This is a genomic window from Bradyrhizobium sp. 192, from assembly GCF_023100965.1.
In the GTDB taxonomy this organism is placed as follows: Bacteria; Pseudomonadota; Alphaproteobacteria; order Rhizobiales; family Xanthobacteraceae; genus Bradyrhizobium; species Bradyrhizobium symbiodeficiens.
In genome coordinates, this window is record NZ_CP064690.1 from 3,260,441 (window position 1) to 3,491,126 (window position 230,686).

At 64.4% G+C, this 230,686-nt stretch carries 199 protein-coding genes and 4 pseudogenes (2 of these 203 cut by a window edge); 125 read left to right on the forward strand and 78 right to left on the reverse strand.

The features are described 5' to 3' along the window. Positions 1-1,359: the 3' portion of an FAD-dependent oxidoreductase gene (locus tag IVB24_RS14845; protein WP_276578255.1), read on the forward strand. Its footprint begins 366 nt before the window's first position; only the last 1,359 of its 1,725 coding nucleotides appear in the window; its start codon lies beyond the left edge, outside the window; the stop codon is at positions 1,357-1,359. 154 nt (positions 1,360-1,513) lie between these two features. On the opposite strand, the gene IVB24_RS14850 is transcribed toward IVB24_RS14845, so the two are convergent. After that, entirely contained in the window at positions 1,514-4,990 is a 3,477-nt protein-coding gene (locus tag IVB24_RS14850; RefSeq protein WP_247773431.1) for an indolepyruvate ferredoxin oxidoreductase family protein, read from the reverse strand. 166 nt (positions 4,991-5,156) lie between these two features. On the opposite strand from IVB24_RS14850, the gene IVB24_RS14855 reads away from it, so the two are divergent. The 3 genes from IVB24_RS14855 to IVB24_RS14865 all read left to right on the forward strand — a co-directional run bounded on the left by IVB24_RS14855 (position 5,157) and on the right by IVB24_RS14865 (position 8,797). Then, positions 5,157-6,110, forward strand: coding sequence for a hypothetical protein (locus tag IVB24_RS14855; RefSeq protein WP_247773433.1), 954 nt, complete (start codon positions 5,157-5,159; stop codon positions 6,108-6,110). A gap of 310 nt (positions 6,111-6,420) precedes the next feature. After that, on the forward strand, positions 6,421-7,119 hold the full coding sequence (locus tag IVB24_RS14860; protein WP_094975461.1) for an isochorismatase family cysteine hydrolase: 699 nt from the start codon (positions 6,421-6,423) through the stop codon (positions 7,117-7,119). Positions 7,120-7,129: 10 nt separating this feature from the next. Continuing rightward, positions 7,130-8,797, forward strand: coding sequence for a regulator (locus tag IVB24_RS14865; RefSeq protein WP_247773435.1), 1,668 nt, complete (start codon positions 7,130-7,132; stop codon positions 8,795-8,797). Positions 8,798-8,849: 52 nt separating this feature from the next. Here the strand turns inward: IVB24_RS14865 and soxA are convergent, their stop codons facing one another. The 7 genes and pseudogenes from soxA to IVB24_RS14900 form a co-directional block, all read right to left on the reverse strand. Continuing rightward, positions 8,850-9,629, reverse strand: a complete 780-nt coding sequence (gene soxA / locus IVB24_RS14870) for a sulfur oxidation c-type cytochrome SoxA (protein ID WP_247773437.1) — start codon at positions 9,627-9,629, stop codon at positions 8,850-8,852. Beyond that, the gene (gene soxZ, locus IVB24_RS14875) at positions 9,626-9,943 is read right to left on the reverse strand and encodes a thiosulfate oxidation carrier complex protein SoxZ (RefSeq protein ID WP_247773439.1); all 318 of its coding nucleotides are present in this window, start codon (positions 9,941-9,943) and stop codon (positions 9,626-9,628) included. The genes soxA and soxZ overlap by 4 nt, the downstream gene beginning before the upstream one ends. Continuing rightward, entirely contained in the window at positions 9,943-10,410 is a 468-nt protein-coding gene (locus IVB24_RS14880) for a SoxY-related AACIE arm protein (protein WP_247773441.1), read from the reverse strand. Before IVB24_RS14880 ends, soxZ begins: the two co-directional genes overlap by 1 nt. A gap of 8 nt (positions 10,411-10,418) precedes the next feature. Then, a pseudogene (gene soxX / locus IVB24_RS14885) lies at positions 10,419-10,851 on the reverse strand (sulfur oxidation c-type cytochrome SoxX). Between the two features lie 204 nt (positions 10,852-11,055). Beyond that, positions 11,056-12,339 (reverse strand): NAD(P)/FAD-dependent oxidoreductase, encoded by a 1,284-nt coding sequence (locus tag IVB24_RS14890; RefSeq protein WP_247773443.1) that lies wholly within the window; start codon positions 12,337-12,339, stop codon positions 11,056-11,058. 48 nt (positions 12,340-12,387) lie between these two features. Next, on the reverse strand, positions 12,388-14,574 hold the full coding sequence (locus IVB24_RS14895) for a molybdopterin cofactor-binding domain-containing protein (protein WP_247773445.1): 2,187 nt from the start codon (positions 14,572-14,574) through the stop codon (positions 12,388-12,390). Positions 14,575-14,584: 10 nt separating this feature from the next. Then, positions 14,585-15,034, reverse strand: a complete 450-nt coding sequence (locus IVB24_RS14900) for a (2Fe-2S)-binding protein (RefSeq protein WP_094975455.1) — start codon at positions 15,032-15,034, stop codon at positions 14,585-14,587. A 356-nt stretch (positions 15,035-15,390) separates the two neighbouring features. Between IVB24_RS14900 and IVB24_RS14905 the strand changes: the two genes are divergently transcribed. Together IVB24_RS14905 and IVB24_RS14910 are read left to right on the forward strand one after the other, a co-directional pair. Beyond that, positions 15,391-16,980 (forward strand): B12-binding domain-containing radical SAM protein, encoded by a 1,590-nt coding sequence (locus tag IVB24_RS14905; RefSeq protein ID WP_247774098.1) that lies wholly within the window; start codon positions 15,391-15,393, stop codon positions 16,978-16,980. Positions 16,981-17,238: 258 nt separating this feature from the next. Next, on the forward strand, positions 17,239-19,422 hold the full coding sequence (locus IVB24_RS14910) for a hypothetical protein (RefSeq protein WP_247773447.1): 2,184 nt from the start codon (positions 17,239-17,241) through the stop codon (positions 19,420-19,422). A 32-nt stretch (positions 19,423-19,454) separates the two neighbouring features. Here IVB24_RS14910 and IVB24_RS14915 read toward each other — a convergent pair whose 3' ends face one another. Beyond that, complete coding sequence (locus IVB24_RS14915; protein ID WP_247774099.1) at positions 19,455-20,843, reverse strand: MFS transporter; 1,389 nt, start codon at positions 20,841-20,843, stop codon at positions 19,455-19,457. A 185-nt stretch (positions 20,844-21,028) separates the two neighbouring features. Between IVB24_RS14915 and IVB24_RS14920 the strand changes: the two genes are divergently transcribed. Next, a complete protein-coding gene (locus IVB24_RS14920) occupies positions 21,029-22,090 on the forward strand; it encodes an isocitrate/isopropylmalate family dehydrogenase (RefSeq protein ID WP_247773449.1) in 1,062 nt (353 codons plus the stop codon). Between the two features lie 126 nt (positions 22,091-22,216). Here IVB24_RS14920 and IVB24_RS40200 read toward each other — a convergent pair whose 3' ends face one another. The 3 genes from IVB24_RS40200 to IVB24_RS14940 all read right to left on the reverse strand — a co-directional run bounded on the left by IVB24_RS40200 (position 22,217) and on the right by IVB24_RS14940 (position 25,648). Beyond that, the gene (locus IVB24_RS40200; RefSeq protein ID WP_346771373.1) at positions 22,217-22,984 is read right to left on the reverse strand and encodes a pyridoxamine 5'-phosphate oxidase family protein; all 768 of its coding nucleotides are present in this window, start codon (positions 22,982-22,984) and stop codon (positions 22,217-22,219) included. Between the two features lie 100 nt (positions 22,985-23,084). Further along, on the reverse strand, positions 23,085-23,261 hold the full coding sequence (locus tag IVB24_RS14935) for a hypothetical protein (RefSeq protein WP_162859471.1): 177 nt from the start codon (positions 23,259-23,261) through the stop codon (positions 23,085-23,087). 176 nt (positions 23,262-23,437) lie between these two features. Beyond that, the gene (locus tag IVB24_RS14940) at positions 23,438-25,648 is read right to left on the reverse strand and encodes a caspase family protein (RefSeq protein ID WP_247773451.1); all 2,211 of its coding nucleotides are present in this window, start codon (positions 25,646-25,648) and stop codon (positions 23,438-23,440) included. Between the two features lie 325 nt (positions 25,649-25,973). Here IVB24_RS14940 and IVB24_RS14945 point away from each other — a divergent pair, with 325 nt between their 5' ends. Next, the gene (locus IVB24_RS14945; RefSeq protein WP_247773454.1) at positions 25,974-27,986 is read left to right on the forward strand and encodes an autotransporter domain-containing protein; all 2,013 of its coding nucleotides are present in this window, start codon (positions 25,974-25,976) and stop codon (positions 27,984-27,986) included. 77 nt (positions 27,987-28,063) lie between these two features. Here the strand turns inward: IVB24_RS14945 and IVB24_RS14950 are convergent, their stop codons facing one another. Beyond that, a complete protein-coding gene (locus tag IVB24_RS14950; protein WP_247773456.1) occupies positions 28,064-29,305 on the reverse strand; it encodes a hypothetical protein in 1,242 nt (413 codons plus the stop codon). Between the two features lie 24 nt (positions 29,306-29,329). Here IVB24_RS14950 and IVB24_RS14955 point away from each other — a divergent pair, with 24 nt between their 5' ends. Beyond that, on the forward strand, positions 29,330-29,584 hold the full coding sequence (locus IVB24_RS14955) for a hypothetical protein (protein ID WP_247773458.1): 255 nt from the start codon (positions 29,330-29,332) through the stop codon (positions 29,582-29,584). Between the two features lie 211 nt (positions 29,585-29,795). Beyond that, complete coding sequence (locus tag IVB24_RS14960; protein WP_094975841.1) at positions 29,796-30,146, forward strand: UBP-type zinc finger domain-containing protein; 351 nt, start codon at positions 29,796-29,798, stop codon at positions 30,144-30,146. A gap of 424 nt (positions 30,147-30,570) precedes the next feature. Here the strand turns inward: IVB24_RS14960 and IVB24_RS14965 are convergent. From IVB24_RS14965 to IVB24_RS14975, 3 genes are all read right to left on the reverse strand, one after another. Beyond that, positions 30,571-31,724, reverse strand: a protein-coding gene (locus IVB24_RS14965) for an IS3 family transposase (RefSeq protein ID WP_247768201.1) whose coding sequence is annotated in 2 segments (ribosomal slippage) — positions 30,571-31,475 and positions 31,475-31,724 — 1,155 coding nt in all. Because the reading frame shifts where the segments join, the coding sequence is not laid out codon by codon here. Next, positions 31,618-32,106 carry a DUF202 domain-containing protein gene (locus IVB24_RS40205; protein WP_346771374.1) on the reverse strand — a complete coding sequence of 163 codons (489 nt, stop codon included), beginning with the start codon at positions 32,104-32,106 and terminating at the stop codon, positions 31,618-31,620. Before IVB24_RS40205 ends, IVB24_RS14965 begins: the two co-directional genes overlap by 107 nt. A 61-nt stretch (positions 32,107-32,167) precedes the next feature. Further along, a complete protein-coding gene (locus IVB24_RS14975; protein ID WP_247774100.1) occupies positions 32,168-32,911 on the reverse strand; it encodes an SDR family oxidoreductase in 744 nt (247 codons plus the stop codon). Between the two features lie 146 nt (positions 32,912-33,057). Here IVB24_RS14975 and IVB24_RS14980 point away from each other — a divergent pair, with 146 nt between their 5' ends. The 6 genes and pseudogenes from IVB24_RS14980 to IVB24_RS15005 all read left to right on the forward strand — a co-directional run bounded on the left by IVB24_RS14980 (position 33,058) and on the right by IVB24_RS15005 (position 40,498). Next, positions 33,058-33,828 (forward strand): methyltransferase domain-containing protein, encoded by a 771-nt coding sequence (locus IVB24_RS14980; protein WP_247773462.1) that lies wholly within the window; start codon positions 33,058-33,060, stop codon positions 33,826-33,828. 196 nt (positions 33,829-34,024) lie between these two features. Continuing rightward, complete coding sequence (locus IVB24_RS14985; RefSeq protein WP_247773465.1) at positions 34,025-35,026, forward strand: DctP family TRAP transporter solute-binding subunit; 1,002 nt, start codon at positions 34,025-34,027, stop codon at positions 35,024-35,026. Between the two features lie 274 nt (positions 35,027-35,300). Next, positions 35,301-35,606 (forward strand): annotated as a pseudogene (locus IVB24_RS40210) (TRAP transporter small permease); the annotation flags it as partial. Positions 35,607-35,876: 270 nt separating this feature from the next. Next, entirely contained in the window at positions 35,877-37,157 is a 1,281-nt protein-coding gene (locus IVB24_RS40215) for a TRAP transporter large permease subunit (RefSeq protein ID WP_244607618.1), read from the forward strand. A gap of 121 nt (positions 37,158-37,278) precedes the next feature. Then, a complete protein-coding gene (locus IVB24_RS15000; RefSeq protein WP_247773467.1) occupies positions 37,279-38,442 on the forward strand; it encodes a GGDEF domain-containing protein in 1,164 nt (387 codons plus the stop codon). A gap of 127 nt (positions 38,443-38,569) precedes the next feature. After that, a complete protein-coding gene (locus IVB24_RS15005) occupies positions 38,570-40,498 on the forward strand; it encodes an alkyl sulfatase dimerization domain-containing protein (RefSeq protein ID WP_247773470.1) in 1,929 nt (642 codons plus the stop codon). 78 nt (positions 40,499-40,576) lie between these two features. Here IVB24_RS15005 and IVB24_RS15010 read toward each other — a convergent pair whose 3' ends face one another. Continuing rightward, positions 40,577-41,647: a glycosyltransferase family 4 protein gene (locus IVB24_RS15010; protein WP_247773473.1), complete on the reverse strand. Its 1,071-nt coding sequence runs from the start codon at positions 41,645-41,647 to the stop codon at positions 40,577-40,579. Between the two features lie 276 nt (positions 41,648-41,923). On the opposite strand from IVB24_RS15010, the gene IVB24_RS15015 reads away from it, so the two are divergent. Genes IVB24_RS15015 through IVB24_RS15030 form a run of 4 tightly spaced genes read left to right on the forward strand, consistent with a single transcriptional unit; the run spans position 41,924 to position 47,799 of the window. Further along, entirely contained in the window at positions 41,924-43,687 is a 1,764-nt protein-coding gene (locus IVB24_RS15015) for an ABC transporter ATP-binding protein (protein ID WP_094975440.1), read from the forward strand. Between the two features lie 58 nt (positions 43,688-43,745). Beyond that, positions 43,746-45,950 (forward strand): amylo-alpha-1,6-glucosidase, encoded by a 2,205-nt coding sequence (locus IVB24_RS15020; protein ID WP_247773475.1) that lies wholly within the window; start codon positions 43,746-43,748, stop codon positions 45,948-45,950. Positions 45,951-45,970: 20 nt separating this feature from the next. Further along, a complete protein-coding gene (locus IVB24_RS15025) occupies positions 45,971-46,489 on the forward strand; it encodes a PRC-barrel domain-containing protein (RefSeq protein ID WP_162406312.1) in 519 nt (172 codons plus the stop codon). 23 nt (positions 46,490-46,512) lie between these two features. Next, positions 46,513-47,799, forward strand: a complete 1,287-nt coding sequence (locus IVB24_RS15030) for an MFS transporter (RefSeq protein WP_247773478.1) — start codon at positions 46,513-46,515, stop codon at positions 47,797-47,799. A gap of 78 nt (positions 47,800-47,877) precedes the next feature. Here IVB24_RS15030 and IVB24_RS15035 read toward each other — a convergent pair whose 3' ends face one another. The 4 genes from IVB24_RS15035 to fixL all read right to left on the reverse strand — a co-directional run bounded on the left by IVB24_RS15035 (position 47,878) and on the right by fixL (position 51,278). After that, entirely contained in the window at positions 47,878-48,576 is a 699-nt protein-coding gene (locus IVB24_RS15035; protein ID WP_162308437.1) for a helix-turn-helix domain-containing protein, read from the reverse strand. A 103-nt stretch (positions 48,577-48,679) separates the two neighbouring features. Next, complete coding sequence (locus IVB24_RS15040) at positions 48,680-49,096, reverse strand: response regulator (RefSeq protein WP_247773481.1); 417 nt, start codon at positions 49,094-49,096, stop codon at positions 48,680-48,682. 43 nt (positions 49,097-49,139) lie between these two features. Continuing rightward, positions 49,140-49,757 (reverse strand): response regulator FixJ, encoded by a 618-nt coding sequence (gene fixJ, locus IVB24_RS15045; RefSeq protein ID WP_247773485.1) that lies wholly within the window; start codon positions 49,755-49,757, stop codon positions 49,140-49,142. 3 nt (positions 49,758-49,760) lie between these two features. After that, positions 49,761-51,278 carry a sensor protein FixL gene (gene fixL / locus IVB24_RS15050; protein WP_247773488.1) on the reverse strand — a complete coding sequence of 506 codons (1,518 nt, stop codon included), beginning with the start codon at positions 51,276-51,278 and terminating at the stop codon, positions 49,761-49,763. Positions 51,279-51,475: 197 nt separating this feature from the next. On the opposite strand from fixL, the gene IVB24_RS15055 reads away from it, so the two are divergent. From IVB24_RS15055 to ccoS, 10 genes are all read left to right on the forward strand, one after another. Further along, a complete protein-coding gene (locus tag IVB24_RS15055) occupies positions 51,476-52,309 on the forward strand; it encodes a universal stress protein (RefSeq protein WP_166474441.1) in 834 nt (277 codons plus the stop codon). A 34-nt stretch (positions 52,310-52,343) separates the two neighbouring features. Further along, complete coding sequence (locus IVB24_RS15060) at positions 52,344-52,769, forward strand: CBS domain-containing protein (protein ID WP_094975432.1); 426 nt, start codon at positions 52,344-52,346, stop codon at positions 52,767-52,769. 207 nt (positions 52,770-52,976) lie between these two features. After that, positions 52,977-54,626 (forward strand): cytochrome-c oxidase, cbb3-type subunit I, encoded by a 1,650-nt coding sequence (ccoN, locus tag IVB24_RS15065; protein ID WP_140477754.1) that lies wholly within the window; start codon positions 52,977-52,979, stop codon positions 54,624-54,626. A 10-nt stretch (positions 54,627-54,636) separates the two neighbouring features. Beyond that, positions 54,637-55,371, forward strand: coding sequence for a cytochrome-c oxidase, cbb3-type subunit II (gene ccoO / locus IVB24_RS15070; protein ID WP_247773491.1), 735 nt, complete (start codon positions 54,637-54,639; stop codon positions 55,369-55,371). 13 nt (positions 55,372-55,384) lie between these two features. After that, positions 55,385-55,549, forward strand: a complete 165-nt coding sequence (locus IVB24_RS15075) for a CcoQ/FixQ family Cbb3-type cytochrome c oxidase assembly chaperone (protein WP_015687703.1) — start codon at positions 55,385-55,387, stop codon at positions 55,547-55,549. 5 nt (positions 55,550-55,554) lie between these two features. Beyond that, the gene (gene ccoP / locus IVB24_RS15080; RefSeq protein ID WP_094975429.1) at positions 55,555-56,430 is read left to right on the forward strand and encodes a cytochrome-c oxidase, cbb3-type subunit III; all 876 of its coding nucleotides are present in this window, start codon (positions 55,555-55,557) and stop codon (positions 56,428-56,430) included. A 122-nt stretch (positions 56,431-56,552) separates the two neighbouring features. Continuing rightward, complete coding sequence (gene ccoG, locus IVB24_RS15085) at positions 56,553-58,016, forward strand: cytochrome c oxidase accessory protein CcoG (RefSeq protein ID WP_166466580.1); 1,464 nt, start codon at positions 56,553-56,555, stop codon at positions 58,014-58,016. Positions 58,017-58,031: 15 nt separating this feature from the next. Continuing rightward, complete coding sequence (locus IVB24_RS15090) at positions 58,032-58,517, forward strand: FixH family protein (protein WP_166466579.1); 486 nt, start codon at positions 58,032-58,034, stop codon at positions 58,515-58,517. A gap of 11 nt (positions 58,518-58,528) precedes the next feature. Further along, the gene (locus tag IVB24_RS15095; protein WP_247773492.1) at positions 58,529-60,718 is read left to right on the forward strand and encodes a cation-translocating P-type ATPase; all 2,190 of its coding nucleotides are present in this window, start codon (positions 58,529-58,531) and stop codon (positions 60,716-60,718) included. Further along, complete coding sequence (ccoS, locus tag IVB24_RS15100) at positions 60,718-60,885, forward strand: cbb3-type cytochrome oxidase assembly protein CcoS (RefSeq protein ID WP_100236671.1); 168 nt, start codon at positions 60,718-60,720, stop codon at positions 60,883-60,885. Before IVB24_RS15095 ends, ccoS begins: the two co-directional genes overlap by 1 nt. On the opposite strand, the gene IVB24_RS15105 is transcribed toward ccoS, so the two are convergent. Then, positions 60,882-62,084: an MFS transporter gene (locus tag IVB24_RS15105; protein ID WP_247773493.1), complete on the reverse strand. Its 1,203-nt coding sequence runs from the start codon at positions 62,082-62,084 to the stop codon at positions 60,882-60,884. The genes ccoS and IVB24_RS15105 overlap by 4 nt on opposite strands. A gap of 87 nt (positions 62,085-62,171) precedes the next feature. Further along, a complete protein-coding gene (locus tag IVB24_RS15110) occupies positions 62,172-62,654 on the reverse strand; it encodes a cupin domain-containing protein (protein WP_140477758.1) in 483 nt (160 codons plus the stop codon). Between the two features lie 236 nt (positions 62,655-62,890). Here IVB24_RS15110 and IVB24_RS15115 point away from each other — a divergent pair, with 236 nt between their 5' ends. Both IVB24_RS15115 and IVB24_RS15120 read left to right on the forward strand, forming a co-directional pair. Then, a complete protein-coding gene (locus IVB24_RS15115; RefSeq protein ID WP_162308438.1) occupies positions 62,891-63,175 on the forward strand; it encodes a hypothetical protein in 285 nt (94 codons plus the stop codon). 81 nt (positions 63,176-63,256) lie between these two features. Next, positions 63,257-63,973: a peroxiredoxin-like family protein gene (locus IVB24_RS15120; RefSeq protein ID WP_247773494.1), complete on the forward strand. Its 717-nt coding sequence runs from the start codon at positions 63,257-63,259 to the stop codon at positions 63,971-63,973. Between the two features lie 61 nt (positions 63,974-64,034). On the opposite strand, the gene IVB24_RS15125 is transcribed toward IVB24_RS15120, so the two are convergent. Then, positions 64,035-64,916, reverse strand: a complete 882-nt coding sequence (locus IVB24_RS15125; RefSeq protein WP_247773495.1) for a LysR family transcriptional regulator — start codon at positions 64,914-64,916, stop codon at positions 64,035-64,037. 176 nt (positions 64,917-65,092) lie between these two features. On the opposite strand from IVB24_RS15125, the gene IVB24_RS15130 reads away from it, so the two are divergent. Both IVB24_RS15130 and IVB24_RS15135 read left to right on the forward strand, forming a co-directional pair. Then, positions 65,093-65,917, forward strand: coding sequence for a 3-hydroxybutyrate dehydrogenase (locus IVB24_RS15130; RefSeq protein ID WP_247773496.1), 825 nt, complete (start codon positions 65,093-65,095; stop codon positions 65,915-65,917). 73 nt (positions 65,918-65,990) lie between these two features. Next, positions 65,991-67,139 carry a patatin-like phospholipase family protein gene (locus IVB24_RS15135; protein WP_247773497.1) on the forward strand — a complete coding sequence of 383 codons (1,149 nt, stop codon included), beginning with the start codon at positions 65,991-65,993 and terminating at the stop codon, positions 67,137-67,139. A 20-nt stretch (positions 67,140-67,159) separates the two neighbouring features. Here IVB24_RS15135 and glgA read toward each other — a convergent pair whose 3' ends face one another. Then, the gene (gene glgA, locus IVB24_RS15140; protein ID WP_247773498.1) at positions 67,160-68,575 is read right to left on the reverse strand and encodes a glycogen synthase GlgA; all 1,416 of its coding nucleotides are present in this window, start codon (positions 68,573-68,575) and stop codon (positions 67,160-67,162) included. Between the two features lie 195 nt (positions 68,576-68,770). On the opposite strand from glgA, the gene IVB24_RS15145 reads away from it, so the two are divergent. From IVB24_RS15145 to IVB24_RS15180, 8 genes are all read left to right on the forward strand, one after another. After that, positions 68,771-69,967, forward strand: a complete 1,197-nt coding sequence (locus IVB24_RS15145; protein ID WP_247773500.1) for a CoA transferase — start codon at positions 68,771-68,773, stop codon at positions 69,965-69,967. 131 nt (positions 69,968-70,098) lie between these two features. Beyond that, positions 70,099-71,643 (forward strand): ABC transporter substrate-binding protein, encoded by a 1,545-nt coding sequence (locus IVB24_RS15150; protein WP_247773502.1) that lies wholly within the window; start codon positions 70,099-70,101, stop codon positions 71,641-71,643. Between the two features lie 7 nt (positions 71,644-71,650). Continuing rightward, positions 71,651-72,601 carry an ABC transporter permease gene (locus IVB24_RS15155; RefSeq protein WP_247773504.1) on the forward strand — a complete coding sequence of 317 codons (951 nt, stop codon included), beginning with the start codon at positions 71,651-71,653 and terminating at the stop codon, positions 72,599-72,601. Further along, positions 72,588-73,460 carry an ABC transporter permease gene (locus tag IVB24_RS15160; RefSeq protein WP_247773505.1) on the forward strand — a complete coding sequence of 291 codons (873 nt, stop codon included), beginning with the start codon at positions 72,588-72,590 and terminating at the stop codon, positions 73,458-73,460. Before IVB24_RS15155 ends, IVB24_RS15160 begins: the two co-directional genes overlap by 14 nt. Beyond that, on the forward strand, positions 73,457-74,449 hold the full coding sequence (locus IVB24_RS15165) for an ABC transporter ATP-binding protein (RefSeq protein WP_166474452.1): 993 nt from the start codon (positions 73,457-73,459) through the stop codon (positions 74,447-74,449). Before IVB24_RS15160 ends, IVB24_RS15165 begins: the two co-directional genes overlap by 4 nt. Further along, complete coding sequence (locus IVB24_RS15170; RefSeq protein WP_247773507.1) at positions 74,446-75,417, forward strand: oligopeptide/dipeptide ABC transporter ATP-binding protein; 972 nt, start codon at positions 74,446-74,448, stop codon at positions 75,415-75,417. The genes IVB24_RS15165 and IVB24_RS15170 overlap by 4 nt, the downstream gene beginning before the upstream one ends. Before the next feature lie 76 nt (positions 75,418-75,493). Further along, positions 75,494-76,561, forward strand: coding sequence for an alcohol dehydrogenase (locus IVB24_RS15175; RefSeq protein ID WP_247773508.1), 1,068 nt, complete (start codon positions 75,494-75,496; stop codon positions 76,559-76,561). Positions 76,562-76,716: 155 nt separating this feature from the next. Further along, positions 76,717-77,796: an isocitrate/isopropylmalate dehydrogenase family protein gene (locus IVB24_RS15180; RefSeq protein WP_247773509.1), complete on the forward strand. Its 1,080-nt coding sequence runs from the start codon at positions 76,717-76,719 to the stop codon at positions 77,794-77,796. 33 nt (positions 77,797-77,829) lie between these two features. Here the strand turns inward: IVB24_RS15180 and IVB24_RS15185 are convergent, their stop codons facing one another. The 4 genes from IVB24_RS15185 to IVB24_RS15200 form a co-directional block, all read right to left on the reverse strand. After that, positions 77,830-78,117, reverse strand: a complete 288-nt coding sequence (locus tag IVB24_RS15185) for a hypothetical protein (protein ID WP_247773510.1) — start codon at positions 78,115-78,117, stop codon at positions 77,830-77,832. A 104-nt stretch (positions 78,118-78,221) separates the two neighbouring features. Further along, a complete protein-coding gene (locus IVB24_RS15190; protein WP_094975412.1) occupies positions 78,222-79,043 on the reverse strand; it encodes an enoyl-CoA hydratase in 822 nt (273 codons plus the stop codon). 313 nt (positions 79,044-79,356) lie between these two features. Continuing rightward, a complete protein-coding gene (locus IVB24_RS15195; protein ID WP_014497036.1) occupies positions 79,357-79,728 on the reverse strand; it encodes a helix-turn-helix transcriptional regulator in 372 nt (123 codons plus the stop codon). 29 nt (positions 79,729-79,757) lie between these two features. Then, positions 79,758-80,807 (reverse strand): LysR family transcriptional regulator, encoded by a 1,050-nt coding sequence (locus IVB24_RS15200; RefSeq protein ID WP_094975411.1) that lies wholly within the window; start codon positions 80,805-80,807, stop codon positions 79,758-79,760. Positions 80,808-81,293: 486 nt separating this feature from the next. Here IVB24_RS15200 and IVB24_RS15205 point away from each other — a divergent pair, with 486 nt between their 5' ends. Then, the gene (locus tag IVB24_RS15205) at positions 81,294-81,560 is read left to right on the forward strand and encodes a hypothetical protein (protein WP_094975409.1); all 267 of its coding nucleotides are present in this window, start codon (positions 81,294-81,296) and stop codon (positions 81,558-81,560) included. 206 nt (positions 81,561-81,766) lie between these two features. Further along, a complete protein-coding gene (locus tag IVB24_RS15210) occupies positions 81,767-82,498 on the forward strand; it encodes a cytochrome c biogenesis protein CcdA (RefSeq protein ID WP_094892322.1) in 732 nt (243 codons plus the stop codon). Between the two features lie 12 nt (positions 82,499-82,510). On the opposite strand, the gene IVB24_RS15215 is transcribed toward IVB24_RS15210, so the two are convergent. Further along, the gene (locus tag IVB24_RS15215; RefSeq protein WP_247774101.1) at positions 82,511-83,968 is read right to left on the reverse strand and encodes a sensor histidine kinase; all 1,458 of its coding nucleotides are present in this window, start codon (positions 83,966-83,968) and stop codon (positions 82,511-82,513) included. A gap of 366 nt (positions 83,969-84,334) precedes the next feature. Between IVB24_RS15215 and IVB24_RS15220 the strand changes: the two genes are divergently transcribed. The 3 genes from IVB24_RS15220 to IVB24_RS15230 all read left to right on the forward strand — a co-directional run bounded on the left by IVB24_RS15220 (position 84,335) and on the right by IVB24_RS15230 (position 87,249). Continuing rightward, positions 84,335-85,333 carry a TRAP transporter substrate-binding protein gene (locus tag IVB24_RS15220; protein WP_106949866.1) on the forward strand — a complete coding sequence of 333 codons (999 nt, stop codon included), beginning with the start codon at positions 84,335-84,337 and terminating at the stop codon, positions 85,331-85,333. Between the two features lie 84 nt (positions 85,334-85,417). Next, the gene (locus tag IVB24_RS15225) at positions 85,418-85,933 is read left to right on the forward strand and encodes a TRAP transporter small permease (protein WP_094975407.1); all 516 of its coding nucleotides are present in this window, start codon (positions 85,418-85,420) and stop codon (positions 85,931-85,933) included. Next, a complete protein-coding gene (locus tag IVB24_RS15230; RefSeq protein ID WP_166474456.1) occupies positions 85,930-87,249 on the forward strand; it encodes a TRAP transporter large permease in 1,320 nt (439 codons plus the stop codon). Before IVB24_RS15225 ends, IVB24_RS15230 begins: the two co-directional genes overlap by 4 nt. A 65-nt stretch (positions 87,250-87,314) precedes the next feature. Here the strand turns inward: IVB24_RS15230 and IVB24_RS15235 are convergent, their stop codons facing one another. Then, positions 87,315-88,589 carry a serine hydrolase domain-containing protein gene (locus IVB24_RS15235; RefSeq protein WP_247773512.1) on the reverse strand — a complete coding sequence of 425 codons (1,275 nt, stop codon included), beginning with the start codon at positions 88,587-88,589 and terminating at the stop codon, positions 87,315-87,317. Between the two features lie 169 nt (positions 88,590-88,758). Here IVB24_RS15235 and IVB24_RS15240 point away from each other — a divergent pair, with 169 nt between their 5' ends. After that, positions 88,759-89,676 (forward strand): intradiol ring-cleavage dioxygenase, encoded by a 918-nt coding sequence (locus tag IVB24_RS15240; protein ID WP_247773513.1) that lies wholly within the window; start codon positions 88,759-88,761, stop codon positions 89,674-89,676. Between the two features lie 10 nt (positions 89,677-89,686). On the opposite strand, the gene IVB24_RS15245 is transcribed toward IVB24_RS15240, so the two are convergent. Continuing rightward, positions 89,687-90,577: a LysR family transcriptional regulator gene (locus IVB24_RS15245; RefSeq protein ID WP_247773515.1), complete on the reverse strand. Its 891-nt coding sequence runs from the start codon at positions 90,575-90,577 to the stop codon at positions 89,687-89,689. A gap of 102 nt (positions 90,578-90,679) precedes the next feature. On the opposite strand from IVB24_RS15245, the gene IVB24_RS15250 reads away from it, so the two are divergent. Continuing rightward, positions 90,680-91,549 (forward strand): NmrA/HSCARG family protein, encoded by an 870-nt coding sequence (locus tag IVB24_RS15250; RefSeq protein WP_247773517.1) that lies wholly within the window; start codon positions 90,680-90,682, stop codon positions 91,547-91,549. A gap of 62 nt (positions 91,550-91,611) precedes the next feature. Here IVB24_RS15250 and IVB24_RS15255 read toward each other — a convergent pair whose 3' ends face one another. Beyond that, positions 91,612-93,348 (reverse strand): bifunctional protein-serine/threonine kinase/phosphatase, encoded by a 1,737-nt coding sequence (locus IVB24_RS15255; RefSeq protein WP_247774102.1) that lies wholly within the window; start codon positions 93,346-93,348, stop codon positions 91,612-91,614. Between the two features lie 60 nt (positions 93,349-93,408). After that, positions 93,409-94,248 (reverse strand): formate/nitrite transporter family protein, encoded by an 840-nt coding sequence (locus tag IVB24_RS15260; protein ID WP_247773518.1) that lies wholly within the window; start codon positions 94,246-94,248, stop codon positions 93,409-93,411. 724 nt (positions 94,249-94,972) lie between these two features. On the opposite strand from IVB24_RS15260, the gene IVB24_RS15265 reads away from it, so the two are divergent. From IVB24_RS15265 to IVB24_RS15310, 10 genes are all read left to right on the forward strand, one after another. Further along, a complete protein-coding gene (locus IVB24_RS15265) occupies positions 94,973-96,436 on the forward strand; it encodes a CmpA/NrtA family ABC transporter substrate-binding protein (protein WP_247773519.1) in 1,464 nt (487 codons plus the stop codon). Positions 96,437-96,512: 76 nt separating this feature from the next. Then, entirely contained in the window at positions 96,513-97,601 is a 1,089-nt protein-coding gene (locus IVB24_RS15270; protein WP_247773520.1) for an ABC transporter permease, read from the forward strand. Between the two features lie 9 nt (positions 97,602-97,610). Next, positions 97,611-99,329: a nitrate ABC transporter ATP-binding protein gene (locus IVB24_RS15275; RefSeq protein WP_247773521.1), complete on the forward strand. Its 1,719-nt coding sequence runs from the start codon at positions 97,611-97,613 to the stop codon at positions 99,327-99,329. A gap of 205 nt (positions 99,330-99,534) precedes the next feature. Continuing rightward, positions 99,535-99,963, forward strand: coding sequence for a globin family protein (locus IVB24_RS15280; protein WP_094975832.1), 429 nt, complete (start codon positions 99,535-99,537; stop codon positions 99,961-99,963). Positions 99,964-99,973: 10 nt separating this feature from the next. Continuing rightward, the gene (locus IVB24_RS15285) at positions 99,974-101,191 is read left to right on the forward strand and encodes an FAD-dependent oxidoreductase (RefSeq protein ID WP_247773523.1); all 1,218 of its coding nucleotides are present in this window, start codon (positions 99,974-99,976) and stop codon (positions 101,189-101,191) included. Between the two features lies 1 nt (position 101,192). Continuing rightward, complete coding sequence (locus tag IVB24_RS15290) at positions 101,193-103,898, forward strand: nitrate reductase (protein WP_247773525.1); 2,706 nt, start codon at positions 101,193-101,195, stop codon at positions 103,896-103,898. A 194-nt stretch (positions 103,899-104,092) separates the two neighbouring features. Further along, positions 104,093-104,995 carry an SMP-30/gluconolactonase/LRE family protein gene (locus IVB24_RS15295; protein ID WP_247774103.1) on the forward strand — a complete coding sequence of 301 codons (903 nt, stop codon included), beginning with the start codon at positions 104,093-104,095 and terminating at the stop codon, positions 104,993-104,995. A 46-nt stretch (positions 104,996-105,041) separates the two neighbouring features. Next, entirely contained in the window at positions 105,042-105,881 is an 840-nt protein-coding gene (locus IVB24_RS15300) for an aldo/keto reductase (protein WP_247773527.1), read from the forward strand. Positions 105,882-106,068: 187 nt separating this feature from the next. After that, positions 106,069-107,010 (forward strand): DMT family transporter, encoded by a 942-nt coding sequence (locus IVB24_RS15305; protein ID WP_247774104.1) that lies wholly within the window; start codon positions 106,069-106,071, stop codon positions 107,008-107,010. Positions 107,011-107,070: 60 nt separating this feature from the next. Beyond that, positions 107,071-108,150, forward strand: coding sequence for a zinc-binding dehydrogenase (locus IVB24_RS15310; RefSeq protein ID WP_247773529.1), 1,080 nt, complete (start codon positions 107,071-107,073; stop codon positions 108,148-108,150). A 3-nt stretch (positions 108,151-108,153) separates the two neighbouring features. Here the strand turns inward: IVB24_RS15310 and IVB24_RS15315 are convergent, their stop codons facing one another. Next, positions 108,154-108,615, reverse strand: coding sequence for an Lrp/AsnC family transcriptional regulator (locus IVB24_RS15315; RefSeq protein WP_140477789.1), 462 nt, complete (start codon positions 108,613-108,615; stop codon positions 108,154-108,156). 134 nt (positions 108,616-108,749) lie between these two features. On the opposite strand from IVB24_RS15315, the gene IVB24_RS15320 reads away from it, so the two are divergent. Together IVB24_RS15320 and IVB24_RS15325 are read left to right on the forward strand one after the other, a co-directional pair. Next, positions 108,750-111,113 (forward strand): transketolase, encoded by a 2,364-nt coding sequence (locus IVB24_RS15320; RefSeq protein ID WP_247773530.1) that lies wholly within the window; start codon positions 108,750-108,752, stop codon positions 111,111-111,113. 249 nt (positions 111,114-111,362) lie between these two features. After that, complete coding sequence (locus IVB24_RS15325; RefSeq protein ID WP_140477791.1) at positions 111,363-112,793, forward strand: aldehyde dehydrogenase family protein; 1,431 nt, start codon at positions 111,363-111,365, stop codon at positions 112,791-112,793. 185 nt (positions 112,794-112,978) lie between these two features. Here the strand turns inward: IVB24_RS15325 and IVB24_RS15330 are convergent, their stop codons facing one another. Further along, complete coding sequence (locus IVB24_RS15330; protein WP_247773532.1) at positions 112,979-113,956, reverse strand: SMP-30/gluconolactonase/LRE family protein; 978 nt, start codon at positions 113,954-113,956, stop codon at positions 112,979-112,981. Positions 113,957-114,045: 89 nt separating this feature from the next. Between IVB24_RS15330 and IVB24_RS15335 the strand changes: the two genes are divergently transcribed. Further along, entirely contained in the window at positions 114,046-114,870 is an 825-nt protein-coding gene (locus IVB24_RS15335; protein WP_247773534.1) for an NAD(P)-dependent oxidoreductase, read from the forward strand. Positions 114,871-114,934: 64 nt separating this feature from the next. On the opposite strand, the gene mddA is transcribed toward IVB24_RS15335, so the two are convergent. The 3 genes from mddA to IVB24_RS15350 form a co-directional block, all read right to left on the reverse strand. Further along, entirely contained in the window at positions 114,935-115,705 is a 771-nt protein-coding gene (mddA, locus tag IVB24_RS15340) for a methanethiol S-methyltransferase (protein WP_247773536.1), read from the reverse strand. 315 nt (positions 115,706-116,020) lie between these two features. After that, complete coding sequence (locus tag IVB24_RS15345) at positions 116,021-116,263, reverse strand: hypothetical protein (RefSeq protein WP_166466544.1); 243 nt, start codon at positions 116,261-116,263, stop codon at positions 116,021-116,023. A gap of 52 nt (positions 116,264-116,315) precedes the next feature. Then, the gene (locus IVB24_RS15350) at positions 116,316-116,621 is read right to left on the reverse strand and encodes a nickel-binding protein (RefSeq protein ID WP_094975383.1); all 306 of its coding nucleotides are present in this window, start codon (positions 116,619-116,621) and stop codon (positions 116,316-116,318) included. A 257-nt stretch (positions 116,622-116,878) separates the two neighbouring features. Here IVB24_RS15350 and IVB24_RS15355 point away from each other — a divergent pair, with 257 nt between their 5' ends. Continuing rightward, on the forward strand, positions 116,879-118,573 hold the full coding sequence (locus IVB24_RS15355; RefSeq protein ID WP_247773538.1) for a winged helix-turn-helix domain-containing protein: 1,695 nt from the start codon (positions 116,879-116,881) through the stop codon (positions 118,571-118,573). A 204-nt stretch (positions 118,574-118,777) separates the two neighbouring features. Beyond that, a complete protein-coding gene (locus tag IVB24_RS15360) occupies positions 118,778-119,191 on the forward strand; it encodes a hypothetical protein (protein ID WP_247773540.1) in 414 nt (137 codons plus the stop codon). 52 nt (positions 119,192-119,243) lie between these two features. Here the strand turns inward: IVB24_RS15360 and IVB24_RS15365 are convergent, their stop codons facing one another. Beyond that, positions 119,244-120,203, reverse strand: coding sequence for a hypothetical protein (locus tag IVB24_RS15365; RefSeq protein WP_247773542.1), 960 nt, complete (start codon positions 120,201-120,203; stop codon positions 119,244-119,246). A 395-nt stretch (positions 120,204-120,598) separates the two neighbouring features. On the opposite strand from IVB24_RS15365, the gene IVB24_RS15370 reads away from it, so the two are divergent. After that, complete coding sequence (locus IVB24_RS15370; RefSeq protein ID WP_247774105.1) at positions 120,599-122,314, forward strand: IlvD/Edd family dehydratase; 1,716 nt, start codon at positions 120,599-120,601, stop codon at positions 122,312-122,314. A 186-nt stretch (positions 122,315-122,500) separates the two neighbouring features. Here IVB24_RS15370 and IVB24_RS15375 read toward each other — a convergent pair whose 3' ends face one another. Further along, positions 122,501-123,073: a histidine phosphatase family protein gene (locus tag IVB24_RS15375; RefSeq protein WP_247773543.1), complete on the reverse strand. Its 573-nt coding sequence runs from the start codon at positions 123,071-123,073 to the stop codon at positions 122,501-122,503. Continuing rightward, entirely contained in the window at positions 123,070-123,864 is a 795-nt protein-coding gene (locus IVB24_RS15380; RefSeq protein ID WP_140477801.1) for an enoyl-CoA hydratase/isomerase family protein, read from the reverse strand. Before IVB24_RS15380 ends, IVB24_RS15375 begins: the two co-directional genes overlap by 4 nt. A 226-nt stretch (positions 123,865-124,090) precedes the next feature. On the opposite strand from IVB24_RS15380, the gene IVB24_RS15385 reads away from it, so the two are divergent. Beyond that, positions 124,091-125,311 (forward strand): FAD-dependent oxidoreductase, encoded by a 1,221-nt coding sequence (locus tag IVB24_RS15385; protein ID WP_247773544.1) that lies wholly within the window; start codon positions 124,091-124,093, stop codon positions 125,309-125,311. 5 nt (positions 125,312-125,316) lie between these two features. On the opposite strand, the gene IVB24_RS15390 is transcribed toward IVB24_RS15385, so the two are convergent. Beyond that, positions 125,317-126,222: a ribokinase gene (locus tag IVB24_RS15390; RefSeq protein WP_247773545.1), complete on the reverse strand. Its 906-nt coding sequence runs from the start codon at positions 126,220-126,222 to the stop codon at positions 125,317-125,319. Positions 126,223-126,240: 18 nt separating this feature from the next. Continuing rightward, on the reverse strand, positions 126,241-127,134 hold the full coding sequence (locus IVB24_RS15395; protein ID WP_094975374.1) for a sugar kinase: 894 nt from the start codon (positions 127,132-127,134) through the stop codon (positions 126,241-126,243). A 212-nt stretch (positions 127,135-127,346) separates the two neighbouring features. Between IVB24_RS15395 and IVB24_RS15400 the strand changes: the two genes are divergently transcribed. The 9 genes from IVB24_RS15400 to IVB24_RS15440 all read left to right on the forward strand — a co-directional run bounded on the left by IVB24_RS15400 (position 127,347) and on the right by IVB24_RS15440 (position 136,707). Continuing rightward, positions 127,347-128,195 (forward strand): VOC family protein, encoded by an 849-nt coding sequence (locus tag IVB24_RS15400; RefSeq protein WP_094975373.1) that lies wholly within the window; start codon positions 127,347-127,349, stop codon positions 128,193-128,195. Between the two features lie 83 nt (positions 128,196-128,278). Further along, positions 128,279-128,986 (forward strand): TetR/AcrR family transcriptional regulator, encoded by a 708-nt coding sequence (locus IVB24_RS15405; protein WP_181956186.1) that lies wholly within the window; start codon positions 128,279-128,281, stop codon positions 128,984-128,986. A gap of 163 nt (positions 128,987-129,149) precedes the next feature. Beyond that, positions 129,150-129,959 (forward strand): ABC transporter permease, encoded by an 810-nt coding sequence (locus IVB24_RS15410; protein ID WP_140477804.1) that lies wholly within the window; start codon positions 129,150-129,152, stop codon positions 129,957-129,959. 57 nt (positions 129,960-130,016) lie between these two features. Beyond that, positions 130,017-131,009 carry an ABC transporter substrate-binding protein gene (locus IVB24_RS15415; RefSeq protein WP_247774106.1) on the forward strand — a complete coding sequence of 331 codons (993 nt, stop codon included), beginning with the start codon at positions 130,017-130,019 and terminating at the stop codon, positions 131,007-131,009. A gap of 14 nt (positions 131,010-131,023) precedes the next feature. Continuing rightward, entirely contained in the window at positions 131,024-131,854 is an 831-nt protein-coding gene (locus IVB24_RS15420; protein ID WP_162308880.1) for an ABC transporter ATP-binding protein, read from the forward strand. Positions 131,855-132,097: 243 nt separating this feature from the next. Next, on the forward strand, positions 132,098-133,495 hold the full coding sequence (locus IVB24_RS15425; protein ID WP_247773546.1) for a hypothetical protein: 1,398 nt from the start codon (positions 132,098-132,100) through the stop codon (positions 133,493-133,495). After that, positions 133,492-134,643, forward strand: a complete 1,152-nt coding sequence (locus tag IVB24_RS15430) for a Gfo/Idh/MocA family oxidoreductase (protein ID WP_094975368.1) — start codon at positions 133,492-133,494, stop codon at positions 134,641-134,643. Before IVB24_RS15425 ends, IVB24_RS15430 begins: the two co-directional genes overlap by 4 nt. A gap of 10 nt (positions 134,644-134,653) precedes the next feature. After that, the gene (locus tag IVB24_RS15435) at positions 134,654-135,844 is read left to right on the forward strand and encodes a dihydrodipicolinate synthase family protein (RefSeq protein WP_247773547.1); all 1,191 of its coding nucleotides are present in this window, start codon (positions 134,654-134,656) and stop codon (positions 135,842-135,844) included. Next, the gene (locus IVB24_RS15440; protein WP_247773548.1) at positions 135,844-136,707 is read left to right on the forward strand and encodes a sugar phosphate isomerase/epimerase family protein; all 864 of its coding nucleotides are present in this window, start codon (positions 135,844-135,846) and stop codon (positions 136,705-136,707) included. The genes IVB24_RS15435 and IVB24_RS15440 overlap by 1 nt, the downstream gene beginning before the upstream one ends. Before the next feature lie 103 nt (positions 136,708-136,810). Here the strand turns inward: IVB24_RS15440 and IVB24_RS15445 are convergent, their stop codons facing one another. Continuing rightward, positions 136,811-138,031 (reverse strand): cytochrome P450, encoded by a 1,221-nt coding sequence (locus tag IVB24_RS15445; protein ID WP_247773549.1) that lies wholly within the window; start codon positions 138,029-138,031, stop codon positions 136,811-136,813. A 105-nt stretch (positions 138,032-138,136) separates the two neighbouring features. Between IVB24_RS15445 and IVB24_RS15450 the strand changes: the two genes are divergently transcribed. From IVB24_RS15450 to IVB24_RS15490, 9 genes are all read left to right on the forward strand, one after another. Further along, positions 138,137-138,682 (forward strand): phosphonopyruvate decarboxylase, encoded by a 546-nt coding sequence (locus tag IVB24_RS15450; protein ID WP_247773551.1) that lies wholly within the window; start codon positions 138,137-138,139, stop codon positions 138,680-138,682. Beyond that, positions 138,679-139,269 carry a thiamine pyrophosphate-dependent enzyme gene (locus IVB24_RS15455; RefSeq protein ID WP_094975363.1) on the forward strand — a complete coding sequence of 197 codons (591 nt, stop codon included), beginning with the start codon at positions 138,679-138,681 and terminating at the stop codon, positions 139,267-139,269. Before IVB24_RS15450 ends, IVB24_RS15455 begins: the two co-directional genes overlap by 4 nt. Positions 139,270-139,415: 146 nt before the next feature. After that, positions 139,416-140,117 (forward strand): TetR/AcrR family transcriptional regulator, encoded by a 702-nt coding sequence (locus IVB24_RS15460; RefSeq protein WP_094975362.1) that lies wholly within the window; start codon positions 139,416-139,418, stop codon positions 140,115-140,117. Between the two features lies 1 nt (position 140,118). Continuing rightward, positions 140,119-141,312, forward strand: a complete 1,194-nt coding sequence (locus IVB24_RS15465) for an efflux RND transporter periplasmic adaptor subunit (RefSeq protein ID WP_247773553.1) — start codon at positions 140,119-140,121, stop codon at positions 141,310-141,312. A 68-nt stretch (positions 141,313-141,380) separates the two neighbouring features. After that, positions 141,381-144,476, forward strand: coding sequence for a MexW/MexI family multidrug efflux RND transporter permease subunit (locus tag IVB24_RS15470; protein WP_094975360.1), 3,096 nt, complete (start codon positions 141,381-141,383; stop codon positions 144,474-144,476). Between the two features lie 154 nt (positions 144,477-144,630). After that, positions 144,631-147,213, forward strand: coding sequence for an ATP-binding protein (locus IVB24_RS15475; protein WP_247773555.1), 2,583 nt, complete (start codon positions 144,631-144,633; stop codon positions 147,211-147,213). After that, positions 147,210-147,599: a response regulator gene (locus IVB24_RS15480; protein WP_166466526.1), complete on the forward strand. Its 390-nt coding sequence runs from the start codon at positions 147,210-147,212 to the stop codon at positions 147,597-147,599. The genes IVB24_RS15475 and IVB24_RS15480 overlap by 4 nt, the downstream gene beginning before the upstream one ends. Continuing rightward, on the forward strand, positions 147,596-148,846 hold the full coding sequence (locus IVB24_RS15485; protein ID WP_247773557.1) for an adenylate/guanylate cyclase domain-containing protein: 1,251 nt from the start codon (positions 147,596-147,598) through the stop codon (positions 148,844-148,846). Before IVB24_RS15480 ends, IVB24_RS15485 begins: the two co-directional genes overlap by 4 nt. Positions 148,847-148,855: 9 nt before the next feature. Continuing rightward, complete coding sequence (locus IVB24_RS15490; RefSeq protein WP_140477814.1) at positions 148,856-149,602, forward strand: hypothetical protein; 747 nt, start codon at positions 148,856-148,858, stop codon at positions 149,600-149,602. Here IVB24_RS15490 and IVB24_RS15495 read toward each other — a convergent pair. The 12 genes from IVB24_RS15495 to IVB24_RS15550 form a co-directional block, all read right to left on the reverse strand. Then, positions 149,599-150,486, reverse strand: coding sequence for an ABC transporter permease (locus tag IVB24_RS15495; RefSeq protein ID WP_106949919.1), 888 nt, complete (start codon positions 150,484-150,486; stop codon positions 149,599-149,601). The two genes, IVB24_RS15490 and IVB24_RS15495, sit on opposite strands and share 4 nt — an antisense overlap. 3 nt (positions 150,487-150,489) lie before the next feature. Further along, positions 150,490-151,431, reverse strand: a complete 942-nt coding sequence (locus IVB24_RS15500) for an ABC transporter permease (protein WP_247773559.1) — start codon at positions 151,429-151,431, stop codon at positions 150,490-150,492. A gap of 31 nt (positions 151,432-151,462) precedes the next feature. Next, positions 151,463-152,986 (reverse strand): ABC transporter substrate-binding protein, encoded by a 1,524-nt coding sequence (locus tag IVB24_RS15505; protein WP_094975354.1) that lies wholly within the window; start codon positions 152,984-152,986, stop codon positions 151,463-151,465. 23 nt (positions 152,987-153,009) lie between these two features. Further along, entirely contained in the window at positions 153,010-154,110 is a 1,101-nt protein-coding gene (locus tag IVB24_RS15510) for a dipeptide ABC transporter ATP-binding protein (protein ID WP_247773561.1), read from the reverse strand. Beyond that, positions 154,110-155,099: an ABC transporter ATP-binding protein gene (locus IVB24_RS15515; RefSeq protein ID WP_247773563.1), complete on the reverse strand. Its 990-nt coding sequence runs from the start codon at positions 155,097-155,099 to the stop codon at positions 154,110-154,112. The genes IVB24_RS15510 and IVB24_RS15515 overlap by 1 nt, the downstream gene beginning before the upstream one ends. Further along, positions 155,096-155,806, reverse strand: coding sequence for a DUF1028 domain-containing protein (locus tag IVB24_RS15520; RefSeq protein ID WP_094975351.1), 711 nt, complete (start codon positions 155,804-155,806; stop codon positions 155,096-155,098). Before IVB24_RS15520 ends, IVB24_RS15515 begins: the two co-directional genes overlap by 4 nt. A 10-nt stretch (positions 155,807-155,816) precedes the next feature. Beyond that, positions 155,817-157,622 carry a gamma-glutamyltransferase family protein gene (locus IVB24_RS15525; RefSeq protein ID WP_247773565.1) on the reverse strand — a complete coding sequence of 602 codons (1,806 nt, stop codon included), beginning with the start codon at positions 157,620-157,622 and terminating at the stop codon, positions 155,817-155,819. Positions 157,623-157,704: 82 nt separating this feature from the next. Next, a complete protein-coding gene (locus IVB24_RS15530; protein ID WP_247773566.1) occupies positions 157,705-158,694 on the reverse strand; it encodes an oligopeptide/dipeptide ABC transporter ATP-binding protein in 990 nt (329 codons plus the stop codon). Beyond that, positions 158,691-159,677, reverse strand: a complete 987-nt coding sequence (locus IVB24_RS15535) for an ABC transporter ATP-binding protein (RefSeq protein WP_094975348.1) — start codon at positions 159,675-159,677, stop codon at positions 158,691-158,693. The genes IVB24_RS15530 and IVB24_RS15535 overlap by 4 nt, the downstream gene beginning before the upstream one ends. 28 nt (positions 159,678-159,705) lie before the next feature. After that, a complete protein-coding gene (locus tag IVB24_RS15540) occupies positions 159,706-160,677 on the reverse strand; it encodes an ABC transporter permease (RefSeq protein WP_140477821.1) in 972 nt (323 codons plus the stop codon). 9 nt (positions 160,678-160,686) lie between these two features. Then, entirely contained in the window at positions 160,687-161,667 is a 981-nt protein-coding gene (locus IVB24_RS15545) for an ABC transporter permease (protein WP_094975346.1), read from the reverse strand. Between the two features lie 91 nt (positions 161,668-161,758). Further along, positions 161,759-163,354, reverse strand: a complete 1,596-nt coding sequence (locus IVB24_RS15550; protein ID WP_166466516.1) for an ABC transporter substrate-binding protein — start codon at positions 163,352-163,354, stop codon at positions 161,759-161,761. Positions 163,355-163,728: 374 nt separating this feature from the next. On the opposite strand from IVB24_RS15550, the gene IVB24_RS15555 reads away from it, so the two are divergent. The 6 genes from IVB24_RS15555 to IVB24_RS15580 all read left to right on the forward strand — a co-directional run bounded on the left by IVB24_RS15555 (position 163,729) and on the right by IVB24_RS15580 (position 171,453). Then, entirely contained in the window at positions 163,729-163,986 is a 258-nt protein-coding gene (locus IVB24_RS15555) for a DUF6489 family protein (RefSeq protein ID WP_094975344.1), read from the forward strand. Next, on the forward strand, positions 163,986-164,786 hold the full coding sequence (locus IVB24_RS15560) for an alpha/beta hydrolase (protein ID WP_140477823.1): 801 nt from the start codon (positions 163,986-163,988) through the stop codon (positions 164,784-164,786). The genes IVB24_RS15555 and IVB24_RS15560 overlap by 1 nt, the downstream gene beginning before the upstream one ends. Before the next feature lie 46 nt (positions 164,787-164,832). After that, positions 164,833-166,383 carry a wax ester/triacylglycerol synthase family O-acyltransferase gene (locus IVB24_RS15565; RefSeq protein WP_247773568.1) on the forward strand — a complete coding sequence of 517 codons (1,551 nt, stop codon included), beginning with the start codon at positions 164,833-164,835 and terminating at the stop codon, positions 166,381-166,383. Between the two features lie 10 nt (positions 166,384-166,393). Continuing rightward, positions 166,394-167,389: an alpha/beta hydrolase gene (locus IVB24_RS15570; protein WP_094975341.1), complete on the forward strand. Its 996-nt coding sequence runs from the start codon at positions 166,394-166,396 to the stop codon at positions 167,387-167,389. Between the two features lie 34 nt (positions 167,390-167,423). Beyond that, entirely contained in the window at positions 167,424-170,660 is a 3,237-nt protein-coding gene (locus IVB24_RS15575) for a cytochrome P450 (protein ID WP_247773569.1), read from the forward strand. Positions 170,661-170,778: 118 nt separating this feature from the next. Continuing rightward, complete coding sequence (locus IVB24_RS15580) at positions 170,779-171,453, forward strand: spermidine synthase (protein ID WP_140477827.1); 675 nt, start codon at positions 170,779-170,781, stop codon at positions 171,451-171,453. On the opposite strand, the gene IVB24_RS15585 is transcribed toward IVB24_RS15580, so the two are convergent. Beyond that, positions 171,450-172,364, reverse strand: coding sequence for an alpha/beta hydrolase (locus tag IVB24_RS15585; protein WP_247773570.1), 915 nt, complete (start codon positions 172,362-172,364; stop codon positions 171,450-171,452). The two genes, IVB24_RS15580 and IVB24_RS15585, sit on opposite strands and share 4 nt — an antisense overlap. A 163-nt stretch (positions 172,365-172,527) precedes the next feature. Between IVB24_RS15585 and IVB24_RS15590 the strand changes: the two are divergent. The 16 genes and pseudogenes from IVB24_RS15590 to IVB24_RS15665 all read left to right on the forward strand — a co-directional run bounded on the left by IVB24_RS15590 (position 172,528) and on the right by IVB24_RS15665 (position 186,535). Continuing rightward, positions 172,528-172,904 (forward strand): annotated as a pseudogene (locus IVB24_RS15590) (hypothetical protein). Then, the gene (locus tag IVB24_RS15595) at positions 172,901-173,983 is read left to right on the forward strand and encodes an alpha/beta fold hydrolase (protein WP_247773571.1); all 1,083 of its coding nucleotides are present in this window, start codon (positions 172,901-172,903) and stop codon (positions 173,981-173,983) included. The pseudogene IVB24_RS15590 and the gene IVB24_RS15595 overlap by 4 nt, the downstream one beginning before the upstream one ends. Continuing rightward, entirely contained in the window at positions 173,980-174,573 is a 594-nt protein-coding gene (locus IVB24_RS15600; RefSeq protein ID WP_247773572.1) for a GNAT family N-acetyltransferase, read from the forward strand. Before IVB24_RS15595 ends, IVB24_RS15600 begins: the two co-directional genes overlap by 4 nt. A 187-nt stretch (positions 174,574-174,760) precedes the next feature. After that, positions 174,761-175,216 carry a phasin gene (locus IVB24_RS15605; protein WP_247773573.1) on the forward strand — a complete coding sequence of 152 codons (456 nt, stop codon included), beginning with the start codon at positions 174,761-174,763 and terminating at the stop codon, positions 175,214-175,216. 223 nt (positions 175,217-175,439) lie between these two features. Then, positions 175,440-176,723 (forward strand): DUF445 domain-containing protein, encoded by a 1,284-nt coding sequence (locus tag IVB24_RS15610; RefSeq protein ID WP_247773574.1) that lies wholly within the window; start codon positions 175,440-175,442, stop codon positions 176,721-176,723. A 189-nt stretch (positions 176,724-176,912) separates the two neighbouring features. Then, positions 176,913-177,683, forward strand: a complete 771-nt coding sequence (locus tag IVB24_RS15615) for an alpha/beta hydrolase (protein WP_247773575.1) — start codon at positions 176,913-176,915, stop codon at positions 177,681-177,683. Positions 177,684-177,881: 198 nt separating this feature from the next. Beyond that, positions 177,882-178,748 carry a phenylacetic acid degradation operon negative regulatory protein PaaX gene (gene paaX / locus IVB24_RS15620; protein WP_247773576.1) on the forward strand — a complete coding sequence of 289 codons (867 nt, stop codon included), beginning with the start codon at positions 177,882-177,884 and terminating at the stop codon, positions 178,746-178,748. A gap of 76 nt (positions 178,749-178,824) precedes the next feature. Beyond that, on the forward strand, positions 178,825-179,817 hold the full coding sequence (paaA, locus tag IVB24_RS15625) for a 1,2-phenylacetyl-CoA epoxidase subunit PaaA (RefSeq protein WP_140477833.1): 993 nt from the start codon (positions 178,825-178,827) through the stop codon (positions 179,815-179,817). Positions 179,818-179,826: 9 nt separating this feature from the next. Further along, complete coding sequence (paaB, locus tag IVB24_RS15630) at positions 179,827-180,114, forward strand: 1,2-phenylacetyl-CoA epoxidase subunit PaaB (protein ID WP_015687593.1); 288 nt, start codon at positions 179,827-179,829, stop codon at positions 180,112-180,114. Continuing rightward, entirely contained in the window at positions 180,114-180,890 is a 777-nt protein-coding gene (gene paaC / locus IVB24_RS15635; protein ID WP_247773578.1) for a 1,2-phenylacetyl-CoA epoxidase subunit PaaC, read from the forward strand. Before paaB ends, paaC begins: the two co-directional genes overlap by 1 nt. Then, positions 180,884-181,387, forward strand: a complete 504-nt coding sequence (gene paaD, locus IVB24_RS15640; RefSeq protein ID WP_247773580.1) for a 1,2-phenylacetyl-CoA epoxidase subunit PaaD — start codon at positions 180,884-180,886, stop codon at positions 181,385-181,387. Before paaC ends, paaD begins: the two co-directional genes overlap by 7 nt. Positions 181,388-181,389: 2 nt before the next feature. Beyond that, entirely contained in the window at positions 181,390-182,472 is a 1,083-nt protein-coding gene (gene paaE / locus IVB24_RS15645) for a 1,2-phenylacetyl-CoA epoxidase subunit PaaE (RefSeq protein WP_247773581.1), read from the forward strand. A 101-nt stretch (positions 182,473-182,573) separates the two neighbouring features. Next, positions 182,574-183,023: a hydroxyphenylacetyl-CoA thioesterase PaaI gene (gene paaI / locus IVB24_RS15650; RefSeq protein WP_247773582.1), complete on the forward strand. Its 450-nt coding sequence runs from the start codon at positions 182,574-182,576 to the stop codon at positions 183,021-183,023. A 29-nt stretch (positions 183,024-183,052) separates the two neighbouring features. After that, on the forward strand, positions 183,053-184,384 hold the full coding sequence (paaK, locus tag IVB24_RS15655; protein WP_247773583.1) for a phenylacetate--CoA ligase PaaK: 1,332 nt from the start codon (positions 183,053-183,055) through the stop codon (positions 184,382-184,384). A gap of 64 nt (positions 184,385-184,448) precedes the next feature. Then, entirely contained in the window at positions 184,449-185,453 is a 1,005-nt protein-coding gene (locus IVB24_RS15660; RefSeq protein ID WP_247773585.1) for a zinc-binding alcohol dehydrogenase family protein, read from the forward strand. Positions 185,454-185,455: 2 nt separating this feature from the next. Then, positions 185,456-186,535: a YeeE/YedE family protein gene (locus IVB24_RS15665; protein ID WP_247773587.1), complete on the forward strand. Its 1,080-nt coding sequence runs from the start codon at positions 185,456-185,458 to the stop codon at positions 186,533-186,535. On the opposite strand, the gene IVB24_RS15670 is transcribed toward IVB24_RS15665, so the two are convergent. The 5 genes from IVB24_RS15670 to IVB24_RS15690 are packed head-to-tail and all read right to left on the reverse strand — an operon-like array spanning position 186,536 to position 191,293. After that, complete coding sequence (locus IVB24_RS15670) at positions 186,536-187,759, reverse strand: bifunctional alpha/beta hydrolase/OsmC family protein (RefSeq protein ID WP_247773589.1); 1,224 nt, start codon at positions 187,757-187,759, stop codon at positions 186,536-186,538. It abuts the gene before it with no gap. Between the two features lie 27 nt (positions 187,760-187,786). Next, positions 187,787-188,446, reverse strand: coding sequence for a sulfite oxidase-like oxidoreductase (locus IVB24_RS15675; RefSeq protein ID WP_247773591.1), 660 nt, complete (start codon positions 188,444-188,446; stop codon positions 187,787-187,789). 3 nt (positions 188,447-188,449) lie between these two features. Then, positions 188,450-189,772: an MFS transporter gene (locus IVB24_RS15680; protein WP_247773593.1), complete on the reverse strand. Its 1,323-nt coding sequence runs from the start codon at positions 189,770-189,772 to the stop codon at positions 188,450-188,452. A gap of 33 nt (positions 189,773-189,805) precedes the next feature. Next, the gene (locus tag IVB24_RS15685) at positions 189,806-191,026 is read right to left on the reverse strand and encodes a cytochrome P450 (protein ID WP_247773595.1); all 1,221 of its coding nucleotides are present in this window, start codon (positions 191,024-191,026) and stop codon (positions 189,806-189,808) included. Between the two features lie 57 nt (positions 191,027-191,083). Further along, positions 191,084-191,293 carry a ferredoxin gene (locus IVB24_RS15690; RefSeq protein ID WP_007607931.1) on the reverse strand — a complete coding sequence of 70 codons (210 nt, stop codon included), beginning with the start codon at positions 191,291-191,293 and terminating at the stop codon, positions 191,084-191,086. A 159-nt stretch (positions 191,294-191,452) separates the two neighbouring features. Between IVB24_RS15690 and IVB24_RS15695 the strand changes: the two genes are divergently transcribed. Continuing rightward, on the forward strand, positions 191,453-192,100 hold the full coding sequence (locus IVB24_RS15695; protein ID WP_247773597.1) for a TetR/AcrR family transcriptional regulator: 648 nt from the start codon (positions 191,453-191,455) through the stop codon (positions 192,098-192,100). On the opposite strand, the gene IVB24_RS15700 is transcribed toward IVB24_RS15695, so the two are convergent. The 4 genes from IVB24_RS15700 to IVB24_RS15715 form a co-directional block, all read right to left on the reverse strand. Beyond that, a complete protein-coding gene (locus IVB24_RS15700) occupies positions 192,097-192,747 on the reverse strand; it encodes an aspartate/glutamate racemase family protein (protein WP_247773599.1) in 651 nt (216 codons plus the stop codon). The genes IVB24_RS15695 and IVB24_RS15700 overlap by 4 nt on opposite strands. Before the next feature lie 169 nt (positions 192,748-192,916). Continuing rightward, positions 192,917-193,930, reverse strand: a complete 1,014-nt coding sequence (locus tag IVB24_RS15705) for an amino acid ABC transporter substrate-binding protein (RefSeq protein WP_094975316.1) — start codon at positions 193,928-193,930, stop codon at positions 192,917-192,919. 10 nt (positions 193,931-193,940) lie between these two features. Next, positions 193,941-195,290, reverse strand: a complete 1,350-nt coding sequence (locus IVB24_RS15710; protein ID WP_247773601.1) for an aspartate aminotransferase family protein — start codon at positions 195,288-195,290, stop codon at positions 193,941-193,943. Positions 195,291-195,293: 3 nt separating this feature from the next. Continuing rightward, positions 195,294-196,166, reverse strand: coding sequence for a MurR/RpiR family transcriptional regulator (locus IVB24_RS15715; protein WP_094975314.1), 873 nt, complete (start codon positions 196,164-196,166; stop codon positions 195,294-195,296). Between the two features lie 89 nt (positions 196,167-196,255). On the opposite strand from IVB24_RS15715, the gene IVB24_RS15720 reads away from it, so the two are divergent. Together IVB24_RS15720 and IVB24_RS15725 are read left to right on the forward strand one after the other, a co-directional pair. Next, positions 196,256-197,443: an ABC transporter permease subunit gene (locus tag IVB24_RS15720; RefSeq protein WP_247773602.1), complete on the forward strand. Its 1,188-nt coding sequence runs from the start codon at positions 196,256-196,258 to the stop codon at positions 197,441-197,443. A gap of 2 nt (positions 197,444-197,445) precedes the next feature. Continuing rightward, positions 197,446-198,552 (forward strand): amino acid ABC transporter permease, encoded by a 1,107-nt coding sequence (locus tag IVB24_RS15725; RefSeq protein ID WP_247773604.1) that lies wholly within the window; start codon positions 197,446-197,448, stop codon positions 198,550-198,552. 150 nt (positions 198,553-198,702) lie between these two features. On the opposite strand, the gene IVB24_RS15730 is transcribed toward IVB24_RS15725, so the two are convergent. Together IVB24_RS15730 and IVB24_RS15735 are read right to left on the reverse strand one after the other, a co-directional pair. Continuing rightward, positions 198,703-200,121 (reverse strand): amidase family protein, encoded by a 1,419-nt coding sequence (locus IVB24_RS15730; protein ID WP_247773606.1) that lies wholly within the window; start codon positions 200,119-200,121, stop codon positions 198,703-198,705. Between the two features lie 120 nt (positions 200,122-200,241). Then, on the reverse strand, positions 200,242-201,018 hold the full coding sequence (locus IVB24_RS15735; RefSeq protein ID WP_247773608.1) for an SDR family oxidoreductase: 777 nt from the start codon (positions 201,016-201,018) through the stop codon (positions 200,242-200,244). A 156-nt stretch (positions 201,019-201,174) separates the two neighbouring features. Between IVB24_RS15735 and IVB24_RS15740 the strand changes: the two genes are divergently transcribed. Continuing rightward, positions 201,175-202,248, forward strand: coding sequence for a tartrate dehydrogenase (locus tag IVB24_RS15740; protein ID WP_094975310.1), 1,074 nt, complete (start codon positions 201,175-201,177; stop codon positions 202,246-202,248). Beyond that, complete coding sequence (locus IVB24_RS15745; RefSeq protein ID WP_247773609.1) at positions 202,245-202,430, forward strand: hypothetical protein; 186 nt, start codon at positions 202,245-202,247, stop codon at positions 202,428-202,430. Before IVB24_RS15740 ends, IVB24_RS15745 begins: the two co-directional genes overlap by 4 nt. A gap of 18 nt (positions 202,431-202,448) precedes the next feature. Here IVB24_RS15745 and IVB24_RS15750 read toward each other — a convergent pair whose 3' ends face one another. From IVB24_RS15750 to IVB24_RS15770, 5 genes are all read right to left on the reverse strand, one after another. Next, positions 202,449-203,420, reverse strand: a complete 972-nt coding sequence (locus IVB24_RS15750; protein WP_247768358.1) for an IS110 family transposase — start codon at positions 203,418-203,420, stop codon at positions 202,449-202,451. Positions 203,421-203,741: 321 nt separating this feature from the next. Next, positions 203,742-204,815 carry a malate/lactate/ureidoglycolate dehydrogenase gene (locus tag IVB24_RS15755; RefSeq protein WP_140477862.1) on the reverse strand — a complete coding sequence of 358 codons (1,074 nt, stop codon included), beginning with the start codon at positions 204,813-204,815 and terminating at the stop codon, positions 203,742-203,744. An 11-nt stretch (positions 204,816-204,826) separates the two neighbouring features. Continuing rightward, positions 204,827-205,738 carry an NAD(P)-dependent oxidoreductase gene (locus tag IVB24_RS15760; RefSeq protein ID WP_247773610.1) on the reverse strand — a complete coding sequence of 304 codons (912 nt, stop codon included), beginning with the start codon at positions 205,736-205,738 and terminating at the stop codon, positions 204,827-204,829. A gap of 12 nt (positions 205,739-205,750) precedes the next feature. Beyond that, on the reverse strand, positions 205,751-207,001 hold the full coding sequence (locus IVB24_RS15765; protein WP_247773611.1) for a Zn-dependent hydrolase: 1,251 nt from the start codon (positions 206,999-207,001) through the stop codon (positions 205,751-205,753). A gap of 32 nt (positions 207,002-207,033) precedes the next feature. Beyond that, the gene (locus IVB24_RS15770; protein ID WP_094975306.1) at positions 207,034-207,951 is read right to left on the reverse strand and encodes a LysR family transcriptional regulator; all 918 of its coding nucleotides are present in this window, start codon (positions 207,949-207,951) and stop codon (positions 207,034-207,036) included. 119 nt (positions 207,952-208,070) lie between these two features. Between IVB24_RS15770 and IVB24_RS15775 the strand changes: the two genes are divergently transcribed. From IVB24_RS15775 to IVB24_RS15800, 6 genes are all read left to right on the forward strand, one after another. After that, the gene (locus IVB24_RS15775; RefSeq protein WP_094975305.1) at positions 208,071-208,886 is read left to right on the forward strand and encodes a putative hydro-lyase; all 816 of its coding nucleotides are present in this window, start codon (positions 208,071-208,073) and stop codon (positions 208,884-208,886) included. An 89-nt stretch (positions 208,887-208,975) separates the two neighbouring features. Then, on the forward strand, positions 208,976-210,220 hold the full coding sequence (locus IVB24_RS15780; RefSeq protein ID WP_094975304.1) for an ABC transporter substrate-binding protein: 1,245 nt from the start codon (positions 208,976-208,978) through the stop codon (positions 210,218-210,220). A gap of 197 nt (positions 210,221-210,417) precedes the next feature. Further along, positions 210,418-211,251 (forward strand): branched-chain amino acid ABC transporter permease, encoded by an 834-nt coding sequence (locus IVB24_RS15785; protein ID WP_244643113.1) that lies wholly within the window; start codon positions 210,418-210,420, stop codon positions 211,249-211,251. Beyond that, entirely contained in the window at positions 211,251-212,234 is a 984-nt protein-coding gene (locus IVB24_RS15790) for a branched-chain amino acid ABC transporter permease (RefSeq protein ID WP_094975302.1), read from the forward strand. Before IVB24_RS15785 ends, IVB24_RS15790 begins: the two co-directional genes overlap by 1 nt. Next, positions 212,231-212,962, forward strand: a complete 732-nt coding sequence (locus IVB24_RS15795) for an ABC transporter ATP-binding protein (protein WP_166474521.1) — start codon at positions 212,231-212,233, stop codon at positions 212,960-212,962. Before IVB24_RS15790 ends, IVB24_RS15795 begins: the two co-directional genes overlap by 4 nt. Then, the gene (locus tag IVB24_RS15800) at positions 212,946-213,650 is read left to right on the forward strand and encodes an ABC transporter ATP-binding protein (protein WP_247773613.1); all 705 of its coding nucleotides are present in this window, start codon (positions 212,946-212,948) and stop codon (positions 213,648-213,650) included. The genes IVB24_RS15795 and IVB24_RS15800 overlap by 17 nt, the downstream gene beginning before the upstream one ends. A gap of 81 nt (positions 213,651-213,731) precedes the next feature. Here IVB24_RS15800 and IVB24_RS15805 read toward each other — a convergent pair whose 3' ends face one another. Both IVB24_RS15805 and IVB24_RS15810 read right to left on the reverse strand, forming a co-directional pair. Then, positions 213,732-213,944 (reverse strand): hypothetical protein, encoded by a 213-nt coding sequence (locus IVB24_RS15805; protein WP_166474523.1) that lies wholly within the window; start codon positions 213,942-213,944, stop codon positions 213,732-213,734. Further along, on the reverse strand, positions 213,937-214,626 hold the full coding sequence (locus tag IVB24_RS15810) for an aldolase (protein WP_247773615.1): 690 nt from the start codon (positions 214,624-214,626) through the stop codon (positions 213,937-213,939). The genes IVB24_RS15805 and IVB24_RS15810 overlap by 8 nt, the downstream gene beginning before the upstream one ends. A 105-nt stretch (positions 214,627-214,731) precedes the next feature. On the opposite strand from IVB24_RS15810, the gene ltnD reads away from it, so the two are divergent. The 8 genes and pseudogenes from ltnD to IVB24_RS15850 all read left to right on the forward strand — a co-directional run bounded on the left by ltnD (position 214,732) and on the right by IVB24_RS15850 (position 228,149). Beyond that, positions 214,732-215,649 carry an L-threonate dehydrogenase gene (gene ltnD, locus IVB24_RS15815; protein ID WP_247773617.1) on the forward strand — a complete coding sequence of 306 codons (918 nt, stop codon included), beginning with the start codon at positions 214,732-214,734 and terminating at the stop codon, positions 215,647-215,649. Positions 215,650-215,663: 14 nt separating this feature from the next. Beyond that, a complete protein-coding gene (otnI, locus tag IVB24_RS15820) occupies positions 215,664-216,446 on the forward strand; it encodes a 2-oxo-tetronate isomerase (protein WP_247773619.1) in 783 nt (260 codons plus the stop codon). Continuing rightward, positions 216,443-217,729 carry a 3-oxo-tetronate kinase gene (gene otnK, locus IVB24_RS15825; protein WP_247773621.1) on the forward strand — a complete coding sequence of 429 codons (1,287 nt, stop codon included), beginning with the start codon at positions 216,443-216,445 and terminating at the stop codon, positions 217,727-217,729. The genes otnI and otnK overlap by 4 nt, the downstream gene beginning before the upstream one ends. Positions 217,730-217,898: 169 nt before the next feature. Further along, positions 217,899-219,590, forward strand: coding sequence for a methyl-accepting chemotaxis protein (locus IVB24_RS15830; RefSeq protein WP_247773623.1), 1,692 nt, complete (start codon positions 217,899-217,901; stop codon positions 219,588-219,590). 340 nt (positions 219,591-219,930) lie between these two features. After that, on the forward strand, positions 219,931-221,619 hold the full coding sequence (locus IVB24_RS15835; RefSeq protein WP_247773626.1) for a CHASE3 domain-containing protein: 1,689 nt from the start codon (positions 219,931-219,933) through the stop codon (positions 221,617-221,619). Positions 221,620-221,866: 247 nt separating this feature from the next. Further along, positions 221,867-223,560: pseudogene (locus IVB24_RS15840) on the forward strand (methyl-accepting chemotaxis protein). 226 nt (positions 223,561-223,786) lie between these two features. Beyond that, entirely contained in the window at positions 223,787-226,966 is a 3,180-nt protein-coding gene (locus tag IVB24_RS15845) for an efflux RND transporter permease subunit (protein ID WP_166466474.1), read from the forward strand. Beyond that, on the forward strand, positions 226,953-228,149 hold the full coding sequence (locus tag IVB24_RS15850) for an efflux RND transporter periplasmic adaptor subunit (RefSeq protein WP_094975291.1): 1,197 nt from the start codon (positions 226,953-226,955) through the stop codon (positions 228,147-228,149). Before IVB24_RS15845 ends, IVB24_RS15850 begins: the two co-directional genes overlap by 14 nt. A gap of 223 nt (positions 228,150-228,372) precedes the next feature. Here the strand turns inward: IVB24_RS15850 and IVB24_RS15855 are convergent, their stop codons facing one another. Next, on the reverse strand, positions 228,373-229,344 hold the full coding sequence (locus IVB24_RS15855) for an IS110 family transposase (protein WP_247768358.1): 972 nt from the start codon (positions 229,342-229,344) through the stop codon (positions 228,373-228,375). A gap of 303 nt (positions 229,345-229,647) precedes the next feature. Next, positions 229,648-230,686 carry the 3' portion of an acetyl-CoA acetyltransferase gene (locus tag IVB24_RS15860; RefSeq protein WP_247773628.1) on the reverse strand. The gene runs 470 nt beyond the window's last position, so 1,039 of the gene's 1,509 nt are visible here — the last part of the coding sequence; its start codon lies beyond the right edge, outside the window — the gene reads right to left on this strand; its stop codon occupies positions 229,648-229,650.

A 230,686-nucleotide genomic window follows, 5' to 3' on the forward strand; every position in this document is an offset into this window, starting at 1 on the left:
CCGGAGCGGTTGGGCGCAACGGCTGGCGGCCGCGTGCTGGCGCCGGTCGGCTTCGATGGCAGGCGGCTGGGCGAAGCTTTTGCGCGATTGCGGCCACCGCTGCCGGAGTTCACGCTGTCCGGCGGGATGATGGTCGATCCTCGCGACGTTGCGCATTTGCGCAGCTTTGGAAAGTCGCTGCGTTCGACCTTGCGCGCGGCACGGCTGGTCTCTCGATATGCGCTGCAGCGGCTGCGCAGTCCGCGGGGAACGTCGCTGTATCTCGGCAACGCACTTGCGGCGCGGCTCTATGATTCGCTGCTGGCGCGGCAGGTCGAATTTCTCTTCGACGCCGACGTCGAAGACCTCTCGATGCAGGGCGATCGCGTCGGCGGCGTGGTCATCCGCCATGGCTCGCGCGACCGGCCGATCGCCGCGCGCCGCGGCGTGGTGCTGGCGACCGGCGGCTTCTCGCACGACAATGTGTTGCGCAAGCGCTTCTTCCCGGCGGCGGCCGGACTTGTCTCGGTGGCGAACCCTTTCAGCACCGGCGACGGGCTTCGGCTCGCGGCGACGGCGGGTGCCGCGCTCAACACGGACGCGACCAGCCCGGCCTGTTGGGTGCCGGCTTCGCTGTTCCGCCGCGCCGACGGCAGCCGCGGCGTGTTTCCGCACATGGCCGATTGCGCCAAGCCCGGTGTGATCGCGATCAACCCAGAAGGCCGGCGTTTCGTCAACGAGGCGGCGTCCCACCACGAATTTGTGCTGGCGATGCTGCGCGAGAGCAAAGGTAAGCCGGACCGGCCGTTCTATTTGCTCTGCGACCGCCGGTTCCTGTGGGCTTACGGCCTCGGCCGCATCAAGCCGTTCACGCGAAATTATCGGCGCTACGTGGCGAGCGGCGAGTTGATCGAGGCGCCCGATATCGCGCAGCTGGCGACGAAGATCGGCGCCAAGCCCTCTGCGCTGACGGCGACTCTTGCGAGCTACAACGAAGGCGCGAAGGAGGGCCGCGATGGTGAATTCGGCCGCGGCAGCACGATCTATCAGCGGCATCTGGGCGATATCGGGCACAAGCCCAACCCTTGCGTTGCGCCGATCGAGCGCGCGCCGTTCTTCGCGTTACGCATCTATCCGGCCGATCTCAGTACAGCGATCGGCTTAGAGGTCGACGCGCAGGCCCGCGTGCTGCGCGAGGACGGGACGCCGATCGCGGGCCTCTACGCCTGCGGCAACGACATGGGCTCGATCATGAATGGGAATTATCCGGCGCCGGGGATCGCGCTCGGGCCCGCGCTGACATTCGGGTATATCGCGGGGCGGCATCTGGCGGAGGGCGGTGTGGTCGCGCCGGTTTCCTGCGTGTCAGCCTCCGGCTGACCATCCTCTCCGCTGTCATGCTCCGCCAAAGCGGGGCATCCAGTACGCCGCGGCTTGTCAGTATCTCACCGCCGTCTCGGAGTATTGGATCTTCCGGTCAAGCCGGACGATGACGCCGAATGTGTGGGGAGCGTGTCGCCTGAGCTTATCGCCGCTACTCCGCCGCTGCGGCAAAGCGGCTGTTCTCCAACTCCGCTTCCAGCCGCGCCGTCTCGGCCGCCGCGAGCTTGACGTTGGCTTCCTTGACGTGACCGAAACCTCGGATGGTCTCGGGCACCCTTGCGAGCCTTGCCAGCAGCGGGATCTGCTCTGCCTTCAGCCCGGCCATCCGCTGGTCGATCATCGCCAGATAATCCGCAATCAGTTTGCGCTCTGTCCGGCGCTCCTCGGTGCGGCCGAACGGATCGAACGTGCCGCCGCGCAGGAATTTAAGCCTGGCGAGAACACGGAAGGCGTGGAGCATCCAGCCGCCGAATTCCTTCTTCTGGAGATGTCCGGTAGTCTTGTCGCGCTTCGCGAAGATCGGCGGAGCGAGGTGGTATTTCAGCGTGAAGTCGCCGTCGAATTTCTCTGACACCTTCTTGGCAAAGCTGCCATCGGTATAGAGCCGGGCAACCTCGTACTCGTCCTTGTAGGACATCAGCTTGAACAGGTTTTTCGCGACCGCTTCGGTCAGCTCGGTAGAGGCCGGCGAGACCGCGCTCTCCGCCTTCCGCACCTTGGCAATTGCCGCGAGATAGCGGTCGGCGTAGGCCTTGTCCTGATAGCCCGTCAAAAACTCGGCGCGGGTCGCGATGATGTCGTCGAGGGATTTGGTCGGAGCGGACGCGCGGCTCTTGAACTGGAGCACGCTGCGCACCCGCGACATGTCGTGGGCGGCCAGGCGGCCCCAGCTGAAGGCGAGCTTGTTCATCTCGATCGCGGCACCATTGATCTCGATGGCGCGCAGCAGCGCTTCGAGCGACAGCGGGATCGCCCCCTTCTGGAAGGCGAAGCCGAGCATGAAGGGATTGGTCGCAATGCTGTCGCCCATCAGCGCGGAGGCAATACCTGTCGCGTCGATGATGTCGAGGTTGTTGTCGCCGATGGCGTCGCGCAGCACGGTCTGCATCGTGCCCATCTCGAAATCGAGATCGGGGTTTTGCACGAAGCTCGCGGTCGGCTGCAGGTCGGCGTTGACATAAGCCCTCGTCACGCCGCGCTCGGCGCGGCTGAGCGCGGAGGGACCTGCCGAGACGATCATGTCGCAGCCGAGGATGACGTCGGCGCCGCCGGTGGTGATGCGGACCGCGGAGATGTCCTCCGGCTTCGGGGCGATGCGGACATGGCTCATCACCGCGCCGTTCTTCTGCGACAGGCCGGTGAAGTCGAGCGCCGAGCAGCCGCGGCCGTCGACATGTGCGGCCATGCCGAGCAGGGCGCCGATGGTGATGACGCCGGTGCCGCCGATACCGGTGACGAGGATGTTGTAGGGCGCGTCCAGCTCGCGTGCGGGCGGCAGCGGCAAATCGGCGAACAGCTGGCCGGAATCGACTGCCGAGGTCTTCATCCGCTTGAGCGAACCGCCGTGCACGGTCACAAAACTCGGGCAGAAACCCTCGACGCAGGAGAAGTCCTTGTTGCAGTTCGACTGGTCGATCTGGCGCTTGCGGCCGAACTCGGTCTCCAGCGGCTGCACCGAGACGCAGTTGGAGGCCTGCGAGCAATCGCCGCAGCCTTCGCAGACCAGCTCGTTGATGAAGGCGCGTTTCGCGGGATCGGGATAGAGCCCCCGCTTGCGGCGGCGGCGCTTTTCCGCGGCGCAAGTCTGGTCATAGACGATGACCGAGAGGCCCTCGACGTCACGCAGCTCGCGCTGCACGGCATCGAGCTCGCGACGGTGATGGATGGTCGCGCCTTGCGGGAAGTAGTTGCCTTGTGGGTACTTGCTCGGATCGTCCGAGACGATCGCAAGACGCTTGACGCCCTCGGCCCAGACCTGATGCGCGATCTGCGCGACGTTGAAGGCGCCTTCCGCCGGCTGCCCGCCGGTCATGGCGACGGCGTCGTTGTAGAGGATCTTGTAGGTGATGTTGATGCCGGCAGCGGATGCGGCGCGGAGGGCAAGAAGACCCGAATGGGTGTAGGTGCCGTCGCCGAGGTTCTGGAAGATGTGCTTCTCAGTGGTGAAGGGCGACTGGCCGATCCAGTTCACGCCTTCCGCGCCCATATGCGAGATCAGATCGGTGCGGCGGGTCGGCATGCTCAGCGCCATGCCGTGGCAGCCGATGCCGGCCATGGCGCGGCTGCCCTCGGGCACGCGTGTCGAGGTGTTGTGCGGACAGCCCGAGCAGAAGAACGGCGTGCGCGCGAGCTTGATCTGGGTGCTGGTGGTGACCGGATTGTCGAAGGCCTCCAGCCGCGCGAGGCGCTGCTCCAGCACGGGGCTGTGATGGCCTAGCTTGCGCAAGCGCGCCACCAGCGCGCCGGCGACGATGGTCGGCGTCAGTTCGCCCTCGCTCGGCAGCAGCGGCGCGCCGCGCTCGTCGCGCTTGCCGGTGACGGTCGGGCGCGCCGACGCATCAATGTTGTAGAGGATGCGCATCAGCTGGTCTTCGATGAAGCCGCGCTTCTCCTCGACCACGAGCACGTCCTGCAGGCCTTCGGCGAAGCGCTTGGCGCCGCTTTCCTCCAGCGGCCAGGTCAGCGCGACCTTGTAGATGCGCAGGCCCAGATCCTGCGCGTCCTTGTCGGTGATTCCGAGATCGGCGAGCGCCTGGCGGAGGTCGAGATAGGCCTTGCCGGTCGCGACGATGCCGAGCCGCGCCGGCTTTGAATCGAGCACGATGCGGTCGAGCTGGTTGGCGCGGGCGAAGGCCTGCACGGCGGCCATCTTCGGCCCGAACAGGCGCCTCTCCGCGTCCAGCGGCGGATCAGGCCAGCGGATGTTGAGGCCACCGGGCGGCATCTCGAAATCGTCGGGCAGCACGATCTTGATGCGTTCCGGATCGCTATCAATCGAGGCCGAGCTTTCCACGGTCTCGCTGATCGCCTTGAAGCCGACCCAGCAGCCGGAGAAGCGCGACAGCGCGAAGCCGTAAAGGCCGAGATCGAGATAGTCCTGCAGCGTCGCCGGATTGATCACCGGGATCAGCGCCGCCGCGAACACCTGCTCGCTCTGATGTGCCAGCGTCGAGGACTGGCAGCCGTGGTCGTCACCGGCGAGCGCGAGCACGCCGCCGTTGAGCGAGGTGCCGGCCGCATTGGCATGCTTGAGCGCATCGACCGAGCGGTCGACGCCGGGGCCTTTGCCGTACCAGATGCCGAACACGCCATCGACCTTGGCGCCGGGGAACAGGCCGACCTGCTGGCTGCCCCAGACCGCGGTGGCCGCCAGATCCTCGTTCAAGCCGGGGACGAAGGCGATGTCGTGCTGCTGGAGGTGCGACTTCGCGCGCCACAACGCGTGGTCGTACATGCCGAGCGGGGAACCGCGATAGCCCGAGATGAAGCCGCCGGTGTTGAGCCCCTGGAGCCGGTCGCGTTCGCGCTGCAACATCGGCAAGCGGACCAGGGCCTGTGTGCCGGACAGGAAGATCCGCTTCGATTCGAGCCGGTATTTATCGTCCAGCTCGACCTGCAACAGCGTCATTTCGGGGATCCTTGTTGTCCTGGTCCGGCGAGGGATTTTGCGCCGCGGGAGGCTTACGGCTTTGCGAAGCGGAAGAGCACAGTCAAGAGTATGGGCCGTCGAAGTCAATATCGCTGGCCGCATCCGTGGCGCTCCTGCTAGTCATGGCTTGCTAGCGGAGAACATCATGGCTGCAAATGCATTCGAGACCGAGATCACGGAAACGGCCGAGGCCCTGATCGGGCCGTGGCGCCAACCGCGTCAGATGCTGCAGGCGCAAACCTACGACGCGCACGCGTCCATTCACGACGACGCCACCGCGCAGAAGCTCGGCTTCAAGGGCGGCACCATCGAAGGCCCGACGCATTTCAGCCAGTTCGCCCCGCTCGGCGCGCGTCTGTGGGGACATGCCTGGTTCGAGACCGGCTGCCTGTCCGCGCATTATCGCAGCGTCTGCTACGAAGGCGAGGAGGTGCAGGCGATCCTGTCGAAGCCACTGCCCGGGACAAGCCAGTGCCAGATCCAGATGGTCAAGCGTGACGGCACCGAGGTGCTGCGCGGCACGGCCTCCGTCGGCGAACCGCATGCAGCGACTGCGCTGGAGGCCCGCCTCGCCGAGCTCAAGCCGCTGGCCGATCCTGTGATCCTGCGCGACGTCAAGGTGGCGCAGACCGGCAAGCGGCAGACCGTCCGCATGGCGTTCGATCAGACCATGGGCGACCTTTATCCTTTCTCGCTGCGGCAGAAGCTCGCCGTCATCACCGAAAACTCGCCATTCTATTCCGGCGCCGACAATCCGTGGGGCAGGGCCATCATCCCGATGGAGATGCTGAGCGTGCTGTTCCAGTACCGCTCGAAGGATGATCTACTGCCGGCCAAGGGGCCGGCCGTCGGCTTGTTTGCCGATCAGGAGATCCGGCTGATCAAGGGCCCGCTCTTCGTCGATGAGGACTACGAGGTCGAGCGCGAAGTGGTCGCGCTCTCGGGCAGCCGCCGCACCGAAAGCGCCTGGGCCAGGACGCGTGTGTTCGACAAGGCGGGTGTTGTGGTGGCGACCATGCTGCTGAACATGGCGACGCTCAAAGACTCCTATGCACCCTACGAGCAGGAGTATCGGCGGCTGTATGGAGCGACTCGCTAACGATACCTTCGTCATTCCGGGGCGCGCGTAGCGCGAGCCCGGAAGCCATTTCACTGCATGTTTGGTCGCCCGATGGATTCCGGGTTCGACGCTTACGCGTCGCCCCGGAACGACGACGGAGAGCGCTCATCCTTTAAGCAAATGCACTTCGCAAAGTCGTCGCACAGGGAATAAGCAGGCGTCGGTTCTCTTCCTAACCTCCTGAGCATACTGCGATTTCTTTCGCGTCTTGCCCGGCACCGCAATTGTACACAATGGCACGGCGCTTGCAGAACTCTGGCAAAGAGAGTTCTCGCGAGGGGCTAGCGTCATGCTGAACTCGAGCAAGCCGACACTGGGCGTCATCAGCGCCGAGCCCGAGCCGATCAAGCTCGACTGGCCGAGCACCGCGCTTCTCATCATCGACATGCAGCGCGACTTCATGGAGCCCGGCGGCTTCGGCGAGACGCTCGGCAACGACGTCAGCCAGCTTGCGCGCGCGGTGAAGCCGATCAGCGCGGTGCTGACGGCGGCGCGCGACACCGGCATGCTGGTGATCCATACGCGCGAGGGCCATCTGCCCGACCTCTCCGATGCGCCGCCGGCCAAAGTCGAGCGCGGCGCGCCGAGCCTTCGCATCGGCGATCCCGGCCCGATGGGCCGCATCCTCATCCGCGGCGAGGCCGGCCACGATATCATTCCCGAGCTCTATCCGCTCGACAGCGAGATCGTGATCGACAAGCCCGGCAAGGGCGCGTTCTACGCCACCGAGCTTACGGACGTGCTGGAGAAATACGGCATCGAGAACCTGCTGGTGTGCGGCGTCACGACCGAGGTGTGCGTCAACACCACGGTGCGCGAAGCCAATGACCGCGGCTACCGCTGCGTCGTCATGTCGGACGGCTGCGCGTCCTACTTTCCCGAGTTTCACGAGATGGGCCTGAAGATGATCAAGGCCCAGGGCGGCATCTTCGGCTGGGTCGCGAGCTCAGCTGCGGTCCTGGAGGCAATGAAGGTTTTGACCACATAGGGGTATTGTCATGAGCACGTTGACGGGGACGGCCGGCAAGTCTGAACTGAACAAGTCCGAGTTCAAGCCGGTACTATGGACATCAGGCGACTGGAACGCGTTCTTCGGCTTCGGCACCAACATCCTCGTCAACATGCTGGTGCTCACGGGCCTGTTGCGCTTCGTCTTGAAGATGCCTGACAGTCTCGTGTTCGGCCGCATCGTGCCCGCGCTCGGGCTGATGATGTGCCTCTCGACCTTCTACTACGCCTACCTCGCCTATCGACTCGCGCAGAGAACCGGCCGCAACGACGTCTGCGCTCTGCCCTCGGGCGTCAGCGTGCCGCACATGTTCATCGTCACCTTCGTGATCATGCTGCCGATCACGATCAAGACCGGTGACCCGCTCAAGGGCTGGTCGGCCGGCCTCGTCTGGGTGTTCTTCCAAAGCTTCATTCTCATGATCGGCGGCTTCATTGCGCCGTTCATCCGCAAGATCACGCCGCGTGCGGCACTGCTCGGCACGCTTGCCGGCGTCTCCGTGACCTTCATCTCGATGCGACCGGCGCTGGAGATGTACATGACGCCGCAGATCGGTCTGGTCTGCTTCGCCATCATCCTGGTGAGCTGGTTCGGCGGCGTGAAATACTGGCGTGGCATTCCCGCGGGCCTCGTCGCGATCGCCGTCGGCATGATCATTGCCTGGAGCTCGAACCTGTTCGGGCTCGGTCTCGGCGGCCTGAGCGTGAAGGGCGTCGGCGATGCCTTCGCCAATTTCGGCTTCTCGGTGCCGATTCCCGCCGTGGGCTACGTCTTCTCAGGCTTCGAATTCCTCGGCATCATCCTGGTCACCGCGATTCCGTTCGGCATCTACGACCTCGTCGAAGCCATGGACAATGTCGAGAGCGCGGAAGCGGCCGGCGACGAATATCCGACCACGCGGGTGCTCACGGCCGACGGCGTCGTCAGCCTGATCGGCTGCCTGATGGGCAATCCCTTCATCAACGCCGTCTATATCGGCCATCCCGGCTGGAAGGCGATGGGCGGCCGCATCGGTTACTCCGCCGCAACCGGGCTCATGGTGATCGTGCTGGCCTGGTTCGGCATCATCTCGGTGCTGCTGGCACTCGTACCCGTGGTCGCGATCTCGCCAATCCTGCTCTATATCGGCATGCTGATCGGCGCGCAGGCGTTCCAGACCACGCCGGTGAAGCACGCGCCCGCGATCGTGCTGGCGCTGACGCCGCATCTGGCTGCCTGGGCCAAGCTGCAGATCGACACCATGCTTGGCTCGACCATGAATGCGGCGGCCACCGTCGGCGGCATGGCCGCCGACAAGGCCGACGCCGTGAAGGCTGCCGCGATCGCCGCGCTGCCGCAGCAGGGCGTGTTCTATCACGGCCTCGAAGTGATGGGCGGCGGCTCCATCCTCGGCGGCCTCATCCTGGGTGCGATCGGCGTCTTCATCATCGAGCGAGATTTCGAGAAGGCATCGGCCTTCGCGCTGGTCGGTGCCGTGCTTACCTACTTCGGCTTCATGCATGGTGAAGCCGTAGGCATCGGTGGTGGCTTCGGGGTCACGCCCGCGGTGGCGCTGGCCTATGCTGCGATGGCCGCCGGTCTGTTCGCGGCCAGCAAGCTCGGCGCCGGCGAACACTATGCCGCGCATCCGGAGATGTCGGCCGCGCCGGCGGAGTAGGTCACGGAGCGGACTTCCGTAAAGCGGCCGGCAGTCGCCGGCCGTTTTCGTCTCAGGGCCGCACCGCCGGCGTCTCCATCGGCAGGCCGCGCGCCCGCGACATCAGGTAGAGCTCGAGCGCGACCAGCTCGGGCGAGCCGTAATCGTAGGCCTGGGCGCGCACGCCGCTCATGCAGCTGCGTAAGCGCCGCTCCAGCGATCCCAGCGTTTGCCATTCCAGGCGATAGAGCGGATAGCCGGTCGGCTGTCCTTGCGTGATCGGCGCGCCCGCGAGGTGCTTGTCGAAATTGTCATCGTGGCAATTGGTGCAGGCGAGGTTGAGCTGGCCCTCGCGCTGCGCGAAGAGCTCCCGGCCCTGCTCCACGAAGGGTTTTGCCTGCGGATCGTCGCCGGCGGTGATCGCGACACCGCGCGATTGATGGGCGACGAAGGCTGACAGCGCCAGGAGGTCGCGGCTCTCGTAGGGCAGGGGCGCAGCCTGCTGACGATTGGCGCGGCAGAGATTTATGCGCTGGTCGAGCGTGACAGGGCGACCAAGCGTCTTGTCGAAGGCGGGATAGCGTGCCGCGATGCCCTTCATGCTGCTGCGCGCATCGCCATGGCAATCCGCGCAGGCCTTCTCCGCGCTGCCGGTCTTCTTGCCCCATAGCTGTTCGCCGTCGAGCACGAACAGCATGCCGGGATTGGAGGTGTCTTCGTCCTGCATGGCGCGCGTGTCGGGACCCATGAAGGAATAGCCGGAGCGGCGCGCATCGGGCGGGATTTCACCGGCGAGCAGGGCAGGGGCCGCGGCGACCAAGGCCGCCGCTGCTATCGCGCGCCAAACGCTCATTCGATAGTGATCGATGCCGAGGCGGTTGAAGAATAGCCGTTGTCGCCGATCCATTCGAACTCGAACCTGCCACTCTCCTTGGCGACCGTGAAGAAGGACAGATAGGGGTTGGCCGCGATCGCCGGAAACAGATCGGCGCGGAAGATCTCGGTGCCGTTGTAGCGGCAGGTGAAGCTCGTGATGATGTCGCGCGGCACCAGCTTGCCGTCCGCGGTGTGGCGGAAGCCGGTCTCCATGATGTGCGAGGTCAGCGTGCGGATCTCGATGACGTCGCCGCGCCTGGCCTTGGCGGGAACGTTGATGAGCGCGGCCATCAGTTCATCTCCTCGGTGCAGGCGGCCAGCGTCACGACGACATCGACGGCGACCTGCCAGAACGTGTCGTCGGAAAAGCGGGCGATCGCCACCACTTTCTGGGTGTCCGCGAGCCGGATTCGTGTCGCGACCTGGGCGCGGCCGGAGGAGGGGCCGAGATAGAAATTGCCGATGTTGGGCTGCGGGTTCTTCTCATTGAAGACGTGGATGCCCTTGACGTGGTCGTCAGCCGTCATCGGGCTTGCGACGGTTACCGTCATCGGCACGGTATTGCCGTTCTCGACCAGCGGTGGAATGTCGAGCTTCACCTTGCCGGTGCGAACCGGCGCTTCACCGACGACGTTGCGGATCGCGGTGTTGAGCATCGCTGGATTTGCCTGAAGCGGACGCAGGGTGGCGATCGGGATAGTCCCGGCGGCAGTGACGCCTCCGGCGAGGCTCAAAAATTGTCGTCGCGTGGTTGGCATGAACAGTCCTAGTCGCGAAGCGTTGCAAGAAAAGCCACGATGTCCTCGATCTCCGCGGCCGACAAGATCGGCTTGCCGGCAAAATTGCGCCCCACCCGCACGAGGCCGTCGGCGCGATAATAGGACGGCATGATGGTCTCCGCGTTGAAGCGCGACGCATCGACCAATCGAAGCCGCAATTGGCTCGTCGTCCATCGGTTCCCGGCGCCGGCGAGGTCGGGCGCGAGATCGCCCTGGAATCGCGTTTCGGGGGAAGGGGCCGGAATGGCAGAGGATGCAGGTCGTGGTGCGCGCCAGCACCAGCGCGCGGCCAAGCGCGGCATCGCCGGGAGCGCCGGTGAGCGGTTCTGCGATGCCGTCGCCGGTGATCTTGTAGGCGGCGAGTTCGTCCGCCTTGATGGGCGAGGCGAAGGCGAGGCTCGCTACGATGAATGCTGCAATCGCAGATCTTTGATGGGACGCATGACGTTGCCGCGAACTCCATTTACCTCGCCCGCTTGCGGGAGAGGTCGGCGCGTAGCGCCGGGTGAGGGCTCTTTCCTCTTGGGGGTCCTCGCGAGTGGAGGCACCCTCTCCCCAGCCCTCCCCCGCAGGCGGGGGAGGGAGCGCATCACGTTCGTGGCGGCAGCTTGGGCTCATCATGTCCTAGCCAAAACACTCCGCCGTGATGGTTTGAAACCAGCGCTCCGCCTCCGCCGCCTCGCGCGCCCGCAACTCGCGCGGCGCATCGACCGGGCTCGTCGCGCCGCCCTCGACCTCGGCGAAGATGTCGCCCTTGGGCTGGTAATTTCCCGCGAGCGAGAAGCCGTAGCCGGGGGCGACGGTGTTGTAGCAGACGCCTGTCAGCCGCGGCGGCTCCGGCGTGCGGCCGGCGAGCAAAGCGACGATCGCGGCAGCGCAGGCCTTGCCTTGCGCGCTTGCGGCTGATGCCGATTTGGGGATGCCGCCGCCAAGGCAGGCGTCGCCGACGACATGGATGTTCTTGACGAGTTTCGATTCGAACGTGACAGGATCGATCGGACACCAGCCGGTCGCATCCGCAGCGCCCGCGATCCCGGCGATGCGTCCCGCACGCTGCGGCGGAATCACGTTGACGATATCGGGTGTGTAATTGCCGAACTCGGTGACGATGGTTCTGGTCGAAGGATCGACCGAGGTGACGCGGCCGCCCTGCGACAAGCCGATCCGCTCGATCATGTCGCCGTAGAGCTCCTTCCACGCCTTCTCGAACAGCCGCTGCTGGGAGAAACTGTCCTTGGCGTCGAGCACCAGAACCTTTGACCTTGGCTTGTTCGCCTTCAAATAATGCGCGATCAGGCTGGCGCGCTCGTACGGCGCCGGCGGACAGCGCGAAGGATTGGCCGGAATGGCGATGGCGACCGTGCCGCCGTCAGCCATTGCCTCCAACTGCCTGCGCAGCAACAGCGTTTGCGCGCCGGCCTTCCAGGCGTGCGGCATTTTTTCCGACACGGCATCGTCATAGCCGGGCAGGGCTTCGACATGGAAGTCGATGCCGGGCGAGAGCACGAGACGGTCATAGGGCAGCGCGACGCCATCATTCGTCACGACGCTGCGTCGCTCCGGGTCGATCGTGGTCACGGCCTGACCGATCACCGTGACGCCATCGGCGGCAATCTTGTCGTAGCCGAACTGCTGCGCCTCGATGCCGCGAAGGCCCGCAATCACTGCGTTGCTGAAGGGGCAGGACGTGAAGACCGAGTTGGGCTCGATCAGGATCACCTGCATATTTTTCTGTGCGGCCTTCAGCGCCCGCGCGCAAGCCGCGCCGCCGAATCCGCCGCCGACCACGACGACGCGTCCTGCGGACTGCGCGCGCAGGATCGACGGTCGCGCCAGCGTTGCGGCTGCCGCGGTGATGCCGAGCACGGCGTTTCGCCGTGTCATCGGGCGCCTCGTCATCGGGATCATTCCAGGCAAAGACGCCGCCGCGGCCTGTCGTGGCCGCCGCGGCGTCTGTCAGGCGAAGGTGATGTTCTGGTCGCGCAGCGGCACAGAACGGATGCGCTTGCCGGTCGCGGCGAAGTAGGCGTTGAGCACCGCTGGCGCTGCGACGCCGATGGTCGGCTCGCCGACGCCGCCCCAGAACCCGCCGCTCGGCACCATCACCGATTCCACCTTCGGCATCTCGTTGATGCGCATCGAATTGTAGGTGTCGAAGTTGGTTTGCTCGATCTTGCCGTCCTTGACGGTGCAGCCGCCATAGAACAGCGCCGAGAGGCCGTAGACGAAGGAGCCCGCGATCTGACGCTCCACCTGGGCCGGATTGACGACGTAGCCGGGATCGGTGGAGGCGACGATGCGAAGCACCTTGATCTTGTTGCCGTCGGTCACCGAGATCTCGGCGGCGCCGGCGACATAGCTGCCATAGCCCATCACCTGGGCGATGCCGCGATAGACGCCCTGCGGCGCCGGCGTGCTCCAGCCGATCTTCTCGGCGACCGCATTGAGCACAGCGAGGTGCTTGGGGTGACTGCCCATCAGCTTGCGGCGGAATTCGAGCGGGTCCTGGCCTGCGGCCTGGGCCAGCTCGTCCATGAAGCACTCCATGTAGATCGCGTTGTGATTGACGTTGACGCCGCGCCAGAAGCCGGGCGGGACGTGCGGGTTGCGCATCGCGTGCTCGACCAGCAGGTTCGGCACCGAATAGCCGAACGCAGCTTCGCCGGATTGGGCGACGCCCTGGAACGCCGCGGGGTCCATGCCGTTCTGCAGCGCTTCGGGGCGCAGCGAGAACAGGATCGACTGCCCGGACAGGCGGTAGTGCAGCGCGACGAGATTGTTGTCGGCATCGAACGCGCCGGTCATCTTGCACTGGGTGATCGGGTGATATCGGCCGTGCGCCATGTCCTCTTCGCGCGACCAGATCAGCTTGACCGGCGTGCCTGGCATTTCCTTGGCGATCATCACGGCCTGGCGGACATAGTCGGTCTGGCCGCGCCGGCCGAAACCGCCGCCCGGCATCACCTTGTGCACGTCGCATTTGTCGGCCGGCAGGCCGGAGGCCTCCAGCACCGCTGCGAACGCCGCCTCGCCATTCTGCGTGCCGCACCAGACCTCGCATTTGTCCGCGGAGTAGAGCGCGGTGGCGTTCATCGGCTCCATGGCGGCATGGTTCTGGTAAGGATAGGAGTAGACGGCCTCGACCTTCTTGGCCGCACTCGCAATCGCCGCCTTGGCGTCGCCGTTCTTGTTGCCGACATAGGCCGGCTGGTCGTTGTTGAGGCCTTCGGCCAACCACTTCGCAATCGACTCGCTGGAGACCTTTGCGTTGTCGCCCTCGTCCCAGACGACCGGCAGCGCATCCAGCGCGGTCTTGGCGCGCCACCAGGTGTCGGCAACGACCGCGACCGCGGTATCGCCGACCTTGACGACCTTCTTGACGCCTTTCATGCCGGCGATCTTGGCTTCGTCGAAGCTTTTCAGCTTGCCGCCGAACACCGGGCAGTCCTTGATCGCGGCATTCAGCATGCCCGGCAGCTTGACGTCGACGCCGTAGATCATGGCGCCGTTGGTCTTGTCGACGGTGTCGAGCCGCTTCACGCCCTTGCCGATCAGTTTCCAGTCCTTCGGATCCTTCAGCTTGACGTCGGCCGGCGGCGTCAGCTTCGCCGCGGCCTCGGCGACCTTGCCGTAGGTCGTGGTCCGGCCCGATGGCGTATGGGTGATGACGCTGTTCGCTGCCGTGCATTCGGAGACCGGCACCTTCCAGGCCTCGGCCGCGGCCTGGATCAGCATCACGCGCGCGGTGGCGCCGCCCTTGCGGACATAGTCCTGTGAGGATCGGATGCCGCGGCTGCCGCCGGTCGAGAAATCGCCCCAGACGCGCTTGCGGGCGACGCTCTGGCCCGGCGTCGGATATTCGGTCGTGACCTTGGTCCAGTCGCATTCGAGTTCCTCGGCGACGAGCTGGGCGAGACCTGTGAGCGAACCCTGGCCCATCTCGGAGCGGGCGATGCGAATCACGACGGTGTCGTCGGGCCTGACCACGACCCAGGCGCCGATCTCCGGCGAGCCGTCAGCAGCGCGGACCACGGCGGGCCCGCCGAAGGGGATATCGAGGCCGACGGCAAGGCCGGCGCCGAGCGTGGCGCTGCCGATGACGAAGGCACGGCGATTCATCCTGGGAGAAACATGCTTGTTCATGGGCGGCTCCTTATGCGCTTGCGATCGTGTGGATCGCCTCGCGCACCTGCTGGAAGGTGCCGCAGCGGCAGATATTGGTGATGGCCTCGTCGATATCGGCGTCGGTCGGCTTCGGCTTCTCGTTCAGCAGCGCCGCCACCGCCATGATCATGCCGCTCTGGCAATAGCCGCATTGCGGCACGTCCTGGGCGATCCAGGCCTCCTGCACCTTGTGCAAGGCATCGCGTGAGCCGAGTCCCTCGATGGTCGTGATCTTCTTGCCCTCTGCTTCGCTGACCGAGACGCCGCAGGAGCGGATCGCAACGCCTTCCATGTGCACCGTGCAGGCGCCGCATTGTGCAATGCCGCAACCGTATTTGGTGCCGGTCAGGCCGGCATTCTCGCGGATCGCCCAGAGCAGCGGCGTATCCGGCTCGACGTCGAGGGTGAAGGTTTTTCCGTTGATTGTTAGGTTTGCCATCGCAGTCCCCTGATTGGCCCAATCCGCCGATTGAACTCAGAGGCGCAATGTGTCCGGCAAATTGGAACTGTTCAAATCAATAGTGCGAGGGGTGAATCGCGAGGAATTGCGCTGCGGGGGAAGATTATGAGGAGGGCGGTGTTTTGTCTCACGCCCTCCAATGGTCGATCCGATCGACCTTCCGCGGGCGCCAATCCACAGGTCTGGGGCGACACGCAGCTGTGAACGCGGGTTCCAGGTCCGGTCTGGCCACGGTGACAGTTTGTCCCTTTTGCCGGGATGCAAGACGTTCGCGGTCTGGTACACTGCGCCGACGCCAGAAGGAGTTCCATGAATTGCCAAGTCCCAACGTGCTGATGCTGTATCCGCTGTTCTCGGCGGAATCCTTCTGGACCTTTGGCGAATCCTGCAAGGTGTTGGGTGTAAAGCGCCCGGCCGCTCCCTTGGGCCTGATCACCGTTGCCGCGATGCTGCCCGAAAGCTGGACGGTCCGGCTGATCGATTGCAACACGGCGCCCTTCAGCGACGAGGATCTGGCCTGGGCCGACGTCGTCTTCACCGGCGGGATGATGCCGCAGCAGGCCGACACGCTGCGCCTGATCGAGATTTGCCGTGCCGCAGGCAAGCCGGTGGTCGTGGGGGGACCGGATCCGACCTCGAGCCCGCACATCTATGAACGGGCCGACTTCAGGGTGCTCGGCGAAGCCGAGAGCGTCATCGACGAATTCATCGCGGCCTGGGAAGGCGGCGCGCGGTCCGGCACCTTCACCGCACCGAAATTCCAGGCGGACGTGACCAAGACGCCTGTGCCGCGCTTCGATCTGCTCAAGTTCGAGGACTATATGTATCTCGGCGTGCAGTATTCCCGCGGATGTCCGTTCACCTGCGAGTTCTGCGACATCATCGAGCTCTATGGCCGCGTGCCGCGGACCAAGACCAACGCGCAGATGCTGTCGGAACTCGACCGACTCTACACCATGGGCTACCGCGGCCATCTCGATTTCGTCGACGACAATTTCATCGGCAACAAGAAGTCGCTCAGGCTGTTCCTGCCTCAACTCGCCGAGTGGCAGCGCGCGCACGGTTATCCCTTCGAATTGTCGACCGAAGCCTCGGTCAATCTGGCAGACGATCCCGAACTGCTGGACCTGATGGGCGCAGCCAATTTCTTCGCCGTCTTCGTCGGCATCGAAAGTCCGGATCCGGCGACGCTGGTCGCGATGCGGAAGAAGCAGAACACGCGGCGCAACATCGCCGAGAGCATCCACAAGATCTACGCCGCCGGCATGCTCGTCACTGCGGGCTTCATCGTCGGCTTCGACAACGAGAAGGTCTCCATGGCGGACGCCATGATCGATTTCATCGAGGAAGCGGCGATTCCCGTCAGCATGGTCGGACTGCTCTATGCCCTGCCGAACACGCAGCTGACGCGCCGCCTGGAGCGCGAAGGCCGGCTCCACATCGGCCACGATGTGGCGCCGACCATCGGTGCCGATCAGTGCACGGCCGGGATCAATTTCGATCCGGTGCGCCCGCTGCGCGACATCCTGACGGACTACAAGCGCGTGCTGGAGCATGTCTACAGCCCGGCCGCCTATGCAGGACGCGTCGACCGCTTGATGACGCTGCTCGACCGTTCGCGGCAGCGTCACGAACTCGCGGAAGGGGATATCCGCGCCAAGCTCGGTGCGATGGAGACCGTGCATCGTGTCGTCTCCGCGCTTCCCGAAGCGCGCGGGCCGCTGTGGCAGACGTTCATGAACTGCGCTAAGCGCGACACGTCATCGGCGCGCATTGCGGTCCAGATGATCGCCGCCTATGCCCATCTCGGACCGTTTTCCCGCAAAGTCATCGCCGCCATCGATGAGCGCCTGGCGGCGCTGGACGAGCAAATGCCGAGTCCAGCCGTGGCTGCGGGCGCGACCGAGGCTCGACATCTGGCCTGACATCCGCAACGCGATGGACCCGCCCACGACGTTTTGATGCGCTGCCCGGCGGGCCGTCCGGGTATCAAATCGGCTGTCATGTGTGAGATCCTGGCTTGACAGCAGGACAACCTCAAGCTGATCGTCATCGGGACGACACTGCTGCGATTTTCGGCATCTGAACGTTCCGCGCGGGCCTTTGAATGGTCCGCGAGGCTCAGTGCTCGTCTGCCATTGCGACCGACGTCATTGCCGGAAAAGCTTTAGCGGGGGTAAGCCATGTTCAGGAAAGTGATCCTCTGGTCGGTTGCGCTGATCGTCGTGGCGGTGCTGGTCTTCGCATATCTGCCCTCCTTCATCGCCGATTCCATCTACAGGAACGTCGACGACATCACTGACGGTGAGATGCCCGCCACCATCACGGCCTTTCAATCCGGGCCGGACGTCGTCAGCACCATCGGTGGCAGTGGCGAGGGCCTGAACTGCAGCCTGCCGCCCTGGGCCAACATATTCTTCGACGGCGGCCGGGATTCCGACCAGAAGCGCCATCTCGTCCTGCAGCGCTTCAGGCAGGCCTGCGTCTTTCACGACCTGTGCTATCGCCATGGCCTTGCGACCTATGGCTATAACCAGAACGACTGCGATCGCATTCTGCAGAACGCGGCTTTTCGACTCTGTCTCTACATACGAAACGGCAGCCAGGAGAGCAGCGCGGCGCGCTGTCAGACCGACTCCAAGATGGTTCTGGCAGGCGTGAGCCTCGGAGGATACGACGCCTTTCGCGGCTGGGACCGATCGACCTATTTCGAATTCGATTCCGACCCGTCGCGGTCGAACGGATTTCTGGTCAGCCGCGTGGTCAATCATCCATTCAAGTCGATTCTGCCTGCCAAATACGCCAATGATCCTGATCAGGTCATTCTTATGTTCGAGAACCTTCGCTCCAATCTCGCCGTGACCTGCATCACCTGCGCGAATGTTCCCGTCCTCGAATGGACCGCCGATCCGAATGCGGTCAGCGCCGAACTGAGCTCAGTCGGGGTGACGCGGTTGCCGGATGTGCTGCTCAGGCGCGTACCCATGCTGACCGAAACCATGCCGGTCTGGTTGCCGTCGCGCCGGCGGCATGCGGCACCGCATCTCCTGGTCGATGGAGCGGGCAGGGATCATCTGATCTGGATGAGCCGGAACAACCCGGAGAACAGCGTATCCTGCATCGTCGGCGCCGATGCTGCGCGTCTCCTCACCAACACCTTGCCGACCCGGGATCTGTGCTCGATCGACGCCGGCCCGTCGCTCACCCGCGTGGAAATCGACATGTTCGCGAGCTCTCCGCTTCCGATGGAAGTCCCCGGAAGTCCCGACATCATCTATGCGACTTCGATCAGCCCGCAGAAGACGAAGGAGCACCATCTGAGCTTCTGTTCGCGCTCCGCGTCCAGGAAGGTCGAGGGGACCGATGACGACCGGTCCAAATGCGTCACCTTCCCCGAAACTGAGGTCCGTGACGGCTCCGGGCTCGGTGCCTTTCAGAGCTTTCCGTTTGTTCGCCCCGGACAGCAGATCTATTTCGCGCGGGACATCGCACAGCGCACAGATTCGCCGCTGACCGCCATCTGGCAGCGCGCCTTCGGCAACACCTTCTCGCCGGAAGGCGCCCTGCTCGTGATCGACGTTGCACCGCCGCTCGCCGCCAAAGGACCTCTCTCGGCCAAGCTGAAGAAGATCGTCCGGTTCAACATCGACGATCGCTTCGATCCGATGATGCCGATCACGCGCAAGGTGGACGATTTGCGATTTCTGAGCCTCGAGGCGTCGAAGTCGAGCGTGCACCTTCGCACGATCGATTTTGCCAGGGACAACCCCTCCGTCGGCAATGTGCGGCTGACGATGGGCAACGGTGACGTGGAGCTGGACCGCTCGTGGGCGGAGAGGCCCATGCTGGTGCTGGAGACCAGGGACGCACGACCCAGGACCAAGCTGGTGTTCTCGCGTGGGGAAATCGCGATCGAACCGGGCAAGCCCACAGCGACCACGGAAGCGTTGAAGCTGGAGACCCTGGTTTTCGAACGCGATGCTGCGGCGCCCTCGAATACGCCGTTCGTTAAATCGGCGGGAGCGGCGTGCCGTATCGTTTACGAGTTCGAAGCGGGCCGCACCGATTGGCCATGCTACCGCGTGTTCGACCCCGACCGCACGATGCGGGCCTCGCCGGCGACGAGGATGCGGGCCTCCCAAATGCTGGTCGGGCGGTTCACCCAAGGGGCGGGTCACGGCATTGCATTTCCCGATCTCTGCCTGAAATCGGAGCCGATCATCCTGGCACCGCAAGGGAGCACGTTTGTGCCCGTGAGCGAGACCGCGGGCTGGAAGGGACCGCCAAGGTTTCAACGGACCATCACATGTGAGCCGCTCGACGCCGCGGCAGTGGTGAGCCGTCCCATCGCGCAGACGGCGCCGTAAAGGTCGACTCGCGCTGAAGCGCGCCGATGGGCCTACTTCACCGCCAACCGCAAAAAGCTCATCACGCTGCCAAGCGCGGCAAAGCCCGCGCCGAGCGCCAGCGCCAAGGTCGCGCCGTCGTGGCCTGCGAGCGCGAAGCAGGCCGCGGCGATCGCCGCGCCGGTGGTCTGCCCGATCAGGCGCGCGGTGGCGACGATTCCCGACGCGCTGCCGCTGCGATGCGGCGGCGCGCTCGACATCACCGCCTTCATGTTCGGCGCCTGGAAGAAACCGAAGCCCATGCCGCAGATCACCATCCGCCAGATGATGTCGGCGATGGCGGGGTTGGTCGGAAGCGTCGCGAGCAGCGCCATGCCGATGCCGAGCAGCACCAGGCCGATGCCGCCGAGCACGCCGACCGCGTAGCGGTCGGACAGGCGCCCCGCGATCGGCGCCATGATGCCGACCACCAACGGCCACGGCGTCATGAAGAAGCCGGTCTCGACCTGCGAGCGGCCGAGCACGTCTTCGAAATAGAACGGCAGCGAGACGAAGGCGAGGCCCTGCACGGCGAAGGAGCACACCGCGGTCGCGGCTGACAGCGCGAACATCGGCCGGCTGAACAGGTCGATCGGCAGCATCGGCGCCGGGTGAGCGGCGTGCCGGCGCGTCAGGATGAAGCCGAGCACGAGGGCCGTGACCAGCTCGACGCCCACGACCACCGGCGACAGATTATGCGCGGCGCTGCCGATGCCGGTGATGAACAGGCCGAGGCAGGCCGACGCCAGCATCGCGCCGAGAAAGTCGAACCCGTGATCGGCGCGCGGCGTCTTCGGCAGCATTGCAAAGCCGATGCCGATCGCGACGAGGCCGAACGGGATGTTGACGGCGAACAGCCACGGCCACGGGCCGATCGCCAGGATGGCGGAGGCGACCGACGGTCCGACGGTGAAGGCGGTTGCGACCACGAGTGCGTTGTGGCCGAAGCCGCGGCCCTGCATCCGTCCGGGATAGACGAAGCGCACCAGCGCCGTGTTGACGCTCATGATGCCGCTGGCCCCCAGCCCCTGCAGCGTGCGCGCGACCAGCAGGCTGTCGAGCGACCAGGCCACCGCGCAGAGCAGCGAGGCGATAGTGAACAGGATCAGGCCGCCGAGATAGATGCGCTGGTGCCCGACGATCTCGCCGAGCGCGCCCAGCGGCAGCAGCGTCGCCACCAGCGCGATCTGGTAGACGTTGACCACCCAGACCGACTGCTCCGGCGAGACATGCAGATCGGCGGCAATGGCGGGCAGGGCGATGTTGGCGATCGCGGTGTCGAGCGAGGCCATCGCCAGCGCGGTGAAGATCGCGGCGATCGCCCAGCGCCGCCGCTCGGCCGGGAGGCCGTCAGAGGTGGTGTGGTCGGGCTCGCGCGCGGCGGCAGGTAACGTGATTGTCATTGCCTTGGTGTCATTGCGTTCGCGCGTTGCCTTGGCGGCGTGGCGATAGAGGAATTTGGCATGTACTACGGCTGGCGTCGCTTCCACAGGCATATGCCTGCATGCGGTGTATGCGCGAAGCTGAGGCGATGCCGGCTCACGCTGGCGTATGATCGCGCCGCTGCTGCAAATGTCAGGGGATCGCCATGCAAATCGTCGTTCTGCCCGGTGACGGCATCGGGCCCGAGATCACGACTGCGACATCGGGTGTGCTGCGCGCGGCGTCCGAGCGCTTCCAGCTCAATTTGCGTCTGGAGGAGCACGCGGTCGGGCACGCGAGCCTGAAGCTGTCAGGCACGACCGTGCGCCCAGAGCTACTCGACATCGTCCGCGCCGCCGATGGCCTGATCCTGGGTCCGACCGCGACCTTCGACTTCAAGGACGAGGCGCATGGCGAGATCAACCCGTCCCGGCACTTCCGCAAGAACCTCGACCTCTACGCCAATGTCAGGCCCGCGCGCACCTATCCGGGCAGGCCGGGTCGCATCGGTGATTTCGACCTTGTCGTGGTCCGCGAGAACACCGAAGGCTTCTATTCCGACCGCAACATGGAGCAGGGCAACGGCGAGATGCTGGTGACGCCAGATGTCGTGATCTCGCTGCGAAGGATCACGCGCCTCTGCTGCGAACGCATCGCGCACGCCGCCTGCCGGCTGGCGATGAAGCGGCGCAAGCATCTCACCATCGTGCACAAGGCCAATGTGCTCAAGATCGGGGACGGCATGTTCCTCGACATCTGCCGCGAGGCCGCGAAGGCCTATCCGGGCCTCGGCATCGACGACATCCTGGTCGATGCCATGATGGCGCATGTGGTCCGCAACCCCGGTCGTTTCGACGTGATCGTCTCCACAAACATGTTCGGCGACATCCTGTCCGATCTCACGGCGGAGCTGTCCGGCAGCCTCGGCCTCGGCGGCTCCCTCAATGTCGGTGACCGCTACGCCATGGCGCAGGCCGCGCACGGCTCGGCGCCCGACATCGCCGGCCGGGACGTCGCCAATCCGGTTTCGCTGATCCTGTCGACGGCCCTGCTGCTCGCCTGGCACGGCGAGAGAAGCGGCGCCGTCCGGTACGAGGAGGCCGCGCGCGCGATCGAGGCGGCGGTGGCGAAGGCGCTTGGCGAGGGCAGGGCGACGCGCGATGTCGGCGGCAAGCTCGGTACCATCGCAGCCGGCGCGGCGATTGCGGAGATCCTGCAGGCGGGATGAGTGGTGCCGGCACATTTTTTCTCGGGGCTCAATGCAAAATTTCGAAAAACAACCCCATGCACAGTAGAAGGCCATTGATCGATAAGGCAATTTCGGGCCGAGAGACGATGGCATTTGCCGCTGCGATCAATTTGACTCGTCGGGCAAAACACCGGCAGCGGTTGAGCCCGTCAAGGCTGAAGGACCATGATCTGATACACGACGACGGCGGCGCCGAGACAGCGCCGCCAAGGGTTGACACCGCGGAGTATTTCGTCGAAGCCCCAAATGATAAGACCGCCTCTCATGACGATCTTCAAGGCGAAGTTGGTTTGACCTGCGAACGGAAATAGCCAGAGCAGAGCGGCCGCGACGATCACGATCCAAAGGATCAGATTCGGCCACTGCGCGATGGTGATGACACCGGTTTCGCGATTCCGGAAGAACCACTGAAAGAATCGCCGCACGATCGACCGTGCCGATCAGAGCGCAACCTTCGCTCTCTTCACGGCCCTTCCAATAGGTGACCCGGTTGGCTTTCACCTTGATCAGGACGATGCCCGGCGTGTCGATGCCGTCGTCGAACCACTTGTCGAGGTCGCTGGTCCAATGCTGTCGAAGGACGGCCTTGTCCCGGATCAGCTCGGCGGTGCCCTCCACGGCTACGTAGATCCCTTGCGAGAAGAGACCCGCTTCCGACGAAAATCCGAGCGCGACTTTCGGATTTCGCTGGATGTCCGATACGGTACGAGTCTGTTCATAGGCAAAGTAATACGACGTGCCATCATAGGCGACATCGCCGTTGTTGCTCATCGGACGATTGGCGATCTCGCCGTTGACGGTGTGGCTCGAAAGAATGGCGATGTCGATGCCGGCCATGTCCTTTGCGATCTCGGCCAGCGGCTTCTTGGACATGAACTTTCCTCGGTCAGGGGCGGCCCGCGTTCGGTGCGCTCTTTGCTTCCAAAATAAAACCGCCTCCGACATAGCTGGAGGCGGTTTGAATCAGATCGGATTAGTGGCCGGTGCCCGGCTTCGTGGTCTTCGGGGCCTTGCCGTCTTCCATGCGGCCCTCATTGCGAAGATCGCGTCCCTCTTGAGCCTTGCGCTGGCTCTCGGGATCCTTGCCGTGCTCGTTCATCTCTTCCTTGACGTAACCGGCGCCTTCCTTGATCTTGCCTTCAACGCTCATGATCTTCTCCTTTTATATAGGAGACAACGCGGTGGCCGGTTGACCGTTCCGGCATCAAACAGCGCGTCAGCGCGGAACCAAGTCGTGCGCTGGATTTCTGCTCCATTTCCTAAAGGACCTCGCGAGGACGCATATCTGCCGCACAAAAGTGGATATGACATGTCGCAAATCGCGACCTAGAATCCGACGCCAATGATGGCATGGCTTCCGCCGCCTCCGCTGACGATGCTTGGGCGTGCCGTCGCCTGCTGTCGCGCACGCGGTGTAGCCGTGGCCACGGGTTTGGCCCGGCGATCCTCGCGATCGGCCTGACGCTTGTTTGGCCTCGTGCGGGCGCCTGTATTGGCCTCCTCGGCTGGCTTCACCTTGTCGGCGGCGACGCAGACATCATTCTCCAGCGCCTCTCCGCTTTTGCACTGAAGCGGACAAACCCGCGTCGCTCGCTTGGCGAGTTCGCCGACAAATTCGCCGGTCACACTGATGGTCTCCGAGGGTTGACCTTGGATCGTCAGATAACGCCGGATCGCGTCGCCGGTTGCGGGAGTGAGGACCCCGTCGATCTTGGTTGAGAGGCATCCGAGACGTAACAATTCGGCCTGCGCGGCTCTGACCAGTTCCGGCGAGTTCGGCGCGCTTGCGGCACGCCTGGTGGCCTCCGCCCTGAACTTGTCCAGCGTCGTGGCAACCAGACCGGAAAGACGTTCGCAAGTCAGGGCCCGGCTGAACACCGTCAACTGGTCGAGACCCGTTCCTTCACTGCCCCGGGAGGTGATGTCGTCGAGCTTTGCCTGCTCGGTCTTGCAGGTCGCTTCGCGAGTTGCGGCCTCTTCCGCCGCCTTGCGCGCTTCATCTGCTTGTCTGGCTTGCTTCTCTGCGATGGCGCGCGCCGCGGCTGCATCGGCTACGGCTTTGTCGCGCTCAGCCTGCTCGGCCTTCAGCCTGGCCGCCGCCTCCTTGCGTTCGGCTTCCGCCGTCTTGGCCTTCTGCTGCTCATCGAGGGCCTTGACGCGCCGTTCGTCCTCGGCCCGCTTGCGAGAGGCCTCCGCTTCGGCTGCGGCCGCCCTCGCTTTCGCCGCGGCCTCGGCCTCTCGTGCGCGTCGTTCCTCTTCTTCACGCTTCCGGACGGCGAGGGCCTCTGCCTTGCGCTGTTCGGCTTGGCGTAGTGCCTCTTCGGCCGCCTTGCGAGCGGCTTCCTGAACGGCGCGAGCCTGCTCCGCACGTTCGCGTTCCGCCTTCTGAAGAACGTCAATGCGTTGCTGCGCGATGACGGCCAAGGGCGAGTCGGGGAAACGTTTGACGAAGCGCCCAAGCGCTCCATTGTCCGTAGAGTCCTTCAACTTGTCCCATTCGAGCGCCTCCCTGGTCGGCGTCTCGCGGCCGGGGGAGGGCGGTTGTGGTAACGCCGTCAGCACCATACCGGGAGGCGCTGCCGGTACTGGATGATTAAGCCTCTCGATCTCTCCGCGCGCAAGATCGGCATAAAAGCCGGTAGGATGACTGGCGAGAAACACCTCCCAAGCCCGCTTTGTGCCGATCTTCTGCACCAGTTCGAAATCGGCCTTCACTTCGTTGACAGGCGTGTCCTGCGGCGTAACGGGCGCCGGCACCAACGAGATGCTGCCGCCGCCTAGCGAGCCATAGACGAACGGCTCCTGCCGGTGGCCGGTGATCTTCAGCACCTCGTCCCTGACGCGACCGAACGCCAGCCGGACATCAAGGCCAGGTATTGTGAGGTTCTTCAGCACCGCCGTCGTGAACGGACTGTGCTCGCCGTCGCCATCGTCGGCGGTCGAACCGGCCTTTGCGGCGTAGGCGATCAAGGTGTCGGTCGCGGTCGGCTCGACCCGGCCGAGGCCGGCGTTGACGCCGCGGCTGGCAGCTTTGCGCTCGCGCCGCATCGTCGTCACGAAAGGATTGTCGCGGCACGCATCCAGGATGATCAGGCGCAGCCGCCGCGCACCGTCGGCCGACGACACCAGACGCTCCAGCGGAATCGCCTCGTCCTCTGCGTCGCGATCGGAGGCGAGCCGTGCGTCAACCGGGATGAGGTAGTTCACGCCGCCGATCTCGAGCCCGTGACCGGCATAGTAGACGATCGCGATGTCGGACTGGTCGGCTACGGTTTCGAACTTCCGAATGGCACGCTTGAATTCGAGGTTGCCGACGTTGACCTGCACTTCGACCGTTTCGAAGCCGGCATCGTGAAACATTTTCGCGACGGAGGCGGCATCGCGCGCCGGATTGGAAAGCTTCGGCACGCTCTGATAGCTGCCATTGCCGACGACCAGAGCAACGCGCCGTTCCGCGCGCGCTGCGTTGCAGACGAGCACCATCATGATGGCGGCTCCCCCGATCGCAGCGACCATGTGCATCACGCGTTTGATCATCGCTGTTCCCGGCGCGGTTCGACGGCCCGCGCACCAAAGTTTCGAGCGCCACTCATTGTGGACGAGCCGGCTCGAGCCTCGCCAGTTTGTTCCGAGCAATATCGCCGCGGCGTTTCTTGATCAATTACATTAAGCGTCGAAGATGACGCGACAGATATCGCAGTGTGATGCAGGTAACAGTCGGCCGCAGGAGTGTCGCATGTGGCGCGCAAGTCACAACGCATTTCTTACTGGCGGTCCTATCCAAATGGGTAGTGTGGGGGAAATTCGACTCCCGTAGCCATTCAAGTCGTTGCTTTGTCGGTTCAGTCGGTTGGGGAAACGGATGACAATTGCCGTCGCTATGAAATCGAGCCTGCTGTCCCGCGCCGTCTTAACCGCTACCGCAGCCTTGGTGCTGGCGTTCGCGTCCGGCGAAGCGACCGCTCAGGTATTGCCTCCCCCGGCTCCCACGACGCCGAACTGTACGTCGAACACCGTTGGGCCCGTCCTCAACCTGAATACTCTGGCTGCTCCGTCGAGCGCGGTCGCAAGCTCGCTGGCTGGCGCGATCGGCAACATCAACACCATCTTCCTAACGCAGCAGGGCAGCGCATTCGTCTCGGCACCATCCAATGCGGCTCCCAATCAGCCCGGCGGAGGCGCCTGGGCGCGCGCCGTCGGCGGCGAGGCCAATCTGAAGAGCACCTCGTCATCCAACGGAACGTTCACAGTTCCTGCCAACGCGCCGGCAAACACCACAGCCACGACGAATTGCAACAACGACCAGACCAACAATTTCTATGGAGTCCAGGTCGGCCAGGACCTCGCGCGGCTGAACTGGAATGGATGGAACGTGCATGTGGGCGCGACGGGCGGCTACGTATTCTCCGATTCCAAGGACAATCTTTCCGGCTTCGGCACCCGTATCGAGGTGCCGTTCGTGGGCGGCTACGTCGTCGCAACCCGCGACCGTTTTTTCGCGGACGTCATGGCGCGGCAGGAATTCTACAACATGCGATTGAATGATCCGGCGCTCGGCTTCTTCAATCAGCCGACGAGCGCGCGGGGCATATCCGTGGCAGCGTCTGCCGGCTACAATTTCGCACTGGCCAACAACTGGTTCATCGAACCGTCGGGCGGGTTGATCTGGTCGAAGACCCGGGTCGACAATTTCACGTCGGGCGGAACGGTCAACTCCGGGATCGCCGGCATTAACTCCGTCGATGACATCACCAGCACGATGGGCCGGCTGAGCCTGCGTGGCGGCACCACGATCAATTCCGGCAACATGATCTGGCAGCCGTTTGCTTCCGTCAGCGTGTTCCATGAGTTCGCCGATCCCGTGACGTCACGCTATGTATCGTACAACGCGGTGCAGACGCCGCTCGGCGGTGGACCACCTTTCAATCCGGCGACCTATGTGCAGACAACCTCCACATCGCGGGTTGGTACCTATGGCCAGTACTCGCTCGGCATCGCCGGCCAGGTTGCCAATACCGGCTGGCTGGGTTTTGCCCGGGTCGATTATCGTAACGGCAGCAACATCGACGGCTGGACCGGCAATGCCGGTATTCGCTACCAGTTCACGCCCGAGGCGATTGCGGCCGTGCTGCCGGTGAAGGCGCCGGTCAAGGCGCGGGGCGCGGTGCTGGGTCCGGTGAGCTGGACCGGGTTCTACATCGGCGGCTTCTTCGGCGCCGACTATGGCACGACCGATGTCCGCTTCCCCGGTGCGGCCAACGACGGCGCCAAGGTCTGGGCGTTCGGGCCGATCGGTGGCGGGCAGGCGGGCTACAATTATCAGGTCAATCAATGGGTGTTCGGCGTCGAGGGCGAGATCGGCGCGGCCGCCATCAAGGGTGCGCGAACCTGCGGGACCGGCACCGGCATCGATCCCGTCACGCATCTCCTGATCCCCGGGGCATTCAGCCCGGCTTCGTTCGCCTGCACCAGCAAGAGCGACTGGGTCGCTACGGCGACGGCACGTGTCGGCTATGCTTATGAGCGAACGCTCTATTATGTGAAAGCTGGTGCAGCCTTCACGGAGTCGCGGCTGAGCGCCGGCTGTATCACCAACGCGCCGGGCGGCAACCCTCCCTGCAACAACGTGGCGGGCGTTGCGGTCAGCAGCTTCGGCACATCATCGAACCGGACCGGTTGGACGATAGGCTACGGCGCCGAGTTCGACCTCGGCAGGAATTGGTCGGCTCGCGCCGAGTATGATTACATCGACTTCGGCCGCAAGACCAACATCGCGAACGATGGCACGGTGATCTCGGATCACCCGACCACGAGCCAGGCCAAGATCGGTCTCAACTACCGCTTCGCGCCCGGCGCGGTGGTTGCGAAGTACTGAAGGCTCGTGATGGGGTGGGGCGGGCGGCGTTGGCCGGAGCTGCGCCTGTCCTGAGCGCAGCCGCGGAGCGTTTGGCGTCACCGCGTCTGGGGAGATGCCTTCCCCGTTGATGCGGCGCCGGGGCGCTTCGGCTTGGTCTGCCGCTGGGCCTGCCCAGCGATAGCGTCCTGCCGTCCGGACCGGACCGGGGAATCTGCGAGCGCAAAATCACGAAGCAGACGCACTGCCAGCCGCACCAGTTCGGCCTGGGTCTTGGCGCCGGTTCGCGCCAGCGCGGTTCGCAAGTGAAACCGCGCGGTGTGGATGGTGACGCCTTCGGCCTTGGCAAAGCTCTTCAAGTCGTCGTCGGCGGCAAGTGATGCGACCAGGCGTGCTGCGCCATTCGGCAATCCCAGTCCTTTGGACAGGATGTCCGCCGTGTTCGCCGATTCGAACTCGGGATCGTGCACGACCACGGTCGCACCGATCGTGCCGCGTTTCTCCCAATGCGATTGGGTGGACGGCTGCGGCGCCGGCGCGACCAGAACGACGTAGTCTCGCCCGCTGCTGCGTGGCACCGTGAGAATTCCGCCGACGCCGCCTTTCGCGACGTCGTCCACCAACGCATCGAAGCGCTGGCGCGCCTCGATTTTGACGGGCAGAGGACGCCCATTGCGATCAAGCGCGAATCCGTCGCCGCGCTGCGCGATGGTGCGCATTGCGGTATTGGCGAACAGCGTCACACCTTCATTGTCGAGCAGAATGAAGCCGGCCTGCATGCGGTCGAGCGATGCCTGCAGCCCGAGACTGCGGGCGTCGATCCGGAAGAACGATCGGCGCAGCAGCAAGGCGCGCGCGATGTGCGGCATCAAGCGTTCGAGCCGTGCGGCATCGTCGTCATCGAATGGCGGCCGATCTTCGCCGCGGATCAGCGCGATCATCCCGAACGAACCCTGCTCGACGTAGAGCGGGCCGCCGAGCGTCTCGATCAGGCCGAGCGGCAGAAAATACTCGTTGTAGAAGCGGTCCTTGTCGCGCTCCTCGCGCGTGAACATGCGGTCGGTGCTGAGCGCTTTTCCGACCGGTTGGCGGAGGTACAGCGCCGGGGCCGGATCGAGCTGGGCATAGTCCCTTTGGTAGCGTTCGATGTGCTGCTCCAGAATGCCGGAGGTCCATACGAAACTGGCGGTTGGATCCTGCGCATCCACGGTGACCAATGTGGCAGCGCGGCACGTAAAACTTTCCTGGATCAGGCGGACGGCGTTTCCGAACTCTTCCGCGTTCGTAACGCCACGAAAAAGAATATCCAGGAAGCGCTCGTCAGCGTCATTCCCATTCACGGACGACCTATCCCCAATCAACCAATGAAAAAAGACAAAGTGGCACAAGGCAATTGGAGTGATGCTATCCATTTGGATAGGTTATTGCGAATTGTTTTTGGACACGCTCAAAGACTAAGCGCCAAGGAGCGGCGCCAAGCCGGGTTCCTGATGGCTATTTTTGAAGCACTTTCACTGGCGGCTTCGCCAACGCTTGCGAGGCTCAAAACTGATGTCGGCGGCGAGCTCGGCACCATCGCGGCGTACGCCGCGATTGCGGAGATCCTGCAGGCGGAGTGAAGGGTTCGTACCGTAATCTCGAAAACAACCCCATGCACAGTAGAACGTCCCTTGATCGATCGGGTGATTTTCGCGCGGTGCCGGGACTGGGCTCCGGGCGACCGTGACGTTGACCCGTCGGGCAAAACACTGGCAAAATACGATCATGGCGGAGATCGCGGCGTGAATGCATCTGCGGTGACCGCTGGCACGTCCAGTGGATTGACCCATGATGTCTGAGAGCGATGGCATCAACCTCGCAGCCAAGCCGAGCGGAACGGGTTGCGCGGACTGTTCAGCGGCAGGCGGGTGGTGGTTTCATCTCCGCAGATGTGCCCAATGCGGCCACATCGGCTGCTGCGATGCGTCGCCCAACCAGCATGCGTCGAAACACAACGCGGCGACAGGTCACCCGATCATCACGAGCTTCGAGCCGGGCGAGCGATGGTTTTACGACTATCGGACAGGAGAGGCTTTCGTCGGTCCCAAGCTTCAGGGCCCTCAATCCCATCCTTCGGATCAGCCGGTGCCCGGGCCGGCTGGGGCCGTGCCTTCAGACTGGCAAACACGGCTCCACGATTAGGCATAGCTCGATCCATTGGCTGAGCATCGACGACCTGCCGACCGATTTCGTCTCGACAGCATGGCCCCGCCACGCCGGTGATCTGGAGTGCTTGTTTTTGCAGGAGTGGCAGTCTTGCTGCGAGCGTAACGGCACGGGTCTCAGAACTGATAGTGTGATGCGACTGCCACAGTTGCACGATTGATCGGCGAAAACGGCTGATGAGCACGGCGTTGTAGGATGGGTAGATCAGTAGAGCACTGGGAAACCCATCATGTTCGATCTTGAAAGCGGTCGATGGGGTTCGCTGCGCTCTACCCATCCTACGGGGCCCGTGATCAACGACGAAGTCAGAGCGCAAAATAGACCGTCATCGCTGTCACGACCAGGCCCAGCACGACGGCAAGCACCAGTTTGAGCTGCTGCCGGTTTGATGGACACCAGGTTAAGCTAATCCCACCTTACGCTCGAACTCAACGGGGCTGAGATAGCCGATGGTCGAATGACGCCGGACGGCGTTATAGAACCGCTCGATGTAGTCGAACACATCTGCTCTTGCCTCGTTCCTGGTGCGATAGGTCTTGCGCTCGGTGCGCTCGGTCTTCAACGACGAGAAGAAGCTCTCCATCGCCGCGTTGTCCCACACATTGCCGGATCGGCTCATGCTGCAAACGATCCCGCTGTCGGCCATCAGGCGCTGGAACTGTTCGCTGACGTATTGGCTGCCGCGATCGGAATGATGCATCAAAGCATCCGGGTTGCCGCGGCGCCAGACTGCCATCAACAGGGCATCGGCAACCAATTGCGCTGTCATACTAGAGCTCATCGACCAGCCGACCACACGGCGCGAGAACAGGTCGATCACGGCCGACACGTAGAGCCAGCCCTCGGCGGTCCAGATGTAGGTGAAGTCGGCGATCCACTTCTGGTTCGGCCGCTCAGCCACAAACTGACGATCCAGAAGGTTCGCCGGCACGTTCGCTATCTGCCGGTCGCCTTCGTCCTTCGGCAGGCGCCGGCGCCTTGGTCTCGCCCGCAAGGCCTGCAGGCGCATCAGCCGCTCGATTCGATGCAGGCCGCAGTCGACGCCGTCTGCCAGAAGGTCTCTCCAGACGCGCCGTGCGCCATAGGTCCGGTCGCTGGCAACGAAGCTCGCCTTGACCCTCTGGCCTACCGTCTCGTCGCTTCGGGATCTGGCGCTGGGCGATCGGTTCAGCCAGGCATGGAAGCCCGACCGCGATACGCCCATTGCTTCGCATAGCCATGCCACCGGCCAGATGGTCCGGTGCTTCGCGATGAAGCCGAACTTCATGTCGCTTCCTTCGCGAAGTAGGCAGCGGCCTTTTTTAGGATGTCCCGCTCCGCCTTCAGCTTGGTGACCTCGCGCCGCAGCCGCTCGATCTCCAATTGCTCAGGCTTCATTTGCCCGTGGCCGGGGAAGGCCTGAACGGGATCGGAGCCGAACTCCTTCACCCATTTGCGCAGCACGTTCTCATGAACCCCCAGGTCGCGGCCGGCTTGCGCCACCGACACCCCTCGTTCCCTGACAAGCTTGACCGCCTCGACCTTGAACTCTCGACTGAACTTCCGTCTCTGCATGACCACCTCCGGCTTCATGAAACACCCAATCTCGGTGTCCATCAAACCGGCAGCAGCTCAGTTCTGCCTTGATGCCCACGGCGGAGTGAGATTGGGCGTCGTCGATCATTCGACCGATCCTGATGAAGCGAATAAGCGAAATCATGATGATGGCGATCCCGATCAGGATCAGCACCAAGCCGTCATAGTGACTGAACGGGCCCGTGAAGCGATCGAGTTGCAATCGAGACCCGGTGTCCGTCCTGCTGGCTTCGGCAATCGTTCGGACGAAGAGGTTGAATTTCTCGACGACAAAGCCAAACGCGATGATCGCGATGCCCGTCCTGACCCAGGCGAGAAAAGTCCGCTCGTTTGCGGCGTGGTCTGAGTACCTCTCGATCATCGAGACCTCTCTGGATGCTGTCGATGGGTTTCGCTGCACTCAACCCATCCGACGGCTGCCTCTAAAACTGATACCGCCTCAGCCCCCCATCCACCGGGATCACCGTTCCGGTGATGTAGCGCGCCACCGGCGAGGCCAGGAACACCGCGAGTGCTGCCAGATCTTCCGGCTCGCCCCAATAGCCCACGGGGATTTCCTCTTCCGCAAAGCGCTCGCGATAATCGGGCGCGTAGTTGCGGCGGATCTGCTCGCTCATGATGCGGCCGGGGGGGATGCAGTTGATGGTGATGCCGTGCTCGCCGATCTCGCGCGACAGGCCCTTGGCCCAGGCGTGGACCGCTGCTTTCGCGGCGAAGGCTGCGTTGAGGCCTTCGGGCTCGGACTTGCCGGTGATGTTGACGATGCGGCCCCATTTGCGCTCGATCATCTGCGGCAGCAGCGCATGCGCGATGCGGCGGTAACTGGTGAAGTTCAGCGCGATCGCCTCGTCCCATTTGCTGTCGGGCGCATCGACCGGCAGCGGGCGGCTGCCGCCGGCATTGTTGATGAGGATGTCGACATGGCCGAGCTCCTTAAATGCAAAGGCTGCGATCCTCTCCGCCGCGTCCTTGGCCATCACGTCCTGCCCGAACGGCGTGATCAGCCCGGAGCCTACCTCCTTCACCAGTTCGGCGAGAAGATCGGTGCGCCGCGCCACGCCGACGACCCGCACGCCCTCGGCAGCGAGGCCCTTGGCGATGGCGCGGCCGATGCCGATGCTCGCGCCGGTGACGACAGCGGTTTTCGATTTGAGCCCGAGGTCCATGGTCACACGCTCTCTTGTCTGGTTCTTGCTTGTTGGTGTTCGTTTCCTGTCCGTCCCGCGGACCTTGCGAATTGCCTGAGCGGGACGAGCAGTGGTAACCAAGAGCGGCGTTGAAGGAAACACGAAAAAGAAAAAGGCGTTGAGCGATGGTCTGGGATCCGCAGCAATATCTGAAATTCTCCGGTCACCGGCTGCGGCCCGCCGTGGACCTTTTGATGCGGATTCCCGATTTTGCCCCGCGCGAGATCGTCGATCTCGGCGCCGGTGCCGGCAACGTGACGAAACTGATCAAGGAGCGCTGGCCGGAGGCAAACGTGACCGGCGTCGAGGGCTCGGCCGAGATGGTTGCCGCCGGCCGCAAGGCCGCCCCCGACGTGGAATGGTCGCACGAGGATCTCGGCGATTGGCATCCCGCCAGACAGTACGACTTGATTTATTCCAATGCCGCACTGCACTGGTTGCCCAATCATGCGGCATTGTTTCCGTCGGTCATGGAGAAGGTGAGGCCTGGCGGCATGCTTGCGGTGCAGATGCCGCGCAACTTTCTGGCGCCCTCCCATGTGCTGATCGGCGAGACCGCTCTCGATGGTCCGTGGCGGTCCAAGGTCGAGCATCTCGTCACGCCGCCCCCGGTCGAAGGGCCGGCCTTCTACCACGATCTGCTTGCGCCGATGTCTGATAACATCGACATCTGGGAGACCGAATATTTGCAGGTGCTCGAAGGCGAGAACCCCGTCAAGGAATGGACCAAGGGGACCTGGCTGACGCGCTATCTCGACGTGCTCGCAGGCGAGGAGAAGATCGCATTCGAAGCCGCCTATGGCGCGCGGGTTGCGAAGGCCTATCCGAAGAATGCGGCGGGGCAGACCCTGTTTCCGTTCCGTCGCCTGTTCATGGTCGCCCAGCGCAAGAACTGATGCCTTGCCGCAATGCGGCATAAGCGCTCGTTCTGTTGAACGGGCGCGGATGGCGGGTTGCGCAGACAGCTTTCGTCAAGATAGCTTGGCTGCGGCAAATTGGGCTTAGGTCTAGTTGTTCGGCTTGCGGATTGCTGCCACTACTGACCTGTAAAACAAAAAGAACCCGATTTTCGAGGTTGTTGGGGAGGTCTTCATGCGCAAACTGCTTCTCGCGGTCGCGGCCGCCGCGCTGGTTCTGGCCCCTGCCGTTGGGCAGGCGCAAACTCCGATCGTCATCAAATTCAGCCACGTCGTCGCCAACGACACCCCGAAAGGGAAGGGCGCGCTGAAGTTCAAGGAGCTCGCCGAGAAATACACCGACGGCAAGGTCAAGGTCGAGATCTACCCGAACTCCACGCTCTACAAGGATAAAGAAGAGATCGAGGCGCTGCAGCTCGGCTCCGTGCAGATGCTCGCGCCCTCGACCGCGAAATTCGCGCCGCTCGGCATCAAGGAGTTCGAGGCGCTCGACCTGCCCTGGCTGTTCAAGGACGAGCAGGCCTATTCCAACGCGATGAAGGGCACGGTCGGCAAGTGGCTGTTCGAGAAGCTCGCGGCCAAGGGGATAACGGGGCTCGCTTATTGGGACAATGGCTTCCATATGCTCTCCGCCAACCGCCCCTTGCTGAAACCGACCGATTTTCAGGGCTTGAAGTTCCGCATCTCCGGATCGAAGGTCGCGGACCAATATCTCCGCATCATGGGCTCGATCCCTCAGATCATGGCGTTCTCCGAAGTCTACCAGGCGCTACAGACCGGTGTGGTCGACGGCTGCGAGAATACCGCTTCCAACTATCTGACGCAGAAATTCTACGAGGTGCAGAAGGACATCACCGTGTCCTATCACGCGCATCTGCAATATGCCGTCATCGTCAATTCGAAATTCTGGTCGGGGCTGCCGCCCGATATCCGCACCCAGCTTGACAAGGCGATGGCGGATGCGACCGACTACACCAACTCGATCGCGCGCCAGGAGAACGAGGACGCACTGGCCGAGATCAAGAAGACGGGTAAGACGACTCTGCATTACCTCACCGACGCCGATCGAAAGGCATGGCAGGAAGCGATGCAGCCGACTTATAAATGGGCAAAGGGCCGGGTCGGGCAGGAGGTGCTCGATCTCGTCGCCAAGGAACTCGACGTCAAGATGAACTGACGGCCGCGTCCTAACAAGAACAATGGCAACGGTCGGGGGTGATGCACTCCCGGCCGTTTCGCTCTTGGATGGACGAGCCAATGCTGGGGGGACGAAGTTGCTGCGTGTGCTGAATCGTGTGCTCGATCATCTCGAGGAATGGCTGATCGCGACGATGATCGCGGCTGCGACCTCGCTCATCTTCGTCGCCGTGCTGCACCGCTACGGCGCCGGGCTGTCGATCGACATCGCCAAATGGGCGGAAGCCCGCAACCTGACCTTCCTCGCCGTCCCCATGCGAGCTGCGTTCGTCTGGCTCGCCGCGCTCGACCTGTCCTGGGCGCAGGAACTCTGCATCTACATGTTCATCTGGATGGCGAAGTTCGGCGCCGCCTATGGCGTGCGGACCGGCATCCATGTCGGCGTCGACGTGCTGGTCAATATCCTGCCCGGCGGGTCGCGCCGACGTGTCATCACCTTCGGTTTGTTGTGTGGCGCGCTCTTCACCGCCATCGTCGCCTATTTCGGCGCCGCTTTCGTCGGCCAGATGTGGCAGACCGGCCAGCAGTCCAACGATCTCGAGGCGCCGATGTGGATGGTGTATCTCACCATCCCGCTCGGCTCCGGCCTGATGTGCTTCCGCTTCCTGCAGGTCGCCTGGTCGTTCTACCACACCGGCGAACTGCCGCATCACGACATGGCCGGCGTCGAAGGGGTCGAGGTGGACCCGGTGCATCCGGCCCCGGTGACGCCCACCCAGGTCGTCCGGGACGAGCGCAGCCCGCTCGGCTGGATCCTGATGCTGCTGCCGGTCCTGATCGTCGCCTTGTGCTTCGCTCATTCGGCTCACGTCATCACGCTGCCGCAGGGCCTGCGCGTCGCCATCGTGTTCGGGCTGCTGCTCTCCTTGATGCTGACGGGCATGCCGATCTCGATCGCGCTTGGTCTCACCGTGCTCAGCTTCATGTTCACGCTGACCGACGTGCGAACGGAATCGGTGGCGCTGAAGCTGTTCACCGGCATCGAGAATTTCGAGATCATGGCGATCCCGTTCTTCATCCTCGCCGGCAACTTCCTGACCCATGGCGGCGTGGCGCGGCGGATGATCAATTTCGCAACCTCGCTGGTCGGCCATTGGTACGGCGGTCTGGCGCTGTCGGGAGTGGTCGCCTGCGCGCTGTTCGCCGCGATCTCCGGCTCCTCGCCGGCAACCGTGGTGGCGATCGGCTCGGTGATCCTGCCGGCGATGGTCGCGCAAGGCTTCCCGAAGCGGTTCGGCGCCGGCGTGATCACGACGTCGGGCTCGCTCGGAATCCTCATCCCGCCGTCGATCCCGATGGTTCTCTACGCCGTCTCCACCAACAGCTCGGTGGGCAAGCTGTTCATCGCGGGCATCATACCTGGACTCGTGCTCGCGTTCCTGCTTGGAGCCACGACCTTCTATCGCGCCTGGCGCAACGACTATCCGCGGATGCCGAAGGCGACGTTCATGCAGCGCTTCGATGCGTTCCGCAAGTCGATCTGGGGCATCCTGCTAATCGTGATCGTGATCGGCGGCATCTACAGCGGCCTGTTCACGCCGACCGAGGCCGCCGCCGTCAGCGCGGTTTACGCCTTTATCGTCGCGGTGTTCATCTATAAGGATCTGAAGCTGCGGGACGTGCCGCGGGTGCTGCTGTCGTCGGCGAACCTTTCGGCGATGCTGCTCTACATCATCACCAACGCCGTGCTGTTCTCGTTCCTGATGACCTACGAGAACGTGCCGCAAGCGCTGGCGCAATGGATGATCGACCAGGGCCTAGGGTGGATCGGCTTCCTGCTGCTCGTCAATCTCCTGCTGCTGGTGGCGGGCAACGTGATGGAGCCGTCCTCGATCATCCTGATCATGGCCCCGATCCTGTTTCCGGTCGCGGTCAAGCTCGGCATCGATCCCATTCATTTCGGCATCCTGATGACGGTCAACATGGAGGTCGGCCTCTGCCATCCGCCTGTCGGTCTCAATCTCTACGTCGCATCGGGCATCGCCAAGATGGGCATTACCGAGCTCACGGTCGCGGTGTGGCCATGGCTGCTGACGATGCTGGGATTCCTGGTGGTCGTGACCTACTGGCCGGGCCTGTCGTTGTGGCTGCCGAGACTGCTCGGGATGTAATGTGGGCGAGGATCACGCATGGCTAACGCGCGGTTAACCCGCGCGCTAAAATGCCAGCGTGATGCGACGCAGCCCTTTTTACGGATGTGAGGTAGGAACATGCCAGAAGATGGGAGCTGGCATGTTCTTCGACAGGATGGAATCCGGACGGGCGTCGATTTCTGATGCCGTCTATCTGGAAGTCATCGGGGGCCTTCACGGGACCACGATGCCGAACATTCTCGCGGCCGCCTGCCTCGCAATGGTCGGCGCCATCACGACCTACGAGACCGGGGACATGGTGATGGCGATCCTGACGGTCGCCGGTGTCATGGTGGCGATCGTCCGTCTGTTCGAAATTCTCGCTTTCCGTCGTCGTTTCGCGCGTTCACCGCAACTCGATCGGGCCGAGGCCGCGACCTGGGAGCGGCGTTACATTGCCGGCACCGTTGCGACGGCATTGGTGCTTGGCGTGTTCGCCGCGCGCAGCATCATGCTGGGCGATGCGCTCTGCTCCGTGATGGCGATCGGGATTGGATTCGGCTTCGGCGCCGGCGTGGTGGCGCGGCTGGCGCTGCGTCCCGTCGCGGCGCTGCTCGATCTGGTCGCGATCGCCGGGCCCACCGCGATCGTCACTTTCATGCAGCCGGATCTGCGCCACGTCGGCCTCGGGCTCCTCATCCTGATGTACGTGGTCGCGAGTTTCGAGATGGTTCGGTTGAGCTTCAACGCCTCGATCAGCCAGATCACGCTGAAGCGGAAATTCGAGCAGCTCGCGCGCTCGGATTCGATGACCGGCCTATCCAACCGCTCGGTGCTGGCGGCGGACCTGCCCCTGATGCTGTCGGCCGGGATGGTTGCGGTCCATACGCTCGATCTCGACCGCTTCAAGGAGGCCAATGACCGGTTCGGCCATCCCGCCGGTGACGCGCTGCTGAAGCAGGTCGCCGGCCGGCTCAAGGCACTCGTCACGCAAGACGACCTGTTGATCCGCATGGGCGGCGATGAATTCGTCCTGGTCCAGCGCGCGGCGGCTGATGCGGAGGCGATGGCGGAGCGCATCGTGCAGTCGATCGGCGCGCCGTACGACGTCGACGGACAGGTGATCGAGCTCGGCGTCAGCGTCGGTGTTGCCGTCGCGCCGGACGACGGGCGCACCGCGGAGGCGCTGCTGTCGCGCTCCGACAAGGCGCTGTACCGGGCCAAGCAAAATCGCGGGGGCTATGTGCTGGCGCGGGAATTGCGGTTGGCGGAAGCGGCTGTTGCAACGGCGGTCACCGAAGGACTGGCCGCGCACGCGGCATAGACGGTGCCACCTTCTCCCACAGGGAAAAGGGAAGAAGAGACATCCAATGTCCTTTCGCCTCCACCGGTGATGGCAATCGACCGCGAGATGCGGTTAGATGCCGCGCAACCGGCCGGGAGGGAAGAACATGATCAACGCCAGCAACGAGCCGAAGGACGCGAGCGCGTCCGTCATCGCGCAGCAAACGGCAATGCTGAACGCGCTGCCGTTTTCCGACACGCGGGATTTCGATGACGCCGCGCGCGGCTTCCTCGGCACGATCGAAAACGCTGCGATCACGAACCCGCAGGGGCGGACTGTCTGGAGTCTCGAGCCTTACGGCTTCCTGTCCACTGAGGAGGCGCCGCCGACGGTCAATCCGAGCCTGTGGCGGCAGTCGCGGCTCAACATGCAGCACGGTCTGTTCGAGGTCGTGCCCGGTGTCTACCAGGTGCGCGGGCTCGACATCGCGAACATGACGCTGATCGAGGGCGACAGCGGCGTCATCGTCGTCGACACCCTGACCTCGATCGAGGGCGCGCGGGCCGCGCTCGATCTCTATTTCAGGCATCGCGGCGTGAAGCCGGTCGCAGCCGTCATCTTCACGCACACCCACACCGACCATTGGGGCGGGGCGCGCGGCGTGCTGGAGGAGGATGTGTTGGCCACTGCCAGCGTGCCGATCATCGCGCCGAATCTGTTCATGGAGCACGCGGTGTCCGAGAACATCATCGCAGGCCCCGCGATGCTGCGCCGTGCCCAGTACCAGTTCGGGCCGCTGCTCGCCAAGGGCGCGCGGGGGCAGGTGGATTGCGGGCTCGGCAAGTCGATGGCGGCAGGATCAGTTGCACTGCTGCGCCCGACCGACCTGATCATGGCGACCGGCGACAGGCGCGTCATCGACGGCGTCGAATTCGAATTCCAGATGGCGCCGAACAGCGAAGCGCCGGCGGAGATGCACTTCTTCATTCCGCGCTACAGGGTGCTGAACCTCGCCGAGAACTGCACCCACAATTTCCACAATCTGCTGCCGTTCCGCGGCGCCGACGTGCGCGACGCGCTGGCCTGGTCGAAATATCTGGGCGAGGCCTTGCAGCTCTGGGACGGCAAGGCGGAGGCGATGTGCGGCCAGCATCACTGGCCGGTGTGGGGACGTGAGCGCATCGGCATGATGATCCGGCAGCAGCGCGATCTCTACAAATTCGCGCACGACCAGACCATCCGCCTGATGAACCACGGTCTCACCGCCGCCGAGATCGCCGAGACGATCCAGTTGCCGAAGAGCCTGGAAGGCGCCTGGCACGGCCGCGGCTATTACGGCCAGATCCGGCACAACGTGAAGGCGATCTATCAGAAATATCTCGGCTGGTACGACGCCAACCCGGTCAATCTCGATCCGCTGCCGCCGGTGGAGTCCGGAAGGAAATATGTCGAATACATGGGCGGCGCCGACGCCATCCTGGCGCGGGCGCGTGCGGATTTCGACAAGGGTGAATTCCGCTTCATCGCGCAGGCGCTCGGCCATCTCGTCTTCGCCGAGCCTGATCATGCGGCGGCGCGCGCTCTGCTCGCCGACACGCTGGAGCAGCTCGGCTACGCCGCCGAAAGCGCGACCTGGCGCAACGCCTATCTGTTCGGCGCGCAGGAATTGCGCTTGGGCATGCCGAAGGTGCCGGCGCGCCCGCCGATGCCGCGCGAGACGCTGGCTGCGCTGCGCACCGGGCAGCTCTGGGACGTGCTCGGCATCCGCCTAAACGGTCCGAAGGCGGAAGGAAAGCACATCGTGCTCAACTGGAATTTCTCAGACACCGGCGAGACCTTCGTGCTCAATCTGGAGAACTGCGCACTCACCTATGCCGAGGGCGTGCAGGCGGAGGCCGCCGATGCCAGCTTCACGCTGGCGCGCGCCACGCTCGACGAAGTGATCGCCAAGCTGACGAGCTTTCCGGAGGCGGTCGCGGCCGGCAAGGTCAAGCTCGCGGGCAACCCGATGAAGCTCGCCGAGCTGATGGGCCTGATGGACGAGTTTCCACGGATGTTCGAGATCGTGGAGCCGAAACGGGCGGTGGTGAGGTAGGAGCTCGTGCCCGGATGCAGCGCAGCGCTACTTCCGCGTTGCAGCGCGTCCGGGCACGGGAGTTACAGATGCTTCGCTCTACTCCGCGCTGCTCACCAGCTTGATCCGCGGCGCCTTCTGCTCGGCGAGGCGGCGGTAGGCCGCGAGATAGTCCAGCGCCATACGCCGCGCGGTAAAGCGCGTCTCGAACTGCTTGCGGATGGCGGCGCGGTCGAGTTGCGCGAGGCGGCCGACGACGCCGGCCGCGCTGAGAAGGTCCTCGACGATGAAGCCGGTCAGCCCCTCGTCGATGATCTCGGGCACCGAGCCGCGGTTGAAGGCAACGACCGGCGTGCCGCAGGCCATGGCTTCGATCATCACGAGGCCGAACGGCTCCGGCCAGTCGATCGGCAGCAGAAGGCCGAGCGCGCCGCTGAGGAATTCCGACTTCTCGTGATCGCTGATCTCGCCGATGAAATCCACCAGCGGATTGTTCTCGACCATCGGCCGGATCAACTCGTCATAGTAGTCCTGGTCGGCGCGATCGACCTTGGCCGCGATCTTGAGCGGAATGCCGCAATGGGTCGCGATCTTGATGGCGCGGTCGACGCCCTTCTCGGGCGCGATGCGGCCGAGCACGGCGAGATATTCCTGCTTCGCCGGCTTTGGCGTCAGCAAATTCTCCGGCAGGCCGTGGTAAATCGTCTGCACCCAGTTCGCCTGCGGCACCGGCCGCCGCTGCGCATTGGAGATCGAGACGACGGGCATCTTGGAGAAGGTGTTGAAGACCGGCTGATGCTCCGGAAGATCGAGCCGGCCGTGCAGCGTGGTCAGGAACGGCGTCGGCTGCCGATGGAACAACGACCACGGATAATAGTCGAGATGGAAGTGGAGGAAGTCGAACTCCTCGTCGTCACATTTCTGCCGTACATGCTCCAGCAGCACCATGTGCAGCGCGTTGGGATCGCGCACGGAACCGTCGAGGCGTAGCGCTCTCGGCCACAGCGCATCCAGCTTGGCTGATGTCTGGGAGTCTCCGCTGGCGAACAGCGTCACGTCGTGCCCGAGGGCCACCAGCTCTTCCGTCAACCAGTGCACCACCCGCTCGGTGCCGCCATACAGCTTGGGTGGAACAGCCTCCGTCAACGGAGCTACCTGCGCAATGCGCATCTCACCATCTCCTCTGTGCGATCATGATCGTAGAAGCCCCCGCCATGTTTCGGCACCGGCATGCCAAGGTGGGAACGTTCTCGCATTTGCGAAGTTCCTTCTTCCGACCGTTACTTCTTCGACACACTGCAGCGTGGTCGCGATGATGCCATCACCTCTTCTCACATCGTCCGCATCCGCGTGTCGTGATGAGACTGCCCGGGAACCGCGGCGAAGCAGTCGATGTTCAGTCGGCTGAGACAAAAAACTTAAATCAACAGTACGGGGCGATAGCCTATGGATCATCTTTCTGGATACGCGCGCAGGCCATTTGCCTTTGTCTTGCGCTATCTTCGGATGCGAATGGCATCGCATCTGGTGATCGTGATCGCGGTTGTTGCAGCGGTTGCCTGCTCCGTAGGCACTCAATATGGGGTCAAATCTCTGGTCGACGCCTTGTCTGCGGGGCCTTCGCAAGGCGGAGGCGTATGGCTGGCATTCATTCTGCTCATGTCGCTGATCACCGCCGACAATTTCCTGTGGCGGATCGCGAGCTGGACAGCGAGCTTTACCTTCGTTCGGGTCACGGGCGATTTGCGTCGTGACATATTTCGTCATCTGACCGGTCATGCGCCGAGCTATTTTTCAGACCGGATGCCGGGCATGCTGACCAGCCGCATTACGGCCACATCCAATGCCGTGTTCACGGTCGAGAACATGTTTGTCTGGAATGTGTTGCCGCCCTGCATTGCCACAGTTGCGGCAATCGCCTTGATTGGAACCGTCAGTCCTTACATGGCGCTTGGCTTGCTCGTGATCGCCGGTGGCATGGTACTCGCGATGTTTCGCCTTGCCGCCGCGGGCAAGCCGCTGCATGACGACTTCGCCGACAAGGCCGCTGTGGTCGACGGCGAGATGATCGACGTCATCAGCAACATGCCCTTGGTGCGGGCCTTCTGCGGCATCGGCCACGAGCACGAGCGGTTCGACGCGACGGTGAACCGGGAGCTGACCGCGCGAAGCCGCAGCCTGCGCTATCTCGAGAAGTTGCGGCTGCTGCATGCCGCCGTGACCGTGGTTCTGACGGTCGCGCTGATGGCCTGGGCCGTCACCCTGTGGCAGAAGGGCGAGGCGACCACCGGCGACGTCGTGCTGGTCTGTACACTCGGCATCTCCATTCTCAGCGCCACCCGCGATCTCGCAGTGGCGCTGGTGGACGTCACCCAGCACGTCGCGCGGCTGACGGAGGCGATTGCCACGCTGCTGGTGCCTCACGAGCTGCGCGATCATCCCGACGCCGAGCCGCTGGTGAAGAGCGGCGCGGCGATCGCGTTCAACAACGTCAGCTTCGGCTATCCCGGCAGCGACAAGATCTTCGAGCGTTTCAGCCTGCGGCTTCAGCCCGGCCAGCGCGTCGGCCTGGTCGGGCAATCCGGCGGCGGCAAGTCCACGCTGTTCACGCTGCTGCAGCGCTTCTACGATACCGACGAGGGCAACATCACGATCGATGGCCAGGACATTTCGAAGGTCACGCAACTCAGCCTGCGCGAGGCGATCTCGGTCGTGCCGCAGGACATTTCCCTGTTTCACCGCTCCATCCGCGAGAACATCCGCTATGGCCGGCCAAACGCAACCGACGACGAGGTGCTGCGGGCCGCGATCGCGGCCCGCTGCGATTTCATCGATAGCTTGCCGGAGGGGCTCGACACCATGGTCGGCGACCGCGGGGTCAAGGTGTCCGGCGGCCAGCGCCAGCGTATCGCGATCGCGCGCGCCTTCCTGAAGGACGCGCCGATCCTGCTGTTGGACGAGGCGACGGCCGCGCTCGACAGCGAATCCGAAGAGGCCATCCGCGAGGCGCTGTCGCGCCTGATGCGCGGCCGCACCGTGATCGCGATCGCGCACCGGCTGGCAACGCTGCGCAATTTCGACCGCGTGGTGGTGCTGAGGAATGGCAAGATCATCGAAGACGGCTCGCCCGAGCGTCTGATGCAAGGCCATGGGCCCTATCGTGAATTGGTCACGCAGGAAATGAGCCGGCTCGCACAGGCCGCAGCGTAAACCAAGAGTCGCGTTGTCGAGTCGGTTGCGTCTTGAAACAAGCGCAGGGGATCAGCTCATGTCGGCCGAAGCCGTAACCCACCTTGCCTCCGTCACGCGAACCTCGGAGCAGGTCGCGGAGCAGCCTTTCTATATCCCGATGACCGGGCCGTCGGCACGGCCGCGGCGATCCCTCAAGCACGACGACATGTTCATCGTGCTCGACAGCCATGGCGACATCGGCGCCTCGGCCGGCGGGCCGGACGGCCTGTTTCACTACGACACCCGCTATCTGGCGCGGCTGGAGCTGGTGCTCGACGATCTCCAGCCGCTGCTGCTGGGCTCCAACCTGCGCGACGACAATTCGGCGCTGACCGTCGACCTCACCAATCCCGACATCTACCGTCAGGAACGCCTCGTCCTCCAGAAGGACTTGCTGCACATCGTGCGCACGATCTTCCTGTGGCGCGGCACGGCCTATCAGCGCATCGGGGTGCAGAACCATGGCGATGCGCGCGCCAGTTTCGAGTTGACGCTGCTGTTCGACAACGACTTTGCCGATCTGTTCGAGGTCCGCGGCGAGCGCCGCCCGCACCGCGGCACCGGCACGGGCAAACTGCTCGGTTCGACCGACGTGCTGTTCGAATATCGCGGCCTCGACGACACCGAGCGCACCACGGGTTTGCATTTCGATCCCCGCCCGACGCGGCTGTCGGTGAATGCCGCGACCTGGCAGCTCGAGCTGGGCCCGCATGAATCCAAGTCGCTGTTCGTGGCCGTGTCCTGCAACCGTCCGATCGCCGAGAAGCCCGCAGGCTTCTTCCGCGGCCTGCTCGCTCATCGCCGCGAGATGCGGCAGTCGACGATGGGGGCGGCGAGCGTCGAGACCTCGAACAACATCTTCAACGAGGTGCTGTGCCAGGCCATGGCCGACCTCAACATGCTGATGACGGAGACGCCGCAGGGGCGTTATCCCTATGCCGGCATCCCCTGGTATTCGACGACGTTCGGCCGCGACGGCCTGATCACCGCGCTGCAGATGCTGTGGATCGATCCGCGCGTCGCCAAGGGCGTCTTGCGCCGGCTCGCGCATTTCCAGGCCAAGGCGGTGGATCCGCTCGCGGATGCCGCGCCCGGCAAGATCCTGCATGAGATGCGCGGCGGCGAGATGGCGGCGCTGCGCGAGGTGCCGTTCGCGCAATATTACGGCAGCGTCGATTCGACCGCGCTGTTCGTGCTGCTCGCCGGAAGCTATTTCGAACGGACCGGCGACGAGAAGACCCTGATCGAACTGTGGCCGGCGATCGAGGCGGCGCTGGCCTGGATCGACGGTCCCGGCGATCCAGACCAGGACGGTTTCGTCGAATACCAACGCGCGACCGAGAAGGGGCTGGCCAACCAGGGCTGGAAGGATTCCTACGACGCGATCTTCCATGCCGACGGCCAGCTCGCCGAGGGCAACATCGCGCTCGCGGAAGTCCAGGGGTATGTCTACGCCGCCAAGCAGCTCGCCGCGCGTTGCGCGCTGCGGCTCGGCAAGCCGGACCGCGTGCGCAAGCTCGAGGCCGAAGCCAGGACGCTGGCCGAGCGATTCGAGAAGGCGTTCTGGTGCGAGGAGCTCGGCACCTACGCGCTCGCCCTCGACGGCAAGAAGCGGCCGTGCAAGGTGCGGACCTCGAACGCCGGCCAGGTGCTGTTCAGCGGCATGATCCGCGAGGACCGTGCCCGCCTCGTCGCCGCCGATCTGATGGGGCCGCATTTCTTCTCGGGCTGGGGCATCCGTACCGTCGCGCAAGGCGAAGTACGATACAACCCGATGTCCTATCATGACGGGTCGATCTGGCCGCACGACAATGCGCTGATCGCGCTCGGGCTCGCGCGCTACGGTCTCAAGCATTCGGTCGCGCATGTCTTCAAGGGGCTGTTCGACGCCGCCACCTATATGGACCTGCGCCGGTTGCCCGAATTGTTCTGCGGTTTCCGGCGCGAGAAGCGGCGCGGTCCGACGCTCTATCCGGTCGCCTGCGCGCCGCAGGCCTGGGCCAGCGCGACGCCGTTCACGCTGCTGGAGGCGGCGCTCGGCATCGAGTTCGACGTGGCGCGCAGCGAGATTCGCCTGCGCAACCCGCATCTGCCGGCGTTCCTCAACGAGGTGATCCTGCGCGATTTGCGCCTCGGCGAATCCAGCGTCGATCTTCGTGTCAGCCGCCACGGCGACGACGTGGCGCTTGAAGTCTTGCGCACGCGCGGCCGGATCCAGGTCTCGATCGTGCTGGCGCGCTAGGGGCGCGCAGGGAGAGTGTCATGCGTGCGATCGGAGCGTTGATCCTTGGCATAGCCATCGTCGCGGGCGTGGCGGTGGCGACGTCGCGCGCCGCAGACGAACCGCCCGCAGGGCAGAGCGAGGCGAAAGCGCCGGCGGCACCGTCGCCGAGCTCGGCCGTCCCGGTCACGCCGAAGGATGCTGCGCCGCCGCCGTCGGTGACGATCATCGGCGCCAGCGAAGCTCACGGGGTGCTCGGCCGCGACGTGCGCAGCGCGGCCGGCGAGGACATGGGGCGGATCGTCGACGTCATCGTCGATCGCAGTGGTCGCGTCCGCGCCGCGGCCATCGATTTCGGCGGGTTTCTCGGCGTCGGCAGCCGCAAGATCGTGGTGGATTGGAACGCATTGCGCTTCGGCAAGATTGCCAACAAGAAGGACAGCATCACGCTGGAATTGACCAAGGCGCAGGTCGCGGCCGCGCCGGAATACAAGGAAGATGCGCCGATCGTCGTGCTCGGCGCATCCGGCAGCCTTCAACCGCTGCAAGCGATCCAGTGAGGTGCGGGGAGGACTGACCGCCTGTGCTGTTGTCGAGGAAGCCGAAACATGCCGATCGCGACGACCGCTCCGAGCAGGACAGCGTCGCCGCGCCGCCGGCCGCGCGCAGTCCTGCGCCGTCGCGCCAGAGCCTGCGCGGCCTCGACTGGTTCATCTTCTTCCTCGCCGACGTCCAGACCGGATTCGGTCCCTTCATCGCGGTCTATCTGACGACCCAGAAATGGACCCAGGTCGAGATCGGCCTGGTGCTGTCGATCGGCGGTATCGTCGCGTTGATCGGGCAGATGCCGGGTGGGGCGATCATCGATGCCGCGAAATCGGAGCGGCTGGTCGCAGGCCTTGCCATTGCGGCCATCGGCTGCTGTGCACTCGCTTATGCCGCGATGCCGATCTTCCCGGTCGTTATGGCTGCGGCGACCTTGCATGCGGCGGCGAGCTGCGTGCTGGGGCCGGCGATTGCGGCGATCAGCCTTGGCCTGGTCGGGCCGTTCGCGATCGGCGAGCGGCTCGGGCGCAACGCGCGCTTTGCCTCGCTCGGGAGCGGCGTTGCCGCGGCGGTGATGGGCACCGTCGGCTATCTGCTGTCGAGCCGCGCCGTGTTCCTGGTCACTTTCCTGCTCGCGATTCCGACCCTGATCGCTCTCTCGCGCATTCGCGAGCAGGAGGTCGACATTGCCCGCTGTCACGGTGAGATGCCGCGCGAAGCGGCCGATCGTGGTGACACCAATATCTGGCACCTGATCCGGCAACGGCCTCTCATCGTGTTTGCCCTGAGCGTGTTGCTGTTGCAGCTCGCCAATGCCGCGATGATGCCCCTGATGGCGAGCGCGGTAACGGCGCGGTCCGCCCAATGGGCGACAGTGCTCGTCGCCTTTTGCATTGTCGTTCCGCAAGCGATCGTGGCGCTGCTGTCGCCGACGGTCGGGCGCAAGGCGCAGGCATGGGGCCGCCGGCCGTTGCTTCTGATCGGATTCGGCGCGCTGATGATTCGCGGCCTGCTGTTTGCGACCGTGCGCGATCCGTATCTGCTGGTCGCGGTGCAGGTGTTCGATGGCATCACCGCGGCAGTGTTCGCGGTGATGATTCCGCTGATCGTTGCCGACGTCGCCTTCGGCAGCGGGCACTTCAACCTTGCGCAGGGCATCGTCGGCACCGCGACCGGCATCGGTGCAGCGCTGAGCACCGCGCTTGGCGGCTATGTCAGCGACAAGTTCGGCAATGCCACGGCGTTCATCGGGCTTTCCGGCGTGGCCGCGACCGGACTCTTGCTGATTCTTTTCGTGATGCCGGAGACGCGGCGCAGGGCATGATTCGCGGTCCAAACAAAATGGCCGGCCGAAACGCGTTCGGCCGGCCAGATGTGTAGGGAGTAGGAAGATTGGCGAAGATCAGGCGTCGAGATGCTGCAGGCGCTGACGGTTGCGCAGCACGATCTGGCGGGCGCCGGAGAAGCCCAGAATGCCTTGGGCGTGAAGCTGCGACAGCGCGCGCGACACGGTTTCGAGCGTGAGGCCGAGATAGTCGCCGATGTCGCGGCGGCACATCGGCAGCGCCATCATGCCGGCAACGGCAAGGCGGCGGTCCATTTCGAGCAGGAAGGTCGCAACGCGCTCCATCGCCGTCTTGCGGCCCAAGAGCAGCATGTGATCCTCGGCATGGCGCAGCTCGCCGGCCGTCATCGCCCAGAGCTTGCGGGCAACCTGCACGTCGATGCCCGCGGCCTTCTCGAGGCTGGCGCGCTTCACGAGGCGCACCGTGGTGTCGATGATGGCTTCGGCAGCAAGGCGATGAGCGGGACCGGATTCGAGGCCGAACACGTCGCCGGGAAGATGGAAGGCGCCGATCTGGCGGCGGCCGTCGGACAGGAGCTTGTAGCTGCTCACTGCGCCTGACACGACCTGGTAGACATATTCGGCGGGCTCGTCCTCGCCATAGATCTCCTCGTCCTTGCGGTAGGAGAACTCGGTGGCGACGAGGCCGACATGGCCGGTGACGGCGCCGAACTGGTCGATGACGGGATGGGCGGGGGCGATCTTGCCAACGATCTGGGTGTTGATCGCCTGGGTGTTGAGGGTCTGGGTGAGCATCTGCGCCATCTCCGTTGTGATGGCGCTTTGGTACGCGGTATCGGGGGCTTCGAAAATTTCGAGCGATATCTTAAGGGGGTCTACCTACGTAGAATCCCGTAGGTCACGCGCGGGGGCGGTTCTGGATGGCGTGGCGGATGCACTTGACCAGATTTTCCTCGAGAAGCGGCTTCAAAACCACGTCTTTGATGCCCGCCGTCGCAGCCCGGGTCGAGATGTTCTCGTCGGGATAGCCGGTGATCAGGATCACAGGCGCGTCGCGGTCGGATTTGCGTAATTGGCCGGCCAGCTCGATGCCATTGATGTCGGGCATCTTGTAGTCGATCACATAGCAGTCCGCGCCGGGCGTAGCGCTCGCGTTGAGCAGCGCGGTGCCGCTCCTGAAGGTCCGCACGGCAAAGCCGTCGGTCTCCAGCAGGAACCGCAGCGATCCCAGAACGGCGGCATCATCGTCGACCACAAACACGGTGGGTTGTGGGGAGGACGACGCCTGGGCGCGATGTGAGCTGACCTCGATCATGCTGTCTGGTTAGCACGGCGCCGAAAAAGGGCCTTGACCTGCCTCAATCGTTGAGCATCCCGGCGCGCATCGCCAGCCGGACCAGCTCCGAAAGGCTGCTCGCCTGCATCTTGGTCATGACGTTGGCCCGGTAGACTTCGATGGTGCGCGGGCTGATGTCGTATTCGCGGGCGATCAGCTTGTTGGACAGGCCCGCGATCAGCCCCTCCATCACCTGACGTTCACGCGGGCTCAAGGAGGCGACGCGTGCAGCGATGTCCTGGGCGACGGCCTCGTTCTTGGCGGCCGGCTCGGCCTCCCGGATCGCGGCTTCGATCATGGCGACGAGGCGGTCGTCCTCGAACGGCTTTTCGAGGAAATCGACGGCCCCGAGCTTCATCGCCTCGACCGCGAGCGGAACGTCGCCATGACCCGTCATGATCAGGATGGGAAACGGGCTTTGCTGCGCCTTCAAGCGCTTCAGCAGCTCGATTCCATCCATGCCGGGCATGCGCACGTCCGAGACAACGCAGCCGAAGCCGAGGCCGGGCAGGGCATCGAGAAAGGCGAGCGCGTCGTCGAACAGCGTGACGCCGAAGCCGGCGGAATCCAGCAGGAAGTTGAGCGAATCGCGCATCGCAGCGTCGTCGTCGATGACGTAGATATGTCCCTTGGTCGTCATGGATCAGCTCTCGTCGGTTGCTGGCAAGGTGAAGCGGAATGTCGCGCCGCCCACTGCGTTGCTCTCGGCCCACATGCGGCCGCCATGAGCCTCGATGATCGAGCGGCTGATGGACAGCCCCACGCCCATGCCGGTGTCTTTGGTGGTGAAGAAGGTCTGGAACAGGTTCGGAAGGACGTCGTCCCGGAAGCCGGAGCCGGTATCCGAGACTTCCACCTCGATCATGTCGTCGGCGACACAGGTGTTGGCGACCACGAGCTCGCGCCGCGACGACTGTGCCATTGCTTCCAGCGCGTTGCGGAACAGATTGACCAGCACCTGCTGGATCTGCACGCGATCGGCAAGGACGAGATCGGCGTCGGGATCGAGGCTGAAGCGGAGCTGCACGTTCTGCTCGCGCGCGCCGGCGAGCCCGAGCGCGCCGGCCTCCTCGATCAGCTTGGACAGGCTCTCGACCCGCTTCTCCGACTCGCCGCGGGAGACGAAGTCGCGCAGGCGCCGGATGATCTGGCCGGCGCGCAAGGCCTGCTCCGCCGCGCGATCCAGTGCGCTTTCGACCTTCGGGGTGTTGGGGTCGCTGCTGCCGGCAAGGAGGCGCCGCGATCCCTTCATGTAATTGCTGATCGCTGCCAGCGGTTGGTTGAGCTCATGGGCGAGCGCGGAGGCCATTTCGCCCATCGCGGTCAGCCGCGAGACGTGGACGAGGTCGGATTGCAATTCCTGGAGCCTGGCCTGGGTCTGCTGGTGTTCGGTGAGGTCGCGGACGAAGCCCGTGAAATAGGGCTCGCCGGCGGATTCCATCTCGCCGATCGACAGATGCATGGGAAAAGTCGTGCCGTCGCGGCGCTTGCCCGTCACGATGCGGCCAATGCCGATGATGTGCGGATCGTTCGTGGTGCGGTAACGGGCGAGGTAGCTGTCGTGGCGGGTGCGATCGGGCTCCGGCATCAGGATGCTGACGTTCTGGCCGATCGCCTCGTGCTCCAACCAGCCGAACAGGCGCTCCGCGGCCGTGCTGAAGAGTTGCATGATGCCGTGGCCGTCGATGACGATCATGGCGTCGGGAATGGTATGGAGGATGGAGCGGAGGTGGGTCTCGCGCGTGCGCAGCGCCTCTTCGACCTGCTTTTCTGCGTCGATATCGAGCAGGATGCCGCTGAGATGACGAGCGGCGCCGGATTCGTCCCGAATGAGTCCGGCCCGGGCGCGGATCCACTGCCCGCTGCCGGAGGCATTCGCGACCCTGAACGACACGTCAAAGCTGCCGCCACTCTCGGAAACGCGCTTGATTGCGTCCTCGACCCGCTCTCTGTCCGTGGGTTGAAGGCGCGACAGGAACAGATCGTAGCTCGCCGGCTGATCCCGCTCGACGCCGAGCAGCCCCCTGGCGGTATCGGACCAGTCCAATTCCCGTGTCGCGAGGTCGAGATCCCAGGTGCCGACGCCAAACCCTTCGATCCGAACGCGAAAACGTTCGCCCCGACCGTCGTCCTGCGAGTGCGTTACGCGGCTCGGCGACAAATGATGCTCCAATCCTGATGCGGCCGCTCCGGACGCGGTTACCACTCGCCTAATGTCGCCTAAGGCCGGGCTGGAGGCAAGTTCTGTCGCTGCCGATTGACGGCAAGTCGGATGCCTGCGGCCTCCTTGATCTATCTCATCCCCATGTGCGGAAGCAGGCGTAAGTTCTACAAAAGTCTTTGCACTGGAGAATTCCGATGACATACGCGACGGTGATGGTCAGCCTGGCGCTCGATCAGTCCAACGAGGCGCGTCTTCAGGTCGCGGGCGAGCTCGCCGAACGATTCGAGGCGGCCATCGTCGGGGTCGCGGCGGCGCAGTTCGCGCCGCCGCTCTATTTCACCGACGGCGTCGAGGCGCAAGCACTGATCGACGAGGGCGAAGCTTCGGTCAAGCGGCGGCTGGCCGGCCTTGAGGCGCAATTCCGCGCCGCCACGAAGAATCGCGGCGGACATGCGGAGTGGCGCAGCGCCATGGACTTTCCGGCGCGATTCGCCCTGGCGCAGGCGCGTTGCGCCGACATCGTCGTGAGCGGCGGGCAGAGCCCGGCCTTCTCCGACGCGTTCGCGCTCGCCAGCGCCAAGGATCTGGTGATGCAGGCTGGCCGCCCCCTTCTCGTCGTGCCCGACCGGGTCAACTGGCTCGACCTGCGCAGCGTGCTGGTGGCGTGGAAGGACACGCCGGAGGCGCGGCGCGCCGTGGCCGATGCGCTGCCGATGCTGCGCAAGGCGAGAGACGTTACCATCGCCACAATTCCGGAGCGCGACGACGACCGTTCGGTCGTGATGGCCGGCATTACCGACGTTGCCGCCTGGCTCGCCCGCCATGGCGTCACCGCGACCGCGCGCATCTGCGAAGGCGCCAGGAACGAAGCCGCCGCCGTGCAATTGGAGAAGGTCGCCGGCGACGTCGATGCCGGCCTGATCGTAGCGGGCGCCTATGGCCATTCGAGGTTTCGTGAGCTGATCCTGGGAGGCGTCACTCAATATCTGGTCACGCAGACCGCCCGCAGCGTGCTGCTGTCGCACTGACGGCCGGCCGGAATCGAATCGAGGAGGACGCGCCGTGTACAGATTTCTTGAACAGACCGTCGACGGCTACATGACGCGCAACGTCAAGGCGGTGCAGCGGGACCGTAACCTGCTCGAACTCAGCGAGATGTTCGAGGCCGACGATTTCAACTCCTATCCGGTCGTGGACGACGGGCAGGTGGTCGGCATCGTCACCAAATTCGACATCCTGAAGTGCTTCGCCTTCTCGCCGAGCCAGATGCTGCCCCGCTATCACGACCTGATGAGCCGCAAGATCGGCGACGTCATGACGCCCGAGTTCATCTATGTCAGCCCCGACACGCGGCTTACGCGCGTGCTCCAGATCATGGTGGAGCACCGCATCAGGAGCATCATCGTGCTCGACGGCGCGCAGAAGCTGGTCGGAATCATCGCCCGCGAGGATGTCATCGCGGCGCTCAAGGCGACGGCGCGCGACTGACGCATCGCTCCGGTTCCTGCAATTTCCCGCCTCCGTGATCTCCCGGAGGCGAGCCCTGCCACGCGCGATGCGCGGCGCAAGGGATTGACATCGCGGCCATATCCGAGCCGGCCAACATTAACAGAAATCCACCTGTCTTGATTTCAATCAATTCCCCGCGAGGGTGAATGTGGTTTCTGGCGCTGTGTTCTTTCAGAGAGAATCCGCATGAGCCAGCCCTCCATCTCCAAATCCATGACCATCGGTGAAAGCGGCTTGGCTGTCGTGTTCGCAGTCACCGCCTTCCTCTGCGTGATCGCTTCGGCCAAAGCGCTCGATGCGCCCTTCGCCTTCCATGCCGCGCTCAGCGCGGCGGCGAGCCTGGCTGCGGTGTTCGTCATCGTCAACCGCTACCTCGACCGTCCGGCGGCGCTGCCGCCGCAGGAGATCAACGGACGCCCGAACTACAATATGGGCCCGATCAAGTTCTCCTCCTTCATGGCGGTGTTCTGGGGCATTGCCGGCTTCCTCGTCGGCCTCCTCATCGCCTCGCAGCTGGCCTGGCCGGCGCTGAACTTCGATCTGCCCTGGACCAGCTTCGGCCGCCTGCGGCCGCTGCACACCTCCGCCGTGATCTTCGCCTTCGGCGGCAATGTGCTGATCGCGACCTCGTTCTACGTGGTGCAGAAGTCCTGCCACGTGCGCCTCGCCGGCCATCTCGCGCCCTGGTTCGTCGTAGTGGGCTACAACTTCTTCATTCTGATCGCCGGCACCGGCTATCTGCTCGGCGTCACCCAGTCGAAGGAATATGCCGAGCCGGAATGGTATGCCGACCTCTGGCTGACCATCGTCTGGGTCGCCTACCTGCTCGTCTTCCTTGCCACCATCATCAAGCGCAAGGAGCCGCACATCTTCGTCGCGAACTGGTTCTATCTCGCCTTCATCGTGACGATCGCGGTCCTGCATCTCGGCAACAACCCGGCGCTTCCCGTCTCGGTGTTCGGCTCGAAGTCCTACGTCGCCTGGGGCGGCATCCAGGACGCCATGTTCCAGTGGTGGTACGGCCACAACGCCGTCGGCTTCTTCCTGACCGCCGGCTTCCTCGCCATCATGTACTACTTCATCCCGAAGCGCGCCGGGCGGCCGATCTATTCCTACCGGCTGTCGATCATCCACTTCTGGGCGCTGATCTTCCTCTACATCTGGGCCGGTCCGCACCATCTGCACTACACGGCGCTGCCGGATTGGACGCAGACGCTGGGCATGACCTTCTCGATCATGCTGTGGATGCCCTCCTGGGGCGGCATGATCAACGGCCTGATGACGCTGTCTGGTGCCTGGGACAAGCTGCGCACCGACCCCGTGCTGCGCATGCTCGTGGTCTCCGTCGCCTTCTACGGCATGTCGACCTTCGAAGGCCCGATGATGTCGATCAAGGTGGTCAACTCGCTCAGTCACTACACCGACTGGACCATCGGCCACGTGCATTCCGGCGCGCTCGGCTGGGTCGGCTTCGTCTCCTTCGGCGCGCTCTACTGCCTGGTGCCCTGGGCCTGGAATCGCAAGGAGCTCTACAGCCTGAAGCTGGTCAACTGGCACTTCTGGATCGCGACCCTCGGCATCGTCCTCTACATCTCGGCGATGTGGGTGTCCGGCATCCTGCAGGGCCTGATGTGGCGCGCCTACACTTCGCTCGGCTTCCTCGAATATTCCTTCATCGAGACTGTCGAGGCGATGCATCCCTTCTACATCATCCGTGCTGCCGGCGGGGCGCTGTTCCTGATCGGCGCGCTGATCATGGCCTATAATCTCTGGATGACGGTTCGCGTCGGCGAGGCGGAAGTCCAGATGCCCGTCGCTCTTCAGCCGGCGGAATGAGGAGCAAACCATGTCGTTCTGGACACGCCACCAAGTCTTCGAAAAGAACTCCATCATCCTGGTCGTCGGCATCCTGCTGGTGATCGCGGTCGGCGGTCTCGTCGAGATCACCCCGCTGTTCTACCTCAAGAGCACGATCGAGAAGGTCGACGGGGTCAGGCCCTACACGCCGCTGGAGCTCGCCGGGCGCAACGTCTACGTCCGCGAGGGCTGCTATCTCTGCCACTCGCAGATGATCCGTCCGCTGCGCGACGAGGTCGAGCGTTACGGCCACTTCTCGCTCGCCGCCGAGAGCATGTTCGACCACCCGTTCCAGTGGGGCTCCAAGCGTACCGGTCCCGACCTCGCCCGCGTCGGCGCCAAATATTCCGACGACTGGCACGTCACCCATCTGACCAACCCGCGCGCGATCGTGCCGCGGTCGGTGATGCCGGGTTATCCATTCCTCAGCCAGAGCGAGGTCGATCCGGACACGATCGCCGACCACATGCGGACGCTGAGGACGGTTGGCGTACCCTACACGGACGACCAGATCGCCAGCGCCGGCGCCGACATGAAGGCCCAGGCCGATCCGGACAACGCCGGCAGCGACGCCTTCAACAAGCGCTATGCCAAGGCCGTCGTACGCAATTTCGACGGCAAGGTCGGTTCGCCGACCGAGATGGACGCGCTGATCGCGTACCTGCAGATGCTCGGCACGCTGGTCGACTTCAAGATCTACAACGAGAAAGCCAATCTTCGCTGAGAAGGCATGAACGATGAAAGCCATCCTGACACTCGACAATCTCGCGTCCGGTCTCGTGACCACGATCTGGACGCCGGTGTTCGTCGCGATCTTTCTCGCGATCATCGCCTACGCATTTTGGCCCCGTAACAAGGCTGCCTTCGACGAAGCAGCGCACCTGCCGTTGCGGGAGGAGTGAGAGACATGACCGACCATCATAGCGACATCGATTCCGTCTCCGGCAAGTCCACGACCGGGCACGAGTGGGACGGCATCAAGGAGCTCAACACACCGCTGCCACGCTGGTGGGTGATCACCTTCTATCTCACCATCGTCTGGGCGATCGCCTACTGGATCGTCTATCCGGCCTGGCCGCTGATCGCCAGCAACACCACGGGCATGTTCGGCTACTCCTCGCGCGCCGACGTTGCCGTCGAACTCGCCAACCTCGAGAAGATCCGAGGTGGCAAGATGGTGGCGCTGGGCGCGGCCTCGCTCGCCGATATCGAGAAGGACCCGGCCTTGCTGGCGCTCGCCCGCGCCAAGGGCAAGACCGTGTTCGGCGACAATTGCGCGCCGTGCCACGGCTCCGGCGGTGCCGGCGCCAAGGGTTATCCGAACCTGAACGACGACGACTGGCTGTGGGGCGGCACGCTCGACCAGATCATGCAGACCATCCAGTTCGGCGCGCGCTCCGGTCATGCCAAGACGCATGAGGGCCAGATGCTCGCCTTCGGCAAGGACGGCGTGCTGAAGGGCGACGAGATCGTCACGGTCGCCAATTACGTGCGGTCGCTGTCGGGCCTGTCGACCCGCAACGGCTTCGATGCCGCCAAGGGCGAGAAGATCTTTGCGGAGAATTGCGTCGCCTGCCACGGCGACGGCGGTAAGGGTAACCAGGAGATGGGCGCGCCGAACCTGACCGACAAGATCTGGCTCTACGGCTCCGACGAGGCGAGCCTGGTCGAGACCATCAGCCAGGGCCGCGCTGGCGTGATGCCGGCCTGGGAAGGGCGGCTCGATCCCGCCACCATCAAGGCGATGGCCGTCTACGTCCACTCGCTGGGCGGCGGAAAATAGTCGAAGACATGCCGATCGGCGGCCGAATGGGGGCGAACAAATTCGCCCCCGTTTGCGCTGGATCAACTGACCCAGCGGCATCGGGTCTAGGTTTAATCGCACCTTCCAAGGCGACTGAAGCGATGAACAAGACCGTGAACCCCAAAGACCTCACGTCGGATGGCGACGGACCGCTCTACGCTGCCCACAAGAAAGTCTATCCCCAGAGCGTCTCCGGCACATTCCGACGGATCAAATGGGGCCTGATGGCGATCTGCCTCGGGGTTTACTACTTCCTCCCCTTCGTGCGCTGGAACCGCGGCCTTGGCGCCCCCAGTCAGGCGGTGCTGATCGATCTACCCAACAGCCGCTTCTATTTCTTCTTCATCGAGCTGTGGCCACAGGAGGTCTACTACTTTACCGGCCTGTTGATCGTGGCGGCTGTGGCGCTGTTCCTGATGAACTCGGTCGGCGGCCGCATCTGGTGTGGTTATCTCTGTCCGCAGACGGTGTGGACCGACGTGTTCTACGCCGTCGAGCGTCTGATCGAGGGTGACCGGCGCGAGCGGATGAAGAAGGACAAGTCGTCCGACCCGATGAAGCTCGAGCGCATCTCCGAGATCGTGCTTAAGCATTCGATCTGGCTGCTGATCGCGTGGTGGACCGGCGGCGCTTGGGTGCTCTATTTCAACGATGCGCCGACGCTGGTGAAGGAGCTCGTCACCTTCCAGGCGCCCATGATCGCCTATATCTGGATCGGCATCCTCACCGCGACGACCTACGTGCTCGCCGGCTTCATGCGCGAGCAGGTCTGCACCTATATGTGCCCCTGGCCGCGCATCCAGGCGGCCCTGACCGACGAATGGGCGCTGAACGTCACCTATCGCTACGACCGCGGCGAGAAGCGCACCTCGGTCAAGAAGGCGGCCGAGTTGCGAGCGCTCGGTCAGCAGGTCGGCGACTGCGTCGACTGCTATCAATGCGTCGCGGTCTGCCCGACCGGCATCGACATCCGCAACGGGCCACAACTCGAATGCATCCAGTGCGGGCTCTGCATCGACGCCTGCGACAACGTCATGACCAAGATCGGTCGGCCGAAGCGGCTGATCGGCTACGACAACGACATCAACATCCAGCGCCGCCAGGACGGCAAGGCGCCAGTCTACAAGATCGTGCGCGCTCGAACCGTTGTCTACAGCGCGATCATCGCAGCCATCGGCGGTTTCATGATCTACACGCTCGCGACCCGGAGCCTGCTCGACGTCAACGTGCTGCACGACCGCAATCCGGTCGCGGTCAAGCTCAGCGACGGTTCGATCCGCAACGCCTACACGGTGCGGCTGCTGAACAAGAGCGGCTACGACCGCGTGATCGCCATCGACGCAGAGGGGCCGGTCAATCTCACGATGCACGTCGTCGGGGCCGATTCGGTGACGCCAGACCGGCCGATGATCGTGATCCCGCGCGACTCCACCAGCGAACTCCGGCTGCTCGTCACCGCGCCCGCCGAGAACAATCCGGACAAATCAATTCCCGTCCGCTTCCACGTCATGGACATCGGACTGGGTGTCGCCGCGACCGCCACCGACAATTTCGTCGCGCCGTAAGTTCAGGAGATCGTCATGTCGTCAAAGCCACTGACCGGAACCAAGGTGTTCGTGATGCTGGTCGCCTTCTTCGGCCTCGTGATCGGCGTCAACGTCACGATGATGAAGCTTGCAATTGCGACGCTGCCCGGGACTGACGTCGACAGTCCCTATGCTGCGGGCCTGACCTACGAACACGAGATCTCGGCGGCACACGACCAGGCCGCGCGCAAATGGAAGGTCAACGCCCACATCGAACGCCGCAACGACGGGGGCGCCATGGTCCAGGTCGAAGCGCGCGACGCCAACGGGCAGCCGATCTCGGGGCTGAAGTTCGACGGACGCTTGGAGCGGCCGACCGACAAGCGGGCCGATCTCGCGGTCGCGTTCATCGAAACCGGAATTGGGATCTATCGTGGCGACGCCGCAGCGGTCGCGCCCGGCCAATGGAATCTCGTGATCGAAGGCGAGGCGCGTGGCGAGCGCGTTTTCCTGTCGCGTAACCGCGTGATCCTGAACTGAAGGACTTCGTCATGCAAGTCACGCGAGATTTTTCGCACTATGTCCGCACCGCGGGCGAGGGCGTCCAGCACATCGATCTCGCGGTCGAAGGCGTTCATTGCGCCGGCTGCATGGCCAAGATCGAGCGTGGCCTCTCGGCCATTCCCGACGTCACTCTGGCCCGCGTCAATCTCACCGACCGTCGCGTCGCGCTGGAATGGAAGGCGGGAACGCTCGACCCCGGAAAGTTCATCGATCGCCTCGAAGAGCTTGGCTACAAGGCCTATCCGTTCGAGACCGAGAGCGCGGAAGTGGCGGAAGTCGCCGAATCGCGTTTCCTGCTGCGCTGCCTCGGGGTCGCCGCGTTCGCCACCATGAACGTGATGATGCTGTCGATCCCGGTGTGGTCGGGCAACGTCTCGGACATGCTGCCCGAGCAGCGCGACTTCTTCCACTGGCTCTCGGCGTTGATCGCGTTGCCGGCGGCAGCCTATGCCGGTCAGCCGTTCTTCCGCTCGGCCTGGCGCGCGTTGTCGGCAAAGACGACCAACATGGACGTTCCGATCTCGATCGGCGTGATCCTGGCGCTCGGCATGTCCGTGGTCGAGACCATCCACCATGCCGAGCACGCCTATTTCGACGCGGCGATCATGCTGCTGACTTTCCTGCTGGTCGGCCGCGTCCTCGACCAGAACATGCGGCGGCGGACCCGGGCGGTTGCCGGCAATCTCGCGGCGCTGAAGGCGGAGACGGCCGCGAAGTTCGTCGGCCCTGATGAAATCTCGCAGGTGCCGGTGGCCGCGATCAATCCAGGCGACATCGTGCTGCTGCGGCCCGGCGAGCGCTGCGCGGTCGACGGCACGGTGATCGAGGGACGTTCCGAGATCGACCAGAGCCTGATCACGGGCGAGACGCTCTATGTCACGGCCGAGCAGGGCACGCCGGTCTATGCGGGCTCGATGAACATCTCGGGCACGCTGCGGGTGCGGGTCTCGGCCGCGTCCGAGGCGACGCTGCTCGCCGAGATCACGCGGCTGCTCGACAACGCGCTGCAGGCGCGCTCGCGCTACATGCGCCTCGCCGATCGCGCCTCGCGGCTCTACGCGCCGGTGGTGCATGCGACCGCGCTCATAACCATCCTCGGCTGGGTCGTCGCCGGCGCGTCCTGGCATGATGCGATCGTGACGGGCGTAGCCGTGCTGATCATCACATGTCCCTGTGCGCTGGGGCTTGCCATTCCGACCGTGCAGACCATCGCCTCCGGCACGATGTTCAAGTCCGGGGTGCTGCTGAATTCCGGCGACGCGATCGAGCGGCTGGCCGAGGCGGACCATGTCATCTTCGACAAGACCGGCACGCTGACGCTGCCTGATCTCGAAGTGATGAATGCCGCCGACATTCCCGCCGATGTCTTCGAACTCGCCGGCCGGCTTGCGCTGTCGAGCCATCATCCGGTCGCGGCCGCCGTCGCGCAGGCGGCCGGCGCCAGATCGCCTGTTGTCGGCGCGACCGAGGAAGCCGGGCAGGGCGTCCGTGCGAGCGTGGACGGCGTCGAGCTTCGCCTTGGCCGCCCCTCCTTCTGCGGTGCGGAGGCGCTGATCGGCAGCACCTTTGTCGATCCCGAAGCCTCCATCGTCGCTTTCAGCAAGGGCAACGAAAAGTTCGTCCTCTCGGTCCGCCAGGGCCTGCGGCCGGATGCGAAGGCCGTGATCGCGGCGCTGAAGGCGCGTAACATCGGCATCGAGATTCTCTCCGGCGATCGCGAGCCGGCCGTGAAGGCGGCGGCCCATGTGCTTGAAATCCCCGAATGGCGCGCCGGCGTCACGCCGGCCGACAAGATCGCACGGATCGAGGAATTGAAGCAGCGCGGCGCCAAGGTGCTGATGGTCGGCGACGGCATGAACGATGCGCCGTCGCTCGCGGCAGCCTATGTCTCGATGTCGCCGATCTCGGCCGCGCATCTGAGCCAGGCCACCGCCGATCTGGTCTTCCTCGGCCGGCCACTGGCTCCGGTGGTCGCCGCGATCGATGCCTCGCGCAAGGCGCTGCATCTGATGCGGCAGAATCTCTGGCTTGCGATCGGCTATAACGTGCTGGCGGTGCCGGTTGCGATCAGCGGCGTCGTGACGCCCCTGATCGCGGCTGCGGCCATGAGCGGATCGTCGATCCTGGTCATGCTGAATTCGCTGCGGGCGCGCAGCAAGTCGCGGGAGATCGCGTGATGGAGATCCTGGTCATCCTGGTCCCGCTGGCGCTGATGCTCGGAGGCGCCGGTCTGGTCGCCTTTCTCTGGTCGCTCAAAAGTGGCCAGTACGACGATCTCGATGGTGCTGCCTGGCGCGCCATCGCCGACGACGAGCCGCCGCAGGAAGCCCCAGTCAAGCGCTAGCGCCTCAGGGCGAAGGTGAGCATGGCTGCAGCCACAAGGGCCACGCCCACGCCGAGTACGCACGCGTGCCATCCGAATGCGTCGAACAGGCGCCCGAGCACGGCCGTGCCGACCAGCCCTCCGCAGAAATAGCACGCAAGATAGGTCCCGCTGGCGATGCCGCGGTTGTCGGCAGCCGCCTGTCCGACGAAGCCCGTCGCAGCGGCCTGCGCGAAGAATGTGCCGACGCCGACGAGAACCATGCCGGTGAGGACTTCGCTCAGATGCGGCATCAGCATCAAGGGCAGGCCAAGCCCCGCAATTGCGAGCGCGCCCCAAATCGTCGGACGCGTTCCAAGCTGCGATGCCACCCGGCCGGCCAGAAGCGTCGTGATGACCGACGGCAGAAAGACGAAATAAACGAGGCCCACATCCATCATGCCGAGCGACAGCGGCGGCCGGACCAAAACGAAATTGACGAAGGTGAAGGTGCCGATGAAGGCGAACAGGATGCAGAAGCCGATGCCGAAGGCGGCGCGCAGCCGCGGATTGCGCCAATGCGCGATCGCGGCGGCAAGCGGCGATGCGGCCGGCATCATTGCCTGCATCGGCTGCGCGCGTCGGATCGTGAAATAGACCAGCACCGCACCGGTCAGATTGAGCGCCGCGAACAGATAGAAATTCCAGACGAGGCCGAGTCCGTCGGACACGGCAGCGGAGATCAGCCGTCCCGCGAGGTTGCTCGCGACATTGCCGGTGATGTAGGCGGCAAAGGCGCCGCCTGCATCCATGGCGCTGCACTGCTCACCGAGATAGGCGAGGGTGAGCGCGAAGGCTGACGCCATGCACAGGCCCTGCGCGACCCGCAATGCCGTGAAGACGGTGAGATTTGGCGCCGAGGCGAGCAGGCTGGTCGGAATCGCCAGTAGCGCCAGGCTGAGCAGGATGCCGAAGCGCCGGTTGATGTGCGGGCTGAAAAAGCCGACGACGAGGCTGGCCGTGGCCATCCCGAAGGTGCTGGCGTTGACGGCAAAGCCCATCGCCGCCGGCGTGACGCCGTAGTGCCGCGTCAGCGCGGGCAGGATCGCCTGCGTCGCGAAGAGATCGACGACGGTCAGGAATGCGGTGAGCCCGATCACGAGCGAGCGCAGCGCCAGGCCTTGCGAGTGCGCGCTCATCGTCGTCGCGGCCCCTGTTGTCGGCGCAGATAGATCGGTCATGGCGGAATTGTCCTGTGAGGATGTGGCGCCCGGCATGGGGTCCCGGGCGCCACATCCAGTAACGTGCGCTTGGGCTAGTCGCGCTCGTTACATGTGGTGGTCGTTGGGATCCTTGCGGACGTCGCCGACATAGAGAATGACGGTGTCCTTGCCGAGGTTCTTCCACCAATGCGAGGTGCCATGGACCTCGGAGCGGATGTCGCCCGCCTTGTGCACGATCGGATCGACGCAGTTGGAGGCGTATTCGACGATCTCGCCCTGCTGCACGAAGATCAAGGCGGGACGGTCGTCGTGGCTGTGCCAGGGCACGATACCGCCGGGCTCGATGGTCAGCTTGCGGAAGCGCAGCTCGCGTCCCTCGATATGTGCGGGCTGCTTGCCGAGGTCGATCGCACCGAGCGTGACGTCGGTAACGCCGACCGGCTTATAGTCGACCATCTGCTGGGCGTTGGGCTTGATCTTGCCGGCCGGGCATTCGCCGGCGGCGACCGGCTGTGCCGAGAGCGTGAGCGCACCGGCGAGGGCAAGGCCCGGCCAGATCAGACGCGACAGGGCATGGCTCCTGGACATGGAAAGTCTCCTGTGTTGGCCGCAACCCCACTGGTCGCCGGCGATGACGGGAGCTTCATCGAGATCGCAGCCATCCTGAAATGCCGGCTTGCTCTTGATGCGATAGCATCGCGCTATGTTGATGCGCGGCGGCTATCGATCCGATTGGGCAACGGCATTTCCGCTTTCGCGGCATTCGGCGTCCGATGGCGGGGCGCCCCATTGGCGGGCGTTCGCGTCAATCGGGAGGAGCCCTCATGCCGAAATTATCCAAGACCCTGATCGCCACCGCCGCGTTTGCGGTCATCACCACCTCGGCCTTCTCGGAGGCCGCCTGGGACTTCAAGGCCGGCATGGCCTATGTCTATGGCGGCCCCGGCAAGATGTCAGCGATGGCCATGGCCCCTGCCGAGAAGAACCACGAGGCCATGATGAAGAGCGCCAAGAAGGTGCCCGACAACACCGTCTTCTTCATGGACAACGGATCGCTGTACTACACCTCGGGACGGCTCGATCCGACCGGCAATTTCTACGTGAACTGAACGGGTCCTGGCATCGCGGCCGCCCCTTGCGGGCGGCCGAACCCGGAAACTAATATTCCCCAGGAAATGCCGGAGCAGAAGATGACAGCTCTCTCGCCCGCCAACGCCGAACAGCTCAGGCTTGCCTTCCAGCGCTGCCGTGACATGGACGGCACGCTGAACGAACAGCTCCGCGCCTATGCGGATGCCAGCCGTGCCGTGTTTCCGGCCTATGGCGAGGCCGTCGATCGCCTGGTGGCGAGATTGGGCGGCAACGGCGGTGGCGAGTCCGCGCCGCGCCCGGGCGATGCGATGCCGCGATTCATGCTGCCGGACGAGGCCGGGCGTCTCGTCACGCTACCGTCGCTGCTGGAGCGTGGTCCGCTCGCCGTGATGTTCTTCCGCGGCCATTGGTGTCCCTATTGCCGGCTGAACGTCCGCGCCGTGGTCCAGGCGCTCGATCGCATCAAGGCCATGGGGGCACAGGTCGTCGCGGTGATGCCGGAGACGCAGGAATATACCGGGCTACTCAAGGCCGAGTCCGGCGCGCCGTTTCCGATTTTAACTGACCTCGACAACGGCTATGCGCTTTCGCTCAATCTTGCGATCTGGCTCGGCGCCGAGATCCAGAGCCTGTTGTCCTATCAGGACATGGCGAGATTCCACGGCAATGACGGCTGGGTGCTGCCGATCCCGGCCGTTTTCGTGGTCGGTCGCGACGGCATCGTGACAGCTCGCTTCGTCGATCCCGATTTCCGTAAGCGCATGGAGATCGATGACCTGCTCGCGGCGCTGGAGAGTGCGGGCAGAGAGAACTGAGCGCTCGCGCTTTCTGCCTTCTCCCGCAAGAGGAGAGGGGAAGAGCCGATCGTCCTCCCCGCTACCCCGCAATCTCGCGCCAGTCGGCGCCGCGCAGCATGCGCATCACGGCGTTGGCCACCGCCGTGCGTTGCCGTCCGGCCACCCCGTAGAGGCTGACGGTGCGGCGGGCGTCCAGCCCGGCGACGGCGGCGCGCGTCAGTGTCTGCGGCAGGGGCGAGGTATGCGGCACCATGGCAACGCCGATGTCGGCTTCGACCAACTCGATCAGGTCGCGCTCGCTCGAGATCTCGTGGCCATGCTCGATGCCGTGCTCGCGCAGGCTTACGGAGATGCGGCGCGCGTGCTCGCAGTAAGTCCGGTTCAGCAATTGCTCCGAGCGCAAATCCTCCAGTTCGATCGTGCTGCGGCCGGCCAGCCGGTGTCCGTCGCCAACGACGAGATCGAAGCTCTCGGTGAACAGTGGCCAGGCGTCGAGCCGGTTCCAGGCCTCGTCGATCTCGGCGGCGATGCCGAGCTCGGCTTCGCCCTTCTTGAGGAAATCGCCGACCTCGCGGCTGGTCCCGCGCAGGAAGCGCAATTCGAGCCGGTTGAACTGCCGCCTGATCTCGTTGAGATGGGGAATGAGCAGTGCGAGATCGATCGAATGCGTCAGCGCGATGCGGAGCGCGCCTACCTCACCGCTTTTGAACGAGGAGGCGAGCGAGCGCGCGCCGGCGGCGGCGTCGAAACACTGCTTCAGGAGCGGATGCATGCGCTGGCCGAGCTCGGTGAGTTGCGCCGCCGGCCGCTCGCGGCGAAACAGGTCGCCGCCGAGCTCGGCCTCGAGCTGCTTGATCGCGCGCGTCAGCGAGGGCTGTGTGACGTTGCACTCCTCGGCCGCGCGCGTGAAATTGAGCAGCTGCGCCACCGCGAGGAAATAGCGGACCTGGTGCATTTCCATGGATCGGCTCCCGGCAAGATAGGGCGATCCTATCGGATCGAACCGGCGAATGACATCCCACCCGCAATAGCGCGCGCCTATGGATTCGGAAGCCAGCCGGTATTTCCGTTCGGGCCGCCGATCCTCCAGGGTCTGCGAAAGCTGGAAGTCCAGCCATCGCCAACGAGGACCAGGTCATGAACATACCGCTGAAGCTGCAGACATCTCAGCCCGCACGCGCGCTGGCCGGCAAGGTGGCGCTGGTCACGGGCTCGACCAGCGGTATCGGCCTCGGCATTGCACGTGCGCTGGCGGCGGCCGGCGCCGACATCGTGTTGAACGGCCTCGGCGTTGCCGCCGATATCGGCCGGACGCGGGAGCAGATCGCCGCCGAGTTCAGCGTCAAGGCGAGCTACTCTCCGGCCGACATGACGAGGCCAAAGTCGATTGCCGAGATGATCGCGGCGACCATCGCCCAGGCCGGCCGGCTCGACATCCTCATCAACAATGCCGGCATCCAGCATGTCGCGCCGCTCGAGCAGTTTCCGGTCGAGAAATGGGAGCAGATTCTCGCCATCAATTTGACTTCGGCCTTCCACACGACGCGGCTCGCGCTACCCGCGATGCGCCAGAACCGTTTTGGCCGGATCATCAACATCGCCTCCGCGCACGGCCTGGTCGGCTCGCCGTTCAAGGCGGCCTATGTCGCCGCCAAGCACGGCATCGTCGGCCTGACGAAAGTCACGGCGCTGGAGACCGCGGAGGACGGCATCACCTGCAATGCGGTCTGTCCCGGCTACGTCTCGACGCCGCTGGTCGAAGCGCAGATCGACGGGCAGGCCAAGGCGCACGGCATTTCCCGCGACCAGGTAATCCGCGACGTGCTGCTCGCGCAGCAGCCGAACAAGCGCTTTGCCACGGTCGAGGAACTGGGCGCGCTGACGGTGTTCCTGTCGACGGATGCTGCCGCTTCGATCACAGGGGTTGCGCTGCCGGTCGACGGCGGCTGGACTGCGCATTAACATGGGCCGGCGCAGCAACAAGTCGTCGCCCACCGCGAACATCCGGGTATTGCAGGCTGATCAGGAGCGAACCATGAGCGGTACGCAGGACAACACGCGAAGCACGGCCACGGATCTACCGGGGCAGGTCGTCCTCGTGCTTCAGGGGGGCGGCGCGCTTGGCTCGTACCAGGCCGGCGTTTACCAGGCGCTGCACGAAGCCGGCATCGAGCCGGACTGGATCATTGGCACCTCGATCGGCGCGATCAATGCAAGCCTCATTGCGGGCAACGCGCCGGAGAATCGCCTCGCGCGCTTGAGAGAGTTCTGGCAGCGGATGGAGCAGAAGCCGGTCTGGGACTGGCGCGCCGCGTTTCCCGGCTTCAACGAGAAGCTGGCCTATTGGTCGGCCGTGACGCACGGCATTCCCGGTTTTTTCCGTCCCAATCCGCTGGCGCACGCCGGGGATTCCTATCCGCTGGGCACCGACCACGCCGGCTTCTATTCGACTGCTCCGCTGGAGAAGACGCTGAGCGAGCTGGTCGATTTCCATCTGGCCAATCGCTGCGCGCCGCGGCTGACTGTCGGTGCGGCTCATGTCGGGACCAGCCAAATGCGCTATTTCGACAGCCGCGACGGCGTGCTGACGGTGAAACATGTCATGGCCTCCGGCGCATTGCCGCCGGCTTTTCCGGCGGTGCGTATTGACGGCGAGCTCTATTGGGACGGCGGCATCCTCTCCAACACGCCGACGGAAGCGGTGTTCGACGACAATCCGCGCAGGGATTCGCTGATCTTCTCCGTGCACCTGTGGAATCCCGTCGGCGTCGAGCCGACCACGATGGCGGAGGTGCTCAACAGGCACAAGGACGTGATGTATTCCAGCCGGATCGCGAGCCAGATCGCGCGCCAGCAGCAGACCCATCGGTTGCGCCATGTCATCAACCAGCTCGCGGCACGATTGCCCGAGAGCGAGCGCAGCGATGCCGCGGTGAGGGAGCTGACCAGCTATGGCTGTCCGACCCGCATGCACGTGGTGCGGCTGCTGGCGCCGCAGCTCGATCGCGAGACTCATACCAAGGATATCGACTTCAGCCCGTCAGGGATCACGCGGCGCTGGCACGCCGGTTATGCTCACACGAAGTCCGTGATCGCGCGCAAGCCCTGGATCGGCGAGTTTGACCCGCTATCGGGTGTCGTGCTGCACGAGCACATGGACGAGATGCCGGAGGCTGCGGAATGAGGTTGCCCTGCTGTCGCGGCTCACACCGCTGCAAGCTTGCGGTACAGCGCGTTGTAGCTGCCCGCTGAGATGCTCCAGGAAAACGAGCGTCCCATGGCGCTTCGGCGCATGGTGTCGAGCTGATCCTGTGCCATGAAGGCGGAGAAGGCGCGGCGGACGCCGCCGAGGAATGACTCGCGCGAGGGCCTCGAGAACAGGAAGCCGGTCTCGCCGTCGGTGATGGTCTCGGCGAGGCCGCCGGTCTGGTGCCCGATCGGCAGCGAGCCGAAACGCTGGGCATACATCTGGCTTAGGCCGCACGGCTCGAAGCGCGAGGGCATCAGGGTGAAGTCGCTGCCGGCGAAGATGCGGCGCGCCTGGGCGTCGTTGAAGCCGATCACCACGCCGATGGCGTCGGGGCGGCGGCGATGCGCGTCGATCAAGGCCTGCTCCAGCGCCGGCTCGCCGGAGCCGGTGACCACGATCTGCCCGCCGGCATCGACGATCTCGTCGGCCGCCGACAGCACGAGGTCGATGCCCTTTTGGTGCACGAGGCGCGCGACGATGCCGAACATCGGGCCTCGCGACACCGCCAAGCCGAACTGCTTGCGCACGTAATCCGCATTGGCCCTCTTGCCGACCCAATCGCCGGCGCCGAACTGCTGGGCAAGCTGGGCGCAGGAGCGCGGGTCCCAGCTCTCGTCGATGCCGTTGAGGATGCCGGTGAGCTCCGACGCGTCCGAGCGCAGGCGGAGCAGGCCCTCAAGGCCGCAGCCGAATTCGGCCGTGGTGATCTCGCGCGCATAGGTGCCGCTGACGGTGGTGAGGTGCGAGGCGTAGACGAGGCCGGCCTTGAGGAAGGAGAGCTTGTCGTAGAACTCGACGCCGTCGATATGAAAGGAGCTCTCGGGTATGCCAATTCGCCGCAGCGAGTCCTTCGGGAAGAGGCCCTGATAGGCGAGGTTATGGATGGTCAGGATCGACGGGACTTTAGCGCCGCGCCAGGCGAGGTAGGCCGGCACGAGCGAAGCCTGCCAGTCGTTGGCATGAACCAGGTCCGCTGCCCAATTCTTGTCCAGCTTGCCCATGGCGAGTTCAGCGGCCGCCGAGGCAAAGCGCGCGAAGCGGATGTCATTGTCAGGCCAGTCGCGCCCGGCCTCGTCGCCATAGGGATTGCCGGGCCGGTCGTAGAGTTGTGAGCACAACAGCACGTAGACCGGTAGGCCGTCCTTGGTCGCGGCCCGTCCAAGCGAACAGGCCGGCATCTCCGCGAAGGCCGGGCAGCGGCCGACGATCTGAATATGAGTGAGTTGCTCGATGATGTCGCGATAGCCGGGCAGCATGATCCGGATATCGGCAAAGGGACGAAGGGCACGGGGCAGGGCCGCGGAAACCGCGCCGAGTCCGCCGACGCGGACGAAGTCGTCCATCTCAGTGGTAACGAACAAGACCCTCAAGAACAGCTGCCCTCTGTCGATCCCGTTTGTGGCTATGCAAGAACGGGTCCAGTTGTCCTGGAATTTCTTAAAGCTTACCCACGCGGTGCGTCGGTTCGGTAAACACTTTCCTACTCGGCCGCCGCCCTTTAGGGTCGCCGCATCAACGACAGAGAACTTCGAGAGTTCCTAAGAGCCCCAAGGACGTGAGCAGGCATGCAGCTAGCAGATAAGCAGGAGGGGACGACGACAAAAGCCTTCGCGGGACTGCGGGTCCTGGATTTTTCGACCACCATCGCCGGTCCTCACTGCGCGCGGATGCTTGCCGACATGGGTGCCGAGGTCATCAAGATCGAGACCGACGGTGGGGAGACGATGCGGACCCGGCCACCGTTGCGCAAAGGGTGCAGCACCGCGTTTGGGCAGCTCAATGTCGGCAAGAAGAGCGTGGTGCTCGACCTCAAGTCCGAAGACGGCAAGGAGGCGGTGCGCCGGCTGGCCGCGACCGCCGACGTCCTGGTGGAGAATTTCCGCCCCGGCGTGATGCGCCGGTTGCGCCTCGACTACGACAGCATGCGTCAGGTCAACCCGAAGCTGATCTATTGCTCGATCTCGGGTTACGGCCAGACCGGCCCCTCGGCCGAGCTTCCGGCCTATGCCCCGGTGATCCATGCCGCCTCCGGCTACGACATGGCGCATCTGGCCTACCAGCCCGGCCGTAGCCGCCCCGATTATTGCGGCATCTATCACGCCGACGTCCTCACCGGCACCTATGGCTTCGGCGCGATCGCGTCCGCGCTCTATCAGCGCAGCGTGACCGGCCTCGGCCAGCACATCGACGTCTCCATGCTGGAATCGATGCTGTCACTGACGCTGACCGAATTGCAGGGCGCGCAATTCGACGTGAAGCCGCCGCCGCGCCCGATGTTCGGGCCGACCGAGACGGCAAGCGGCTACGTCATGATCACGGTCGCCAGCGAGAAGACGTTCCAGGCCCTGATGCAGGTGATCGGCCGCCCCGAATGGATCTCCGATCCGCGCTTTGCCGCCTATGCCGCGCGCCGCGACAATTGGGCGGAGGTGATGGACGGCGTCGAAACCTGGTCGCGGCAGCTCACGACCGATGCCTGTCTTGTCGCGCTCGGCGCGGCCGGCGTGCCAGCCTCTGCCTATCGCACCGTGTCCGAGGCGCTGGCCGATCCGCAGCTCGCGCACAGGCAGGCGCTCTCATCCGTGCACGACGAGGGCGGCTCCTTTCAGGTGCTCAACCTGCCGTTCCGGATGTCGGGCGCCGATATCACGCCGGCCAAGACGATGGCCGTGCTCGGCGAGCATACGGACGCGCTGCGCGACGAGATCGGCCTCGCCGAGGACGCGTCAATTCCGACAGGCAAAACTGCCGCGACAGGCTGAGCACCATTGTGCCGCACGTGCGGCGTGTGATCTGTCGCGCGTTCCTCTTGCCGTGGCGCGCTTTTGTCGCCAATCTCGCTCCCAGTCATTCAGCGATCCGAAACATCGGACGAGGGATCCGGGGAGGAACCATGACGAAGATGGCTGCTGCGGCGCGCAAACACGCGCCGATTTTCCTTGTTGCGGCATTTGCTCTTCTTCCGCTGGCCGGGCCCGCACAGGCGCAGAAGTCTGGCGGCGGTATCACCGTCGGTCAGGAGCTGGAGATCGCCGGCTTCGATCCGCTCAAGGTCGGCGTCTACGACACCTCCACCTTCACCGCGGCCGCCGCCATCTTCGACACGCTGACGACGCTGGACGACAAGGGCGAGGCCGCGCCAAAGCTCGCGGTGTCCTGGACCCATTCCGACGATTACATGAGCTGGACCTTCAAGCTGCGCGAGGGCGTGAAATTCCACGACGGCACGCCGTTCAATGCGCAGGCCTTCAAGGAGAATTTCGACCGGCAGAAGGACCCGGCCAACAAGTGTCGCTGCGCCTTCTACATCACCAACGTCAAGGAGGTACTGGCGCCGGACGACACCACGATCGTCTACAAGCTCACCGATCCCTCGGTGAACCTGCCGGCGACCATCACGATCCAGAGCCAGAACAACGTCATTCATTCGCCGACCGCCTGGAAGACCAAGGGTGACGATTACAACCGCAACCCCGTCGGCACCGGGCCCTACATCCTGAAATCCTGGACCGCCGGCGACCGCATGGTGCTGGAGAAGAATCCCAATTACTGGGACAAGGGCCGGCCCTATCTCGACCGCATCGTCCTGAAGCCGTTGCCCGACGCCCAGTCGCGCTTCGCCTCGCTGCAGTCGGGCGAGGCCGACATCATCTGGGACGACGAGGCCGACGCCGACAACATCCTGAAGGCGCAGAAGGACCCCAAGCTCACCGTTCACACCTATAAGGGCTCGGGCGCTGCGGTCTACGCCTTCAACACCAAGGTCGCGCCGTTCGACGACGTCCGCGTGCGACAGGCGCTGGTGATGGCGATCGATCGTCCGAAAATGTCGCAGGCGATCAGCAACGGCCTGAGCCGGCCCGCCAGCAATCCCTATGGCGACGGCTCCTGGGTCAAATGCAAGGACGACGGCGCGCTGCCGTTCGACGTCGAGAAGGCCAAGGCGCTGATCAAGGACTACGGCAAGCCGGTCGAGTTCAAGATGCTGGTGACCGCGACGCCGCGCGGCCGCGTGGTCGGCCAGGTGCTCCAGCAATTCTGGAAGCGTGTCGGGGCCAACATGGAGATCGAGCAGGTCGACCAGGCCACCATTCCGTCGCGCGCCTTCACCCGCCAGTTCCAGATGACGCCGTGGCGCATCGTCGATCTCGCCGATCCCGATCCGCAGATGTACGCGAATTTCCGCACCGGCAGCCCGCTGGCGCTCGCCGGCTTCTCGAATCCCGAGCTCGACAAGCTGCTGGACCACGCGCGCGTCACGGCCGATCTCAGCCAGCGCATCGAGGATTACTGCGCCATAAGCCGCCTGATCAACAAGGAAGCCATCTGGTTCTGGACCTTTCAGAACACCTATTACGCGCTGTCGAGCGCCAGGCTGAAGGGCTTTCCGAAGATCTACAACGGCGTGATCGACGTCTCGAGGACCTGGCTGGAATGACGCCGCGATGCTGAACTTCGTCGTTCGCCGGCTGCTTGCCATCCTCCCGGTTCTGCTTGCCGTCTCGCTGCTGACATTCCTGATCGCCTCGCTGCTGCCGGGCGATCTCGCCCTCGTGATCCTCGGCGATCAGGCGACGCCGGAGAATGTCGCGGCGCTGCGCCGTGACATGGGGCTCGATCAGCCGCTGTGGTGGCGTTATCTGAGCTGGCTCGGCCACGTCCTGCAAGGCGATCTCGGCCGCTCGTTTCGCACCGGGCAGACGGTGTTGCAGGCGGTCGCCGAGCGCATTCCGGTCTCGCTCGAATTGATGCTGATGGCCGAGTTCATCGGGCTGATGATCGGCGTCCCGGTTGCGATCGCCTGCGCGGCGCGTGCCGGCGGTGCGTTCGACCGCGTCATGACCGGCAGTGCTTTTGCCATGTTGTCGATGCCGTCCTTCCTGGTGGCGATCCTCTTGATCTACCTGTTTGCGGTCGAGCTGCATTGGCTGCCGGCGACCGGCTATGTGCCGTTCACCGAGGAACCGTTCAACAATCTGCGCTTCTTCGTGCTGCCGGCGCTGACGCTGGCGCTGGCGGAATGGCCTGGGATCATGCGGGTGCTACGCTCCGACATGATCGCGACCTTGCAGGAGGACTATATCGCGCTCGCCAAGGCCAAGGGTCTCAAGCCTGCGCGCATCCTGTTCGTGCATGCGCTCAAGCCGTCGTCGCTGACGCTGGTGACGGTGACGGGCATCAATATCGGCCGTCTGCTCGGCGGCACGCTGATCGTGGAGTCGATCTTCGCGCTGCCCGGCATCGGCCGGCTCCTGGTCGGGGCGATCTACACCCGCGACCTCGTCATCCTCCAGGGCGTTGTGCTGCTGGTTGCCTGCGGCTTCGTCATCGTGAATTTCATCGTCGACATGCTCTACGCCGTGCTCGACCCCAGGATCCGCCATGGCCACGCTTGAGCTCTCGATGCAGGAGGAGGCGGCGCCTGTGCCCGTCGGCCGCAAGCGTAGGCTCGGCCTGCTGTTCTGGCTCGCCAGCGCCTGGGTCGCGATCATCCTTTTGCTCGCGATGCTCGCGCCAGTGCTGCCGCTGCAGAACCCTGTCGACATGGACATGCTGGAGCGCCGCGCGGCGTTCTCCACCGAGCATTGGCTCGGTACCGACGGGCTCGGCCGCGACGAGTTCGCCCGGCTGATATTTGGCGCGCGGGTGTCGCTGACGGTCGGGCTGATCGCGCCGATGATCGGCCTCACGCTCGGCGGCGCGCTCGGCCTGCTCGCCGGCTATTTCCGCGGCCGGTTCGAGACGCTGGTGGTCGGCAGCATGGACGTGCTGCTCGCCTTTCCGCCGCTGATCTTCGCGCTCGCCGTCGTTGCCTATCTCGGCCAGTCCATTGCCAACCTCACCTTGATCCTCGGCGTGCTCGGCATTCCCGCCTTCATGCGGGTGGCGCGGGCGGCGACGCTGACGTTGGCGCGGCGGGAATTCGTGATCGCAGCCGAGGCGCTCGGTGCCAGCCATGCGCGCATCCTGTTGCGCGAGCTGTTGCCGAACGTGATCCTGCCGCTGCTGGCCTTCTTTCTGCTCGGCGTTGCCGTCACCATCGTGGTCGAGGGCGCGCTGTCCTTCCTCGGTCTCGGCGTGCCGCCGCCGATGGCGAGCTGGGGCAGCATGATCGGGGAGGGGCGCGAGAGCCTCGACGTCGCGCCGCGGCTGGCCTTTCTGCCCGCGGCGGCGCTGTTCCTGACCGTGCTTGCCTTCAATCTGGTCGGCGATACCCTGCGGGCACTGACCGACCCGCGTCAGGGGGCGCTGTGAGCACTCCGCTGCTGACCATCGAAGGCGTCGCGGTCGATCTGCCGACGCCGCGCGGCAATTTGCGTGCGGTCGACCATGTCGATCTGTCGCTCGATGCGGGGCGCACGCTCGGCATCGTCGGCGAATCCGGCTGCGGCAAGACCATGCTGTCGCGTGCGGTGCTTCAGCTCTTGCCGAAGAAGGCAAAGCTCACCGGACGCGTGATGTTCGAGGGACAGGACCTGGTGCGGCTTCCCTCGGAAAGCCTGCGTCGCTTGCGGGGGCGCGACCTTGCCGTCGTATTCCAGGACCCCATGACCTCGCTCAACCCGGTGCTGACCATCGGCACGCAGCTGATCGAGACGATCCAGGAGCATCTCGAGCTCGATGCTCCGGAAGCACGGAAGCGCAGCATCGAGCTGCTGGCGGCTGTCGGAATTCCGGCGCCGGAGCAGCGGCTCGCGCAATATCCGCATCAATGCTCCGGTGGCATGCGCCAACGTATCGCGATAGCGATCGCGCTGTCCTGCGAGCCGAAGCTCTTGATCGCGGACGAGCCGACCACCGCGCTCGACGTGACCATCCAGGCGCAGATCCTCGATCTGCTCGCGCGCGAGCAGCGCCGCCGCCACATGGCCATGATCATCATCACCCACGATCTCGGCGTGGTCGCCGGCCGCGCCGACGAGGTCGCGGTGATGTATGCGGGCAGGGTGGTGGAGCGCGCGCCGACGCGGGCGTTGTTCAAGCGGATGCACATGCCCTACACCGAGGCGCTGTTGGCGGCGATCCCGAAGCTGGAGACCGCGCCGCATACGCCGCTGCCTGCGATCTCCGGCCGCCCGCCCGATCCGACACGGCCGCTGCGTGGCTGCTCCTTCGCACCGCGCTGCCGCTATGCCGCCAGCCGTTGTCATGAGGCCAAGCCCGGCCTGACGAGCGCCGAGATGCCTGATCATCTCTATGCCTGCTTCCACCCGATCCAGATGGCGGAAGGAATCGGCGCATGATGCAGCTTGCCGTGCGCGCCGAGCCGCTCCTGAGCGTCGATAATCTCGTCGTCGAATATGGTCTCGGCAACAAGACGGTGCACGCGGTTTCCGGTGTCAGCCTTGCGGTCGCGCGCGGCGAGACGCTGGGTCTCGTCGGCGAATCCGGCTGCGGCAAGTCGACGCTGGGGCGCGCGGTGCTGCAACTCCGCCGCGCCAAATCCGGCCGCGTGCTGTTCGACGGCGAGGACCTCACCGCGATGGAGGGCGAGGCGCTACGCAAGATGCGCCGCCGCGTGCAGCTCATTTTCCAGGATCCGATTGCCTCGCTCAATCCGCGCCGCCGTATCGGCGACATCGTGGCCGAGCCGCTGATCATTGCCGGCGTCAAGGATGCCGCCGAGCGCAAGCGCAGGGTTCACGAGGTGCTCTCTGCGGTCGGGCTCGATCCTGATCTCGTGGCGGGCCGCCTACCGCACGAATTCTCGGGCGGGCAGTGCCAGCGCATCTGCATCGCGCGGTCGCTGGTGCTCAACCCCGAGTTCATCGTCTGCGACGAGCCGGTCTCGGCGCTGGACGTCTCCATCCGCGCGCAGATCCTCAATTTGCTGGAGGAGATGAAAGCGCGCTTCGGCCTGACGCTGCTGTTCATCGCGCATGATCTCGCGGTGGTCAAAGCGGTCAGCGACCGCGTCGCGGTGATGTATCTCGGCCGGCTCTGCGAGGTCGGCCCTTCGGAGCAATTGTTCGCAAATCCCGCACATCCCTATACCGGGCTCTTGTTGCAGGCGATCCCGGTGCCCGATCCGGATGTGCGTCCCGCCGAGAGTGTGGCGGCCGGTGAGCCGCCATCCCCGATTGCGCCGCCGTCCGGCTGCCGCTTCCGCACCCGCTGTCCGCGCGCCGACCAGCGATGCAGCGCGGAGATACCGGAGTTGCGCGAAGTCGCACCCGGCCAGTTCGCGGCTTGCCATCATCCGCTGGCCTGAACTAAGACCGGTTTGTCTCGCCTTGCCGGCCATGGCATGGTGGCGCGGCGACAAGAAGCATGCCGGGAGGACGCCGATGAAGAGTTTCAAGGTTGCCGATTTCAAGGCGCCGCTGCAAGAGTTCGACGAGGCCACGCCGCAGCCGTCCGGCACGCAGGTGCTGATCAAGGTGAAGGCGGCCGGCGTCTGCCACAGCGACCTCCACATCTGGGAAGGCGGCTACGATCTCGGCCATGGCCGCAAGCCATTGTCGTTGAAGGACCGCGGCATCAATCTCCCGCTGACCATGGGGCACGAGACGGTCGGCGAAATCCTGGCGTTCGGTCCCGACGTGAAATCGACCGACCAGGGCGACCTCAAGCTCGGCGATGTCGGCCTCGTCTATCCCTGGATCGGTTGCGGCAAGTGTGCGACGTGCCTGGCCGGCGATGAGAATATGTGCCTGACGCCGCGCTCGCTCGGCGTTTATTGCGACGGCGGCTATTCCGACCACATGCTGGTGCCGCATCCGCGCTACCTGCTTAACCTGAAAGGGCTCGATCCCGCGACGACCGCGCCTTATGCCTGTTCGGGTGTCACCACCTACAGTGCGCTGAAGAAGGTCGAGCAGCATTTCGACACCCCGATCGTGATGTTCGGTGCCGGCGGTCTCGGCCTGATGGCGCTGACGCTGCTCAAGGCGATGGGCGGCAAGGGCGCGGTCATGGTCGATATCGATGCCAGGAAGCGCGAGGCTGCGGAAAAGGCCGGCGCGCTCGCCACCGTCGATCCCAAGGCGCCGGATGCGCTGGAGCAGTTGGCGAAAAAGGTGGGCGGGCCGATCCGCGCCGTGATCGACCTCGTCGGCAATGCCGCGACGACGCAACTTGGATTCGACTGCCTGACCAAGGGCGGCAAGCTCGTCATCGTCGGCCTGTTCGGCGGCGGGGCGACCTGGGCGCTGCCGCTGATTCCGATCAAGGCGATCACGATTCAGGGCAGCTATGTCGGCAACCTGCGCGAGACGCAGGAATTGCTCGATCTCGTTCGCACCAAGAAGGTGCCGCCGATCCCGGTGACGACGGCTCCGCTCGCCAAGGCCAACGAGGCGCTGGTGCAATTGCAGCGGGGCGCGGTGGTCGGGCGCACGGTGCTGACGCCGTAGCAACGGTTCTCTCCGCGGTCATTGCGAACGCAGCGAAGCAATCCAGAAATCCCTCCGCGGAGTCTGGATTGCTTCGTCGCATCAGCGCAAGATTGCTACGCAATCTTGTCGCGAGTTCCTCGCAATGACGACTAACCCCTTCCTCGAGGCCGCCCATGTCCGCAAACAACGCCTTCCACATTGCCGTGCTCGCCGGTGACGGCATCGGTCCCGAAGTCATGGCGCCGGCCGTCGAGGTGCTGCGCAAGATCGAGCAGAAATCGGATCTGCGCTTCCGCTTCACCGAGGCGCCGGCCGGCGCCAACAATTATCTCGCCACCGGCAAATCGATGCCTGACTCGACCATCAAGCTGTGCGAGGAGGCCGATGCCATCCTGCTCGGGGCCTGCGGCCTGCCGTCGGTGCGCTACCCCGACAATACCGAGATCGCACCGCAGATCGAGCTGCGTTTCATCTTCGATCTCTATGCCGGCGTGCGACCCGCGCGGCTCATTCCGGGCGTGCCGAGCCCGATCGTCGGTGCCGACCGGCGCGGCATTGATCTCGTCGTGATCCGGGAATCGACCGAAGGCCTGTTCGCCTCGATGGGCAAGGGCGTCGTCACCCACGAGGATGCGCGCGAGACCATGGTGATTACGCGCAGGACCTCCGAGCGCCTGTTCGAATTTTCGTTTCGCCTCGCCGAGCGGCGCAAGGCGCGCGGCAAGCCGGGCGCGCTCACCTGCGTCGACAAGGCGAATGTGTTCAAGGCGTTTGCGTTCTTCCGCGGCATTTTCGATGAGATCGAGAAGAAGCATCCCACCGTGAAGACCGATCGGCTCTATGTCGACGCCTGCTCGGCCATGCTGGTCAAGCGTCCCTGGGATTTCGACGTGATGGTGATGGAGAACATGTTCGGCGACATCGTCTCCGACATCACCGCGAGCCTGATTGGTGGCCTCGGCATGGCGCCGTCGGCCGACATCGGCGACAAATACGCCGTGTTCCAGCCCTGCCACGGCACCGCGCCTGACATCATGGGGCAGGGCAAGGCCAATCCGACCGGCATGATCCTGTCGGCGGCGATGATGCTGGATTGGCTCGCCGACAAGCACGGCGTCGAGAGCGCGGCGGAGGCCGGCGAGACGATCGAGCGTGCGGTGGATCAGGTCTATGCCGGCGGCATCAAGCCGATGGAGTTCGGCGGCAGCAACGGCACGGCGGATATCACCAAGGCGGTGCTTGCGGCGCTGTAGTCAAAGAAAAGGGGCCCGCAGGCCCCTTTGTGTTCACCAGCGGCGCCAATGGTGATGGCGGTGACCCCAGCCCCACGGACGCGGGCCGTAGAAACGTCGCGGGCCGCCATAATAGCCGTAGGCGCCATAATAGTTCGGGCGCCAGAAGCAGCGGCCCCAGGGGTTGCAGACCCAGCGCACCTGATCCACGTCAGCAGCCGGGCCCTTTGCAATCTGGTCCGCCTGCGGAATGCCGTTCGGCATTGCCGCGAGCGCCGAGCCCGAAGCGAGCGCCGCACCGCCCAAGGCAGCCAGGCCGAGAACAGCAAACTTAAGTTTCATCGCAATCTTCCTCGTTGGTGGCGAGAGAACCTGCGGCGGATCAACTGGTTGCTATCTAGTTGCGGCCGCACGCGGATTTAATCTTCCTGAATGAAGGTTCAGATTCAGCGCCCCTGGAAATTGGGTCTGCGTTTCTCCATGAAGGCTTGCCGACCTTCGCGGAAATCGGCGCTGTCCATGCAGGCATTGCCGATCGCCTTGATCGCCTCCATGTCGCGCCGGCTCTCGTCCTTCAGTACCTGCGCGATGGTGATCTTGGCGGCCTTGATTGCGAGCGGGGCATTCTCGGAGATGGTCTGGGCGATCGTCATCGTCTCGCCCCAGAGCTCATCGACCGGGAACACGCGCTCGACGAGGCCGATGCGCAGCGCTTCAGCGGAATCGATGCGCATGCCCGTGTACATCAGAAGCCGCGCCCAGGACGGGCCGACGAGCGACACCAGATGCTTCAAGCCGTCATAGCCATAGGCGATGCCGAGCTTTGCGGCGGGAATGCCGAACTGGCTGCCATGCGAGGCGAGGCGGATGTCAGCAAGCATGGCAACCTGCATGCCGCCGCCGAGGCAATAGCCGTCGATGCAGGCGATGGTCGGCTTGGGATAGTCGGCCAGCATCGCGCGCTGGGCGGCGCTGCGCCTGGCATATTCCTCAGACGCCGCCGCGTTATGGCGCGTCTTCTCGAACTGGCTGATGTCGGCCCCGGAGACGAACGCCTTGCCGCCGGCACCGCGCAGGATCACGACGCGCACCGTCTCGTCATCGCGCAGGGCCGTCAGCGCCTCGCCAAATCCCTCCCACATCTCCAGCGACATTGCGTTGCGCCTGTCGGGATTGTTGAAGGTGATCACGCCGACGCCATTGGCTGCGTGCTTGAGGATCCTGCCGTCGGCGTAAGGTGTTTCGATCGTGCTGGAAATGTCGGGCATCGCGCGCTCGCTTGTCGTTTGGCAAGGTGCAATGTGCGGCGGGGGCGTTACCGCGGTCAACGGCGGCAGGCGAGGTGGCTTGCATCCGCCTGTGCCGCTATTGCATGGCGGCCGTGCCGGGACGTTCGCAAGACGGGAACCAATGGCAACAAAAAGGGGCGGTCGGACCGCCCCTACAAGCAAAGGTCGCACGCGGAAAGCGCGCGGGCGAGGACGGACGCAAGAACATGCAATCCGGGTCTCGTCAATCCGGCCGCGCCCCCGTGGCGCGGCGGATTGAAGGTCGGTCGTAAAGACAGACCGTCGACCGACCTCAGGCTTCGTTCGCCGCGATCGATTCCATCAGCGAGACGAGCTGACGTTGCACCGTCTGGTCCTTGATCTTGCTGTAGGCGCGCAGCAGGCGGAGGCTGAACGCGCTATCAAGGAACAGGAGGCTCTCGACTTCGCGGGCCTTGTTGTCGCCGTCGTAGAAGAAGGTCACGGGCACATCGAGAGCGGTGGCGATCTGCTGAAGCCGAGCCGCGCCGACGCGATTGACGCCCTTCTCGTATTTCTGGACCTGCTGGAAACTGACGCCGAGCTTCTCGCCGAGTTCGGCCTGCGAGATCTTCATCTCGACACGCCGCAGACGGATCCGTTTGCCCAGCTCGATGTCCGGCTTGCCGGCACTGCGCTGCTTCATTCTTTTCGCCGCTGCTTTCATCTTCGTTTTCACCTTTGTTCTTCGGTTGAAAATCCCCCGAAGAGCTGGGTCAGGGGTTCGCCCATATACGAGTCCTTGAATTCATGCGGGTGCACGAACTCTTCCTTAAACCACGGGAAGCGGGCCGGACTGAAAGCTTCGATCAGCCAATCAATCATGTGCCGCACGCGCGGAATACGGCCGCTACCGGGATGGTAGGACAACCAGATATCCAGCGGTCGGTTCAACTCGACCTCCAGTGGAATCAACTTCCCGCCAAGCGCGATGGCGTAGCTTGGGAAGACGCCGATGCCGGCGCCATTCGCAACCGCCCAGTAGTTGGCGCTTGAGACGTTGGTCTTCATGACCAGAAGGTCACGTTCCGATACGCCGGGAAAGAAGCTCTCGAAGGTTTCCTTGGCGGCGAGCTGATCGGCGAATTGCAGCACCAGGCGATGCTTGATCAATTCCGCCGCCGTGCGCGGCGCGCCATGCTTCTCGATGTATTTCTCCGAGGCCCAGAACATCAGATGCATGCGGCCGAGCCGCACCAGCTTGATGTCGAGCGCCGAGGGACGCAACAGATGGATCGCGACGTCGGCCTCGTGGCGCGAGACGTCGGCCGAGCGCATTGCGCAATGCAGGTCGACCAGGATCTTCGGATAGGCCTGCTGGAATTCAACCAGGCGCGGGGCGAGCCAGAACGTGCCGAGCCCCTCGGTGACGGCGACCCGCACCTCGCCGGACAGGGCGTTGGCCATCGAATCGCTGGCGCGCAGCACATCGAAGGTGGCGGCCTCCATGCGCTCGACGGCGGAGACCACCAGCGCGCCTTCATCGGTCAGATGGGTGCCGTGGACGTCGCGGGTGAACAGTGTGGTGCCGGTCTGGCGCTCGAAATCGTCGATTCGCCGGCGCACGGCGTTGATCGACAGCGACAAGCGCTCGGCCGCCGACCGGAAACTTCCGCATCGGACGACTTCGAGGAATATACGGGCGGCATCCCAATCTGAGAGGCCGCTGAGATTTGTCTTTGGGCGTTCCGCCAGAGGAACGCCCCTTTCCGCCAAGGAGTGCATACAAGTCCCTTCGGGTCGCTAAACTGGCAGAATCTGGCGCAAACTACAACCACTGCGGGTTGGGGGATGATGAGTTTTGAACCATCATCCTTACTACCTTGTGGGTGGTATTTAGATGCTGCCATGGGCTGGGGAATCGGGTGGATTATTCGCCCGCAAGAGGGGTTGTAGCGTGAGTTCCGTTGCGAGCCGTGAAATGGCTGCGGGATTGCAGGCGCTGGCCGCAATGAATGTCGTTGCGCGCGAGCCGGCATCAGGTCTCGCGATGGATCCATCACAATGCGCCACGCGTTCGCTTGAGGACGGCTTCGAAAACAGCCGCCGGCGTTGCGCGGCAATGTTGGCTGAAGTCGCGGTTCCACAGCAGAAACGCGCTGGAATCAGGTTCGGAGGCGCAGTGGCCTCATGGTATCCTCAGAGCTCCATGGGGGCCGAAGAGATCGTCCCAATCACGTCCCGCAGGCCGAATTAACGGAAAGAACGCCGGTGTCGCATTCAGACGAACAGTTGCAGTCGGTGCTGGAAACGCTCGAGGGGTGCCGCAGGGTTCTCAACGCGTGCGACAGCCGTGAGTCGGCCGAGCTGCTCTCCATTGTCATCCTCGACGTCAGGATGAAGCTCAAAGGAATTGACAGTGCCGATCTCAAGGCACTGTGCGACGAAATGCTGCGGAGCGCCGCGAGCGTGCCGCCGTCCCCTTCCAAGCAGACGCAGGACCAGCCCCGGCGTCCGCTGCTCCGCGTGGTGAAGTAGCCGCGCCGCCGAATCTCGCTTTTTGGCGAGGTTTGTGCGCGTCCCGATGCCGCATCTGTGATCGCAGGCGGCATCGGGAGGAGCCCTGGTTTCGTGCGCCTCTGTTGCGCATTCTCCGGCATCGGTTACACCAGAGCCGGTTCGGCTTCGGGCCGCGCGCATTCCCGGCGCGCTTCACCGGCGCCTGAGATGGCTCAGACGGCATCATGCAAAATGTTTCGATCCCGGCGGCGCTGATTGCCGGCCTCGTCAGCTTCCTCTCGCCTTGCGTCCTGCCCCTGGTCCCGCCCTATCTGATCTATCTGACGGGCGCCACGATCGAGCACGTCGAGAGCGACGAGCCGGCCTCGGCCTCCAAGCGCGCGATCATGATGTCGGCGCTGCTGTTCGTGCTCGGCTTCTCCACGGTGTTCGTCGCGCTCGGCGCCAGCGCCTCGCTGGTCGGCGGGCTGATTCGTGCATGGTCGGCGGAGCTTTCGATCCTCGCCGGCATCGTCATCATCATCATGGGCCTGCACTTCCTGGGCCTGACGCGCATCGGCCTGTTGATGCGCGAGGGACGGCTGCCGATCCCGAAGCCGGTCGGTCTCTGGGGCGCCTATATCATGGGGCTCGCTTTCGCGTTCGGCTGGACGCCCTGCATCGGCCCGATCCTCGCCGCGATCCTGTCGATCGCCGCCGCTGAGACCACGGTGACGAAGGGCGCAGGTCTGCTCGCGGTCTATTCCGCCGGTCTCGGCATTCCCTTCCTGATCGCTGCTTTGATGATCGAGCAGTTCTCCGCGCTTTTCGCGCGCATGAAGGGCCATCTCGTCAATGTCGAGCGCGCCATGGGCGTCCTGATGGTGATCACCGGCATCGGCTTTCTCACCGGCGCAGTCTCGAATGTGAGCATCTGGCTGCTGGAGACGTTCCCGGCGCTGCAGACCATCGGGTAGGGCGCGTCCCGTTCACCGCGTCTCGTCCAGCGCGCAGACCACGGTGCAGACCACGCCGCGCGGCAGGAAGTCGACGGTGGCCTCGCCGCCGAGCTGGTCGCGGGCGCTGCGCTCGATCAGGCGCGAGCCGAAGCCGCGCTGCACCGGTGCCGTCACCGGCGGTCCGCCGGTCTCGGTCCAGACCAGGCGCAGCCGCGGTTTCGGGGCATCGGCGATGATCTCCCAATCCAGCGTCACCCGCCCGGTCTCGTTGGACAGCGCACCATATTTCGCTGCGTTGGTGGCGATCTCGTGCACGATCATCGACAGCACCACGGCGAGTCGCGGCGACAATGGCACGGCGGGTCCGGCCATGCGGATGCGGTCGGGACCGTTCATCAGGAACGGCTGCAGCGCGCGGGCGATCACCTCCCGCAGCTCGGAGCCCGCCCATTTCTCCTGGCTCAGCAGATTATGCGCTTCGGCCAGTGCGCCGAGCCGCCCCTCGAACTTCATCCGTTCGTCCCGGCTGGCACTGCGGAAGGTCTGCACAGCGATCGCCTGCATCAAGGCCAGCGTATTCTTGACCCGGTGGTTGAGTTCGTCGATCAAGAGATTGTGCAGCATCTCGCCGCGCGCGATCGTGGTCGCCATCCTGACCGCGAAGGTGAGGCCGGTCAGCAGCAGGATGCCGCCGATTAGGCTCGTGATCGCGATGTTGCGCCAGAGCGGCGCGATCAGCGAGCTCTCGGGGACGCCGGCCACGACCGTCCAGCCCGTCAGGCTCGACCTGGTAAAGGCAGAGGACAGCGCCACCCCGTCGAGCGAGACGCTCGAAAGGGCGGCTTCTGACGTGCGAGTCATTGCATCCTTGAGTACGCCGGAGGCCCGCTTGCCGATCATCTCGCTCGGGTTCGGTACGCGCGCGAAGACGACGCTCTTGGTGTCGAGCAGGGATACAGTCCAGACTTGGTCCGGGCGTTGCTTCTCGACAAGCCCCTGAAAGATGCTGATCGGCGGGCTGAAACAGAGGTCGTAGATCACCTCGCCGTCGCGAAATACCGGAACCTCGACGGTGAGCTCCTGCCGGCCGTTGATCGCGCCGATGAACAGGTCGGAATATTGCGGCGTTTTCCTTGCAAATACTCTTTCGATTGTCTCGAGATTGCCGCGTGGCGGCAGGCTTGCGGTGTCTTCCGTTGCGGAAGAGAACAACAGCCGACCCTCGCGATCGGAGATCAGCACCAGGCCGCCTTTGCCATATTGCTCGACGAAACCGAGCGCGATGCGGCAGAAGTTTTGGAAGTCGTCGTTGCGCAGCGCATTGGTCAACGCGAGCACCTGCAGGCCGCCGGTCATCCGCTGTACCTCGGAGTCCAGCACGAGGCGCATGCTGCGCACGTTCTCCAGCACGCGGCGGGTCGCGTCGCTCCGGTCCTGCTTGTAGTTGTAGAAGACAATGCCAACCGCGAAGACGATCAGCGGCAACATCGTTCCCGTGACCAGAAGAGCGAGGCGGACCGGCAGGGTGAGCTTTGACAAACGTGAACTTCCCGGCGCCGACGCGACGGCGCCGGACAAACGAAGCATAGAGCAGCGGCTCCATTGTGCCACGGCACAATTGGTCATGGATCGGCGCTCCGGGAGAGTGATGAGGTGAAGGTTGCGGTGCAGCAGATGGCATGAGCGCGGGTCCTGCGTCGAACTGTATCAGCGGCGGGCTCATCATTGCCGGACCGCGCATCCGAATCCGGCTTCCGTCCCGCCGCGGATTTTCATACGCTTGCCTCTCGCAAGCCGCATACCGGCTGCGCTCACGGCCCGACGACAGGGCCGGGGCATCAAAGGGAGGGGACGATGAAGCGAAGATCATTTCTCGCTGGGTTCGGCGCGACCACTGCAGCGGCTGCGATCGGCATGCCCTCGATCCTCAGGGCGCAAGCGCCGATCACGCTCAACGGAGCCGTGCAGTTCAACGACGACCACGCCTTCAATCGGGCACTGCTCCGGTTCGAGGAACTGGTGAAGAAGTATTACGGCAAGCCCGTCAACTTCACCCTGCACAGGAACTCATCGCTCGGCCTCGAGAAGCAGTATTTCGAATACATGTCGCAGGGCAAGGCGGTCGATTACGGCATCGTCTCGCCGGCCCATATGTCGACCTTCGCAAAGGCGGCCCCGTTCATCGACGCACCCTTCGTGTTCAAGGGCATCGAGCATATGAACAAGGTCGTCGAGGCCAATATCCTGGCGCCGATCGCCGACGAAGTCGCGGCAAAAGCCGAGGTCGTCCTGATCGGTTATTCCGGCGGTGGCATCCGCAACATCTTCGCCAACAAGCCGCTCAAGAATCTCGCCGATCTCAAGGGTCTCAAGGTTCGGGTGCAGGGCGCGCCGATCTGGTCGAAGACTTTTGCGGCGGTCGGCATGAGCCCGACGGTGATTGCCTATAACGAAATCTACAACGCGATCCAGAACGGCGTGATTTCGGCCGGCGAAAACGAGGCGGCCGGCGTCGAAGCGATGAAGTTCTACGAAGTGGCCCCGCATCTCAACCTGACCCAGCACGCCGTGTCGATCCGGCCGATCTGCTTCTCGGTGAAGACGCTGAAGACCTTGCCGAAGGAGCTGCAGGACGCGATCATGAAGGCCGGCAAGGAGGCCGGCGACTACGGCCGTCAGCTCGAGTCGAGCGAAGAGGTCGTCAAGCTCGATACGCTCGAGAAGGCCGGCAAGCTCAAGCGCGTTCCCTTCGAGGAGCGGGACGCCATGAAGAAGCTCGCCGACCCCGTGATGGCCACCTACGCCAAGGAAATCGGCGCGGAGGGCATTTTCGAGAAGATCAACGTCGTCTGAGGCCTTTGCGTCCGCCGACAGCAACTCCGGGCAAGCCCCGCTTCTTGCCCGGACGTGGCGGATGTTCTGCCGCACGGAGCCCCAATGTCTGAAATGCCCGTTTCGTCCGCGCCGTCGCTGTGGCGTCGCATATCGGCCGCCTATGCCAAATTGCTCGAATTCCTGCTGGCCGCCTGCGTCGGCATCCTGGTCATTCCGGTCACGCTGCAAATCGTGTCACGCTATACGCCGTTCATTCCGTCCTACATCTGGACGGAAGAAATGGCGCGGTTCCTGTTCATCTGGACGATCATGATCGGGGCCATGGTGGGCGTGCGGGAGGCGCAGCATTTCGAAGTCGACGTGTGGCCCGACCTGTCGCGGCGGTCGGAGGCCGCGGTCCGGATCCTCGCGCGTGTCGGCGTGCTGGCGCTGGCGCTGGTGTTCGTGTCGGCCGGAATCGAGTTCACACGCTTTGCCTGGAACAGGACGTCGGAACTGGCGGATCTGCCTCTCTGGCTGATTCACGTCGCCTGGCCTGTCGCCGGCGTGACATGGATCGTCTTCGCGGGTGAGCAGATTGTCGATGAAATGCGCATTCTGTTTGGGGCAGAGCGATGAGCGGCAACGTACTCTCTGCCGGACAGGCAGCGATGGTGCTGTTCGGGGTCTTCGTCGGCCTGCTGATCGTGCGCGTGCCGGTCGCTTTCGCGCTCGGTCTTGCCTGCGTGCCGATCCTGCTGATCGAGCCGCACCTGTCGTTGATGACGCTCGCGCAGGAGACGTTCAATGCGTACAATTCCTTCATCCTGCTGGCGGTGCCGTTCTTCCTGCTGACGGCGAACCTGATGAGCATCGGCGGTATCACCGATCGCTTGGTGGCGCTGTCGCGCTCGATGGTCGGGCACTGGCCCGGATCGCTGGCGCAGATCAATGTCGTGCTGTCGGTGTTCTTTGCAGGCATCTCCGGCTCCTCCACCGCCGATGCGGCGAGCCAGTCCAAGATCTTCATCGATGCGCAGACCAGGGAGGGCTACGATCTCTCGTTCTCCATTGCCATCACGGCGGTGTCGGCGGTCCTGGCGGTCATCATCCCGCCGTCGATCCTCATGATCGTGTGGGGCGGACTGATCTCGACCTCGATTGCGGCGATGTATCTGGCCGGCATTGTGCCGGGTCTGCTGATCGCGGGGGCGCAGATGGCGACGGTGCACATCTACGCCGTGCGCCGCGGCTACCCGACCTATCCGAAGGCAAGCTGGGTCGAGATGCGATGCGCCATCTGGCGGTCGATACCGGCGCTGATGACACCCTTCATCATCGTCGGCGGCATTCTGCTGGGATGGTTCACCGCGACCGAATCCGCCTGCGTCGCGGTGCTTTATTCCGTGGTGCTCTCGGCGTTCTTCTATCGCGAGACGGGGATACGCGAATTGTACAAGGCCTTGCTCGACACCGGGCGTCTCGCCGGCGTGGCGCTGTTCTGTGTCGGCACCGCCAGTGCGTTCGGCTGGCTGCTCGCCTACTACAAGATCCCACAGGAGCTGCTGGCCAACGTGTCGACATGGGGCATGGGCGCGGTGACGGCCGGCTTCTTCATCGCCTTCTGCTTCCTGGTGGTCGGCTGCTTCCTCGACGCCATCCCGGCCATCATCATCGTCGGCACCGTACTGGAGCCGCTCGCCAGGTCGGTCGACCTCCATCCGGTCCAGTTCGCGATCATTTCCATCGTGTCGCTGGCCTTTGGACTGGTGACGCCGCCTTACGGTCTCTGTCTGATGATCGCCTGTTCGATTGCCGGGGTGCGGCTCCGTTATGCGCTGAAGGATACGGTCATCATGCTGATTCCGATGCTGCTCGTGCTGGCGGCGGTCATCGTCTGGCCAAGCGTATCGCTGTTCCTGCCGCGTCTGATCGTGCCGGAAATGCTCAAATGAGCAACGGCGAGTGAGCGTCCGGGAGTGTGATCCCGCGAACGACGGCCGCGGGATCGAGGCGACTGCTACAAATTGTTCTCGGTGATCGCCGCATAGACCATGCTGCGCAGCTCGCGGCGCAGCGGATAGGCGCTCGACGGCAGCACCTGCGTCATGAAGATCGCAATCAGCTCCTCGGCCGGATCGATCCAGAACGAGGTGGTGGCCGCGCCGCCCCAATTGTATTCGCCGGGGCTGCCGGCGATCAGCGTCTCTGCGGGGCGCATGGTGACGGCGAAGCCGAGACCAAAACCGATGCCGTTATAGGCCGCTTCCGAGAACAGCGAGCGCGATACTTCCGGCAGGGTGCGACCGCCCGGAATGTGGTTGCTCGTCATCAGCGCCAGCGTCTTCGGCCCGATCAGCCTGACGCCGCCGAGCTCGCCGCCGTTGAGCAGCGCGCGGCAGAACGTGAGATAGTCGGCGACCGTCGAGCACAGGCCGCCGCCGCCGGAAATGAACGAGGGCGGGGTGAGGAACGAGCTCGTCGTCGGATCGTCCTGCAGTGTCAGCCCTTCGCGGCGCTGTCCGGCATGGAAGGTCATGCCCCCGCCGGGATCGGCGGAATAGCAGGCCGCGAAGCGGTGCGCCTTGGAGGCCGGCACGTGGAAATCGGTGTCGGTCATGCCGAGCGGATCGAGGATGCGTGATTTAAGGAACTGCTCGAATGGCATGCCCGAGATCTTGCCGACGAGATATCCGAGCACGTCGGTCGCGACCGAATAGTTCCAGGCTTCGCCAGGGGAGAATTCCAGCGGGATCTTGGCCAGCGCCTCGATCATGGTCTGGAGCGTGCCGGCCTTCTCGACCTCGCCGATCTTTTCTGTGCGATAGGCGGCATCCACGTTGGAGCGCTGCTGAAAACCGTAGGTGAGGCCGGCCGTGTGGCGCAGGAGGTCGACGATCAGCATTGGCCGGGATGGCGGCCGGGTCAGGAAGGCCGGAGAAGTGCCGGCGACGAAGACGCCGAGATCCTTCCATTCCGGGATGTATTTGGCGACGGGCTCGTCGATCGCGACGAGGCCTTGTTCGACCAGCATCATGAAGGCGACGCTGGTGAGCGGCTTGGTCATCGAATAGATGCGATAGATGGTGTCGTCCTTGACCGGCAGCTTGCGCTCGACGTCGGCAAAGCCCTGAACCGAGCTGTGCGCGACCTTGCCGCGGCGGTAGACCAGAAGATGCGTGCCCGGGAAGCGGCCGGCATCGATGTACCGGTTCTTCAGATGCGCATCGACACGGTCGAGCGCGGCCTTGGACATGCCGACGGATTCGGGCGAGGCGGGGGTGGGCGCGAGCATCAGTTCCTCCGGGCAGTTTTGTCGGTCCGTTGATAGCCAAATGACGGCCCCATTCCAAGCCACTCGCGCTTAACGCGGGCAGGCCGGCTGGTGTAGGCTGCTCCCTGGAACGCCTCCAGGGAGCGCCAAGGCCTCCAAGGCCAATGAGAAAACGCAGGGCAAATGCATCATGACCCAGTTCAACGAGACTGATCTCACTGAAGCCGTCGTCAAGAGCTTCGACAGCACCCCCAATCCGCGCGCGAAATTCCTGCTCCAGGAATTGGTGAAGTCGCTGCACGATTACGTGAGCAAGACGGGCCTGACCTTCGAAGAATGGGACTACGCCATCGATTTCCTGACCCGCACCGGGCAGAAATGCACCGATACCCGCCAGGAGTTCATCCTGCTGTCCGACGTGCTCGGCGTCTCGATGCTTGTTGACGCGGTCAACCATCGCGACCGAGACGGTGCCACCCAGACCACCGTGCTCGGCCCCTTCTATGTCGGCGAGCACAAGGTGACCGCGCACGGCACCGACATCTCGCCGAACAATCAAACCGGCGAGCGGATGTTCGTGCAGAGCCGTGTCACCGACCTCAAGGGCAAGCCGCTGGCCAATGTCCCCGTCGACGTCTGGCATGCCGACGACGACGGCTTCTACGATTCACAGAAGCCGAATTATGACGAGGTCGGCGCCTCGGCGCGCGCGCGCTTCATCACCGATAGCGACGGCCGCTTCTTTTTCCGTACCATTTTGCCGTGCAGCTATCCGATCCCGACCGATGGTCCCGTCGGCGAGATGATCGTGCAGACCAAGCGTCATCCGATGCGCCCGGCGCATGTGCACTTCCTGGTCAACGCGAAGGGATACGAGCCGCTGATCACGCACGTCTTCATGGACGGCGACAAATATCTGGATTCCGACGTCGTGTTCGGGGTCAAGGATGATCTCGTCGCCAAGGTCGAGCCGCGCACCGATCCCGCGATGCCCGACGGCACCAAGGCGAACGGTCAGTGGCATTTGATGACTTACGAATTCCACCTCAAGCCCGGGAGTGGCATGGCGCCGACGCCGCTGGGGACGAAGACGGCAGAGCCCGCGTGAGGGCTCGAATTCATACCCCGATATAGGCTGCCAATTCGTCGGGCGTTCCCTTCGGAAAGGCTTCCTTCAGATAATCGAGGAAGGCGGAGACGCGCGCACTGAGCAATCGCCGGGAGGGATGGAGTGTCCACAGGGCGATGTCGGGTCCCTCGACGTCGCCCCAGCGTACCAGTGTGCCAGCAGCCAGATCATGACTGACCAACGACAGAGGCAGCCGCGCAGCGCCGACGCCGGCTCGAACCGCGTCGCGGACCATCATCAGCGATGACAGGCGAAGCACCGGGTCGACGGCAATGCGCGAGGTGCCGGCTGGTCGCCTGATGTCCCAGGCTGCGGTCTCATCATTTCCGCGCACCACGGCTGGAACGGCCAGATCACCCTTTGGTCGTTTCAGGTTGGGGCCGGCCACGACCACCAGTCGGTCGCGCAGGAAGATGCGGCCGACGAGGCCTTCATCCGGATCGGGATTGACCCGGATCACGAGATCAAAACCCTCCTCGATCATATCGACGTGGCGATCATCCGTCGTAACCTCGAGCCGGACCTGCGGATGCAGAAGCGCGAAGCCGGCCGCGAGCCGGCCCATGGCACTTTGCGAAAAGAGCAGGGGAGCGTTGATCCGCAACTTGCCCTTTGGCTTGTCCCCGCCCGAGGCGATCGCCGCCGCCGTCTCGTCGAGCTCGGTGAGGAGTGCTCCCGTTCGCTCATGGAGCGCTCGTCCTTCCTGAGTGAGCTTGAGATCGCGTCCTCCGCGCTCGAAGAGACGCAGATCGAGGCTGCTTTCGAGTTCGGACACGCGCCGGGACAAGGTCGCTTTCGGACGTCCCGTTGCACGCGCGGCCTTTCCGAACCCTCCGTGGCGGGCGACAAGGTTGAAATCGGCTAAGGCAATCAAATCCATCTGTTCCACCAGTGAGACGGTCTGTCCAAATATAGCGTCTATCGGACCGTCTGTGGATCATTAATTTCCGGGATGTCTTCTGACCCAAACCGGAGAGATCCCATGACCATCCTCGTTACCGGCGCAACCGGGACCATCGGCCGCCAAGTCGTCGAACAACTCGTCAAGCGCGGCGCGGATGTGCGCGCGCTCGCCCGAGATCCCGCCAAGGCAAACGTCCCCGCTGGGGTCGCCGTCGCTCAGGGCGACTTGCTGGACGTCGATTCCCTGCGCAGTGCGTTCTCAGGCGTCTCGACCCTGTTTCTCCTCAACGCCGTGGTGCCGGATGAATTCACCCAGGCGCTCACTGCGCTCAACTTGGCAAGAGAGGCCGGCATCGAGCGGTTCGTCTATCTGTCGGTGATCCACAGCGACCGCTACGTCAACGTGCCGCACTTCGCCGGCAAGTTCGGCGTCGAGCGCATGATCGAGCAGATGGGGTTCAACGCCACCATTCTGCGCCCCGCGTACTTCATGAACAACGAGCTCATGATCAAGGATGCGGTGACCGGATACGGCGTGTATCCCATGCCGATCGGCAGCAAGGGACTGGCGATGATCGACGCGCGCGATATCGGCGAGATCGCGGCGATCGAATTGATCCGCCGCGAGACATCCGCCACGCCGCTTCCGCTCGATCGCATCAATCTCGTTGGTCCCGATACACTGACTGGCGCGGAGGCTGCGGCAATCTGGTCGGACGTGCTCGGGCGCGCGATCGCCTATGGCGGCGACGACACCGCGGGATTCGAGAAGAACCTCAGGCAGTTCATGCCCGGCTGGATGGCTTTCGACATGCGGGTGATGAGCGAGCGCTTCCTTACGGAGGGAATGATCCCGGAGGCCGGCGACGTCAAGCGCCTGACCGATATCCTCGGCCGTCCCTTGCGCTCTTATCGCGACTTCGTCGCGGAGATCACGGCCACCGCCTGAGGGCTTGCCAGCGCCTGGCTGCATCGCTCGCCGTTGCTCAGGTGGCGAGCGGGCAGCCTTGATCAGCGTGCGTGCAGCAGCGCCAGCAGCACGACGACCGCGCAGGCGAGCGCCGCTGTCGTCAGCTTCCAGAACATCAGCGGGCTGCGCTCCAATAGCGGTGTGATCCGCGTGTCGAGATAGGCAGGATTGGGCGTGCGAAGCTCGAAGACGAATTCGGAGAGATCCTCGTGCCGCTTGGTGGGATCGGGATGGAGCGCGCGGCGGAGCGCGCCGTCGATCCAGGCCGGCACGTTCCGGTCGTCGTCCGCGGCACGATATTTGAGCCTCCGCACGTCCGCCTTGCGCCGGATCCTGGCAATCTGGGCGCCGTAGGGAAGCTTTCCCGTCAGCATCTGGTAGCAGATCACTGCCAGCGAGAACATGTCGGAGCGCGGTGAGCCGCCTTGCCCGAGAAAATACTCCGGCGCCGTGTACTGGACCGTGCCGAGGATTTCGTCAGCCTCGTCCGGGGGCGCCGCTTCCGCGACGCCGGCCACCCTGACCGATCCGAAGTCGATGATCTTCGCGGTGCCGGTCTTGTCGATCAGGATGTTGTCGGGCCTGAGATCCTGATGCAGCATCTCCATGCGGTGGAAGGCGCGCAGGCCCGCGGCAATCTGCTCGATGAGGCCGCGGACGGTCTCGAGATCGGGGCGCGGATTGTCGGTCATCCACTGCTTCAAGGTCTGCCCTTCGACGAACTCGGTCGCGACGTAAAGATAGCTGCGCCGCCTGGACTGTGACAACGGCTTCAGCACGTGCGGGCTGTCGATCCGGCGTGCGATCCACTCCTCCATCAGGAAACGCTTGAGATAGGCGGCATTGTCGCGCAAATCGACCGACGGCAGCTTGAGCGCCACCGGCTGCTCGGTCTCGACGTCGACGGCGAGATAGATGTGGCTGCGGCTGCTGCCGTGGATTTCCCTGATAATCCGGTAGCCGTCGAACAGCGCCCGCGGCTCCGGCAGCGGAGGCAGCGGCAATTGTGACGTCTGATTGAAGATGCCAGCCGGCTCGCGCTGCGGCACCGCGTCGATGCGCAGGATCTGGACGGTGATGTTGTCGTCACTGCCGCGCCGATAGGCTTCCTCGACGATTGCCTTTGCCGCTCCGTCGAACTCACCGGCGTGCTCGTTCACCGCGCTCGTGATGAAGCGCGCGTCGACGAACTCGTAGGCACCATCGGTTGCCAGCAGGAAGGTGTCGCCGGCCTCGACCTCGAACGCCTGGTAGTCGATCTCGAGCTGCGGATTGATGCCGAGCGCGCGGCCGAGATAGGTTTGCTCCGACGACACGATGATGCGGTGATCTTCGGTCAGCTGCTCCAGCGTCCTGCCGGCGACGCGGTAGATGCGGCAGTCGCCGACATGGAAGATGTGCGCGGTGGTCGCCTTGATGACCATGGCGCTGAGAGTGCAGACATAGCCCTTGTCGCGGTCATAGGCATATTGGCTCTTGCGCGTTTGCGCATGCAGCCAGGAATTGGTCGCGTCAAGCACGCGGCGGGCGGAGGTCTTCACCGTCCAGGATTCCGACGTGCAGTAATAGTCCATCAGGAAGCTCTTGACCGCAGACTCGCTGGCGATCTGGCTCACCGTGCTGCTGGAGATGCCGTCGGCGAGGACGGCAGAGATGCCCTTCAGGCTGAGCAGCGGCTCCTCGGGAATGAGGACGCCGTGGAAATCCTGGTTGACGGGCTTGCGACCCTTGTCCGAGTGCTGGCCGACCGAGATCAGGAGTCCGCGAGACATCGTCATCACCAGGAGAAGGGAGCCTCACCCTGCTTGGGCGAGGCTCCCCTGTCGAGACGTATTCGATCAGGCCGCGACGCGGGGCTTCGCAACCTTGTCGATCTGCCGCTTCGGTTGGGTCATGACGTGCGTGGCGTAGAGGGTCATGCCGGTGAAGGCGAGGCCGCCCACGAGGTTGCCGAGCACGGTCGGAATCTCGTTCCAGATCAAATAGTCCATGATTGAGAACTTGGCGTGCAGCATCAGGCCCGACGGAAACAGGAACATGTTCACGACGGAATGCTCGAACACCATGTAGAAGAACACCAGGATCGGCATCCACATCGCGATAACCTTGCCGGGAACGGACGTGGAGATCATGGCGCCGACGACGCCGGTCGAGACCATCCAGTTGCAGAGCATCCCGCGCATGAACAGCGTCGCCATGCCGGCTGCGCCGTGTGCGGCATAGCCGAGCGTCCGGCCTTCGCCGATGTTGCCGATCGCCGCGCCAACCTTGTCGGGCGCCTGCGTGAAGCCGAACGTCGTGACGAAGGCCATCATAAAGGCCACCGTAAGGGCGCCTCCGAAATTGCCGATGAAGACGAGACCCCAGTTCCGCAATACGCCGCCGATGGTGACGCCCGGGCGCTTGTCGATCAGCGCCAGAGGCGCCAGCACGAATACGCCGGTCAGAAGGTCGAAGCCCAGCAAATAGAGCATCGAGAATCCGACAGGGAACAGCAGCGCGCCGATGAGCGGCTGGCCCGTGTTGACGTTGATCGTGACGGCGAACCAGGCCGCGAGCGCCAGGATGGCGCCGGCCATGTAGGCGCGGATAATGGTATCCCGGGTGGACATTAAGATCTTGGACTCGCCCGCATCCACCATCTTGGTGACGAATTCCGAAGGCGCGAGATACGACATCAATGGTTCCTTTGATCGTATGAATGAAGGTACGTTCGTTCGGGCAGCGCCGTTGTCGGGGCCGTCCTTCCGCACGTACCGGCGAGCCGAGAACGAGCGGATCCAAGGGATTCGAGATGTCGCGTGGAATCGCGTCACGACGACTGCGCCGAGGATCCGGCGAAGCGGTAAAGCTTTCCCCGCGTTTCGGCCCCTGGAGGCTCCAACATTTCGGCGAACCGCAGTCGTCGTTGACTGAGTGATCAAATACAAAGCAATCCACGTGCCAAGCCGTGCGACCGCGGCGAAGGTCCTCGCCCGGCACGGCATCCGATGCAAACGGGCTGACTATCCAGCAGCGAAACCCCGCCAGGGCGATCGTCGGTCCGTGCGCTGCACCGGCGCCAACGACGTGCGCGACTACCGTTGCCGGAGTCGCCGATTCCTGCCCATTTCTTGTGCGTCGCACAAAGACTGGGCGTCTCGCTGGATTTGTGGGCGCATCCGGTACCGCGGCGGGCGGGGCCTCCGGCACAATCGACTGTTATCGCTGCGGATTATCGAGCATTCGATCTGGCACGTTTTTTGTTTGAGAGTAGTCGACGCCATCGACGCCGTCCCTCGAAGATCCCCATCCGAATCTCGACCTTCGCCGTCCGGGGCCACCCCCGGCGACGCGCCGCTGTGCGCGCGGGGAGTTCGCGTGTGCGGACGGGTGTTCAGTCACAATGGAGCATCACATTCAATGACGAAGCCAACTGATCAGTGCCGGCGTAACGGGCGTAAGGGCAAAGTCTCCGGCGAACCCGGCGCCAGCGCGCTCACCCGTCTCGACCGCCGTACGTTCCTCGCCTCGGGCGCCGCCGCTGCCGCTTATGCGATCTCCTCTGGTCGGGTGCGCGCCGCCGCGCTCAGGCCGGAAAAGGAAGAGCTGAAGCTTGGCTTCATCAAGCTCACCGATATGGCGCCGCTGGCGGTCGCCAAGGAGAACGGCTACTTCGAGGACGAGGGTCTGTTCGTCACGCTGGAGGCACAGGCTAACTGGAAAGTTCTGCTCGACCGCGTCATCGGCGGCGAGCTCGATGGCGCACACATGCTTGCGGGCCAGCCGCTGGCCGCCACGATCGGCTTCGGCACCAAGGCGCATATCATCACCCCGTTCTCGATGGACCTGAACGGCAACGCCATCACCGTCTCGAATGAGATCTTCGCGTTGATGAAGCCGAGCATCCCGAAGGATGCGAGCGGCAAGCTCGTGCATCCGATCAAGGCCGAGACGTTGCGGCCGGCCATCGAGAAGCTGAAGGCGGCCGGGAAAACCTTCAAGATGGGCATGGTGTTTCCGGTCTCGACCCACAATTACGAGCTGCGCTACTGGCTCGCCTCGGGCGGCATCAATCCCGGCTATTATTCAGCCGAGGACGTGACCGGGACCGTCGCGGCCGAAGCGCTGCTGTCCGTGACGCCGCCGCCGCAGATGCCGGCCACGCTCGAGGCCGGCACCATCAACGGCTATTGTGTCGGCGAGCCCTGGAACCAGGCAGCTGTCTTCAAGGGTATCGGCGTGCCCGTGATAACCGACTACGAAATCTGGAAGAACAATCCGGAGAAGGTGTTCGGGATCACCGCGGCATTCGCCGAGAAGAATCCGAACACGGTGCTCGCCCTGACCAAGGCGTTGATCCGCGCCGCGATGTGGCTGGACGAGAACGCCAATGCCAACCGTACCAAGGCGGTCGAGCTGCTGTCGAAACCGGAATATGTCGGTGCCGACAGGGCGGTCATCGCCAATTCGATGACCGGTACCTTTGAGTACGAGAAGGGCGACAAGCGCCCGATCGCGGACTTCAACGTGTTCTTCCGCTATTTCGCCACCTATCCCTACCTGTCCGACGCCGTCTGGTATCTGACGCAGATGCGCCGTTGGGGACAGATTGGCGAGGCCAAGAACGATGCCTGGTATCACGACACGGCCAGGAGTGTGTACCGCTCCGATCTCTATCTGGCCGCGGCCAAGCTTCTGGTCGCCGATGGCAAGGCCAAGAAGGAAGACTTTCCCTGGGACACCGACGGCTACCGGGCGCCGACATCGGAGTTCATCGACGGCATCACCTATGACGGCCGCAAGCCCAACGCCTACATCGACAGCCTGAAGATCGGCCTGAAGGCCAAGCAAAAAATCGACGGCGCCAAAGTCATCGACGGTTGAGAAACCGGAGCCGGGCCGCTGCGGCGGCCCGGCTCCTTCCCCGAAATCCGGCGGTGGACGCCCAGGGAGCAAGCAAATGGCATTGGTTAGCGAATACGTCGACGTTAGCGCGGAAGAGGCAAAGCGCGCCCGGCGGGAGCGAATGCTCGCGCGCATCAACAGCGCCGCCGTCTATCTGAACATCCTCGGCCTCGGCTGGCTTGCGCCCCTCGCACGCATCGCCGCCGGCGACATCGTCAAGCCACAGTTGAAGGAGTTGCGGCAGGGATTGCTGGTGCCGCTTGTTGGCATCGGCGCCTTTCTCATCGCATGGGCGCTGGCCGCGCCGCAGGTCAAGACGTCGCTCGGTGCCATTCCTGGTCCGGCGGAGGTCTGGGTCCAGGCGAAGAACCTTTACGCCGATCATTTGGCCGAGCGGGCCAAGCGGGCGGCCTTTTACGAGCGGCAGGATGCGCGCAACGCCAAGATGGTGACCGACGGCCATCCCGAAGATGTCCGGCATCGCGGCTATGCCGGCAAGCCGACTTATTTCGACCAGATCGTGACCAGCCTCATGACGGTGGCGCTCGGTTTCGCCGTGGCGACGCTCATCGCGGTGCCGCTCGGTATCCTCTGCGGCCTCTCCCGGACCATGAATGGTGCTCTCAACCCTCTGATCCAGATATTCAAGCCCGTGTCGCCGCTTGCGTGGCTGCCGATCGTGACCATGGTGGTTTCGGCGCTTTATGTGAACCCGTCGGAATTGCTGCCGAAGTCACTGGTCATCTCCGCCATCACGGTGACGCTGTGCTCGTTGTGGCCGACGCTGATAAACACGGGGCTCGGAGTGGCTTCGATCGACAAGGACCTGCTCAATGTCGGACGCGTGCTGCAACTGCCGACATGGCGCACCATTACCAAGCTGGTTCTGCCGAGCTCGCTGCCGCTGATTTTCACCGGGTTGAGGCTCTCTCTGGGTGTGGGCTGGATGGTGCTGATCGCGGCGGAAATGCTCGCGCAGAATCCGGGCCTCGGGAAGTTCGTCTGGGACGAGTTTCAGAACGGCTCCTCGCAGTCGCTGGCGCGGATCATCGTGGCCGTGCTGACGATCGGCATCATCGGCTTCCTGCTGGATCGCGTCATGTACGCGCTGCAGTCCGCCTTCACCTTTTCCAGCCAGCGTTGAGGAGCCCTGATGTCGTTCCTGTCGCTGAAGGGGCTCTGCAAGGGCTATGGTGCCGGCGCCAAGCGCGCCAACGTGCTGTCGAACGTCAATCTGGAGGTCGCCGAGGGTGAATTCATCGCCATCGTCGGCTTCTCGGGCAGTGGCAAGACCACACTGATCTCGGCGATCGCCGGGCTGGTGCAGCCGGATGCCGGCGAGATCACGCTGAAGGGCAAGCCGATCGTGGGGCCCGGACCGGACCGCGGCATCGTGTTTCAGTCCTACTCGCTGATGCCGTGGCTAACGGTGCGCGGCAACATCGCTCTCGCCGTCGATCAGGTGTTTGCCCGCGAAAGCAGAGCCCAGCGCGCAGCCCGTGTCGACCGCTACATCGACATGGTCGGGCTCTCCCACGCAGCGACCCGCCTGCCTGCCGAGCTGTCCGGCGGCATGCGCCAGCGCGTCGCCGTTGCCCGTGCGCTCGCGACCAGTCCGGAGATATTGCTGCTCGACGAGCCGCTGTCGGCACTCGACGCATTGACCCGTGCCAAGCTGCAGGACGAAATCGTCGACATCTGGTCGCGTGACAGGCGCACGGTGGTGCTCATCACCAACGATGTCGACGAGGCGATCCTGCTCGCCGACCGCATCATTCCGCTGTTGCCTGGCCCGGACGCCACCTTGGGCCACGAGTTCAGGGTCGACATTCCTCGGCCGCGCGACCGCACATCGGTCAACGAGGACCCGGCGTTCAAGCGGCTGCGCCAGGCCGTCACCAGCTATCTCCTGGACGTGGTTAACGAGCGCGCCTCACGGTCGGACGGCGTGGTGCGTACGCTGCCAAACGTTGTGCCGATCACCCAGGCCGAGAAGCCGCCGGCGGCCTATCAAAAGAGGGCGGTCCCGGTCTCCTTCAATCTCGACCGCTATCTCGAATTCTCTCAGCTGTCGAAGGTCTATCCGACGCCGACCGGGCCGCTGACCGTGGTCGAAAACTTCGATCTCAAGGTACGCAAGGGCGAGTTCATCTCGGTGATCGGGCATTCCGGCTGCGGCAAGTCGACGGTGCTGTCGATGACCGCGGGCCTCAACGACGTCTCCCTCGGCGGCATCATCCTCGACGGCCGCGAGGTGACCGCGGCCGGCCCGGACCGGGCTGTGGTATTCCAAGCGCCTTCGCTGTTTCCCTGGCTGACGGCTCGCGAGAATGTCGCGCTGGGCGTCGATCGTGTCTATCCGCATGCAACGCGGCGGCAGCGCGACGAGATCGTGGACTATTATCTCGAGCGGGTCGGTCTCGCCGACTCGTTCGACAAGCCGGCCGCGGCGATGTCGAACGGGATGCGACAGCGCGTCGGAATTGCGCGTGCCTTCGCGTTGTCGCCGAAGCTACTGCTGCTGGACGAGCCGTTCGGCATGCTCGACAGCCTCACCCGCTGGGACCTTCAGGAAGTGCTGATGGAGGTCTGGAAGCGCACGCAGGTGACGGCGATGTGCGTAACCCACGATGTCGACGAAGCGATCCTGCTGGCCGATCGTGTGGTGATGATGACGAACGGGCCCAACGCCCGGATCGGTCACATCATGGAGGTCGACATCCCCCGGCCGCGCACGCGCAAGACCCTGCTCGAGCATCCCGACTACTACCGTTACCGCCGCGAGCTGCTCGATTTCCTCGAGGCCTATGAGCACGGGGCGATACCGAAGGCGCCGGCGGCGCCCGCCGCAGCCAGTCCTGAAGCGGCGTGAGCATCCATTTGCCTGCGCCCAGATCATCGAGTCGCAGCCCGCAGCGTGAAGGCGCGCCGAGCCCTGCCGAAGCGCGAGTCTGAAACTTGGTACGAATCTCGCTTCTCCCCGCACGCGGGGAGAAGTCTCTCTGATGACGTTTGACCCATGAACCTTGTTCGCAATGGCGCGCACCAAGGCAAACCGAAACAGACAGGAGAACACCATGACGCCCGAACAGATCACCCTCATCCAGCAGAGCTTTTCCAAGGTCGCGCCGATTTCGGAGCAGGCCGCGGTGCTGTTCTACGATCGCCTGTTCGAGGTAGCGCCGTCCGTGCGCGCGATGTTTCCGCAAGACATGACCGAGCAACGCAAGAAGCTGATGGGCATGCTCGCTGCCGTCGTCGGCGGCCTGTCGAACCTCGAGACGATCCTTCCCGCGGCCTCCGCGCTCGCCAAGCGGCACGTCGCCTACGGCGCCAAGGCCGAGCACTATCCCGTGGTCGGCGCGACGCTGCTGTGGACCCTGGAGAAGGGACTTGGCGAGGTCTGGACGCCCGAACTCGCCGCCGCCTGGACGGACGCTTACGGTGTTCTGTCCGGCTACATGATTTCCGAGGCCTATGGCGCGCAGGCGCAGGCCGCCGAATAGGAGCTGCCTCGTGAGTGAACCGCTGGTCATCGTCGGTAACGGCATGGCGGCCGCGCGTCTGGTCGACGAGCTCGCCAAGACCTCGCTCGGCCGCTATGCGGTCGCGGTGATCGGCGAAGAGCCGCGGCTCGCTTACAATCGCGTGCTGCTCTCCTCCGTGCTGGCCGGCGAGACCGGCTCGCACGAAATCGAGCTCCGGCCGGCCGATTGGTGGCGCCATCGCGGCGTCACGGTGCGCTACGGCTATCGCGTCATCGAGATCGACACCGGCCGCCGCGAGCTCAAGATCGAGGGCGAAGAGAGCATGGAATATTCCAAGCTCGTGATCGCCACCGGATCGACGCCGCTGCGGCTCAATTTGCCGGGCGCCGATCTCGCCGGCGTGCACACCTTTCGTGATACGCGCGACGTCGATCTTTTGCTGACGCTGGCGGCTGCGAAGAAGCGCGTCGTCGTGGTTGGCGGCGGCCTGCTCGGACTCGAGGCAGCCTACGGCCTCGCCAAGGCCGGCGCGCCGGTGACGCTGCTGCATCTGATGGACCGGCTGATGGAGCGTCAGCTCGATGGGCCGGCCGCGGGCCTGCTCAAGACGCTGGTCGAGCGCAAGGGCATCCGCATCCTGCTCAACGCCTCGACCGCGCGCGTCCACGGCGACGGCCATGTCGAAGCCGTCGAGCTTGCGGATGGCAGCCGTCTCGAGGCCGACGCGGTGATCTTCGCGGCTGGCATCAAGCCGAACGCGGCGCTTGCTAAAGATGCCGGCATCGCGGTCAACCGCGGCGTCGTCGTCAACGATCTGATGCAGACCTCCTCGTCCGACATCTTCGCGCTTGGCGAATGCGCCGAGCATCGCGGCACCTGCTATGGGCTGGTCGAGCCCGCCTATGAGCAGGCGCGCGTGCTGGCGCGGCATCTTAGTGGCAAGCCCGCGTCCTACCAGGGCAGCGTGGTCTCGACCAATCTGAAAGTGTCCGGCGTCAGCGTGTTCTCCGCCGGCGACTTCATGGGCGGCGAGGGCAGCGAGAGCCTGGTGCTGACTGACCGCAGGCGCGGCACCTACAAGAAGCTCGTCATCGCCGACGGCCGGCTCACCGGCGCGGTGCTGATCGGCGATACCGTCGATGCGCTCTGGTATCTCGAACTGATCCGCAATCGCGACAAGGTGGCGGCGATCCGCACCGACATGATGTTCGGCCGCGCGCTCGCGCTTCCTTCGAAGGCAGCTTGATATGACGGCGATCGATCCCTCGCTCCGCGCCACCAGGACGACCTGTCCCTATTGCGGCGTCGGCTGCGGCGTGCTGGCGACCCCCGACGGCAAGGGCGGTGCGGCGATTGCGGGCGATTCTGATCATCCCGCCAATTTCGGCCGGCTGTGCTCGAAAGGCTCTGCGCTCGGCGAGACCGTCGGTCTCGAGAGCCGTCTGCTCTATCCGATGATCCGTTGCAAGGGCGTGCTCGAACGCGTCGCCTGGAGCGATGCGCTCGATCACGTCGCCCATCGCATGCAGCACATCGTGGCCCGCGACGGCGCCGACGCGGTCGCGTTCTATCTCTCCGGCCAGCTCCTCACCGAGGACTATTACGTCGCCAACAAGCTGATGAAGGGCTTCGTCGGCACGGCCAATGTCGACACCAATTCACGGCTCTGCATGTCGTCCTCGGTCGCCGGCCATCGCCGCGCCTTCGGCTCCGACACTGTCCCCGGCTGCTACGAGGATCTCGACCAGGCCGATCTGCTCGTCTTCGTCGGCTCGAACGCGGCCTGGTGCCATCCCGTGCTGTTCCAGCGCATGCTGAAGAACCGTGGGGAGCGCGGCGCACGCATGATCGTGATCGACCCGCGCCGCACCGACACTGCTGAAGACGTCGACCTGTTCCTCGGCCTCAAGCCCGGCACCGACACCGCGCTGTTCTCCGGCCTGTTTGTCCATCTCGCCGACAACGGCGCGCTGGACCAGGACTACATCGCGCAGAACACGAGCGGGTTCGACGATGCGCTGGCCCGTGCGCGCAATATCGCCGGCAGCGTCACCGCGACCGCGCTTGCGACCGGTCTGTCCGAGCAGGACGTCGCGACTTTCTTCAAGATGTTTCGCGCCACCGAGAAGGTCGTCACGCTGTATTCGCAAGGCGTCAACCAGTCGGCGCAGGGCACCGACAAGGTCAACGCGATCCTGAACTGCCATCTCGCCACCGGGCGCATCGGCAAGCCGGGTGCCTCGCCGTTCTCGCTCACCGGCCAGCCGAATGCGATGGGCGGCCGTGAAGTCGGCGGCCTCGCCAACCAACTCGCCGCGCACATGAACTTCACGCCGCCCGATATCGATCGTGTCAGGCGGTTCTGGAAGGCGCCGCGTATCGCCACCCATGAAGGGCTGAAGGCGGTGCAGCTGTTCGAAGCCATCCATCGCGGCGAGGTCAAGGCGCTGTGGGTGATGGGCACCAACCCCGCGGTGTCGCTGCCCGATGCGGACTTCGTGCGCGAGGCATTGAAGAAGCTCGAGCTGTTCGTGGTGTCCGAGAACGTGCTCTCCAACGACACGGTCGAGGCCGGTCCGCATGTGCTGCTTCCGGCGCTCGCCTGGGGCGAGAAGTCGGGCACCGTGACCAACTCCGAGCGCCGCATCTCGCGCCAGCGCTCGTTCCTGCCGGCGCCGGGCGAGGCGCGCCCCGACTGGTGGATCCTCAGCGAAACCGCAAAGCGCCTCGGCTTCGGCGACAGCTTCAACTACAAATCCGCCGCGGATATTTTCCGCGAGCATGCCGCGCTCTCGGCGTTCGAGAACGACGGCAGCCGCGATTTCGACATCGGCGCGCTGACCTCGCTGTCGGACGAGGCCTTCGACTCCTTGAAACCGGTGCAATGGCCGGTGCGCGAAGGCGGGGTGCCCGGCGAGCGCTTCTTTGCGAGCGGCGGCTTCTTCACCAATGACGGCAAGGGCCGCTTCGTTGCGCCGGAGGTGCCGTCGCTGCGCGGCGAGACCGGTCCGTCGCGTCCGCTGCGGCTCAACACCGGACGCATCCGCGACCAGTGGCACACCATGACGCGCACGGGTCTCAGCCAGCGGCTGGGCGCGCATCTGCCGGAGCCCTTCGTCGAGATCCATCCCGATGACGCCGGCAAGTACGGCATCGCTCACAACGGCTTTGCCCGCGTTACCACCGATTACGGTCAGTGCATCCTGAAGGTCGTCGTCAATGACGCCACTCAGCGTGGCACGCTGTTCGCGCCGATCCACTGGAGCGCGATGAATGCTTCGCATGGCCGCGTTGGCGCGCTGGTGCAGTCCTTCACCGATCCGTTCTCGGGGCAGCCGGAATCCAAGGCGACGCCGGCTGCGATCACTCCTTACGAATTCGTCTTCCGCGGCTTTGCGCTGTCGCGGAGACAGCTCGATCTGCCGCCGAACGTGTTGTGGACCCGCGTCACGGTCACCGGAGGCTTCGGCTATCTCTTCGCCGACAACGCGGACCTGTCGCGCTGGCCGGCCTGGCTCGAGAGCGTCGCCGGCGAGGACGTCGCCGACTATCGGGACTTCGGTGGCGGTGTCTATCGCGCCGCGTCGTTCGCAGGCGACCGCATCGAGACCTGCCTGTTCGTCGGTCCCGCGCACGATGCCGGCGACTGGGAGGTGGTGAAGGGCCTGTTTGTCGCCGATCGCGTCACCGACGACCAGCGCCGCATGCTGTTGTCGGGCAAGTCCTGCGAAGGCGCGGCCTCGACCGGCCCGGTCGTCTGCGCCTGCTTCGGTGTCGGCCGCGGCACCATCTGCGAGACCATCGCGGCGGGTGCGCGTACGGCTGCCGAGATCGGTGCCAAGCTCAAGGCCGGCACCAATTGCGGCTCCTGCATTCCGGAGCTGAAGCGCCTGATCGCGACGACGGAAGTCGTGCCGCCAATGCAGGCGAAGGTCGCGGGCGCGGCGGGGTAGCTCTCGTAGGGTGGATTAGCCGCAGGCGTAATCCACCAATTCTCCCGACGCAGAGACGAAAGAGGTGGGTTACGCTTCGCTAACCCACCCTACGCAGCGTCGCACCATTGCCATGCCACTCGCATGAATCGACGCGCCCTCGATTGTGCCCTATGTTGGCGCTCTCTCCATCAACAACCACAAAAACAACAATGATGTACCTGGAAACGCCGCCGCGCCTGATCGAGACGACCATCTTCTCCGCCATGCCCGAAGAATTCCGCCGCAAGGGCGTGCGGACGGAATGGGCCGATGCAAATCGGCCGAATGTGCCGACCGACAGCTTCATCGAAGGACCGTCTTTCGACCAGGACGGCAATCTCTACGTGGTCGACATTCCCTTCGGCCGCATCTTCCGCATTGCGCCTGATGGCGAGTGGTCGCTCGTGATCGAATATGAGGGCTGGCCGAACGGACTGAAGATCGCATCCGACGGCCGGGTCCTGGTGGCCGACTACAGGCACGGCATCATGGAGCTCGACGCCAAGGCCGGCCGCATCAAGCCCACCCTGACCGCGCGCAATTCGGAATCCTTCCGCGGCTGCAACGATCGGCATCTCGCTTCCAACGGCGACATCTATTTCACCGATCAGGGCCAGACCGGCCTGCACGAACCCAGCGGCCGCGTCTATCGCCTCGCGGCCAATGGCCGGCTCGATTGCCTGATTGACACCGGCATCAGCCCGAACGGGCTGGTGCTCGATCCCACCGAAACCGTGCTGTTCGTCGCGATGACGCGCGACAATTCGGTGTGGCGGTTGCCGTTCATGAAGGACGGCAGCGTGTCCAAGGTCGGCCGCTTCTGTTCGCTGTTCGGCACCAGCGGTCCCGATGGCCTCACCATGGATGCCAAGGGCCGCCTGTTCGTCGGCCATGCCTCGCTGGGCCATGTCTTCGTGTTCGCGCCGAACGGCGAACTGTTCGCGCGGATAAAGTCGTGCGCGGGGCCGAATTGCACGAATGTCGCGATCGGTGGCGCAAGGAGGGATCGTCTCTATATCACGGAGTCGTCGACCGGCAGCGTGCTGGTGGCTGATATCTGCGGATTGAACTCCTGAGCTTTGCGGCGGTTGCCTGAGCGGAAGAGCGACAGCGGAGACGGACATGAACACGAAACTCTTCGGCAAGACCGGCGCCAACGTCTCCGTCATCGGGCAGGGTACCTGGTATCTCGACCACGGCGACCGCAGGCGCGCGATTGCCGCGCTTCAACGCGGGCTCGATCTCGGCATGACCCACATCGACACGGCCGAGATGTATGGCGACGCGGAGCTCGTCATTGCCGACGCGATCGCGGGGCGGCGCGACGAGGTGTTCCTGGTCTCAAAAGTGCTGCCGAGCAACGCCTCGCGCAGCGGAACCATCACCGCCTGCGAGCGGTCGCTGAAGCGGCTGAAGACGGATCATCTCGATTGCTATCTGCTGCATTGGCGCGGTTCCTATCCGCTGGAAGACACCGTCGCCGCGTTCGAGGATCTGGTGAAATCAGGCAAGATCAAATCCTGGGGCGTCTCCAATTTCGATGCCGATGATCTCGATGAAATTCTCGAGGTCTCCGGCGAAGGCCGCATCGCGTGCAATCAGGTGCTCTATCATCTGAGGGAACGTGCGATCGAGCATGCGGTGATCCCTTGGTGTGAGCGGCATGACGTCGCTGTCGTGGCTTATTCACCGTTCGGCCATGACGATTTTCCGGCGAGCAGCAGCAAGGACGGTGCCGTGCTGGCGCGCATTGCCGAGGCGCGGCGCGCGACACCGCGTCAGGTCGCTCTGAGCTTCCTCACCCGTGCGACTACGGTGTTCGCGATTCCGAAGGCCTCGTCCGCCGAACATGCCGGCGAGAATGCGGCGGCCGGTGACCTCGCGCTGACGAAAGACGAGATTGCGGCGCTCGATGCGGCGTTTCCGCGCGGTCCGAAGCCGCGCAGCCTGCCCATGCTGTAGTGCACAATCCTTCATTATTAACGGAGCATTGACGCGCGCGGACGTCAGTGCATATCGGCATCCTGTTTTCGGAAGTTGTGAACGCGGCGCATTTGTCGTTTTTTACGATCGTTCTCGATTCGCATTTCCCCGGGTTCCAGCCGTGACACCGCCGCCCGCCGCAGCCGCTAGGCTCGACAGTATTCCCATGCCCGTGCCGGAGAAGAAGCAGAAGGCTCGCCGCGCGCCCGCGCGCGTCGACCATCCCTTCAAGGGCATTGCGCTGGTGTTGCTGTCGACGGTGTTTCTCGGCGTGTCCGACACCACCGCGAAATATCTCTCGACCAGCCTGCCGTCGATCGAGATCACCTGGATCCGCTTCGTCACCTTCGCGCTGATGTTCACGCCGGTGATGCTGCCGGGCTCGCCGCTCCATGCGATGCGCACCGAGCGGCTTGGCCTGCAGCTGATGCGTGGCGCTGCGCTGCTCGGCTCCTCGCTGTTCTTCATCACCGGCCTGAGTTTCCTGCCCATTGCGGAAGCGTCCGCCACCGGCTTCGTCTCCCCGCTGTTCGTCACGGCGCTGTCGATCGTCTTCCTGAGCGAGAAGGTCGGCCTGCGGCGCTGGATCGCGACCGGCATCGGCCTGACCGGCGTGCTGATCATCCTGCGGCCGGGCACCAGCGCGTTCCACGCCGCCGCGTTCTTCCCGATCATCTCGGCGTTCTGCTGGGCTGCCGCGCTGATCCTGACGCGCATGATGAGCGGTCGCGAGGCCGTGCTCACCACCATGGCGTATTCCGCGCTGACGGGCGTTGCGATCCTTTCCGTGATGGTGCCGTTCGTCTGGGTCACGCCGACCTGGACTGCGATCGGGCTCGGCATCGTCATCGGCGTTGCCTCGACCGTCGGCCAGTGGATCATCGTGTTGGCCTATCGCTACGGCGATGCCTCGGTGCTGGCGCCGTTCTCCTACACCCAGTTGCTCTGGGTCAGCATTCTCGGCTTATTCATCTTCGGCGAGGTCCCCGATATCTGGACGGTCGTCGGCGCGGCCTTCATCGTCGCCAGCGGTCTCTACATTGCCCATCGCGAGCGCATCCGCCGCGCCCAGTTGCTGGTGCTGGAAGAGCGTTCCCCGAACCCCTGACGCAAGTTCGCGCGTCCTGTTACGTGCTATCAACGGCTCCAACAATACGGGAGGAGCCGGATGCGCGCTGCGATTTTCAGGAACGGTGAGATTGTCGTCGACCGGATGGCCGAGCCGAAGCCGGGCCCGGGCCAGGTGCTGGTCAGGACGCTCGCCTGCGGCATTTGCGGCTCCGACCTGCATGCGCGCCAGCATGCGCCGCGGATGGTGGAGATGGCCAGGAAGAACGGCCGCACGCCGATGGATCTGTCACGCGATGTCGTGTTCGGCCACGAGTTCTGCTGCGAGATCGTTGACTACGGTCCGGGCACGGAACGCAAACTCAAGCCTGGGACACATGTCTGCTCGCTGCCGGCTTTGCTGACGCCGGAGGGTATCAAGGGGATCGGCTATTCCAACGATTTCGTCGGCGGCTATGCGGAGCAGATGATCTTGAGCGAGCCGCTGCTGCTCGAAGTGCCCAACGGACTTGCGCCGGAACATGCGGCGTTGACCGAGCCGCTCGCGGTCGGCGTTCATGCCGTGGCAAAGGCCAACATCCGGGGCGGCGAAGTGCCGCTCGTGATCGGCTGCGGTCCGGTCGGACTCGCAGTGATCGCCGCACTTCGGATCAAGGGTTTGCATCCGATTATTGCCGCCGACTATTCGCCGGCGCGGCGCGCGCTTGCCGCAAAGCTCGGCGCCGATGTCGTCGTCGATCCCAGGGTGTCGCAGCCCTATGCGACCTGGGCCGAGCACGCACAGATGTCGGATGCGGAGAAGGCTGCGCGGCCGCCGTTCCAGGCCATGCTGCCGGCGCTGAAGCCCGCGATCATCTTCGAATGCGTCGGCGTGCCCGGCCTGCTGCAGCAGGTGTTCGAGGGCGCCCCGCGCGATGCCAAAATCGTCGTGGTCGGCGTCTGCATGGAGACCGACAAGAGCGAACCCATGCTCGGCATCATGAAGGAACTCAATGTCCAATACGTGCTCGGCTACACGCCGGACGAATTCGCAGGCTCACTGCGCCTGATCGCGGAAGGGCAGGTGGATGCGGCGGCGATGGTCACGGCCGAGGTCGGCATCGACGGCGTCGCAAAAGCCTTCGCCGATCTCGCCAACCCCGAGGCGCACACCAAGATCATTGTGCAGCCGTGGCGATGACGCCTACACCGGCAGCGCGATCGAGTATTTCACCTGGCTCAGTGCGAAGCTCGATTCGATCGAGGCGATGCCGTCGAGCCGGGTCAGCTTGGTCTTGAGGAACGTCTCGTAGGAGGCGAGATCGGCGGCGACGACGCGGAGCAGGTAATCGCGGTTGCCGGTCATCAGATAGCACTCCAGCACCTCGTCCCATTTCGAGATCGCGCGGGCGAAGCGATTGAGATCCTCCTCCTTCTGCCGCGCCAGCTTGATCGAGATGAACACGCTGACATGCAGGCCGAGCGCCTTCTGGTCCACGGTCGCGATATAGCGCGAGATCACGCCGCGTTCCTCCAGCAGCTTGACCCGGCGGTGGCAGGGCGAGACCGAAAGCCCGACCTTGTCGGCGAGTTCCTGCATGGTCATCCGGCTGTCGTTCTGGAGATAGCTGAGGATTTTTCGATCGATGGCGTCGAGTTCACTCATTGGAATCAAACCTGTATTTCTGGCGTTCTGTTGGTAAGGTATCCCAAGTTCGGCAGGTATGGCGCGAGAAATTGAGAAGTTTGGCGCCTCCGGCGGGCGTATCATCGCGCCACCTGTTCCCGGGAGCATAGCCCATGCCCGTCGATACCGCCCACCTCGACACCTTGACCGCGCTTAGCCGCAAGGCGCTGTGGCTGTCGTCCTGGACCATTCACCACGCCAACCACATTCGCCCCAACGCGGATGGCCTCAAGGTCGGCGGCCACCAGGCCTCGTCCGCCTCGCTGGCCACCATCATGTCGGCGCTGTACTTCCATGTGCTGCGGCCAGAGGACCGCGTCGCGGTGAAGCCGCATGCGAGCCCGGTGTTCCACGCCATCCAGTATCTGTTCGGCCGGCAGAGCCGCGAGAAGTTGGAAAATTTTCGCGGCTTCAAGGGCGCGCAGTCCTATCCCTCGCGCACCAAGGACGTCGACGACGTCGATTTCTCCACCGGCTCGGTCGGCCTCGGCGTCGCGCAGACGCTGTTCGCCTCGCTGGTGCAGGATTACGTCAAGGCGCATGGCTGGATGAAGGATCGCCGCGAGGGGCGGATGATCGCGCTGGTCGGCGACGCCGAGATGGACGAGGGCAACATCTGGGAGGCGCTCGCCGAGGGCTGGAAGCACGGCCTGCGCAACACCTGGTGGGTGGTCGACTATAACCGCCAGTCGCTCGACGCCGTCGTGCGCGAGGGTCTCTGGGAAAAATTCGAGACCATGTTCCGCAACTTCGGCTGGGACGTGGTGATCGTGAAATACGGCCGCCTGATGCGCGAAGCTTTTGCCGAGCCCGGCGGCGAGGCGCTAAAGCGCTGGATCGACAATTGCCCGAACGCGCTCTACGCCGCGCTGTGCTTCCAGGGCGGTGCCGCCTTCCGCAAATACCTGCATGACGAGATCGGCGATCAGGGCCCGATCACCAAGCTGATCGACAAGCGCAGCGACGAGGAATTGCTGGCGCTGATGTCGAACCTCGGCGGCCACGACATGGCGAGCATGCTGGACGCCTTCGAGTCCATCGCTCACGATCGTCCGGTCTGTTTCATCGCCTACACCATCAAGGGCGTCGGCCTGCCGTTCCAGGGCCACAAGGACAACCATGCCGGCCTGATGACGGTCGCGCAGATGGAGAAATATCGTGAGAGCCAGGGTATCCGGTCAGGTCACGAATGGGACAAGTACGAGGGGCTTGCGCAATCGGCCGCCGAGCTCGATGCGTTTCTCGCGCGCGTGCCGTTCAACCAGGACGGCCGCCGGCTGACCGCGCCCGTCGTCGAGGTGCCGCAGCAGCTTGCGTTCAAGCCGTCACCGCAGATGTCGACCCAGCAGGGCTTCGGCCTCGTGCTGAACGAGATCGCGCGCGGCGACGGCGAACTCGCGCAGCGCATCGTCACGACCTCGCCCGACGTCACGGTCTCGACCAATCTCGGTCCGTGGGTGAACCGGCGCGGCCTGTTCGCGCGCGCCGAGAAAGCGGACTTATTCCGTAGCGAGAAAATTCCCTCCACATTCAACTGGGATTTCTCGCCGAAGGGCCAGCATCTCGAGCTTGGCATCGCCGAGATGAACCTTTTCATCATGCTCTCCGCGCTAGGCCTGTCGCACCAGATCAACGGCGAGCGGCTGCTGCCGGTCGGCACGCTCTACGATCCCTTCATCGAGCGCGGCCTCGATGCGCTGAACTACGCCTGCTACCAGGATGCGCGCTTCATGGTGGCGGCAACGCCGTCGGGCATCACGCTCGCGCCCGAGGGCGGCGCGCATCAGTCGATCGCGACGCCGCTGATCGGCATGGCGCAGGACGGGCTCGCCTCGTTCGAGCCGGCCTTCGTCGACGAGCTCGCCGTGATCATGAGCTGGGGCTTCAATCACATGCAGCGCGATCCGGGCGAGGGCGGCTCGGTCTATTTGCGGCTCTCGACGCGCAGCATAGATCAGGCGCAGCGCATCATGACGCCGGAGCTTGCGCAGGGCATCACCGACGGCGCCTATTGGCTACGCAAGCCGGGCCCGAATGCCGAGCTCGTGATAGCCTATACCGGCGCGGTCGCACCCGAAGCGATCGAGGCGACCGGCTTCATCGGCGAGAGCCGACGCGACATCGGCCTGCTCGCGATCACCTCGGCCGACCGCCTCCACGCGGGCTGGACCGCCGCACGGAAATTGCGGCGCGACCGCCGCGGCGTGCAGCACCTCAGCCACATCGAGAAACTGCTGGCGCCGCTGCCGCGCGACTGCGGCATCGTGACCGTGATCGACGGCCATCCGGCGGCGCTCGGCTGGCTCGGCAGCGTCCGCGGCCATCGCGTCGAGGCGCTCGGCGTCGAGCAGTTCGGCCAGACCGGCAGCATCGCCGACCTTTATCGGCACTACGGCATCGATGCCAATGCGATCATCGATGCGGCCGAAAGCCTCACCACCGGCGCACCGGTGCTGCATCGGAAGATGGCGGTGTAGTCGGGGTAACTATGGTGTCATTCCGGGGCGCGCGTTAGCGCGAACCCGGAATCTCGAGATTCCGGGTTCGGCTCTTCGAGCCGCCCCGGAATGACGACCGAGGGAGCCTTGCCACGTTCCCGCCATCGGCTCATATAACCTCCGTCCGCCGCAACGCTGGCCCCGCATATGGCGGGTTCAATTGCCGGCGCTTTCGTGCAAGGATGCCTGCCGAAACGCCCCCACCATGCCCCCAAGAAGAGGTTAACGATGGTCAATCGCATGCAATTCTACATCGACGGCGCCTGGGTCGATCCCGCCGTCAAGAAGTCAACTCCGGTCGTCAATCCCGCGACGGAAGAGGCAATGTACGAGGTTGCGCTCGGCTCCAAGGCCGACGTCGACAAGGCGGTTGCCGCCGCCAAGCGCGCCTTCGCAACGTTCTCGCAGACCAGCCGCGAGGAGCGCGTCGCGCTGCTTTCGAAAGTCATCGAGGTCTACAAGGGCCGCCTCAAGGAGATCGGTGCCGCCGTGTCCGACGAGATGGGCGCACCGCTGCCGATGGCCGAGAAGCTGCAGGCCGGCGCCGGCCTCGGCCATCTCATGACTACGCTCGACGTGCTCAAGAACTACCATTTCGAGGAGCCCGTCGGCACCGCCATGGTGCTGCGCGAGCCGATCGGCGTGGTCGGCATGATCACGCCCTGGAATTGGCCGCTGAACCAGATCGCCTGCAAGGTCGCGCCCGCGCTCGCCGCCGGCTGCACCATGATCCTGAAGCCGTCGGAGTTCACGCCGACATCGGCCTTGATCTTCGCGGAAATCCTCCATGAAGCCGGCGTGCCCAAGGGCGTGTTCAACCTCGTCAACGGCCTTGGCCCCGAGGTCGGTGCCGCCATGAGCGAGCACCCCGACATCGACATGATCTCCTTCACCGGCTCGACCCGCGCCGGCATCGATGTTGCAAAGCGCGCGGCTCCCACCGTGAAACGCGTCAGCCAGGAGCTGGGCGGCAAGTCGCCGAACGTCATCCTCGAAGGCGCCGACCTGCAGAAGGCGGTGACCGGCGGCGTGATGCACATGTTCAACAACTCCGGCCAGTCCTGCAACGCGCCCTCGCGCATGATCGTGCCGCTGTCCAAGATGAAGGACGTCGCCGCGATCGCGAAGGCCGTCGCCGACAAGACCAAGGCGGGCGATCCCCGCGCCGAAGGCACCACCATCGGTCCCGTCGTCAACCGCGGCCAGTGGGACAAGATCCAGGGCCTGATCAAGAAGGGCATCGACGAAGGCGCAACGCTCGTCGCCGGCGGCCCGGGCCTGCCCGAAGGCGTCAACAAGGGCTTCTATGTCCGTCCGACCATCTTCGCCGACGTCACGCCCGACATGACGATCGCGCGCGAAGAGATCTTCGGACCGGTGCTGACCATCATCGGCGCCAAGGATGAAGCGGAAGCCGTGCACATCGCCAACGACACGCCGTACGGTCTTGCCGGCTACGTCACGGGAGCTTCGGTCGAGGACGCCAAGCGCGTCGGCCGTCAGATCCGCGCCGGCAACGTCAACCTCCAGGGCGTGCCCAACGATCGCACCGCGCCGTTCGGCGGCTACAAGCAGTCGGGCAACGGCCGCGAGTGGGGCAAGTACGGCCTCGAAGATTTCCTCGAAGTGAAGGCGGTTGCAGGCTTCAACGCCGCGTAAGCTGATCGTAAGAGAAACAACGACGCCGGAGCGAGTGATCGCTCCGGCGTTTTTGTTGTGTCATTCCGGGGCGTCGCGGAAGCGACGAACCCGGAATCCATTCGTCCACCGACTCCGCCGCACGATGGATACCGGGCTCGCGCCGAAGACGGCGCGCCCCGGAATGACGGCAGAGAGAGGAGCGCCTATCCCCCCGACGCACCTTGCGTGTTCACATACAGCGCGTAGATCGACTGGCTCGCTGCCATGAACAGGCGGTTGCGCTTGAGACCGCCGAAGCAGAGATTGGCGCAGCGCTCGGGAAGCGCGATGCGGCCGATCATGACGCCGTCGGGCGCAAACACGACGACGCCGTCGAGCTCGGGATCGCCCATGCCCCAGCCGCACCAGAGGTTGCCGTCGATGTCGCAGCGCATGCCGTCGGGCGTGCCGGGACCGGCATCGATGTGGACGCGCTTGTTTGAAATCGCGGTGCCGTCAGCCGAGACGTCATAGGCGAGGATCTTGCGGTTCGGCACGCCGCGCGACTCCACGACGTAGAGGATCTTCTCGTCCGGCGAGAAGCACAGCCCGTTCGGACCGAGCACACCCTCGGCGACGATGGCCGCCTTGCCGGTCGCGGGATCGAGGCGATAGACATTCGGCTCGATCTCGGGCTCGGCCGTGTAGCCCTCGTAATTGCCGAGCAGGCCGAAGGTCGGATCGGTGAACCAGACCGAGCCGTCCGATTTGACGACGATATCGTTCGGCGAGTTCAACCGCTTGCCGTTGAACTGATCCATCAGCACGGTGATGCTGCCGTCATATTCGGTGCGGGTCACGCGCCTCCCGCCATGCTCGCAGGTGACGAGCCGGCCCTGGCGATCCCTGGTGTTGCCGTTGGCGAAATTGGAGGGCTTGCGGAACACGCTGATGGCGCCGGTCTCCTCCTCCCATTTGATGATGCGCTGGTTCGGGATGTCGCTGCATAGCAAATAGCGCCCGTCGCCGAACCACACCGGTCCCTCGGCCCAGCGCAGGCCGGTCGCGAGCCGCTCCACCGCCGACAGCTTCAGCCAGTATTTTTCGAAGCGGCGATCGAGCGCGTGAATGGCTGGATCGGGATAGTAGCTCGCCGGCCGCCAGCCTGACCGCTCCTGGGTGTGGGACGATGCCTCATTCATGTCGGTTCTCTCGTTTCGTTCCCTCTGGACAAACCAGCTATCATTAGAGACACGTGACCGCAAATCGGTCACCAACGGCGAGGGAAGACATGCCGCGTATTTTGATGACGGGAGCTTCGGGCGGAATCGGCACGCGCCTGCGAAAACTGCTGCCGCCGATCTATCCGGATCTTGTGCTTTCCGACATCAAGCCGCCTGCCGATCTCGGCGCGAACGAGCAATTCAAGGCCGCGGATCTCGCCGACCTCGCGCAATGCGAGGCAATCTGCGAGGGCGTCGACGGCATCATCCATTTCGGCGGCTATTCGGTCGAAGGTCCCTGGGACGACATCCTTCAGTCCAACATCATCGGCGGCTACAATCTGTTCGAGGCGGCCTACCGCAAGGGCGTCAAGCGAGTGGTGTTCGCCTCGTCGAACCACGCCGTCGGCTTCTATCCGCGCCACCACAAGATCGGCACCGACGTGACCGCGCGCCCCGACAGCCGCTACGGCGTCAGCAAGGTGTTCGGCGAGGCCGTCGGCGCGCTCTATGCCGACAAGCACGGGCTGAAGGTGACCTGCCTGCGCATCGGCAATCTCGGTGACATGCCGCTCGACCAGCGCCGGCTCTCGATCTGGCTCAAGCCCGACGACTTGGTGCAGCTCTGCCGCATTGGCCTCGAACATCCCGACATCCATTTCGAAGTCTTCTACGGCGCCTCGCTCAACGAGCGCGCCTGGTGGGACAACCACCGCGCCTATGAATTCGGCTACCGTCCCACCGGGCGCTCTGAGGATCATGTGGCGCACGCGATGGCCGAGCAGGCCAAGCTGAAGCCGGACCCGGTCGGCGACTATTTCCAGGGCGGCACGTTCTGCAGCATGGAGTTCGATGCGGATCCGGGAAGGATCATCGACTGGAACAAGCGGTAAAGGGCGCCACTCGAGACGGCAAGAGCGGCCAAAGCTTCGTCTGGCCGCTCGTTTTTGCGCCGGGTCAGAACAGGCCCGGGATCAACATCGCAACCTTCGCCCTGTAGTGCCGGTACTGATCTCCGAACAGGGTGATCAGATCGCGCTCCTCCAGCCAGATGCCGACGAAGATGTAGGCCGTCGTCACCGTCGCGAACAGCATGTGCCCGAGGGTCATGGTGGGCGTGGACCAGAACGCGATGATGAAGCCGAGATAGATGGGATGCCGGATCAAGCGGTAGAGGCCCGGCGTCCTGAACTTCATCGGCTCAGTGAGCCGGCCCGCAAAGTGGCTGACGACCTGCGTCAGTCCGAACAACTCGAAATGGCTGATCAGGAACGTGCTGTACAGCACGATGAGCCAGCCGGCGAAGCTGCCAGCGACCGCGGCGTAAGCCATCGGCGTCTCGATCTCCCAGACGATGGACGTGATCGGCCGCCACTGCCAGAACAGCAGGATCAGGCTCAGGCTTGCCAGCAGCACATAGGTGCTTCGCTCGAGTGCGGGCGAGGCGAAGGCGGCGAACAGCTTCTTGAATCCCTGGCGCGCCATGCCGCTGTGCTGGATGGCGAAGAGTGACATCAGCGCGAGGTCGATCATGAGCGCCTGTCCGGTCGAGCCTGTCGCGCCGCTGTTGATTGTCTTGGGCACGACGAGCTGCGCAATGAAGCCGACGGCGTAAAGAAAAGTTCCGAAGAAGATGAGATAAGCGAGCACGCCGTAGCCGAGCACGAAGCTTCGTGCCGCCAGCGAGCTTGCGGTCTGAGCGGGGCCGGTATGCAGGGTGATGGACATGATAGAGTTTCCAGTTTCGAGGTTGGGATTGAATGACCGAGTGAATGACGTGCCACTGTTGCCCTCGTCACATTGCAAGGGCTGTCGGGGCCTTGCACCTGCCGGGGCTTTTCTGGGCGGTTGCACCGCTCGCCGGTTCGCGCCGATGGTCGTCGGACGTCGTTGCGGCCGAAGCCACAACCAGCGACATCGTGACGGCGGCAATTGTCCCGATTGCCAGCGTTGCGGTTCTGGACTTGAAATTTCCGAGCTTGGATATCTTGAGGCCGGAGGCCCTGGCTTCGGACGAGTCAGATTGTATGAAAAAGTTCATGACTATTTCCTCGAGTTGAAATCGTTGCGGGGAATGCAAATCTTCTGCAGCGTGTCTCGAACCGTGCTGTCACCGCCGGCCGTGGTGCTGCTGCAACGCTTCGCGAACTGCATTGCGGCCTTCTCGCGGTTCGCCAGCATGCTGGCGACAGACTGATTGATGAGCCGACAAAGCCGCAGCAGGATGGCGGCGAGAAATCGCTGCGAGGGGCTCAGTGCGGGCGGCGCCTGAGACTGAATGGACATCTCCTGATCCTTTCACGGTCGTTAGTTCGAGGCCGCCGCGCGCGCTGATCTGCTATTCGGCAGCGGCCGTCTGTGGGGTGGGATCGCTGCGAACGACCACCGTTGTCGCGACCTTGTAGAATTCCTCACCCGGCATGCCCACGCGCCGTGCATGCTCGCGGATCGAGTCTCCGTCGCGCGCTTCATAGATGCAGAAGGTGCCGATGCGGCCGTCCGCCTCATGGACCACATAACTGCGGATCCAGCGAACGCGGTCGGACATCTGCTCGTTGCCGATCTGCGCTGACTTTGCGCCGGCGGCTTCCAGTTCGCTCAGGTTTGCCCAGGCGCTTGGGCGGCGAATGACATAGAGTTCCATAAGGCGTCTCCTCCGGGTTGATGCTGCTGCCCATCGATCGGTCGTGACCGAAGGCCGTGAAGAGCTATAGGCGCCGCCGGCGCTGATCGTCCTGACCGGCGTCTGATCATTGCCTGATCCTTGCCTGAACCTTTTCCGTCTCTCGTGGACATAACGATATGACCCTCAGGTTTGGACCCTTCGAGCTCGACGAAGCGGGCCGCGCGCTCCTGTACGCGCAGCGGGAAGTCGCGTTGCAGCCGCGTGTGTTCGATCTGTTGGTCTATCTGACGCGCAACCGGGACCGGGTCGTCACCAAGGAAGAGCTGCTCGATACCCTCTGGCCTGATGTGACCGTCACCGATAATTCCCTGCAGCGGGCCGTGAGCATGCTGCGCGGGGTGCTGCGCAAGGGCGGCCTGGATGGCGCCATCCGGAACATGCCGGGTAGGGGATATCGCTTCTGTCTTGACGGCGTATCAGAGCTGAAGGTTGCCGCTCCTGATACGACTGACGCGCAAGCCTTGGACGTGCGGGCGCAAGCGCAACGCGCCGCTGCCGCGCAAGCCTGGGATGAAGCTGCAGCGCTGTTCGAGGCGGCCGATAACGCCCGGCCGCTCGACGGCGCCGACCTGCACTATTGGGCGCTGGCTTTGCAATGCACGGGCAAGGCCGATGCAGCCCTTCCGCTTCTGGCTCGCGCGGTTGCCGCCCATACCAGGGCCGGCAATGTGCCGGCGGCCGTCGTCGACGCCGTCACACTCTCCGGCTTGCACTTCGAGCGCGGCCAGGCGGCGATCGCCAAGGGCTGGCTGGCGCGGGCGGAGGATTGGGCCTCCGAGATCGAGGATCCCGCCACCACGGCGCTGACCCTGTGGATGAAGTCCAAGGTCGCGGCGTTCGACGGCGAGCCCGAACAGGCGCTCTCGCTTGCCGATATCGCGTACAGCATGGTCCGGCACAAGGATGCTGTTGGCATCGAAGCACTGAGCCTTGCTTATCGCGGGTTCTACCGGCTGTGTCTGGGCGATACACGAGCCGGACAGGCGGATCAGGACCTTGCCGCTGCGATGGCGCTCTCCGGCGGCGATATCGATCCAATCATCGGAGGCATCCTCTACTGCAACGTCCTGTGGGCGGCGCGGATGTTTGGAGATTGGGCGAGGGCCGATCAGTGGACGCTGGGCTATCAGAAATATTGCACCGAGAGCGGCATGGAATTGACCGGTTCGTGCCAGCTCCATCGGTCCGAAGTTCTCGGCGTCAGGGGCTCGCTCGGTGAAGCCTTGTCGCGCATTCAGGATTCGCTGGCACGGCTGACAGGCGACGCGCCATGGGCGATCGGCGATGCCAATCGCGTGCTGGCCGACATCCATGCTGCGATCGGCAATGACGACGCCGCTCTCGAAGCCTATGACAAGGCCTACGCCTTCGGCTGGTGCCCGGAGCCCGGCCGCGCCATGCTTTTGCTGGAACGTAGTGAGGCTGAAGCTGCGTACGCTAGTCTCGAACGTAGCTTGATAGGCAAGACTTGGTGGACCCTCCAGCGGCGGGGCATATTGTTCGCGCATCTGGCGCTCGCCGCCGCGCATACGGGCCGCCATGAGCAGGCCCTGGAGCTGATCGAGGAGCTTTCCGGAAGTCCCGACCGATGGCCGATGCCCTCGATCCGGGCATTGACGAACGAAGCACAATCGGTTCTCGCCGATGCGCGCGACGATTACGAGTCGACGCTGCGGCATCTGCACTTGGCCAGACAGCTATGGTCGAGCATCGACGGGCGGGTTCAGGCCGTCAGGCTGAGACTGCGTATCGCGAAGCTGCAACTGGCGCATGATGACGTTCGAGGCGCATCAGCGGAGATTCACGCAGCCCAGCTCGCGGCTGGCGAGCTAGGCTCGCGGAAATTCGAGGTCGAGTGTTCGGCTCTGCGACGCGAGGTCGACACACGCGCGACGGGACGTGCTGCCTAGCGGGCCGTCCGTGATGGGTGCCACGCCTTGTCCGACGGGCAAGTGATCATCTCGTCGCCCCAACCGGCGCCGCCGTTTGCTCTGGTGTCCCGCTCGTTGATATAAATCAAGGCTGCTCAAGCTTTTCGGCTTTCGATCTGTGCGACTGTCATCAGCACCGTTTGCGTTGATGGCGGAGCGACGGCAGCAGCGAAAGTCTCGGCAATGAAAATCAAATTGTCAGCCGTTGCAATGTTGGCGACGATCGTATCAGGATCTGCGCAAGCCGCAGCGCTCACCGATGTCGAGGCGACGTTCCTCGACCAGATCGTCACCGCATCCGTGGTGCTGGAACAGCGATGCGGCGGTTACGAGGTCGACGGCGCCGGCAGCGTTCGGCTCGGCGCCCGGCTGCTCGGCGGCCCGGATGCGGCGATGGCCATGATCGACGCCTATGCTGCAGCCATCAAGGCCCGAGACGGCGAGAGCTACGATCCCGGTAAATTCCGTCCCGAGGTGTCGGAGGCGGCGAGCAAAACGTTCGGACGCGTCCGGACGGACCTGATCAGAAACCCAAAAAGGGCCTGCACCGATTATGGCGATGCGAGCGTCGATCGCGGACTGCTGAGAAGGTACTGAACGATCTTCAGCGTCCGGGCTGCCGCGCCTGAGTCCATTCGTGCGGCCCGCATCAAAAATGCAAATTGAGCCGCAACAAAGCCTGGTGGCGTTCGAATTGATCGAGGTTGAGGCCGCGGTGGTCGCCGATCGCGTGGCCTGCGACCTGCATCTGCCAGGTGCCGGAAATGCCGATCTCCTTTGAGATGGCGTAGGAGAAGGTGGGGCCCGCGAACACCGCATCACCCACAAAGCGGTCGAGGCCCCCGCCGTCATAGGCCCGCGCGTAGCGAACGCCGACGCCGAGCACGAGCTCGGGCCGGACTGCGTAGGACATCGCTGCCTGGAGCTGCATCTCGGAATCGTGGCGCCAAAGATTGGTCACGATCTCGCGGGTTACGCCAGTCGCGTACCAGACGTTGAAAGCTGCAAACAGCCTGTCCTTGACCAGCTCGTGATCAAACAGCGCGGCAAACTCTCCGCCATATTGCTCGATATGCATGCCGCTGCCGTCGTCGATCCGGCCCCAGCCCGGTTGCGCATGGAGCGTCAGCCCAAAGGGCGCGACGGCGCGATCGACCAGCTTGTAACGCAGTTCGAGCGCTGCGCCGCTGAAGGCGACGTCCCGATGATCGGCCATACCCGGAATGCCATTGATGTGCTGTCCGCTCAGCGCGAATCCTGGTGCGATCCGGAAATTGTCCGACAGCGTGAACTTGGCCTGGTTGAGACCGGCCCAGGCTGCGTATGTGCCGGAGCGCTTGCCGAACGCGCCGACGCTCTCGAACTCCACCTCGATTTCGCCCGGCTTGCCGATATCGGAGCCCATGCTGAAGCCGAAGATATGCTCGGTGTCGATCTCCGTGTGAGCTGAGGGTAGGCCATGCGCCGGCTTGGAGATGCCGTCGCTCGGCGAGCCGCGGGACGCCAGCCTGAGCCTGTCCTCGGCGAATGCTGAAGCGCAGCTCGCTTGCAGACCGGCCAGGATCGCGGTCACCGCTGCGGCGCGCGGGAAGCTGAATCTCCTAATCACGAACAATCCATCCCCGAACCGAGGTCCCGCTTGTGCAAGGGAGGCTCGCCCCTCCCGTGTATGCAAATGCCAATCATTCGCAAAAATATCCCACGCAACGGCTGGCGAGGCAATTGTTGCTAATCATTCTTAGTTGCGTTCAAATGTCGCGGCTGCTCAACAAGGTCCGAAGTCGACCGCCGATGTTCGCTTTGGGCCGCGGCTCATCCAGACCAATGGCGGGGTGCTCGCTTCGTCACCCGCAATCCGCCATAGACCATGCTGAAGCCATGTGATCCGCCTCGTCCAGCGCCCAGCTGTGGCGCAGTGAAGCTCGATCATGCGCTCATGCCGGCGCCGCGATTGCACGAGACCTTCGTGATCTGTACCACAATGGCAACCGAAGGAGTGGCATGATGACGAGTGGGTTGCGCAAGGGTTTGACCAGCTACGGCGATGCCGGCTTCTCTCTGTTCCTGCGCAAGGCGTTCATCAAGGCCATGGGCTATTCCGACGACGCGCTGGAGCGCCCGATCGTCGGCATCACCAACACCTACAGCGACTACAATCCCTGCCACGGCAACGTCCCGCAGATCATCGAAGCCGCCAAGCGCGGCGTGATGCTCTCCGGCGCGATGCCGTTCGTGTTTCCGACCATCTCGATCGCCGAGAGCTTTGCGCATCCGACTTCGATGTATCTGCGCAATTTGATGGCGATGGACACCGAGGAGATGATCCGGGCCCAGCCGATGGATTCGGTGATCGTGATCGGCGGCTGCGACAAGACCCTTCCCGCGCAGGTGATGGCGGCGATCAGCGCCGATTTGCCGACCGTCGTTATTCCGGTCGGGCCCATGGTGGTCGGCCATCACAAGGGCGAAGTGCTGGGCGCCTGCACCGATTGCCGCCGTCTCTGGGGCAAGTATCGCGCCGGCGAAATCGACGATGTCGAGATCGAAGCGGTGAACGGTCGCCTCGCGCCGTCGGTCGGCACCTGCATGGTGATGGGCACGGCCTCGACCATGGCCTGCATGATCGAAGCCATGGGCCTGTCGCTGCCGATGAGCGCGACGATCCCGGCACCGCATGCCGAGCGCTTCCGTCTGGCCGAGGCGAGCGGCAGGGTTGCCGCCGAAATGGCAAAGGCCAAGGGGCCGAAGCCGAGCGAGCTTTTGACACCCGCATCTTTCAAGAACGCGCAGGTCGTGCTTCAGGCGATCGGCGGCTCCACCAACGGCCTGATCCATCTGACCGCGATGGCGCATCGCTCGCCGCACCGGCTGGATCTCGAAGTGTTCGACCAGATCGGCCGCGAAGTTCCGGTGCTGGTCGATCTCAAGCCGTCCGGCGAGCACTACATGGAGCACTTCCATCACGCCGGCGGTGTGCCGAAGCTGCTGGCGCAACTCGGTGACCTCGTCGATCTCGACGCAAAGACCATCTCGGGCCAGACGCTACGCGACGTCGTCGCCAATGCGGAGGACGTGCCGGGCCAGGACGCGATCCGTCCGCGCGACAATCCGATCAAGACGGAAGGCGGCCTCGCCGTCCTGCACGGCAATCTCGCGCCGCGCGGCGCGGTCATCAAGCAATCGGCCGCGAGCCCCAAATTGCTGAAGCATACCGGGCGGGCCGTCGTGTTCGAATCCGTCGAGGACATGACCTTGCGGGTCGACGATCCCGAGCTCGACGTGAACTCCGACGACGTGCTGGTGCTGCGCAATGCCGGCCCCAAGGGCGCGCCGGGCATGCCGGAGGCCGGCTACCTGCCGATCCCGAAGAAGCTCGCGCGTGGCGGCACCAAGGACATGGTGCGCATTTCGGATGCGCGCATGAGCGGCACCGCGTTCGGCACCATCGTGCTGCACATCACGCCGGAATCCGCGGTTGGCGGGCCGCTGGCGTTGGTGAAGAACGGCGACATGATCAGCCTGGATGTGTCCAGGCGCGGCATCGAGCTCTTGGTCGATGCGGCCGAGCTGGAGCACCGCCGTGCCGCATTGAAGCCGGCCGCAGCACCCGAGGAAGCACGGCGAGGCTACGCCTGGCTGTTCAACGAGACCATCATGCAGGCCGACGAGGGCTGCGACTTCGACTTCATGCAGAGGACTGGGAAGACCGAGACGAGTTGACCGAACGACGAACGCCCAGACCGCACAAGCGGCGGGCGACAAGACAGGGGGGAACCGATGATTGCATGATTCATGCTTGGGTTGGTGGCTACCGCTGCCGTGCTGTTCGTGACCGGGGCGGGGCGCAGGAGGTGAAGCATTATCGCTTCGCCTATGACCAGCCGCCGGGGACGGGCTATATCTGTCCTAGGTAACGACTTGCTCGACGCGCCATTGCGCGCCGTCGCAGACGTAGCGAAATGGCGTGCCGTGGCTATTCCTGAAGTAGCTGCCGCACAGCGCGTTGGCCATCCCCTGCATCACCGCGTCATGGCAGACGAACAGGAGATCGTCGCCGGGATGACGGTCGAGCCACGCGGAGACGCAAGCCAGCGACCGTTCCGTCATGGCATCCCAGCTCTCGCCGTCGGCCGGCAGGATCGCGACGAGGCCCGTCGCGGAATTGACGCCATGCTTGATCATGAGGTCGCGAACGGGCAGGCCCTCGAAGCTGCCGAAGTCGAACTCGATGATGCCGTCGTCGATCGCCAGCGGCACCGAGATCGCGGACGCGATGATCTCTGCCGTTCGCGCCGCGCGGGCCAGGGGACTTGCGATGATGCGGCTGATGCCGGCGCCGCGCAACATGTCCACAGCCTCGTACGCCTGCCGGAGGCCGTCCTCGTTCAGCGGATTGTCGGTCCGCCCCTGGAATCGTCCTTCGCGATTCCAGTCTGTTGCGCCGTGGCGAAGGCCGTAGAACGTGCGCGTAGGCGTCACTTCGACTTGCTCGTGAACTTCTTCACGGCGGCACGGAATTCTTCCGTGTTCATCGCCATGATGATCTTGTGCTCCTCGGCATCGAGCTGCTGCTTCACTGGCGTGGTGGCGGCCTGGTAGACCAGCGATTTGGTGCCGGCGATTGCGGCCGGCGGGTTCTGCGCCAGCCGCTCGGCGAGTTGTCGCGTCGCCGCCTTCAGTTCAGCGGCCGGGACGGTCTTGGCGACGAGGCCCCATTCATAGGCCTGCTGCGCGGTAAAGCTGTCCTCGGCGAGGAAGATCTGCAGCGCGCGGCGGGAGCCCACCGTGCCGACGATGCCGACCGTCGAGCCGCCGTCTGGCGACACCCCGATCTTGGCATAAGCGGGTGTGAACTTGGCGTCGTCGGCGGCGATGCAGAGATCGGTGACGAAGGCGAGGCCCATGCCGGCGCCGGCGGCCGAGCCGTGCACGCTGGACAACGAGATTTTCGGCATGCGCCGGATAATCTCGATGAAGGCGTGGTAGTGCTTCAGGAGCTCGCCGACCACAGGCGTCACCGTGCCCGCTTCGGCGGCCGCCCCGATCGTCTGCAGATCGCCGCCGGCCGAGAACGCACGGCCTTCACCCTCGATCACCAAGACCTTGATGTCGTCCGCGCCTTCGAGATAGACCGCGAGCTGCTCGAGCTTCTGCGCGATGGCGAGATTGATGGAGTTGTAGGCTGTGGGGCGGTTGAGCGTGATGGTCGCGATCGGGCCGTCGATCCGCAGCAGGGCGGGATCATCGGGCTGGGAGATGGGAGCGGTCATTTGGAAATCCCCGGCAGGAGGTCATTGCTGCAACTAAATCGCAGAAGGGCAGGAGTGACAATCCCCGACCGCCGCTCTTGCGCGGGGCGAAGCGATGGGCTCAAATGGGCGCGCCTTTTCCAAGGGACGGACACGAGCGCCGGCTCCTCGTAAGGTCAGCAACCAAAATCAGCGAGAGAGGAGACGACATGGGTTACGCTCGTGTCTTCCGGAAATGGGCTGTTCGATGAGCAATGGACCGGTGATCATCGTCGGTGCCGGCCATGGCGGCTATCAGGTCGCGGCATCGCTGCGCCAGGCGGGCTTTTCCGAGCGCATCTGCCTGATCAACGACGAGGCGCATCTGCCCTATCAGCGGCCGCCCTTGTCCAAGGCCTATATCAAGGGCTCGGCCGGCCCTGAGAGCCTGATGTTCCGCCCCGGGAAATTCTACCAGGACCAGAAGATCGAGCTGATCGCGGGGCGCGCAGTGTCGATCGACCGCGCCGGCCACAAGGTGCTGCTCGCCTCGGGCGAGACGCTGGCCTACGGCCATCTCGTGCTGGCGACCGGCGCGCGCAACCGGCTGCTCGATCTGCCGAACGCCAATCTGCCCGACGTGAAATATCTGCGCATCCTCGACGAGAGCGAGGCGCTGCGCGCGATCATGCCGTCGAAGTCACGGGTCGTGGTGATCGGCGCCGGCTTCATCGGCCTGGAATTCGCGGCGACCGCCCGGATCAAGGGCCTCGAGGTCGACGTGCTCGAGCTTGCCCCGCGCGTGATGGCGCGCGCGGTGACGGCGGAGGTCTCGGAATATTTTCAAGAACGCCACCGCGAGGCCGGCATCCGCATTCACCTCGGTGTGCAGGCCACCTCGATCGAGGCGGAGGGCGACAAGGTCACCGGCGTTTCCTTGAGCGACGGCCGGCATCTGCCCGCCGACCTCGTCGTGGTCGGCGTCGGCGTGCTGCCGAACATCGAGCTTGCAGCGGAAGCCGGACTGCCGGTCGCCGCCGGCATCATCGTCGACGAATATCTTGCGACGGCCGACCCTGACATCTCCGCGATCGGCGATTGCGCGCTGTTCGCCAGCCCGCGCTTCGGCGGATCGCTGCGGCTGGAATCGGTGCAGAACGCCACCGACCACGCCCGCTGCCTCGCGGCGCGGCTGACCGGCGACAGGAAGCCCTATGACGGCCATCCCTGGTTCTGGAGCGACCAGGGCGACGACAAGCTCCAGATCTCTGGCCTCACCACCGGCTACGACCGCGTCGTGCTGCGCGGCAGCGCTGCGAGCAAGGCGTTCTCCGCGTTCTGCTACAGGGGTGAGACGCTGCTCGGCATCGAATCCATCAACCGCGCCGGGGACCACATGTTCGGCCGCCGCTTGCAGGGCATGAACCGCTCGATCACGCCGGCGCAGGCCGCGGATGAAAGCTTCGATCTGAAGAGCGCGCTGGCTTAGGCTGCCTACAACACCGCCGCCACTTCCGCGGCGGTCGGCATCGACGGCCCCGCGCCCATGCGCTGCACGCTGATCGAGGCGGCGGCGTTGGCGAAGGCGAGGGCGGCAGGCACGGGCGCACCGTCGGCGAGTTGCGCCGCAAGCGCGCCGACAAAACAATCGCCGGCGCCGGTGGTATCGACCGCCCTCACGGCGCGCCCGGGCACGGCGATCTCTTCGCGCCCCGCAAGCGCGAGCACGCCGCGCCTGCCGAGCGTGACGCAGATGGTCTGGTCGGCGCGCGCCTGAAGTTTTTGCGCGACATCGATGATCCTCGCGGCCTCGTCGCTGTCGGAGAGCTCGCTGCCTGCGAGGAAGCCGAGCTCGGTCTCGTTCAGCACCAGGATGTCGACCAGCGCGAGCAATTCGCTCGACATCTTCTGCGCCGGCGCCGGGTTGAGCACGGTGACGACGCCGGCCTCGCGCGCGCGTCGAAAGAACGCAGTGATCGTCGGCAGCGGGATCTCGAACTGGCTGACCGCGACATCACCCTTGGTCAGCGGCACGTCCGCGACGTCATCCGCGCCGACCAGAGCATTGCTGCCGGGAATGACGACGATGGTGTTGTCGGAGGCCGCGACCGTGATGATCGCCGTGCCGGTATGCGTGTCGGCGTCGCGCACCGCGCCGAGGTCGATGCCTTGCGCGCCGAGGAACGTCCTCAGCTCGGCGCCAAACGAATCCTTGCCGAGCCGCCCGATCAACGTGGTCTTCGCGCCAAGCCGCGACGCCGCCACCGCCTGGTTCGCGCCCTTGCCGCCCGGAAAGTACAGCACCTCGCGGCCGGCGACGGTCTCGCCGACGCGCGGGTGGCGATCGGCGGTCGCCACCACATCCATGTTGATGCTGCCCGCGACGAAGACGCGTCCCATGAAAAACCCCAGCGAACGCTAAACCCTGACTTCGAACTCGTGCCTGACCTTGGCGATGTCGACCAGCGTCGGCAGGCCGGCCTCGTTGCCGAGGCGTTGGATCTTGAAGGTCGAGGCGGCCCGGGCAAAATCAAAATGCTCGCGCCAGCTTTTGCCGGGATGTGCCAGATAGGAATAGACATAGGCACCGTGGAAAACGTCGCCGGCGCCGTTGGTGTCGATCACGCGCTCGCGCGGGATCGGCATCGCCGGCATCACCTGCACCGTGCCGGTCTCGTCGTACCAGAGCAGGCCCTTCTCGCCCATGGTGATGCCGCCGATCTTGCAGCCGCGGCTCTTGAGATAGTCGAGCATCTTCTCCGGCGTCAGGTCCATCTGCTCGCACAGGCGCTCGGCGACGATGGCGACGTCGATATATTCCAGCAGCTCGTGCGTGTTGGTGCGCAGGCCGCCGCCGTCGAGCGAGGTCAGAATGCCGGCCTCGCGGCAGACCTTGGCATAGTGGAGCGCGGCGTCCGGCTGGTGGCCATCGACATGCAGCACGCGGCAGCCGCCGAGATTGAGCATCGGAAAGGGATGGATGTGCTCGTCGTCGCGGCAGCGGACGATGGCACGCTTGCCGTCCTTGGGCATGATGAAGGAGAGCGAGGACTGGTTGACCTTCCGTCCGTGCAGCGAGATCGCGTATTTCGCGCACATGTCCTGGAACATGCGTCCCAGCCAGTCATTGGCGGCGGTGGCGATGAGATCCGGCACGATGCCGAGCTTGGCGCAGCAGAACGCCGCCGTCACCGCGTTGCCGCCGAAGGAGACGGCGTAGTCCGAAGCCACGTGCTTCTCGTCCCCCGTCGGCATGTGGTCGGTGATGAAGACGACGTCGATATAGGTCTGTCCGATGAAGAGAGCCTGCATTGCTTGTCCGTGATGCGCTTGTGGTCCCAGCCGGCGGGATTACTCTAGCACCGGTTCCGCTCCGGGGGGACGCTGAAATTATTCGCAAATCTGCAGCCCGAAGCGCTTGAGGTCAGCATGGGGCCGGAATACGACCATCACCGGGCAATGCCAAGCCCGGACAAACGCCGTCTTTCGGCCCACGGGTTCCAGGTCGATAAAAAGGGGGACTTATGATCACCGGCCTCGATCACGTCGTCGCTCTGGTCAGGGATATCGGTGCGGCCAAGGCGGCCTACCAGACGCTGCTCGCCCGCGCCCCGGCCTGGCAGAACTCCGGCGACGGCGCCGACCGGGTGCTGTTCACCCTCGAGAACATGACGATCGAATTGATGGCGCCAAGCGGCTTCAGCGTGACCGCCGATCGGATGCGCGCGCTGCTCGACGACCAGGAGGGCGTGCTCGCCAGCCTGTGCTTTCGTGTCGCGGACATGAGCAAAATGCACCGGCGGCTGGGGCGGGTGGCCTTGAGTCCGGATCCGGTCGCCGAGGTCGAAAGCAGCGATTCGGAAACAGGCAACGTCCTGCACTGGAAGCGTACGCGTGCCGCCACGGACCTCACGCGCGGCGTGCGCATGTTCTTCCTCGAGTTGGCCGAGGAGCGTCCGCTTTCGCCAGCGACCGACGTCGCGCCGATCGACGCGCTCGATCACGTCGTGATCACCACCGAGGATTCCGAACGCGCCGCCGCGCTTTACGGCGCACGGCTCGGCCTTGATTTGGCGCTCGACCGCTCGCACCAGGATTGGGGCCAGCTGATGTTCTTCCGCTGCGGCGATCTCATCGTCGAGGTGGTGCGCCGGCCCGTCGCCGGCGGGGACCTCGCGCATGACCGTCTGTGGGGCCTGAGCTGGCGGGTCGCCGACATCGACGCCACGCGCGCCCGCCTGATCGCCGCCGGCCTCGACGTCACCGAGGTCCGCAACGGCCGCAAGCCGGGCACGCGGATCATGACGGTGCGGAGCGGCACCTGCGGCATCCAGACGGTGCTGCTGGAGCGCTCGCCTAAGCCGGTGGAATGACGGAGCCAACCAGCAACCTTGCGTTCTCAAACGCCCGCCCACGTGTTACACGCGTCTTGTAAGCACCCCAGCGAGCACCCGGTTTGGCGAAGGCAAAGCGAACTCTGAAATGGCAGCGCGATCCCGAGGGGATGCGGCTGCGCATTCTCGAAGCCGCCAAGCAGGAGTTCTCCGCCCATGGCCTCGCCGGCGCGCGCGTCGACCGCATCGCGGCCAAGGCCGGCGCCAACAAGCGCATGCTCTACTATCACGTCGGCAACAAGGACGAGCTCTATCTCGCCGTGCTCGAAGGCGCCTATGACAAGATCCGCAGCGAGGAGCGGGGGCTCGATCTCGAGCATCTCGATCCGCCCGAGGCGATCCGGCGGCTGATCGAATTCACCTGGGGCTACTTCCTGCGCAACCCGGAATTCCTGTCGTTGCTCCAGACCGAGAACCTCGTGCGCGCGAAGCATTTGAAGCGTTCGACCAAGGTCAAGTCGATGCACTCGCCCTTCGTTGAGATGATCCGCACGGTGGTCCGGCGCGGCGTCGAGAGCGGTGACTTCCTGGTCGCGGTCGATCCGGTGCAACTCTACATCTCGATCGCAGGGCTGTGCTTCTTCTATCTCTCGAACTCGGCGACGCTCAGCGTGATCTTCGGCCGAGATCTCCTGGACAAGAAAGCCAAGGACGAGCGGCTGGCGCATATGGTCGGCCTCGTGCTGGCTGCGCTGACGGGACAATCCGTGGCGCTGTTCGAGATCGCGAAGGCACCGAAGTCGCGCGCGGCGGTGGCGCAGACGGTGTAGCCAAACTCTCCGCCGTCATCGCCCGCGAAAGCGGGCGATCCAGTATTCCAGAGGCGGCTGTGGCCCCGGAACCGCCGCAAAACGTCACACGGAAAGCTCTGGACAGTATTTATCCAACGGGTTAATTTCTCCGGGCAACGAAGAAGACTGCCGGGAGTGAAAATTGGCCGAGCTGAAGCAGCAAGGTGTAGTGTCCAGGATGCTGAATGCGGCCTGGATCCGGCCGTTCTTGTTCCTGGTCTTCATCGTCGTTGCCTGGGATCTCGCCATCCGGCTGTTCAAAATCCCCGCCTATCAGATCCCGTCGCCCCTCGATGTCATTGCCGTGCTGCGCACCGAATGGCCGGAACTGCTGCGCCAGTCATGGCCGACCACCTATGCGACCGTATGCGGCTTCCTGCTGTCGGCACTGTTCGGCATTCCGATCGCGATGTTGATTGCGGGCTCGAAGACGGTGGAGAGTTATGTCTATCCACTGCTGGTGTTCTCGCAATCCGTGCCGAAGATCGCGATTGCACCGCTGTTCGTGGTCTGGTTCGGCTTCGGCATCATTCCGAAAGTGATCTCGGCGTTCCTGCTCGGCTTCTTTCCCGTGGTGGTCTCGGCCGTGCAGGGCTTCAAATCGGTCGATCCTGACATGGTCGACCTCGCCCGCGCCATGCAGGGCAGCCGCTTCCAGGTGTTCCGTGCCGTGAACCTGCCGCACGCGCTGCCGGCGATCTTCTCAGGCCTCAAGGTGTCGGTGACGCTCGCCGTGGTCGGCGCCGTCGTCGGCGAGTTCGTCGGGTCCAATTCCGGCATCGGTTACGTGATGCAGCGCTCGATCGGTACCTTCGACCTGCCGACGATGTTCGCAGCCCTGGTCATCCTCGCGCTGCTCGGCGTGATCCTGTTCTGGATCGTCGACCGGATCGAGAAGCTGGTCATTCCCTGGCATGTCAGCCAGCGCGAGGATGTGATTTTCGCATCCTGACTAAAGCAACGAACGGCCACTAACGGCCGACGCAACAAACGACAAGGGAGAGTGATGATGAAGCGGTTAATCGGGGCTGTCTCAGCGGTGGTGATGGCGTTTGCAATTGCGCCCGCGCAGGCGGCCGACAAGGTCGTGCTGATGCTCAACTGGTACGTCTATGGCGAGCACGCGCCGTTCTATTACGGCAAGGCCAAGGGCATCTACGCGGCCGAGGGCATCGACCTCGAGATCCAGGAAGGCCGTGGCTCGGCTGCGACCACGCAGGCCGTCGCCGCCAAGACCGCCGATTTCGGCTATGTCGACGTCCCCACCATGATGCGCGCCGCGATCAAGGGCGCGCCCGTGGTTGCGACCGGGGTGCTGCTGCAAACCAGCCCGATGTCCGCCATGGGCTTCGTCGACAAGAACATCAGGAAGCCCGAGGACATCAAGGGCAAGACGGTGGCAATCACGCCGGCGGACTCCATGACCCAGATCTGGCCGCTGTTCCTGAAGAAGACCGGGCTGAAGGAGAGCGACTTCAAAACCGTTGCCGGCGACGGCCAGACCAAGCTCAACGCCGTCATCAACGGCCAGGCTGATCTCCTGCTCGGCTATGTCATGGACCAGTCGATGAAGATCAAGGACGCCACCGGCAAGGACGTCTACCCGATCAAGTTCGCCGACTACGGCATCAACATGGTTTCGTCCGGCATCATCGCCAACACCGACTATGTAAAGGCCAATGCCGACCTCGTCCGCCGCTTTATGTCGGCGACGACCAAGGCGGTGGAAGCCGCGGAGAAGGAGCCGAAGGCCGCGGCGCAGTCGATCCTCGATGCCAATCCCAAGGGCGGCAAGATCGACACGCTGACGCAGGGCTTCGAGCTGACCATTCCGCTGTACCGGACCGCTGAGACCAAGGGCAAGCGGCCGTTCCAGGTCACCGACCAGAACATGACCGATACCGTCAATCTGCTGGTCGAATATGGCGGGCTCGATGCCAAGGCCAAGGAGAACCCGAAGGCCTTCTACACCAACGATTATCTGCCGAAGAGCGGCTCGTGAAACCTGCGACAGCCATGAGTGAAACCGCGCAGCCGGCCGCCCATCTGAGACTGGTGAGCGACCGGGCTGCCGGCGAGGCGTCGGGCATCAAGCTATCCGGCGTGTCCAAGACCTACCGGACGCGCGACGGCGACGTGCCGTCGCTGCGTCCGCTCGACTTCCACATCAATGACGGCGAGTTCTTTGTCGTGGTCGGCCCGAGCGGCTGCGGCAAGTCCACACTGCTGAAGCTGATCTCCGGTCTGCTGCCGCCGACGTCAGGCGAGATCCTGGTCGAGGGCGAGAAGGTGACGAAGCCACATGGCAATGTCGGCATCGTCTTCCAGAACGCTCTGCTGCTGCCGTGGCGCAACATCCTGTCCAACGTGATGCTGCCGATCGACATGAAGCGGCTGCCGCGACAAAAATATCTCGATCGCGCCAAGGCGCTGTTGAAGATGGTCGGGCTCGAAGGCTTCGAGAAGAAACTGCCCTGGCAGCTCTCCGGCGGCATGCAGCAACGCGCCTCGATCTGCCGCGCGCTGGTGCATGACCCAAAAATCATGCTGATGGACGAGCCGTTCGGCGCGCTCGACGCGCTGACGCGCGAGCGCATGAATGTCGAGCTGATGCGGATTCAGCGCGAGACCAGGAAGACGGTGCTGCTGATCACGCATTCGATTCCGGAAGCCGTGTTCCTCGCCGACCGCGTGCTCGTGATGACCGAACGTCCCGGTGCGGTCGCCGCGATCTACGACGTGCCGCTGCCGCGCCCGCGCTCGCTGGATGTGATGGCAGATCCTGTCTTCACCGAACTCGTGCAGCGCATCCGTAAGCATTTCTTTTCGCAGGGTGCATTGGATTAGGGCGATGCGATCACTCCGGAGCGCAACCAAAAGGACGGTACGCTCCCTCCCCCGCCTGCGGGGGAGGGTTGGGGAGAGGGTGTCTCCGCAATGGGACACCCTCCAAGAGGATAGAACCCTCACCCGGCACGGGACGATGCTTCGCATCGCCCGGAACGTGCCGACCTCTCCCGCAAGCGGGAGAGGCGAGTCGCCCGCGGCCATACTGCTCGCACCAAGCTCACCTCATATCGTTGTAAGACCATGCCGCCCCGCCTGAAGCTGCGAGACATCGCCTTCTTCGAACGTCCCGTGCAGTTCGCCCGGCCGTTCCGCTTTGGCGCCATCACGATCGACGCGACGCCGCAGCTGTTCGTGCGGGTCGAGATCGAGGTCGAGGGCCGGGGCACGGCGGTCGGCGCCAGCGCCGAGCTGCTGGTGCCGAAATGGTTCGACAAGCGTCCGGAGCTGTCGCCGGCGCAAACGGTCGATGGGCTGCGACGGTCGCTGGAGATCGCGCGCGGGCTTTATCTGGCGCAGACGGAATTTCTGACCGCGTTCGATCTGCATGCCTCGTGCATCGGCGCGCAGGTCGCGACATGTGCGAAGAAAAACATTCCGGCGCTCGCGGCGGCTTATGGTCCGGCGGAGATCGACAAGGCGATCCTCGATGCGCTGCTGCGTGCCGCGGAGACCAACTTCTTCGATGGGATGATTGGCAATATCGTCGGCATTGATGCGCGGCTTTCGCCTGATCTGAAGGAAGCGGATATCGCGACGTTTCTTGCCGACCGCAAGCCGCTGCCGCGTGTGGCTATCAGGCATACTGTCGGCCTCGACGACGTCGTCGAAGGCAAGGGCGGCGTTGCCGATGTCCAAGAGAACGCCGGCGCGCGGTACTTCAAACTGAAGCTCTCGGGTGACCCATCAGCCGATGCGGCGCGCCTGGCACGTATCGGCACGACGCTCGAGGCGCTTGGTCATGACTATAAGGTGACGCTCGACGCGAACGAGCAGTACGCCGATCTCGAGGCGCTGCATGCTCTGGTCGATCGCCTCGATCATGAAGCCGCATTGCGTCCAATCACCTCGCGCCTGCTCTATGTCGAACAGCCGATGCCGCGCGACATGACCCGGCAGTCGCCGCTCGGCTCGCTGGCCGCGCGCGGCTTCATCATCGATGAGGCCGATGACTCCTATGACTCCTTCCCGGCGGCGCGGGCCCTCGGCTATCGCGGCATCTCCTCGAAATCCTGCAAGGGACTCTACAAGTCCATCGTCAACGCGACCCGCGCGGCAAAATGGACGACGGGTGCCGAGACCTTCTTCGTGACCGGCGAGGACCTCACCTGCCAAGCGGGCCTCGCCGTGCAGCAGGATCTCGCGCTCGGCGCCTTCATCGGCGTCACCCATGCCGAGCGCAATGGCCATCATTATGTCGACGGCTTCGGCGACACGCCCTCTGCCGAAGCGCAGGCCTTCGCGGCCGCGCATCCCGATCTCTACGCTGATGCCGGGCAGGGCATCCGGCTCTCCATTCACAACGGCGATCTCCTGACGGGATCGCTTCATGCTGCGGGCTTTGCGACGTCGGTCCATCCGGACTGGTCGGCGCTTCGCCCGCTCGAACAGCCGAAATCACTTCAGGAGTATCCGGCATGACCACCCAACGCCTTGGTCTCATCATGAACGGCGTCACCGGCCGCATGGGGCTCAACCAGCATCTGATCCGCTCGATCGTCGCGATCCGCGACCAGGGCGGCGTCCGCCTGAAGAACGGCGACCGCGTGATGCCCGATCCGATCCTGGTCGGCCGCAGCGCGGAGAAGGTCGAGGCGCTCGCCAAACGCTTCAACGTCGCTCGCTGGACCACCGACCTCGACGCGGCGCTGGCCGACAAGAACGACACCATGTTCTTCGATGCCGCGACCACGCAGGCACGGCCGGGTCTTCTCACCCAAGCCATCAATGCCGGCAAGCACGTCTATTGCGAGAAGCCGATCGCGACCAATTTCGAGGAGGCGCTCGAAGTCGTCAAGCTTGCCAATTCGAAGGGTGTCAAGCACGGCACGGTGCAGGACAAGCTGTTCCTGCCGGGCCTGAAGAAGATCGCCTTCCTGCGCGATTCCGGCTTCTTCGGCCGTATCCTCTCGGTGCGCGGCGAGTTCGGCTATTGGGTGTTCGAAGGCGGCTGGCAGGAGGCGCAGCGGCCGTCCTGGAATTATCGCGACGAGGACGGCGGCGGCATCATTTTGGACATGGTCTGCCACTGGCGGTACGTGCTCGACAATCTGTTCGGCGAGGTCGAGAGCGTGATGTGCATCGGCACGACAGATATTCCCGAGCGCTATGACGAGCAGGGCAAGAAGTACAAGGCAACCGCGGACGATTCCGCCTACGCGACCTTCCAGCTCAAGGGCGGCGTCATCGCCCACATCAACATGTCCTGGGTGACGCGCGTCTATCGCGACGACCTCGTCACCTTCCAGGTCGACGGCACGCTCGGCTCGGCGGTCGCCGGCCTCACCGACTGCATGATTCAGGCGCGGCAGGCGACCCCGAGGCCGGTTTGGAATCCGGACGAGAAGCGGCTGCACGATTTCTACGGCGACTGGCAGAAGCTGCCCGACAACGTCAGCTACGACAACGGCTTCAAGGAGCAGTGGGAGATGTTCATCCGCCATGTCTACGAGGATGCGCCCTACAAGTTCACGCTGCTCGAAGGCGTCAAGGGCGTGCAGCTCGCCGAATGCGCGCTGAAGAGCTGGAAGGAGCGGCGCTGGATCGACGTCGCCCCGATCAAGGCGTGAGGAGGGACGCATGAATAAGCCCGTTCAGCCGATGTCGTCATTGTCGCTCAAGCTGCCGAAGGCCGACCGGTCGATGGAGACCTATCGGCTCGCGGCCTCGCGCACGTTCCCCGCAAAGCTCGAGGGCGCGCTGAACCGTATCGCCTTCTCGGCCGTTCACACGGTCGTCGATCCCTTCGCCGACAACGATCCCTGGCTCTCCGTCGCCGTCGACTGGGACAAGACCATCGCCTTCCGCGAACATGTCTGGGACCTCGGACTCGGTGTTGCCGAAGCCATGGACACCGCGCAGCGCGGCATGGGTCTGGACTGGCCGACCTCGCTGGAGCTGATCACGCGCTCGGTCGGCGCCGCCAAGCGCCGCAACGCGCTGGTGTTCTCCGGCGCGGGCACCGATCATCTCGCGGTCGAGGATGCCAAAAATCTCGACGACGTGATCCGCGCCTATGAGGAGCAGATCTCGGCGGTCGAAAAAGTCGGCGGCCGCATCGTCCTGATGGCGTCCCGCGCGCTGGCCAAGCTCGGCCGCAACGCGGATGACTACGCCAAGGTTTATGACCGTGTGCTGTCGCAAGTCCGCGAGCCCGTGATCATCCATTGGCTCGGCGACATGTTCGATCCCGCGCTGACGGGCTATTGGGGTACCGGGGATCTCGACCGGGCGATGGACACGGCCGTCGCCATCATCAACGGAAACGCCGCCAAGGTCGACGGTGTAAAAGTCTCGCTGCTCGACAAGCAGCGCGAGATCGACATGCGCCGCCGCCTCGACACGCGCATCAAGATGTACACCGGCGATGACTTCAATTACGCCGAGCTGATCGCCGGGGACGAGCAGGGCTTTTCCCACGCGCTGCTCGGCATCTTCGACGCGATCGCGCCGGCAGCATCCTACGCGCTGTCGCGGCTGGCCGCCGGCGACGAGGCCGGTTTCCACGACGTGCTCGGGCCGACCGTGCCGCTGTCGCGCCATATCTTTAAGGCGCCGACGCGCTTCTACAAGACCGGCGTCGTGTTCATGGCGTATCTCAACGGCCATCAGGATCATTTCACCATGGTCGGCGGGCAGGAGAGTACGCGCTCCACGCTGCATCTGGCCGAGCTGTTCCGTCTGGCCGACAAGGCCGGTCTGCTCGCCAATCCTGAACTCGCGACGCAGCGGATGAAGACCGTGCTCGCCACCCACGGTATCGAATCCTGATGCGCGATTTCTCGTCCGACCACCGCTGGCTGTCGCTCAACACGGCGACCGTCCGCAAGCAGGGTGACCTCGTCGCGATCATCGATGCCTGTGCAAAGCACGGTATTCGCGCCATCGATCCCTGGCGCGACCAGGTCGCCGCAGTCGGTCTCGACCGTACCGCGCGCGCGGTGCGCGATGCCGGTCTCGATCTGTCAGGCTATTGCCGCGGCGGCATGTTCACCTCGGACGCATCGCGCCGGAGTGAAGTGCGCGACGACAACCGTCGTTGTGTCGACGAAGCCAAGGCGTTGGGCGCGCCCTGCATCGTCCTCGTCGTCGGCGGCCTGCCGCAATATTCGCGGCCCGGTAGCGAGGCGTCGAAGGACATCGCGGCAGCGCGCGGACAGGTCGAGGAGGCGCTGGCCGAGATGCTCGACTATGCGAGACAGGCAAACCTGCCGCTGGCCATCGAGCCGCTACATCCAGCCTATGCGGCCGACCGCGCCTGCGTGAACACGACGAAGCACGCGCTCGACATCTGCGATCGGCTCGATCCTGCTCGCAGCGGCATGTTAGGCGTCGCGCTCGACGTCTATCACATCTGGTGGGATCCGGAACTGATGGACCAGATCGCGCGGGCCGGCCAGGATCGGCTGCTGGCGTTCCACGTCTGCGACTGGCTGGTGCCGACCAGGGACATCCTCAACGACCGCGGCATGATGGGCGACGGCGTCATCGACATCCGTTCGGTGCGTGCCTCCGTCGAAGCGCAGGGCTTTGCCGGCTATTCCGAGATCGAGATCTTCTCCAACGACTGGTGGGGCAAGCCGATGGACGAGGTGCTGCGCACCTGCATTACCAAGCACAGGACGGTGGTTTAGAGGGTATTGGAGTGCTGGTCGTCGCCTGGCGGGGATTGCCCAGAAAAATCAAAAGGTTGGCTACTGTGCATGGGGTTGTTTTCGCAATTTTTGGTATGCGCCCTCAGCCGATCGCGCACGGCACGCTCAAAAAGCCGCGAAATCGCACCCGTCCGCCGCGCGTCGGCTGGCCGCTCACGGCATAGTTCGGGAAGCGCGCCAGGAAGCGCGAGATCGCAATCGCCCCCTCCAATCGGGCCAGCGCCATGCCGGCGCATTGATGCGCGCCGGTGGCGAAGGCAAGGTGCCGGTTCGGCGTGCGTGCGATGTCGAAGCGTTCAGGGTCGGCGAACTGCGCGGGATCGCGGTTGGCCGCGCCAATGCACAGCGTCACCGACGTGCCGGCCTCGAGCATGACGCCGCCGAGTTCGACGGGTTCGGTGGTCATGCGATTGCCGAGCTGGTTCGAGCTCTCGTAGCGCAGTATCTCCTCGACGGCGGTCTTGATCAGGTCGGGATTGCCGATCAGGCGCCGCTTCTGGTCGGGATTGCGATCCAGCGCCACGAGGCCGTTGCCGATCAGGTTGGTGGTGGTCTCGTGGCCGGCATTGAGCAGGAAGATGCAATTGTGCAGCAGTTCCTTCTCGGTCAGCCGCTCGCCGCTCTCCTCCCCCTGGATCAGGCGCGTCAGCACATCGCGTTCGGGATTGCCCGGCCTGGCGCGCCGGCGCGCGACCAGCGTATCGAGATAAGCAAGGAAGTCTTTTACAGCGTTGTTGCCGCGCGCGGCCGCATCAGGCGACACCACGGGTTCGAGCGCGCCGAGGATCGCCAGCGACCAGTCGCGCAGCGGCCCGCGTTCCTCATGAGGTACGTCGAGCAGATTGCCGATCACTTCGATCGGAATGGACGCGGCGAAGTCCTCGATCAGCTCGCAAGCACGTTTGGCCGCAATGGCGTCGAGCAAGCCGTCGACGAGCTTGACGATGTCGGATTCCATGCCGGCAATCGCCCGCGGCGACAGCGCGCCCATGATCAGGCGGCGGACACGGGTGTGCGACGGCGGATCGTTGAAGACGAGGCTGGTGGTGTGATGTTCGTAGAGCGGGGTGTCGCCGTATTTCGGTGCGAACTCGCGCTTCTTGTCCGAGCTGAACGATTTGGTGTTCTTGTAGGTGGTGACGAGATCGTCGTAGCGGGTCAGGAACACGGTGCCGCTGCGCAGGCGCTTGACCGGCTCGTTCTCCCGCAGTGCACGATAGGTCGGGTAGGGGTCGTCGTAAAACTCAGGCGTCAGCTTCTCGAGGTCGAAGCCGGCCGCCAACTCCTTCGCATCTGCGTTCATCCCGCTATTCCCACCGGTTAAAGCCGATATGCCGTTATTGTTGTTTCGACCAAGGCGCACGTCCGTCTACAGTCGCATATCTCTGCTAGCCGAACGGACAGGAAAATGCACGCCCGCGCTGACGCAGCCGACACGACGGCGCCGAATTGGCCCGACGATATCTTCGCGACGCTCCAACGCTTCGATGTCAGGCAGGTGCCGTATGTGCCCGACGCCGGCCATTCGAAGCTGATCCAGCGCGTGCTGGACTCCTCTACCATGCGCGGCATTCCGCTTACCACGGAGGAGGAGGGTGTGGCGCTTCTCGCCGGCGCCTGGGCCGGCGGCCAGCGCGGTGTCCTGCTGATGCAGTCGAGCGGCGTCGGCAATTGCATCAACATGCTGTCGCTGATCCCGATTCTGCGCTTCCCCTTCCTCACGCTGGTGACCATGCGCGGCGAGTGGGGCGAGTTCAATCCGTGGCAGGTGCCGATGGGCTCGACCACGCAGGGCGTGTTCGAGCTGTCGGGTGTCCAGGTGTTGCGCGCCTCGCACGTTGCCGAGGTGCCGGCCGTGCTGGAAGCGGCTGCGTCACAAGCCTACAACGCGCTCACGCCCACCGCCGTCCTCCTGTCGCAGCGCCTGATCGGCGCCAAGGTTTTCACCAAATGAGCAAGGCCAATCTCCTCGACCGCCGGCAGGTGGTGTCCACGCTGCTGGCGAACCGCAAGGACGTCGTCGCAATCGGCGGCCTCGGTGCCTCGACCAACGACATGTGCGCAGCCGGCGACCACGCCCGCAATTTCTATCTCTGGGGCGGCATGGGCGGCGCCGCGATGATTGGTCTGGGCCTCGCTCTGGCGCAGCCGAAGCTGCCGGTGCTGGTCATCACTGGCGACGGCGAAATGCTGATGGGCCTCGGCAGCCTCGCCACTATCGGCCTGCAGAAGCCGGCGAACCTGTCGATCGCAGTGCTCGACAACGAGGCCTATGGCGAAACGGGCGGCCAGACCAGCCACACCTCGGCCGCCGCCGATCTCGTCGGCGTCGCCAAGGCCTGCGGCATCAAGGACAGCCAGTCGATCACGACCATGGCCGAGGTCGAGGCATTCGCCAAAGCCGTCCACGACGTCTCGGCCGGGCCGCGCTTTGCCAATATGAAGATCGACAGCGCCAGCCTGGAGCGGATCCTGCCGACCCGGGACGGGACTTACATCCTCAACCGGATTCGCGGCGACCTCGGCTTCCAGCCGATCTAGGGCGGGCCCGTCCATTCCCACCGGCCGTAAGGTCCTGCACGGAGGCCGTGCAGTCGGGGTCAATTTCCACTGAATTAACAACGCACTCAGGTTGCGATGCAACATAGTGCTTGACTTTGACGTGGGTGAGTGGTTACTCACCGACCATGAGCTCATTGCGTATGACGAGCGACCTGAGGCGTCAATTGATCCTCGGTGCCGCGAAGCGCTGCTTTTCCCGACACGGCTATACCGGCACCACGACCAAGAGCGTGGCGGCCGCCGCTGCCATTTCCGAGGCGCTGCTGTTCAAGCATTTCCCGTCCAAGGCGGCGCTCTACGCCGAGATCCTGAGCGACGAATGCGAGGCGGACCCGGCCCTGATGGAGCTGCTCGAACGGGAGCCTTCGACCGCCACCCTGGTTGAAGTCATCCGCGGCATGGTCGGGCATTTCCTCCACATCGCCGACGGGCCCGATCAGGAAGAGGCCCAGCGCCTGCGACTGATGACCACCAGCCATTTGGATGACGGCGAGTTCGCCCGTTTGCTATATGCCAAGATCGAGACGCTGATCGGGGCGGTCTTCCTCGCCTCGCTCGAGCGAGCTGTTGCGGCGGGGGACGCGCGGCCATTCAGCGGCGACCCGCTCAACCTGTTCTGGTTTGCGCATCACACGGTGATGACCGCAGCGCTGACCAGGCTGCCGGCCACGCCTTGCCTCGCTTACGGCAAGGCTGAAGACCTCGAGCGGCAGCTGTGTGAGTTTCTCCTGAGGGGTATCGGACTTAACGACGCCGCAATTGCTTCGCATCTAGGCCACAATCAGGCCGCGGATGCCGGCAAGACGGCGATTGCAGAGAGTGCATGACATGAACATCGTAACCGAACACAAGATTTCGGGCGAACCGATCGACACCAAGGCTCCCAAGCGTCCGGTCCGGCCGGTGCTCTGGTTCATCATCGTCGGCACGCTCCTGGCGGCGCTGGTGGGCGGCCTCGTTTGGTTCAATTTCTTCCGCGGCCAGATGATCAAGCAGTTCTTCGCCAACAACAAGCCGCCGCCGACCGCGGTCAGTGCGGCAGAGGCCAAGTCCGAGGTGGTGCCGAACCTGCTCACCGCGGTCGGCGGCCTCGTCGCCGTGCACCAGGTCGACGTCAGCGCCGACGTCAACGGCCGCGTCACCGAGATCAAGTTCCAACCGGGTACGCGCGTCGAAGCCGGCACGCCGCTGGTGCAAATGTTCGACGCGCCGGAGCAGGGCGACCTCGCCAATTACAAGGCTCAGGCGACCGTCGCGCAGCTCTCGCTCGATCGCGCGAAGCAGCTCGCTTCGCGCCAGTTCGGTCCGCAGGCGACCGTCGATGCCGCGCAGGCCGCCTATGACCAGGCGCAGGCCGGCATCGCCAAGACCGAAGCCTTGATCTCGCAGAAGCTGGTACGCGCACCGTTCGCCGGCGATCTCGGCGTCCGCAAGGTCGAGGTCGGCCAGTATCTGACGGCAGGCACGGCGATCGTGTCGCTGACCGACCTGTCGGAGCTTTGGGCCAACTTCACGGTGACCGAAAAGGATTCCGGCAGCCTAAAGGTCGGCCAGACGGTGCGGCTCAAGGTCGACGCTTATCCGGGTCGCATCTTCGAAGGCAAGATCACCACGATCGAACCGCAAATCTCGACCGACACCCGCAACATCCGCGTGCAGGCGACGATCGTTAATCCGGAGAAGATCCTCAAGCCCGGCATGTTCGTGACCACCACGGTGGTGCTGCCGGACAAGCCGGCCGTGATCACCGTGCCTGAGACGGCGGTCGACTACACGCTGTACGGCGATTCCGTCTTCGTGATCACCGAGAAGAAGGAAGAGGACGGCAAGACCAGCCTCTCCGCGGTGCGCACCTTCGTGCAGACCGGCAGCCGGGTCGATGGCCGTGTCGAAATCGTCAAGGGCTTGAAGGCGGGCGACAAGGTTGTCGCGGTCGGCCAGCTCAAGCTGCAATCGGGCGCCGCAGTCGCGATTTCGGCCTACCCTGGCCCGCAGATCCCGGCGCAGCCGCCGCGCTACTGACAATACAAGCGCGTGATCCGGCTCGGCCGGATCACGTCTGCTCAGACATCAAAATCGAGATCGCCACGATGCGCTTTACCGACATTTTCATCAAACGACCGGTCCTGTCGGTCGTCGTCAGCCTGTTGATCCTGCTGATCGGCCTGCGCGCGGCGATGGTGCTGCCGATCCGGCAATATCCGAAGCTTTCGAACACTGTCATCAACATCACGACCGTCTATCCCGGCGCGTCCGCGGACCTGATCCAGGGCTTCATCACGACGCCGATCGAGCAGGCGGTCGCCTCGGCCGAAGGCGTCGACTACATGACCTCGTCCTCGGTGCTCGGCACCTCGACGATCCAGGTCTACATCAAGCTGAACTTCGATCCGAACCAGGCGCTCACCGAGGTGCTGGCCAAGACGAACTCGGTCAAATATCTGATCCCGAAGGAATCCAACGACCCGATCGTCACCAAGACGACGGGCCAGACCACGGCCGTGATGTATCTCGGCTTCTCCTCCGAGGAGCTGTCGGGCTCGGCGATCTCTGATTATCTGACGCGCGTGGTGCAGCCTGTGCTGTCGACCGTCGACGGGGTCGCCTCGGCCGATATCCTGGGCGGCCAGACCTTTGCGATGCGGCTGTGGCTCGATCCCATGAAGATGGCCGGCCGCAACGTCTCGTCGGCGGACGTCGCCGCGGCGATCCAAGCCAACAACTTCCAGTCGGCGGCGGGCCAGACCAAGGGCTATCTGATCGTTTCCAACATCTCGACGAACACCAGCCTGACCGACGTCAACCAGTTCAGGAAGATGATCGTCAAGGCCAAGGACGGCGGTTTCGTACGGATGGAGGATATCGCCACCGTCGAGCTTGCCGCGCAGAGCACGGATGCGAGCGTCGCCTTCAATGGTGAGCATGCGATCTTCATCGGTGTGAACGCGACGCCGCAAGGCAACCCGCTGACGCTGGTCAAGGGCGTGCGTGCGCTGTTCCCGGAACTCGAGCGCAATCTGCCGCCGTCGATGAAGATGAAGGTCGCCTATGACTCGACCAAGTTCATCCAATCCTCGATCGACGAGGTGGAAAAGACGCTGGGTGAAGCCGTGATCATCGTGATCGTGGTCATCTTCCTGTTCCTGGCCTCGCTCCGCTCGGTCATCATTCCGGTCGTCACAATTCCGCTGTCGATGATCGGCGTCTGCACATTGATGCTGGCGCTGGGCTTCAGCTTCAACCTGCTGACGCTGCTGGCGATGGTGCTCGCGATCGGCCTTGTGGTCGACGACGCCATTGTCGTGGTGGAGAACATCCATCGACATCTCGAGGAAGGCAAAACGCCCGTCCAGGCATCGGTGGAGGGCGCGCGCGAAATCGTCGGTCCCGTCATCTCGATGACCATCACGCTCGCGGCGGTCTATGCGCCGATCGGCTTTCTCGGTGGTCTCACCGGCTCGCTATTCCGCGAATTCGCCTTCACGCTTGCCGGCTCGGTGATCGTGTCGGGCGTGATAGCGCTGACGCTGTCGCCCATGATGTGCTCGGTGCTCCTCAAGAATACCGAGGAGGGCCGCTTCGCCAAGGGCGTCAACAAGGTGTTCGGCGCGCTGACGCGCTGGTATGGCCGCAGGCTCGATCGCTCGCTCGACTACAAGGCGATTACGGGCCTGTTCGCGATCACCATCCTCGGCCTCGTCGGTTTCCTCTACATGCACACCTCGAAGGAGTTGGCGCCCGAGGAAGACCAGGGCATCGTGTTCGCGGTGACCAAGGCGCCGAAATACGCAAACATCGACTACGTCGATTTCTACGGTGAAAAGCTCGACAAGGAATTCGAGAAGTTCCCCGAGACCGACCTGCGCTTCGTGCTCAACGGCATCAACGGTCCGCAGGGCGGCATCGCCGGCATGCTGCTCAAGCCCTGGGACGAGCGCAAGCGCTCGTCGATCCAGCTGAAGCCGCTGGTGCAGGCCGAACTCTCCAAGATCGAGGGCGTGCAGGCGTTCGCGTTCAACTTGCCGCCGCTGCCGGGCGGACCGGGCGGCCTGCCGGTGCAGATGGTGATCAATTCCACCGCCGGTTTCCAGACGGTGTTCGAGCAGATGGAGAAGCTGAAGGACGCTGCGCGCAAGAGCGGCATGTTCATCGTCTCCGACAGCGACCTCGCCTACAACCAGCCCACCGTGGAGGTCACGATCGACCGCACTAAGGCGCAGGATCTCGGTGTCAACATGCAGAACCTCGGCAGCACGCTCGCGATTCTGCTTGGCGGCAACTACATCAACCGCTTCAATCTCGAAGGCCGTTCCTACCAGGTGATCCCGCAGGTGCCGCGCAGCAGCCGGCTCTCGCCGCAGTCGCTCGGTGGCTATTACGTGACGACCAACACGGGCCAGCAGCTTCCGCTGTCGACCGTGGTTTCGGTCAGGACCAAGACCGCCCCGAATTCGCTGACCCACTATAACCAGCTCAATTCGGCGACGTTCTCGGCCGTGCCGATGCCCGGCGTTACCGTCGGTGCGGCAGTGGACTTTCTCGAGGGCGAGGCAAAGAAGCTGCCGGCCGGTTTCAGCCACGACTATCTCGCGGATAGCAGGCAGTACGTGCAGGAAGGCAACCAGCTCGCGATCACCTTCGGTTTTGCCCTGATCATCATCTTCCTGGTGCTGGCGGCGCAGTTCGAGAGCTTGCGTGACCCGTTCGTGATCATGATCTCGGTCCCGATGGCGATCGTGGGTGCGCTGATCCCGCTGTTCTTCGGCATGGCGACGATGAACATCTACACCCAGGTCGGTCTGCTTACGCTGGTCGGCCTGATCACCAAGCACGGCATCCTGATGGTGGAATTCGCGAACGAGCTCCAGGTCAACGAGCGCCTCGATCGCCGCTCGGCCATCGAGATGTCGGCCCGCATTCGTCTTCGTCCGATCCTGATGACCACGGCTGCGATGGTGACCGGCCTGATTCCGCTGCTGACCGCAACCGGCGCCGGCGCGGCCAGCCGCTTCTCGATCGGCCTGGTCGTCGTGGCCGGCATGTCGATCGGCACGCTGTTCACGTTGTTCGTGCTGCCTGCCGTCTACGTGGTTCTGGCCACTGACCATCGCGCGGCGGCAGATTCCGACCGGAACAAGCAGGTCAGCGAGTTCGACCTCGGCTCCAAGGCCCTCCGGCCGACCTGAAGTCGCCAGTTGGCAAGCGAACCAAAGGGCGGCAGCGGCGGGACCGCTGCCGCCCTTTTTCGTTGTGCTCGGGCGCCTGCGTCGCCGCCACTGGGCCGGTCTTGTCCCGCGCTTGCGAAAGACAAGGCCGCGTCTTCTTGCTAGGTTCCGGGCGATGAGCCTGTCCCTCCATCCCGACACCTCGCAAGCCAGGACGCTGCCGAGCCCGACTCCGGCTGGCGCTGACTCCGGCGCGGCTGCGGGGCGGGGAATCAGGACCCGGCTGTTCACCAAATATGTCGCGCTGTTCGTGGCCGTCGTCGCCATTGCGCTGCTCGCCAACGGTCTGTTCGAGGTCTTCTTCTATTATCGCGAGCACAAGGCGTCCTTGATCCGGGTCCAGCATGAGCAGGCCGAGGCGGCCGCGGCCAAGATCGGCCAGTTCGTCAAGGAGATCGAGAGCCAGCTCGGCTGGACCACGCAGCTGCCGTGGTCGGCGGGCTCGATCGAGCAGCGCCGGTTCGACGCGCTGCGGCTGCTGCGCCAGGTGCCCGCCATCACCGAGCTTGCCCAGGTCGATTCGACCGGCAAGGAACGGTTGCGGGTCTCGCGGCTGGCGATGGACGCTCTCGAGAGCGGGATCGACCTGTCCAATGATCCGAAGTTCACCGAAGCGGTCGCGCACAAGATCTATTACGGCCCGGTCTATTTCCGCCGGGAGTCCGAGCCCTACATGACGCTGGCGCTGGCCGGAGCCCGCAGGGATGCTGGTGTCAGCATCGCCGAGGTCAATCTCAAGCTGATCTGGGACGTGGTCTCGCAAATCAAGGTCGGCCAGCGCGGGCACGCTTATGTGGTCGGCCCGGAGGGCCGCCTGATCGCCCATCCCGACATCAGTCTCGTGCTGCGCAACACCGACATGTCCGGGCTCGCCCAGGTGCGTGCCGCGCAGGCTGCCGGCGGCACCATGCCGGGCGCGCTCGAGGAAGCGCGCAATATCCAGGGACAGAAGGTCTTGACGGCATCGGCTCCAATCGAGCCGCTGCACTGGACCATGTTCGTCGAACTCCCGGTTGAGGAAGCCTATGCATCGCTTTATGCCTCGCTGCAGCGGCTCGCGATCGTGCTGCTCGCAGCATCCATTTTCGCGGTGCTCGCCGGGATATTTTTGGCGCGCCGCATGGTCGGGCCGATCCAGGCGCTGCGCAGCGGTGCCGAACGGATCGGCGGTGGCGACTTCTCCCAGCGCATCTCGATCAAGACGGGAGACGAACTCGAGGGTCTCGCAAACCAGTTCAACGACATGGGCGCGCGCTTGCAGGAGTCCTATGCGGACCTCGAGAACAAGGTGGAACGGCGAACTGCCGAGTTGAGCGAGTCCCTGCAGCAGCAGACGGCGACCGCCGATGTGCTGAAGGTCATCAGCCGGTCGGCGTTCGATCTGCAAACCGTGCTGAACACGCTTGTCGGATCGGCAGCCCGCTTGTGTGACGCGGACGAAGGGACGATCTTTCGGCCGAGCGATGGCGTCTTCTACCTCGCGGCAAGCTTCGGGCTTGATGCGGAGCAGGAAAACAAGCTTCGTACATTTGCTTCCGTGCCCGAACGGGGAAGTGTGGTCGGGCGTACGCTGCTTGATGCCAGGACGGTTCATGTCCCGGATGTGCAGGCCGACCCGGAATTTGCGCCGTCGTCCGCGCGAAGGCGTTCGAACGTGCGTACGATGCTTGGTGTACCCCTGCTTCGGGAAGGATCGCCAATAGGCGTGTTCGTCTTGACGCGACATATGGTGCGTCCCTTCAGCAAGAAGCAGATCGAACTCGCCACCACGTTTGCGGATCAGGCCCTTATTGCGATCGAGAATGTCCGATTGTTCGAGGAGGTCCAGGAACGCACCCAGGCACTGTCGCAATCGCTCGACGAGTTGCGCGCCGCCCAGGACCGCTTGGTCCAGACCGAGAAGCTCGCCTCGCTCGGCCAGCTCACCGCCGGCATCGCTCACGAGATCAAGAACCCGCTCAACTTCGTCAACAATTTCTCCGCGGTCTCGACCGAGCTGATCGACGAGCTCAAGGAGGCCCTGCAATCGGCCGCACTTGATGGCAAGACCAGGGAGGAGATCGACGAGCTGACCGGCATGCTCAGGAGCAACCTCGAGAAGGTGGTGCAGCACGGCAAGCGGGCCGATTCCATCGTCAGGAACATGCTATTGCATTCGCGCGAGGGCTCCGGCGAGCATCGAGCCGTCGACATCAATGCGATCGTGGAGGAGAGCCTCAATCTCGCCTATCACGGCGCACGCGCCGAACATCCCTCCTTCAACGTCATGCTCCAGCGCACGTTCGATCCCGCCGCCGGCATGGTCGACATCTATCCGCAGGAGATCACGCGCGTCTTCCTCAACCTGATCTCGAACGGCTTCTATGCCACTGCCAAGCGGAAGGAGAGCGCGGGTGAGACCTTCGAGCCGACCCTGAGCGCGGCAACCAAGGACCTCGGCGGCAGGGTTGAAATCCGGATCCGCGACAATGGCACGGGAATTCCGCCCGAGGTGAAGGAGAAGATGTTCAATCCCTTCTTCACCACCAAGCCGGCCGGCGAGGGCACCGGGCTCGGCCTGTCCATGAGCCACGATATCGTCGTGAAGCAGCACGGCGGCACCATCGACGTGAACACCATACAAGGTGTATTCACCGAGTTCATCATCACCCTGCCGCGCACGATGGCGGCGGAGGGCACCTCCGGAGGCAAGTCGTGAACGTTTATATCCTGGTCGTCGACGACGAGCCCGACGTCGAGGCGCTGTTCCGGCAGCAGTTCCGGCGCGAGCTGCGCGCCGGCCGCTTCCAGATGGAGTTCGCCTCCTCTGCGACCGATGCGCTCAAGCGGGCCGCCGAGGTTCGCGATCCCTCGTTGATCCTGATCCTGTCCGACATCAACATGCCCGGCATGAGTGGGCTCGACATGCTGCCGAAAGTACGTGCCGCACATCCGGACGTTCCCGTCATCATGATCACGGCCTATGGCGACGCCGAGACGCGACGCAAGGCGATCGAGCGCGGCGCCGTCGGGCTCTTGACCAAGCCGATCGACTTCGCGCTGCTCCGGCAGGAGATCGACACGAGGCTCGAGCAAGCCGCATGAGCGCGACCATCCTCTTCGTCGACGATGAGCCGGATCTTGAAGCGCTGGTCCGGCAAAAGTTTCGCAGGCAGATCCGCGACGGACAGGTCACCATCATATTCGCCCGCGACGGTGTCGAGGCGCTGGCCTCGCTCGAGCAGAATCCGCAAGTCGACATGGTGGTCTCCGACATCAACATGCCCAGGATGGATGGCCTGTCGCTGCTCGCGAAACTCCAGGAGGCCGAAGACAAGAAGTCGACCATCATCGTCTCGGCCTATGGCGACATGAGCAACATCCGCACTGCCATGAACCGCGGCGCGTTCGACTTCCTGACCAAGCCGATCGACTTCGCCGATCTGGAAGCCACGATCGAGAAGACCATCCGCCATATCGAGATGCTGCGCGAGGTGCGGCGCCGGCAGGCGGAGGCCGAGCGCGCTCACGCCGCGTTATCGCGGCATTTCTCGCCCGAGCTTGCCAGGCGTCTGGCCGCCAGCGGTGACGGCGATGGGATCGAAGTTCAATGGCGCGATGTCGCCACCATCTTCACCGATATTACTGGCTTCACTTCGTTGGTCGAGACCGCGTCGCCCGAGACGTTGGGCAAGCTGCTCAACGAGTATGTCGGCGGCATGACTGAAATCGTCTTCGTACATGAGGGCACGGTCGCGAAGATCATCGGCGATGCGATCCAGGTGCTGTTCAACGCGCCCGGCGATCAGCCGGATTATGCCACACGTGCGGTCGCCTGCGCCCATGAGCTCGACGCCTGGGCGCAGGACTTTCGCGCGCGCCAGAGCGCCATCGGCGTGAGCTTCGGTGCCACCCGCATCGGCATTCACGCCGGTTCCGCGCTGGTCGGCAATTTCGGCGGCAATCGCTTCTTCGACTACACCGCGTATGGGGACTCCATCAACATTGCGGCACGGCTGGAGGCCGCCAACAAGCATCTGGGCACCCGCATCTGCGTCAGCGCCAGCATCGCCGAGGCGGCCGAGAATTTTCAAGGCCGCCCCGTGGGCGAGCTGATGCTGCGCGGACGCAGCGAGCCGTTGCGCGCGTTCGAGCCGCTGCTGCAGGCCAAATTCGAAGCGCCGGAAACGGCTCTGTATTCCGAGGCTTTCGCCAAGATGGCGGCCGGTGATGTCGCGGCCATGCCGGCCTTCGCCGCGCTGGTCGGCATGCACGCCGACGATTCCCTGGCCGGCTTTCACCTGAAGCGCCTGCTCAACGGCGCCAAAGGCATTCGCATGCAACTGGAATAGGAGTTCGTCATGGTTCGCGAGTTCTCTGCCGGCAATTACCGCTTCATTCCGTCCGTGTTTCAATATTCGGCAGGTGCCGTCGCGGATGACGGCTACGAGATCGAGCGCGTCCGCTTCGACCGTTTGGTGCCCCTTGCGGAGGGGTTTGCGCTGGCTGCAAAGTTCATCCAGGACGCAGGGCGGCCGCTGACGGCATTCTGCGCCTGCGAGCTGCGTTCACCGGCGGCCTTCAGCGAAGAGGGCTTTCGCGCGTTCAACCTGCATTACGTGAAGACGCTGTCGGAATGGGGCATCTTCGACGGCACCACCAATCCGGTGGCGCGCAGCAATGTCTGTCCGGAGATCGATCCGCCGGCCGAGCCGTCGTTCTATGCGTTCTCGTTCACGCGGCCGACCCGCTCAAAGGCGCCGTCCTTCGTGATATCAGGCGGTGCCGAGGCGCGCGAAGGCAGCGGTACCTATGTCGAGCGCACCGTGCGCTATCGCGACCTCAGCCCGGAGGGGCTGCGGGAGAAGGTGCGCTTCACCACGACGTCGCAGATGGAAAGCCGGATGGCGGCCTTCGGCTTCGGCTGGAGCGACACGACCGCGGTGCAGGCCTATTCCGTGCACGATTTCCACCACGCACTCGTCGACGAACTGGTCCGTCGCGGTGCGTTGCGCTCGGGCCTGACCTGGCATTTTGCGCGTCCGCCGGTGGTCGATCTCGAATACGAGATGGATTGCCGCCGGGTGTTGCGCGAGGTGGTGATTTAACGCTGCCTTGGGTCGAGCGCATCGCGCAGGCCGTCACCGAGCAGATTCAGCGACAGCACCACAAGGAAGATCGCGAGCCCCGGCCAGATCGCCATCCACGGCGCCTGGGTCAGGAAGCGCTGCGCCGCATTGAGCATGCTGCCCCATGACGGCGCCGGCGGCTGCTGGCCGAGGCCGAGGAACGACAACGCCGCCTCGGCGATGATGGCGGCGGCGATCGACAGCGTCGCCTGCACCAGAAGTGTGGGCAGGACGTTCGGCAGGATATGCGAGAACGCAATGCGCCAGGGCGGATTGCCGAGCGCGCGCGCGGCCTCGACATAATCCTCGGCCTTGACGACGAGCACCTGGCCGCGGGTCAGGCGGATGAAGATCGGCGTTGCGGAGATGCCGATCGCAATCATGGCATTGCCGAGACTCGGCCCGAGGAATGCCGCCAGCGCGATCGCCAGGATCAGGAACGGGCAGGCTAGCATCGCGTCCGTGATCCGGCTGATCAGCGCGTCGACGAAGCCGCCGCGATAGCCGGCGAGAAGGCCGAGCGGCACGCCGATGCCGAGCGCGATCGCGACCGAGATCAGACCCGCGAGCAGCGATGCCCGCGCGCCGTAGACGACGCGGCTCAGGATGTCGCGGCCGAGCTCGTCGGTACCGAACCAGTGCGCCGCGGTCGGCGGCTTGCGCACCAGGCTCCAGCTCGTCGCGATGGGATCGTAGGGCACGACGAGCGGTGCGAACGCGGCAAGGAGGATGAACGCCGTGATCACGACGAGCCCGAACACGGCGGCCTTGCGCTTGAACAGCCGCCGCCGGGCGCGGCGCGCCGGGCTGTCCAGCTCGTAGGCTTGGATCGCAGGGCTGGCTGGCAGTGCAGCGTCGGTCATCGCCTAGCCCCTGAGCCTGGGATTGACGAGGATATAGGCGACATCGGCGACGAGGTTCAGCGTGATGTAGACCGTGGCCGTGACCAACACGACGCCCTGCACCACCGCGTAGTCGCGGTTGAAGACGGCGTCCACGATCAGTTTGCCGAAGCCGGGAATGGAGAAGATCTGCTCGGTCAGGACCGCGCCGGACAGCAGCGTGCCGAGCTCCAGCGCGCCGAGCGTGATGATGGGCGTCAGCGCATTGCGCATGGCATGCTTGAGGATCACCGAGCGTTCGGAGAGCCCCTTCGCGCGCGCGGTGCGGACATAGTCGCTCTCCAGCACCTGAAGCATGGCGCTGCGGGTATGCCGCATCAGGACCGCGGAGATTGCATTTCCGAGCACGAAGGCCGGCATGATGGTGGCGGCAAGGCTCGCGCGCCAGTTCTCGGTGAGCGGGACATAGCCCGATGCCGGCAGCCAGCCGAGCTTGATCGAGAACAGGAAGATCAGCATGATCCCGAGCCAGAAATTCGGCGTCGAGATGCCCCACAGCGCGAACAGGTTGGCGCCATAGTCCCAGGCCGTGCCCTTCTTCACCGCGGAGACGATGCCGGCGGGAATACCGATGCAGAACGCGATCAGGATCGCCATCGAGCCGAGTTGAAGCGTGACCGGCAATTTTTGCGCGATCAGCTCACGCACCGGCATCTTGTTGCGCAAGGACTCGCCGAAATTGCCGGTGAGGACTCCCTTGAGCCAGTACACATATTGCACGGGGATCGGCTGATCGAGCTTGTACTGCTGCCGGATCTGCTCGATCACGGCGGGATCGCGCTCCTCGCCCGCCATCACCAGTGCCGGATCGCCCGGCAGCAATTGCTGGAGCGAGAAGATCAGCACCGACACGAAGAACAGTGTCGGCACGATCTGCGCGATCCGGCGGGCGAGGAAGTTCAGCATGGCCTCACGCGTGTTCTGGGCGCTACTGCGATCATTTGAACTTCAACCCGACCACGCGCACCAGCCCGTCCGGCATCTGCTTGTAGCCCTGAAGCTTGGTCGTGTGTGCGATCAGGAGCGTGCGGTGATAGATGTAGATGATCGGCAAATCGTCGAGCAGAATCTTGGTCAGCTTGGCGTAGATCGCCTTGCGCTCCTCGACATTGGACGTCGCCCGCCCGTCTTCCATCAGCTTGTCGGCTTCCGGATTGGCGTACCCGCCGTCGTTCTGCGGTGCCTTGCTGCGCATGAAGATGTAGGAATTGCCGTCCGGGTCGATGCGGCCGCTCCAGTTGATCTGGAAGATCTGGAACTCGCCGGCCTGGGCCTGCTTGAAGGTCGTGGCGAATTCGACCGCGCGGATCTTGATGTCGAAGCCGGCTTCGGCGGCCATGGACTGGACGACCTGGGCCACGGCTTCGTTCTCCGCGCCCTTGGGGATCATGTAATCCACCGTCACCGGCGTGGTGACGCCGGCTTCCTTCAACAGCGCCTTGGCCTTCGCGATATCGCGGCCGTGAATCGGGAATGCCTTCTGGTAATAGGGATGCGTCGGGCTGACCCATTGATTGCCGGGCGTGAACTCGCCGTTGAAGACGACCTGATTGAGCGCTTCGCGATCGATCGACAGGTCGAGCGCCTGGCGCACCTTCGCCGACTGGCTCAGCGGCCCCTTGGCCTTGTCGTTGCCGATATTGACGGTCAGGCCGAGATAGCCGAGCTCCGGCGCGGTCGACAGCACCAGCTTGGGATCGGCTCGGACGTCCTTGATGTCGGTGGCGAGCACGCGCTCGATCAGATCGAGACCGCCTGACTTCAGGTTCGCGAGCCGCACCGTCGCATCGACGATCGGCAGGAACACCACGCGATCGATGTGGATGTTGTCCTTGTTCCAGTAGTCGGCGAATTTCTCGAACACGATGCGATCCTGCTGCACGCGCTCGACGAACTTGTAGGGGCCGGCGCAGACCGGATGCAGGCCGAATTTGTCGCCGGCCTCCTTCGCGGCCTTCGGCGAGACCATCATGCCGGAGCGGTCGGTGAGCTGGGCGATCAGCGGCGAGTAGGGGGTTTTCAGCACCAGCTTGATGGTGAGGGGATCGACCACCTCGACATGGTCGACGCTGGCAAGCTCCGACTTGCGGAACGAGGTCGGCAGCGTCATGTGACGCTCGATCGAGAATTTTGCGGCTTCCGCGTCCAGCGGCTCGCCATCGTGGAATTTGACGCCCGGCCGGAGCTTGATCGTCATCTCCTTGCCGTCAGCCGAGGTCTCGTGGGACAGCGCGAGCTGCGGCACGATGTTGAGCTTCTCGTCGATGTCGAACAGCTTGTCGCAGAAGGCGGAGAACACGATGCGGCCGACATAGGTGCGGCCGATGCTGGGATCGAGGATATCAGGGTCCTCGGCGATGCCGATGCGAAGCGTGGTCTGAGCTTGAACTTGGCTTTGGGCTGCGCCCGCGAGCGACGTCAGCACAGCCGACGCCAGGATTGTCAAACGCATGAAATTCATCGCTCTCAACCTCGGTTTTGCGACTATGCCGGGTCCGTTCCCAATGAACTAACCCCGCTGCCGCGGACTGCTTCCGGGCCGCCGCTGAAGGCGGCGACCAATTTTTCAAGGACCGGCGAAAAGCCGCCGTCGGACGGGACGATCGCCGCGGAGGACGGCAGTTCCGACGTTCGGTGACAGGCCGTTGCATGTCCGATGCCATCCGGCACCAGCTGCGGCATTTCAGTGCGGCAGCGCTCGACGACGTAGGGGCAACGAGTGTGGAAGCGGCATCCCGGCGGCGGATTGAGCGCGCTGGGGATCTCTCCTTGCAGCACAATCCGGCCGCGCTTTGCCTGCGGTTTAGGCACGGGGATCGCCGACAAAAGCGCCCGGCTATAGGGATGGCTTGGTGCCGCGAACAGCGCATCAGCCTCTGCGGTCTCGACGATCTGGCCGAGATTCATCACCGCGACGTGGTCGGCGATGTGCTTGACCACGGCGAGGTCGTGCGAGACGAAAATGTAGGCGAGGCCGAGCCGATCCTGCAGTTCGCGCAGCAAATTGAGGATCTGCGAGCGGATCGAGACGTCGAGCGCCGAGACCGGCTCGTCGCAGATGATCAGCTTCGGCTCGACCGCGAGGGCACGGGCGATGGCGATGCGCTGGCGCTGGCCGCCGGAGAATTCGTGCGGATAGCGCCGGGCCAGCCGCGGCTCCAGCCCGACCAGCCGCAAGATTTCCGCGACCCGCTCGCGCCGCTCTGCCGGCGGGACGAGATCGTGCAGTGCCAGCGGTTCGGTCAGGATCTGGCCGACCGTCATGCGCGGATTGAGCGAGGCGTAGGGGTCCTGGAAGATGATCTGGGCTTCGCGGCGGAAGGCGCGCAGTGCGCTCGCGTCGAGCGAGAGCAGATCGCGGCCTTCGAAACGGATTGTGCCTGCATCCGGCTCGATCAGCCGCAGCACCAGGCGGCTGACGGTGGATTTGCCGCAGCCGGATTCGCCGACTAGCGCCAGGGTATTGCCGGCCTCGAGCGAGAAGCTGACGCCATCGACCGCCTTGACATGCGCCAGCGCCCGGCCGAACAGCGAGCGCTCGGCGACGAAATGCTTGACCAGGCCCGTGACCTCGAGCAGCGCCATCACGACACCAGACGTTCGAGCGGCGCGCGGATGCAGCGCGAGAGGTGGTTTTGGCTGACTTCGATCAATGGCGGCGGCGCCTTGGTGCAGGCGTCCAGCACGAACGGGCAGCGCGCGGCGAAGCGGCAGCCGCCAGGCGGCTGCGCCATGTTCGGCACCATGCCCTCGATCGTTGCGAGCTGGTCAGCGCGATGGTCGAGCCGCGGGATCGACCCGAGCAGGCCGACGGTGTAGGGATGCTGCGGCGCCGAGAACAACTCGTCCACCGGCGCGCGCTCGACGATCTCGCCGGCATACATCACCGCGACCTCGTCGCAGACCTCGGCGACGACGCCGAGATCGTGGGTGATCAGGATGATGGCGGCGCCGCTTGCCGCCTTCAGCTCCCGCATCAGCTCCAGGATCTGGGCCTGCAGAGTGACGTCGAGGGCGGTCGTCGGCTCATCCGCGATCAGCAGGCGCGGATCGCAGGCGAGCGCCATCGCGATCATCACGCGCTGGCGCATCCCGCCGGAAAGCTTGTGCGGATATTCGTCGATGCGCCGCTCGGGCGAGGGGATGTGGACGCGGCGCAACAGCTCGACGGCCCGCTCGCGTGCCCCTTTCCGCGAGCCGCCGCGGTGGCGCAGGATCGTCTCGATGATCTGGTCGCCGATGGTGAAGCTCGGGTTGAGCGAGGTCATCGGCTCCTGGAAGATCATCGCGAGCCGGTTGCCGCGGAGGTCGCGCAGGGTCTGGTCCGGGGTCTTCAGCAGGTCGAAACCGTCGAAGCGGATCGCGCCTGATATCTCCGCGCTACTCTTCGGCAGCAGGCCCATGATGGCCAGCGAGGTCACGCTCTTGCCGCAGCCGGATTCGCCGACGAGGCCGAGCGTCGCACCATTTGCGACACTGAGATCGACGCCGTCGACGGCATGGGTGATCCGGCCGTCGTCGCCGTGAAAGCGGATACGCAGATCCGTGATCTCGATGAGAGGACCTACGCTCATGCCTGCCTTGCCTGTGCCGCGGCGATGGTGGCATCGATGACGCTGCGATCGGTGTTGCCGGATGGATTCTGCCGCGTCGGCATGGAGGGGCGGAAGTGCACCCAGAGCTCCTGGCTGACGCGTTCGAGCCGTTCGAGCTCGCCGAGCGGATCGGGATGGTCGTCGGCGCGGATATCCAGCGCCGGCCATTCTTCCTCGCCGTGGATCAGAAGCGCGGCGGACTGCTTGCCGCGCTTGTCGCCGCCGGCGGCTTCGCCCGCGCGCATCGCTGCGAGCAGACGGCGCGGGAAGGGCAGGCTGTCATTGGCGATATAGGTCTTTGCGGTCTCGTCGAGGACGTCGGCGCCCGCCAGCATGTTGCCTGCGATCGAGAAGCCGCTGCCTGCGACGTGCCCGCACCAGTCGACGCAGTCGCGCCCGGTATGTGCGGCGATCTCGCCGCTCTCATCCATGATGTGGATCTGGCGGCTTTCGCGCCCGTCGTCGGTGGCGAGTAGGGTAGCGAGCACGTCATGCGCGTTTAGGCCATCACGCAGCAGCTTGACGCCATCGATGCCGTAATACGGATTGACGAAGGCCTGGGTCGCGATGGCGCCGAGGCCGGCAGCAATATAGGGCACACGCGCGCCGACGGCGAAGAAGCGGGTCGCGACCGCGATGCCGAACTGGCCGGTGGCGGAGTCTCGCGCGATGATCGACCAGGTCATGTTCTGCCCATCAGCGTCCGGCCGCGTAGCCTTGCATACCGCGCGGATTGGCGGCGGCGCGCCGCCGCATGCCGACGCGCGAGGCGGCGGTGAGGCGCCCCTCCGACCAGTCCGGTCCGACCTCGACGATGTGTCCTCGCTCGCGAAGATTCTCGATGGTCGCCTTGGGCACGCGGTTCTCGACCACGAGCACGCCGGGGCGCGCGGTGCGCGGCCAGAACGAGATCGGGAAATGCTCGGAGTGCCAGGCCGGCGCGTCGATTGATTCCTGAAGATTGAGGTTGCAATGGACGTGGCGCAGAAAGAACTGCGTGATCCACTGGTCCTGCTGGTCGCCGCCGGGCGAGCCCCAGGCGAGATAAGGCTCGCCGTCGCGCAGCGCCATGGTCGGCGACAGCGTGGTGCGTGGCCGCTTGCCCGGTGCGAGCGAACCGGGTTGGTTCTCCTCCAGATCGAACATTTGTGCGCGGCTGCCGAGGCAGAAACCCAGTTCGGGAATGACAGGCGAGGATTGCAGCCAGCCCCCTGAAGGCGTCGAGGACACCATGTTGCCGGTTTTGTCGATGATGTCGAAATGCACGGTGTCGCCGCGCACCTCGCCGAAGCGTCCGACGGTTGGTTCACCAGCGCCGAGCGCGCCAACCGCCTCGCGCTGGCCTTCAGCGCGGCGCAGCTTGACGACACCACCAAAGCCCTCGATCGCGCCGGGCCGGAGATCGAGCGAAGCCTTCTCGGTAACCAGCTTGCGGCGCTCGTCGTTATAGTCGTCCGATAGCAGCGTCGCGATCGGGATCTCGCTGAATTTTGGGTCGCCGTAGAATTTCTCGCGATCGGCAAAGGCGAGCTTGGCGCATTCGATCTGGAGGTGGATGAACTCGGGCCCGGTCGGGTCGAGCCCGTCGAGCGCAAAGCCCTTCAGCAGCGCGAGTTGCTGCAGCGTGACGGGGCCCTGGCTCCAGACCCCGGCCTTGCAGACGGTATAGCGGCCGTAATCGTAGGTGAGGGGCGCTTCGACGGTTGGTTGCCAGCGTGCCATGTCGTCGGCGGAGAGCACGCCGCGATGCGGTGTGCCGCTGACGTCCATGACCTCTTGCGTCCGGCAGAACTTGTCGATGGCTTCCGCGACAAAACCTTGCGACCAGGCTTTGCGCGCGCGCTCGATCTCGGCGTCGCGGCCACCGCCGCCGCTCTCGGCCTCGCTGAGAATGCGGGCGTAGGTTGCGGCCAGCGTCTTGTTGGTGAAGAGCGTGCCGGGCGTCGGCACTTCGCCGTTCGGCAGGTAGACGGCGGCTGAGGTCGGCCAATGCTTGCGGAACAACTGCTCGACGGTCTGGATCGTGGCGCAGGCGCGCTCGACCAGCGGATAGCCGTCGCGCGCATAGGAGATCGCGGGCTCCAGCACGTCGCGCACGCGAATCGTGCCGTAATCGCGCAGCAGCATCATCCAGGATTCAAACGTGCCGGGGACGCAGGCCGCGAGCAGGCCGGTGCCCGGCACCATGTCGAGGCCCTCGCTCCTGTAATGCGCGATGGTGGCGCGTGCCGGCGCCGGACCCTGGCCGCAGATCACCTCGGTGCGGCCGCGCTTGACGTCGTGGACGATGATGGGCACATCGCCGCCGGGGCCGTTCAGATGCGGCTCGACCACCTGGAGCGTGAAGGCGGTGGCAACGCCGGCGTCGAAGGCGTTGCCACCCTTTTCGAGGATGGCCATGCCGACGGCGGTCGCGATCCAGTGCGTGGTGGCGACCACCCCGAACGTGCCCTCGATCTCGGGGCGCGTCGTGAAGGGATCTGGATTGACGTTGCTGGCCATGGGTTACCTCATTTGCGACGCGCGCAATTGATCACAGCCCGTGCTGGGATGCCAAATGCGCAGGCCGCATGGCACGCGTGCGTCACGCCGGGACCGGCGCGGTGTTCACCGCGTGACAGGCGACGCCGTCGATCAGTTCCGGCGTCTCCTTACGGCAGAGATCGAACGCCAGCGGACAGCGCGGATTGAAGGCGCAGCCGGGCGGCGGATTGATCGGGTTCGGGATCTCGCCTTTCACCGGAATGCGCTGGCGGCCGCTCATGGTGAGGTCGGGCACGGCACCCAGCAGCATCTTGGTGTAGGGCATGCGCGGGCGGGCGAACAATTCCTTGCCTTCCGCGATCTCGACGATGCGGCCGAGATACATCACGCCGACGCGGCTCGCCATGTGGCGGACCACGGCAAGGTTGTGGCTGATGAACATGTAGGTCAGGCCGAACTTGTCCTGGAGGTCGCGCATCAGGTTCAGGATCTGCGCCTGCACGGAGACGTCGAGCGCCGAGGTCGGCTCGTCGCAAACGATGAACTCGGCATCCGATGCAAGCGCCCGGGCGATTGCGATGCGCTGGCGCTGGCCGCCGGAGAATTCGTGCGGAAACTTGAGCCGGTCGTCGGGATGCAGGCCGACCAGGCTGAGCAACTCGCCGACACGGGCCTGGATGTCGCGCTCGCCCTGGATCAGGTCGAAGGCGCGGATCGGCTCGGAGATGATGGCATCCACCCGAAAGCGCGGGTTCAGGCTCGCATAGGGATCCTGGAATATCATCTGGATGCGTCGGCGCAGCTTGCGGCGCGCTGGCGCCTGCCGCGGATCCGACATCGAGACGCCGTCGATCAGCACATCGCCTGAGCTCGGTGGCAACAAGCCGACGACCATCCGCGCCACGGTGGTCTTGCCCGAACCGGATTCGCCGACCAGCGCAAACGTCTCGCCCTTCCTGATGTCGAAGGTGACGTGATCGACCGCCTTGAGATATTCGAGATGCCCGCCTTCGAGCATGCGGTTGAGCCAGGGTTTTGAAACGTCGAACAGCCGGCGCAGGTTTGTGGCCTGGACGAAGGGAGCGCTCATGCCGCGCTCTCCGCCGGCACGTCGTCATAGAGATGGCAGGCGACCGATTGCGCACCGCGCGGCAGCGGTTCGGGTCGATCGACACGACAGCGGTCGAACGCGAACGCGCAGCGCGGATTGAACGAGCAGCCGCGCGGGATCGCCGACAACCGCGGCATCGAGCCGGGAATCTGCATGAGACGCTTGTCGTCGCCGGCAAGCGTCGGGATCGCGCCCATCAAGCCCTTGGCATAGGGATGCAGCGGATTCTTCACGACATCCTGGACCGGACCGATCTCGGCGACACGGCCGGCATACATCACGGCGACGCGGTCGGAGGTCTCCGCGATCACGCCCATGTCGTGCGTCACCAGCATCACGGCGGTGCCGTGGTCGCGTCCGAGCCGCTTGATCAGCGAGATGATCTGCGCCTGCACGGAGACGTCGAGCGCGGTGGTCGGCTCGTCCGCGATGATCAGCTCGGGCTCGGCGCAGATCGCGAGCGCAATCACGACGCGCTGGCGCATGCCGCCGGAGAATTCGTGCGGGTAGCCGTCGATGCGCTTTTCCGGGGCGGGAATGCCGACCTCGGCGAGCAGGTCGATGGCGCGGCGGCGGGCGGCCGTCTCGGACAGGTTAAGGTGGGTTCTGATCGTCTCGACGATCTGGTCGCCGACCCGGTAGAGCGGATTGAGCGAGGTGAGGGGGTCCTGGAAGATCATTCCGATCCGTTTTCCACGGATGCGGCGCATCTCCTCGGGCGGCAGATTGTCGATGCGCAGCCCGGCGAGATGAATCTCGCCGCCGGCGATGCGGCCGGGCGGGTCGATCAGGCCGATCACGGCGAGGCCGGTGACGGACTTGCCGGCGCCGGATTCGCCGACCACGCCCAGCACCTCGCCCTTGGCGATGTCGAAGGAGACGCCGTCGATGGCGCGCAGCGTGCCGCGGCGGGAGGCGAACTCCACCTGAAGGTTGCGGACGGACAGGATGGGCTCGGTCATGAGTGAGGCGCTCTTGTCGAGATTTTGCTCATCGGAGCTTCGGGTTGAGCGCGTCGCGCAGCCAGTCGCCGAGCAGGTTGATCGACAGGATCAGCCCCGCCAGCGCGATGCCGGGGAATGCGACGATCCACCATTCGCCCGCGAACAGATAATTGTTGCCGATGCGGATCAGCGTGCCGAGCGAAGGCATGGTGTCGGGCAGGCCGACGCCGAGGAAGGACAGCGTCGCCTCGGTGATGATCGCCAGCGCGAGGTTGATGGTGGCGATGACCAGGATCGGGCCCATGGTGTTCGGCAGCACGTGCCGCAGCATGATCTTCGGCGCAGGCAGGCCGATCAGCTGCGCGGCGGCCACATAGTCCTTGTTCTTCTCGACCATCACGGAGCCGCGCACCGTCCTTGCATATCCGACCCAGAAACTCAGGCCGATCGAGATCACCAGCACCACCAGCATGCTGGTGGCATCCAGGCGGTTGCCGAGGATCGATTTCGCGATGCCGTTGACCAGCAGAGCGATCAGAATGGCGGGAAAGGTCAGTTGCACGTCGGCGATCCGCATGATCACGCCGTCGATCGCGCCGCCGAAATAGCCGGCGATCAGCCCGAGCGCGATCCCGAGCGCGCCGGCGAAGATCACACCGGCCACGCCGACGGCGAGCGAGATGCGCATTCCGTAGAGAATGGCGGAGAACACGTCGCGGCCCTGCTCGTCGGTGCCGAGCAGGAACGGGCTCTGGCCGTCGGCGGTCCAGAGCGGTGAGATGCGCGAGTTCATCAACTGAAGCTGCGCCGGATCGAACGGGTTCTGCACCGCAAGCACGGATGCAAAGATCGCGAGCAGGAAGAGCAGCGCGGTGATGGCCGCCGCCACCATGGTCAGCTTGGATTGGCGGAACGAATAGAAGATGTCGCTGTCGAGGGCGCGGCTGAGCCAGCTGCGACCGGCATGCGCGGGCGGCGCGCTCTGCTTGTCGGAATTGGAGGCGACGGCGTCGGACATGCAAGGGCCTTATGTAGCGCGGCCGACGGTCGCGCGCAGGCGCGGATCGACCACGGTGTAGAGGATGTCGACCACCAGATTGATGGTGACGAAGATCAGCGAGACCATGAGCAGGTAGGCGGCCATGATCGGGATATCGACGTTCTGCACGGCCTGCACGAACAGGAGACCCATCCCCGGCCACTGGAACACAGTCTCGGTGATGATCGAAAATGCAATAACCGAGCCAAACTGAAGTCCGGCCACCGTGATCACGGGGATCAGCGTGTTCTTCAGCGCGTGGCCGAAATGGATGGCGCGGGTGGTCAGTCCGCGGGCGCGGGCGAAGCGGATATAGTCGGTTCGCAGCACTTCAAGCATCTCCGCGCGTACCAGCCGCATGATCAGGGTCATCTGGAACAGGCCGAGGGTGATCGAGGGCATGATCAATGCCTTCAGCCCCGACAGCGTGAGCAGGCCCGTCGTCCACCAGCCGAGCTTGACCACCTCGCCGCGGCCGAACGAGGGCAACCAGCCCAATGTCACGGCGAACAGATATATCAGCAGGATGCCGATCAGGAAGGTCGGCAGCGAGATGCCTACAAGCGAAACCGCCTGGAACAACTTGGCGAGCACGGTGTCGCGTCTCAGCGCCGAGTACACGCCCATCAGGATGCCGCAGACCATCGCAAATACGGTTGCGCAGATCGCAAGCTCCAGCGTTGCGGGCAGGCGCTCCATCAGCAGCGCCGAGACCGGCTGGCGAAACTGATAGGAGACGCCGAACTTGAATTGCGCGGCATCGCCGAAATAGCGGATGAACTGCACCGGCACGGGATCGTCGAGGCCGAGCGATTTGCGCACGGCTTCGCGCTCGGCCGCAGGCGTATCCAGCGAGACGATCTGGTTGATGGGGTCGCCGGCGAAACGGAACATCGAGAACGCGATGATGCCGACGGCGAACATGACGCCGATGGCCTGCACGGCACGGCGAAGTGTGAAAGCGAGCATTCCTTCCACTTCCTTAGCGGAGCGTCCGGTCGACGTCGTAAGGAAAGGTCCCGGAAGCCTGATGCCGCCGGGACCCTGTGTTCAAACGACGTTAGTCCTTCTTGGTGGCCCCTTGGAACATGACGAGGTTGTCGGCACGCTGCGGCAGGTTCACCTTCTTGGAAACACCCCACGCCAGAGCCTGCTGGTGCAGCGGGATGTACGCCCAGTCCTTGATGCTGATCTCATAGGCCTGCTTGATCAGCTGATTGCGCTTGGCGGTGTCGGTTTCGACCAGAACCTTGTCGGTGATCGCGTCGAAATCCTTGTTGCAGTAACCGCCGAGATTGGCCTCGCCGCGCGAGGATTTCGGATCGGTGCGGCAGCCCATGATGTCATAGAGCACGTTATGGGAGTCCATCGTGCTCGGCGTCCAGCCCAGCAAGTAGAACGAGGTCTGGTAGCCGCCCTGTTTCAGCACCTTGGCGAAATACTGCGCCTTGGGCTGGGCCAGCAGGTTGATCTTGACGCCGATGCGGGCAAGCATGCCGACCACGGCCTGGCAGATCGCGGCATCGTTGACGTAGCGATCGTTCGGACAGTCCATGGTGACCTCGAAGCCGTCGGGGTAACCGGCCTCGGCCAGGAGCTTCTTGGCGCCATCAGGATCGAATTTCGGCCGCGTGAAGTCCTTTGAGAGCGCGAACAACTCCGGGGCGATCATCAGCGCCGACGGCGTCGACAGCCCGCGCATCACGCGCGTCTTGATCAGCTCGATGTCGATCCCCTTGTAGAAGGCTTCGCGGACGCGGGCGTCCTTGAACGGGTTCTTGCCCTTGATGTTGGAATAGAGCAGTTCGTCGCGGGTCTGGTCGAAGCCGATGAAGATGGTGCGCAGTTCCGGCCCCTTCAGCACCTGGGCGTTCGGGCTCGCATCGACGCGAGCGATATCCTGGATCGGCACCGGCTCGATGACGTCGACCTCGCCCGAGAGCAGCGCGGCGACACGGGTGGCATCCGAAGCAATCGGGGTGAAGATGATCTCCTTCAGATTGCCTTCCATCTTGCCCCAGTAATTGGGGTTGGCCTTGAACACGGTCTTCACGCCGGGCTGGTGGCTCTCGATGATGAAGGGCCCCGTGCCGTTCTCGTGCAGCGCCGCGTAGCTCGGCGATGTCGCGGACACCGGAGTCGGCTCGACGGCGTTGTTCGCCTCGGCCCACTTCTTGTCCATGATGTACCAGACGTCCCATGACGAATGCAGGATGGGATTGGGCGAGGGCAGGACGAAATCGACGGTGTAGTCGTCGACCTTGACGACCTTGACGCCTGGCGCGAGGCGGGTCTGCATGTTGGAGTTCTTGTTGCGGACACGGTCGGCGGAGAACACGACGTCGTCGGCGGTGAAGGGATCACCATTGTGGAATTTGACCCCCTTGCGCAGATGGAAGCGCCAGCGGGTCGGCTCCGGCGTCTCCCAGCTTTCCGCCAGAGCCGGGATGATCTTGAGATCCTTGTCGCGCGCGGTCAGGCCCTGATAGACGTGACCGAGATGGGCGTGGGTTGTGGACTCGTTCAGCGAGTATGGGTCAAGCGACTTCAGGTCACCCTGGTTGGCATAGCGCAGCGTCTGGCTCGACGCCGGGGAGACCGTCAACGCAAGCATACCGGCGAGCGTCGCCGCAAACAGACTTCGACTAACTGACATTCTTGACCCTCTCCACACCGCCGTGCCGGTGATTTTTGATTGTTCGGCCGGCTGATCAATCCATGTTGCCCAGAGTTCTCGGCCCGTGCAAGCGCCATTCCAGCAAGGAACGCGCCAAGTTGCACCGCTGTGCAGCAATGCTGACCAGCAGTTTGAGGGTGAAAGCTTCGTGGGCGATATTCGACTTTCGACCTGTAAATTCGCCGGATCGGTGTGGCAACGCCTCCGCCGCGGGGGGCTTCGCCAAGCGGTTTGATTGACCATAACCTCGATTGCAGAAGCCGGCGCCCTGCCGTCCGCCTCAGGTCGCTTGCGTTGCACGCCTTGTCGCGGCGATACTCCGCCAGGCTACTCGAATCTCATCTGGAGGGGACATGAAAGTTAATATCGAAATCGACTGCACCCCCCTCGAGGCCCGCCAGTTCTTCGGACTGCCCGACGTGATGCCGATGCAGACCGCCGTGATGGACAAGCTGCAGCAGCAGATGATGTCCAATATCGACAAGGTCTCGCCGGAATCGCTGATCCAGAGCTGGTTCACCTTCGATCCCAAGATCGCCGAGCGGTTTCAGGACATGTTCGTGACGATGGCGGGCCTTGGCGGCACGCGCAGCAGCGACAAGAAGAAATAATGCCGTCCGGGCCGGACGGGCGGCAGGCACCGGGCGGGCTTCGTCCGCCGGGCCTCGCCCTGTTGCTTGCAGAAGCGCGCGGCCTGTTCGAATTCAATGCGAGCCTGCTGCTGTCGCCGGTCCTGATGCGCGCGCCCAGGGGCGACGGTCATCCGGTGCTGGCGCTGCCGGGATTCCTGGCCAGTGATCTCTCGATGGCGCCGATGCGGCGCTACCTCGGTGAGCTCGGCCATGAGGCACATGCCTGGCGGATGGGCCGCAATCTCGGCGGTCTCGGCCGGATGCGGGAGTCGCTGCGGGCGCGTCTGGCCGAAATCCATGCTGCGAGCGGACGCAAGGTCAGCCTGGTGGGATGGAGCCTTGGCGGCGTCTATGCCCGCGATCTCGCGCTCCAGGCGCCCGACATGGTCCGCTATGTCATCACGCTCGGCAGCCCGTTTGCCAATGACGTGCGGGCGACCAACGCCACGCGGCTCTACGAGGCGTTGTCCGGCGAACGGGTCGAGGATTTCGCCGAACTGCGCGAGGCGATCGCCGGCGATCTGCCGGTGCCGGCGACGTCGATCTATTCGCGTGCCGACGGTGTCGTGAACTGGCGGACCTGCTTGCTGCGTCCGTCAGACCGCGCCGAGAACATCGAAATTCACCTGGCGAGCCATCTCGGGCTCGGCGTTAACCCCGCGGCGCTGTGGGCCGTAGCCGACCGCCTGGCGCAACCGGAAGGGGAATTCTCGCCATTTGACCGGGCCGGGCCGTTTGCCATTGCATATGCCCCGCCGGAACAGGCAATATCGGCCTGACGAGAAGCGCCGGCCAAGGCGCCCGTCAGATTTGCGGGAGGGAACTATGGCTGACGGTAAGAAGCTGTCGTCGCTGGACGCGTCGTTTCTCTATCTGGAAACGCCGGAGATGCCGATGCATGTCGGGAGCATGGCGATCTTTCGCCTGCCCGACGACTACAAGGGCGACTTCTTCGAAGACTTCAAGGCGATGATCGTCTCGCGCCTGCACATCGCGCCGATCCTCAAAGCACGCCTGGAGAAGGCGCCGCTCGACATCGATCACCCCTCCTGGGTCGAAGACGACCAGTTCGACATCGACCGTCACATCTTCCGCGCCAGCCTGCCTCAGCCGCGCGACCGCGCCATGTTGGAGCGCATCGTCGGCTGGATGCACGCCAAGCTGCTGAACCGCGCGCGCCCCCTCTGGGAATTCTACGTGTTCGAGGGCATGAAGGACAACGAGGTCGGGCTCTATTCCAAGATGCACCATGCCGCCATCGACGGCGGCGCCGGTGCGGCGCTCACCAACATGATCTACGACATCTCGCCGATCCCGCGGAAGGTCGAGCCGCCGGCGGCAGGCACCAAGTCCGGACAGGAGCCGCGCGACATCGCCGCCAACCTGCTCGATTCCTATCAGCAGCTCTTTACCCAGCCGCTCGATGCTTCGGCGGCCGCGAAGAACCTGCAACTGCCGCGCACCGGCAAGAGCGACATCGGCTCGATCCTGTTCGACAATGCGATGTACCAAATCGAGAGCGCGGTGCGCTTCGCCGGCAACATCCCGACCGTGCTCAAGAGCGTGTCCGACGTCCTCGGCAAGGTCGCCGATCCCAAATCGCGCGAGAGTCTCGCCAGCATGGTGTCGCCGCCGACCATGCTCAACAAGACCATCTCCTCGGAGCGGAGCTTCGCCGGCGTGTCGATTCCGCTGTCGCGGGCGAAGGCGCTGGCCAAGCAGGCCGGCGGCAAGCTCAACGACGTCGTGCTGGCGCTCGCCTCCGGCGTGGTCCGGCGCTACCTTCAGCAATATAGCACGTTGCCGGCGAAATCGCTGACGGCGGCGGTGCCGATCTCGCTGCGCGAGGAGGGTAACACCGAGGCCAACAACCAGGTGTTCGGCATGATCTGCGCGATCGCGACCAACATCGAAGATCCCAAGGCGCGGCTTGAGGCCATCATCGCACAGTCGACCAAGTCCAAGGAGATGTCGCATCCCCTGCGTGCGCTGATGCCTCAGGTCTCCAACATCTCGATGCTGGGCGCGCCGATGATGGTGCAGATCCTGGCGCTGCTCTACAGCCGCTCGAACCTGTCGGACGTGCTGCCGCCGGCAGCCAACATCACCGTGTCCAACGTGCCGGGACCGCGCCAGACGCTTTATGCGGCCGGCGCGGAGCTATTGCACATCTTCCCGGTGTCGATCTCGACGCACGGGCAGGCGCTCAACATCACCGTGCAGAGCTACCGCGACCAGCTCGATTTCGGCTTCATCGTCGGCGCCAACATCATTCCCCATGTGCAGGTGATGTGCGACATGCTGCCGGAAGAGTTTGCCGCGCTGGAGGCGGCCTACGCGCCGCCGGTGGCGGATATCAAGGGCGCTGCCGAATAGGAATGTCTCAATGATCGAAATGCCGCCGCTCAAGTTCGCGACGACGAACGGAATCCGCATGGGCTATTACGAGGCGGGCCCTGTCACCGACAAGCCGCCGGTCGTGCTGTGTCACGGCTGGCCCGAGCTCGCCTTCTCCTGGCGCCACCAGATCAAGGCGCTGAGCGAGGCCGGCATTCGCGTGATCGCGCCGGACCAGCGCGGCTATGGCGCAACCGACCGGCCCGAGGCGGTCGAAGATTACGACATGGAGCATCTCACCGGCGATCTGGTCGGGCTGCTCGATCATCTCGGGATCGACAAGGCGATCTTCGTCGGCCACGACTGGGGCGGCTTCGTGGTCTGGCAGATGCCGCTGCGGCACCCCTCGCGCGTCGCCGGTGTCGTCGGCGTCAACACCCCGCATTGGGACCGCGCGCCGATCGACCCCATTGCGCTGTTCCGCCAGCGCTTCGGCGACCAGATGTACATCGTCCAGTTCCAGGATCCCGCGCGCGAGCCGGACAGGATCTTCGGCAGCCGCGTCGAGCAGACATTCGACGCCTTCATGCGCAAGCCGATGCCGCGGCCGGCGGCGAAGCCGGACGAGCCGCCGATTGCAGGCGTCGGCGCTTCGTCCAAGACCAATCTCGCCTTCCCTCAGATGATCGCGGCCTATGACGCCAAGGCCGATCCGCGCACGCCGATCCTGTCGGCCGACGAGAAGAAGGTGTTCGTCGACACGTTTACGAAGACGGGCTTCACCGGCGGCATCAACTGGTATCGCAACTTCACCCGCAACTGGGAACGCGCGAACGGGCTGGATCATCACATCCATGTGCCGTCGTTGATGATCATGGCCGAGAACGATGCGGTGCTGCCGCCGTCGGCGGCCGACGGCATGGAGAAGCTGATCGGCGATCTCGAAAAGTATCTGGTGAAGGATAGCGGCCATTGGACGCAGCAGGAGAAGCCGGAAGAGGTCAGCGCCAAGCTGATCGAATGGCGTAGAAGGCGGTTTGGCTAGCGTTGACGGCCAGCGCAGGGGGAAGCGTAGTTAAATGTCATCCAAGAACCGTCTGGACCCGATCCCGCATCCACCGACCAAGCCGGTGGTCGGAAACATGCTGTCGCTGGACTCGGCCGCCCCCGTGCAGCATTTGACGCGGCTCGCCAAGGAGTTCGGTCCGATCTTCTGGCTCGACATGATGGGTTCGCCGATCGTCGTCGTCTCCGGACACGATCTGGTCGACGAGCTCTCCGACGAGAAGCGCTTCGACAAGACGGTGCGCGGCGCGCTGCGGCGGGTGCGCGCGGTCGGCGGCGACGGCCTGTTCACGGCCGATACCCGCGAGCCGAACTGGAGCAAGGCGCACAACATCCTGCTGCAGCCGTTCGGCAACCGCGCCATGCAGTCCTATCACCCGAGCATGGTCGATATCGCCGAGCAGCTCGTCCAGAAATGGGAGCGGCTCAACGCCGACGACGAGATCGACGTCGTTCATGACATGACCGCGCTGACCCTGGACACGATCGGCCTGTGCGGTTTCGACTACCGCTTCAACTCCTTCTACCGGAGCGACTATCACCCCTACGTCGAGTCGCTGGTGCGCTCGCTCGAAACCATCATGATGACGCGCGGTCTCCCGTTCGAGCAGATCTGGATGCAGAAGCGGCGCAAGACCCTCGTTGAAGACGTCGCTTTCATGAACAAGATGGTCGACGAGATCATCGCCGAGCGGCGCAAGAGCGCAGAGGCGATCGACGACAAGAAGGACATGCTGGCGGCGATGATGACCGGCGTCGACCGCTCGACCGGCGAACAGCTCGACGACGTCAACATCCGCTACCAGATCAACACCTTCCTGATCGCGGGCCACGAGACCACCAGCGGGCTGTTGTCCTACACGCTCTATGCGCTGCTCAAGCATCCGGAGATCCTCAAGAAGGCCTATGACGAGGTCGATCGCGTTTTCGGCCCCGACGTCAACGCCAAGCCGACCTACCAGCAGGTGACGCAGCTCACCTACATCACGCAGATCCTGAAAGAGGCGCTGCGGCTATGGCCGCCGGCGCCGGCCTATGGCATCTCGCCGCTGAACGACGAGACGCTCGGTGGCGGCAAGTACAAGCTCCGGAAGGGAACCTTCACCACCATCCTGGTGACGGCGCTGCATCGCGATCCCAGCGTCTGGGGGCCGAATCCGGATGCATTCGATCCCGAGAATTTCAGCCGCGAGGCGGAAGCCAAGCGGCCGGTCAATGCCTGGAAGCCGTTCGGCAACGGCCAGCGCGCCTGCATCGGCCGTGGCTTTGCCATGCACGAGGCGGCACTGGCGCTCGGCATGATCCTGCAGCGCTTCAAGCTGATCGACCATCAGCGCTATCAGATGCATTTGAAGGAAACGCTGACGATGAAGCCGGAAGGCTTCAAGATCAAGGTCCGTCCGCGCGCCGATCGCGAGCGCGGAGCTTATGGCGGGCCGATTGCGGCACCCAGCTCAGCGCCGAAGGCGCCGCGCCAGCCGACGGCGCGGCCCGGCCACAACACGCCGATGCTGGTGCTGTACGGCTCCAATCTCGGCACGGCGGAAGAACTCGCGACGCGCATGGCCGATCTCGCCGAGATCAACGGCTTTGCCGTGCATCTCGGGCCGCTCGACGATTATGTCGGCAAGCTGCCGCAGGAGGGCGGCGTGCTGATCATCTGCGCGTCCTACAACGGCGCGCCGCCCGACAACGCGACGCAGTTCGTCAAATGGCTCGGCAGCGACTTGCCGAAGGACGCCTTTGCCGGCGTGCGCTATGCCGTATTCGGCTGCGGCAACAGCGACTGGGCTGCGACCTATCAATCGGTGCCGCGCCTGATCGACGAGCAATTGTCGGCGCATGGCGCACGCGCGGTCTATCCGCGCGGCGAGGGCGACGCGCGCAGCGATCTCGACGGCCAGTTCCAGAAATGGTTCCCGGCGGCCGCGCAGGTCGCGACCAAGGAATTTGGTATCGACTGGAATTTCACCCGTACCGCCGAGGACGACCCGCTCTATGCGATCGAGCCGGTGGCGGCGACCGCCGTCAACACCATCGTGGCCCAAGGCGGTGCCGTCGCGATGAAGGTGCTCGCCAACGACGAGCTCCAGAACAAGGCAGGGTCCAATCCGTCGGAGCGTTCGACGCGCCATATCGAGGTGCAGCTGCCGTCCAACGTCAGCTACCGGGTCGGTGATCATTTAAGCGTCGTCCCCCGCAACGATCCGACGCTGGTGGATTCAGTCGCCCGCCGCTTCGGCTTCCTGCCGGCCGACCAGATCAGGCTGCAGGTTGCCGAGGGCCGCCGCGCACAGCTGCCGGTGGGAGATGCCGTGTCAGTCGGCCGCCTGCTCAGCGAGTTCGTCGAACTGCAGCAGGTTGCGACGCGCAAGCAGATCCAGATCATGGCCGAGCACACCCGCTGTCCCGTCACCAAGCCGAAGCTGCTGGCCTTCGTCGGCGAGGAGGCTGAGCCGCTCGAGCGTTACCGCGCCGAGATCCTGGCCAGGCGCAAATCGGTGTTCGACCTGTTGCTCGAACATCCCGCCTGCGAATTGCCGTTCCATGTCTATCTGGAAATGCTCTCGCTGCTGGCGCCGCGCTATTACTCGATCTCGTCCTCGCCGTCGGTCGACCCGGCGCGATGCAGCGTCACGGTCGGCGTGGTCGAAAGTCCGGCCGCCTCGGGGCGCGGCACCTACAAGGGCATCTGCTCGAACTATCTCGCCAATCGGCGTGCGGGCGATGCGATCTACGCCACCGTGCGCGAGACCAAGGCCGGCTTCCGCCTGCCCGACGATCCCTCGGTGCCGATCATCATGATCGGCCCGGGCACCGGCCTTGCGCCGTTCCGCGGCTTCCTCCAGGAGCGCGCCGCGCGCAAGGCGAAGGGCGCCACCCTCGGACCCGCGATTCTGTTCTTCGGTTGCCGCCATCCCGATCAGGATTTCCTCTATGCGGACGAACTGAAGGCGCTGGCGGCGGGGGGCATCACCGAGCTGTTCACGGCTTTCTCGCGCGCGGACGGTCCGAAGACCTATGTGCAGCACGTGCTTGCCGCGCAGAAGGACAAGGTCTGGCCGCTGATCGAGCAGGGCGCAATCGTCTATGTCTGCGGCGACGGCGGCAGGATGGAGCCTGACGTGAAGGCGGCACTGGTCGCGATCCATCGCGAGAAGAGCGGCGGCGATGCGGCAGCCAGTGCGCGCTGGATCGAGGAGATGGGCACAACGAACCGCTATGTGCTGGACGTCTGGGCGGGCGGATAGGCGAAGATGACCCTCGTAGCCCGGATGAGCAAACGACATCCGGGATCTCGCGGCACGAGCGGTCCCGGGTATCGCGTCGCTCACCCGGGCTACGAAGTATTCATGCTAAACGTCTTCCATGATTCCCTGGAAAAAAATCGACACCGCCAAAATCCCCGGCTCCGACGAAGAGCTTCGCTTGATGCAGCGGGGCAAGGAGTTCTCCATCAAGCTCGGCACCAACGAGCTGATGAACAACCGGCTGTCGGGCTCGGAGGCTGCACTCGCAACGCTCGCGGCGAAGCAGATCGAGAAGGTCGCAAAGCCCATGGTCCTGATCGGCGGCCTCGGTATGGGCTTTACGCTGCGTGCAGCGCTGACCGTGCTCGGGCCCAAGGCGAAGATCGTGGTCTCGGAGCTCGTGCCCGCAGTGGTCGCCTGGGCGCGAGGCCCGATGGCTGAGGTCTTCGGCGATAGCCTTGATGATGCCAGGGTCAGCATCCGCGAGATCGATGTCGGCGAAGTCATCCGTGCCAAGAGTTCGGCCTTCGACGCCATTCTCCTCGACGTTGACAACGGGCCGGAGGGGCTGACCCGGAAGGGCAATGATGCGCTCTACAGCGCGAGCGGGCTGGGCGCGGCGAAGATGGCGTTACGGCCGGGCGGGGTGCTCGCCGTCTGGTCGTCGGGACCCAATCCCGCCTTCAACAAGCGCCTCAAGCGCGCCGGCTTTGATGTCAATGAAGTCGCGGTCCGCGCCACCGGCAGAGGCGGTGGCGCGCGACACGTGATCTGGATGGCGAAGAAGAGCTAGGCCGCCTGCGCCGCCGCGCCATGCGCGTGCTTGTCGATGGCGTCGATGATCTGCGGCCAGAAGCGCATCGGCAGCGCGTGGCCCATGCCGTCGATCATCAGCAGTTTTGCGTTCGGAATTGACGCCGCCGTGTCCTTGCCGCCCTCCGGCCGCACCAGCGGATCGACGGTGCCGTGAATGACGAGTGTCGGCGTCTGCACGGCATGCAGCCGCTCCTTGCGGCTGCCAGAGGCGAGCACGGCGCGGAGCTGGCGGCCGACGCCGGCCGGATTGAGCCCGCGCGCGAACACGCGCTCGGCGCGTTCAGGGTCGAGCGCTTCCTCCTCCGGGAAATGTCCGGCGCGCAACACCTTCCAGGTCTGGCCGTAGCGGACGATGAACTCCTCCTTGCTGCGCGGTGGCGGCGCCATCAGCATTGCGGCGGCCTCGCGCGTCGGCGGCGGCACGCGCGGATTGCCTGTCGTCGACATGATCGATGTCAGTGAGCGGACACGGTGGGGAAACGACAACGTGACCTCCTGCGCGATCATGCCTCCCATCGACGCCCCGACCAGATGCGCCGATCTGATGCTGAGCGCATCCATCAGCCCGACCGTGTCTTTCGCCATGTCGATCAGCTTGTACGTTGCGGCGACGGGAATCCTGAGGAAGCGCAGCTTCAGCAGCTCGAGCGGCGTCAACCGCTTGCCGCCCGTCAGATGGCTCGACTTGCCGATGTCGCGATTGTCGAAGCGGATCACGCGGAAGCCGCGTGCGGCAAGCTGCTCGCAGAACGCATCGTCCCAATGGATCATCTGCGCCCCGAGCCCCATGACCAGCAGCAATGGTTCCGCATTGTCGTTGCCGAAAATCTCGTAGCAGATGTCGATGCCGTTGGCGCGAACGGTCTGAGGCGGCTGATGGGCGTTCACGGCGGCGTTCCCTTTCCCTTTTGACCAATGCTGTATCGCACGCTTTTCTCTCGCGATGAAGCCGCGCGCGCCGGGGCACCTTGCCGGTTGACCGGCATCTCGCGACGGTGTGGTATGGCGAACAAAGAAGGGCATCGCAGCTCTCGATCACAGGAGGACGCCGATGACCGACAAGACCCATGACCCAGTCGCCATGTGGCAGAAGATGGTGGGCGAGATGGAGAAGGGGTTCAACTCCTTTGCAAATCAGGCCATGGCGTCACCCGAGTTTTCGCAAGCCGTGAACCGGGCCGGCGGCGTTGCTGCAGGTGCTCAGAAGCAGCTCGGCGAGCTCATGGAGAAGTATCTGGTCACGATGAACTTGCCGAGCCGGGAACAGGTCACGGGTCTTGCGGAACGGCTGCAGTCGGTCGAAGCCCAGATCGGCGAGATCAAGTGCTCAGCCGGATGGCGGCGGGTTCCGGGAGCCCGCAAGGCGTGGACGCTGCCCCGCGGCCGCCGCGGACGAAGCGCCCGCCCTCCGAACGAGAGCAGACGTGAACGCGCCGGCGGGACTCGATTTCGCATCCATCCCGGAGCGCATCCAGAGCGAGGTCCAGCGCGCGATTCAGCGCAGCATCAAGGGCGTTGAATATTTCTCGACCTCGGGCCCGTCGCTGGGTTCGACGCCGAAGGATGTGCTGCATTCACGCGGCACCATGAATCTCTATCACTATCGGCCGATGTCGGACGAGATCTATCGCGTGCCGGTGCTGATCGTGATGGCCACCACCAACCGCGGCTACATCCTCGACCTCGTGCCCGGGCAGAGCTTCATCGAGTTCCTGCTCAAGCGCGGTTACGACGTCTACATGCTCGACTGGAGCGCGCCGCGGCCGGAGGAGAAGAGCCTGCGGATGGAGGACTATGTCCTCGACTTCATCCCGGATTGCGTCCGTCGCGTGCAAGCCGATTCCGGCGAGCAGGACGTCTCCGTGATCGGCTATTGCTTCGGCGGCGTGCTGTCGCTGCTCTATGGCTCGATCCACAAGGACGGGCCGATGAAGAATTTGATCTGCTTCACCACGCCGATCGACTTCCGCGAGATGAAGCTGTTCTCGAATTTCTCCGACCGTCGCTATTTCGACGTCGACCGCCTCGTCGACAGTGTCGGCAACGTGCCGCCGGAGATGATCCTGTCCTCGTTCGAGATGCTGCGACCGGCCTCGCGCACCGTCAGCCAGATTCAGCTCTGGGAGAACATCTGGAACGACGAGTTCGTCAAATCCTACCGCATGTTCGACCGTTGGGCGACCGACACGCTGCCGTTGGCCGGCGAGTATTTTCGCACCATCACCAAAGACCTGATGTGGGACAACAAGCTGTTCAACGACACCATGTCGGTCGGCGGCCGTGCGGCGAAGCTCGAAGACATCAAGGTGCCGTTCCTGCACGCGGTCGCCGAGCACGATCACATCGTGCCGTATGAGGCCGCCAAGCACCTGATCGCGAAGATTGGATCTGCGGATAAGGAAGAGGTGATGCTGAAGGGCGGTCACGTCTCGCTCGTCGCCGGCGCCAACGCCGTGAAGCGGCTGTGGCCGAAACTGGATTCCTGGCTGGGAAGGAGATCGACATGAGCGAGCAGCGTTCCTATCCGCGTCACGTCAGGACCGACGCTGGCGATATCGAGATTCGCCTGATGTCGTCCGCGGATGAAGCCGCGGTGCTCGCCTTCGGCAAGGGCCTGCCGACCCACGATTTGTTGTTTCTTCCGCGCAATATCAGCGAGCCGAAGGTGCTGTCGGCCTGGGTCAAGGAGATCGAGCGGGGCGCGATCACGAGCCTGCTTGCGGTCAGGGACGGCAAGGTCGTCGGCTGCGGCACGCTGGTGCGCGATCCGCACTCGTGGTCGCCCCATGTCGGCGAGATCCGCATGGTGGTCTCGCTCGACGTTCGCGGGAAGGGGGTGGGGCGGGCGCTGTCGCAGGAGACCTTCGCGCTCGCGCTCGGCGCGGGCCTGGAGAAACTCTCGGTCCAGATGACGGTCGACCAGCAGGCCGCGATCGCCGTTTTCGAGAGCCTCGGTTTCAAGGCAGAGGCGTTGCTGCGGGACCACGTCCGGGACGTCGACGGCAAGACCCACGACATCGTCGTGCTCGGCCACAACATCGCGCAGGTCCAGGCCCAGATGGAGGCTTATGGCCTGCCGGGCGCCGTCCAGCACTAGGTCGGACGGACTAGGCCGGTCAGAGAGGCGCCAGATTGCCTCCGATTGAGGCTTTTCACGAAATCGTGATATTGCACTGCAATATGAATGTTGCATCGCACCATTAACTATGCCATATAGGAAGTGCCCCGGGCCAATGAGGACGGGGTGAGCCCATAGCTCAAAGCAATGAGGATGGAGAAACCCCATGACCACTGAAACCAACACCGCTTTCGAGGGCTTCAAGGACGCTTTCAAGAACATCCAGAACCTGGAAGTTCCCGAGGCTGCCCGCGAGTTCGTCAAGAAGTCCGCCAACACCGCCAAGGACCGTGCTGCCGAGGTGTTCGCTGGCTCCGAGCGCGTGACCGCCGCCGTCGAGAACGCTGTGACCGAATCCGTCACTGAGGCCGGCAAGATCAGCCGCAACATCCAGCAGGCGATCTATGACGACGCCCAGGCGTTCTTCGCCGGCATCGACAAGCTCGCGTCCGCCAAGTCGTTCAGCGAGGCTGTCGAGATCCAGTCGAGCCTGCTCCGCTCCCGCGGTGAAGTGTTCGTCTCGCGCGCCAAGGCGACCGCCGACTATGTCGGTCAGCTCGCGGCCAACGGTGCCAAGTCCGCTCAGGACAACTTCGCCAAGGTCTACAACAAGACCGCTTGATAAGGCACTTGAGCACAAACTGAATTTGAGGCCCGCTTCGGCGGGCCTTTGTTTTTGCGCTTCTCGTTTCCCGGATGCGGTGCAGCGCGCCGCACTTGCGGCGTGGTGCACCGCTGATCCGGGATCCATGCTGCCTCGGACGCTGGGTCCCGGTTCTGCGGCGCATCGCTTCGCGCTGCACCGCGCCCGGGACACGCGGAGATCTACGCGCTAAGTATTCACAATGACACCACGCACTTTCTCCTTCGACACCCCCGGCGATGCCGAACGCGCGGCCGAACTGCGCCGCGTCAAGGCGCTGGCGACGCTGGTGCTGGCTTCGACGCTTGCCCTGTTCGTCGCCGCGAAGTTGCTGCTTCCCGTGCACCCCGTGTTCGGCTTCATCGCGGCCTTCGCGGAAGCGGCAACCATCGGCGGCCTCGCCGACTGGTATGCCGTGGTCGCACTGTTCAAGCGGCCGCTCGGCCTGCCGATCCCGCATACCGCGATCATCCAGAGCAACCAGGCCCGCATCGCCGACAAGCTCGGCGAGTTCATCCAGGTGCATTTCCTCTCGGCAGATCCCGTCGAGGCCAAGCTGAAGGAGATCGATTTCGGCTCCTTCGTCGCCGACTGGCTGCGCGATCGCAAGCGCAGCGATGATTTGGCGCGCTTCGCGCTGCGCTTGTTGCCGGAAGCCGTCTCGGCAACGGAGAGCTCGGGCCTGATGACCTTCATCATTCGCCGCATGTCTTCGCAGCTGCAGGCGATCGACCTTGCGCCGCTTGCGGCCGGCACGCTGCGCGGCTTCGTGGCGGAGGGGCGCCACCAGATCCTCTTCGACGATCTCCTGCGCGTGATGCACGAGACGCTGAACCAGACAGAGACGATGGGGATGATCCGCGAGAAGGTGCGCGCGGAATTGCCGACCCTGCTCAGGCTTTATCGTGCCGACAAGTTTCTGGTGAACAAGATCGTGGCCTCCGCCACCGCCTTCTTCAACGAGGTGCGCAGCGATCCCAAGCATCCGTTCCGCGGCGAGTTCGATCGTATGGTGCTGAGCTTCGTCGACCGGCTCGGCACCGACCAGGCGTATATCGACCGGATCGACGGGCTGAAGCGCGATCTGCTGGCGCGGCCCGAGCTTGCCGATCTCGCCCGCACCGTCTGGGCCAACACGCGCACCTTCATTGAACGCAGCGCGAGCGGCGAGACACAGGTGCTTCAGCATCATCTCGCCGGAATGTTCGCGGCTGCCGGTGAAGCCCTCGCCGGTGATGCCGAGCTGCGCGGCGAGATCAACAAGGGGCTGGTCACGGTGCTGCGCAGCTTCGTCGCCGACCAGAAGAGCGGCGTTTCGATCTTCATCTCCGACCAGGTCAAGGCGTGGGACATGGCGCAGTTGATTTCGCTGATCGAAATCAACATCGGGCGTGACCTGCAATACATCCGCTTCAACGGCTCGCTGATCGGCGGCCTCGCCGGGCTCGCGCTCTACTCCGTAGAATTCCTGCTTCGATGGCTGTGACTTTTGCGTCACGGACGTTAGCATTAACACGCGGGCCTATTGTCGCCCCGCCACTCTCCCGCTTGAATGTCGGGAACCGGCCGCCTAGCTGATTCATGTTGCGCTGCGGAACGATCCAGAAGCCGGCGTGTTGGAAATTCATGCCCATTTTGCCGGCCTCTCGACCGGCCCTTCTCAGGGGAAACAGTGATGACCGCTTCTGCCCAGACGCTGCGTGCGCCGTCCAAAACTCTGATGTTTTTGGAAGGGCGTGCGATCCATGAGTTCGGCGCGTTCCTGGGCGCTCTACCTCTGTTGAGTCTTGCGCCGCGTGGCGACGGGCATCCGGTGCTCGTGCTGCCGGGCCTCGTGGCCTCGGACGCCTCCACGGGCGCGCTGCGCACGTTCCTGGGCAGCAAAGGCTATGCGGTGAGCGGCTGGCGCCAGGGCCGCAATTACGGCCTGCGTGACGGTGTACAGCACGCGATGGTCGATCTGGTCGAGGAGCTCAACGACACCCATGGCCGCAAGATCAGCCTGGTCGGCTGGAGCCTCGGTGGCCTCTATGCGCGTCAGCTCGCCAAGATGATGCCCGAGCGCGTCCGTCAGGTGATCACGCTCGGCAGTCCTTTTGCGGGCAATCCCCGTTCGACCAATGCCTGGCGCGTCTATGAATGGGCGAGCGGGCAGAAGTCCGACGAGGTCGATCCCGAGTTCGGCGGCGAGCTTGCCGCTCCGCCGCCGGTACCGACCACGGCCATCTTCAGCCGCACCGACGGCGTCTGCGCCTGGCAGGGCTGCATGGAGAAGAAGGGCGCGCAGACGGAGAGCATCGAGGTCGAGAGCAGCCATTGCGGCATGGGGCACCATCCGGCCGTGGTCTATGCGGTCGCCGACCGCCTTGCGCAGAAGGAAGGCCAGTGGCGCCCCTTCGACCGCAGCGGCTGGCGTGGCCTGGCGTATCCCGATCCGCATCGGTGAACGGGCCTGCATGGTTCGAGGCGCGCGGCGTTGCCGCGCTCCTCACCATGAGGGTTGGGGGCCGTTGACGCCGCATGAAAGCCAGACCTCATCCCGAGGAGGCGCGAAGCGCCGTCTCGAAGGATCGAGCCCGGCTCTCGCTTCCGTTGTCGCACCCGTCCATTGTCGTGCCCGCATCAAACGCGCTATGCCTCGCGCATGGCGCATCCGCTCTCCCGCATCATTGACCAGCTCAAGCGCGAGCCGTCGCGCACCGGCTCCATCGTCATCACCGTGTTCGGCGACGCCATCGTGCCGCGCGGCGGTTCGGTGTGGCTCGGTACGCTGCTGGAATTCTTCGAAAGTCTGGACATCGATGCCGGCGTGGTGCGCACCGCGATGTCGCGCCTTGCCGCCGACGGCTGGCTCACCCGCGAAAAGGTCGGCCGCAACAGCTTCTATCGCCTGGCCGACAAGGGGCGCCAGACGTTTGAGGCTGCGACCCGGCACATCTACGATCCGCCACCATCCGATTGGACCGGGCGCTTCGAGCTGCTGCTGATCGGCAGCGGGGAGGATCGTGACGCTTCGCGCGAAGGGCTCCGTAATGCCGGTTTCGGCAGTCCGCTGCCGGGCGTGTGGGTCGCGCCGTCGGGCGTGCCGGTGCCGGATGAAGCCGCAGGCGCGATCCGCCTCGAAGTCTCGGCAGAGGACGACAGCGGCCGTCGTCTGCTCAGTGCGAGCTGGCCGCTGGATCGCACCGCGGATGCCTATCTGAAATTCATGAAGACGTTCGAGCCGCTACGTGCCGCACTTGCGCGTGGCTCGGAGCTGTCCGAGGCCGACGCCTTCACCGCACGCATCCTCTTGATCCACCACTACCGCCGCGTCGTGCTGCGCGATCCGCTGTTGCCCGAAAGCCTGCTGCCGACGAACTGGCCGGGCAGGGCCGCACGGGAGCTGTGCGGCGAAGTCTATCGCGCGCTGCTTCCTTCCTCCGAACAATGGCTTGATGGACATGGAACCAACGAGAAGGGGCCATTGCCACCGGCCCGAAAGCTGCTGGAAAGGAGGTTCGGAGGCTGATTTTTATGTTACAGAAATATCTTGCATGACTTAGTTCTTGTTATATATTGTCTCCCAATAAACGGGAGGACCGCGCATGTATACCCAGGCGCTGAACACGGCCGAGACCGATGATCGCGGTCTTGAGGACGCGGCCAAGGCTGCGCAATTCCAGGCCCGGATCGATGCCGAGGAACGCATCGAGCCAAACGACTGGATGCCGGCGGCCTATCGCAAGACGCTCACCCGCCAAATCTCCCAGCACGCCCATTCCGAGATCGTCGGTATGCTACCGGAGGGCAACTGGGTCACCCGTGCGCCGACCCTGCGCCGCAAGGCCGCGCTGCTCGCCAAGGTGCAGGACGAGTGCGGCCACGGGCTCTATCTCTATGCCGCCGCCGAGACGCTCGGCTCCTCGCGCGAAGAGCTGGTCGACGCCATGCTCGCGGGCAAAGCCAAATATTCCTCGATCTTCAACTACCCGACGCTGACCTGGGCCGACATCGGCACCATCGGCTGGCTGGTCGACGGCGCCGCGATCATGAACCAGATCCCGCTGTGCCGCTGCTCCTACGGCCCCTATGCCCGCGCGATGATCCGGGTCTGCAAGGAGGAATCGTTCCACCAGCGTCAGGGCTACGAGATCATGCTGACGCTGTGCCGCGGCTCGGACGAGCAGAAGGCGATGGCGCAGGATGCGCTGAACCGATGGTGGTGGCCGGTGCTGATGATGTTCGGCCCGCCCGACGCCACGAGCCAGCACAGCGACACCTCGACGAAGTGGAAGATCAAGCGCTTCTCCAATGACGAACTGCGCCAGAAGTTCGTCGATGCCACCGTGCCGCAGGCGCACTATCTCGGCCTCACCATTCCCGATCCCGGTATGACGCAGGATGCCGAGGGGCATTGGCGCTACAGCGAGATCGACTGGACCGAGTTCAAGCAGGTGCTCGCCGGTAACGGCCCCTGCAATCGCGACCGCATGGCCGCGCGCCGCAAGGCGCACGACGAGGGCGCATGGGTACGCGAAGCCGCCGCCGCCTTTGCGGTGAAGCGCGCGCAGCGCCAGACCGCACAAGCCGCGGAATAGGAGATCAATATGGCCACGCCGAACACGCCGCTGTGGGAAGTCTTCATTCGCAGCCGCAACGGGCTCGCGCACAAGCATGTGGGATCCCTGCATGCGAGTGACGCCACCATGGCCCTGCAGGCCGCCCGCGACATCTACACCCGCCGCGGCGAGGGCCTGTCGATCTGGGTCGTGCCGTCGAGCGCGATCACCGCCAGCGATCCTGCTGAGAAGGGCATGATGTTCGAGCCGGCGGAATCGAAGATTTACCGGCATCCGACCTTCTACGAGGTGCCCGAGGAAGTGGGGCATATGTGATGGCGACCGCCAACATCCAGGTCTCCGAAACGCCGCTGGTGCTCTACGCGCTGCGCCGTGCCGACGATGCGTTGATCCTCGGCCACCGGCTGTCGGAATGGTGCGGGCATGCGCCGATGCTGGAAGAGGACATGGCCCTCTCCAATATCGCGCTCGACCTGATCGGCCAGGCACGCGAGCTCTATACCTATGCGAGCAAGGTCGAGGGGAGGGACAACGACGAGGACAAGCTCGCTTATCTGCGCGACGTCAGGCAATACCGCAATTTGCTGCTGGTGGAGCAGCCTAACGGCGATTTTGCCCAGACGCTGGTGCGGCAGTTCTTCTTTTCGGCTTTCGCGGATCTCTACTGGCGCGCGATGATGGATTCGCGCGATACGACGCTCGCGGCCATTGCCGCCAAGTCGGAGAAGGAGAGCGCCTATCATGTGCGCCACGCTTCTGAGTGGCTCATCCGGCTCGGCGACGGTACCGATGAGAGTCATGCCCGCGCGCAAACCGCGGTCGATCACCTCTGGGCCTTCACCGGCGAGATGTTTGCCGTCGATGACGGCGAGCGCGCCCTGATCCACGCAGGCATCGCGATCGATCCCGGCACCTTGCGCGGTCGCTGGTTGCAGACGCTTTCCAATGTCGCCAGCGAAGCCACACTGGTCTTGCCGCAGAACGACTGGATGCAGCAAGGCGGCCGCGCGGGCCGGCACAGCGAACATCTCGGCCATCTCCTGTCCGAGCTGCAATCGATGCAGCGCACTTTCCCGGGGCTGACATGGTGAGCGTGCTCGACCGCGACAGCGAGCTGCGCCGGCGCGCCTGGAACGCCGCGGCGAGCGTGGTCGATCCCGAAATTCCGGTGCTGACCATCGCCGACCTCGGCGTGCTCCGCGAGGTTGCGCTCGACGGCGATCATGTCGATGTCGCGATCACGCCGACCTATTCCGGCTGCCCGGCGATGAACGTGATCGCGCTGGAAATCGAGGTCGCGCTGGAGCGCGCCGGATTCCGTGGCTCAAAGGTCCGCACGGTGCTGTCGCCGGCCTGGACCACCGACTGGATGAGCGAGGAAGGCCGCCAGAAGCTGCGCGCCTACGGCATCGCGGCGCCGCAGGCCTCGAGCTCGCGCCGGGCGTTGTTCGGCGAACAAGCCGTTTCGTGTCCGCAATGTGGCTCCGAGAACACCGAGCTGCTGTCCGAATTCGGATCGACCTCCTGCAAGGCGCTGTGGCGCTGCAAGTCCTGCCGCGAACCCTTCGATTACTTCAAGTGTCATTGACCATGTCCGCAGCCGCACCGCGCTTTCATCGTCTGGCCGTCAGCGACCTTCGCCGCGAGGCGGCCGACGCCGTCTCGATGACCTTCGCCATCCCGGGCGAACTCGCTCGCGATTACGCCTTCACGCCCGGCCAGTACCTCACGCTCCGCACCACGCTGGACGGTGAGGAGGTGCGCCGCTCCTATTCGATCTGTTCCGGCCCCGACGACGGCGAGATCCGCATCGCGGTGAAGAAGGTCGATGGCGGTGCGTTTTCGAACTGGGCCGCCGATGAACTCAAATGCGGCGACGAACTCGACGTGATGACGCCGACCGGCCGCTTCGGCGCGGTCGCGCCGGCCGATACGGGGCGGATCCATGTCGGCTTTGCCGCCGGCTCCGGCATCACGCCGATCCTGTCGATCGTCAAGGGCATCCTCGCACGCGAGCCGGACAACCGCTTCTTCCTATTCTACGGCAACCGATCGAGCGACAACATCATGTTCCTCGAGCCGCTCGAAGAGCTGAAGGATCGCTTCATCGACCGCCTCTCGATCTTTCACGTCATCTCCGGCGAAGAGCAGGACATCCCGATCCTGCATGGCCGGCTCGACGGCGACAAGGTGAGGGTGCTGCTGCGCTCGCTGGTGCCGGCGGCAAGCGTCGATCACGTCTTCATCTGCGGTCCGTCCGGCATGAGCGAGGACATCGAGGCGACCTGCCGCGAGCTCGGCGTCGCGGAAGACCGCATCCATGTCGAGCGCTTCGTCTCCGAATTCGGCGGCAAGCCGCGGCCGAAAAAGGCGGTTGCGCCCGACGCGCCGCCGAAGGCGATCGCCTCGCTGATCATCGACGGCAAGCGTCGCGACGTTCCGGTGGCGGAGGACGAGGCGATCCTCGATGCCGCGTTGCGCGCCGGCGTCGATCTGCCCTTCGCCTGCAAGGGCGGCATGTGCTCGACCTGCCGCGCCAAGCTGGTCGAAGGCGAGGCGCCGATGGACATCAATTATTCGCTGGAGCCGTGGGAACTGAAGGCCGGGTTCATCCTGACTTGCCAGGCCAAGCCGTCGTCGGAGCGGGTCGTCGTCGATTACGACCACGTCTGAGCAGGCGTATCAGGTCCCGCCAATGCAAATGCGTCGCATTATTTGACAGTTTCGGCCAACCAGCAGAACATCATGGGCAAACATCTCGCCGGGAGGAGCGCGTGAACGTCAAAGCTGCTCTGTCGCCTGAGGATATTGCCCGCGCCTGCGCTGAGGCGATGTGGGCGGAGGACGATGCCTCCAAGGGGCTCGGCATGGAGATCGTCGAGATTGGCCCCGGCTTCGCAACGCTCGCGATGAATGTGCGGCCGGACATGGTCAATGGCCAGCGCATCGCCCATGGCGGCTTCATCTTCACGCTCGCCGATTCCGCCTTTGCCTTTGCCTGCAACTCGCACAATGAACGCGTCGTTGCCGCGCAAGGCCAGATCACCTTCATCAAGCCGGGTAAACTCGGGGATCGCCTTGTTGCGAAGGCACGCGAGGTCACGCGCGGCGGCCGCTCCGGCATCTATGACGTGCATGTTACCGCAGGCGAGACCATCATCGCAGAATTCCGCGGGCACTCGCGTGTCATTCCCGGCACATGGCTGCCGGAGCAGGACAAATAAAAAGAACGAAACAACGTGGGGAAGCAAGGATGGCTCTGACGAGGCTTAAGGAAGGCGGCAGCGCCTATAGCGCCGAGATGGACGCGCATGAGCGCGCCTCGCGAGACGAGATCATGGCGCTGCAGAAGCAGCGGCTGGCCTGGTCGCTGAAGCACGCCTATGACAACGTCGCGCATTATCGCAAGGCGTTCGACGAGGCCAGCGTGCATCCGTCAGATTTTCGCGAGCTCTCCGATCTCGCGAAATTCCCGTTCACGGTGAAAACGGATTTGCGCGATAATTACCCCTTCAATATGTTCGCCGTGCCACGCGAAAAGCTGGTGCGCGTGCATGCGTCCTCCGGCACGACCGGCAAGCCGATCGTGGTGGGCTACACGCAAGGTGATATCGATACCTGGTCGGACGTGATGGCGCGCTCGATCCGCGCCGCCGGCGGCCGCACCGGCATGATCATCCACAATGCTTACGGCTACGGCCTCTTCACCGGCGGGCTCGGCGTGCATTACGGCGCCGAAAAACTCGGCTGCACCGTGGTGCCGATCTCCGGCGGCATGACCGAGCGGCAGGTGCAGCTCATCAACGATTTCCGGCCCGACATCATCACGGTGACGCCGAGCTACATGCTGGCGATCCTCGACGAGTTCAAGCGGCAGAAGCTCGACCCGCGCCAATGCTCGCTCAAGGTCGGCATCTTCGGCGCCGAGCCCTGGACCAATGCGATGCGCGGGGAGATCGAGGAGGCCTTCGATATGGACGCGACCGACATCTACGGTCTCTCCGAAGTGATCGGCCCCGGCGTCGCCCAGGAATGCATCGAGACCAAGGACGGCCTGCACATCTGGGAGGACCATTTCTACCCCGAGGTCATCGACCCTGAAACGGGCGCGGTGCTGCCCGACGGCGAGAAGGGCGAGCTGGTCTTCACCTCGCTCACCAAGGAAGCCTTTCCCGTGATCCGCTATCGCACCCGCGACCTGACGCGACTGCTGCCGGGTACGGCGCGGCCGGGCATGCGTCGCATGGAGAAGGTGACCGGGCGCTCCGACGACATGATCATCCTGCGAGGTGTCAACCTGTTCCCGACCCAGATCGAGGAGGTGCTGCTCGCGACCGACTGGTGCGGCGGCCACTTCATCCTGGAACTGACCCGTGAAGGCCGTATGGACGAGCTCACCATCATCGCGGAAGCGCGATCCGAGAGCTGGGACGGGCGCGGTCTGCTCGACCATGCCGACCGGATATCGACCCACATCAAGAACACCATCGGCATCAGCTCCAGGGTGGAGGTGGTCGCGCCCGCCACGCTGGAACGCTCGCTCGGCAAGGCCAAACGCCTCTACGACAAGCGGCCCAAGGACTGATTCGACCGATTGACTTGATCGGCCCCAAAGGCGACAAGGCCCGCGAGAAATCGCGGGTCTTTTCATGTCGCCAGCCGATACCAAAACCGTCGAAGCGCGCTGCGTGCGCCTCAATGCCAAGGCCGAGAACGCTGCCGCGGTCGTGCCGGTGGTCGAGCGTCATACGCTGACGCGCGGTCCGAACGATGTCCTGATCGAGGTGAAGGCCGCCGCCGTCAACCCCTCGGATGTCAAGGCGGCGACCGGGTTGATGCCCTACGCCGTATTCCCGCGCACACCGGGCCGCGACTACGCCGGCGTGGTGATCGAGGGGCCGGCTGGCACCGTCGGCCGCGAGGTGTTCGGCTCCTCCGGCGATCTCGGCATCCGCCGTGACGGCACCCATGCAACCCATCTCATCGTCGAAGCCGACGCGGTGGTGGAGAAGCCGAAGACGGTGTCGTGGGAGGAGGCCGCCGGCATCGGCGTGCCCTTTGTCACCGCGATGGAAGGCTTTCGTCGCGCCGGCGTGCCGAAGAACGGTGAGACCGTCCTGGTGTTCGGCGTCAACGGCAAGGTGGGCCAGGCCGCGGTGCAGATCGCGACCTGGCAGGGCGCCCGCGTCATCGGCGTGGTGCGCAAGGCAGAGGCCTACGAAGGCCACACCAATGCCCCCATCGAGGTGATCGACGCGTCCGCGACCGACGTCGCGACGCGCGTACGCGAATTGACCGGTGGCAAGGGCGCCGACATCGTCTTCAACACGGTCGGCGATCCCTATTTCCAGGCCGCGCACAAATCGCTCGCCTTGCGCGGCCGCCAGATCCTGATCGCCGCGATCGACCGCATCGTGCAGTTCAACATTCTCGAATTCTACCGCGGCCAGCACACCTATGTCGGCATCGATACGCTCGGCCTGTCGTCGGCCGCGACAGGCGCGGTGCTGCGCGATCTCAGCCCGGGCTTTGCGAGCGGGCAGTTGAAGCCGTTCCCGATCAAGGCGCATGCCGTCTATCCGCTGGAGCGCGCCAAGGAGGCGTATGTCGCGGTCGCCGGTTCCTCGCGTGACCGCGTGGTCCTGAAGCCGTAGTCATGGACTCGTCCGCAGCACTCGTCATTGTCGTCGGCCTCGCCATCGGCGTTGTCTACGGCGCCGTCGGCCTTCTCAGTGGCTTTTGCCTGATGAGCAGCATGCGCGGCTGGCTTGCGGAGGGAGACGGGCGGCTGGTGCGGACCTATGCGCTGGCGATCGCGGTTGCGATCGCCGCCAGCCAGTTCCTTGCGGGCAACGGCATGGCCGATCTCGGCAAGTCGATCTACCTGCAGCAGACCTTCTCGGTGCCGGTGCTGTTCTTCGGCGGACTGCTGTTCGGTTACGGCATGGTGCTGTCGAACGGCTGCGGCTCGCGCGCGCTGGTGTTGCTTGGCCGCGGCAACCTCCGCTCCTTCGTCGTCGTGACCGTGCTCGCTATCGCCGCGCAGATGACGCTCAAGGGGCTGATCGCACCGGCGCGCATCACGCTGGTTCAGGCCTCGCAAACCACCGTCAGCGTCAATTCGCTGCCGTCGCTGCTCGCGAGACTTGGCCCAACTGAAGCTCTGTCGCGCACGCTGGCTGCCGCCGTGCTCGTCCTCGTGCTGATCCTGTTTGCCTTCGCGCATCCGATGTTCCGGCGCTCGCCGGGCCAGATCGCGGCAGGCATTATTGTCGGCCTGCTTGTCGCCGCCGGCTGGTTCGTCACCGGCTATCTCGGTGCCGACGACTTCAATCCGGTGCCGGTGACCTCGCTCACTTTCATCGCGCCGATCGCCGATAGCTTGCAATACGCCATGCTCTCGACAGGCCTGACGCTAAATTTCGGCATTGCGACGGTCGCCGGCGTGTTCGCCGGCAGCCTGATCACTGCACTTGCCACGGGCCGCTTCAAGCTTGAAGGCTATTCCTCGCCGCGCCACATGCTGCGCTCGGGCAGCGGCGCCGCGCTGATGGGCATCGGCGGCGTGATGGCGTTCGGCTGCTCGATCGGGCAGGGGCTCACGGGCGTGTCGACCCTGGCGCTGGGCTCGTTCGTCGCGCTCGCCGGCATCCTGCTCGGCACGACCGCAGGTTTGCGTGGCGTGCTGCGGGTTCAGCCGCTCAAGGCAGCCGGGGCTGGTTCGTCGTCCGCTTAGCTAGTCCACGGCCTTGGTCACGATGCGGATCTCCGACGTCAATGTCCGGTGCACCGGGCACTTGTCGGCGATCTCCATCAGCTTCTTGCGCTGGTCGGCATCCAGCGCGCCGTCGATTGCGATGTCGCGCTCGATCTGGTCGAGCATGCCCTCCCTCGTCTCGCACTCCTCGCAATCCTTGGCATAGATTTTCGAGTGCTTCAGCGTGACCGTGACCCGATCGAGCGGCAGCGACTTGCGGTCGGCATAGAGCCGCATGGTCATGGAGGTGCACGCGCCGAGGCCAGCGAGCAGGAAATCGTAGGGCCCGGGGCCGGCGTCCTCGCCGCCAGCTGACACCGGCTCGTCCGCCACGAGGCGATGCGGCCCGACGGTGATGATCTGGTTGAATTTGCTCTTGCGAGTCTCCTGCACCAGGACCTTCCGCGGCTCCTCCGGGAGGTCCATCGTCTTCGCCCGTCGCGCCGTGTCGATATAGCGGCCGGCCCAGGCCGCGATCATGTCGGCGGCATAGAGCGCGTCGGCGGGCTTGGCGAGCAGATGATCGGCATGGTCGAGCGAGACGAAGCTCTTGGGGTGCTTTGCCGCGACAAAGATCTTCGTTGCATTCTCGATCCCGACGGTGTCATCGACGGGCGAGTGCATTACCAGCAGCGCCTTGTGCAGCCCCGTGATGTCTTTCATCAGTTCGTGCTCGGCCACGTCGTCGAGGAATTCCCGCTTGATCCGGAATGGGCGTCCTGCAAGCGAGACCTCGACCTCGCCCTGCGCGCGGATGTTGTCGAGATGCTCCTTGAAGAGGCCGGTCACATGCGCCGGATCGGATGGGGCCGCGACGGTCACGACAGCCGTGGCCTCGGGAATTCTTCCGGCGGCTGCGAGGATCGCGGCGCCGCCGAGGCTGTGGCCGATCAGGAGCGACGGCGCCTTGCGGGCGTCGCGCAGATGGTCGGCTGCGCGCACGAGATCGGCCACGTTGGACGAAAACGTCGAATTGGCGAAATCGCCTTCGCTCGAGCCGAGCCCGGTGAAGTCGAAGCGCAGCACCGCGATGCCCATGGCTGCCAGCGCGACCGAGATGCGCTTGGCGGCGAGCGTATCCTTGCCGCAAGTGAAGCAGTGCGCAAACAGCGCATAGGCCGCGGGCTCGCCGTCCGGCAGCTCCAGCGCGGCTGCAAGCTGATGGTCGCCTTCGCCCGTGAATTGAAAGCGTTCCGTCGGCATGGGCTTCCCCTCGTTCCTGCTTGAATTCTAATCGTCGGAATAGCGCTGCTCGGCCCAGGGATCGCCCCGGTTATGATAGCCGCGGACTTCCCAGAAGCCCGGCGCGTCCTCGGTCAGGAATTCGATGGACTGGAGCCATTTCGCGCTCTTCCAGAAATACAGATGCGGCACGACCAGCCGCACCGGGCCGCCATGCTCCTCCGTCAGCGGCTGGCCGGACCAGCTATGGGCGAGCAACGCATCCTCGGCGGCAAAGTCTTCCAGCGCGAGGTTGGTGGTGTAGCCGTCATGGGAATGCAGTGTCACGAAGCGTGCATCCTCGCGCGGCTGGCAGGCCGCGAGCAGCTCACGTGTGGCAAGCCCTTCCCACTCGTTGTCGTAGCGCGACCACGTGGTGACGCAATGAATGTCGGAGGTGAACCGCGCCTGCTTCTGCGCGGTGAATTCGGCGAAGGTCCAGAACACGGGGCTCTCGACCGCGCCGTAGACGTCGAGCCGCCAGCGGTCGCGCGAGACCGGCGGCACCACCCCGAGATCGAGCACCGGCCAGTCCTTGGTGAGGTGCTGGCCGGGCGGCAGTCTTTGGTCCTCCGGCCGCGTGATCTTCCCTGTGAGAAAGCGGCCCTCGCGCGCCCATTTTTCCTTGGTGCGCGTCAGCTTGCTGTCGGATGGTGTCTCGTCAGCCATGATCTACTCGTGCCGGTGCATTGCCGAAGTGTGCTTGGTGTCGCGCATGGTAGCATAGATCACCAAAGACAGGCAGATGATGCCGCTGAGGTAGAAATAGAACCATTCCTCGTGCCCGATACTCTTGAAATAGAGCGCGATCGCCGGCGCCGTGCCGCCGAAGATCGACACGGTGATGGCATAGGGCAGGCCGACGCCGAGCGCGCGGACATTGGTCGGGAACAGCTCGGCCTTCACCACCGCGTTGATCGAGGTGTACCCGGCGACGAACAGCCAGGCACAGCAGATCAGGACGAACGCGACGAAGGGCGACTTGGTCTCCTTCAGCGTCATCAACAGCGGCACCGTCGCGAGCGTGCCGGCGACACCGAAGAAGATCAGCAGCGGCTTGCGCCCGATCTTGTCGGAGATCGCGCCGTAGATCGGCTGGAGGATGGTCGCGAAGATCAACGTGCCGAAGATCACGAAAGTGGTCTGGTCCTCCGTCAGCCCGACCGAAAGCTTGACGAAGGTCTGCATGTAGGTGGTGAAGGTGTAGAACGCCGCGGTGCCGCCGGCGGTGAGGCCGACCACCAGGAGGAGCTCGCGCGGATAACGCAGCAAATTGGTGATCGAACCGGTCGGCTTCACCACCTTCCTGGCTTCCTCGAACGCCTCCGTCTCGTGCAGGCCGCGCCGCATCACCGCGGCAAAGATCGCCAGCAGCGCGCCGATCGCGAAGGGGATGCGCCAGCCCCATGCCTTCAGTTCCTCCGGCGTCAGGAACACCTTCTGCAGGAGCAGCAGCACGATGATCGCGGTGAGCTGGCCGCCGATCAGGGTGACGTATTGGAAGCTCGAATAGAAGCCGCGGTGCTTGGGATCGGCGACCTCGCTGAGATAGGTGGCGCTGGCGCCATATTCGCCGCCGAGGCTCAGGCCCTCGATGACCCGGGCAAGCGCGAGGATGACAGGCGCGGCGAACCCGATCGTGGCATAGGTCGGCGTCAGCGCAATGATCAGCGAGCCAAAGCACATGAAGACGACCGACAAGGTCAGCGAGATGCGCCGTCCGAAATGGTCGGCGAGATAGCCGAACAACCAGCCGCCCAGGGGCCGCATCAGGAACGTCGCAGCAAAGACGACGGCAACGTTCAATTGCTGCACGACGGGGTCGCTGCCGGGGAAGAAGGCGGGAGCGAAATAGAGCGCGAACGCCGTGTAGGCGTAGAAGTCGTACCACTCGACGAGATTGCCGATGGAGCCGATGAAGATCGCCTTGATCCGCCGCCTGGCGTCGGCGATGTCGATGTGGTCGGAGGCCGGTTTGATAGCTTGCTCAGTCACGTCCGGCCTTTCCGTATCGCTGTTTGGAAAGGCCTACATCGCCTTTCCAAACAGAAATGGCAACTGGCGGGGGCCTCTCACCGTGCCCTGCGACCAAGTCACGGTGCCTGCCGGATCGAGCCGGAAGTCAGGAATCCGCTTCAGCCATTCCTCCAGCGCAACCTGCATCTCCATGCGCGCAAGGTTGGAACCGACGCAGCGGTGAATGCCGAGGCCGAAAGCGGCGTGACGATTCTCGCGGCGGTCGATCACGACTTTGTCAGCGTCCGGAAACACCTTGGGATCGCGGTTCGCGGCGGGGAACGACAGCAGCACCATGTTGCCCGCCTTGACCGGGCATCCCGAGATCGTGGTCTCCTTGACGACCTCGCGCGCCATCGTCACCGGCGAATAGGCCCGCAGCAGTTCCTCCACCGCTATCGGGATCAACCCGGGCTCGGCGATCAGGCGCTCGCGGTCGGCGGGCGTCCGGGCGAGGTGCCAGAGCGAGGAGCCGATCGCGCTCCAGGTGGTGTCGATGCCGGCGATCAGGAGCAGGCGCAGCGAGCCGAGGACGTGGGACTCTTCCAGCGGCTGGCCCTCCTTGTCCTTGGCATTCATCAGATAGGAGATGAGATCGTCGGTCGGCTTGGATCTGCGCTCCTCGATATGCGTCCTGAAATAGGCGCTCATCTCCTGTACGGCCTGGAGCAGCTTGCTCTCGTCCTTGATGCCGAGCTCCAGGATCATGTGGATCCAGTTGATGAAGAGATCGCTGTCGCTCTCGGGAATGCCGAGCATGTGGGCGATGGCCCGAACCGGGATATACTTGGCGTAGCGCGCGGCGGCGTCGACCTTGTCGTCGGCGATGAAGCCGTCGATCAGCTCGTTGCAGATCGCGCGCATCCGCGGCTCCAGCTTCTTCATCGCGTCCGGCGTGAAGGGAGGCAGCAAAAGCTGCTTGGCCGGCTTGTGCACGGGCGGATCCGAAGTGATCGGCGGCGCGGCGTTCCTCGCGACCTCGGGACGGACGTCGCGCACGATGATGCGGCGCGAGGAGAAATGCTCGGTGTCGTTGGCGATCTCGCGCACCGCTTCATAGGTCGTCGGCATGTAGCAGCCGAGGAAACGCTCGGTGTGCACAACCGGACTTGCGGCGCGCAGCTCCTCCCAGATCGGGAAGGGATCCTCCGTCCATAGCGGATCGGTATGATCGAAATCATGGACCCAGTTGGTGACGGGCGGATGGGCGGCGGGCGGACTGGTGTCGGACATGGCAGGGAATCCCTTGGCTCGTGTTCGCTGACAGGACGCGGGGCGGACGAGGCCGCGCTACTCCTCGATCACATCGATCGCGATTTCGGGGCAATTGGATTTGGCAAGCCAGGCCTTGTCCTCGAGCCCCGGCGGGACCGTGCCGTCGCCGGCTTCGTGGGCGTTGCCATATTCGTCCAGTTCGAACAATTCCGGCGCGAGCGCCTTGCAGCGCGCGTGGCCCTGGCATTTGTCGGGATCGACGTGAACCCTCAGTCGCTCTGTCATGGCGGCATCCTTGGTCGCATGTGCGCCGGGACCCGCAGGGCGGCGCGTTCCTCAGGGTGGTCTTTATCCGCGACCTTTGTCGCGGGCTTTAAGTTATATGCTATTACATTCGCGGCAGGCTTCCCCTGTCAAGCGCAAACTTATAGGCTTCGCCACAACATGCGCTCACAACTCGCCCGCAAGCCTGCCAACACCTACCACCATGGCGATCTCCGCGACGCGCTGATCAAGGCTGCGCTACGCGAGGCGGAGCAGGGCGGGGCCGAGGCGATCAGCATCAAGGCGCTGGCCAAGCAACTTGGCGTCTCGCAGCCAGCGCCATACCGGCACTTTGTCGACCGTGATGCGCTGCTAACGGCGGTGACGGCGGAGGCGTTCCGGCAGCTCAGTGCACTTCTGCGCGAGGCAATGGCCAAGCCGTCGAGGCAATCGAAACTGTCGCGGCTGGCGCAGGCGACGCTCGATTTCGGTTTGCGCCGCAACGGCATCTACCGATTGATGTTCGCCTCGCGCACAGTGTCGTGCGCTGCCAAGGGCAGCGAATTGCACGAGGCGACGCGCGAGACGTTTGCACTCGTGATCGAGGCGCTGGAAGCGCCCGCCGTCGGTTATTTGCGCGAACGCCAGGCGCTCAAGATCTGGGCGGCTTTGCACGGCGTGGTGATGCTGGCCGAGCAGGGCCTGTTCACCGGCGAGGCCGCGCACGCCACGCGCGAGGAGCTGGTCGAGGATTTCGTCAGCGAAACGAAGGCCGCGCTCGCAGCCGCGATCAAGGGCGCGCGGCGTGGGAAGGCGGCTGGTACCTAAGCTGTCACCCTCAAGAGGGTCATCAGCCTGTCGACGGCGCTGTCCGGCGTGGTCACGACGGGACGGCCGGTGGCTTCCGCGACCAGCGGCGCGGTTGCCGCGATGCTGAACTGCGCCAGCGCGATGATGTCGCAATCGCGCAGATCCTTTGATGCTTCCACGATCAGCCGGTCGTGCATGGCGCGGTCGCCGCGGTCAAGCGCCGCCAGCGCGCCCTCGGCGAGCTTCGGCACGATCTCGACCGAGGCCGGAAACTCCGGCGGCATCGAGGCCAGCGTTGGCGGGAAGGTCGAGAGGAGGCCGATCCGCTTGCCCATCGTCACCGCGCGCGCGATCATGGCTTCGTTCGGCTTCAGTACCGGCATCGGCGCATGCGCGCGTGCCACCGCCTCGATACAGGGGCCGAAGGCCGAGCAGGTGAACAGGATCCCGTTCGCCCCGGTCGCCGCCGCATAATCGCCGAGCGCAAGGAAGCGCTCGGTCATGGCGTCGTTGAGCACGCCGTCTCGGGCCAGATCCGCCGACAGACTGTCGTCGAGCAGGTTCATCAGCCGCGCCTCCGGCCAAGCCTTGGCGAACGCCGCTTCGATCGGCGCGATGGAATGCTTGAGGGCGTGGATCAGGGCGATGCGAGGGGGCGTCGTCATTCAACGTGGCTACCTGAGAGGTCTCGCGCTCCGGACGCAGCGCAGCACGTAGTGATGCGCTGCTGAGCCGGGGCCCATTCCTTTGGTGTGTCAGAAGCCGTGGCTTCCTGGGTCCCGGCTCTGCGCAGCGGCGTTGCACGCCGCAGCGCGTCCGGGACACGAGAGACGTTTACTTGAACGGCAATGCGTACATCAAGCCGCCCTTGCTCCAGAGGCCGTTGAGGCCGCGATCGAGCTTGAGCGGGCTCGCCTTGCCGACATTGCGCTCGTAGATCTCGCCGTAATTGCCGGTGGCCTTGAGCGCGGTGACCAGCCATTTGTTGTCGAGCCCGAGCCGCGAACCGAGATCGCCGGAGGCCCCCAGCAGGCGCTGGATCGCAGGCGTCTGCGACTTCGCCATTTCGTCGACATTGCCTTGCGTGACGCCGAGCTCCTCGGCCTCGATCAGGCCGTAATGCAGCCAGGTGATGATGTCGCTCCAGACCTCGTCGCCGTTGCGGGTGAAGGGCCCGAGCGGCTCCTTGCTGATGGTTTGCGGCAGCACGACGTAGTCGGCCGGGTTCGGCGCGGCGGTCGTCACCGCGCCCGCGAGCGCGGAGGCGTCCTGGGTCATGGCGTCACAGCGGCCACCGAAGAAGGTCTGGTACATGGTGTCGACGCGGTCGAACACCAGCGGCTTCCAGTCGATGCCGTTGGCGCGGCCGTAATCGCCGAGCGTGACCTCATGCGTGGTGCCCTGCGCCACGCAGACGGTGGCGCCCTTCAAGTCCTTGATCTCCTTCACGCCGAGGTCCTTCTTCACGACAAAGCCCTGGCCGTCGTAGAAGTTGATCGGACCCTGGCGCAGGCCAAGCGTCACACCGCGCAAGTAAGTCTGCGTCGAATTGCGGTAGAGCACGTCGATCTCGCCCGATTGCAGCGCAGTGAAACGGTTCTGCGCGGTCAGGGAGACGTAGCGCACCTTGCTGGCATCCCCCAGCACGCCGGCTGCGAGCGCGCGGCAATAATCGACGTCGAGGCCCTTGTAGTTGCCTTGCGAGTCCGGCGCCGAGAAGCCGGCAAAGCCGGCGCTGACGCCGCACACCAGCGTGCCGCGGCTCTTCACCGTGTCGAGCGTCGCGGCGGATGCGACAATTGTCGATGCAGCGAGCACGCCCGCCGCGATAACCACTTTCCTCATCATGCTACTCCCCTCAGTGATTGACACTACGCAACACGTTGTCGACGGCCGTGCCGAGCTTGTCGACGATCTGGTCGATTTCGTCGGCGGAGGCGATATAGGGCGGCGCCAGCAGCACATGGTCGCCGCGAACGCCATCCACGGTGCCGCCGCCGGGATAACAGCCGAGCCCATTGGCGAAGGCCTCCGCCTTGATTTTCTGATTGAGCTTGAGCGCGGGATCGAACGAGGTACGACTGGCGCGATCGGAGACCAGCTCGATCGCCCAGAACAGGCCGCGGCCCCTGATGTCGCCGACATGGCGGTGATTGCCGAAGCGCTCGGTCAGGCGCTGTTCGAGCTGCCTGCCGCGCTCCTTGACGCGCTCGAGCAGGCCGTCCTCGCGGATCACCTCCTGCACGGCCAGTGCGGCGGCGCAGGCGAGGGGATGCGCGAGATAAGTATGGCCGTGCTGGAAGGCGCCCGAGCCGGCGCGGATGGTGTCGATGATCTTGCCGCTCGCGAGCATTGCCCCGATCGGCTGGTAGCCGCCGCCGAGCCCCTTTGCGATCGCCTGGATGTCCGGCGCGACGCCTTCCTGCTCCCAGGCGTGCGTGGTGCCGGTGCGGCCCATGCCGCACATGACCTCGTCGAGGACGAGCAGCGCGCCGTGCCGGTCGCAGATCTCGCGCACCGCCCTGAAATAGCCGTCCGGTGCCGTCACCGCGCCGGCGGTGGCGCCGACGACGGGCTCGGCAAGGAACGCCGCGACGGTGTCGGGGCCGAGCCGCTGAAACTCTGCTTCGAGCTCCGCCGCAAGCCGCGCAACGAACTGTGTATCGGATTCACCGTCGCGCTTTTCATGATAGGCGAATGCCGGCGTCACGTGGCTGAAGGCGGCCGAGAGCAGCGGCGCATAGGGCGCGCGCCGCCAGGCGTTGCCGCCGGCGGCGAGGGCGCCCAGCGTGTTGCCGTGGTAGCTCTGTCGCCGCGCGATGAAATGCTGACGCAGTGGCTCGCCGCGCTCGATGAAATATTGCCGCGCGAGCTTGATGCTGGCCTCGATCGCCTCCGATCCGCCGCTGACGAAATAGGCATATGCGAGGCCGCCGGGCTCATTGCCGACCAGCGTCTCGGCGAGGGCTTCGGCGGGCTCGGACGAGAAGAAGGCGGTGTGCGCATAGGACAGCGTCGAGGCCTGCTTCGCCATCGCCGCGATCACGCGTGGATGCTGGTGGCCGAGGCAGGAGACCGCCGCGCCGCCGGAGGCGTCGAGCACGCGCCGTCCGTCCTCCGCAAAGAGATAGACGCCTTTGCCGCCGATCGCCCTGGGTGGCGTCTCGCGCAACGAGCGGTGCAGCACGCGGCTGGTGCGAGGGGCCATGGGTCAACCTTTCTCCGAAACGTAGGTGGAGGCAGCAGCGAGCCGCGCCTCGGTATGCTCCAGGCGCTTCTTTGCGGCGACGCCGCCGAGCGCGAACGTCACTGCCGCCAGCGACTGCGCGATCGCGATCGCGCCCGTGAGACTCGGGAAGAAGCCGGGAGAGGAGGCCGCCTCGAACAGCAGGACATGGTCGGCCCCCTCGGCCATCGGTGCCGAGAGGCTGTCCGCGACGGCAATCAGCGTTGCGCCGCTGCGATGGGCAGCTTGCGCGACGCGGACGCTCGCATGCGTGTAGGGCAGGAAGCCGATGACGATGACGGCCTCGCCAGGGCGGAAGGCGCCGAGATCGAGATCGTCGGGGCCGGACACGCCGATGAGCTGCACCTGTTCGGGACGGAACAGCCGCAGCTCGTAGTTCAACAGCTCGGCCACGCTCCGGCAACTGCGATAACCTGCGATCCAGATCCGCTTGGCCTCATGCAGGGCGCGTGCGGCTTCCACAATCGGCTGGGCGGGGATCCGCGGAAGTCCGGCGGCCTCTGCCTCGAGCTTGTCGGTGACCAGTGCGACATCGGCATTCGGGCCGGGCCGGCGGCTTCTGGCGCGGCCAGAGAAGGGCGACGTCTGCGAGGGTCGCCGCGCCTCGGTCAGCGCTGCGCGTAATTCGTCCCAGCCGGAATAGCCGATAGCCTTGGCGAGGCGCGTGAACGCGGCGGGATCGGCGCCGGCAACTGCGGCGAGGTCGCGCATCGACCGGGTGGTGGCGTCGTAATCGTTGGCAGCGACGAAGCGTCCGACTTCCTGCAGCCGCATCGGCAGCGATGGCAATGCAATGCGCAGTTCGCTCAGCGGCGAGGATTTCGCGGGCTCGGCCATGAAACATTTGTTGCACGATTTTTATAATGGTGCAACAGTTGACGTGCCGCTGCCGGAAATCGCCGCCTCTCGAGAAGGATTTTTGCGCTGTGACCACGGACACGCCGAGACCGCCGCCGCGCCCCCGCTTTTTCAGCGCATGGGGGCCCAGTGAGCTGAAGGGCCTGTTCTGGCAGGTTCTGGTGGTCGCGATCGTTGTCGGCGTTGTCGGTTTCCTCTGGTCCAACACCGTCACCAACCTTTCGGCGCGCCGCATCACGACCGGCTTTGCCTTCCTCGGCCGTGAGGCCGGCATGCCCATCGCCGACAGTTTGCTCGCCTATAATCCGAGAGACACCTATCTCTGGGCCTTCGTTGTCGGCGTCGGCAACACCTTGCGCGTCGCCGTGATCGGCATCGTGCTCGCGACCATCCTGGGCACGCTGATCGGCATTTCGCGATTGTCGGCCAACTGGCTGCTGTCACGACTTGCCGCCGTCTATGTCGAAACGCTTCGCGACATCCCGCTGCTGCTCCAGCTTCTGTTCTGGTACGTGCTGATGCAGGCGCTGCCGGCCGCGCGCGCGGCATGGCGGCCGATCGACGGAGTGTTCCTGTCCAATCGCGGCCTGATCGTGCCGGCGATTCCGCTTGGCCCGCCGCAGCTCTGGGTGCTCGGCACGGCGGCGTTCGGCCTTGCCGTGGTCTATCTCATTCGGCGATGGCTGGTCGCGCAGCAGATGCGCGACGGCAAACCGCGGCCGGTATGGCCCTTTGCGGTGAGCTTCGTCCTCGCGTTGCCCGTGCTGGTGTCCGTACTGCTTCGCGTGTCCTGGACAATCGAGTGGCCGGAGCTGCGCGGCTTCAACTTCGTCGGCGGGCTGACGCTCGCTCCGGAATATTTCGCGCTTCTGATCGCGCTTGTCACCTACACCTCGGCCTTCATTGCCGAGATAGTGCGTAGCGGCATCCAGTCCGTGCCGCGCGGGCAGTGGGACGCCGCCAATGCGCTTGGCCTGCGCCGCAGCTTCATGCTGCGGCAGATCATCCTTCCGCAGGCGCTGCGCGTGATCGTGCCGCCGATGACCAGCCAATATCTCAACCTGACTAAGAACTCCTCGCTTGCGGTCGCGATCGGCTACCAGGACGTGGTCTCGATCGCCAACACCACGCTGAACCAGACCGGGCAGGCGATCGAGGCGATCGCGCTGATCATGGCGGTGTTTTTGACCATCAGCCTTTCCATCAGCTTCTTCATGAACTGGTACAATTCGCGCATCGCTCTGGTGGAGCGCTGAGCATGGCTGTGATCGCCGATATCCCGGACGCGCCGCGCGCCGCCCGCCGTCCGCAGATCGGCAACCCCGTGCTGCGCTGGCTGCGCGCCAATCTGTTCTCGTCGATCCCGAATGGCATTCTATCGATCGTGCTGTTGGCGGTGCTCGCCAGGGGCATCTTCAGTTTCGTTCAGTGGGGCATCGCGAATGCGGTGTGGTTGACGCCGGCGAACGATTCCAGCGCCTGCCGCGCGGTGCGCGGCCTCGGCGCCTGTTGGGCGATCATTCCCGAAAAGTACCGCTTCATCCTGTTCGGCACTTATCCGTTCGACGAGCAGTGGCGCCCGGCGCTGTCGGTGGTACTGTTCATCGCGCTGTATTTCCTCTCGACCCGTCGCGCCTTCTGGCGGCGCGAACTCATCTATCTCTGGATCGGCGCGCTCGCGCTGATCAGCGTGCTGATGTGGGGCGGCGTGCTCGGGCTCTCCTTCGTCTCGCAGGACCGTTGGGGTGGTTTGCCGGTCACGCTGATCCTCGCGACGTTCGGGCTTGCATTCGGCTTTCCGCTCGGCATTCTCGTCGCGCTCGGCCGGCGCTCGAAGCTGCCGGCGATCCGCTCTCTCAGCGTGCTCTATGTCGAACTGATCCGTGGCGTGCCGCTGGTGAGCCTGTTGTTCATGGCGAGCGTGATGTTTCCGTTGTTCATGCCCGCTGGATTCAACATCGACAAGCTCTTGCGCGCGCAGATCGCGATCATCCTGTTTGCGGGCGCCTATCTCGCCGAGGTCATCCGCGGCGGTCTTCAGGCCGTGCCGCGCGGGCAATATGAAGCGGCCGACGCGCTCGGGCTGTCCTACTGGCGCAAGCACCGGCTGATCGTGCTGCCGCAGGCGATCCGCCATGTCATCCCGCCGCTGGTCAACACCTTCATCGCCTTCTTCAAGGACACCAGCCTCGTCCTCATCATCGGCATCTTCGATCTGCTGACGACGGCCAAGACGGCGATCATCGATCCCGCCTGGCAGCAGTTCTCGGTCGAGGTCTATATCTTCGTCGCCGCGATCTATTTTGTCTTTTGCTTTGCGATGTCGCGGTACAGCAGAAGCCTGGAGGCAACGAGCGGAAGATGAGGCATCTCGTGTCCCGGACAAGGTGCAGCGCGTAAGCGCTGCGCCGCAGAGCCGGGACCGAGAGATATAAGCGAGGTCGCGGATGGATAGGCCCCGGCGCTGCAGCGCACCACTGAAAAAGCGCCGCGCTGCGACCGGAGCGCGCGACGGTTACTTCTTCTCCCTGGGATCGATCGGCGTCGTCCCGCGCACGCCCAGGATATCCTCCAGCACTTTCGCGCCCCCGATCACCTGGGCGTCCGCGCGCGGTGCGCCGACGACCTGCACGCCGACCGGCAGGCCCGAGGCCGTGAAGCCGCATGGCAGCGACAGCGACGGGCAGCATGCGAGCGTGATGGCGTAGACGATGCCGAGCCACTCGACGTAATTGTCAAATCTCTTGCCGGCGCATTCGGCGACATAGCGGTGCTCGATCGGGAAGGGCGGCACGATCGTGGTCGGCGTCAGCAATAAATCGTAGGTCTTGAAGAACTCGACCGCCCGCGCGGTCATGCCGACGCGCTGGGCCTCGGCGCGTGCGAGCTGTTCCACCGTGAGCTTGAGGCCTTCCTCGATGTTCCAGATCACCTCGGGCTTGAGCAGGTCGCGCTTGGTGCGCAGCAGATTGGCCTTGGTGATCGCGAAATCGAAGGCGCGCAGAATGTGGAAGCATTCATGCGCCTCGCGCCAATCCGGATGAGCCTCCTCGACGATGGCGCCGGCCTCGGCAAAGCGTTCCGCCGCCTTGCGCGTGATCGCCTTGACCTCGGGATCGACAGGCGTGATGCCGAGATCGGGCGAATAGGCGATGCGCTTCGGCTTCTTGCCGGACTGAGCCGCCGACAGGAACGAGGTCGTGGGCGTCGGCAGCGATAGCGGATCATCCGCGTAGTCGCCGCTCATGGCATCCAGCAGCAGCGCGAGATCCTCGACGTTGCGCGCCATCGGACCGACGACGCCGAGATTGCGGTCGATGCCGGATTTCGGGGTATGTGCGACGCGGCCGATACTCGGGCGCATGCCGACGACGCCGCAGAACGCGGCGGGGCTGCGCAAGCTGCCACCCATGTCGGAGCCCTGCGCCAGCCAGGCCATGCCGGTCGCGAGCGCCACCGCCGCGCCGCCGGAAGAGCCCGCCGCGGATTTCGAAGTATCCCAGGGATTGAGGGTCGCGCCAAACACCTCGTTGAAGGTGTTGGCGCCGGCGCCGAATTCCGGCGTGTTGGATTTAGCGTAGACGACCGCGCCGTTGGCTTCGAGATTCTCGACCATGAGGTCGGACTTCGCGGGGATATTGTCCCTGAAGATTGGCGAGCCCTGCGTGCTCAACACGCCTGCAACGTCGGTCAGATCCTTGATCGGCACCGGAAGGCCAGCGAGCAGCCCCCGCGCGCCGGCGGGCTTCCGCATCAGCGCCTTGGCGTTGTCGCGCGCGCGATCGAAGCACAGGATCGGCAGCGCGTTGACCGTGCCGTCGACCTCACTGATGCGCTTCTCCAGCACATCCAGCAGTTCGAGCGGCGAGACATCGCCGGACCGCAGCTTGTCGACGACGGCGCAGGCGTTTTCGCGGATCAGGTCTTGAGACAACGACTTACTCCTATGCTTATTGTGTTCGTCACTCCGAGGAGCAAAGCGCGAAGCAATCCAGAGTCCCTCCTTGGCAACAGTCTGGATTGCTTCGCTTCGCTCGCAATGACGTGGACAGAGTTAGCTCCAGCCAGCGCTGATGCCGCCGTCGACCGTGTAGATCACGCCCGACGTATATCCGGCGCGGTCCGAAGCCAGGAACGCCACGAGGTCACCGATCTCGCGCGCATGTGCGGGGCGACCGAGCGGCAGGCTCTTCTGGAATTCCTTGTAGCGGCTCTCGTCGCCGAACTGGTGCTTGGCCCGCGTCTTGAGCAGGGTGACGTGGCGATCGGTGCCGACGGGGCCGGGATTGATGCCGACCACGCGGATGTTGTCGGCGAGACTTTTTCCCCCGAGCGCGCGGGTGAAGGCCATCAGCGCGGCATTGCCGGCGCTGCCGCAGATGTAGTTGGCGTCGAATTTCTCACCGGCCGCCCCGATGTCGTTGACGATGACGCCGCCGCTCTTGGCCTTCATCTGCGCGTAGATCTGCCGCGTCAGGTTGATGTAGCCGAACACTTTCAAATCCCAGGCGTCCCGCCAGGTCGCCTCGTCGATCTTGTCGATCGAGCCGCCGGGGATGTCGCCGGCATTGTTGACGAGCACGTCGATGTCGGCGGCTTCGCCGGCGAGCCGCGCCAGATCCTCAGGCTTGCGCAGGTCCACGACGCTCGTCGCGGCATCGATCTGGTGGGCAGAGCGCAGGCGGTCCGCCAGCGCCTTGAGCTGATCGCCGCTGCGCGCGGCGAGCAGAAGGTTTGCGCCTTCCTCGGCAAAGGCTTCGGCGGCGGCGGCGCCAATGCCCTTGGACGCGCCCGTGATCAGGACGCGCTTGCCACGCAGATGCAGATCCATGAGGTTACTCGCTCGGTGGGGAACTGGATGAAATCAGTAGGCGCTTGGCCGCGCCATGGTCAACATTGCAGTGCAGCGTTGCGCTGCCGCCGCGTTTGGTCCATTGCAGTGCGGTCAAAAAGGCGGCGGCTGCCGGACCAAAGAGGGACGTTCTCGATGAGCAAGAAACAATACCGGATCGCGGTCATTCCCGGCGACGGCATCGGCAAGGAAGTGATGCCGGAGGGCCTGCGCGTCCTGGAGACGGCGGCGAAGAAGCACGGGGTCTCGCTGCATTTCGACCATTTCGACTTCTCGTCGTGGGACTATTACGAGAAGCACGGCCAGATGATGCCTGACGACTGGAAGGAGAAGATCGGCAAGCACGACGCGATCTATTTCGGCGCGGTCGGTTGGCCGGCCAAGATTCCCGACCACGTCTCGCTGTGGGGCTCGCTGATCAAGTTTCGCCGCGAGTTCGACCAGTACGTGAACCTCCGCCCGGTGCGGCTGATGCCCGGCGTGCCGTGCCCCCTGGCCAACCGCAAGCCCGGTGACATCGATTTCTGGGTGGTGCGCGAGAACACCGAGGGTGAATATTCCTCCGTCGGCGGCCGCATGTTCCCCGACACCGACCGCGAGTTCGTGACGCAGCAGACGGTGATGACCCGCACCGGCGTCGACCGCATCCTGAAGTTCGCCTTCGAGCTCGCGCAGTCGCGGCCGAAGAAGCACCTGACCTCCGCGACCAAGTCCAACGGCATCTCCATCACCATGCCCTATTGGGACGAGCGCGTTGAGGCGATGGCGAAGAAGTTTCCCGGCGTGAAGTGGGACAAGTACCACATCGACATCCTGACCGCGAACTTCGTGCTGCATCCGGACTGGTTCGACGTGGTGGTCGGCTCCAATCTGTTCGGCGACATCCTCTCCGACCTTGGTCCGGCCTGCACCGGCACCATCGGCATCGCGCCGTCCGGCAACATCAACCCCGAGGGCGATTTCCCCTCGGTGTTCGAGCCGGTGCACGGCTCGGCGCCTGATATCGCGGGGCAGGGTATCGCCAACCCGATCGGCGCGATCTGGTCGGGCGCGATGATGCTCGATCATCTCGGCGAGAAAGTCGCCGGCAAATCGATCGTCGACGCGATCGAGCGCACGCTGGCCGAACGCACGCTCCGCACCAAGGACCTCGGCGGCAACGCCGACACCACGGCGTGCGGCAAGGCGGTTGCGGATATGGTGGATTGACCTTCGTAGCAACCATTAAGGTTCTCCCGATTTTCCGCAAGCATGACGCCGGGCTTGCAGCCGTCAAGGTGTGGCCTGGCGGCAGCGAGTTTGACGCGGGGCGTTCGCGACGGCCAACCTTGACGGCCGCGGCGCACGGCGTCGTCCAGGCGGAAGGTCAGGACGAAGAAACGGCCGCCTGATCGAACAAAGAAACGCGATCAGGTGGCGGGCAGCTTGGCAGTTTGAGGCGCTTCGGCGATCCACGGAGTTCCGCGGGCGACCACGGCGTTGATCGTGACGAGCAACTTTCTGGCGCAAGCGACCAGCGCGCATTTATGAGATTTTCCGGCGGCGATCAGCCTTGTATAGAGAGCCTTCATCTGCGGGTTCCATCGGGAGGATGCCGGAAGAGCCGCGTTGTAGAGCGCCCAACGCAGCCGCTCACGGCCACCTTTGATGTGACGGGCACCGGATCGTTCGCCGCTATCGTCGTCGTAAGGCGCCAGTCCACTGAGAGCTGAGGCCCGTTCGCGTGTGATGTTGCCGATCTCGGGCATCCTGATCAGGACGGCAGCCGCGGTCGGCAGACCGCAGCCGGCGACGCTGTAGATCAGATCGAGCCGTGCGGCGAGATCAGGATGCTTGCGGATCGCCGCCAGCAGCGCCTTGAACTCGGCTCGTTTGGACTTTGCCAACAGCGCGATCTGCGCCTTCCAAACCCCTTGAATCCGCTTGTCGCGGCAACTCTCGAGCCGGTTCTTCAGCCTTGCGATGTCTTCCGTGATCTGATCGATCATGGTCAGATGCTCGGCAAAGGGCTGCAACCGCGGATCCGGTGCAGGATGGATCGTCTTGACCGCGGCAGTGCACGTCGCGATCAGCGCCGCGTCGATCCTGTCGTTCTTAGCCAGCAGCAGACGGAACGTGGCATAGGCGCGGACCTGCTTCGGCTGAAACAGCACGACGACGAAACGCTTGCGCCGCAGCTCCGCAACGACCGCCTGCTCGTAGCCTCCACTTGCCTCGATCCCGACCCTCTTTACCTTGCGGCACTTCAACCACTCCACCAGCGCCTGGTGACCTCTTGCCGTGTTGTCGACCCGCAACTGCTCAGAGTTGCCATCGATCGCCACGTCGAGCTTGCGTTTGCCGGTATCGATCCCGGCACAGATCGTGTTACGCTTGGCCATCTTCCTCGACCCTCCCTTGTTATGCGAACCTGAAGTTCGTTCAACCATGCGGGTCCCGATGAAGTGCCGACCGCGATCTTGCTACGAAACGCAGCCCTCAAGGCTTCGGTGGGCATCGATCCGATCGATCGGCGGCCCAGCCAGGGTGGCCACCCGGGCTGGGCCATTCCTCACGGAACGGGGCCAATCCTATACCGATGCGCTAATACAAGGGTGGGTAAAGGCGCGAAGCGCCGTGCCCACCTCTTCCATTGCGGAACATTTGATCGGAAGTGGTGGGCACGCTTTGCTTTGCCCACCCTACAATCCGCGTTAGGTCAATCAACCCGCGATCTTCTCGATCGCCGCCTGATCCAGCCCGAACTTCTTCCCGGCCTCGATGATCTCCTGCCAGGTGGTCGGATCGACCGGAATGCCCTCAGCCAGGCGCTTCTTCTTGGTCTCGCGCTCGGGCTCGCCGGCGATCTTGACCTTGTCGACGCCGGCGGCAGGCGGCGAGCCGGTGTGCCAGGCGACGAAGCTCTCGACTTCATGGGCGAGGTTCTCGCCGGTGCCAAGCTTGCCGGGGTCGATAACGATCGAGAGCATGCCGTTGAGGACGTTGTGCTTGCCGTCGGACGGGCCCTTGACCACCTGCCCGCCGGAGAGCGCGCCGCCGAGGATTTCGCACACCAGCGCGAGGCCGGAGCCCTTGTGCTCGCCGAACGGCAGGATGGCACCGTGCGGCGGGATCACGGTGTAGCGCGGGTTAGTGGTGGGCTTGCCCTCGTTGTCGATGATGGTGCCCGGCTCTAGTTCGACGCCCTTGTTGTGGGCGACGCGGGTCTTTCCTTGCGCGATCCTGCTGGTGGCGAAGTCGAGCACGATCGGGTCCTTGCCCCTGCGCGGGATGCCGACGCAGAACGGGTTGGTGCCGTGGCGCGCATCGCTGCCGCCCCACGGCGCCACGATTGGGCGGGAGATGACGTTGACGAAGTGGATCGAGACCAGCCCGTGGTCGATGCACTGCTCGGCCCAGTGGCCGATGCGGCCGATATGGTGCGAGTTGGAGAGGCCGACGAGGCACACGCCGTTTTTCTTGGCGCGCTCGGCCGCCAGCTCCATCGCCTCGTGGCCGATCACCTGGCCGTAGCCGGTGAGGCCGTCGAGCGTGAGCAGCGGCCCGGTGTCGAGCACCACCTTGACGTGCGCGTTCACGGCGAGGCCGCCGTTGGTGACGCTCTGGACATAGCGCGGGATCATGCCGACGCCGTGGGAGTCGTGGCCCTTGAGGTTGGCCTCGACCAGATTGGTGGACACCAGCTCGGCTTCGCGGTCCGAGGAGCCGCCGGCCTTGACGATGGCGCGGATGGCGTTGGTGAGCGGTTCTGCCTTGATGGTGCGATAGTCGGCCATTGTTGCTCTTCTTATCCTCTTACGATCCGGCGGCAGTGCTCCCACGCCGCGCCAATCAGGTTCTCGCTCGCCTCCGGCGTACGGAACGCCGAATGCGCCGACAGCGTCACGTTGGGAATCTTCGTCAACGGATGATCGCCGGGCAGCGGTTCGATGTTGAAGACGTCGAGCCCGGCATGGCGGATGTGACCTGACTTCAGCGCATCGATCATGGCGGCCTCGTCGACAATAGCGGCACGGGCGGTGTTGACGAGGATGACGCCCGGCTTCATTCTAGCGATCTTCTCGCGCGTGATCATGCCGCGCGTCTCGTCGTTGAGCAGCAGATGCAGCGATACGACGTCGCTCCTTGCCAGCACACCGTCGAGATCGGTGAATTCGACACCCGGATGGCTCTTCGGCGAGCGGTTCCAGGCGATCACCTTCATGCCGCTGCCGGACGCAATGCGCGCGACCTCGGCGGCGATGCCGCCGAAGCCGATCAGGCCGAGCGTCTTGCCGGTGAGCTGCATGCCGTCTTCGCGCAGCCAGTTGCCGCCGCGCATCTCGCGATCCATCATGGCGATGCCGCGGGCCGAGGCCCACATCAGCGCGATCGCGGATTCGGCGACCGCGGTGTCGCCATAGCCCTTGATCAGATGCACGGAGATGCCGAGTTCTGCCAGCTCCTCCGGGTTCGTATAGCTGCGCGCGCCGGTGCCGAGGAACACGACGTGCTTCAGCCCCGTGCACTTCTTCGCCACCTCGGTCGGCAGCGCGGTGTGATCGACGATCGCGATCTCGGCGCCGTCGAGGATGTCAGGGTATTGCTCGGGCTTGATATCAGGATCCCTGTGGATCCGAACCTTGGGATCGCCGGGCTTCTCAAGCCGCTCCATGATCACGGCAAGCGCTTCATTGGCGTCGACGAAAACTCCGCGCATGTCTCTCTCCGGTCAGGATGCGACGCCGGCGATCGCCAGCACGGTATGCATGAGAACGTTGGTGCCCGCGGCGCAATCGGGCTGCGTCGCGTCTTCCAGCTCGTTGTGGCTGATGCCGTCCTTGCAGGGCACGAACACCATCGCCGCCGGCATCACGGTGTTGAGGTTGCAGGCGTCGTGGCCGGCGCCGGAGGTGATGCGGCGCGAGGAATAGCCGAGCGTCTTGGCTGCGTTCTCGACCGCTGCGATCAGCTTGGGATCGAAATGCGTCGGCGGCTTGCGCCAGACCAGATCGATCTTGACCTCGACCCTGCGGCGTGCGGCGATCTCCGCAATCGCGGCGCGCAGATCGCGATCGAGCGCATCCATGATGGCGCCGTCCGCGCTACGGCAGTCCATGGTGAAGGCGATCTCGCCGGGGATGACGTTGCGCGAGGGGTTTGCGATCACGGCCTCGCCGATGGTGCCGACCGCGTTCGGTCCGAGCTTCTTCGCGATGGACTCCATCGCCAGCACGATCTCCGACAGGGTCGCCAGCGCGTCGCGGCGCAGCGGCATCGGCGTGGAGCCCGCATGGCTCTCGAAGCCTGAAATCTTGCCGTCGTACCAGAGCACGCCCTGGCCGGAATCGACCACGCCGATGGTCTTGCCCTCGGCCTCCAGGATCGGGCCCTGCTCGATATGCAGCTCGACGAAGCAGCCGAGCTTCTGGAAGCCGACCGGCTTGTCGCCGCGATAGCCGATGCTGTCCAGCGCCTGGCCGACGGTGGTGCCCTCGGCGTCCTTGCGCGACAAAATGTCGTCGGTGGTGAAATCGCCGACGTAAGCCGCCGAGGCCATCATCGCAGGCGCGAAGCGCGAGCCTTCCTCGTTGGTCCAGTTGACGATGCAGATCGGCGCTTCGGTCTCGATGCCGGCATCGTTGAGCGTGCGGATCACCTCCAGCGCGCCGAGCGTGCCCAGGATGCCGTCATACTTGCCGCCGGTCGGCTGGGTGTCGAGATGCGAGCCGATGCCGACAGGCGGTTTCGACATGTCGCGGCCCTTGCGCAGGCCGAATTGCGATCCGAGCGCGTCGGTGTGCACTTCGAGACCCGCGTCCTCGCATGCCCTGCGGAACCAGTCGCGCACCTGCTTGTCTTCGCTGCTTAGTGTCAGCCGCCGCACGCCGCCCTTGGCCGTCGCGCCGAATTGCGCGGTCTCGTGGATGGAGCCCCAGAGGCGGGCGGAATCGATTTGCAGATTGGTGGCGGCTCGGTTCATGCGGTCGTTCTCTCTTTCGTCCGGCGCCCTTTTCAATGCCGCGCCAGCGCGGGCGCGTCAACTGCGAGGCTGCTCTGCGCAATCTGCCGTGCAAGCTCGGCGACGCGCTCCACGGCGACGACGTCGGGCGAGGCGAGCCAGCTTGCGGTGAAGGTCAGCGGTGCGATCGCGAGATCGGTATCGAGCAGCTGCAGCCGCCCGTCGGCGAGCTCGTTCTCGACGATCGCGTCGGGGATCACGGCGACGCCGAGGCCTTCGACTGCCATGTGGATGACGGTCGCGAGCGACGCGGAGGCGTGCAGCCGGATCGGCGGCAGCTCCGGCCGGTCGAACACCTCGCGTACGACCTCGTAAGGCTTGGTCTTGCGCGGGAAGGTGATGATCGGAAAGCGCGCGAGCTCCGCCGGCGTCACCCGGCCTTTGCCGAGGCCGAGCGAAGGGCTTGCGAGGAAGCCGATCGGGTAATCGGCGAGCACGCGATTATGCACGCCGGACGCCGATAGCGGTCCGACCACGAAGGCAAGCTCGATCTCCTGCGCGAGCAGGCGCGCGGTGAGGTTCGGGGTGATGTCGACCTCAATCTCCAATGACAGATTCGGATAGACTTGGTTCACGCTCTTCACGAGGCGCGGCAGCCAGGTGTGCACGATGGTCTCGGCGACGCCGAGCCGCATCACGCCGCGCATCGCGGAGCGGTCGCCGACCTCGGCCATCATCTGAGCACGCAGGCCGATCAGCTTCTCCGCATAGACCATCATCTGCCGGCCGCTCGGTGTCGGTGATGCCACGCGATGATCGCGGTTGAGGAGCTTGACGCCCATCTCGCGCTCGAGCTGGGCGATGCGCTGGGAGATCGCCGGCTGGGTCGTATTGAGCCGTGCTGCGGCGCCGCGGAAGCTGCCGAGCTTTACGACCCAGAGAAAAGTCTCGATCGACCTGAAGTCCAGCATTGGAAGGATTTTCCTCATCGATAAAATGAATTTATCGATATCGATTAGAAAGGACGATTAGACTTTATAGCACGCTTGGTGTTGGCTGTCTTTGTTGAGTTTATAGGCAGGTCGATCACATGACTGTTTTGGCGGCAGCGCAGCAAACCGAAACGCCCGACGCCCTTCCGAGCCGTGAGGCGCGGCTTGCCTACCGGCAAGGGCTGGTCGCTTCCACCGCCGGCGTCGCTCCCGGTTTCGTCCAGGGCAATCTGGCGATCCTGCCGGCGGAATATGCCAGCGCCTTTCATCGCTTCTGCCAGCTCAATCCGAAGCCGTGCCCGATCATCGGCATGTCCGATGTCGGCAGCCCGCACATTCCTTCGCTCGGCGCCGATCTCGACATCCGCACCGACGTGCCACGCTACCGCGTCTGGCGCGACGGCGAGGTCGTCGACGAGCCGACCGACGTGACCAGGCATTGGCGCGACGATCTCGTGACCTTCGTGCTCGGCTGCTCGTTCTCGTTCGAAGAAGCCTTGCTCGACGAGGGCATGCCGATCCGCCACATCGAGCGCAATGTGCGCGTGCCGATGTACCGTACCAACATCGCCTGCGGCGAGGCCGGTCCGTTCGCCGGTCCCATGGTGGTGTCGATGCGTCCGTTCAAGCCGGCGGATGCGATCCGTGCGGTGCAGATCACCTCGCGCTATCCCGCCGTGCACGGCGCGCCCGTGCATCTCGGCCATCCGCATCTGATCGGCATCAAGGACATCGCCAAGCCGGACTATGGCGATCCGGTGCCGGTCGCCGACGACGAGATTCCGGTGTTCTGGGCCTGCGGCGTGACACCGCAATCGGTGATCAATGCAGCCAAGCTCCCGTTCGCGATCACGCATTCGCCCGGCCTGATGCTGGTGACGGATCTCAAGAACAGGACCATGGCCGTGATTTAGTGGGCAGCATTTGCTGCTTCTTCGAGCTTTACCGCATCCATCAATCGCTTCATTCGATCAGCTGAAATTCAGTCAAAGAGGACTCTGCCATGACGATCACTCGCCGCGACGTATTGTTGGGTGCCACCGCCACTGCAGCGCTGGTGCCGCTGGCTGCACGCGCACAGACTTCGGAAGTCGTGATCGGCGTGATCTATCCGTTCTCCGGCGGCAGCGCGCAGCAGGGTGTCGATGCGCAGAAAGCCTATGAGACCGCGCTCGAGGTCATCAACAAGAAAACCGATTTCGACCTGCCGCTGGCCAAGGGCGAAGGCCTGCCGGGCCTCGGCGGCGCCAAGGTCCGTCTCGTGTTCGCCGATCACCAGGCCGATCCGCAGAAGGGCCGCGCCGAGGCCGAGCGCCTGATCACGCAGGAGAAGGTCTCCGCCATCATCGGCACCTATCAGAGCGCGGTCGCCGTTACCGTCAGCCAAATCTGCGAGCGCTACCAGGTCCCGTTCGTCTCCGCCGACAATTCCTCGCCCAGCCTGCATCGCCGCGGCCTGAAGTATTATTTCCGTGCCGCGCCGCATGACGAGATGTATTCGGCCGCGATGTTCGACTTCTTCGACGCCTTGAAGAAGAAGGGCACCAAGATCGAGACGCTGTCGCTGTTCCACGAAGACACCATCTTCGGCACCGATTCCGGCAACGCCCAGGCCAAGATCGCCGGCGAGCGCGGCTACAAGATCGTCACCGACATCAAGTATCGCGCCAATTCGCCCTCGCTCTCGGCCGAGGTGCAGCAGCTCAAGTCCGCCAATGCCGACGTGCTGATGCCCTCGAGCTACACCACCGACGGCATCCTGCTGGTCAAGACCATGGCCGAACTCGGCTACAAGCCGAACGCGATCGTGGCGCAGGACGCCGGTTTCTCCGAGAAGGCGCTCTATGATGCCGTCGGCGACAAACTCGAAGGCGTGATCTCGCGCGGCACCTTCTCGCTCGATCTCGCGCAGAAGCGCCCGATGGTCGGCAAGATCAACGACATGTTCAAGACGCGGTCGGGCAAGGATTTCAACGACCTCACCTCGCGCCAGTTCATGGGCCTGATCATCCTCGCCGACGCCATCAACCGCGCCAAGTCGACCGACGGCGAGAAGATCCGCGATGCGCTGGCGGCGACCGACATCCCGGGCGAGCAGACCATCATGCCCTGGAAGCGCGTCAAGTTCGACGAGATGGGCCAGAACAACGACGCCGACCCGGTGCTGCTGCAATATATCGGCGGCAAATTCGTCACCATCTTCCCGCCGCAGGCCGCGATCGCCGAAGCGGTCTGGCCGATGAAGTGAGATTACGAACGCGGGGGCTCAGACGCAGCTCCCGCCCTCATCCTGAGGAGCGGGCGTAGCCCGCGTCTCGAAGGACGAGGGCTGGGCCATCCTTCGAGACGCGCGCTTGTGCGCGCTCCTCAGGATGAGGATCTATTTCGGGGGACAGACTTTTGACAGCCCAAGCCATTATCCAGAGTCTCGCGAGCGGCCTGCTCATGGGTCTGCTCTACGGACTGATCGCAGTCGGCCTCGCGCTGATCTTCGGCCTGATGGACGTCACGAACTTCGCCCATGGCGAGTTCCTGATGATCGCGATGTACCTGTCCTTCTTCCTGTTCGCATTCTTCGCGATCGACCCGTTGCTCTCGGCGCCATTGGTCGCTGCGGCCATGTTCGTGTTCGGAGCAGTGGTCTATCTCCTCGTTGTACGCTTCGCCATGCGGGCCAAGGCCAATGCCGGTATGGTGCAGATCTTCACTACCTTCGGCCTTGCCATCCTCATGCGCGGCCTCGCGCAGTTCTTCTTCACGCCGGACTATCGCAGCATTCCGCAGTCCTGGGCCGGTGGCAAAACCATCTCGATCGCCGGCATCTTCCTGCCGGAACCGCAATTGATCGGTGCTGCGGTCTCGATCGCGGCCTTTGCCGCCCTCTATTTCTTCATTCACCGCACCGACTTCGGCCGCGCGCTGGAGGCGACCCGCGAGGATCCCGGTGCGGTCGCACTGGTCGGCATCGACAAGAACCGCGTGTTCGCGTTCGGGTGGGGCCTCGGCGCTGCGCTGGTCGGCCTTGCCGGTGCGATCATGGCGGTGTTCTTCTACATCTATCCCGACGTTGGCGCGTCCTTCGCCCTGATCGCCTATGTCACGGTGGCGCTCGGCGGCTTCGGCAGCGTGTTCGGCGCATTTGCCGGCGGCATCATCGTCGGCCTCGTCGAGGCGACTACCGCCCTGGTGCTGCCTCCTTCCCTGAAATCGGTCGGCATCTACGCGGTCTATCTGCTCGTCGTATTCATCCGGCCGCGTGGCCTGTTCGGGTCGATGTGATGGACAAGACATTTGCCGCGCGGCGCCGCCGCGACCTCATCATCGCCGCGGCTCTGGCCGGGCTCGCAGCGCTCGCGCCGCTGGTCATCAAGGATGTCTACGTCCAGAACATCCTGATCCTGACCTTGATGTACGCAGCGCTGTCGCAGAGCTGGAACATCCTCTCCGGCTATTGCGGGCAGATCTCGCTGGGCCACGCGCTCTATTTCGGCATCGGCGCCTACACCACCGAACTCCTGTTCACCAAATTCGGCGTGCTGCCCTGGTTCGGCATGCTCGCTGGCGGCGTGATCGCTGCCGTGATCGCGATGGGGCTTGGCTATCCCTTCTTCCGCCTGCGCGGCCATTACTTCGTCATCGCGACCATCGTCATCGCCGAGATCGGGCTGCTACTGTTCCAGAACTGGGAATGGGCGGGAGCTGCGATGGGCATCACCATTCCCGTGCGCGGCGACAGCTGGTTGAAATTCCAGTTCATGCGCAGCAAGCTGCCGTACTTCTATTTCGCGCTGGCGCTGTGCTGTCTCGCCTGGTTCGTCACCTGGTGGCTCGAAGACTCCAAATGGGGCTTCTGGTGGCGCGCGGTGAAGGACAATCCGGAAGCAGCCGAAAGCCTCGGCGTCGTCGTGTTCAACTCCAAGATGGGCGCGGCTGCCGTCTCCGCTTTTCTCGTTGCCCTCGGCGGCGCCTTCTATGCGCAGTTTCTTGCCTATATCGATCCCGAGAGCGTGATGGGCTTCCAGTTTTCGCTCTTGATGGCGCTGCCGGCCGTGCTCGGCGGCATCGGCACCCTCTGGGGCCCGGTGCTCGGCGCCGCCATCCTGATCCCGATGACGGAGCTGACGCGCTCCTATATCGGCGGCTCCGGCCGTGGCGTCGACCTCATCGTCTATGGCGCACTGATCGTGGCGATCTCGCTGGCCCTGCCGCAGGGCCTGGTGAGCCTGTTCTCCCGTTCGAAAGCGAAAGGAGCCACGCGATGACCGCGCTCCTTGAAACCCGCGGCGTCTGGCAGCGGTTCGGCGGCCTCGTCGCCAACAGCGACGTCTCGATCTCGGTCGGACGCGGCGAGATCGTCGGCCTGATCGGCCCCAACGGCGCCGGCAAGTCGACGCTGTTCAACCTCATCGCCGGCGTCTTGCCGCCGACGCAAGGATCAATCTGGTTCGACGGCGAGGACGTCACCCACATGCCGGCGGCGGAACGTTGCCAACGCGGTGTCGGGCGAACCTTCCAGGTGGTCAAGAGCTTCGAGACCATGACCGTCATCGACAACGTCATCGTCGGTGCGCTCGTGCGCAACACGGTGATGCGTGAGGCCCGTCGCAAGGCGCACGAGGTGCTGGAGTTTACCGGCCTTGCCGCGCGCGCCCACGTGCTCGCCAGCGACCTCGTGCCGGCCGAGAAGCGTCGTCTCGAAGTTGCCCGCGCGCTCGCAACCGAGCCGAAGCTTCTGCTGCTCGACGAAGTCCTCACCGGCCTGACGCCGACCGAGGCGCAGACCGGTGTCGCGCTGGTGCGCAAGGTGCGCGATACCGGCATCACCGTGTTGATGGTCGAGCACGTCATGGAGATCGTGATGCCGCTGGTCGACCGCGCCATCGTGCTCGACCTCGGCAAGGTGCTGGTCGAGGGCAAACCCGCCGACGTCGTTCGCGATCCCAAGGTGATCAGCGCATATCTGGGAGATCGTCATGCTGTCAGTGCATGAAATCACGACCGCCTATCAGGGCTTAGTCGCGATCTCCGCGGTCTCGATCGAGGTTCAGAAGGGCGAGATCGTCTGCGTGGCCGGCGCCAACGGCGCGGGCAAGTCGACGCTGCTGAAATCGATCGCCGGTGCCGAGCGGCCGCGCTCTGGCAACGTCACCTTCGACGGCAAGCAGATCAACGGCATGGCGCAGCACCACATCACCGCGGCCGGCATCGCCTACGTGCCGGAGAACCGCCGCCTGTTCCCGCGCCTGTCCGTGCGTGACAATCTCCGTCTCGGCAGCTATCTGTACCGCAGCGAAGCCGACCGCGAAGCGCCGCTCGATCTCGTCTTCACGCTGTTTCCGCGCCTGGCTGAACGTCTGGAGCAGCGCGCGGAGACGCTCAGCGGCGGCGAGCAGCAGATGCTCGCGATCGGCCGCGCGCTGATGACGCGCCCAAGGCTGTTGATGCTCGACGAACCCTCGCAGGGCATCATGCCGAAGCTGGTGGACGAGATCTTCCAGGCGGTCCTGCGCATCCGCGACGCCGGTATGACCGTGCTGATCGTCGAGCAGCGCATGGCCGAGTGCCTCGAGATCGCCGATCGCGCCTACATCCTGCAAACCGGCCGCGTGCTGATGCAGGGTCCCGCGGCTGAGATCAGAGGCAATCCGGATGTGCGCAAGGCGTATCTGGGGCTGTAATCAAAGGCACGCTACCGTAGCCCGGATGAGCGTAGCGATATCCGGGGCAGGTGATCCCGCATGTCGCTGCGCTCATGCGGGCTACGATTGCTGACCATGCCTTGCTTTAGCCGCCGCCAGCAACACTGCTTCGGCGATCGCGTCGAACTCTTCCTTCCCGATCAGATCAGTTGCGCTCAGTTCGTCGTAGGTCTTCTCGTATGGAGACCACCAGCGGTGGCGGAGGCCTATCTCATGCAGAACACGAGCTGCGGCGTCTACCTCAGCTGGCGTAGGTCGTGTCGGTTCAGTCATGCTCGTGCCCATAGTCCGGCAGCGATACCCCAAACACCTTCACCAGATCCGTCACCTGCTCCGGCGACAGATACTTCGGGTTCATCCCGCGCAGCAGCAGGTACAGCTTCGCCGTTTCCTCCAACTCCTCGGTCGCAAACACTGCGGCCTCCAGCGTGTCGCCGGCAACGACCGGGCCGTGATTGGCGAGCAGCACCGATGAATATCTCCCCGCCAGGCCCTTGATCGCATCCGCAACCGCGGGATCGCCGGGGCGGTAGTACGGCACGAGCGCGGTGGCGCCGCATTTCATCAGATAATAGGCCGTCATCGGCGGCAGCGCGGCGCGCGGGTCGATCTCGGGCAGCATCGAGAGCGCGACCGAGTGTGTCGAATGCAGATGCACGATGGCGCGTGCACTGCCGCGCGTGTCGTAGAGCGCGGTGTGCAGCGGAACTTCCTTGGTCGGGGCATCGCCCGACACCAGCCGGCCTTGATCGTCCAGCCGCGACAGCTTTGCAGGATCGAGGAAGCCGAGCGAGGCGTTGGTGGGGGTGACCAGCCAGCCGCCGCCGTCCAGTCTGACGCTGATATTGCCGGAGGAGCCGGGCGTCAGCCCGCGCTCGAACAGCGACCGTCCGAAGCGGCAGATGTCCTCGCGCAGCCGCGTCTCTTTGCTCGCTTCAGGTCTCATGGCCGTCATGCCCGCTTGTCTCACGCTTTGGCAGCGCGGCCAAGCCGTGTTATTCGAGATGACGAGCTGCCGCAAAGGGCGGCCGTCCGGGAAACGTTCGCAAGGATCAGTTGCATGTCCGCCTCCACGTCACAAAATCAGCATATCGCCGTCATCGGGCTCGGCTCGATGGGCTTTGGCATGGCGACCTCGTTGAAGCGCGCCGGCCACGCCGTCGCCGGCTGCGACGTGTCGGCCGAGGCGGTGGCGCGTTTCGTGAGGGATGGTGGTGCGGGTGCCAAGACACCGGCCGAGGCGGCCAAGGGCGCCGATATCGTCGTCAGTGTCGTCGTCAACGCCGCGCAGACCGAAGCCGTCCTGTTCGGCAAGGACGGCGTCGCCGAGACCATGCCGAAGGAGAGCGTCTTCGTATCCTCCGCCACGATGGACCCGGACGTGGCGCGTCGCCTTGCAAAACAGCTGGAGTCGACCGGCAGGCATTATCTGGACGCACCGATTTCCGGCGGCGCGCAGCGCGCCGCGCAGGGCGAGCTGACGATCCTCGCCTCCGGCAGCCCCACGGCGTTCGCGAAGGCCCGACCCGCGCTCGATGCCATGGCCGCAAAGCTCTACGAGCTCGGCGATGCCGCCGGCCAGGGCGCCGCCTTCAAGATGATCAACCAGCTGCTTGCCGGCGTGCACATCGCCGCCGCCTCGGAGGCGATCGCGTTCGCGGCCAAGCAGGGCCTCGACATCCGCAAGGTCTACGAGGTGATCACGGCCTCCGCCGGCAATTCATGGATGTTCGAGAACCGCATGCCGCACGTGCTGGACGGCGATTATACGCCGCGCAGCGCGGTCGAGATCTTCGTCAAGGATCTCGGCATCATCCAGGACATGGCGCGCAGCGCGAGATTCCCGGTGCCGGTCTCCGCCGCCGCACTCCAGATGTTCCTGATGACATCGGCCGCCGGCATGGGTCGCGACGACGACGCCTCGGTGGCGCGGATGTATGCGCAGGTCACCGGCGTCAAGCTGCCCGGCGACAAGTAAAGAAGAGGATTCCAATGCCCCGTTTTGCCGCCAATCTCTCGTTGATGTTCACCGAGGTGCCGTTCCTCGATCGCTTCGATGCCGCTGCGCAAGCCGGCTTCACCGCGGTGGAGTTTCTCTTTCCCTATGAGCACCCTGCCGAGGCGGTGGGCGAGCGCCTCAAGCGCAACGGGCTGACCCAGGCGCTGTTCAACCTGCCGCCGGGCGACTGGAACGCCGGCGAGAAGGGTTTTGCCGCGCTCCCCTCGCGCTTCTCCGAACTCAAGGCGGGCCTGGAGACGGCGCTGCCTTACGCCAAGGCGACCGGCGTCAAACGGCTGCATTTGATGGCCGGCATCGCCAATCGCGGCGAGCGCGTCGCGATCGAGGCGTTCTACAAATCGGTGGCATGGGCTGCGGAGTTCTTCGCCCCGCACGGCATCGACATCGTGCTCGAGCCGATCAATGCGCGCAACGTGCCCGGCTACTTCCTCAACGATTTCGGCTTCGCGCGCGATCTGATCCAGGAGCTGAGGCTTCCGAACCTGAGGCTGCAGTTCGACATCTATCACTGCCAGATCATCCATGGCGACGTCACCATGCGCCTGCGCGAGATGATGCCGATCATCGGCCACGTCCAGATCGCCAGCATCCCCTCACGCAACGAGCCCGACGGCGAGGAGCTGAACTATCCGTTCCTGTTCGAAGAACTCGACCGCCTCGGCTATGCCGGCTTCGTCGGCTGCGAATACAATCCGCGCGGCAAGACCACCGACGGTCTTGCCTGGTTCAAGCCCTATGCGGGAGTGAAGCCGTGACGCTTGCAGCGAAAATCTCTCTTGGCTGCATCGCCGACGACTACACCGGCGCATCCGATCTCGCCAACACCTTGACGCGCGCGGGCCTGCGCACCGTGCAGACCATCGGCGTGCCCGCGGACGATCTCGCGCTGCCCGAGGTCGATGCCGTCGTGGTGTCGCTGAAGAGCCGCTCGATCGAGGCCGGTCTTGCCGTGTCGCGTTCGCGCGCGGCGGATCAATGGCTGCGCAGCCGCGGCGCGGGCCATGTGCTGTTCAAGATCTGCTCGACCTTCGATTCCACCGTTTCAGGCAATATCGGCCCGGTGATGGACGCGCTGCGCGCCGACGCTGGCGAGGGCGCCGTGCTGGTCACGCCGGCGTTCCCGGAGACGGGCCGCACCGTCTACCAGGGCAACCTGTTCGTCGGCGCGGTGCCGCTGAACGAGAGCCCGCTGAAGGACCATCCGCTCAACCCGATGCATGATTCCAATCTGGTGCGCGTGCTGGCGCGCCAGAGCAGGACGCAGATCGGTCTCGTCGACCTCGCCACCGTCACGCGCGGCCCGGATGCCGTGCGGGCGCGGCTGGCCGAGCTGGCGGCCAAGGGCATCGGTGCCGCCATCATCGACGCGGTCTTCGACCGCGACCTCGAGGCCATCGGCCTCGTCGCCGCCGAGCACCGCCTGTCGGTCGGCGCCTCCGGCATCGGCCTCGGGCTCGCGCGGGCCCTGGTGTCGACGGGTAAAGTCAAACCAGCCAGGGCGAGCAGCGAGACCGGCACGGCCGTCGGCGGACCGGCGGCCTGCCTCGCCGGGAGCTGCTCCCAGGCGACGCTTCAGCAGATCGCCAACGCCGAACGGGTCATGCCGGTGCTACACCTCGATCCGGACAGTATCATTACGGGGGGCGGCGAAGCACAGCGCGCGCTGGATTGGGCGAGGCCGCGGCTTGCGGAGGGCCCGGTACTGATCGCCTCGAGCGCGACACCCGACCAGGTCGCCGCATTGCAGGCGCGGCACGGTCGCGACGCGGTCGGCCACGCGATCGAGCAGGCCATGGCCGATATTGCAGAAAATCTCGTGAAATCAGGCGTTCAGCGCCTGATCGTCGCCGGCGGAGAGACGTCCGGTGCGGTGGTCGATCGGCTGAAGATTCCCGGATTTCTCGTCGGGGTCGAGATCGCGGCAGGCGTTCCGGTGCTTCATTCGGTGGGGGGCAAAGCCGACATGCTGCTCGCTCTGAAGTCCGGAAACTTCGGAGGCGCCGAGTTTTTCGCCGATGCGCTTAGGCTCATGCGCTGAGAGCAGGGCATTTTTAGCGGCCTGTTCATTTCTTTCGGGCTTCGTACTCGTACGGAGTCGTAGTTAACATCTGCGCAAGTGCTCTGGTGTTGGATGTTGGTACTGCTCCTTTTGGTTGATTCGTAAGAACCTCCGGACGCGCACCGCGCCAGCACAAAGAGACCCGATTATGCTTGCCACCGTTTCCATTCGCGCCAAGATCATCAGCGTCGTGGCATTCCTGCTGGTGGCAATGGCCGGCATGGGTCTCCTGGCCGTCATGAAGATGCGGACGATCAACGCCAACACCGTCGACATCACCACCAACTGGATGCCCAGCGTGCGCGTGATCGGCGACCTGCGCGCCAGCGTCATCACCTACCGCAACGTGGTCCGCCAGCACATGCTGGCCGAGACGCTCGAGGATAAGCTCGCGACGGAGAAGACCGCGGCGACCGTGATCGAGGCGCTCGCCAAGATCCGCGCGAAATACGAGGCGATGATCTCCTCGGCGGAGGAGCGGAAGCTCTACAACGATTGGTCCAAGCTCTGGGACGACTACAAGAAGGGCACCCAGGATGTCTTCGAGCTCTCTCGCAAGGAGGTCGGCAAGGTCCCACACGATGCGCAGGAGCTGAACTCCAAGACCGTCAACAAGATCGGTCTTGCGGCGGATGAGGTCCTGACCAGGGACATCGAGCTCAACACCAAGGGCGGTGAGGCCGCCGCCGCGGATGCCGCCGATACCTTCTACTACGCCTTCATGCTGGTCGCGATCATTCTCGGTGCTGCGGTCATTGCCGGCCTTGGCGTCGGCTTCTATCTCGTCCAGGACGTCTCGCGCGGCATCAACTCCATCATCGAGCCGATGCAGGCGCTGGGCAAGGGCGACCTCTCTGCCGACGTCCCGCATCGCGGCGAGAAGACCGAGATGGGTGCCATGGCCGACGTGCTCCAGATCTTCAAGGAGGCTCTGATCGCCAAGAAGGCTGCCGATGAGGCTGCGGCCGCGGATGCCGAAGCCAAGATCGAGCGTGGCCGCCGCGTCGACAACATCACCCGCGAATTCGAAGCCATGATCGGCGAGATCGTCCAGACCGTATCGTCGGCCTCGACCCAGTTGGAGGCCTCGGCGTCGACGCTGACCTCGACTGCCGAACGCTCCCAGAGACTGGCGACCACCGTTGCCGGTGCTTCGGAAGAAGCCTCGACCAACGTGCAATCGGTGGCCTCGGCGACCGAGGAGATGGCCTCGTCGGTCGGCGAGATCAGCCGTCAGGTGCAGGAATCGGCGCGGATGGCAGGCGATGCCGTCGGTCAGGCCCGTGCCACCACCGAGCGCGTCAGCGAGCTTTCCAAGGCGGCGTCCCGCATCGGCGACGTCGTCGAACTGATCAACACCATCGCCGGCCAGACCAACCTGCTCGCCCTGAACGCGACCATCGAAGCGGCACGTGCGGGTGAAGCCGGCCGCGGTTTTGCGGTCGTCGCCTCCGAGGTGAAGGCGCTCGCCGAGCAGACTGCGAAAGCGACCGGCGAGATCGGCCAGCAGATCTCCGGCATCCAGGCGGCGACCAACGACTCCGTCGGCGCCATCAAGGAGATCTCGTCGACCATCGAGCGCCTGTCGGAGATCTCGTCGGCGATTGCAGCCGCGGTGGAAGAGCAGGGCGCAGCGACCCAGGAGATCGCCCGCAACGTGCAGCAGGCCGCGCAGGGCACCCAGCAGGTCTCCTCCAACATCACCGACGTGCAGCGCGGTGCGACCGAGACCGGTTCGGCCTCCTCGCAGGTGCTGTCGGCTGCGCAAATGCTGTCGAACGACTCGGGCCGGCTGAAGAGCGAAGTCAGCAAGTTCCTGACCAACGTCCGCGCGGCTTAGAGGCAGGCGCGCATCCCTCCGTCAATCAAGACGGCGCTGTGCGCCGTTCCTTTGTTTTCGGGCATCTGCCGAAGGGCGGAACTGCTTGGCGGGCAATGCCGGCCGCAGTGTCGACGAGACCGGCAATTGCAACCGTATGCCACGAGACGCTCATTCACGCCCGTTCTTGGACATGCCCGCAAAAGTCCGGGATGTTTTATGATGCTGGCTCAGTAAGACTACGCAGTTCCGTTAAGGGGGAACGATCTCGCGGACGGTATAATCCTCAAGTCAGAACTTGCCGAGTTAGGCGGCCTGGCCGCCTGATGAGCATTTCAACCGGAAATACTGAAGAAATTTGATGTCTTGGATCAACAACGTTCGCATTTCGATGAAGGTTTCTGCGGTGTTCGCGGCGATCTGTCTCGTCGTCGCCGGCAGCACAGCTGCGATCTACAATTCGCTGAGCGTGATGAACTCCACGTCGAAGATGACGGTGCATACCTATCAGGTGCTGGAGCAGCTCTCCGACCTCGTCGGAGCCATGGTCAATTCGGAGACGGGTGTGCGCGGCTACCTCGTTTCTGCGGACAGCGCCTTTCTCGGACCTTACGAATCCGGCCAGAAGCAGTTTCAGACGGCCGCGGCAAAGGTCGGCAGTCTGACATCGGATAACGCGGTTCAGCAGAAGCGCCTCGAACGCGTGAAGGCGTTCGCCAGCGACTGGACGGCCAATGTCGCGCAGCGCGAAATCGCGCTGATGAAGGATCCTGCAACGCAGTCCAAGGCGCGGGAATTCGAGGCATTCGGCGCCGGCAAGAAGTCCATGGATGGATTGCGCGCCGTCGTGCAGGAGATGGATGCAGAAGAGCGGTCGCTGCTGACGACGCGTGCCGTGGCTTCCGATGCCGCATCGGCCAACGCGACGATGGCCATGCTGGTTGGCGGTATCGTCACCTTGCTGCTCTCGCTGGCCGGCGCTTTTGGCGTCGCCGTCGTGGTCACCCGCCCCATTCAGCGCATCACAACTGAGATGGGCGTTCTCGCCAAGGGCGATACGTCCGTGGCGATATCGTCCACCGAACGGAAGGACGAAATCGGCCAGATGGCCAATGCGGTCCAGGTCTTCAAGACCAATGCGATCGAAGTGGAACGCCTGAAGGCGGAACAGGTCGAAGCCGAGCGCCGCAACGCTGAGCAGCGCAAGGCGGACATGCTGAAGCTTGCCGACGACTTCGAGGGAGCCGTGGGTGAGATCATCGGCACGGTGTCCTCCGCCTCGACCCAGCTCGAGGCATCGGCCACCACTCTGACGGGCACGGCCGAACGCTCCCAGAGACTGGCGACCACCGTTGCCGGTGCTTCGGAAGAAGCCTCGACCAATGTGCAGTCGGTGGCCTCGGCGACCGAGGAGATGGCCTCGTCGGTCGGCGAGATCAGCCGTCAGGTGCAGGAATCGGCGCGGATGGCAGGCGATGCCGTCGGCCAGGCCCGTGCCACCACCGAACGCGTCAGCGAGCTTTCCAAAGCGGCGTCCCGCATCGGCGACGTCGTCGAACTGATCAACACCATCGCCGGCCAGACCAACCTGCTGGCGCTGAACGCGACCATCGAAGCCGCACGTGCGGGTGAAGCCGGCCGCGGTTTTGCGGTCGTCGCCTCCGAGGTGAAGGCGCTCGCCGAGCAGACTGCGAAAGCGACCGGCGAGATCGGCCAGCAGATCTCCGGCATCCAGGCGGCGACCAACGACTCGGTCGGCGCCATCAAGGAAATCTCCTCGACCATCGAGCGCCTGTCGGAGATTTCGTCGGCGATTGCAGCCGCAGTGGAAGAGCAGGGCGCAGCGACCCAGGAGATCGCCCGCAACGTGCAGCAGGCCGCGCAGGGCACCCAGCAGGTCTCCTCCAACATCACCGACGTGCAGCGCGGCGCGACCGAGACCGGCTCGGCCTCCTCGCAGGTGCTGTCGGCTGCGCAAATGCTGTCGAACGACTCGGGCCGGCTGAAGAGCGAAGTCAGCAAGTTCCTGACCAACGTCCGCGCGGCCTGATCTTTCATCCGATCGAATGACGAGCGGCGTCAAAAAAGCGTCGCTCGTTTCGTTTGGCCGGTAGCATGATGTCGCTTACAAGTAGTGACTTCATGAACTTCCCGTAGTGCTACGGGCGAGGCGTTTCACGGATGGTTAAGTCGGATTTACGAGAATTTGCGCAGAGCGGCCCCTTGGAGGGCAGAGCCAGTGCGGGCGGTTCCCGATTGAAATTGACCTATACTCTATTTGATTTCTTGGGGGCTCCATGCGCAAGAATTTTCCGGTCACTGATGTCGAATATCCGGTCAGCGACGAGACGCTGATCGTTTCGCGGACAGATCTCAAGGGCAAGCTCACCTACTTCAACGAAGACTTTCTCGCCGCGGCCGGCTTCACGTCGGCCGAGCTGATGGGCCAGCCACACAATATCGTCCGCCATCCCGATATGCCGCCGGAGGCGTTCGACAATCTCTGGGATACGCTGAAGGCCGGCAAGCCCTGGCTCGGCGCGATGAAGAACCGCCGCAAGAACGGCGACTTCTACTGGGTGCTGGCGACGGCCTCGCCGATCCGGGAGAATGGCCAGGTCAAAGGTTACACCTCGATCCGCACGAAACTGCCGGCCGACCAGCGCAAGCTCGCCGAGGAGGTCTACGCCGCGATCCGCGAAAAGAAGTCGCATGGCTATCGCGTCGATGCCGGCATCATCCGCCGCCGCTCGTGGCTCGACCGCTTCAACGTCTTCACTGGCACGCTGAAGGCGCGCCTTGTCACGACGATGGTGCTCCAGGTGCTGTTCATGCTCGCGCTCGGCATTTATGGTGCGCTCGCCTCCGGCGGTTCGGCCAGCCTGATGCTGTCGGCACTGGCCGTCGTCGGGCAGTCGTCGTCGGCTTCGCGGGTCTTGCGACCATGCGCGCGGTCCAAGGGCCGATGCAGCAGCTCAACGACACCCTGGTCAACCTCGTGCAGGACAAATTCGACAACCGCATCGTGATCGAGCGCGATGACGAGATCGGCGAGGCGCTGCGCAATCTCCAGACCGTGCAGACCATCATCCGCTTCAGCCGCGATGAGGTGCAGGCCGTGCAGCGCCGCGCGGAGACGCAGCGCAAGTCCGACATGACCAAGCTTGCCGATGGCTTCGAGGCTGCGATCGGCGAGATCGTCGAGACTGTCTCGTCGGCTGCGACCGAGCTCGAGGCTTCGGCCTCGACATTGTCCTCGACCGCCGGCCGGTCCCAGGAATTGGCCACGGTCGTCGCCAGCGGTTCCGAGGAAGCGTCGGCCAATGTCCATTCGGTGGCGTCTGCCGCCGAAGAGATGTCGTCATCAGTGCGGGAGATTAGCCGGCAGGTGCAGGACTCCTCCAGAATCGCTCGCGAGGCGGTTACCCAGGCTCAGGCCACCACCGAGCGCGTCGGCGAGTTGTCGCGGGCCGCGTCGCGGATCGGCGATGTCGTCGAACTCATCAACGCCATCGCCGGCCAGACCAACCTGCTGGCGCTGAATGCCACCATCGAGGCGGCGCGGGCCGGTGAAGCCGGCCGCGGCTTCGCCGTGGTGGCATCCGAGGTGAAGGCGTTGGCGGAGCAGACAGCCAGGGCGACCGGAGAAATCGGCCAGCAGATCGGCGGCATCCAGGCCGCAACCCAGGAGTCGGTCAGCGCCATCAGCGGCATCAGCGGCACCATTGCACGCCTCTCCGAAATATCTTCGGCGATCGCTGCGGCCGTGGAAGAGCAGGGCGCAGCGACGCAGGAAATCGCCCGCAACGTGCAGCAGGCCGCTCAGGGTACCCAACAGGTCTCGTCCAATGTCGGTGACGTCCAGCGTGGCGCTGTCGAGACCGGCTCGGCCTCCACCCAGGTGTTGTCGGCCGCGCAGATGCTGTCGCGCGACTCGAACCGGCTGAGGCTCGAAGTCAGCAAGTTCCTCGGTTCTGTCCGCGCTGCCTAGCTCGAAGGCCATTTCGAAGGCGGCGCCCTTCGGGGCGCCGCTTTCGGCTGTTTCTGCAATGTTCGGGCAGAGGCTGCATATCTGGAATGCGAATTCGCTGGACGATAGCAGGGAATTGACCTCCTGCGACGCGCCGTCGTTGGCCATTCGAGCGGTGTTGGGGTAATCAGAGAGGGGAACCGCGGGGGGCGCGTTCCCTTGCCCCGGATCTGGAATTACCCGAAGAATGATTGCTCTGGTTCGTATTGCCCTGAGCCGGCCCTACACGTTTGTCGTGCTCGCGATCCTGCTGCTGATCATCGGACCGCTTGCGGCGCTGCGGACCCCGACCGACATCTTCCCGGACATCCGCATCCCCGTGATCGGCGTGGTCTGGCAGTACACTGGCCTGCCGCCGGACCAGATGTCCGGCCGCATCACCACGCCGTTCCAGCGCGCGCTGACGACGACGGTCAATGACATCGAGCACATCACGGCCAATTCCTACAACGGTTTTGGCATCATCAAGATCTTCTTCCAGCCCAACGTCGATATCCGCACCGCCAACGCGCAGGTCACCGCGATCTCGCAGACGCTGATCAAGCAGATGCCGCCCGGCGCGACGCCGCCCTTGATCCTGAACTATTCGGCCTCCACCGTGCCGATCATCCAGGTGGCGCTGTCGGGCGATGGCCTGACCGAGCAGAACCTTGCCGATATCGGCATCAACAATCTGCGTACGCCGCTGGTCACCGTGCCCGGCGCGGCGATCCCATACCCCTTCGGTGGCAAGCTGCGCCAGGTCCAGATCGACCTCGATCCCACCGCGCTCCAGGCCCGCGGCCTGTCCGGCCAGGACGTCGCCAACGCGCTCGCCGCGCAAAACCTGATCACGCCGGTCGGCACCCAGAAGATCGGCCAGTTCGAGTACAACATCCAGCTCAACAACTCGCCGCTCAGGATCGAAGAGCTCGGCAACCTCCCGATCAAGACCGTCAACGGCGCCATGGTCTACGTGCGCGACGTTGCGACCGTGCGCGACGGCAATCCGCCGCAGACCAACATCGTCCATGTCGACGGCAACCGCTCGGTGCTGATGATGGTGCTGAAGGCGGGCGCGACCTCGACCCTCGACATCATCGCCGGCATCAAGCAGAAGGTCATCGACGTCAAGGACCAGCTCCCCGACGCGCTCAAGATCGGCTTCATCGGTGACCAGTCGGTGTTCGTCCGCGGCGCGATCCAGGGCGTCGCCGTCGAGGGCGTGATCGCCGCACTGCTCACCAGTGTCATGATCCTGTTGTTCCTCGGCAGCTGGCGCTCGACTGTCATCATCGCGGTCTCGATCCCGCTGTCGGTGCTGGGCGCCATCATCATGCTGTCGGCGATCGGCGAGACGCTAAACATTATGACGCTGGGCGGCCTTGCGCTCGCGGTCGGCATCCTCGTCGACGACGCCACCGTGACCATCGAGAACATCAATTACCATCTGGAGCAAGGCAAGCCGGTCGAGCAGTCGATCCTCGACGGCGCCAACCAGATCGTGACGCCGGCCTTCGTGTCGCTGTTGTGCATCTGCATCGTGTTCGTGCCCATGTTCTTCCTCTCGGGCGTCGCGCGCTTCCTGTTCGTGCCGATGGCGGAAGCCGTGATGTTCGCGATGATCTGGTCCTTCATCCTGTCGCGCACGCTGGTGCCGACCATGGCGAACTATCTGCTGCAGGCGCATGTCCATCACGAAGGCGGGCCACCGAAATCGCGCAATCCGCTGGTCTGGTTCCAGCGCGGTTTCGAGGCGCGGTTCGAGCGCGTCCGCGGCGGCTACCATGGCTTCCTCGGGCTGGCGCTGGCGCATCGCGCCGTGTTCGTGATCGGCTTCATCTGCGTGGTCGGCGTATCCTTCGCGCTGGTGCCGTTCCTGGGACGCAACTTCTTTCCCGCCGTCGACGCGGGCAACATCCTGATGCATGTCCGCACCCAGGTCGGAACCCGTGTCGAGGAGACCGCCAATCAACTCGCCGACGTGCAGAAGGCGGTCCGCAAGCTGATTCCCGGCGAGATCGAGACCATGACCGACAACATCGGCATGCCGATCTCCGGCATCAACATGACCTACAACAACACCGGCGTGATCGGCCCGCAGGACGGCGACATCCAGATCAAGCTGAAGGAGGGCCACAAGCCGACCGAGGAGCACGTGAAGGTGCTGCGCGAGCAGCTGCCGCGGTTGTTCCCCGGCGTCAGCTTCGCCTTCCTCCCCGCCGACATCGTCAGCCAGATCCTGAATTTCGGCGCGCCCGCGCCGATCGACCTTCAGATCCGCGGCGCCAATCTCAGTGCGAATTTCGTCTACGCCAACAATCTGCTGGCCAAGGTCCGCCGGATTCCCGGCGTTGCCGATGCGCGCATCCAGCAATCGCCGAACGCTCCGACCTTCAACATCGACGTCGACCGCACCCGCGCGCAATATGTCGGCCTGACCGAGCGCGACGTCACCAACAGCCTCGTGGTCAATCTCGCCGGCTCATCGCAGGTCGCGCCGACCTATTATCTCAACCCCGACAACGGCGTGTCCTATTCGATCGTGATGCAGACGCCGCAGTACCAGATGGATTCGCTCAGCGCGCTGCAGACGCTGCCGATCACCGCGGCCGGCAATGGGCAGTCGCCGATCCTCGGCGGCATCGCCGACATCAGGCGATCGAGTTCGAGCGCTGTGGTCTCGCAATACGACATCCAGTCGATGGTGCAGATCTTTGCGACGACCTCGGGCCGCGATCTCGGCGCAGTCGCGGCCGACATCCGACAGGTGATCGCCGACACCGCCAAGGAGGTGCCGAAGGGTTCCTCCGTGGTGCTGCTCGGCCAGGTGCAGACCATGAACAGCGCCTTCACCGGCCTGTTGTTCGGCCTGCTTGGCGCTGTCGTGCTGATCTATTTCCTGATCGTGGTGAACTTCCAGTCCTGGTCCGATCCGTTCGTGATCATCACAGCGCTCCCGGCCGCGCTCGCCGGCATCGTCTGGATGCTGTTCGCGACCGGGACCACGCTGTCGGTCCCCGCGCTCACCGGCGCCATCATGTGCATGGGTGTTGCCACCGCCAACAGCGTGCTGGTGATCTCGTTCGCGCGCGAGCGCTACGAGGAGCTCGGCGATCCCGTCGCGGCGGCGCTGGAAGCGGGCTTCGTCCGGTTCCGCCCGGTGCTGATGACCGCGCTCGCCATGATCATCGGCATGGCGCCGATGGCGCTGGGCCTGGGCGAGGGCGGCGAGCAGAATGCGCCACTCGGCCGCGCCGTGATCGGCGGCCTGATCTTTGCAACCTTTGCCACGCTGATGTTCGTTCCCGTGGTATTCAGCATGGTCCACAAGAAACAAGGCGCCAAAGTCGCCGCCTCCTCGGAGACCCCGCATGTCGCCCACTGAACCCCGCTCGCCGGTGTCGCACCGGAAACTGGGCATCTTCGGCGTGGTGGCGCTGATCGCGGCCGGCCTCGTCGTCGGCACCGGCATCCGCGCCCGCGAGGAGCAGGACTCCAAATTGAAGGAATGGACTGATGATCAGGCCGTTCCCAGCGTCGCGGTGACCCAGCCCAGCGCCAAGGCTCTCAACGCCACCCTCGATCTGCCGGGCCGGCTGGAAGCCTATTATCGCGCTCCGATCTTTGCCCGCGTCCCCGGCTATCTCAAGAGCTGGAGCGCCGATATCGGTGCGCGCGTGAAGGCCGGTCAAGTGATCGCCGAGATCGAGGCGCCCGACCTCGACCAGCAACTGCTGCAGGCTAGAGCCGACCTCGCCAGCCAGCAGGCCAGTGCGAGGTTGTCGGAAGCGACTCTCAATCGCCGCAAGACCCTGGTCGCCTCCAACTTCGTCTCCGCGCAGGAAATCGACGAGCGCACCGCCGATCTCTCCAACAAGAACGCGGCGGTTCGCTCGGGCCAGGCCAATGTCGAGCGGCTGGAAGCGCTTGCCGGCTACAAGAAGATCACGGCTCCGTTCGACGGGGTCGTCACCGCGCGCGATACCGATGTTGGCGCGCTGATCAATGCCGGCGGCGGCTCGGGACCTGCGATGTTCGTGGTCTCCGACATCACCAAGCTGCGCGTCTATGTCAACGTGCCCCAGAATTACGTGCCGGCGATCAAGATCGGCGCCAAGGCCACCCTCGTGATGCCGGAATATCCGAACCGGACCTTCCAGGCGACGGTGGAGGCCTCCTCGCAGGCCGTCGACGTCGCCTCGGGCACCACGCGCATGCAGCTCGGGCTCGACAATTCCTCAGGCGAGCTGATGCCCGGCGGCTATGCCAGCGTGAAGCTCAACTTGCAGCGCGATTCCGCCCCGCTCAGCATTCCCGCCAGCGCCTTGATCTTCAACAGCAACGGCCTGCGTGTCGCGACCGTCGGCGCCGATGACAAGGTGCTGTTCAAGCCGGTGACGATTGCCCGCGACCTCGGCCGCGAGATCGAGCTGGCCTCGGGGATCGCAGCGGACGATCGCGTCATCACCGCACCGCCGGACGGTCTGTCGGACGGCGATGCGGTGCGCGTGGTCGGCGCCAAGGCCAAGCCAGCGACCGCATCGGAGAAGCAGCCGCCGAAGGGGTGAGGCAATCTCTCGCCACGACGCCGGTCTCGTAGCAACCATTAAGGTTCTCCCGATTTTCCGCAAGCATGACGCCGGGCTTGCAGCCGTCAAGGTGTGGCCTGGCGGCAGCGAGTTTGACGCGGGGCGTTCGCGACGGCCAACCTTGACGGCCGCGGCGCACGGCGTCGTCCAGGCGGAAGGTCGGGACGAAGAAACGGCCGCCTGATCGAACAAAGAAACGCGATCAGGTGGCGGGCAGCTTGGCAGTTTGAGGCGCTTCGGCGATCCACGGAGTTCCGCGGGCGACCACGGCGTTGATCGTGACGAGCAACTTTCTGGCGCAAGCGACCAGCGCGCATTTATGAGATTTTCCGGCGGCGATCAGCCTTGTATAGAGAGCCTTCATCTGCGGGTTCCATCGGGAGGATGCCGGAAGAGCCGCGTTGTAGAGCGCCCAACGCAGCCGCTCACGGCCACCTTTGATGTGACGGGCACCGGATCGTTCGCCGCTATCGTCGTCGTAAGGCGCCAGTCCACTGAGAGCTGAGGCCCGTTCGCGTGTGATGTTGCCGATCTCGGGCATCCTGATCAGGACGGCAGCCGCGGTCGGCAGACCGCAGCCGGCGACGCTGTAGATCAGATCGAGCCGTGCGGCGAGATCAGGATGCTTGCGGATCGCCGCCAGCAGCGCCTTGAACTCGGCTCGTTTGGACTTTGCCAACAGCGCGATCTGCGCCTTCCAAACCCCTTGAATCCGCTTGTCGCGGCAACTCTCGAGCCGGTTCTTCAGCCTTGCGATGTCTTCCGTGATCTGATCGATCATGGTCAGATGCTCGGCAAAGGGCTGCAACCGCGGATCCGGTGCAGGATGGATCGTCTTGACCGCGGCAGTGCACGTCGCGATCAGCGCCGCGTCGATCCTGTCGTTCTTAGCCAGCAGCAGACGGAACGTGGCATAGGCGCGGACCTGCTTCGGCTGAAACAGCACGACGACGAAACGCTTGCGCCGCAGCTCCGCAACGACCGCCTGCTCGTAGCCTCCACTTGCCTCGATCCCGACCCTCTTTACCTTGCGGCACTTCAACCACTCCACCAGCGCCTGGTGACCTCTTGCCGTGTTGTCGACCCGCAACTGCTCAGAGTTGCCATCGATCGCCACGTCGAGCTTGCGTTTGCCGGTATCGATCCCGGCACAGATCGTGTTACGCTTGGCCATCTTCCTCGACCCTCCCTTGTTATGCGAACCTGAAGTTCGTTCAACCATGCGGGTCCCGATGAAGTGCCGACCGCGATCTTGCTACGAAACGCAGCCCTCAAGGCTTCGGTGGGCATCGATCCGATCGATCGGCGGCCCAGCCAGGGTGGCCACCCGGGCTGGGCCATTCCTCACGGAACGGGGCCAATCCTATACCGATGCGCTAATACAAGGGTGGGCAAAGGCGCTCTTGCGCCGTGCCCACGAATCTTTCCGGATCACATGAAGATGGTGGGCACGCTTCGCTTTGCCCACCCTACGAGATCACGCGACCCGCCACTCCGGCACGCCATCCGCGGCCATCGCGATCCCGCCAATCGAACCCACCGGCGTGCGATCCATGCTGAGCAGATGCGCCAGCGTCGCGCTATCGCTTGCCGCAATCCGCGCCAGCGTGCGGCGATCGTCCTGCGTCCGCAGCATCACCACGCCATGCTCGACCTCGCCGCCGCGGCCATAGAGCACCGTAAAACTCTCGACCTTGCCCTTGCCCGAAGCCTCCGCGGTGAACTCCGGCACCGCGCGCTTGTTGCGGTCGGCCTCTGCTTGCACACTCGTCTCCTGCGCCATCGTCTCGCGCGGCGGCACCTTCGAGACGACCAGCGCGTGATGCTTGGTGACGAAGCCGCCCTGGCCGTAGAGCAGGCCGAGCTTCGCGCCGTCGCGCACCCGCCGCACCATCGCACAGGCCGCATGCGTCATGTAGGTGTTGAGCGGGGCGCCGAAGAAGGTGAGGCCGCCGGTCACCGTCGGCTGCACGTCGGCGCCAAGGCCCAGCGTCCGCCGCGCCATCTTGGGCACGCAGGGGAAGCAGCTGTAGAGCTCGATCGCGTCAAACTTCTTGCCGTCGCCGCCGGCGAGATCCATCACGCTTCTGAGCACGGCGTTCTGCGGATGGCTTTCGTAGAACTGGTCGCGCAAGAGATAGTCGCGCGGTTCTTCCGCCGAGGCGCCGCCGAGCGGATAGACTAATTTGTCCTCCGCGATCCCGGCCGCACGTGCCTTGGCAAGGCTCGTGAGCAGCAGCGCGCCGCCCATGTTGACGCTAGGATTGGCAACCATCAGCTTGTTGTACGGCCACGCGATCAGACGGTTGTCGGCCGTCGGCGTCGTGATCTCCTCCGGCGCATAGCGCCGCTTCAGCCAGGCATTGGGATTTTGCGCGGCGGCTTCGGAATAACGCGCCCACAAGGTGCCTGATTCCGCCATCGCCTCCCGCGGCGTCTGGCCCCAATGCGCGGAGGAGGCAGCCTCGTAGAACGGATAGACCGTGACGGGCCGGAACACCCCTAACGTCACCGCC

Coding starts and splice junctions, on each gene's coding strand:
- IVB24_RS14850 (WP_247773431.1), bottom strand. CDS start 4,990: ATGACGCTGTTGCAGGTCGAGCTGGACGATAAATACCGGCTCGAATCG.
- IVB24_RS14855 (WP_247773433.1), top strand. CDS start 5,157: ATGGCTGCAAATGCATTCGAGACCGAGATCACGGAAACGGCCGAGGCC.
- IVB24_RS14860 (WP_094975461.1), top strand. CDS start 6,421: ATGCTGAACTCGAGCAAGCCGACACTGGGCGTCATCAGCGCCGAGCCC.
- IVB24_RS14865 (WP_247773435.1), top strand. CDS start 7,130: ATGAGCACGTTGACGGGGACGGCCGGCAAGTCTGAACTGAACAAGTCC.
- soxA (WP_247773437.1), bottom strand. CDS start 9,629: ATGAGCGTTTGGCGCGCGATAGCAGCGGCGGCCTTGGTCGCCGCGGCC.
- soxZ (WP_247773439.1), bottom strand. CDS start 9,943: ATGGCCGCGCTCATCAACGTTCCCGCCAAGGCCAGGCGCGGCGACGTC.
- IVB24_RS14880 (WP_247773441.1), bottom strand. CDS start 10,410: ATGCCAACCACGCGACGACAATTTTTGAGCCTCGCCGGAGGCGTCACT.
- IVB24_RS14890 (WP_247773443.1), bottom strand. CDS start 12,339: ATGATCCCGATGACGAGGCGCCCGATGACACGGCGAAACGCCGTGCTC.
- IVB24_RS14895 (WP_247773445.1), bottom strand. CDS start 14,574: ATGAACAAGCATGTTTCTCCCAGGATGAATCGCCGTGCCTTCGTCATC.
- IVB24_RS14900 (WP_094975455.1), bottom strand. CDS start 15,034: ATGGCAAACCTAACAATCAACGGAAAAACCTTCACCCTCGACGTCGAG.
- IVB24_RS14905 (WP_247774098.1), top strand. CDS start 15,391: ATGCTGTATCCGCTGTTCTCGGCGGAATCCTTCTGGACCTTTGGCGAA.
- IVB24_RS14910 (WP_247773447.1), top strand. CDS start 17,239: ATGTTCAGGAAAGTGATCCTCTGGTCGGTTGCGCTGATCGTCGTGGCG.
- IVB24_RS14915 (WP_247774099.1), bottom strand. CDS start 20,843: ATGACAATCACGTTACCTGCCGCCGCGCGCGAGCCCGACCACACCACC.
- IVB24_RS14920 (WP_247773449.1), top strand. CDS start 21,029: ATGCAAATCGTCGTTCTGCCCGGTGACGGCATCGGGCCCGAGATCACG.
- IVB24_RS40200 (WP_346771373.1), bottom strand. CDS start 22,984: ATGTCCAAGAAGCCGCTGGCCGAGATCGCAAAGGACATGGCCGGCATC.
- IVB24_RS14935 (WP_162859471.1), bottom strand. CDS start 23,261: ATGAGCGTTGAAGGCAAGATCAAGGAAGGCGCCGGTTACGTCAAGGAA.
- IVB24_RS14940 (WP_247773451.1), bottom strand. CDS start 25,648: ATGATCAAACGCGTGATGCACATGGTCGCTGCGATCGGGGGAGCCGCC.
- IVB24_RS14945 (WP_247773454.1), top strand. CDS start 25,974: ATGACAATTGCCGTCGCTATGAAATCGAGCCTGCTGTCCCGCGCCGTC.
- IVB24_RS14955 (WP_247773458.1), top strand. CDS start 29,330: ATGAAAAAAGACAAAGTGGCACAAGGCAATTGGAGTGATGCTATCCAT.
- IVB24_RS14960 (WP_094975841.1), top strand. CDS start 29,796: ATGTCTGAGAGCGATGGCATCAACCTCGCAGCCAAGCCGAGCGGAACG.
- IVB24_RS40205 (WP_346771374.1), bottom strand. CDS start 32,106: ATGATCGAGAGGTACTCAGACCACGCCGCAAACGAGCGGACTTTTCTC.
- IVB24_RS14975 (WP_247774100.1), bottom strand. CDS start 32,911: ATGGACCTCGGGCTCAAATCGAAAACCGCTGTCGTCACCGGCGCGAGC.
- IVB24_RS14980 (WP_247773462.1), top strand. CDS start 33,058: ATGGTCTGGGATCCGCAGCAATATCTGAAATTCTCCGGTCACCGGCTG.
- IVB24_RS14985 (WP_247773465.1), top strand. CDS start 34,025: ATGCGCAAACTGCTTCTCGCGGTCGCGGCCGCCGCGCTGGTTCTGGCC.
- IVB24_RS15000 (WP_247773467.1), top strand. CDS start 37,279: ATGTTCTTCGACAGGATGGAATCCGGACGGGCGTCGATTTCTGATGCC.
- IVB24_RS15005 (WP_247773470.1), top strand. CDS start 38,570: ATGATCAACGCCAGCAACGAGCCGAAGGACGCGAGCGCGTCCGTCATC.
- IVB24_RS15010 (WP_247773473.1), bottom strand. CDS start 41,647: ATGCGCATTGCGCAGGTAGCTCCGTTGACGGAGGCTGTTCCACCCAAG.
- IVB24_RS15015 (WP_094975440.1), top strand. CDS start 41,924: ATGGATCATCTTTCTGGATACGCGCGCAGGCCATTTGCCTTTGTCTTG.
- IVB24_RS15020 (WP_247773475.1), top strand. CDS start 43,746: ATGTCGGCCGAAGCCGTAACCCACCTTGCCTCCGTCACGCGAACCTCG.
- IVB24_RS15025 (WP_162406312.1), top strand. CDS start 45,971: ATGCGTGCGATCGGAGCGTTGATCCTTGGCATAGCCATCGTCGCGGGC.
- IVB24_RS15035 (WP_162308437.1), bottom strand. CDS start 48,576: ATGCTCACCCAGACCCTCAACACCCAGGCGATCAACACCCAGATCGTT.
- IVB24_RS15040 (WP_247773481.1), bottom strand. CDS start 49,096: ATGATCGAGGTCAGCTCACATCGCGCCCAGGCGTCGTCCTCCCCACAA.
- fixJ (WP_247773485.1), bottom strand. CDS start 49,757: ATGACGACCAAGGGACATATCTACGTCATCGACGACGACGCTGCGATG.
- IVB24_RS15055 (WP_166474441.1), top strand. CDS start 51,476: ATGACATACGCGACGGTGATGGTCAGCCTGGCGCTCGATCAGTCCAAC.
- ccoN (WP_140477754.1), top strand. CDS start 52,977: ATGAGCCAGCCCTCCATCTCCAAATCCATGACCATCGGTGAAAGCGGC.
- ccoO (WP_247773491.1), top strand. CDS start 54,637: ATGTCGTTCTGGACACGCCACCAAGTCTTCGAAAAGAACTCCATCATC.
- IVB24_RS15075 (WP_015687703.1), top strand. CDS start 55,385: ATGAAAGCCATCCTGACACTCGACAATCTCGCGTCCGGTCTCGTGACC.
- ccoP (WP_094975429.1), top strand. CDS start 55,555: ATGACCGACCATCATAGCGACATCGATTCCGTCTCCGGCAAGTCCACG.
- ccoG (WP_166466580.1), top strand. CDS start 56,553: ATGAACAAGACCGTGAACCCCAAAGACCTCACGTCGGATGGCGACGGA.
- IVB24_RS15090 (WP_166466579.1), top strand. CDS start 58,032: ATGTCGTCAAAGCCACTGACCGGAACCAAGGTGTTCGTGATGCTGGTC.
- IVB24_RS15095 (WP_247773492.1), top strand. CDS start 58,529: ATGCAAGTCACGCGAGATTTTTCGCACTATGTCCGCACCGCGGGCGAG.
- ccoS (WP_100236671.1), top strand. CDS start 60,718: ATGGAGATCCTGGTCATCCTGGTCCCGCTGGCGCTGATGCTCGGAGGC.
- IVB24_RS15105 (WP_247773493.1), bottom strand. CDS start 62,084: ATGACCGATCTATCTGCGCCGACAACAGGGGCCGCGACGACGATGAGC.
- IVB24_RS15110 (WP_140477758.1), bottom strand. CDS start 62,654: ATGTCCAGGAGCCATGCCCTGTCGCGTCTGATCTGGCCGGGCCTTGCC.
- IVB24_RS15115 (WP_162308438.1), top strand. CDS start 62,891: ATGCCGAAATTATCCAAGACCCTGATCGCCACCGCCGCGTTTGCGGTC.
- IVB24_RS15120 (WP_247773494.1), top strand. CDS start 63,257: ATGACAGCTCTCTCGCCCGCCAACGCCGAACAGCTCAGGCTTGCCTTC.
- IVB24_RS15125 (WP_247773495.1), bottom strand. CDS start 64,916: ATGGAAATGCACCAGGTCCGCTATTTCCTCGCGGTGGCGCAGCTGCTC.
- IVB24_RS15130 (WP_247773496.1), top strand. CDS start 65,093: ATGAACATACCGCTGAAGCTGCAGACATCTCAGCCCGCACGCGCGCTG.
- IVB24_RS15135 (WP_247773497.1), top strand. CDS start 65,991: ATGAGCGGTACGCAGGACAACACGCGAAGCACGGCCACGGATCTACCG.
- IVB24_RS15145 (WP_247773500.1), top strand. CDS start 68,771: ATGCAGCTAGCAGATAAGCAGGAGGGGACGACGACAAAAGCCTTCGCG.
- IVB24_RS15150 (WP_247773502.1), top strand. CDS start 70,099: ATGACGAAGATGGCTGCTGCGGCGCGCAAACACGCGCCGATTTTCCTT.
- IVB24_RS15155 (WP_247773504.1), top strand. CDS start 71,651: ATGCTGAACTTCGTCGTTCGCCGGCTGCTTGCCATCCTCCCGGTTCTG.
- IVB24_RS15160 (WP_247773505.1), top strand. CDS start 72,588: ATGGCCACGCTTGAGCTCTCGATGCAGGAGGAGGCGGCGCCTGTGCCC.
- IVB24_RS15170 (WP_247773507.1), top strand. CDS start 74,446: ATGATGCAGCTTGCCGTGCGCGCCGAGCCGCTCCTGAGCGTCGATAAT.
- IVB24_RS15175 (WP_247773508.1), top strand. CDS start 75,494: ATGAAGAGTTTCAAGGTTGCCGATTTCAAGGCGCCGCTGCAAGAGTTC.
- IVB24_RS15180 (WP_247773509.1), top strand. CDS start 76,717: ATGTCCGCAAACAACGCCTTCCACATTGCCGTGCTCGCCGGTGACGGC.
- IVB24_RS15185 (WP_247773510.1), bottom strand. CDS start 78,117: ATGAAACTTAAGTTTGCTGTTCTCGGCCTGGCTGCCTTGGGCGGTGCG.
- IVB24_RS15190 (WP_094975412.1), bottom strand. CDS start 79,043: ATGCCCGACATTTCCAGCACGATCGAAACACCTTACGCCGACGGCAGG.
- IVB24_RS15195 (WP_014497036.1), bottom strand. CDS start 79,728: ATGAAGCAGCGCAGTGCCGGCAAGCCGGACATCGAGCTGGGCAAACGG.
- IVB24_RS15200 (WP_094975411.1), bottom strand. CDS start 80,807: ATGCACTCCTTGGCGGAAAGGGGCGTTCCTCTGGCGGAACGCCCAAAG.
- IVB24_RS15210 (WP_094892322.1), top strand. CDS start 81,767: ATGCAAAATGTTTCGATCCCGGCGGCGCTGATTGCCGGCCTCGTCAGC.
- IVB24_RS15215 (WP_247774101.1), bottom strand. CDS start 83,968: ATGTTGCCGCTGATCGTCTTCGCGGTTGGCATTGTCTTCTACAACTAC.
- IVB24_RS15220 (WP_106949866.1), top strand. CDS start 84,335: ATGAAGCGAAGATCATTTCTCGCTGGGTTCGGCGCGACCACTGCAGCG.
- IVB24_RS15225 (WP_094975407.1), top strand. CDS start 85,418: ATGTCTGAAATGCCCGTTTCGTCCGCGCCGTCGCTGTGGCGTCGCATA.
- IVB24_RS15230 (WP_166474456.1), top strand. CDS start 85,930: ATGAGCGGCAACGTACTCTCTGCCGGACAGGCAGCGATGGTGCTGTTC.
- IVB24_RS15235 (WP_247773512.1), bottom strand. CDS start 88,589: ATGCTCGCGCCCACCCCCGCCTCGCCCGAATCCGTCGGCATGTCCAAG.
- IVB24_RS15240 (WP_247773513.1), top strand. CDS start 88,759: ATGACCCAGTTCAACGAGACTGATCTCACTGAAGCCGTCGTCAAGAGC.
- IVB24_RS15245 (WP_247773515.1), bottom strand. CDS start 90,577: ATGGATTTGATTGCCTTAGCCGATTTCAACCTTGTCGCCCGCCACGGA.
- IVB24_RS15250 (WP_247773517.1), top strand. CDS start 90,680: ATGACCATCCTCGTTACCGGCGCAACCGGGACCATCGGCCGCCAAGTC.
- IVB24_RS15255 (WP_247774102.1), bottom strand. CDS start 93,348: ATGACGATGTCTCGCGGACTCCTGATCTCGGTCGGCCAGCACTCGGAC.
- IVB24_RS15260 (WP_247773518.1), bottom strand. CDS start 94,248: ATGTCGTATCTCGCGCCTTCGGAATTCGTCACCAAGATGGTGGATGCG.
- IVB24_RS15265 (WP_247773519.1), top strand. CDS start 94,973: ATGACGAAGCCAACTGATCAGTGCCGGCGTAACGGGCGTAAGGGCAAA.
- IVB24_RS15270 (WP_247773520.1), top strand. CDS start 96,513: ATGGCATTGGTTAGCGAATACGTCGACGTTAGCGCGGAAGAGGCAAAG.
- IVB24_RS15275 (WP_247773521.1), top strand. CDS start 97,611: ATGTCGTTCCTGTCGCTGAAGGGGCTCTGCAAGGGCTATGGTGCCGGC.
- IVB24_RS15280 (WP_094975832.1), top strand. CDS start 99,535: ATGACGCCCGAACAGATCACCCTCATCCAGCAGAGCTTTTCCAAGGTC.
- IVB24_RS15290 (WP_247773525.1), top strand. CDS start 101,193: ATGACGGCGATCGATCCCTCGCTCCGCGCCACCAGGACGACCTGTCCC.
- IVB24_RS15295 (WP_247774103.1), top strand. CDS start 104,093: ATGTACCTGGAAACGCCGCCGCGCCTGATCGAGACGACCATCTTCTCC.
- IVB24_RS15300 (WP_247773527.1), top strand. CDS start 105,042: ATGAACACGAAACTCTTCGGCAAGACCGGCGCCAACGTCTCCGTCATC.
- IVB24_RS15305 (WP_247774104.1), top strand. CDS start 106,069: ATGCCCGTGCCGGAGAAGAAGCAGAAGGCTCGCCGCGCGCCCGCGCGC.
- IVB24_RS15310 (WP_247773529.1), top strand. CDS start 107,071: ATGCGCGCTGCGATTTTCAGGAACGGTGAGATTGTCGTCGACCGGATG.
- IVB24_RS15315 (WP_140477789.1), bottom strand. CDS start 108,615: ATGAGTGAACTCGACGCCATCGATCGAAAAATCCTCAGCTATCTCCAG.
- IVB24_RS15320 (WP_247773530.1), top strand. CDS start 108,750: ATGCCCGTCGATACCGCCCACCTCGACACCTTGACCGCGCTTAGCCGC.
- IVB24_RS15325 (WP_140477791.1), top strand. CDS start 111,363: ATGGTCAATCGCATGCAATTCTACATCGACGGCGCCTGGGTCGATCCC.
- IVB24_RS15330 (WP_247773532.1), bottom strand. CDS start 113,956: ATGAATGAGGCATCGTCCCACACCCAGGAGCGGTCAGGCTGGCGGCCG.
- IVB24_RS15335 (WP_247773534.1), top strand. CDS start 114,046: ATGCCGCGTATTTTGATGACGGGAGCTTCGGGCGGAATCGGCACGCGC.
- mddA (WP_247773536.1), bottom strand. CDS start 115,705: ATGTCCATCACCCTGCATACCGGCCCCGCTCAGACCGCAAGCTCGCTG.
- IVB24_RS15345 (WP_166466544.1), bottom strand. CDS start 116,263: ATGTCCATTCAGTCTCAGGCGCCGCCCGCACTGAGCCCCTCGCAGCGA.
- IVB24_RS15350 (WP_094975383.1), bottom strand. CDS start 116,621: ATGGAACTCTATGTCATTCGCCGCCCAAGCGCCTGGGCAAACCTGAGC.
- IVB24_RS15360 (WP_247773540.1), top strand. CDS start 118,778: ATGAAAATCAAATTGTCAGCCGTTGCAATGTTGGCGACGATCGTATCA.
- IVB24_RS15370 (WP_247774105.1), top strand. CDS start 120,599: ATGACGAGTGGGTTGCGCAAGGGTTTGACCAGCTACGGCGATGCCGGC.
- IVB24_RS15380 (WP_140477801.1), bottom strand. CDS start 123,864: ATGACCGCTCCCATCTCCCAGCCCGATGATCCCGCCCTGCTGCGGATC.
- IVB24_RS15385 (WP_247773544.1), top strand. CDS start 124,091: ATGAGCAATGGACCGGTGATCATCGTCGGTGCCGGCCATGGCGGCTAT.
- IVB24_RS15390 (WP_247773545.1), bottom strand. CDS start 126,222: ATGGGACGCGTCTTCGTCGCGGGCAGCATCAACATGGATGTGGTGGCG.
- IVB24_RS15395 (WP_094975374.1), bottom strand. CDS start 127,134: ATGCAGGCTCTCTTCATCGGACAGACCTATATCGACGTCGTCTTCATC.
- IVB24_RS15400 (WP_094975373.1), top strand. CDS start 127,347: ATGATCACCGGCCTCGATCACGTCGTCGCTCTGGTCAGGGATATCGGT.
- IVB24_RS15415 (WP_247774106.1), top strand. CDS start 130,017: ATGAAGCGGTTAATCGGGGCTGTCTCAGCGGTGGTGATGGCGTTTGCA.
- IVB24_RS15420 (WP_162308880.1), top strand. CDS start 131,024: ATGAGTGAAACCGCGCAGCCGGCCGCCCATCTGAGACTGGTGAGCGAC.
- IVB24_RS15425 (WP_247773546.1), top strand. CDS start 132,098: ATGCCGCCCCGCCTGAAGCTGCGAGACATCGCCTTCTTCGAACGTCCC.
- IVB24_RS15430 (WP_094975368.1), top strand. CDS start 133,492: ATGACCACCCAACGCCTTGGTCTCATCATGAACGGCGTCACCGGCCGC.
- IVB24_RS15435 (WP_247773547.1), top strand. CDS start 134,654: ATGAATAAGCCCGTTCAGCCGATGTCGTCATTGTCGCTCAAGCTGCCG.
- IVB24_RS15440 (WP_247773548.1), top strand. CDS start 135,844: ATGCGCGATTTCTCGTCCGACCACCGCTGGCTGTCGCTCAACACGGCG.
- IVB24_RS15445 (WP_247773549.1), bottom strand. CDS start 138,031: ATGAACGCAGATGCGAAGGAGTTGGCGGCCGGCTTCGACCTCGAGAAG.
- IVB24_RS15450 (WP_247773551.1), top strand. CDS start 138,137: ATGCACGCCCGCGCTGACGCAGCCGACACGACGGCGCCGAATTGGCCC.
- IVB24_RS15455 (WP_094975363.1), top strand. CDS start 138,679: ATGAGCAAGGCCAATCTCCTCGACCGCCGGCAGGTGGTGTCCACGCTG.
- IVB24_RS15460 (WP_094975362.1), top strand. CDS start 139,416: ATGAGCTCATTGCGTATGACGAGCGACCTGAGGCGTCAATTGATCCTC.
- IVB24_RS15465 (WP_247773553.1), top strand. CDS start 140,119: ATGAACATCGTAACCGAACACAAGATTTCGGGCGAACCGATCGACACC.
- IVB24_RS15470 (WP_094975360.1), top strand. CDS start 141,381: ATGCGCTTTACCGACATTTTCATCAAACGACCGGTCCTGTCGGTCGTC.
- IVB24_RS15475 (WP_247773555.1), top strand. CDS start 144,631: ATGAGCCTGTCCCTCCATCCCGACACCTCGCAAGCCAGGACGCTGCCG.
- IVB24_RS15485 (WP_247773557.1), top strand. CDS start 147,596: ATGAGCGCGACCATCCTCTTCGTCGACGATGAGCCGGATCTTGAAGCG.
- IVB24_RS15490 (WP_140477814.1), top strand. CDS start 148,856: ATGGTTCGCGAGTTCTCTGCCGGCAATTACCGCTTCATTCCGTCCGTG.
- IVB24_RS15495 (WP_106949919.1), bottom strand. CDS start 150,486: ATGACCGACGCTGCACTGCCAGCCAGCCCTGCGATCCAAGCCTACGAG.
- IVB24_RS15500 (WP_247773559.1), bottom strand. CDS start 151,431: ATGCTGAACTTCCTCGCCCGCCGGATCGCGCAGATCGTGCCGACACTG.
- IVB24_RS15505 (WP_094975354.1), bottom strand. CDS start 152,986: ATGAATTTCATGCGTTTGACAATCCTGGCGTCGGCTGTGCTGACGTCG.
- IVB24_RS15510 (WP_247773561.1), bottom strand. CDS start 154,110: ATGGCGCTGCTCGAGGTCACGGGCCTGGTCAAGCATTTCGTCGCCGAG.
- IVB24_RS15515 (WP_247773563.1), bottom strand. CDS start 155,099: ATGAGCGTAGGTCCTCTCATCGAGATCACGGATCTGCGTATCCGCTTT.
- IVB24_RS15520 (WP_094975351.1), bottom strand. CDS start 155,806: ATGACCTGGTCGATCATCGCGCGAGACTCCGCCACCGGCCAGTTCGGC.
- IVB24_RS15525 (WP_247773565.1), bottom strand. CDS start 157,622: ATGGCCAGCAACGTCAATCCAGATCCCTTCACGACGCGCCCCGAGATC.
- IVB24_RS15530 (WP_247773566.1), bottom strand. CDS start 158,694: ATGAGCGCTCCCTTCGTCCAGGCCACAAACCTGCGCCGGCTGTTCGAC.
- IVB24_RS15535 (WP_094975348.1), bottom strand. CDS start 159,677: ATGACCGAGCCCATCCTGTCCGTCCGCAACCTTCAGGTGGAGTTCGCC.
- IVB24_RS15540 (WP_140477821.1), bottom strand. CDS start 160,677: ATGTCCGACGCCGTCGCCTCCAATTCCGACAAGCAGAGCGCGCCGCCC.
- IVB24_RS15545 (WP_094975346.1), bottom strand. CDS start 161,667: ATGCTCGCTTTCACACTTCGCCGTGCCGTGCAGGCCATCGGCGTCATG.
- IVB24_RS15550 (WP_166466516.1), bottom strand. CDS start 163,354: ATGTCAGTTAGTCGAAGTCTGTTTGCGGCGACGCTCGCCGGTATGCTT.
- IVB24_RS15555 (WP_094975344.1), top strand. CDS start 163,729: ATGAAAGTTAATATCGAAATCGACTGCACCCCCCTCGAGGCCCGCCAG.
- IVB24_RS15560 (WP_140477823.1), top strand. CDS start 163,986: ATGCCGTCCGGGCCGGACGGGCGGCAGGCACCGGGCGGGCTTCGTCCG.
- IVB24_RS15565 (WP_247773568.1), top strand. CDS start 164,833: ATGGCTGACGGTAAGAAGCTGTCGTCGCTGGACGCGTCGTTTCTCTAT.
- IVB24_RS15570 (WP_094975341.1), top strand. CDS start 166,394: ATGATCGAAATGCCGCCGCTCAAGTTCGCGACGACGAACGGAATCCGC.
- IVB24_RS15575 (WP_247773569.1), top strand. CDS start 167,424: ATGTCATCCAAGAACCGTCTGGACCCGATCCCGCATCCACCGACCAAG.
- IVB24_RS15580 (WP_140477827.1), top strand. CDS start 170,779: ATGATTCCCTGGAAAAAAATCGACACCGCCAAAATCCCCGGCTCCGAC.
- IVB24_RS15600 (WP_247773572.1), top strand. CDS start 173,980: ATGAGCGAGCAGCGTTCCTATCCGCGTCACGTCAGGACCGACGCTGGC.
- IVB24_RS15605 (WP_247773573.1), top strand. CDS start 174,761: ATGACCACTGAAACCAACACCGCTTTCGAGGGCTTCAAGGACGCTTTC.
- IVB24_RS15610 (WP_247773574.1), top strand. CDS start 175,440: ATGACACCACGCACTTTCTCCTTCGACACCCCCGGCGATGCCGAACGC.
- IVB24_RS15615 (WP_247773575.1), top strand. CDS start 176,913: ATGACCGCTTCTGCCCAGACGCTGCGTGCGCCGTCCAAAACTCTGATG.
- paaX (WP_247773576.1), top strand. CDS start 177,882: ATGGCGCATCCGCTCTCCCGCATCATTGACCAGCTCAAGCGCGAGCCG.
- paaA (WP_140477833.1), top strand. CDS start 178,825: ATGTATACCCAGGCGCTGAACACGGCCGAGACCGATGATCGCGGTCTT.
- paaB (WP_015687593.1), top strand. CDS start 179,827: ATGGCCACGCCGAACACGCCGCTGTGGGAAGTCTTCATTCGCAGCCGC.
- paaC (WP_247773578.1), top strand. CDS start 180,114: ATGGCGACCGCCAACATCCAGGTCTCCGAAACGCCGCTGGTGCTCTAC.
- paaD (WP_247773580.1), top strand. CDS start 180,884: ATGGTGAGCGTGCTCGACCGCGACAGCGAGCTGCGCCGGCGCGCCTGG.
- paaE (WP_247773581.1), top strand. CDS start 181,390: ATGTCCGCAGCCGCACCGCGCTTTCATCGTCTGGCCGTCAGCGACCTT.
- paaK (WP_247773583.1), top strand. CDS start 183,053: ATGGCTCTGACGAGGCTTAAGGAAGGCGGCAGCGCCTATAGCGCCGAG.
- IVB24_RS15660 (WP_247773585.1), top strand. CDS start 184,449: ATGTCGCCAGCCGATACCAAAACCGTCGAAGCGCGCTGCGTGCGCCTC.
- IVB24_RS15665 (WP_247773587.1), top strand. CDS start 185,456: ATGGACTCGTCCGCAGCACTCGTCATTGTCGTCGGCCTCGCCATCGGC.
- IVB24_RS15670 (WP_247773589.1), bottom strand. CDS start 187,759: ATGCCGACGGAACGCTTTCAATTCACGGGCGAAGGCGACCATCAGCTT.
- IVB24_RS15675 (WP_247773591.1), bottom strand. CDS start 188,446: ATGGCTGACGAGACACCATCCGACAGCAAGCTGACGCGCACCAAGGAA.
- IVB24_RS15685 (WP_247773595.1), bottom strand. CDS start 191,026: ATGTCCGACACCAGTCCGCCCGCCGCCCATCCGCCCGTCACCAACTGG.
- IVB24_RS15690 (WP_007607931.1), bottom strand. CDS start 191,293: ATGACAGAGCGACTGAGGGTTCACGTCGATCCCGACAAATGCCAGGGC.
- IVB24_RS15695 (WP_247773597.1), top strand. CDS start 191,453: ATGCGCTCACAACTCGCCCGCAAGCCTGCCAACACCTACCACCATGGC.
- IVB24_RS15700 (WP_247773599.1), bottom strand. CDS start 192,747: ATGACGACGCCCCCTCGCATCGCCCTGATCCACGCCCTCAAGCATTCC.
- IVB24_RS15705 (WP_094975316.1), bottom strand. CDS start 193,930: ATGATGAGGAAAGTGGTTATCGCGGCGGGCGTGCTCGCTGCATCGACA.
- IVB24_RS15710 (WP_247773601.1), bottom strand. CDS start 195,290: ATGGCCCCTCGCACCAGCCGCGTGCTGCACCGCTCGTTGCGCGAGACG.
- IVB24_RS15715 (WP_094975314.1), bottom strand. CDS start 196,166: ATGGCCGAGCCCGCGAAATCCTCGCCGCTGAGCGAACTGCGCATTGCA.
- IVB24_RS15725 (WP_247773604.1), top strand. CDS start 197,446: ATGGCTGTGATCGCCGATATCCCGGACGCGCCGCGCGCCGCCCGCCGT.
- IVB24_RS15735 (WP_247773608.1), bottom strand. CDS start 201,018: ATGGATCTGCATCTGCGTGGCAAGCGCGTCCTGATCACGGGCGCGTCC.
- IVB24_RS15740 (WP_094975310.1), top strand. CDS start 201,175: ATGAGCAAGAAACAATACCGGATCGCGGTCATTCCCGGCGACGGCATC.
- IVB24_RS15750 (WP_247768358.1), bottom strand. CDS start 203,420: ATGGCCAAGCGTAACACGATCTGTGCCGGGATCGATACCGGCAAACGC.
- IVB24_RS15755 (WP_140477862.1), bottom strand. CDS start 204,815: ATGGCCGACTATCGCACCATCAAGGCAGAACCGCTCACCAACGCCATC.
- IVB24_RS15760 (WP_247773610.1), bottom strand. CDS start 205,738: ATGCGCGGAGTTTTCGTCGACGCCAATGAAGCGCTTGCCGTGATCATG.
- IVB24_RS15765 (WP_247773611.1), bottom strand. CDS start 207,001: ATGAACCGAGCCGCCACCAATCTGCAAATCGATTCCGCCCGCCTCTGG.
- IVB24_RS15770 (WP_094975306.1), bottom strand. CDS start 207,951: ATGCTGGACTTCAGGTCGATCGAGACTTTTCTCTGGGTCGTAAAGCTC.
- IVB24_RS15775 (WP_094975305.1), top strand. CDS start 208,071: ATGACTGTTTTGGCGGCAGCGCAGCAAACCGAAACGCCCGACGCCCTT.
- IVB24_RS15780 (WP_094975304.1), top strand. CDS start 208,976: ATGACGATCACTCGCCGCGACGTATTGTTGGGTGCCACCGCCACTGCA.
- IVB24_RS15785 (WP_244643113.1), top strand. CDS start 210,418: ATGGGTCTGCTCTACGGACTGATCGCAGTCGGCCTCGCGCTGATCTTC.
- IVB24_RS15790 (WP_094975302.1), top strand. CDS start 211,251: ATGGACAAGACATTTGCCGCGCGGCGCCGCCGCGACCTCATCATCGCC.
- IVB24_RS15795 (WP_166474521.1), top strand. CDS start 212,231: ATGACCGCGCTCCTTGAAACCCGCGGCGTCTGGCAGCGGTTCGGCGGC.
- IVB24_RS15800 (WP_247773613.1), top strand. CDS start 212,946: ATGCTGTCAGTGCATGAAATCACGACCGCCTATCAGGGCTTAGTCGCG.
- IVB24_RS15805 (WP_166474523.1), bottom strand. CDS start 213,944: ATGACTGAACCGACACGACCTACGCCAGCTGAGGTAGACGCCGCAGCT.
- IVB24_RS15810 (WP_247773615.1), bottom strand. CDS start 214,626: ATGACGGCCATGAGACCTGAAGCGAGCAAAGAGACGCGGCTGCGCGAG.
- ltnD (WP_247773617.1), top strand. CDS start 214,732: ATGTCCGCCTCCACGTCACAAAATCAGCATATCGCCGTCATCGGGCTC.
- otnI (WP_247773619.1), top strand. CDS start 215,664: ATGCCCCGTTTTGCCGCCAATCTCTCGTTGATGTTCACCGAGGTGCCG.
- IVB24_RS15830 (WP_247773623.1), top strand. CDS start 217,899: ATGCTTGCCACCGTTTCCATTCGCGCCAAGATCATCAGCGTCGTGGCA.
- IVB24_RS15835 (WP_247773626.1), top strand. CDS start 219,931: ATGTCTTGGATCAACAACGTTCGCATTTCGATGAAGGTTTCTGCGGTG.
- IVB24_RS15845 (WP_166466474.1), top strand. CDS start 223,787: ATGATTGCTCTGGTTCGTATTGCCCTGAGCCGGCCCTACACGTTTGTC.
- IVB24_RS15850 (WP_094975291.1), top strand. CDS start 226,953: ATGTCGCCCACTGAACCCCGCTCGCCGGTGTCGCACCGGAAACTGGGC.
- IVB24_RS15855 (WP_247768358.1), bottom strand. CDS start 229,344: ATGGCCAAGCGTAACACGATCTGTGCCGGGATCGATACCGGCAAACGC.